Source organism: Curtobacterium sp. MCLR17_034 (assembly GCF_003234485.1).
Lineage (GTDB): Bacteria > Actinomycetota > Actinomycetes > Actinomycetales > Microbacteriaceae > Curtobacterium > Curtobacterium flaccumfaciens.
On sequence record NZ_QKTH01000003.1, the window covers coordinates 57672 to 285670 of the forward strand.

The following is a 227999-nucleotide window of genomic DNA, read 5'->3' on the forward strand; positions in this document are numbered from 1 at the left end:
ACGGGTCGGTCACGGTCAGGTTCTCGACGACCAGGGCGTCCGCGCCGCCGGTCGCAGGAGCCTTGTCGACCACGAGTGAGACGGCACGGCCGACCATCAGCGCGGCCAGCTCGTTGTTCGTGGCGGTCGGCGATGCTTCGCCGACGACCTTGCCGAGACGGATGACCGTGATGCGGTCGGCGACCTCGCGCACCTCGCGGAGCTTGTGGGTGATGAAGACGATCGCGGTGCCGGCTTCGCGGAGCTGGCGCATGATGCCCATCAGCTCGTCGGTCTCCTGCGGGGTGAGGACGGCCGTCGGCTCGTCGAACACCAGCACGGAGGCGTCGCGGGACAGCGCCTTGATGATCTCGACGCGCTGCTGCACACCGACGGGCAGGTCCTCGACCTTGGCGTCGGGGTCGACGTCGAACCCGAAGCGATCGGAGATCTCCTGCACGCGCTTCCGGGCACCGGCCAGGTCGAGCCGCCCGCCGAAGGTGGTCTGCTCCTGCCCCAGCATGACGTTCTCGGCGACGGTGAACACGGGCACGAGCATGAAGTGCTGGTGCACCATGCCGATGCCGGCGCGCATGGCGTCACCGGGGCCGTCGAAGTCCTGCACCACGTCGTCGAGCAGGATCTCGCCCTCGTCGGCGTCGTACAGGCCGTACAGGACGTTCATCAGGGTGGACTTGCCGGCGCCGTTCTCACCCAGGAGGCAGTGGACCTCACCCGGCTCGACGGTGAGCGAGATGTGGTCGTTGGCGACCAGGGCGCCGAACCGCTTGGTGATGCCGCGGAGTTCGAGCTTCATGTTCGGGAGTCTATTTCTGTCTCGCGCACGCCACGCGGGCGCACGGTGTCGCGTGCAGCCCGCGGATGCACGATGTGGTGTGCGCCACCGGCGCACGATGTGGTGTGCACCCCTGGGCGCACGAGAACGCGGGCGAGGGATGCTCCCCCGCCCGCGTTCATCGGGTCAGGACTGGGTCTTGACCTTGATCGAGCCGTCGATGATGCCGGCCTTCACGTCGTCGAGCTCGCCCTGCAGGCCCTTGTCGACCTTGGACTCGAAGTCGTGGAACGGCGCGATGCCGACGCCGTCGTTCTCGAGGGTGCCCACGTACGGGTCCTTCGAGAACTTGTCGTCAGCCGCCTGCTCGACGACGTCCTTCACGGCCGGGCGCATGCCCTTCTCGACCGAGGTGAAGGCGATGTCCTTGTAGCGGGGGTCGGCCTCGTAGAGGTCGCTGTCCGCACCGATCAGGACGGAGCCGTTGTCGGCGTCCTTGATGGCCTCGGCAGCGGACTGGTAGATCGGGCCACCGACGGGCAGGATCACGTCGGCGTCCTGGTCGAGGAGCGTCTGCGCGACCGACTTGGCCTGCGTGCCGGCCTCGAAGCCACCGGTGAAGGAGCCCTTGCCGGTGTCGACGTTCCAGCCGACGACCTTGACGTCCTTGTCCTTCTGCTCGTTGTAGTACTTCACGCCGTCCGCGAAGCCGTCCATGAAGATGGTGACGGTCGGGATCTGCATGCCACCGAAGGTGCCGACGACGCCGGTCTTCGAGTAGGACGCCGCTGCGTAACCGGCGAGGAACGCCGCCTGCGAGGTGTCGAACGTGATCGGCTTGACGTTCTTCGCGTCGATCGAGTTGTCGTCGATGATCGCGAAGTCGGTGTCGGGGTTCGCAGCGGCCTGCTTCTTCGTGGCGTCGGCCAGGTTGAAGCCGACGGTCACGACGAGGTTGCAGTTCTGGCCGATGAGCTGCTCGATGTTCGAGTCGTAGACGGTGGCGTCCTTCGACTCGGCCTCCTTGTAGGTGGCACCGAGGTCCTTGGCGGCGTCCTTCATGCCCTCGTAGCCGAGCTGGTTGAACGACTTGTCGTCGAACCCACCGGCGTCGGAGACCATGCAGGGGCGGAAGTCGGTCTTCTTCGCCGAGTCGGTGGTGGACGGCGCCGAGGCGCAGCCGGCCAGGACGGCGACGGTGCCGGCGAGCGCGAGGCCGCTGAGGACGACCTGTCGGGTACGAGATGTCACGGGTTGGTTCCTCCGGGGAGCGTGCCCGGACCACGTGCGTTCCGGGCGATCGTGGCGACAGTACACGACCGTCGGGTCGGTACAGGACCCGTTGCGGGGGTCCTGCGGATCGGTTACGGGATCGCGACCCCGCCGAAACGCGCCCGTAACGCGGGGCCACCCGCGCACCCCCAGTTCGAGGGGTTTGTGGATGGAGCGCTACAGGACGTCGCCGCGGCCGCTGATCTTCAGGGCATCCACGACGCCCTTCACCCGCTGTGCGTTCGCGCTCGTGGTGACGAGCAGCGCGTCCGGGGTGTCCACGACGACGATGTCCTCGACGCCGATGAGCGAGATGAGCCGCTGGCTGTGCGAGATCACGATGCCGCTCGACGAGTCCGCCAGGATGCGGGCACCGTCCCCGAGCACCGCGAGGTTGTTCGGCCGGCCGCCGGACTGCAGCTTGGCGAGCGAGGCGAAGTCGCCCACGTCGTCCCAGTCGAAGTCACCGGGGACGACCGCCATGCGTCCGGCGGCAGCGGCGGGCTCGGCGACCGTGTAGTCGATCGCGATCTTCTCGAGCATCGGCCAGACGGCGTCGACGACGGCGCCGCGGGCCGAGGTGTCCCAGGCGTCGGCGAGCTCGTTGATGCCGGCCAGCAGCTCGGGCTTCGTCCGGCCGATCTCGGCGAGCAGCACGTCGGCGCGCGCGATGAACATGCCGGCGTTCCAGAGGTAGTTGCCCTGCTCGACGTAGGAGCGGGCGGTGTCGAGGTCCGGCTTCTCGACGAACGACTTCACCGCGTGCGCGGTGGGGGCGCCCTCGATGTCGAGCGCGGCGGTGTCGGCGTTGATGTAGCCGAAGCCGATCGCGGGTTCCGTCGGGGTGATGCCGATGGTGGTGACGTAGCCGGCACGGGCGACGGCGACGGCCTCGCGGACCGAGCGGCGGAAACCGCGTGCGTCACCGATGACGTGGTCGGCGGCGAACGAGCCGATGACGACGTCGGGCTCGCGGCGCACCAGGATCGCCGCGGCCAGGCCGATGGCGGCCGTGGAGTCCTTCGGTTCGCTCTCGAGCACCACGTTGTGGTCCTCGACGCCGGGCAGCTGCGACTCCACCGCCACCCGGTGCGCACGGCCGGTGACGACCATGATCCGCTGGTCGCCGGCGAGCGGCGCCAGGCGGTCCCAGGTCTGCCGCAGCAGCGAGGTGCCGGAACCCGTCAGGTCGTGCAGGAACTTGGGTGCGTCCGCGCGCGACAACGGCCACAGGCGCGATCCGATGCCCCCTGCGGGGATGATCGCGTAGAAGTCTTCGAGAGCGTCAGCCACGCGCTCACCGTACCGGTCCCACCGGGTGGATCCTGGGTGGTCTCCGCACGATTCCCGCATGCGGGCTCCCGCAGCGTCGGCCGTCGCGTTGTTCACCCGGCGCGCGCGTCCCGTTCACGTCGTCGGCCCCGCCGGGTCACGTCACGCCCGGAGCATGGGCAGCACCATGAGCGCACGCAGCGTGGAGCGCGGCACGTCCCCCCGGACCGTCGCCGTCGTGACCGAGAGCTTCCTGCCCACCCTCAACGGCGTGACCACCAGTGTCCTGGCGGTCCTCGACCACCTGGAACGACGGGGTCACCGCGCGGTCGTGATCGCCCCGGACACCCCCGGCCTGGCGCAGTTCCGGTCGCGCAGCGCCGTCGAGCGCTACCGCTCCTTCGACGTCCACCGTATCCCCGCCGTCGCCTACCGCCAGTTCCCGGTGGCACTCCCCCACCCGGTGCTCGACACGATCCTCGCCGCCTCCGGCGCCGACGTGCTCCACGCCGCCAGTCCGTTCCTGCTGGGTGGGCGCGCGATCACGGCAGCCGGGAGGCTCGGCATCCCCTCCGTCGCCGTCTTCCAGACCGACGTGGCCGGGTTCGCCCGCCGCAACGGCCTGACCGCGACCGTCCCGTTGGTGCGGAAGATCCTCGGACGCATCCACGCCGGCGCCTCGCTGACGCTCGCCCCGTCGAGCGCGACGGCCGCGATGCTCGCCGAGGAGGGCGTGCCCCGCGTCGCCCGCTGGGGTCGCGGCGTCGACACCGAGCTGTTCCACCCCGCGCGCCGGTCGACCGGGCACGTGCGGGCACTCCGACGCCGCCTGGCACCGAACGGCGAGACCATCGTCGGGTACGTCGGACGCCTGGCCCCGGAGAAGGAGGTCGAGCGGCTCGCCGAACTCGGCGGCGTCCCCGGCATCCGGGTCGTCGTGGCCGGAGGGGGTCCGTCGCGGGCGATGCTCGAACGTCGGCTCCGGCACCTCGACGTCACCTTCACCGGCCCCCTGCGCGGCGACGCACTCGCCGACGCGTACGCGTCGCTCGACCTGTTCGTGCACACCGGTCCGGCCGAGACCTTCGGGCAGACCCTGCAGGAGGCCCACGCCTCCGGCCTGCCCGTGATCGCGCCGGCGTCCGGCGGCCCGCTCGACCTGGTCGCCCCGGGGCTCGACGGCGAGCTCTACGACGCCGATGCGCCGCAGGCCCTGCGGCACGCGGTCCTGCGGCTGCACCACGACCGCGCGCTGGTGGAGCGGATGGGTTCCGCCGGTCGGCTCCGGGTCGAGGGCACCACCTGGGAGGCCGTCGGCGACCAGCTCCTCGACCACCACGACACGGCCCGCACCATCGGCGCGCCGCCCGTCGGACGGGGCCTCCGGGCAGGTCGGGACGAGAAGGTCAGCGCCCGCGCATAGGATGGGTCGTGTTCCACACGAACACGAACGGCAAGGGCTCGCCGATCGGGCGAGCCCGTCCTATGGAAGGACGAGCTCATGGCTGAGCACACCGGCGGGGGTACGACGACCGCGGTGCCCGACGTCTCGATTGAAGCTCCACGGGCTTCTCGGACGCCACAGGGCACGCTCTACCGCGGTTCGATCGGGATGTGGTCGTGGGTCCTCCACCGCATCACCGGCGTCGCGATCTACTTCTTCCTGCTCGTGCACATCCTCGACACGGCGCTCGTGCGGCTCTCACCCGAGGCGTACAACGCGGTCATCGGCACGTACAAGACCCCGATCATGAACCTCGGCGAGATCGCGCTCGTCATGGCCATCGTGTTCCACGCCTTCAACGGCCTGCGGATCATCTTGATCGACTTCTGGTCGAAGGGCCCGAAGTACCAGCGGGCCATGTTCTGGATCGTCATGGTCCTGTGGGCGGTGGCGATCGCGGGCTTCCTGCCCCGCCAGCTCATGAACCTCGTCGCGGACTTCAACTGAGGGGCACGAAGATGACCACGCAGATCGTCGAACCTCCCCGCTCGGCCGCGGCCGCCCGCAGCACCACCAACTGGGAGAAGTGGGGCTGGATCTACATGCGCGCCTCGGGCGTGCTGCTCGTCGTGCTGATCTTCGGCCACCTCTTCGTCAACATGGTGGCCGGCGAGGGCGTCAAGCAGATCGACTTCGCCTTCGTCGCCGGCAAGTGGGCGAACCCCTTCTGGCAGGTCTGGGACTCGCTCATGCTGGTCCTCGCCCTCATCCACGGCTCGAACGGCATGCGCACCATCGTCAACGACTACGTGTCGAAGCCGGGCATCCGGAAGACGCTCCTCGTCGCGATCCTGGCCGCCTGCGTCGTGCTGATCGTCCTCGGGCTCCTCGTCTGCTGGACCTTCGACCCGTGCCCCGCCGGCGCCGCTGCCGCCGACCTGCCGTCCTTCTGCCCGGCGCAGTAGCACCACCACCGTTGCTGCCCGCGTTCCCACCGTCTACGGAAAGACCCCTGTGACCGAGACCACCGTCCACCACCACCAGTTCGACATCGTCATCGTCGGCGCCGGAGGCGCGGGTATGCGAGCCGCGATCGAAGCCGGCCCGAAGGCGAAGACGGCCGTCATCTCGAAGCTCTACCCCACCCGGTCGCACACCGGTGCGGCGCAGGGCGGGATGGCCGCGGCCCTCGCGAACGTCGAAGAGGACTCGTGGGAGTGGCACACCTTCGACACGATCAAGGGCGGCGACTACCTGGTCGACCAGGACGCCGCCGAGATCCTCGCGAAAGAGGCGATCGACGCCGTCATCGACCTCGAGAACATGGGCCTGCCGTTCAACCGCACGCCCGAGGGCAAGATCGACCAGCGCCGTTTCGGTGGCCACACCCGCGACCACGGCAAGTCCCCGGTCCGCCGGGCCTGCTACGCAGCAGACCGAACCGGGCACATGATCCTGCAGACGCTGTTCCAGAACTGCGTGAAGCTCGGCGTCGAGTTCTACAACGAGTTCTACGCGCTCGACCTCATCATGGTCGACGTCGTCGGTGACGACGGTGTCACCCGCCAGCAGCCGGCCGGCGTCGTCGCGTTCGAGCTCGCGACCGGTGAGCTGCACGTCTTCCACGCCAAGGCGATGATCTTCGCGACCGGCGGCTTCGGCAAGATGTACAAGACCACCTCGAACGCGCACACCCTGACCGGCGACGGCGTCGGCATCGTGTGGCGCAAGGGCCTGCCGCTCGAGGACATGGAGTTCTTCCAGTTCCACCCGACCGGGCTCGCCGGGCTCGGCATCCTGCTGACCGAGGGCGCCCGCGGCGAGGGCGCGATCCTCCGGAACGCCTCGGGCGAGCGCTTCATGGAGCGGTACGCCCCCACCATCAAGGACCTCGCACCGCGTGACATCGTCGCGCGCTGCATGGTGCAGGAAGTGGCCGAAGGTCGCGGCGCCGGACCGAACAAGGACTACGTGCTGCTCGACTGCACGCACCTGGGAGCCGAGGTCCTCGAGACGAAGCTGCCGGACATCACCGAGTTCGCCCGCACGTACCTCGGTGTCGACCCCGTCGTCGAGCCAGTGCCCGTCATGCCGACCGCGCACTACGCGATGGGCGGGATCCCGACGAACGTCAAGGCCGAGGTCCTCTACGACAACACCACCGTCGTCCCCGGCCTGTACGCCGCCGGGGAGTGCGCCTGCGTCTCCGTGCACGGCTCCAACCGCCTCGGCACCAACTCGCTGCTCGACATCAACGTCTTCGGCAAGCGCTCGGGCAACAACGCCGCCGAGTGGGTCCAGACCGCCGAGTTCCTCCCCCTGCCGGAAGACCCGGCGGCCGGCGTCCGCGGCATGCTCGACCAGCTCCGTGCCTCGACCGGCACCGAGCGCGTCTCCGCCCTCCGCAAGGAGCTGCAGGAGGAGATGGACAAGAACGCCCAGGTGTTCCGCACGGACGAGTCGCTCGCCCGCGTCACCGAGACGCTGCACACGCTCCGCAACCGCTTCATGCAGGTCTCCGTGCAGGACAAGGGCAAGCGGTTCAACACCGACCTGCTCGAAGCCGTTGAACTCGGGTTCCTGCTCGACCTGGCCGAGGTCGTCGTGTACTCCGCGCGCAACCGCAAGGAGAGCCGCGGCGGCCACATGCGCGACGACTACCCGAAGCGCGACGACGAGAACTACATGCAGCACACCATGGCGTACCTGACGGGCGACCCGCACTCGTCACTCGCCGACGACCACATCACGCTCGACTGGAAGCCCGTCGTCATCACGCGGTACCAGCCGATGGAGAGGAAGTACTGAGATGACCGACACCCTGGTCTCCGAGGCACCGCGCACCGACACCGTGCAGGACGCCCCTCCCGGATCCTTCTCCGTCACGGTCATCGTCCGTCGCTTCGACCCCGACGTCGACGACGAGCCGCGCTGGCAGGACTTCGACGTCATGATGCTGCCGACCGACCGCATCCTCGACGCCCTGCACAAGATCAAGTGGGAGCAGGACGGGTCCCTGACCTTCCGCCGCTCGTGCGCACACGGCGTCTGCGGGTCCGACGCGATGCGCATCAACGGTCGCAACCGCCTGGCGTGCAAGACCCTGATCAAGGACCTCGACGTCTCGAAGCCGATCTACGTCGAGGCGATCAAGGGCCTGCCGCTCGAGAAGGACCTCGTCGTCGACATGGAGCCCTTCTTCCAGAGCTACCGCGAGGTGCAGCCCTTCCTGCAGTCCTCGTCGGCCCCGACGCCCGGCAAGGAGCGCGTGCAGTCCGTCGCCGATCGCGCCCGCTTCGACGACACCACGAAGTGCATCCTCTGCGCCGCGTGCACGTCGTCCTGCCCGGTGTTCTGGACCGATGGGCAGTACTTCGGCCCCGCGGCGATCGTGAACGCACACCGGTTCATCTTCGACTCCCGCGACGACGCCGCGAACGTCCGTCTCGACATCCTCAACGACAAGGAAGGCGTCTGGCGCTGCCGCACGACCTTCAACTGCACCGACGCGTGCCCCCGTGGCATCCAGGTGACGAAGGCGATCTCCGAGGTCAAGCAGGCGATCATGCGCGGCCGCGCGTAGTCCCGGCTCCGTCCAAGGCCCAGCACCACGTCGACCGATAGGCTCCCGACCATGACGTTCGCGGACACCCGCCCCATCCTCGACCAGCTCGGCTACACGACCCGGTACGTGCAGCTCCCCGGCGAGACCCTGCTCGAACCGCCGGTCGAGGGGGCGCTCCGCATCGTCCAGACCGACGCCTCCGGCTACGCGCTCGAGGTCGTCGACTACGGAACGGCTCGTCGTCTCGCGCAGGCCACGGGCGAGGACGACGCGGTCGAGATGCTGCGCCGCTTCCTGAACCGTCCGTTCCCGGAGCCCCGCGACATCCCTCGTCATGAGCTCGAGGGGCTCCGCGACCGCGCAGCGTCGACCTACCCGCAGCTCGCGCAGCAGGTCGCGCAGGCCGGCGAGCAGGGGCTGACCATCCAGATCCCGGCCGGTGTCCCCGTCGACCGCATCGGTGGCCCGGACGGCTACCTGCTGCACCCGCTCGACACCCCGCTGCCCAGCCGGTCGCTGCCCCCGCACGTGACCTCCTCGCCGGAGACTCACCGCTACGTCGTCGACCGGCCGTTCCTGGTGAACGTCCGCTTCGTCCAGCCGTGGTTCGAGCAGCCGGGCGGCGCCCTGCGCTTCCAGATCGCCGACCCGTCGGCCACCGTGCGTGACCTGGTGGTCGACGGCGCACTCGTCCGCCTCCGGGTCGTCTGAGCCCTCCCCGACACGAGAACAGCCCGCCCCGCGCTCGAAGCGCGGGGCGGGCTGTTCTCGTTCGTGGAACTACCGCAGGTCGGGGCGGTCGTACCGCGCACCGGCCGGGTTCGACGGCAGGCAGCCGAACACGATGGCCGCGGGGCTCGCGATGAGCGACACGAACCAGAGCGGGCCCGGCAGGTTCGCGTCGTGGAGGCGGCGCCACGCGAGTGCCAGGTTCGGCACGAGGGTGGCGAGCCACCACAGCCCGAAGAGCCCGAGCAGCACGAAGGCGAACGGCGAAGGCGCCCCCGACACGTCGCGCGAGTACCCGTAGTCGTCCACGACGGTGGTGGTCGGGCTGGTGGCGATCAGCAGGGCGATGAAGCCCCCGTAGAGCACGATCGTGACGATGGCGTTGGCCAGGAACCAGTACCAGTACTCACTGCGACCGGCACGGCCGTCGAAGCGGGCGTACTTCTTGAAGAACCGGAGGAACGCGTCGAGGAACCCGATGCCGTACCAGGGGGCCCACAGCGGCGGAACGCCGTCCGGGCCGACCGGTATCGGCTCCGCCAGTTGCGGGTACCCACCGACGTACGGCTGGGCGTACTGCTGGTACGGCTGCTGTCCGTAGCCGGGCTGCTGCCCGTAGCCAGGCTGCTGCCCGTCCCCGGGCTGCTGCCCGTAGCCAGGCTGCTGCCCGTACCCAGGCTGCTGCCCGTACCCAGGCTGCTCGCCGTAGCCGGGCTGCTGCCCGTACCCGGGCTGCTCGCCGAACCCCGGCTGTCCCTGCTGCTGATCGCCGCCGGGCTGGCCCCACTGGGGCGTCCCGTCGTTGCTCATCGGCTCGAGACGGGGCGGTCGTACCGCGCGCCCTGCGGGTTCGAGGGCAGCAGGCCGAAGACGATGCCGACGATGCCGACGAAGATCGCGATGATCCACAGCGCACCGGGGAGGTTCGCATCGTGCAGGCGGCGCCAGCCGAGGGCGAGCGTCGGGATGATGATCGCGAGGCCCCAGAGCAGGAACAGGATGCCCGAGATGACGAAGAGCGCGGACGGCTCGGTGACGGTGGACTGGACGCTGGTCGACGTCGAGGACGACATCGACACGGTCGAGCGCTCGGAGGTCGCGAAACCGATGGCGTACAGGATGCCGAGGACGATGCCGACGATCGCGTTGGCGAGGTACCACCACCAGAACTCGCTCCGGCTGGCACGACCGCTGAACGTGGCGTACTTCTTGAAGAAGCGGCCGACGGCCTTGCCGAACGAGATCCCGTACCACGGTGCCCAGAGCGGCGGTTCGCCGTTCGGTCCGGTCGGCGGCTGCTGGCCGTACTGCGGTGCGCCGCCGAACTGGGCGTTCGGCTGGTTGTTCGGATCCTGCGGGTACTGGTCGCTCACGTGGTCCCCCTCGAGTGTTGGCTGATGTTCACGGTCGAGTCAACCAGAACTCCTGAGCGGCGGTCAGAACCGGTACCGCGCGTCACCCCGGCAGCGGACGGTCGTACTGCTGCCCCTGCGGGTTCGACGACATCAGGCCGATGATCAACGAGAACAGGATGCCGATCGGCGGGATGATGAACAACAGGGCGAGCAGACCACTGAGGTTGACGTCGTGCAGCCGCCGCACGGTCAACGCGATGAAACCGAGCGCGCAGGCCAGGCTCCAGAGACTGCCGAGTCCGTCTGAGCCGTCGTCGACGAACGGCAGCACGTCGAACCCGCTGCCGATGATGCCGGCGGCAGCCGAACCGATGAGGTACCAGAGCGCCCAGAACCAGTACTCCGACTGACTGGCCCGACCGTCGAAGCGCACGTACTTCTTCCAGAACCGCAGGAACGCCTGGGGGAAGGGGATGCCGTACCAGGGTGCCCAGAGCGGCGGCTCGGACCTCCCACCACTCGGCCGACCCGGACCGGGCTGCCCGTACTGCCCCGGAGGCTGCTGCCCCCACGGTTGCTGTCCGTACAGGCCCTGCTGCTGGCCGTAGGGGTCACGGGGCGGGTACTGGTCGCTCATCGGTCGGTTCCTTCCGGCGCGGCTGTCGGTCCACACAGAGTGTGGCACTCCCCCGAGCCGGCGAGCGTCATCCGCGGGAACGACTCCTGTCCGACGATGCTGTCAGGGCAGGAGCGCGAGCTTGCCCCCGGGATGCCCGGACTCCAGCAGCTCCGCCGCCGCCTTCGCCTCCGCCAGCGGGAAGGTCCGCGCCACCGGCACCTCGAGCTGTCCGGCACCAGCCAGGTCGATGAGCCACTGCCGCACCGAGTTACGGAAGGCCTTGCTCGCCGGCTGCGCGCCGCCCACCGCGGCGATCCCGTCCGATGCGGCCCGCGCCTGCGCGGCGATCGTCACGATCCGTGACCGGTCCGCGACCAACGCGAGCGAGACGTCGACGGCCTCGTCGGTACCGACGCAGTCCAGTGCCACGTCGATGCCGGAGGGTGCGAGATCACGGACACGCGCCTCCAGGCCGTCGCCGTACGCGACCCACTCGCCACCGAAGCGTCGCACGACGTCCGCACCACGCTCCGACGCGGTGCCGATGACGCGGGTGCCGAGCAGCCGTAGCTGCTGGAGCAGGCTGACGCCGACCGCGCCCGATGCGCCGTGCACCAGGACGGTGTCGCGCCCCTCCGCGCGGGTGACGCGGAGCATGTCGGCGGCGGTCGAGCCGGCGAGGAGCAGGTTGGCGGCCTCCGGGAAGCCGAGCGAAGCGGGCTTCGCGAAGACGTCGGCCGCGGGCACCGTGACCGACTCGGCCCAGCCGCCGCTGACGCGGAACGCGAGGACCTCGTCGCCGACCGTTCCCCCACCCGACGCGATCTCGGTGTCGGGGCCGACGGCGGACAGGACGCCGGCGACCTCGTAGCCGACGGCGATGGGCAGGTCCGCGGGGTCGCCCTGGCGGGTGTGCTTGGTGTCTGCGGGGTTCATGCCGGCGGCGCGGACGTCGATCGTGACCTCGCCGGGGCCGGGTACCGGCACCTCCGCCTCGACGTACTCCAGGACTTCGCTGCCGCCGAACCGTGGGGCCACCCAGTGCTTCGTCATGCGGGCGACGGTACGCGTCGCGACCCCGGAACGGACGGGAGGCCCGTCACCAGCCGGTGACGGGCCTCCCGTCCGTCCGTGCGGACGTCGTCAAGCCGCCCTTGCGGACGTCATCAGGCGCGCGCGGACCGGATCCGCTCGGTGAACGCGGCGTGGAGCGGGTGCTCCGCAGCGAGACCGGTGATCTGCGTGGCCACGTCCGCGTCGGACGCGTCCGATGCCAACAGCGCCTGCAGCTCGACGCTCTGCTCGTCGTCCGCGACGTCGAAGCGGAGCGCCGCGGCCATCGCGTCGAGGAGCGCGGTCGGCTCGGTACCGTCCTCGGCCAGCGCGGCGGCGGGCGAGACGAACCGCTCGTCGCGCGACAGCTTGCGGAGCGGCTGACGGCCGACGCGGGTCACCGTGTCGGGCAGGTGCGGGTTCTCGAACCGGCCGATGATCGCCTGCACGTACGCGCGGTGCACCTCGGCGTCGAGCTCGTGCCGGCGGATGAGCAGGTCGCTCGTCTCGGCGAGCACGGACTCGAGCTCGGAGCGCACGGCGGGGATCGCGATGGCGTCCGAGATCTTGTCGGCCCCGGCGACGAAGCCGTGGTACGCGACGGTGGCGTGCCCGGTGTTCACCGTGAAGAGCTTGCGCTCGATCGACGCCGCGAGGCCGTCGACGTAGTGCGCGCCGGGGATCTCCGGCTCGTTCCCACCGAACGGCGTGCGGTCGATGGCCCACTCGAAGTAGGTCTCCACGGTGACGTCGAGTCCGCCACCCTCGGGCTGCGCGGGCACGATGCGGTCGACGGCGGTGTTCGCGAAGACGGCGTTGGCCAGGGCTGCGTCGCGGCCGTCCTCGGGCAGGGCGGCGACGATGAACTCGCGCAGGCGGTCCGTGGCGTTGAGGGCGTTCTCGCACGCCATGACGGCGATCGGTGCGGCGTCCGCGTCGCGGGCGACGAGCGCGCGGGCGATGACCGGGGCGATGAACTTCAGGACGTTCGGGCCGACGGCGCACGTGACGATCGCGGCCTTCGCGATCTCGGCGACCACGCCGTCCTCGTCCTGGGCGCTGTTCAGCGCGCGGAAGTTCGTGACCTCGTGGTCCTGGGCGCCGGCGCCGACCTCGTGCACGGTGTACGAGTCGGCTGCGGCCAGGGCGTCGATGAGCGGGGCGGCGACGTCGGCGAAGACGACCTCGTACCCGGCCTCGTGGAGCAGGAGCCCGACGAAGCCGCGGCCGATGTTGCCGGCGCCGAAGTGGACGGCGGTGCTGGTGCTCACTCGTTGACCTCGCCGAGGATCGCGAGGATCGCGGCGGTGTCGGCCGCGTCGGTGAGCTTCTGGACCTCGTCCTCGTCGGAGAACACGATCGCGATCTTCGACAGGATGTCGAGGTGCTCGTTGTTCACACCGGCGATGCCGACGACGAAGCGCACGGGGTTGCCGTCCCAGTCGATCGGGCTGGCGTAGCGGATGAACGACAGGGCGGACGACTTGATGGCGTCCTTCGCGTCGTTGGTGCCGTGCGGGATGGCGAGGAAGTTGCCCATGTAGGTGGACACGCTCTTCTCACGCTCGAGCATGGCCGGGTAGTAGTCGGCCGTGACCGCGCCCGCAGCCTCGAGGATCTCGGCCGCCTCCTTCATCGCTTCCGACTTGGTCGGCGCGGTGTCCTCGGTGTGGATGCGGATCTGGCTCTCCTGCAGGACGGGCATCGGGGGTTCTCCTTGTGTTGAGGACGAGATGGAGGGGACGGGTCAGCCCCGTCCCCTCCGATACTGCACTTCGTTACTGGTTGTGGCGTTACTGGTTCTTCAGCTGCTCGACGACCTGGTCGTACTGCGGAGCGTTCATGAAGTTGCCGACCGACACGTGCTGTGCGTTCGGGTTCTTCTGCTTCGCGCGGTCCGTCAGTTCTGCCTGCGTGATGATCAGGTCCTCGTCACCGGACAGGTTCGCGATCGCCTTGTTGGAGACCGTGACCCCTTCGATGCCCGCCTTCTTGATCTTGTTGCGCAGGACGCTGGCGCCCATCGCACTCGAGCCCATGCCGGCGTCGCAGGCGAAGACCAGGTTCTGGACCTTCGTCGCCGTCGCCGTGCTGGCCGAGCCGACGCCGCCGAGGGAGGCCTCGGCCTCTTCCTCGTTGGCCGGGGAGTTGTTGCCGAGCAGGCCGGCGGTCGCCGAGTTGACGTCGCGGCCCTTGTTCGCCTGGAGCTTCGCCATGGCGGCGCTCATGTCACCGCCACCGTTCGCCAGGTCGCGCTTGCGGCTGGCGAGGAGGAAGAAGGACGAGACCGCGAACGACACCGCGGCGGACAGGATGACCGACAGGATCACGCCGAGGAAGCTGTTGCGCTCCGTGGCGCCGAGCACCGCGAAGATCGAGCCGGGCGACGCCGGGGCGACGAGGCCGGACTGGAACGCGACGTTCGTGGCGACACCCGTGGCACCACCGAGGATGACCGCGATGAACAGGATCGGCTTCTGCAGCACGTACGGGAAGTAGATCTCGTGGATGCCACCGAAGAACTGGATGATGATCGCGCCGGGAGCGGTCGAGCGGGCGATGCCGACACCGAAGAAGGTGAAGGCGAGCAGCAGACCGAGGCCGGGGCCGGGGTTCGCCTCGAGCAGGAACAGGATCGACTTGCCCGACTCGGCGACCTGCGCCGCACCGAGCTGGTCGAGCACACCGTGGTTGATGGCGTTGTTCAGGAAGAAGACCTTCGCCGGCTCGATGATGACGCTGGCGAGCGGCAGGAGCGAGTGCTGCACGAGGAAGTCCACCGCGGAGCCGAGGCCCTCGGCGATGAGCTTGAACAGCGGCGCGAGCCAGAAGAACCCGATCATCGCGAGGACGAAGCCCAGGATCCCGGCTGCGTAGTTGTTGACGAGCATCTCGAAGCCGGGCTTGATCTTGCCGTCCCAGATCCGGTCGATCTGCTTGATCAGGTAGGCACCGAGCGGGCCACAAATCATCGCGCCGAGGATCATCGTGGTGCCGGAGGCACCGATGATCACACCCATGGTCATGATCGACCCGACGACGGCACCGCGGGTGTCGTAGATCATCCGGCCGCCCTGGATGGCGATCGCGAGCGGGATGAGGTAGGTCAGGATCGGGCCGACGAGGCCGGGGTTGGCGACGCCGGCCGTCTCACCGAACCCACCGAGGACGCCGACGGGCGTCCACCCGGTCTCGATGAAGAAGGCCGTGATGATGCCCCACGCGATGAAGATCGCGATGTTGGGCATGACCATGCCGGAGAGGAACGTGCCGAACTTCTGAACGGCGACGCGTGCGCCGCCCCGCGACTTCGCGGGTGCGTCGGGCGCTGCAACGGACGACGTTGTCATGTGCGGTGACTTTCTGTGTGGTGGAGCTGCTGCGTGGTGCTGGGAGGGGTGGTGCTGGGGGTGGTGGGTCAGGCGGCGTGCACCGCGGACGCGGCAGCGGACTTCGCGGCCGCCGCCGTGCTCGCGGCGAGTGCCGCCGTCGCCATCTCGCGGGCCTGTTCGAGCGTGTAGCGACCGAGTTCGGCGCGCACGTCGGCCAGGGCCGCGGGGGTCATGGAGAGGGTCGTGGCGCCGAGACCGACCAGGACGACGGCGAGCAGCGGGTCGGCTGCTGCCTCACCGCAGATCCCGACGGCCTTGCCGGCGGTGGCGCCCGCGGAACCGAGCTGCGCGACGAGGCGCAGGACGGCGGGGTGCCACGGGTCCTGGTACGACGCGACGGTGCCGAGCATGCGGTCGGCGGCCATCGTGTACTGGGTCAGGTCGTTCGTGCCGATCGACACGAAGTCGGCGTTCTGGAACACCTGCTCGGCCATCAGCGCGAGCGACGGCACCTCGGCCATGACACCCGCGGTGCGGATGCCGAGTTCACGGGCCAGGGTGACGAAGTACTCGGTCTCCTCGGCGTCGGCGACCATCGGGGCCATGACCCACAGGTCGGCCTCGGTCGCGGCGTCGGCCTGGGCGAGCGCGGTGAGCTGGTCGCGCAGGACCTCGGGGTGGTTCCGCAGGGCACGCAGGCCGCGGCGCCCGAGGGCCGGGTTCTCCTCGTCCTTGTCGGTGAGGAACGGCAGGGGCTTGTCGGCGCCGGCGTCGAGCGCGCGCACGACGACCTTCTTGCCGGGGAACGCCGCGAGGAGCTGGCGGTACGACTCGGTCTGCTCGTCGACCGTGGGGGCCTTCGGCGAGTCGAGGAAGAGGAACTCGGTGCGGAAGAGCCCCACGCCCTCCGCACCGAGAGCAACGGCGCCGGCGGCGTCGGCGGGGCTGCCGAGGTTCGCGAGCAGGGGCACGACGTGGCCGTCGGCGAGGGCACCGGCGGTGAGCGGTGCCGCTGCGGCGGCGAGGCGGTCGGCGATGCGACGCTCGACGTCCGCGACCAATGCGGCGTCGGGGTCGGTGACGACCGTGCCGGCGATGGCGTCCACGACGACGGACTGGCCGTCGGCCAGGTCGTCGGCACCGGTCACGCCGACGATGGCGGTGATGCCCTTGGCACGGGCGAGGATCGCGGTGTGCGAGGTCGGGCCACCGTCACGGGTGACGAGCGCCAGGACCTTCTCGAGGTCGAGCAGCGCGGTGTCCGCCGGGGCGAGGTCGCGGGCGACGAGGACGAAGGGGGTGTCCGACTCGGGGACGCCGGGGGCGTGCACGCCGCGGAGCTTGGCGATGATGCGCTGGGCGACGTCGTCGAGGTCGGCCGCGCGCTCCCCCATGTAGCCGCCCATGCCGACGAGCAGGTCGCGGAACTGGGCGAACGCCTCGTACACGGCGCGCTCGGCGTTGGTGCCACCGTCGATGCGGGTGTGCACGTCGTCGAGGAGCGTCGGGTCCTGCGCCATGAGCGCCTGGGCCTCGAGCACGGCCTGGGCGTCGCCACCGGCGAGCTGTCCGCGCTTGTTGAGGTCGTCCGCCACGGCGGCCAGTGCGTCGTGCACGGCCTGCTTCGCGTCGTCCGCCGAGCCCACCAGGGCGTCCTTCGACGGTTCGCCGAGCGGGTCAGCCATCCGGAGCACGTTGCCGTGGGCAACGCCACGGCCGACGCCGGTGCCGAGCAGTTCGGACATTCGAGACTCCTTCATCTCACACGCGCTTGCGGTGGGGTGGATCGTTCGGTGCACACGACACGGGAACAGACCACGCCCGTGCGGCTGATCAGCACACTACCCCGCTTCGCGTTGACAAACAAACACATCCGGGGATAAAAATGCAGAAACAGATGCCCGTTTGCGTCTGGCGGATCGAACGCAGGGGACGACATCCCGGATGTCGTGCCCGAGCATGTCCGTTCCGTTCCGACCCGAGACGACGAGGTCCGATGTACGCACCAGAACGCCACCAGCGCATCGTCGAGCAGGCGCGCGCGCAGGGCCGGGTGGACGTCAAGGACCTGGCCGAGTCGCTCGCCGTCACGCCCGAGACCATCCGCCGCGACCTGACGAGCCTGGAACGCCGCGGCCTCGTCCGTCGTGCGCACGGCGGTGCGATCCCCGTCGAGCGCATCACCCTGCACCCCGGCGTCGGCGACCGTGGCGGCATCAACCAGACCGAGAAGATGGTCATCGCCGAGGCCGCCCTGGCCGAACTGCCCGAGAACGGCTCGATCATGATCGACGCCGGCACCTCGACCATCTGCCTGGCCGAGCTGCTGCCGACCGACCGCGGGCTGACCGTCGTCACGCACTCGCTCCCCGTCGCCACCGCCGTCGCGAACCGCCCGGGCATCGACCTGCACCTGCTCGGCGGCAACATCCGCAGCGACTCCCTGGCCGGCGTCGGCACCTGGACGCACCAGCTCATCGGCATGGTCAGCGTCGACGTCGCCTTCATCAGCATCAACGGCATCACGCCGGAGCGCGGCCTGACGACCCACAACATGGCCGAGGCCGCCGTGAAGAGCGCGATGATCAAGTCCGCCCGACGGAGCATCCTGCTCGCCGACCACACCAAGTTCGGCCGCGAGGAGTTCGGTCGCGTCGCCCCGCTCGCAGCGATCGACACGATCATCACCGACCCCGCCGTCAACCTCGACCTGGTCCGCGAGGTCGAGGCCGCCGGCACCGAGGTCTTCTGGCCCGGCCGACCCTGACCGCGCCCCGTCCCCGCCCACCCAGTGCTCGCTAGCATGAGCCAACCACCCATCGACAGGAGTACATCGATGTCCGAAGCCACCCGCACCGTGACCGTCGCCAGCGCATCCGGCCTGCACGCTCGCCCCGCATCCCTCTTCGTCCAGACCGTGACGGCGTCGGGGCACCAGGTCACGATCGCCAAGGGCGACAAGTCCGGGAACGCCGGCAGCATCCTCGCCCTGCTCGGGCTCGGCATCGAGAACGGCGACGAGGTCACCCTCACCGTCTCGGGCGACGACGCCGAGACCACCGCGGACAGCCTGGTCGAGTTCCTCAAGACGGACCACGACGCGGCCTGATCGCGCAGGTCGCGTCCTGCACGCGACCACCAGACGGACGGGAGGCACGGTGCCAGCTGGCACCGTGCCTCCCGTGCGTCCGTGGGGGCGTCCAGGGCTGTCGGCACCCGCCGATAAGGTGTTCTGCATGACACGCCTGCGCCTCGCATCCGTCAACGTGAACGGCGTCCGCGCCGCCTTCCGCAAGGGCATGGGCGACTGGCTCGCCACCCGCGACGTCGACGTGCTGGCCCTGCAGGAGGTGCGCGCGTCGAGCGACGACCTGGCGGCGCTGCTCGGCGACGAGTGGGACATCGTGCACGACCCGGCGACCGCGAAGGGTCGGGCCGGCGTCGCGATCGCATCCCGACACTCCGCCCAGATCCACCGCGTCGCGCTCGGCCCGGACGACTTCGACTCGGCCGGCCGCTGGCTCGAGGCCGACTACGAGATCGGCGGGACGACCGTCACCGTCGTCTCCACCTACGTGCACTCGGGCGAGGTCGACACCCCGAAGCAGGACGAGAAGTGGAAGTTCCTCGACGCCATGACCGAGCGGCTGCCCGCACTCCGGGCGCACAACCCGCTCGCCGTCGTCGTCGGTGACCTGAACGTCGGGCACGACGAGCGCGACATCAAGAACTGGAAGGGCAACGTCAAGCGAGCCGGCTTCCTGCCGCGCGAGCGCGCCTACTTCTCGCGGTTCTTCGGCGCCGACGGCGAACCGGTCGAGGGTGCCGACGGTTCCACGGGTCCCGGGCTCGGTTGGGTCGACGTGGGCCGCGCCCAGGCCGGCGACGTCGACGGCCCGTTCACGTGGTGGTCGTGGCGCGGTCAGGCCTTCGACAACGACACCGGCTGGCGCATCGACTACCAGATGGCGACGCCCGACCTGGCCGCCAAGGTCACGGAGTACACGGTCGACCGCGCCGCGGCGTACGACCAGCGATGGTCCGACCACGCCCCCGTGGTCGTCGACTACGAACTCTGACCCCTCTTCTCTCGCTTCACCTGACGCACCGGAGCACCACCATGACCAAGACCCGCATCTTCTCGGGCATCCAGCCGTCCGCCGGATCGCTGCACCTCGGCAACTACGTCGGGGCGCTCATGCAGTGGAGGACCCTGCTCGACGACTACGACGCCATCTACTGCGTCGTCGACATGCACGCCATCACCTCGCCGCAGGACCCGGCCGAGCTCCGCGCGAACACCCGGGCCACCGCTGCGCAGTACATCGCGTCGGGCATCGACCCGTCCAAGGCGACGCTGTTCGTGCAGTCGCACGTGCCCGCCCACGCCGAGCTCGCCTGGGTGCTGAACACCCTGACCGGCTTCGGCGAGGCGAGCCGGATGACCCAGTTCAAGGACAAGTCGGCACGCCAGGGCGCCGAGGCCGCGTCGGTCGGGCTCTTCACCTACCCGATCCTGATGGCCGCGGACATCCTGCTCTACGACACCAAGGTCGTGCCGGTCGGGGACGACCAGCGCCAGCACGTCGAACTCACGCGCGACCTGGCCGGACGCTTCAACTCGCGGTTCGGTGACACCTTCGTCACGCCCGAGGCACGCATCCTGACCGAGACCGCGCGCATCTACGACCTGCAGGACCCGACCAGCAAGATGAGCAAGTCCGCAGCGTCGGACAACGGCCTCATCCGCCTGCTCGACGACCCGAAGCGCACCGCGAAGAAGGTCAAGTCGGCCGTCACCGACGCCGAGCGCGAGATCCGGGCCGACCGCCAGACGAAGCCCGGTGTGACGAACCTGCTGTCGATCCTGTCGGCGTTCACCGGCACCTCGATCGCCGCGCTCGAGGAGTCGTTCGCCGGCAAGGGCTACGGCGACCTGAAGGGCGAGGTCGCCGACGCCGTCGTGGCCGAGCTCGAACCGGTCCGCGCCCGCACGCTCGAACTGCTCGACGACCCGGCGGAGCTCGACCGGCTGCTCGCCGTCGGCGCCGACCGCGCCGAGTCGATCGCGCAGGAGACCCTGGCCCGCGTCTACGACCGCATCGGGTTCGTCCCGCGGTCGCGCGGCTGACCGTGCAGCCCGTCACCCTCGAGTCGGCGCGGGTCCGGCTCGACCTGCCCACCCGCGCCGACACCGCCGCGATCACCGAGGCCTGCCAGGACCCGGTGATCGTCCGGTGGACGACGGTGCCGACGCCGTACCGCGAGCAGGACGCCCGGACCTTCGTCGACGCCCTGGTCGGACCGGGGTGGGCATCGGACCGCGAGTACACGTGGGCGATCCGACCGGCCGGTTCGACGTGGCTCGCGGGCATCATCAGCTACCGCACCGCCGGTCGTGACCTCGGGTTCTGGCTCGCACCGTCCGCGCGCGGTGCCGGACTCATGCACGACGCCGTCCGGCTCGTGGTCGACTGGGCGTTCGAGCAGGGCGCGCCGGACGTCTACTGGGAGTGCTACGAGGGCAACGCAGCGTCGGCAGCGGTCGCCCGTGCGGCCGGGTTCTCGTTCACGGGCCTCGGCGCAGCCCGGGTCCCGGACCGGGACGGCGGCCCGACCACGGCGTGGACCGCACTGCGACGCGCCGATGGCACTCCCGCCTCCGAACTCCCCTGGCCCGTCGCCTGAACGCGCTCACATCCGTGGTGACGTGTCACCCAACCGCCGCCGGTAGGCTCGGCCCGTGAGCGACACGGCACGACCCACCGAGGTCCGGGCGATGCGCCGCGGGCTCGAACTCGCGGCCCTCGGGCCCGTCGTCGGCGACCACGCCCGCGTCGGCGCCGTGATCCTCTCCCCCACCGGCGAGGTCCTCGCCGAGGGGTGGCACAAGGGCGCCGGCACCCCGCACGCCGAGGTCGACGCGATGGCCAAGGTCGACCCGGCACTGCTGCGCGGTGCCACGGCGGTCGTCACCCTCGAACCCTGCAACCACGTCGGCCGCACGGGGCCGTGCGCCGTGGCCCTGCTCGACGCCGGGATCGCCCGGGTCGTGTACGCGATCGACGACCCCGGAGCCGACGTGCACGGCGGCGCCGACCGACTCCGTGCCGCCGGGGTCCAGGTCGTCTCCGGGGTCCTGGCCGCCCAGGCCGAGGCGTTCCTCGAACGGTGGCTGCTTTCGGTCCGGCTCGGCCGACCGTGGGTCACCGTGAAGTGGGCGTCCAGCCTCGACGGGCGCGCCGCCGCTGCCGACGGCACGAGCAAGTGGATCACCGGCGCCGCCGCACGCCAGCACGTCCACGAACAGCGCGCCGCCCACGACGCGATCCTCGTCGGCACCGGCACCGTCCTGGCCGACGACCCGAGCCTGACCGCGCGCGGGGACGCCGGCGAACTGCTCGCCGACCAGCCCCTCGCCGTGGTGCTCGGTGACCGCCCGGTGCCTGCCGACGCCGCCGTCCGTCGGCACCCGCGCGGGTTCGTCACCCTGCCCGGACACGACCTGGCCACCTCACTCGGCGCCCTGCGCGGGCACGGCGTGCACTCGGTGTTCGTCGAAGGTGGTCCCACGGTCGCCTCGGCGCTCATCGCCGCCGGACTCGTCGACGAGTACCTGGTGTACATCGCCCCGGTGCTGCTCGGCGGACCCCGGGTCGCCCTCGACGACCTGGGCGTGGGAAGCATCTCCGACCGTCGGCGGTTGGACGTACTATCGACCACCAGCCTCGGCCCCGACCTGCTGGTCCGAGCCCGACCGCACCGTCCGCAGCACGAGAACCAGCACCGCCAGCAGCAGCACGCGACACCCGGGCTCGGGAACGACGGGCCCACGAACGACCGGAGCACCCCATGACCGATGCGCTGACCTCCCCCACGCCGGGGAGCCCGGTCAAGTTCGAGGTGTCGACGAACGTGCCGACCACCCACGGCACCTTCCAGATGCGCGCCTACCGCGACCTCGTGACGAGCGCGGAGCACGTCGCGATCATCGGCACCCTGCCGGACGGCTCGATGCCCACCGACGGCGCACTCGTCCGGGTGCACTCCGAGTGCCTGACCGGTGAGGCCTTCGGGTCACTGAAGTGCGAGTGCGGCCCCCAGCTCGACGCCGCGCTCGACACGATCGCGGCCGAGGGCGGTGTGGTCATCTACCTGCGCGGGCAGGAGGGCCGCGGCATCGGTCTCATCAACAAGCTCAAGGCCTACCGCCTGCAAGAGGACGGTCTCGACACCCTCGACGCCAACCTCGCGCTCGGCCTGCCCGCCGACTCCCGTGCCTACGGCGGCGCCGCGGGCATCCTCGCCGACCTCGGCATCACCCGGGTCCGGCTGCTGTCGAACAACCCGGAGAAGCGCCGCCAGCTCGAGGAGCACGGCATCACCGTCGACTCCCTCGTGCCGCTCGTCGTCGGCATCTCGGCGCAGAACGCCGGGTACCTCGACACGAAGCGCGACCGGATGGGCCACCAACTGCCCGAGCACCTCGAAGCGGGAGCCGGCGCGGGCGCGGGCGCGGGCGCCTGAGCGCGCGCAGGAGGCAGACGCTTCGGCCAGCTGACTCTGGGCTGATTCGCAGGCAGACGACATCTGTCGTATGATCGGGCTTCCGTCACAAGCGGTCCCCCCTCAGCCGAACGCACCCGATCGGTGCCCGCGCCACCCCGCGCGAACCGATCGGTGTCCGCCGTTTCGGATCCTCGTGCTCCCCGTTGGGAGCACGCAGCACGGAAGACCTCGCCCTGTCATGACCGCCGCCCCGGCACCCGCAACCCCCACCTCCGCTCCGCCACCCGCCGGCAACCCGCGCTCCCGCGTCGTCATCGCGAGCCTCGTCGGCACGTCGATCGAGTTCTACGACTTCTACGTCTACGCGACCGCCGCGGTGCTCGTCTTCCCGACGCTGTTCTTCCCGAACGAGGACCCGACGGCCTCGCAGCTGTCGTCCTTCGTCACCTTCGCCCTGGCGTTCTTCGCCCGGCCGGTCGGGTCGATCATCTTCGGGCACTTCGGCGACCGGATCGGCCGCAAGACCACCCTCGTCGCGTCGCTGCTCGTGATGGGCACCGCCACGTTCCTGATCGGCTGCCTGCCGACGTTCGACACGATCGGCGTCTGGGCCCCGGTCCTCCTCGCCGTCATGCGCTTCGCCCAGGGCGTCGGGCTCGGTGGCGAGTGGTCCGGTGCGGCCCTGCTCGCGACCGAGAACGCACCGAAGGGCAAGCGCGGCGTGTTCGGCTCGATGCCGCAGCTCGGTGCCCCGATCGGCTTCCTGCTCGCGAACGGCCTGTTCATCGCGATCAACGCGGCGATGCCCGCCGGTGCCGACGGCACCCCGAACGCCGACTTCCAGGCGTGGGGCTGGCGCATCCCGTTCCTGCTCTCCGCCGTGCTCGTCATCATCGGCCTCTACGTGCGCTTCAAGCTCGTCGAGTCGCCGGTGTTCCGGGGCGTGCAGGAGTCCGGCACGGTCGCGAAGGTCCCGCTCGGCCGGGTGTTCCGCACCTCGTGGCGGGCCGTCATCGTCGGCACGTTCGGCATGGTCGCCACGTACGTGCTCTTCTACTTCATGACGACGTTCACCCTGTCGTACGGCACGACCGGCTCCGAGGCCAGCGCACTCGTCCCGAAGGTCGGCCTCGGGTACACCCGTGGCGAGTTCCTGACCCTGCTCATGATCGGTGTCGTGTTCTTCGGCATCTTCACCCCGATCGCGGGGCTGCTCGCCGACAAGTTCGGCCGCCGCAAGACCCTCATCCCGACCACGATCGGCATCGCGCTGTTCGGCCTGACGTTCCAGTTCTGGTTCGCGGCGTCGAGCGGCCCGATCACCGTGGTGACCTTCCTCATCGTCGGGCTCTCGCTGATGGGGCTGACCTTCGGTCCGATGGGTGCGCTGCTGCCCGAGCTGTTCCCGACGAACGTCCGGTACACCGGCTCGGCAATCGCGTACAACGTCGCGTCGATCCTCGGTGCGTCGCTCGCCCCGACCATTGCACTGGCGCTCTGGAAGCCGGACGGCGACATCTTCCTGGTCGGCCTGTACCTGACGATCGCCGCGGTCGTGACGCTGGTCGCGCTGCTCTTCGTGCGCGAGACGAAGTCGAAGGACATCGCCGACGCCTGATCGGCGACGCATCCGCGGGACGGGCGCACCCCGCTCAGCAGCGACGCGAAGCGTTGCGCGGGGTGCGCCGACCGAGCCTGCGAGGGAGGGGTGCCAGCTGGCACCGGGCCTCCCGTCCGTCGTGTGCGCGCCTCGCCCCGCGCAACACGCCGTCGTGTCAGCGGGACGCCGCATGCCCGTCGAGACGCCGCCGGATTCGGCGGCGTCTCGCGCGCGTGGCGGCGTCGAACGAAGACGCCGGCGTCTGCGCACCCGATGCTGCACGGCTCGCGCCGTCAACGCAGGTTGACGAATGTCGGTGCGTCAATGTAGGTTGACACCCATGGACCGACCGACCATCACGAGCCTCGCGGCCGGAGCATCAGGGGACGACCCGTTCTCCGCCCTCGCCAACGTGCGGGAGCTGCGCCGTGAGCTCGACCGGACCGAAGAGCTCGCTGCGCGACGTGCCCGCACCGCCGGTGCCTCGTGGCAGGAGATCGCGACGCTGCTCGGTGTCAGCCGACAGGCAGTGCACAAGAAGTACGGCAGAAACTAGGAACACGATGAGCTTCCCCTTCGCACGCCCGAAGACCTCCGACGGCCCCCGCGCCACGTTCGGTCGCCTGCTGTCCTACCTGTTCGAGAACAAGCCCGCGATGGTCGTGATCATCGTGCTGAGCGTCCTCGGGGCGGGGGCCTCGCTCGCGCAGCCGCTCCTGGTCAACCAGGTCATCACCGCGGTGCAGCAGGGCAACACCCTCAGCACGCTCGTGTGGCTGCTGGTCGGGCTCGTCATCGTCGCGGGGGTGCTGAACGGCGTGCAGCACTTCCTGCTGCAGCGTGCGGGCGAGGGCGTCGTGCTCTCCACCCGCCGCAAGCTCATCGCCCGCATCCTCAACCTGCCGATCTCGGAGTTCGACACGCGGCGCACCGGCGACCTGGTGTCCCGCGTCGGCAGCGACACCACGCTCCTGCGGGCCGTCCTGACCCAGGGGCTGATCGAGTCGATCGGCGGCGCGCTCACGTTCATCGGCGCCATCGTCGCGATGGCCATCATCGACCCGCTGCTGCTCGGCATCGTGATCGTGATCGTCCTGATCGCGATCGTCGTCGTCGGCGGGCTGAGCCGTCGCATCCGGGTCGCCTCGAAGCGTGCGCAGGAGAAGGTCGGCGACCTCACCGCCGCCGTCGAACGCGGCATCGGTGCGGTCCGCACGATCCGTGCGGCCGGCGCCACCGAACGCGAGGTGCGCGAGGTCGACGGCCACGCGACCGAGGCCTACAAGCGCGGCCTCGACATCGCCAAGATGTCTGCCTTCGTCGTCCCCGTCGCGAGCATCGTCATGCAGGTCGCGTTCATCGCCGTCCTGGGCGTCGGCGGTGCACAGGTCGCGGCCGGCACCATCACCATCGCGACGCTCATCACGTTCATCCTGCTGCTCTTCATGATGATCATGCCGCTCGGCCAGGCGATGGGCGCGGCCGTCGCCGTCGCCCAGGCGCTCGGCGCGCTCGGCCGGATCGAGGAGATCCTGCACCTGCCGACGGAGTCGCAGGACGACGAGTCGGTCCGGCCCGCCGCGGCCGTCGCCACCGACGACGCCATCGCGTTCGAGCACGTCTCGTTCCGGTACCGCGCCCAGGCGGACGCCTCGGGTGCCGACGGCGCGGTCGCGTTCGACCCCGCGGACCGTCCAGGAGGCCCGGATCGCGTCGACGACGAGCGCCCGGCCGACGACGTGGTGCTTCACGACGTGTCGTTCCGGGTGCCCCGCGGCTCACGCGTCGCACTCGTGGGTCCGTCCGGTGCCGGCAAGTCGACGACCCTGGCGCTGATCGAGCGGTTCTACGACCCCACCGACGGCGTGATCCGCCTGGGTGGCATCGACGTCCGCGGCATGGACCGCGACGAGCTCCGGGCTCAGATCGGCTACGTCGAGCAGGACGCCCCCGTGCTCGCCGGCACGATCCGCGCCAACCTGCTGCTCGGGTCGCCGAACGCCACCGAGGACGACTGCGTCCGGGTGCTCGAGGCGGTCAACCTCGGCGAGGTCCTGCACCGCGATCCCCGCGGTCTCGACGCGCAGGTCGGTGAGGACGGCGTGATGCTCTCCGGTGGCGAACGACAGCGCCTGGCCATCGCCCGCGCGCTGCTCGCCGCTCCCCCGATCCTGCTGCTCGACGAGTCGACGTCGTCACTCGACGGGGTCAACGAGCAGAAGATGCGGCTCGCGATCGACGCCGTCGCCGAGGACCGCACCCTGCTCGTGATCGCCCACCGGCTGTCGACGGTGGTCGACTCCGACGTGATCGTCGTGCTCGAGCACGGCCGCGTCGTCGGCAGCGGCACGCACTCGGAGCTCGTGGAGTCGACGCCGCTCTACCGCGACCTGGCGAAGCACCAGCTGCTGGTGTGATTGCCGGTACGGCCGCGAGTACCGCGGCCGTACCGTCGATCCAGGCTCGGGCTCGGGCTCTGGCTCTGGCTCTGGCTCAGGCGGCGAAGGGGTCCGGCGTCAGCACGTAGACGGTCTCGAGGTACTCCTCGATGCCCTCGTGCGACCCCTCGCGGCCCAGGCCCGAGGACTTCACACCGCCGAACGGGAACGCCGCATTCGAGACGACGCCCGTGTTCAGCCCGAGCATCCCCGTCTCCAGGCGCTCGGCGAGCCGCTGACCGCGCCGGAAGTCGGTCGTGAACGCGTAGGCGATGAGCCCGTACTCGGTGTCGTTGGCGAGCCGGATCCCCTCGTCCTCGGTGCTGAAGCGCGTGACCGAGGCGACCGGTCCGAAGATCTCCGTCGTCATGATCTCCGAGCCGGGTTGCACGTCGTCGATCACGGTCGCCTCGTAGAAGGTGCCCGGGCGGTCGATCCGGTGGCCGCCCGTGACGAGCCGGGCACCGCGGCCGAGGGCGTCGTCGACGAGCGAGGCAGCTTTGTCCACGGCGCGGTCGTCGATGAGCGGTCCGAGCGTCGTGCCGTCCTCGGTGCCCCGGCCGACGCGCAGGGCGTCCACCTTCTCGGTGAGGGCCGCGACGAACGCATCGGCGATGCCGTCCTGCACGAAGAACCGGTTCGCGGCGGTGCAGGCCTCGCCCGTGTTCCGGAACTTCGCGAGCATCGCCGCGTCCACCGCCTCGTCGAGGTCGGCGTCGTCGAACACGAGCAGCGGAGCGTTGCCACCGAGCTCCATGCTCGTCTTGAGCACGTTGTCCGCCGCCTGCTTGAGCAACGCCGAACCGACCGGCGTCGAACCGGTGAACGTCAGCTTGCGCAGGCGCGGGTCGGCGATGATCGGCTCGGACAGTCCCTTGGCGTCACTCGAGGGGATCACGTTGAGCACGCCGTCCGGCAGCCCGGCACGGCGGAACAGCTCGACCAGGAACAGGGTCGTCAGCGGGGTGAGATCGGCCGGCTTCGCGACCACCGTGCAGCCGGCGGCCAGGGCCGGGCCGATCTTCCGCGTCGCCATCGCGAGCGGGAAGTTCCACGGGGTGATCGCGTACACGGGGCCGACCGGACGCTTCAGCACGAACGCGCGGCCGGTGCCCTCGGGGTTCGTGCGGTAGTCGCCGGTGATGCGGACGGCTTCCTCCGAGAACCACCGCAGGAACTCGCCGCCGTAGACGACCTCGCCGCGAGCCTCGGCCAGCGGCTTGCCCATCTCGAGCGACATCAGGGCCGCGAGGTCGTCGGCGTGCTCGTGCACCAGGTCGAAGGCCCGGCGCAGGATGTCCGAGCGCCTGCGTGGGGCCGTCGCTGCCCACGACTCCTGCGCCGCGGCGGCTGCGTCGAGGGCAGCGAGGCCGTCCTCGGGAGTCGCGTCGGCGACCTCGGCCAGGACGGCACCGGTCGACGGGTCGTGCACGGCGAAGGTGGACCCACTCGACGAGGCGCGCCAGGTGCCGCCGATGAAGAGTCCGGTGGGGACGCCCTCGACGCGGACGTGCTCGTCGGCGACGGTGGTGGTGGTGGTGGTTTCGTTCGTGGTGGTGTCGGTCACAGTCGTGCTCCTCCTGGGTTCGCGAGGCCCTCGTCCATGTCGCTGCGGTCGACGTGTCCGCCGGCCGCCCGGATCTCGTCGAGCGCCCGGGCGCTGCGCTCGACGTCGACGCCGGCCACCAGGTCCTCGTACACGGCGACGTCGAGGCCCGCGGCACGGGCGTCGAGCGCCGAGGCACGGACGCAGTGGTCGGTGGCGATGCCGACGACGTCGATCGTGTGCACGCGGCGCTCGGCGAGCACCTCGGCCAGCGGGACGCCCGCCTCGGTCCGGGCCTGGAACGCCGAGTAGTCCGGCGTGCCCTGCCCCTTGCGGACGTCGACGTCGATCAGTGCGGTGTCGAGATCGGGGTGGTAGTCGGCACCGGGTGTCCCGGCGACGCAGTGCACCGGCCACGTGTCGACGAAGTCGGGTCCGTCGGGTCCGGCGAAGTGTCCGCCGTTGTCGTCGTCGCCGTGGTGCCAGTCGCGGGACGCCACGATCAGGTCGTACTCGTCCCCGTGCCGACCGAGGAACGCGGTGATGCGCTTCGCGAGCGCCGCTCCCCCGGCGACCGCGAGCGCTCCGCCCTCGGTGAAGTCGTTCTGGACGTCCACGACGAGCAGTGCTCTTGCCATGGGTCCATCCAACACCCGTCGGCTCAGGAGCCGGTGAGCTTGCTCCCGCACGAGTAGGTCGCGGCGGTCACCGCGTCGAGTGCCGGCAGTGCCGCTGCACGCGGTGAGCCGATGGCGTAGAAGGCGAAGGTCAGCCGCGACCCGTCGGCGGCGTCGATGTAGCCGCCGAGGGTGTTGGCGCTGTCGATCCAGCCCGTCTTCGCGTGCACCTTGCCGCGGGCGACCGCGTTCGCGCCGGTGAACCGGCTGGCCAGGGTGCCGGACTGGCCGGACACCGGCAGGGCGTTCGCGAGCGTGCCGAGGCCCTTCGCGCCGGAGGCGGCCTGCACCATGAGGTGTGCGACGAACTCCGGCGACACGGCGTTCGAGGCGCTCTCGCCCGAGCCGTCCTTGATCACGATGCCGGCCGGGTCGAGGCCGTAGGAGCGCAGTGCCGACTGGTACACGGACGACAGCGACGCCGCCGAGCCGTTCGAGCCGGACTCCTTCGAGGACACCCGGGCGAGCATCTCGGCCAGGGTGTTGTCCGAGTTCGGGATCATCTGCCCGATGAGTGTCGACACCGGCTGCGACGACACCGTGGCGATCGTCTCGGTGCCGGTGGTCGCCCGCTTGACGATCTGCGCGGACGAGGCGCCAGCGACGCCAGCGTTCGCCAGTGCCGTCCGGAAGGCGATGCCCGCGCGTCCGACCGGGTCCTCCGACCGGGGCGAGGTTGCCGCTGCGGGGTTCGCCCGGTCACCGTCGACCATGAGCGCCGTGACCTCCGGCTGGTACCCGATGGTGCGCTCGGACACCGGCCACGTGGGGTCCCAGGCGTCGGCGTCGCTCCAGTAGGAGTCGTCCGTGACGATCGTGGTGACCGGGGTGTCGCCGACCTTCGCCTTCACCTGCTGCGCGAGCTGGGCGAGGGTCGGGGCGCCCGGGTAGACGGTGCCACCGCCGGCGGAGAGCGTCGCGTCGCCGTGACCGACGAGGGCGACGGTGTTCGCGGACTCCCGTGCGACGGTCGTCGGGATGCGGTGGTCGCCCCCGAGCACCGAGAGAGCGGTCGCCGAGGTCAGGGTCTTCATGACGCTGCCGGTCTGGGCGGCCCGCTCGCCGTGCTTCGAGAACAGGACCTTGCCCGTCTTCGCGTCCATCACGTACCCCTCGAAGTCACCGAGGCCGCTCGCCGACGCAGCCGTCGCGATCGAGCAGGTCCGGAGCGCAGACGGACCCGCGAGGTCGTCCGGCACCGCGCGGGCATCTGGGGTCGGGGTGGGGGACGGCTTCGTGGTCGGGCGCTTCGTGGTGGTCGTCCGGTCCGGAGCCGAGGACGCGGTCCGGGTCGGGCTCGGCGCCGCAGCAGTCCGGGAGTCCGGGGTCGTGGCCGCCGCGACGGCGACGGCCCCACCGGAACCGACCACGAGCAGCGCCGCGAGGCCACCGGCGATCCACGGGACCGAGCGTCGCGCGGCGGAGGCGCGCACCGCGGTGACGGCGGCGTGGAACCGCTCCGGGACGGAACGCGGGGTGGGCTGCTGCTCGGACATCGCGACCGATCCTACGGAACTGCGGCAGGAGCCTCCAGGCCGGATCCGGGATCCGTGGCGGACGGGAGCCGGATCAGGGAGCCGTGACGGGACCGTCGGCCGGGTACCGGACCCCGACCTGGCGTCGTGCCTCGTCCAGCACCGCCATGATCGCGACGGTCTCGTCCGGGTCCATCGGGCCGCCGTCGTGGCGGCCTGACGTGATCATCGTCTCGAAGGCGCGGGCCTCGTGCTCGTAGCCGGCGAGTTCCTCGCGACCGTCGAACTCCTCGACGACGGCTCCGTCGCGATCACGGATCCGCCAGGTGGTCGGCGTGTACCAGGTGGAGTCGAGGTCGATGCGGCCGGTCTCGCCGATGATCGACGCGGTGTTCGGGCTCCGCAGGTCCATCCCGAAGTGGATCATCGACTGCGCACCGCCCTCGTGCGTCATGACCAGGCCCATCTGCTCGTCGACGCCCTGCTCGCTCAGCGTCCCGGCTGCGACCAGCGTGGTCGGCACCCCGAGCACGTCCACCGCGAAGGACACCGGGTAGATCCCGAGGTCGAGCATCGCTCCCCCACCGAGTGCCGGGTCGCGCAACCGGTGGCCGGGGTCCGTCGGGAGGGCCTGGTGGTGGGTCGCCTCGACCACCACCGGGCGGCCGATCCGTCCCTCGGCGACGACCTCGCGGATCATCGCCATCTGGGGCAGGAACCGGGTCCACATCGCCTCCATCACCGCGACACCGGCTTGCCTCGCGGCGTTGACGACCGTCCGGGCCTCGGCCGCGGTCATCGTGAAGGCCTTCTCGACCAGGACGTGCTTGCCCGCGCGGATCGCGAGCAGGGCGTCCTCGGCGTGCCGGACGTGCGGGGTCGCGACGTAGACCGCGTCGACATCGTCGTCCGCCACCAGGTCCTCGTAGGAACCGTGGGCCCGCTCGATGCCGAACTCGGCGGCGAATGCCTCGGCGTGTTCACGGGTGCGGCTGCCCACGGCCGTGAACACGATGCCGGCCGCGGTGCAGTCACCCACGAAGGACCGTGCGATGCCGCCTGTGCCGATGACTCCCCAGCGAACCGTCATGGGTCCTGTCTACCAGCGCGGCCCGCGGCGGTCGTCAGCGGGGTCCGCGTCGGGCGGTCAGCGGCGGTGCCCGCCTCGGGTCGTCAGCGGCGGTGCTTGCCGAGCGCGGCGTCCGGGGCGGCCATCGGGTGGTTCCGGAACCAGCGCAGGAGCTCACGGGCACGGCTCGTGTCGGCGCTCGCATCGCCCTCGGCGAGGAACGAGTCGAAGCCGTCGGGCAGGTCGGCTTCGGCCTCCCGGTGGAACGCCATCTTCCACTCGCCGAAACGCCGGGTGTGGATGCGCTCCTCGACGAGCAGGCCGACGTCGGTGTGCCGCGGGTCGTCGATGATGCGCTGGTACGTCTCGAGCACGGCTGACTCCGGGCCCTCGAGCAGCTGCATGAACCGGCCGTCCTTGTAGACGAGCAGACCGGACAGGCCGGACGCGGTGTTGCGGACCCGTGCGTGCTCGAGCAGTGCGTCGAGCCGCTCCTGGTCGAACACCTCGTTCGCTGCGCTCATGTAGACCAGGGACAGCAGCATGACGACCTCTCGGTGACGACGGAACGGGTTCCCTCTCATCGTGGACCGCACCGACGCCGTCGGGCAGCCCCAGAACGGGGATCGTTCCCGCCCGCGCACCCGCGTCGAGGTTCGGGTCATCGACGCGAGCACACGGGTGTCGGGTCGTACGACCGGACTGATTCGGAGCCCCCGTCCGGGGGGTTTGGTCACTCCGTGTCGTAGGTGCGGACCCAGTCGATCTGCACGTGCCCGGGGTCGCCCCAGTTGCCGATCTGGAACATGTAGCGGTGCGGGGTGGTGGGCACGTTGCGCGGCACCGTGAACACGAGCTTGCCGTCGAGGTAGTACCGGATGATCTTCCCCGGCACCCACTCGGTCGTGTAGGTGTGCCAGTCGTTCCAGGACACCCGGGTGTTGTAGTGCTCGGTCCGCTTCTCGAGCCCCTGGAGCATCGAGTGGTGGAAGACGCGCGGTGAGCCGTTGAACTGCCCCTCCGGGTAGTTCAGCTCGCCGTCCGCCCAGGCGTTCGACGTCGGCCAGAGCATGACCGCGATCCCGTTGCCGTCGCCACCGGTCGCCCGCGCACGGATGCTGAAGGTGCCGCCGACGTGTGACCAGGCGCCGGTGGGCGTGCCGAACGTCCCGGCGGCGCCGTGCTCCCCGTCCATCGCGACGTCCAGGTAGCCGTCGTGGGCGCTGATGAGCTTGTCCGAGTAGTACTTGCCGCCCGTGCCGTCGGGGTACGGCTGCCACGAGTTCCGGTACGTCTCGGCGAAGGGGCCGCCCGCTGCTGCGGGGGTGTCGAAGTCCTCGGAGAAGGTCGGCTCGCGGTCCGCGAGGTACGCGGGACCGGTCGCGGACGCCGTCGGGGTCGCGGACGGACCGGTGCTCGGCGACGAGGTCGAGGCGGACGTGGCACGGGACTCGGGCACGGCTGCCGCGGTGACCGCGAGGGCTCCGGCGGTAGCAGCGACCACGACGATGACCAGGACACGCTTCAGCACGGCGTCACCGCCGGTGGAGCGCTGGGCTGGTGGTCGGTCATCGTGTCCCCCGTTTCGCGGACAAGGTTAGCCCGCGAACGCGCCCGACGTCTGCCCCTCGGGCGAGGGACACGGGTTTCGTCCGGAATACGAAAACCCCGGTCAGAGCCACTTCGAGTGGGCCTGACCGGGGTGTTCACGGAGCCGCCTGTCGGAATCGAACCGACGACCTATTCATTACGAGTGAATCGCTCTACCGACTGAGCTAAGGCGGCGCACACTCCATGTCCGGAGTGGCACGAGCAATGACTATACAGGTTCAGACGAGTGAACGCGAAACCAGCACGCCGAGCTCGGAGAAGGACCGTTCGAGCTCGTCGACCAGGTGTGTTCCGGCCTCGGAACCCGACCACTCCCACCACGCGTGGCGCAGGGCGGCGAGGGCGACGATGGCCGCGAGACCCGCGCGACGGCGGAGTGCCTCGGCGTCGGCGGCGAGCTCCGGGTCGGCGTGTTCGAGCCGGCACGTGACGGCCGCCTGCAGCTCCGCCTGGAACTCCTTCATGGACGCCATGCGACGACTGAAGAGCTCCGGGTTCGCGCGGAGGACCTGCTGGCGCTCCTCGATGAGCCCGCGCTCCTCGATCAGTTCGCGCGTGGAGTGCACGAGCAGCGTGCCGATGTCCGCGAGCAGGTCACCGCTCGGACCACCGTCGACGAACGCCTGCAGCGAGGCGTCGTCGGGCAGCTGCGGGTCGTCCCCGAGGATCGCCTGCTCCTTGCTCGGGAAGTAGTTGAAGAACGTCCGCGGCGAGACGTCTGCCCGCCGGGAGATCTCGTCCACCGTCACCGCCCCGAGGCCGTCCTCGATGGCGATCCGGAGCGCAGCCTGCTGGATGGCGCGCCGGGTGGCGCGGCGCTTCCGTTCGCGCAGGCCGGGTTCAGCGTCGGGCATGCCGTGATTGTCGCACGCCGGGCCTCAGCGGCGGGCGCGGGCGATGGTGACGAGCAGTGCTTCGAGCGCCAGGAGTGCCGCCACGTTCGCCGCGATGCGCTGGCGCGCCAGGGCCACGGCGTCGAGGACCTCGAGCGCGGCAGCGGGCGGTGTCGTCGGCAGCGCGTGTTCGAGCTGGTCCTGCATGGCCAGGTTGACCGGTTCCGCCGGGGCTCCGAGCCCCAGCAGGAGCAGGTCGCGGTACAGGGACGAGACGTCGACCAGGATCCGGTCGAGGCCGTCGCGCAGGCTCCGGGTCGCCCGGCGCTTCTGGTCGTCCTCGAGAGCGCGGAGCTGCGACCGGAGCGCCGGCGGGATCGTCCCGCCGGGTTCGACCCCGAGCGAACGCAGGGCCGCGTCGCGCTCTTCGGAGTCGCGCTGCTCGGTGATGGACTTGGCGTCCTCGTCGGCGACGGCGAGGAGTTCGGCGGCCGCCATGACGGCATCGCCCACGCTCCGCACACCGAGCACGGTCGTCAGGGTCCGGCGGCGACGGTCTCGTGCCGGCTCGCTCGTGGCGAGGCGCTGTGCCATGCCGATGTGGCTCTGCGCCTGACGAGCAGCATCCATCGCGAGGGCACGGTCGACACCGGTCCGGGCGACGAGCAGGTCGGCGACGGACTCGATGCCGGGCACGCGCAGGCGGACCGAGCGGACGCGCGACCGGATCGTCGGCAGCAGGTCGGCCTCACTCGGGGCGCAGAGGATCCACACCGTGCGCTCCGGGGGTTCCTCGAGCGCCTTGAGCAGCAGGTTCGAGGTGCGCTCGGTCATGCGGTCGGCGTCCTCGATGATGACGACCCGGTAGCGGCCGACCGACGGCGAGTAGTACGACGAGGTGACGAGCTGCCGGATCTCGTCGATCGTGATGATCACGCGCTGGGTCGTGAGCACCGAGACGTCGGGGTGGGTCTTCGCGGTGATCTGCCGCAGGGTGTGGTCGTCGTCGGGGCCGTTGCCCACGAGCGCCGCCGCGAAGGCGGTCGCCACGTTCGACCGACCCGATCCGGGCGGGCCGGTGATGAGCCACGAGTGCGTCATGCCGCCGGTGCCGTCGGTGGACTCGGCCGCGTTGCGCAGCGACGCGACCGCTTCTTCCTGCCCGGTCAGGCCGTCCCACACGCTCACGGGACCATCCTGTCAGTGACCACCGTCATGCCGGGTCGATCCCGACGAGCGGGGCCACCGCTCGACGGACCGCGTCCTGCACGGTGCCGGTCGGGGCCGAGGCGTCGACCACCAGGAAGCGCACCGGCTCGGCCTCGGCCATCGCGAGGAAGGCCTGACGGACGGACTCGTGGAACGCCGCAGCCTCGGACTCGAGACGGTCGAAGGTGTCGCCCCGCGCCGCGGCCACCCGGGCGCGTCCGACGGTGACGTCGAGGTCGAGCAGGATCGTGAGGTCCGGTGCCAGACCGTCCGCTGCCCACTCCGAGACGGACCGGACCTGCTCGGCGCCGAGGCCGCGCGCGACGCCCTGGTAGGCGACGGACGAGTCGATGTAGCGGTCCTGCAGGACGACCTCGCCGCGAGCGAGCGCCGGACGGACGACCGTCTCGACGTGCTGGGCACGGTCAGCCGCGTACAGCAGCGCCTCGGCCCGGGGTGCGACGTGGCCCCGCTCGTGCAGGACCATCTGCCGGATCTGGACGCCGAGGTCGGTGCCGCCGGGCTCGCGGGTGCGGACCACGGTCCGACCGTGCGCACCGAGCCACGCCGAGAGCAGCTCCGCCTGGGTCGTCTTGCCCGCGCCGTCGCCGCCCTCGAGCGTGATGAAGCGACCGGTCACTTCTTCTTGGCCGCCGTCCGACGGGCCGGGGTCTTCTTCTTGACCGGCCCCTTGGCACGCTTGTCGGCGATGAGCTGGACCGCGCGGGCGTGGTCGACCGCCTCGACGTCCTCGCCCTTCGGGATGGTCGCGTTCGTCTCGCCGTCGGTGACGTACGGCCCGAACCGGCCGTCCTTCATCTTGATCGGCTTGCCGGACACTGGGTCGGCGTCGAACTCCTTGAGCGCGGCGCTCGCGGTGCGGTTGCCGCCGTACTTCGGCTGCGCGAACAGCTCGAGTGCACCGGGCAGGTCGATGTCGAAGATCGCGTCCTCGCCGGGCAGGGTCCGGGTGTCGGTCCCCTTCTTCAGGTACGGCCCGTACCGGCCGTTCTGCGCCGTGATGTCGTTGCCCGTCTCCGGGTCCTGGCCGACGACGCGGGGCAGGTCGAGGAGCTTCAGCGCGGTCTCGAGGTCGACGGTCTGCGGGTCCATCGACTTGAAGAGCGAAGCGGTGCGTTCCTTCGGCGCCGCGGCCTTCTTCGTCGTCTTCTTCGCAGGCGCCTTCTTGGCGGGGGCCTTCTTCGCCGTCGCCGTCGCCGATGCCGTCTCGCTCGTCGCGGTCGCAGCAGCCGCGTCGGCCACGGGGGCCTCTGCCGCTGCGGGCGCTTCGACGACCTCGCCGGTCTTCGGGTCCACGGTGGGTTCGGGCTCTGGGGTGCGCTCCGTGACGTAGGGGCCGAAGCGGCCATCCTTCGCCAGGACCTCTTTTCCGGTCTCCGGGTTGATCCCGACGACACGGTCGCCGATCACCGGTGCGTCGACGAGTTCCTTCGCCTTCTCGACGGTCAGTTCGTCGGGAGCGAGGTCCTCGGGCACGTTCACCCGCCGCGGCTTCTCGGGGTCGTCGCTCGGCACCTCGATGTAGGGGCCGTACCGACCGATCCGGAGCGTGAGGCCCGGAGCGAGCTCGACCGAGTTGATCTCGCGGGCGTCGATCTCACCGAGGTTGTCGATGACGGTCCGCAGGCCGCGCTGGTCGTCGTCGCCGCCACCGAAGTAGAAGCCCTTGAGCCAGTCCACCCGATCGGCGTCGCCGCGGGCGATGCGGTCGAGGTCTTCTTCCATCTCGGCGGTGAAGTCGTACTCCACGAGCTCGCCGAAGTACTCCTCGAGCAGGCGCACGACGCTGAACGCGATCCAGTTCGGCACCAGCTGCGTGCCGCGGAGCGAGACGTAGCCGCGGTCGATGATCGTCGGGCTGATCGTGGGGTAGGTCGACGGACGCCCGATCCCCAGCTCTTCCAGCGTCTTGATGAGGCTCGCCTCGGTGAAGCGCGGCGGCGGGGTGGTGTCGTGCCCCTTCGCCTCGACGTCGGTGACCGCGAGGTGCTCGCCCTGGGCCACGTTCGGCAGGGCGACGTCCTGGCCCGCACGCTCGGACGACTCGTGGCGGTCCTCGTCACGGCCTTCTTCGTAGGCGCTGAGGAAGCCGCGGAACGTGATGACGGTGCCGGATGCGGTGAACTCGGCATCCGTGCCGTTCGCGGTCGAGGCGATGCCCTCGACCGACTCGGTGGAGGAGATGCCGAGCACGATCGACGCGGTCGAACCCTTGGCGTCCGCCATCTGGGACGCGATGGTGCGCTTCCAGATGAGGTCGTAGAGGCGCCACTCGACACCGGTGAGGGTGCCCTGCAGGTCCTGCGGGGTGCGGAAGGAGTCACCGGCGGGACGGATCGCCTCGTGCGCCTCTTGCGCGTTCTTGCTCTTGCTCGCGTAGAGGCGGGGCTTGTCGGGCACGGTGGCCGAGCCGTACAGGTCGGCTGCCTGCTTGCGAGCGGCGTCGATGGCTTGCTTTGAGAGCGAGACCGAGTCGGTACGGATGTAGGTGATGTAGCCGTTCTCGTACAGGGTCTGCGCAGCACGAGCGGTCTGTCGCGGGGACAGACGGAGCTTGCGCGCGGCTTCCTGCTGGAGCGTCGACGTGGTGAACGGCGCGGCGGGGCGTCGCGTGTACGGCTTCGAGTCGACGCTGCGGACGGTGGCGTCACCGGCGCGCTCGAGGACCGTCGTCAGCGACGCGGCAGCGGCCTCGTCGAGCCGGACGACGTCACCGCTGAGCGTGCCGCGGTCGTCGAAGTCACGGCCGGAGGCGACGCGGGTGCCGTGGATCCGGGCGAGTCGCGCCGAGAAGGAGGACTCGCCGGCCTTCTCGAACCGGGCGGAGAGGTCCCAGTAGTTGGCGGACACGAAGGCCAGGCGCTCGCGCTCGCGGTCGACGACGAGCCGGGTGGCGGCGGACTGCACACGGCCGGCGGACAGACCGGGGGCGACCTTGCGCCACAGGACCGGGGAGACCTCGTACCCGTACAGCCGGTCGAGGATGCGGCGGGTCTCCTGCGCGTCGACGAGGGCGGTGTCGAGCTCACGGGTGGCTTCCTGCGCGCGCTGGATCGCCTCCTTCGTGATCTCGTGGAAGACCATCCGCTTGACGGGGACCTTCGGCTTCAGTACCTGCAGCAGGTGCCACGCGATCGCTTCACCCTCGCGGTCTTCATCTGTTGCGAGGTAGAGCTCGTCGGCGTCCTTGAGGGCGCGTTTCAGCTCGGAGACGGTCTTCTTCTTGGCGTCGGACACGACGTAGTACGGCTCGAAGCCGTTGTCGACGTCCACCGAGAACTTGCCGAGGGAGCCCTTCTTGAGCTCGGGCGGCAGGTTCTTCGGCTCGACGAGGTCGCGGATGTGTCCGACCGAGGCCTGGACTTCGTATCCGTCACCGAGGTATTGCGCGATCGTCTTCGCCTTCGCAGGGCTCTCGACGATCACGAGCTTCTTCGTGCCTGGCACGTGTCTCCTTGATCGATGGTGCTGATCGGCCCTGGCCACGAGCGTGTCCGGGTCGACCGGGACATCGGTGACCGCGGGCCGACAGGCACACCATACACATAGTGTTCGGGCGGGTCGCCTGCCGGAGCGGCCACCGCGAGTGCGCCGACGACGAACGGTCCGGTGCCCACGACCACGCGGACGCGGGCCGTGGTGGCGACGAGTTCGCAGGCGTCGAGGGCGGCCCCGTTCGCCGTGGCGATCCGGGTCGCGACCGCACACGGCTCCCCCGGTACCAGCCCGGTGGCGGCCGCCGCGGTGCCCACGGCGGCGGCGTCGGCGGCGCCCTGGGCGCGGAGGGCCTGCGTGCGGTGGCCGGCGGCGGCGAGCGCCGTGGACCCGACGAGGACCCCAACGCCGAGGACCGCCACGAGCAGCACGGTCGCCGAGCCGCGTTGGCCGTCGGGGATCGTCACGTCAGCCCCCTCGGGCCGCGGCGCACGCCGTCGCGGCCAGTGGGAGCGCCGCGAAGGGACCGGTCCCGCCGCGCGTGGCGTCGACGCAGACCAGGTCACCGTCCGACCGGACGACGACCGAGACCCCCGGAGCGATCCGGTCGGCCGCGGACCGGCCCTGGTGCTCGTCGTCACGCCCGATCGCCCGGGCGGCGGTGGCTGCGGCGAGTTGCAGACGGCCCTGCGCGTCGACGACGAGGACGGCCGCGACGAGGGCGGTCAGCACGATCGCCACCACGGGGAGCGCCACCGCGAACTCGACGGTCACGGAGCCGCGCTCACAGCGAGAGCGCGCCATGGACGAGGTCGGTGAGGATGGTCTGGACCTCGCCGGAGCGCATGACCGCGACGAGCACACCGGCGAAGGCCACGGCGGCGAGGATGACGACCGCGTACTCGGCGGTGGCCGATCCCCGGTCGTCCCGCAGCCGGGACGACCACCGGGCGACGGGGCGACGCGGGCGACGGTGGTGCCGGATGGCCCGACGGGTGCGGCGGTCGGGGGATGACGTGGTGCTCATGGAGTCCGTCCTTTCTGTTCGGTGGGACCAGCGTGTCCTGGCTGGGGTGTCGACGAAGCAGCCTCGGCACCATCTGTGGACAGGTCACGCCGCCCCGCCCACCGTGGAGGAGAGGACCCCGACCACCACGGGCACCACCCCCACGAGCACGAACGCCGGCAGGACGCAGACCCCGAGCGGCAGCACCAGTCGGACGGCCAGTCGTTCCGCCGCCACGAGCCCGTCGGCAGCGGCCTCGTCGCGCACGTCCTCGGCGGCGCGGCGGAGCAACCCCGCGGCGGGCACCCCCGCCCGCCGGGCGAGGTCGAGGACCTCCCGCAGCCGGTGCACGTCCCCGGCGGGCGGGGCGGCTCCCGCGGACGCCTCGGCGACTGCCTGCCCGGCGGTGGTCCACGACCCGCCTCCGGCGACCGCCACGGCCCAGGCGTCGAGGAGCACCCCGGGGACCCGGCCGTCGGGGGTCGCGGAACGGACCAGCCGGGCGGTCCACCGTCGCCCTGCCAGGACGAGGACGGCCGCGGTGCACGAGCACGCCCAGCCGGCCGGTGAACCGACCAGGACCTCGACGGCACCGGCACCCCAGGCCGCACCGAGCCCCAACCCGAAGAGCGGCAGCGCGAGCACGACCCGGGCGCTCGTCCGCGGACCGGCCAGGGCGACCCGGATCGCGCGGTCCGATGCTGCGGCGCGTCGGAGCGCGCCGGCGAGCCCGCGGAGGGTCTCCGCGACGGGCGCTCCCGTCCGGTCCGCCACGCGGAGGACGACGACGATGTCCTGCTGCGCGGGTCCCCCGACCCCGGGCAGTCCGCCGACGAGCTGCCAGGCCCGCGGTGGCGGGACCCCCGCCGCGACCAGCGTCGCCACCCGGTCGAGCACCCCGGCCACCCGCGCCGGGCCGTCGGGTGTGGGTCGCCTCACCGCAGCCCGTCCACCGGGCGCACCTCGAGCCTCCCGTCCGGGCCGACGCACAACGTGCCCACGCCGCCGAGCCGTCGCTGGCCTGCTCGCCGCTCCACGTGCAGGACCAGGTCGAAGGCGCTGACGGCCTGCCGGGCGAGCGCCTCGGCACCGAGGCCGGCGAGTGCGCCGAGTGCTTCGAGGCGAGCGGCGACGTCGGCGATGCCGTTGGCGTGCACGGTGCCGGCTCCGCCGTCGTGCCCGGTGTTCAGGGCGGAGAGGAGTTCGCGGACCTCGGCGCCGCGGCACTCCCCCACGACGATCCGGTCGGGTCGCATCCGCAGCGCCTCGCGCACGAGCCGGTCGAGGCCGAGTGCGCCGACCCCCTCGGCGTTCGCCTGCCGCGCCTCGAGCGCGACGACGTGCGGATGGGCGATCCGGAGCTCCGCGACGTCCTCCACCGTCACGATGCGCTCGTCGACGGGGACGTTGCCCAGCATCGCCGCGAGCAGCGTGGTCTTGCCGCTGCCGGTCGCGCCGGTGACCAGGACGTTCCGGCGCGCCGCGACGGCGTCCTCGACGACCGAGCGCGGGACGAACGCGAAGGTCCCGCCGCGCTCGAGGGTGGCGAGGGAGGGTCGATGGACCTGTGGCAGTCGGATCGACACCGCGGTGCCCCCGACGGACACCGGCGCGAGGACGACGTGGACCCGGACGCCGTCGCCGTGCCGGACGTCCGCGCACGGCGTGGTCTCGTCGACGTGGCGACCGCCGAGCGCGACGAGCCGCGTCGCGAGTTCGCGGGTACGTGCTTCGGTCAGTCGCGGCTGGACGGCTTCGAGGCCGGTGCCGCGGTCGACCCACGTCCCCACGCCGCCGAGCACCAGGACGTCCGTCACGGTGGCATCAGCCACCAGGGCGGCGAGTTCCTCGAACTCGACGACCACGGACGCCCGGCGACGAGCCGCAGGCGCTGCTCCGGGCAGGAACGGCGCCGACGGAGCATGCGCCCGCGCCGGTGCCGAGAACGCAGGCGATGTCGACGCGGACGGCGCCGACGCGCGGGGAAGCAGTGGAGCACGGTGCAGGGGCATGCCGCCGACGGTAGGGAGCACTTCGGCCTTCAGCCGAGACGGTCCCCACATCTGTGGACAACGTCGGAGTGCCCCACCAACGGACCGGTTTGTCCCCCGAAACGGAAAGCCGTACCCCGGTCGATGATGCGACACCGACGCGCTCGGGGCTACCCACCACCCCCGCTTCCCCCGGCCGGACTGTGCGTAGCACCTGCTACGCAAGAACATGCAGAATGCATGCACGAGCATGGACCGGTCTGTCCACGCGACCGGCGTGCCTGCGCGGATCGGGGCACACGGCGGAGCCCGACGAGCCACCATCGCTCGAGTCGGACCCCGGGAAACAGAAGAGGCGGCACCGGTTGGGGGGAACAGGTGCCGCCTTGACATCGAGGGATTGGGGGGAATCCGATTCGATGCCGCCGGAAACGAGTCCAGCGGGATCTACTGTACCCCACGATCGGCCCTCCAGGGCAACCCCGGACACGACCTCCGGGCGTGCCGCGCCCCGACCCGGCCGAGGGGTAGTCTCCGGATGCACGCAGGCACCGGCGACGGATGCCACCAGAGGCCGCAACGACGCGAAAGGACATCGATGTCCACTCCGACCCAGACCGACCCCCGAGGCGACGACGGAGCGACCTTCGCACCGCCGCCCGAGTTCGTGGCCGACGCGGTCGCCGGCGAGGACCTCCACCGCGCAGCAGCAGCCGACCGCGAGGCGTTCTGGGCCGAGCAGTCCCGCTCCCTGCTCGACTGGCGCACCCCGTTCACGCAGACCCTGGACTGGTCGGGCGCCCCGTTCGCGAAGTGGTTCGCCGACGGCACGCTCAACGTCGCCGAGAACTGCCTCGACCGGCACGTCCGTGCGGGCAACGGCGACCGGGTCGCGATCCACTTCGAAGGCGCTCCCGGCGACACGCGCCGGATCACGTACGCCGAGCTGACCGCCGAGGTGCAGCGCGCAGCCAACATGCTCACCGACCTCGGGGTGGGCGCAGGCGACCGGGTGGTCGTGTACCTGCCGCTCATCCCCGAGGCCGTCGTGACGATGCTCGCCGTCGCCCGCATCGGTGCCGTGCACTCGGTCGTCTTCGGCGGGTTCAGCGCGGAGAGCCTCCGTACCCGCATCGAGGACGCCGGTGCGAAGCTCGTCGTCACCGCGGACGGCGGGTGGCGGCGCGGTGCCGTCTCACCGCTCAAGCCCGCAGTCGACGAGGCGCTGACCGGCGACGGCACCGACACGGTCGAGCACGTCCTGGTCGTCAAGCGCGGTGGCAACGACGTCGCGTGGAACGACCGCGACGTCTGGTGGCACGACGAGCTCGCGAAGGCGGCGCCGACCCACGAGGCCCAGGCATTCCCCGCCGAGACACCGCTGTTCATCCTGTACACCTCGGGCACGACCGGGAAGCCGAAGGGCATCGTGCACACCTCGGGCGGCTACCTGACCCAGGCCGCCTACACGCACAAGAACGTCTTCGACATGCACCCGGAGAAGGACGTCTACTGGTGCACCGCGGACATCGGCTGGATCACCGGCCACTCCTACGTCGTCTACGGCCCGCTCGCCAACGGCGTCACGCAGGTGCTCTACGAGGGCACGCCCGACGAGCCGAAGCCCGGCCGCTGGTGGGACCTCGTCGACGCGTACGGCGTCACCGTCCTCTACACCGCGCCCACCGCGGTCCGCGCAGCGATGAAGGCCGGCCGCGAGATCCCGGAGGCGCGCAGCCTCGAGACCCTCCGCCTGCTCGGCAGCGTCGGCGAACCGATCAACCCCGAGGCGTGGCAGTGGTACCGCCAGGTCATCGGCCACGACCGCACGCCGATCGTCGACACGTGGTGGCAGACCGAGACCGGCGCCATCATGATCTCCGCGCTGCCCGGCGTCACGAAGCTCAAGCCCGGCGCCGCGCAGACGCCCCTGCCGGGCATCGTCGCCGAGATCGTCGACGACGACGGCAACCGTGCCGATCCCGGCGAGAGCGGCTACCTCACGATCACCGAGCCGTGGCCGTCGATGGCCCGCGGGATCTGGAACGACCCGGACCGGTTCGTGGAGACGTACTGGTCGCGGTTCCCCGGCCGCTACTTCGCCGGCGACGGCGCGCGGCTCGACGGGCAGGGCGACATCTGGGTGCAGGGGCGGGTCGACGACGTCATGAACGTCTCGGGACACCGCCTGTCGACGGCCGAGATCGAGTCCGCCCTGGTCGGCCACGAGGGCGTCGCCGAGGCCGCCGTGGTCGGGGCCGCCGACGAGACCACCGGGCAGGCCGTCGTCGCCTTCGTCATCCTGACGGCCGAGGCCGCCGCAGACGTCGACCGCGAGACCGCCTCCGCGGAGCTCCGCAACTGGGTCGGCAAGCGGATCGGCGCGATCGCGAAGCCGCGCCAGGTCGTCATCGTGCCGGAGCTGCCGAAGACACGCTCCGGCAAGATCATGCGGCGGCTGCTCCGCGACGCGGCCGAGGGCCGCCGCATCGGCGACACGACGACGCTCGCCGACCCGACGATCATGGCGACCATCGCGGAACTCATGTAGTCCCGCCGGACGGAAGCAGGGCCTCCAGTCAGATCTGGAGGCCCTGCTCGCGTTGGTTCCGTCGGTCGCTGCCGTCAGGCGGTGAGCTCCACCACCAGCTCGACCTCGACCGGCGCGTCCAGCGGGAGCACGGCGACGCCCACCGCGCTCCGCGCGTGGACGCCGGCGTCGCCGAAGACCTCGCCGACCAGGGTCGACGCGCCGTTCGCGACAGCGGGCTGCCCCGTGAACGACGGGTCCGACGCGACGAAGACCGTGACCTTGACGACACGGGCCACGCGGTCGAGCGAACCGGCGACCGACTGCACGGCGGCCAGGGCGTTCAGCGCGGCCACGCGAGCCTGCGCGGCGGCGGTCTCGGCGTCGACGTCGGTGCCGACCTTGCCGGTCACGGGCAGGGCGCCGTCGACGAACGGCAGCTGGCCCGCCGTGTAGACGTACTGGCCCGTCACGACGGCGGGCACGTAGGCGGCGACGGGCGCGGCGACCGCGGGGATCGCCAGGCCGAGTTCGGCGAGCCGGTCGGAGACGCTCATGCGTCGGCCTTGGGGCGCTTCAGGTAGGCGACGAGACCGCCCTCGGGCCCGGTGACGATCTGGACCAGCTCCCAGCCCTCGTCCCCGTAGTTGTTGAGGATCGCGGTGGTGTTGTGGATCATCAGCGGCGTGGTGAAGTACTCCCAGCGAGTCATGCGGTTCCTTGCCAGCCTTTCAGTCGGGGGTGTCGTTTAGGCTGCATCCTATGTCTGCCCAGAAGACGTCTGCATCGCGGACCAAGCCCGTCTCAGCAGTCGGCGCCTTCATCGGATTCGTCGGGTTCAGTGCCCTCGCCGGCCTGCTCGTCACGATCGGGGTCACCCCGGCCATCGCCGTCGCCGGTGTCACGACGACGTCCACGATCGGTGTGTTCGAGTCCCTGCCGGAGTACATCGAGATCGGTGACCTGCCGCAGCGCAACGAGCTGTACGCGTACTCGGGCGGCAAGTCCGTGCACTTCGCCACCCTGTACGACCAGAACCGCCAAGAGCTGAAGTTCGACCAGATCAGCGATCAACTGAAGAACGCGGCGATCGACGGCGAGGACAAGCGCTTCTACGACCACGGCGGCGTCGACATGACGTCGCTCATCCGCGCCGGTGTGGGCAGCATCGCGGGCGGCCTCGGCGACTCGGGCGGTGGGTCGACGCTGACCATGCAGCTCGTCCGCAACATCAAGATGAACGAAGCCCTGAACCTCCCCACCAAGAAGGAGCAGGAGAAGGCCTACAACGAGGCCGTCGAGCAGACCATCCCCCGCAAGCTGGAGGAGATGAAGCTCGCGATCGGGCTGGCGAAGAAGTACTCCAAGAAGGAGATCCTCACCGCCTACCTGAACATCGCCTACTTCGGCGACCAGACCTACGGCGTGCAGGCCGCGGCGCAGCACTACTACAACAAGAGCGCGACCGACCTGACCCCGGCCGAGGCCGCGTCGCTCATCGCGATCGTGCAGTACCCCGAGGCGCGCAACCTGTCGAGCCCGAAGAAGTACGACGCCAACGTCGCCCGACGCAACGTCGTGCTCCGTTCGATGTACGACCAGAAGAACCTCACCGAGGCCGAGTACCGCAAGGCTCGCCAGTCGAAGCCGGCGGACTACGTGCACCTGACGCAGCCCTCGCAGGGCTGCCGCGCCTCGGTCGGCGACGGCTCGCAGTTCTTCTGCGACTACGCCAAGAAGGTCGTGCTCGAGATGTCGCAGCTCGGCTCGTCGCAGAAGGCTCGCGACACCGCGTGGCGGAACGGCGGCTACAAGATCCAGACGACGCTGAACATCGATCTGAACGCCGAGCAGAAGCGTCTCGTCAACACCTACGACAACAAGGCCGAGACGAACCTCGCTCTCGGCGCGACGCTCAACTCCATCGAGGCGGGCTCCGGCCGCATCGTCACGATGGCACAGAACAAGGACTTCGACGAGTCGTTGAAATCCGCGCCGACTTCGACGTCGCTGAACTACAGCGTCGACGAGAAGTACGGCAGCGCCAAGGGGTTCCAGACGGGCTCGACGTACAAGCTCTTCACCCTGCTCGCGTGGCTGCAGGCCGGGCATGGTCTGAACGAGGTCGTCAGTGGAGCGCCGCGTGACATGTCGACGGGGTGGACCCAGTGCGGACAGCCGTACTACGTCGGAGGGGGCTACCGGCCGAAGAACGACAGTGCCGGTGAGAGCGGCAACTACACCGTTGCCGCGGCGACGGCGCAGTCCATCAACTTGGCGTTCCTCAACATGGCGCAGAAGCTCGACCTGTGCGACATCAAGAAGGTGGCCGAGTCCCTCGGCGTCCACCGTGCGGACGGCGGAGAACTCCTCTCCAACCCGTCATCGGTCCTCGGTATCAACGAGATCGCCCCCATGACCATGGCTGCCGCGTACGCCGCCGTCGCGAACAACGGCATCTACTGCAAGCCGATCGCCATCGACCAGATCACCTCACCGTCCGGCAAGAAGCTCGGCGGACAGACCAAGGACTGCAAGCAGGCGATCGATCCCGAGGTCGCCCACGCTGCGGTCTACGCCATGAAGGGCACGATCGCTGGCGGCACCGCTCGCGGCGCGCAGACCCCGGACGGCATGCAGCTGTTCGGCAAGACGGGTACGACCGACGACGGCAACCAGATCTGGCTGGTCGGCTCGAGCTCGCGTGTCGCCACCGCCTACTGGCAGGGCAACACCGACGGCAAGCTCACCAACCTCCGCAACTTCAGCAACGGGGTGAGCGGCACGTACGCCGCCAGCCGTGCGGACGTGTGGCGGCAGGCGCAGACGCCGGTCAACGCGATCTACCCAGCGGGTCCGTTCACCGACCCGAACAGCTCGGCGCTCCGCGGCAATGCCAAGGCGCTCCCGAACCTGCAGGGCAAGACCGCGGACGAGGCCCGCGCGGCGATCTCCGGCGCCGGGTTCACCTACGTCGACGGTGGGGCACGCCCCGGCCCGGGGAACCCCGGTTCCGTGACCTCGACGTCCCCGGCGGCGGGTGCGCTCCTGTCCTCGGGTTCGAGCGTCACCGTCTACACGTCCGACGGCACCCAGGCGACCGTTCCGGAGATCGGCGGCGACTCCCTCGGGGACGCCCGCTCGGCACTGAACGACGCCGGGTTCACGAGCGTCAACCTCGCCGACAGCTACGCCAAGGGCGGCGGTGGCAAGACCTGCAAGGTCGCCGCGGTCGAGCCGGCGATCAACGCGACGGCGAACAAGAACGACAACGTGACGATCCAGCTCTACGGCGACAAGAACGGCAAGGCGCCCAAGGACTGCAAGTGACCCGCGGTCGCACCGCACTCGGTGTCCTCGCTGCCGGCGCGGCCGTCGGAGCTGCTTCGGCAGCGTGGGGTTCGCTCGTCGAGCGTCGTCGCTTCGGGATCCGGTGGGAGACCGTCCCGGTGCTCCCGCCGGGATCCCGTGACGTCACTGTCCTGCACCTCTCCGACATCCACATGGCCCCGTGGCAGGCCGACAAGCAGCAGTGGCTGCGCGACCTGAGCCTGGTCGAACCGGACTTCATCGTGAACACCGGGGACAACCTCGGCCACGCGACCGCGAACGCCGCCGTGGAGTACGCGCTCGAGCCGTTCCGCGGGGTGCCCGGTGTCTTCGCCTACGGGTCGAACGACTTCTTCGGGCCCTCCCCGCGCAACCCGCTCAAGTACTTCTCGGGGCCGAGCCGGATGCACAAGGCTGCGGAGCCCGTCGGTCTCGACATCGATCGGCAGACGGCGTTCTTCGAGTCGCTCGGCTGGCTCGACCTGAACGACCAGGCGCATGCGATCGAACTCCGCGGCTCCCGGTTCGAGCTGTTCGGCACCTCGGACGCGCACCGCGACTGGGACCGCCTCGACCTCCTCCCCACCAACGTCGACGAGATGCGCAGCGACGTGCCGTGGTCCGAGGACGAGGACGGCCCCGCACCGGTGGCGATCGGTGTCACGCACGCGCCCTACCGTCGCGTGCTCGATGCCTTCGTGACCCAGGGTGCCGACATCATCTTCGCCGGGCACACCCACGGCGGTCAGGTGGCGGTCCCCGGGGTCGGCGCGCTCGTCACGAACAGCGACCTCCCCCGCCGGTACGCCAGCGGGTTGCACAAGTGGGAGCACCGCAACCACTGGTCGTGGCTCGAGGTCTCGGCCGGTCTCGGCACCTCGATCTACGCGCCCGTCCGGTTCGCCTGCCGGCCCGAGGCCGTCGTGGTCACCCTGACCGCGCGGGCTTCCTGAGCCGACGCGCCCGGGAGTTCACCTGATGGTCGTGAGCATCCCCGATCATCGGATAGTATTGTCTGGTTGCTCCGGTACGGAGTGATCACACCGCGGGGTGTGGCGCAGCTTGGTAGCGCGCCTCGTTCGGGACGAGGAGGTCGCAGGTTCAAATCCTGTCACCCCGACACTGTGTTGAGACAGTACGAAGAAGGCCCTGGTTCTCCGGAACCAGGGCCTTCTGCTTTCCCCGGATGCGTCTCGGCCGCCCGATGGGTCGCACGACCCAGTCAGCCGGTCCCCGCCCCATCGCGAGCAGCCCCTCCCGCTACGCTCGCAAACGCCATGCAGAACGACCATCCCCTCGCCGCCGTGCTCGTCACGATCGCCGCCGAGTTCCCCGACATCGCGGACGACCCGGCCCTGGCGCAGAGCCTGACCGATAACGTCTCGTCGATGATCGCCGAGGCCCACGAGCGCTACGCCGCGGGGACCGACGGCAGCGTCGTGAGCCACGCGTTCCTCGACCCCGAGCACCTGGCGACCGGCAGTCTGCACGCCGAGCACGCCCAGCACCCGGCCGGCGCCATGCTCGCGGCGGAGATGCTGTTCGATGCCTACCTGCCGGTCTTCGTCGACGAGGTCGGCGCGGCGTCCACCGCCGAGGTCCTGCGCGCCACCAGGGCCCTGCACGCCGGCATCTGGAGCCGGTTCCCGGCCGGGGCGGTCGCGTACACGGAAGCGCTGCGCCAACGCCTCACCACGGCGCACCTGGACTCCCGGACGCAGATCGCGCGGGACCTGCACGACCGCGTCGCCCACGGCATCCTCGCCGGGCTGCAGCGCCTCGACCTCGTCCTGCTGACGGATCCACCGGCGGAAGAACGAGCCGATCAGCTCGACGACGCAGCGCGGTTGCTCCGGAGCGCACTCGGCGACGTCCAGGACCTCGCAGTGAGCCTGCACGCCCGGGTCGGGGATGCCCTGCTCGACGACGCGCTCCGACGGCACGTGCGCGATCTGTTCCCCGACGACGACCTCCTGTCCATCGAGTCGACGGGTGTGGCCGGTCCCCTGCCGAACTGGCAGGCCGAGGAAGCGCTGACGATCCTGCTCGAGGCGCTCACGAACCGCAGCAAGCACGCGCCTGGAGCGACGGCTTCGGTGCGCTTCCTCTGGTCACCCGCAGCACTGGTGGTGACGGTCGCCGATGACGGTCCGGGCTTCGAGGTGGAGGGCGACGCCGACGGCCGCCTCGGGCAGCAGACCATGCGCGAGCGTGCCGCGGTGATCGGCGCCCGGCTCGACGTCGAGAGCGTCCGCGGCAGCCGAGACCACGGCACCACCGTCCGCCTGACCATCCCGAGGGGCACCCTGTGACCGTCACCCACGTCGCGATCGTCGACGACCACCGGCTCTTCCGCGAAGGACTCGCGACCATCCTGGCCGCGGTCCCCACGATCCGCGTGGTCGCACACGGCGAACGGCCGGCCGAGGTGCTCGACTCCCCCGAGGCCGCCGCCATCGACGTCCTGCTGCTCGACGTCGAGCTGGACGGCCCGCCGGCTCGGACGACGATCGCCACGGTCCGCCGCACCCGCCCGGACATCCGGGTGGTGGTGCTCACGATGCACCGGGACGCCGTCCTCCGCCGGACCCTGCTCGATGCCGGCGCGGTCGACTTCGTCACGAAGGACACCCCGAGCCGTGAACTCGTCGACCGGATCGCCCACGCAGCCCACGCCGATGCGGCACCCGTCACGTTCCCCGTCGACCTGGTGACCGAGGCCCGAGCCGGCTCACCGTTGAGCGACCGCGAGCTCGAGGTCCTGCGACTCATCGCCGCCGCGCGCACCAACGCCGAGATCGCCACCGATCTGCAGCTCGCGATCGGCACCGTCAAGCGGCACGTCTACAACGTCTTCCGCAAGCTGGACGTCGGTTCCCGCGTCGGGGCGGTGGCCGCCGCCACGCGCCTGGGCCTGCTCACCTGAGGCACCACGGAACTTCGTGAGCAGCAATGGTCGGGTGCACGACGGCGACCCGACCATTCCTGCTCACGAAGCGAACTAGACGGAGACTGCAGCACCCGCGGGCACGAGCTTGCCGGCGGCGTGCAGCCCCGCCACGACGTCGAGCGCCTGGTGCCGGTACCGCGCCTGCGCAGCACCGGGCGACACGATCACGCCGTTCGCCCCGGTCGACGCCACGAGCGCGTTGATCTTCTCCGCGGCCTGCTCGGCGTTGCCGTAGGCCTGACGCTCGGTGCGGGCCGCGATGAACCGACGCTCGAGGTCGTTGAACTCGTACGCACGCGCCTCGTCCATCGACACCGGCTCGGGCTTCCGGCCGGAGCGCATCCGGATGAACGAGATCATGCCCGGGGCGCTCTGCTCGTCGATGACGGCGGGGTCCTCGTCGGTGACGACCTGCACACCGATCAGCGCGTTCGGCGTCTGCCGGAAGCGTGACGGACGGAACGAGTCGCGGTACAGGGCGAGTGCCGCCTCGGTGTTGTCGGACGCGAAGTGGTGGGCGAAGGCGAAGGAGATACCGAGCGCACCGGCGACCTGGGCGCTGTAGCCGGAGGACCCGAGCAGCCAGAACTCCGGCACGTCGCCGTAGCCCGGCACGGCGCGGATGCTGGCGAGCGGGTTCTCCGCGCCCATGCCGGTGAAGAACCCGATCAGGTCGGCCAGGCGGTCCGGGAAGTCGTCGACATCGAGTCGGTCCGTGCGGCGGAGGGCCATCGCCGTCGCGCCGTCGGTGCCGGGAGCACGCCCGAGGCCGAGGTCGACCCGGTCGCCGTACAGGGCACGGAGGGTGCCGAACTGCTCGGCGACGACGAGGGGTGCGTGGTTCGGCAGCATCACGCCACCGGAACCGATGCGGATGGTCGAGGTGGCGGCACCCACGGCGCTCAGCAGCACCGCCGGGGCCGAGGAGGTGATGCCCGGCATCCCGTGGTGTTCGGCGACCCAGAACCGCTCGTACCCGAGCTGCTCGGCGTGCACGGCCATGTCGATGGACCCCTGCAGGGCCTCGGTGTTGGACTGGCCGTACTCGCGGGTGGCCAGGTCGAGGACGGACAGGTGCAGGGTGTCGTCGGTCATGTGGTCACCAACGCACGCCGGCGCACCCGCATTCCACCCGGGACCGGGACGTCGACCGGTCACGACATGCCGTCGTCCAGCCGACGCCCGGTCACCGGGCGTCGCCCGGAAGTCGCGGCAGCGACGATTCGCGACCACTCGGCTGACGCACGCGGCCCGCCCTGGACGTGCGGCGCGACGGCCGGGAGGCCCGTGGCGGGGCCGCACCGCGCCTCCAGGCCGACTGTCGGTTCCGTCTCGGACGCCGAGCGGTCACGACGTGCCGCGCGTACCTCGCGGACCGGTCACGTCCGGTCGCCCGACAGGCGCACCGCCGACGCGATGTGACCGCACGGCGAAACCGAGTGGGGTGTCGTGACCGCTCGACGAACCGAGCGAGTGTCGTCTCCGCCCGGCAGACCGTCAGGCGCCGTCGAGGCGGCCGCCGGACTCCGTCAGGTAGCAGTTGGCGCAGAGCGACTCGTAGGCGACGTCGACACCGTCGATCGCGACCTGGGAGCCGTCGAAGACGAACCGGCCGTCGACCGTCCGGGCGTTGAAGACCGCCTTGCGGCCGCAGCGGCAGATGGTCTTCAGCTCTTCGAGGGAGTGCGCGACCTCGAGCAGGCGGGCGCTGCCGGGGAACGCCTCGGTGCGGAAGTCCGTGCGGATGCCGTAGGTGATGACCGGGATCTCGTCGAGCACCGCGATGCGCAGCAGGTCGTCGACCTGCCGCGGGGTGAGGAACTGCGCCTCGTCGACGAGCACGCAGCTGACGGGCCGCACCATGCCGTCCAGGCGGTCCGACTCGGGGTCGACGGCCCCGGCGGCGGTGACCGCCTGGCGCACGTCGGCATCCGGCGAGAACACGATGTCGACGGTCCGGGTGACACCCAGGCGGGAGACGATCTCACGGTCGCCCTTGGTGTCCACCGCGGGCTTGGCGAGCAGCACCCGGTGCCCGCGCTCCTCGTAGTTGTAGGCGGCCTGCAGCAAGCCCGTGCTCTTGCCGCTGTTCATCGCGCCGTAGCGGAAGTAGAGCTTCGCCACTACGCGAGGAACCCGTCCTCGGCGGCCCGACGGATGAGGTCGGACTTCTTCGAGGCGGGGCGGCCCACCTTGCTGTACTTCTCGCGCACGCGACGCAGGTAGGTCTTGGCGGTCTCGTACTGCACGTTCATCTGCGCGGCGACCTCGTTCGTCGAGTAGCCGGACACGTAGAGCCGCAGCGCCTCTTCCTCACCGGCGCTGAGCTTCGGGCGCTGGTGCGCGGCCGCACCCGTCGGCAGCGGACGCCACTCCCGGGGCTGCGGGGTCTCGCGGGCGACGCCCATGATCTCGCGGGCGACGTCCATGACCTCACGCATCGGGAGCGACTTCGACAGGAACGCCGCGGCGCCGGCGGCCAGGGCGCGGTCGCGGGACTCACGGCTGTCGACGCTCGAGAGCACGATGACCTTCGCTCCGGCCGCACGGCACGTGCGGACACGGGCCTCGATCGAGACCGGTTCCTTGAGCTGGAAGTCCAGGAACACCAGGTCGGTCGGGAAGCTGTCACTGTGGACCATCTCGAGCCAGGTGTGCGCGGTCAGGGCCAGGTCGAAGTCGAACGCGTTCACCGCGATCCAGCTCGACAGGCTGTCCAGCAGCACCTCGTGGTCGTCGAGGATGGCCAGCCGCACACGTCGTGCTCCCGGGTTCGGGAGGGACGGCGACCCCTCCGAGAGCCTGTTCGGGTCAGTGCTGGTCATAGGAGAACCTTAGTGCGAGGGCGGAAGGGCGGACCGCGACGTCGAGGTCGGGGAACGTCACGCGGAGGACGGCGAAGTAGGGGTCGAAGGTGCGGTGGATGCCGATGTCGGAGTCCGCGACGGCGAGCTCCACGTCGACGGACACACGAGCGGGTGCGGGTGCCTGCGCGGGCCGGGCCGCCGGGGCTGCCCGGGCCGGCGCGGCGTGGTCCGCCGGGCCGGTCTGGGCCGCCTGATCTGCCGGGCCCGCCACGGTGTCTGCTCGGCGCACCGTCGCGCGGAAGCCGGCCGGGTCGACGGTCGAGGCACGGAGGGCCGCACGGACGAAGGTGCGGACGACCGCCCGCTGGTCGGTGTCGAGCGTCGCGATCAGGCCGTCGGGGTCGTCGACCACCGGCGCCTGGCCGCCGTCGACCCGGACGGCGTGCTCGAACCAGGTGCGGTCGGCGTCGGCGACCATGGACGCGCGGATGCCGTCGGCGATGGCACGGGCCCGGGCACGGTCGGCGTCGGTGATGACGTCGCGTGTGCGGAGCTCGGCGAAGAACGGGGCGACGTCGCGGGACAGGATCGTCGAGCGGTCCTGCTGCACGCTCGCCGCGATACCGTCCCGCTCGGCGCGTGCGACGGAGTACGACCCGGCACGGATCTGCACCCGTTCGGCGAGCCCCGCGAAGGTCCGGGCGAACACCGCGGACGCGGCGGTCAGCACGAGCGTCGGTGCCGCGGCCAGGAACGCCGCGACGGCGACCGGCACCTCGTGCGGGAACTCCGCAGCGCCGGCACCCCAGGTCACGGCGTTCACCGCGGCCAGCACGAGCCCGCCGATCGTCAGGTCGGTCCACGGACGGTACGGCGCGACCATGACGATGCCGGTCGCCGTGATCAGGGACATGAAGTCGTTCAGGGCGCTGCGGTCCGGCCCCCACTGCGCCGCGACGCTCGTCACCGAGGCCAGGCCGAGCAACCCGACGTGCGCGACGAACGCCGACCGCGGGAACGGCGCACGGAACGGGCTCGAGGCAGCGAGCACCACCACCGCCGAGGCCGCGACGAGCAGCACGGTGAGGGCGCTGAGCGTGGGGCTGCCCACGACGTCGCGGTCGAAGATCGACACGAGCAGGGCCCAGACGACGCTGCCGGCCCCGAGCACGACGGCCAGTGGCCGCGACCCCATCGCGCCGAGCGGGTCGTACTGCTGGGCGGTGCGGCGGGACCCGCGCTGCCGAGCCGCCGTCATCGCTCGATCCCCCGGTCGCCGCTGACCGCCGGCACGGTGACCGCGCCGGTGACCGGTCCGTACGGCACGGTCATCATCACGCTCGTGCCGGAACCGGGCGACGACCAGATCTGCACGTCACCACCGACACGTCCGATGCGCTCACGCACCGAACCGCGGAGGCCCATCCGGTCGGCTCCGGTGGCGTCCTCGTTGAACCCACGACCGTCGTCGACGACCATGACGGTGCAGGACGCGGTGTCGTCGAACACGCTGACCTCGGCGGCATCGGTGCCCGCGTGCTTCCGCACGTTGGCCAGGCACTGGCCGACGGCCCGGACGACCGCCGACAGCGCACGCTGGTCCAGGCGCTCGAGCGCGGAGGTGTCCCCGGAGACGGTCACGTCCAGCCCGAGCGTCCGGTGCTCGTCGACCATGGCGCCGAACGCCTCGGCCGCGGCCCCGGGACGCGGGCGGGCAGCCGGCGCGAGCCACCCCTTCCCGGTGAGCACCGCGACGTCGGCGTCGACCGTCTCGGCGAGGTGCGGGTCCATCGGGCCGTCGGGCGCGAGGGCGATGGCGCCCAGGTGGTTGAGCACGGTGTCGTGCAGGATCGCGGACGCCTCGGCCTCGACCCCCGCGCGGTACGCGGACACGTGTTCTTCACGAGCAGAACGCAGGAGCTCGGGCTGCACCCGTTCGCTCCGCGCCGTGCTGCGGGTCGTGAAGAGCACGAGCGCGACCACGAAACCCAGCGTGACCCAGGCGAGGATGAGTGGACGGGGCGACTGGTCGGCCTGCACGATGGCGATCCAGGTCGCGAGTCGTCCGGTCAGGAAGCCGACGAAGGACCACAGCACGACGCGGCTCGGCACGGCACCGGCTCCCCCGACCAGGATGAGCGGGATCACGACGAGGGACATCAGGTACGAGGTCACCCAACCGGTCGGCACCTGCTGCTGGACCCCGACGGCGAACCACCAGGCACAGACACCGCCGACGGCCAGGAAGGCGATCGCCGAGACGCGGTTGCCGAACTGCACGTGCACGCCGATCATGGCGAGCATCGGGACGACCGCCAGCGCGGTGCCGACGACCTGCACCCCGGGCTCGGACAGGCCGTAGAGCACGAGGGTGATGGCCGCGGCCACCAGCGACCCGATGGCGCCGGCGTGGAATGCGCGCACGGTCGACCACGCGTTCACTCGCGGTGCGAGGTGCGTGGGGATGCCGAGCACGAGGTGGATCCTTCCGGGTGGCGAGGGCGCCGTCCACGATCCAACCACCGGAGCAGCGGCCGTGTACCCCGAATCCGGGGCCGTGCGGCGACCCGCACGATGATAGCGGCCCGGACCGGGGTCTTGCTGTCCCCCGAACGTGGACCGGACACGACCCGGACGGACGCTCCTCAGAACAGCGTCTGTGCGGCCGTCGGCCGGAGCAGCCGCTGGTCGAACCCGGGGTCGGCGCGCTTCAGCGGTGACACCGTCGGCACCGACTGCTCCTGCGGCAGCGCCTGTGGCAGGCCCGGACCCAGCCCCTGCGGCATCCCCCGCTGCAGCGTTCGCGGTTCCGAGAAGCCCATCGACCCCGTCGCCGGGTCCACGCGCCCCAGTCCGACCCCGTGCGCCGCCAGGATCGGGCGGATGCGCTCCGACAGCCACCGTCGGTAGTCCTTCGGCGCGTACGTGTTGTCGAGGTACATCGCGCGGTACCGCTGCACCAGGTCGGGTCGCTCGCGGCCGAGCCACTCGAACCACCACGGCTTGACGCCCGGCCGCAGGTGCAGCGCCGAGTACATGATGCTCGTCGCACCGGCCGCGGTCGCCCGACCGATGGCGTCGTCGAGGTGCGCCCGGGTGTCGGTGATGTACGGCAGCACCGGCATCAGGAACACGGCGCAGTCGAGCCCCGCGTCGCGGATGGCCCGCACGGTCGCCAGCCGGGCCGACGTCGTCGGGGTGCCGGACTCGACCGACTGCTGCAGCGAGTCGTCGTACACGGCGATCGACATGGCGAGGTCGACCGGCACCACCTTCGCCGCCTCGGCCAGCAGCGGCAGGTCGCGACGCAGCAGGGTGCCCTTCGTCAGGATGCTGAACGGGGTGCGCGACTCCGCCAGCGCCTCGATCACACCGGGCATCAGCCGGTACCGCCCCTCGGCCCGCTGGTACGGGTCGGTGTTCGTGCCGAGCGCTACCGGGTGGCGGTCCCACGAGGGCTTGCCGAGCTCACGACGCAGCACGTCGGCGACGTTCGTCTTCACCACGATCTGCTGGTCGAAGTCGGCGCCGCCGTCGAACTCCAGGTACGTGTGGGTCGGGCGGGCGAAGCAGTACACGCAGGCGTGGCTGCACCCGCGGTACGGGTTGATCGTCCAGCCGTACGTGCCCGAGCCGTCCGCGCTCGGCACCCGGTTCAGGGCGCTCTTCGCCAGGACCTCGTGGAAGGTCACCCCGGCGAACTCCGGCGTCGTCACGCTCCGGACGAACCCGCTGTTCGATTCCATCCCGGGCAGCGCGTCGCTCTGCTCGGCGTCGATCGCCTGTCCACTCCACCGCATATCGTCATTCGAACACACGTTCGAACAGACCGCAAACCGGCGCGGACCACGACAGGCCTCAGTGGTGCAGGCCGAGCACCTTCGCGGTGCGCTCGAGCGTGGCGTCGGCCAGAGCCGGGTCGTCCCCGAGGTCCTGCCCGTAGGTCGGCACCATCGCGCGGACGTCGTCCTGCCAGCCGTCCCACCGGTCCGGGAAGCACCGGCGCAGCATCGTCAGCATGATCGGCACGGCGGTCGAGGCACCCGGCGACGCCCCGAGCAGGCCGGCGATCGAGCCGTCGGCGGCGGTGATGACCTCGGTGCCGAACTGCAGCACACCGCCCTTGTCCTTGTCGGGCTTGATCACCTGGACACGCTGCCCCGCGGTGATGCGGTGCCAGTTCTCGGGCTCGGCGCTCGGCATGAAGTCGCGGAGCGCCTCGAACTTGGTGTGCTTCGACGCGAGGAGCTGGCCGACCAGGTAGCGGACCAGGTCGAAGTTCGAGAACGCGACGCTCAGCATCGGGCGGAGGTTGTGCGGTCGGATCGAACGGAACAGGTCGAGGACCGAGCCCTGCTTCAGGAACTTCGGGCTGAAACCGGCGTACGGCCCGAACATCAGCGACGACCCACCGTCGACGATGCGGGTGTCGAGGTGCGGCACCGACATCGGCGGGGCACCGACACTGGCCTTGCCGTAGACCTTGGCGGAGTGCTTCTGCACCACCTCGGGGTCGTCGGTGCGCAGGAACTCGCCCGACACCGGGAAGCCGCCGTAGCCGCGGATCTCCGGGATGCCGGACTTCTGCAGCAGGTGCAGGGCTCCGCCGCCGGCGCCGACGAAGACGAACTTCGCGGCGATGCGCTGCGTCGACCGGCCGATCTCGTTGCGCACGTTGAGCACCCAGCCCTCGGACACCTTCGAGCGGGTCAGGTTGGTGACCTGGTGCGAGGGTTCGAACTCGACACCGTCGATCTCGAGCTGGTCGAAGAGCTGGCGGGTGAGCGACCCGAAGTCGACGTCCGAGCCGGCTGCCGAGTAGGTCGCCGCGATCGGCTGGTCCTTCTTGCGGCCGGGGATGAGTGCCGGCGCCCACTTCCGGATCTGCGCCGGGTCGTCCGAGAACTCGATGCCCGCGAAGAGCGGGTGGTTCCGCATGGCCTCGTACCGGGCACGCATGTAGGCGACGTTGGCCTCGCCCCACACGAAGGAGATGTGCGGCGTGGGGTTGATGAAGTTCGTGGGCTCCGGCAGCACGCCGGTCTCGACCAGGTGCGCCCAGAACTGCCGCGAGACCTGGAACTGCTCGTTGACCGTGACGGCCTTCGCGATGTCGACGCGGCCGTCCGGCAGTTCCGGCGTGTAGTTCAGCTCGCACAGTGCCGAGTGGCCGGTGCCCGCGTTGTTCCACGGGTTCGAGGACTCCTGCGCCACCGTGCCGAGCCGCTCGTACACGCGGATCTTCCAGCTCGGCTCGAGCTTGTGGATGATGGCCCCGAGCGTGGCACTCATGATGCCTCCGCCGATCAGGACGACGTCGATGGGGTCCACCTGCTGCTCTGCCACCCGTCGATCCTACCGGCGGCACCCGACAGACGGACAGGAGGCCCGTGGCGGTGTCGCCACGGGCCTCCTGTCCGTCTGCTGGTCGCGCCCGGGGCGCGCTACGCGTCGACGGAGCGGCGCGCGACGATCGTCTCGGCGATCTGCACCGCGTTGAGCGCGGCACCCTTCCGCAGGTTGTCGTTGCTGACGAACAGCACGAGGCCGCGGCCCTCGGGCGCGGACTGGTCGGCGCGGATGCGGCCGACGAACGCCGGGTCCTGGCCGGCGGCCTGCAGCGGGGTCGGGACGTCGGAGAGCTCGACTCCGGGTGCGCTCGACAGGATCTCGGTCGCACGCTCGGGCGACAGCGGACGCTCGAACTCGGCGTGCACCGAGATGGAGTGCCCGGTGAACACGGGGACGCGCACGCAGGTGCCGGCGACGAGCAGGTCGGGCAGCTCGAGGATCTTCCGGCTCTCGTTCCGGAGCTTCTTCTCCTCGTCGGTCTCGCCCAGGCCGTCCTCGACGATGCTGCCGGCGAGCGGCACGACGTCGAAGGCGATCGGGCGGACGTACTTGACGGGCTCGGGGAACGTCACGGCGGATCCGTCGTGCGTCAGCGCAGCGGTGTCCTGCTCGAGCGCGGCCTTCGCCTGGCCCAGGAGTTCCTCGACCCCGGCGAGCCCGGAACCCGAGACCGCCTGGTAGGTCGTCGCGACCAGGCGGCGGAGCCCGGACTCGGTGTCGAGCACCTTGAGCACCGGCATGATCGCCATGGTCGTGCAGTTCGGGTTCGCGATGATCCCCTTCGGCGCCTGGTCGATGGCGTGCGGGTTCACCTCGCTCACGACGAGCGGGACGTCGGGGTCCATGCGCCAGGCGCTCGAGTTGTCGACGACGAGTGCCCCGGCGGCGGCGAACTTCGGCGCGAGGGCCCGCGAGGCGGTGGCCCCGGCGGAGAACAGCGCGATGTCGATGCCGGACGGGTCGGCGAGCTCGGAGTCCTCGACCACGATCTGCTCGCCGCGGAACGGCAGCGTCGTGCCGGCGGAACGGGCGCTCGCGAAGAAGCGGACCCGGTCGGCCGGGAACGCGCGCTCTTCGAGCAGGCGACGCATCACGGCGCCGACCTGGCCGGTGGCGCCGACGACGGCGACGGTGAGGGTGCTCATGCGGTGCTCCTGGTGGTTCAGCGGATCAGGCGGGCGTCAGCGGCCGGTGCCGGCGTAGACGACGGCCTCGGCGTCGGCGTCGAGGCCGAATGCGCTGTGCACGACGCGCATCGCCTCGTTCAGGGTGTCGGCGCGGGTGACGACCGAGATGCGGATCTCGGACGTGGAGATCATCTCGATGTTGATCGACGCGTCGTGCAGGGCGCGGAAGAGCTGGGCCGAGACACCGGCGTTCGTGCGCATCCCGGCGCCGACCAGGGCGAGCTTGCCGATCTGGTCGTCGTACTGGATGCTCTCGTAGCCGATGTCTGCCTTCGCGACCTCGAGCGCCGTCAGCACGGTCTGGCCCTGGTCCTTCGGCAGCGTGAACGAGATGTCCGTCCGCCCGGTCGACGCCGCCGACACGTTCTGGACGATCATGTCGATGTTCGCCCCGGCGCGCGCGACGTTCGTGAAGATCTCGGCGGCCTTGCCCGGCTGGTCCGGGACCCCCACGACGGTGATCTTGCCCTCGGAGAGGTCTCCGGCGATCCCGGTGATGATCGGTTCTTCCACGGTTTCCCCCTCGGCAGGGTTGTAGACGATGGTGCCCTCGTTGTTGTTGAACGAGGACCGGACGTGCAGGGTGACGCCGTGCCGCCGGGCGTACTCGACGGCGCGGATGTACAGGACCTTGGCACCCGAGGCTGCGAGCTCGAGCATCTCCTCGCTGGTGACGCGGTCGACCTTGCGGGCCTTCGGCACGACGCGGGGGTCGGCGGTGAAGATGCCGTCGACGTCGGTGTAGATCTCACAGACGTCGGCGTCGAGTGCTGCGGCGAGGGCGACGGCGGTGGTGTCGGAGCCGCCGCGACCGAGCGTCGTGATCTCGCCCGTCGTGCGGTTGAAGCCCTGGAACCCGGCGACGATCGCGACGTGGCCGGAGTCGAGCGCCTCGCGCACGCGCTTCGGGGTGACGTCGACGATGCGGGCCTTGCCGTGCTGGGCGTCGGTGAGCATGCCGGCCTGGCTGCCGGTGTAGGACGACGCTTCGACCCCGAGGCTCTTGATCGCCATCGCGAGCAGCGCCATCGAGATGCGCTCCCCCGCGGTCAGGAGCATGTCGAGCTCACGGCCGGCGGGGATCGGTGTGACGGAGTGCGCCAGGTCGACGAGTTCGTCGGTGGTGTCGCCCATCGCCGACACCGCCACGACGACGTCGTTGCCGGCCTTCTTCGTCTCGACGATCCGCTTCGCCACGCGCTTGATGCTCTCGGCGTCCGCGACGGATGAACCACCGAACTTCTGCACGATCAAGGCCACTGGCTGGTACTCCCGGAGACGGCGACACCGCGAGGTCACGCGGTCTCACAATGGTAGTCGGTGTTTCGGGGATGTTGCGTGCGAGCGGGCCCTGACGCAAGGATCCTGCGTGGTGGTCAGCCGCCGACGACGCGGCGCCCCTCGAAGGCACGACCGAGCGTGACCTCGTCGGCGTACTCCAGGTCGCCGCCGACCGGCAGCCCCGACGCGAGCCGGGTGGTGCGGATGCCCATCGGGACGAGCAGCCGGCTGAGGTACGTCGCCGTCGCCTCGCCCTCGAGGTTGGGGTCGGTCGCGATGATGACCTCGGCCACGGTGCCGTCGGCCAGACGCGTCATGAGCTGCTGGATGCGCAGGTCGTCCGGTCCGATGCCGTCGATCGGGCTGATCGCCCCGCCGAGCACGTGGTACAGCCCGCGGAACTCTCGTGTGCGCTCGATCGCCGCGACGTCCTTCGCTTCTTCCACCACGCAGATCGTGGCTGGCGAGCGGCGCGGGTCGCGGCAGATGCTGCACTGGACGTTCTCGGTGACGTTGCCGCAGATCTCGCAGAAGCGGACCCGCTCCTTGACGTCGGCCAGCAGCTCGGACAGACGACTCGGGTCGAACGACTCGGTCTGCAGGATGTGGAAGGCGATGCGCTGCGCCGACTTCGGGCCGATGCCGGGCAGGCGACCGAACTCGTCGATGAGGTCCTGGACGATCCCGTCGTACATCAGGCACCGTCCTGGTGGAGAGCGGTCTCCTCGATGAACTGGGCGTTGAGGATCTCACGCACGACCGCCTCGCCGTACCGGCCGGCGACCGGGGCGCGGCGTGCGGGCGGTGCGGTACGCGCGGGAGCGGCGGCGGGCTGGGCCGCACGCTGCGGTGCGGGCTGCTGCGTCGGGGCTGCCGGCGCCGCGGCTGCGGACGCTGCGGCTGCGGGCGTTGCGCCGCGTCCGATCCCCGGGTCAGGGAACGGGGCGCCGTCGTCGTACGGTTCGTCGTCGAGCGGGTAGTCGTCGACCGGGACGCCCGGCACGACGGGACCGCCGGGAGGCACGGCTCCCGCTCCGGACGCCGCCTGCGGACCCGGGGTGGTCGGCTGGTCGGGCTGCCCCGCCGTGGCAGCGTCAGACCGCGCGGGTGCGGCCGACGGTGCCGACTCGGCCGGCTGGGGCGTGCTCGTCTCGGCGGGGGCGACCGGCGCGGACGCCGGCACGGTGCCGAAGGGTGCTGCCCAGCTGGGCTCGACGGACTCCGGGACGGCGTCGGTGGTGGGGTCGCTGGCGGGGATGGTCGCGACCGCCCAGTCCGTCACCGGCGCACCGGATGGAGCGGGGGCCGGTTCGGCCGGTGCCTGGTCGCGCTGCGGGGCGGACGCGGTCGGCGCTGCCTTCGGCTCCGGCGAGGACTTCGGCGCGGGCGCTGCCGTCGGCACAGGAGGTGCCGTCGACCCGGGTGCTGCCGACGCGGCCTTCGGCTCGGCGGCAGGGGCAGCCGTCGGCGTGGGCTCACCAGCGGAAGCCGGCGCCGGGGACTCCGGTGCTGCGGGCTCGGGCGCCGGGGCCGGCGCCGGGGCCGCGGCGGCGGGCGCCTGGGCAGCGGGCGCCGGACGCTGGGCCGGTGCGGCCTGCTGTGCCGGAGCCGACTGCTGCTGCTGCTGCTGCTGGGGACGCTGCTGCTGTCCGGGCCCGCGGGCGACGAACTTCACCCGGAGCCCGAGGACGTCCACGATGGCGGCACGGAGCAGTTCGCTGACGCTCGCCGAGGGGTCGGACATCTCCTTGAACGAGGCGACGTCCTGCTGGCTCGGGAACGTCAGCGTCAGCACGTCGTCGCGGAGCGCGGTGACCTGCGCCGTGACGACCACGGACCACGCCGAACGCTTGGCGTGCTGCACGTGCTCGACGATCTGAGGCCAGGAGTCGCGCATCTGCTGGAAGCCGACGGCACCGACGGTCCGGACGGCGGGCTCGTCACCGATCGTCGTGCCCTGACCGGTGGACGACGGGCTGACCGGCTCGGCCGCGGGCTTCGAGGGCTCCGGCTTCGAGGGCTCGGACTTCGCGGGCTCGGCCGAGGTCTGTCCGGGCGCTCCAGGAGTGCTCGGAGCGACCGCTGCCCACGACGCTGCGGCGTCACGGGCCACGGCTCCGGAGTCGGCCTGCGGCGCGGCGGGCTGCTCGACGGGACGCTCAGGCGTCGCACGAGCCGCTGCCGGAGCGGGCGTCGGGGCGAGGGAGGGAGCAGGCGCTGCGGGAGCCGCGGCTGCCGGCTGCTCACGACGCGGTGCAGCGGCGAAGGCGGGAGCGGACTGCTCGCCGGCGTCGGCCTGGTGTCCACCGGCGTCGTGTCCACCGACGTCACCCACCCCGACACGACGTTCCAGCCGCTCCACCCGGGCGAGGGCTCCGCGCTGGGTGTCGTCGGCCTCGGGCACGAGCATGCGGGCCGTCATGAGCTCGAGGTGCAACCGGGGCGAGGTCGCGCCGGTCATCTCGGTGAGGGCACGGTTCGCGATGTCGGCGGAACGGGAGAGCCCGGTCGCGCCGAAGACCCCGGCCTGGCGGCTCATGGTGTCGAGTTCTTCCGGTGAGACCCCGCGCAGGACGGCGGCGGCGCTCTCGTTCGTCGCCGCGACGACGATCAGGTCGCGCAGGCGCTCGAGCAGGTCCTCGACGAAGCGGCGGGGGTCCTGTCCGGTCTGCACGACGCGGTCGATCGCGGCGAACGCGGACGCCGGGTCGGCGACGGCCAGGGCGTCGACGACGTCGTCGAGCAGGGCTGCGTCGGTGTAGCCGAGCAGGGCCACGGCACGCTCGTAGGCGATCGCACCGTCTTCGCTGCCGGCCATCAGCTGGTCGAGCAGCGACAGGGTGTCACGGACGGATCCACCGCCGGCACGCACCACCAGGGGCAGGACGCCGGGGGCCACCGACACGGACTCCTGCGTGCAGAGCTGCTCGATGTACTCGAGCATCACCGCGGGCGGGACGAGCCGGAACGGGTAGTGGTGGGTGCGCGACCGGATGGTGCCGATGACCTTCTCGGGCTCGGTCGTCGCGAAGATGAACTTGACGTGCTCCGGCGGTTCCTCGACCAGCTTGAGCAGTGCGTTGAAGCCCTGCGGCGTCACCATGTGCGCTTCGTCGAGGATGAAGATCTTGTAGCGGTCGCGAGCCGGCGCGAACACGGCACGGTCGCGCAGGTCACGCGCGTCGTCGACACCGTTGTGGCTCGCGGCGTCGATCTCGATGACGTCGAGCGAACCGCTGCCGTCGCGGGCGAGTTCCACGCAGCTCGGGCAGACGCCGCACGGGGTGTCGGTCGGGCCCTCGGCGCAGTTCAGGCAGCGCGCCAGGATGCGGGCCGACGTCGTCTTGCCGCAGCCACGGGGCCCGCTGAACAGGTAGGCGTGGTTGACGCGGTTCGTGCGGAGCGCCGTGCGGAGCGGGTCGGTGACCTGCGACTGCCCGATCAGCTCGGCGAAGTTCTCGGGCCGGTAACGGCGATACAGGGCGGTGACCACGCGACAAGGGTAGCCGTCACGACCGACAACCCGCGTGCCCGTCCACAGGTCGTCCTGCCGGGCCGGACCACCCGTCGGCGGTGGGCCGAGCGCCCGGACGGCACCGCGCCTCCCGTCCGTCTGGTCGACGGGCGGGAGGCGCGGTGTGTGACGCTGGTGCGGACTCAGCCGCGGGTGCGGCGACGGAGCCTGCCGGCGAGGCGGGAGAGCCCCAGCAGCAGGAACCCGAGGGCCACCAGGCCCGCCGCGGTGCCGGCGATCGGGACGACGTCGGCGCCGGTCCAGGCGAGGGCACCGGTGCCGTTGCCGGAGCCACCGATCCCGGCGCCGGAGCCGTTCCCGGAGCCACCGCCGATGCCGGTGCCGGTCCCGGTCCCGGTGCCGGAGCCGCCGCCGGTCCCCGGCGTCCCGGGTGCACCCGGCGTTCCGGGGGTCCCGGGCGTCCCAGGCGTTCCGGGGGCCCCGGGCGTCCCAGGCGTTCCGGGCGTCCCCGGGGTGCCGGGCGTGCCCGGCTCCTCCGGGTCGACGGCGTCGTCCATCACCATGACGCGGAGCATCTGCGCCTGCGAGGTGAACCCGCCGACCGACTGGGTGACGCGCAGCATGTGACCGCCGACCGGCAGCGCCACCATGACCCACCACTCGCCGTCCTCGTCGGCCGTCGTGGCGACGGCGTCGCGGCCCATCGGCTGCACGGTGACGGTCGCGCCGGGCTCGGCGGTGCCCGTGACCATCAGGTCGTGGTCACCGTCCTCGTCGGCCATGTACTGCGAACCCGGTGTCGGCGAGGTGACCGCGAGCGGCTCCAGGGTGTCGACCACGATCGGCACCTGCGGCGCTGCCGAGGTCGTGCCGTTCACCGACTGCGTGGCGCTGATCGTCCACTCCCCCTCGGGGACGCGCTCGAACACGACGCTCCATGCACCCTCGTCGTCGGCGGTGGTGGTGCGGACCTGCCCGGTGGACAGGGTCACCGTCACCGCGGCGCCGGGGGTGGCCTGACCGGTCACCGTGAACGAGCCGGTGTCTCCGAAGCCGTCCGCCTGGATCAGCTGCCCGGGGTCGGGGCTCGTGATGACGATGCCCGTCTCCTGCGCAGCGACGACCGTGACGTCGGCGGTCACCGGGTCGGAGGTCCGACCGCCGACCGTCTGCGTCACCGAAACGGTGTGGTCCCCGAGCGGCACGCCACCGATCGTGACCGTCCACGAACCGTCGTCGCCGGCGGTCGTCGTGGCGGTCCGGCCGTCGACGTCGACCGTGACGGTCGCACCGGGCTCGGCGGTGCCGCTCACCGGGACCGACGTCGTCGACCCCGTGGTCGGGAACGCCTGGCCGTCGGTCGGGCTCGAGATGACGACCGGCGTCGCGGCCGTCACGGTGAAGCCGACCTGCGGAGCGTCGGTGGTGACACCGTCGACCGTCTGGCTGGCGGCGATCGTGTGGGATCCCTCGTCGACGTCCCGCACCGTCACGGACCACGTACCGTCGTCGTCCGCGGTCGTGGTGACCGCGGTGCCGTCGTCGATGCGGACCGAGACGGCGGCGTTCGGTGCCGAGGTGCCGGTCACCCGCACGTCGGTCGAACCGCCGAGCACCCGGTGGTCGGTGCCGTCGGCCGGGCTGGTCACGACGATCGCGTCCGCGGCGGCGGCCACGACGGTCACGTCCCGCTCGATCGCATCGGACGTCGTGCCGTTCACGACCTGGGTGACGACGAGCGTGTGGTCCCCCGCCGGCACGTCGGTCAGCGTGGTTTCCCACCGCCCGTCGGTGCCGACACGGACCACGACCGGGTCGGCGTCGTCGAGGACGACGCGGACCGTCGCGCCGGGCTGACCCTCGCCACCGACCGGGACGGTCGCGGTGGGGTCGGTGCTCGGCACGGTGAACGTGGTGTCGTCGGCCGGGGCGGTGACCGTCAGCGCGGCACCGGGTGCCACGGTGAAGGTGCTGCGCACCACCGCGGACGTCGAGCCGTCGACCGTCTGGGTCGCACGGATCGTGTGCTCGCCGACGGTGGTGTCCGGCAGTTCGACGCTCCAGGTGCCGGCGTCGGTCGCGGTCACGGTCCGGGCGTCGCCGCCGTCGATCGTGACACGGACCTCGGCACCGGGCTCGGCGGCCCCCGCGGCGGTGAGGGTCGCGACGGAGTCGCGCTGGGCGACCCGGATCGTGGTGCCGTCCGCCGGGGTGGCGATCGTGATCGGGTCGGCGACGAGGACGCGGACGTCCACCGTCACCGGCGCGGACTCGGTGCCGTCGATGCGCTGCGTGACGCTCACGGTCGTCGTGCCGGCCGGCACACCGGGGACCGAGACGCTCCACGCGCCGTCGTCGTCCGCGGTGGTCGACTCGGTGCGACCGTCGCCCAGGTCGACCACGATGGTCGCGCCCGGCTCGGCGGTGCCGGCGACGTCGACCGTCGTCGTGCCGTCCCCGTCGGCGACCGTGTACTCCTGGCCGGCCGTCGGCTCGGTGATGACGACGGGCGCACCCGCGTCGATCTCGAACGTCGTCTCGACCGGGGTGGTCGAAGTCGAGCCGTCGACGGTCTGCGTCACCTCGACGGTGTGCTCGCCGACACCGAGGTCCGGCACGTCGACGCTCCACGAGCCGTCGTCACCGGCGGTGACCTCGACGGGGTCGCGGTCGTCGACGGTGACCGTCACCGTGGCGCCGGGCTGGGCGTCACCGGCGACCGTCACGGTCGTCGTCGCGTCGCCGTCGGCCACCGTGATGGGGTCGTCACCGGGCTCACGGATGGTGAGGTCCGCGGCGGCGACCACGGACACCGGTCGTTCGACCGCGGCACTCGTGGTGCCGTTCAGGGCCTGCGTGACCGAGGCCGTGAACGAGCCGGTCGGCACGTCCTCGACCGTGGTCGCCCAGCGGCCGTCCTCGTCCACGGTCGCCGTGGCGGTCCCGCCGTCGCCGAGGTCGACCGTGACGGTCGCGCCCGGCTCACCGGTGCCCGCGAAGTCGACCCCGGTGGCGGCGTCGTCGTCCGCCACCGTGACGGTGGTGGCACCCCGCGGGGTGGACACGACGAGCGGGGCTCCGGCACGGACCGACACCCCCGCCGTCACCGGCGTCGAGGTCTGCCCGCCGACGACCTGCGTCGCGGTGACGCGGTGGTCACCGACCGGGACGTCCTGGAAGGTGGTCTCCCACCGGCCGTCCTCGTCCGCGGTCACCGTCTCGGTCTCGCCGGTCGAGATCCGGACCGTCACCTCGGCGTCGGGCTGCGCCCGACCGGTCACCTCGACGTCGGCGGTGCCGGACGTGTCGGCGACCGTCAGGACGTCACCGTCCTCCGGGGTCACGATGGCGAGCGCGGTTCCGGCCCGCACGGTGACGGTCTGGTCCGGACTGGAGGCGGTGGTCCCGCCGACCGTCTGGCTGGCGGTGAGCGTCGGGGTGCCGACACCGACCCCACCGAACGTGACCGTCCAGTCGCCGTCCGCGTCCGCGGTGGTGGTCGCCTCGTCGTCGCCGAGTCGCACCGTCACCGGCGCGCCCGGCTCCGCCGAACCCGTGACCACGACGTCGCGCGTCGCGTCGGCGTCCGGCACGAGGAGGACCACGTCGGTCCCCGGTGCGGTGATCGTGACGGCGTCGGCAGCCTCGATCGTGACCGTGCGTTCGACGGGGTCGGAGGTGCGCGGGTCGGAGACGGTGCCGGCCAGGGTCTGGGTGACCGTGACCTGGTGCTCGTCGACACCGAGGTCGGGGAACGTGACCGACCACGTGCCGTCGGCACCGACCGTCGTCTCCTGGCCCTCGGAGCCGGCGAGGGTCGCCGTGACCGCGGCGCCGGGCTGGCCGGTGCCGGTGACCGTGACGTCGCGCACGACGTCCGGTCCGGCGACCGTGATCGGGTCCGTGGCCGGACCGGTGATCGTCAGCGCGTTGGCCGTGACGACCTCGAAGGTGATCGGGACGGCGCTCGTCACGACGTCCTCGACCTCCTGGCTCGCGGACGCCGTGTACACGCCGGTCGGGGCGAGACCGGTGGCGTCGACCGCCCAGCGTCCGTCGTCGTCAGCCGTGGTGGTGAACCGGGTGCCGGGGCCGACCGAGACGGTCACCGCGGCGCCGGGCTCGGCCGTGCCGGTGATCCGGACGGTCGCGGTGGCGTCGGCGTCGACCACGACGAAGCGTGCGCCGCTCGCCGGGGTGTCGATGACGATGGCGTTGCCGGGGACCACGGTGAAGTCACGCGTGACCACCGGGCCGTCGGTGCCGTTCACGGTCTGCACGGCCTCGACGGTGTGCTCACCGATGCCGAGCTGCGTGGTCGGGAGCTCCCAGTTGCCGGCCGTGTCCGTGACGACCTCGACGGGGTCGCCCTCGTCGATCGTGACGGCGACGGTCGCGCCGGGCTCCGCGGTGCCGCGGACGACCACGTTGGCCTGCCCGCCGGTGCCGGCGGGGACCTGCTGGGCGTCACCCGGTGCCACGATGACGAGCTCGTCGCCGGCCTCGACCGCGAAGTCACGGTCGACCGGTGCCGAGGTCGCACCGTCGACGGTCTGGGTGACCGTCGCGGTGTGGTCGCCGGTGCCGACGTCGGTGAGGACCACCGACCAGGCCCCCTGCGGGTTCGCGGTGGTGGACACCGCGTCGCCGTCGTCCAGGACGACCTCGATGCGGGCGCCGGGCTGCGCGGTGCCCCGCACGGTGACGTCGACGACGGAGTCGTCGGTGGCGACCGTGACGGTGGCGTCCTGCGCCGGAGCGGTGACGGCGAGCGGGGCGCCCGCCTGCACCGTGACGACCTGGCGGACGGCCGGCGAGGTGGTCCCGCCGACGGTCTGCGTCGCCGAGATCGTGTACCGACCGACCGGGACGTCGGTGACGGTCAGCGTCCAGGTGCCGTCGTCGTCGGCCGTCGTGGTGGCGGTCAGTCCGTCGCCGAGCGAGACCCGCACCTCGGCGCCGGCCTCGGCCGTGCCGGCCAGGTCGAGGTCGGTGGTGGTGTCGGCGTCGAGGACGGTGACGACGTCGCCGTCCTCGGGCTCGGTGGTCGCGAGCGGGTCGCCCGCCTCGACGGTGAAGGTGGTCTCCACCGGGCCGGACGTGGTGCCGTCGACGCTCTGACGCGCCGTGACGGTGCGCTCCCCGACCGGGACGTCGGCGAAGGTCGTCGTCCAGGCACCGTCCTCGTCGGCGGTGACCGCGGCGGCGAACGAACCACCGATGCCGACGGTGACCCGGGCGTTCGGGGCCGCCGAGCCGGACACCGTCACCGGGGTGGTCGAGCTGTCGTCGGCGACGGTGATGGTGCTGCCGTCGGTCGGCTCGTCGATGGTGAGCGCGGGGGCCGCCGTCACGGTGAAGTCCCGGGTGACCGCGGCGCTCGTGGTGCCGCCGACGGTCTGGGTGACCTCGGCCGAGTACTCCCCGGCCGGGACGTCCGTGACGCTCGTCGACCAGGTGCCGTCGGCGTTCGCGCGGGTGGTGGCGGCCAGGCCGTCACCGAGGTCGACGTCGACGCGGGCACCGGCCTGTGCGCTGCCGGAGAACGGGACGGACCGGGTGTCTCCGGCGAGCGGGAAGTCCTGGTCCGCCGTGGGGGTGTCGACGGTCAGGCCGGCCGCGGCCACGACCCGGAAGGACCGGGTGACGGGTGCCGAGGTCGTGTCGCCGACGGTCTGCGTGACGCTCGCCGTCTGCTCGCCCACCGGGACCTCGGGGACGGTGACGCTCCAGGCGCCGGCGTCGTCCGCCGTGCCCGTCGCGGTCACGCCGCCGCCCAGGTCGACGCTGATGCGCGCGTTCGCCGTCGCGGTGCCCGTCAGGGTGACCGGGGCGGTCTCCCCCGTGGTGGTGAAGGTCTGACCGGCCGTGGGGGTGGTGATCGTCAGTGCACGCTGGGCGACGACGGAGAACTCCTGCGTCGCGGTGCCTGCTGCGGTGCCGCCGACCGTCTGGGTCGCGGTCGCGGTGTACGCACCGGTGGGGACGGCGGCGATGGTCGTCGTCCAGGTCCCGTCGGCAGCGACGGTCGCGGTGCCGGTCCGGTCCCCGCCGAGGCTGACGGCCACGCTGGCGCCGGGCTCTCCGGCCCCGCTCACGACGACGCTGCGGGTCGAGGTCGCCGACGGCACCGTGAACTGCTGTCCGGCCGTGGGTGCCGTGATGGTCGGAGCCGCGAACGCCGTGGCGCGCACGGTCGAGGTGGCGAGGTCCACGGTGGCGACGTTCACCCCGGGGAGCACGGAGAGCCGCAGGGCGTGCACGCTCCGCGATCCGGTGTCGTACCCGCGGGGGTCCCGGAAGCCCGTGGTGTCCTGCGCGTTCACGGTGAGGTCGACGACCTGACGGAGCAGCAGCACGACGGGGCTCAGCAGGGTGGAGACGGCCGAGGTCGTCGCCGTGAGCGTCGTGCCGAGGTTCGTCAGGGCCGTGCCCGTGACCAGGGGACGCACGATGGTCTGCAGTGCCGGGACGACGACGGTGTTGACCGCCGGGGCGAGCAGGGTGCCGAGCGCGTTCAGGCCGAGGGGGCCACCGGTCGCGGTCACCGTCGCAGTGGCAGGGGACGTGCCGGCGAGGGCGCCGAGCGTGGTGTCCGCGCGCAGCGCGAGTCCGGCGAGCGGGAGGCCGGCCGCGTTGACGTTCGCGGTGACGTTCACCCGCACGGCGGTCGAGTTGATCGTGTTGACGACCGCGGTCTGCAGGGCCGTCGGCAGCTGGGTGCCGAGGATCGTCGTGATGCTCCGGTTGATCGAGCTCACGGCCGCCTCGGTCAGTACCGACGTGTTCGCCGGCTGGCCGTTCAGCGTGGTCAGCTGGTCGAGGTCGACCGTGATCGCGCCCGTCGCCGGTGTGATCGTCACGGCGCCGTCGGTCAGGGGTTCCTGCAGGACCCGGGTCAGGGTGTCGTCGAGGTTCAGGTCCACGGTCGCGGTGACGTTCGTGCCGTTGACGTTCACCAGGCCGAGGGTCGTGCCACGGAGCAGCCGCTGGATGTCGGCGGTCAGGGCGGTCGTGGTGCCGGAGAGGGCACCGTTCGCGCCGACCGCGGAGTTCACCGTGCCCGAGAAGGTGCGCAGGTCGTTCCGGAGCGCGGTGCTGAGTCCGGCGATGGCCGGGCTCGTCAGGTTCAGGTCCGCGCCGGCGATCCGGTAGTCCGTCGTCGTCCCGACGGTGGTGCCGCGCGTCGCCTGGATCCGGGACGCCAGGGCCCCGACCCGCAGCTGCGCGTTCGACAGCACCGTGGTGTCGGCGCCGACGCGCGAGAACAGCGGGTTGAGGTCGAGCGTCGCGGCGCCGGTGCCGGACCCCGTGCCGACCCCGATGCCGCCGTCGTTCGTCAGGAGCCCCGACGACGCGGTCGCACCCGTGGCCGAGGTCGTGGCGTACTGACCGTCGACGCCGAGGGTCAGGATGCCGTTCGGGCCCAGCAGGTTGACATCATTGCCGAGGTTCACCCCGACCGCGTTGAGCGCCGTCAGGTTGAGCGGCTGGTTCGTGATGCCGCCGCCCGCGGTCGCGCCCCGCGCGGAGTACGCGCCGCCGAGCTGGGCGACCGCGTCGGCGTTCACGATGCCGGAGCCGCTGAGCAGCAGCCCCTCGGCCTCGGCGACGTCGGTCTGGGCGGCCGCAGCGGGTTGGATCGCCACGGTGGCGGCGATGAGCGCCGTCACCGTGGCGACGACGCCGCCGCGCAGGAGGAGCCGCCGACCGTCCGTCGCTCGTCCTCGAGCTCGGCCATCGGCGCGGGTGATCCGTCGTGTCCGTTCGTCCGCTGCGGAGGGTACGGGGGTACCGGGCAGCGACGCGTGCCTGCGCATGCGTGTCTCTTTTCCTGGCGGGCGCGCCCGCCACCTGATCCTCGGAATCCACCGCTGGTGAGGCGGCGGAGGCTCCTCCGCTGGTGAGGCGGTGGAGGGTCGGAACCCTGGTTGGGGATTCCTGAGGCAGATCTTTACACATGATCAGGAAGCTGTCCGCAAGCATCGACGAAAAAGGACGCGAGACCTCCCGAACGGGGGGACACCGGGGAGCCGACTCGACCCGGAACGAAGAAGACTCCTCACGCACCCGCCAGAGCCTGGTTACCCTTGCTGCGTTTCCGCCCTGGGGGAGTTGGCCTGGATGGCGTCACGTGAGGAGCCGCCGAGAAGTCTACCGGACGCGACGGGCAGACTCGAACACATGAAGATCGCCATCGCCGGAGGACACGGCCAGATCGCCCTGCTCCTCGCCCGCCAGATCACCGACGCCGGCCACGATGCCGTCGCGATCGTCCGCAACCCCGCGCACGTGGCCGACGTCGAGCAACAGGGGGCGCGTGCGATCGTCGCAGACCTGGAGCAGCTCGGCGACGACGACCTCGCGCTCCGCCTGCGCGGTGTCGATGCCGTGGTGTTCGCCGCCGGTGCCGGGCCGAACAGCGGCGCCGAACGGAAGCTCACCGTCGACCGCGACGGTGCGATCCTGCTCGCCGACGCCGCCGAGCGTGCCGGCATCGAGCGGTACGTGATGATCTCCGCGATGGCGGCCGACACCTACGACCCCGAGCTCGCCGTCGTGCCAGCGCAGGACGACGCCGCGGTGTTCCAGGTCTACCTGCGGGCGAAGGCCGAGGCGGACGCGAACCTGCGGGCCCGACGCCTCCGCTGGACGATCGTGCGTCCCGGCGGCCTGCTCGACACGCCGCCGCAGGGCACGGTCCACGTCGGCCGGACGGTGCCGCGCGGCTCGATCCCCCGCGCGGATGTCGCGACCGTCGTCCTGCACGCCCTGCTCGACGACGCCGCGGTCGGCGTGCAGTTCGAGGTCACCAGCGGCGATACCCCGATCCCGGCGGCGCTGAACGCGCTCACCTGACCCGTCGGTGCCGCCCGCACCGTGCGCGCTTCGTCACACCGTGCGAGCTCCTCGCCGAAGGTGCCGGGCCGCGCACCGTGCGCCCCTGCTCACCCCGTGCGCACTTCCGCGCCCCGTGCCGCGCTGCAAGCGCGCACCCACCAGGCAACCCCGCGCCAGCCGACGAACGCCGCACCGTGCCGCCGCGACGCGACCCACGGACGGACCGGAGGCACGGAGCCAGGCCGCCCCGTGCCTCCCGTCCGCACCGTGCGCACCTGCTCACCCCGTGCGGACTTCCGCGCCCCGTGCCGCGCTGCAAGCGCGCACCCACCAGGCGCCCCCGCACCGTGCGCGCCTGCTCACCCCGTGCGGACTTCCACGCCCCGTGCCGCGCTGCAAGCGCGCACCCAACAGGCAACCCCGCACCAGCCGACGAACGCCGCACCGTGCGCCGCGACGCGACCCACGGGCGGACGGGAGGCACGGCGCCAGCCCGCCCCGTGCCTCCCGTCCGCACCGTGCGCGCCTGCTCACCCCGTGCGGACTTCCACGCCCCGTGCCGCGCTGCAAGGGCGCACCCAACAGGCAACCCCGCACCCACCGACGAACGCCGCACCATGCGCCGGACGCGACCCACGGACGGACCGGAGGCACGGAGCCAGCCCGCCCCGCGCCTCCCGTCCGCACCGTGCGCACCTGCTCACCCCGTGCGGACTTCCGCGCCCCGTGCCGCGCTGCAAGCGCGCACCCACCAGGCAACCCCGCACCAGCCCACGAACACCGCACCGTGCCGTCGCAACGCCCCGACGCCCCGACGCCCCGACGCCGCGTCACGCGGCGGCACGGCGCCACGCGTCAGAGCGCGACCGCAGCCGACTGCCGGGCGATCTCCAGCTCCTCGTTCGTCGGGATCACGAGCACCGCGACCCGTGAGCCGTCGGTGGAGATGCGGCGGGCGTCCCGCGATGCCAGCTCGTTCCGGTCCGGATCGATCTCGATGCCCAGGTGCTCGAGCCCCGCGAGCACACGCCGCCGCAGCAGCGCGTTGTTCTCGCCGACCCCCGCGGTGAACACGACCGCGTCGAGCCCGCCGAGCTGCGCCGTGTAGGCACCCACGTACCGACGGATGCGGTGGCGGTACACGGCGAGCGCCGCCTCCGCCTGCTCGTCGCCCTTGGTGGCGGCGTCCTGCACGTCGCGCATGTCACCGTTGCCGGTCAGGCCGAGCAGGCCGGACCGCTTGTTGAGCATGGTGTCGAGCTCGTCGAAGGTCATCCCGGCCTCGCGGTGCAGGTGGATGAGCACCGCGGGGTCGAGGTCACCGGAGCGGGTGCCCATGACGAGCCCCTCGAGCGGGGTGAGGCCCATCGAGGTCTCGATGGACTTGCCGCCGTCGATCGCCGCGACCGAGGCGCCGTTGCCCAGGTGCAGCACGATCGTCTTGAGCTCGGCGAGCGGCCGGTCGAGGAACTCCGCGGCCTGCTCGGAGACGTACTTGTGGCTGGTGCCGTGCATGCCGTATCGGCGGATCCCGTACTCGGCGGCCAGGTCGGCGGGGATCGCGTACGTGTACGCGTGCGGGGGCATGGTCTGGTGGAACGCGGTGTCGAACACGGCGACGTGCGGGACGTCCGAGAAGACCTGCTTCGCGGCGCGGATCCCCTCGAGGTTCGCGGGGTTGTGCAGCGGCGCGAGGCTGTTGAGGTCCTCGATCTGCTGCTCGACCTGGTCCGTGACGACCGTCGCACGGTCGAAGGTGGTGCCGCCGTGCACGACGCGGTGGCCGACGACGGCGGGCGGGTGCTCGTCGAACGACGGCCCGACCTTCGCGAACGCGTCGATCATCGCCTGGAACCCGGCCGCGTGGTCGGGCACCGACGCGGCGTCGTTGGACGACGACTCCCCCGTCAGCGCGTTGGTGTGCTTCCAGGCCCCGGCGGACTCGCCGATGCGCTCGACGAGCCCGGAGGCGAGCGTGCGCTCGTCCTCGAGTTCGATGAGCTGGTACTTGAACGAACTCGAGCCGGAGTTGACGACGAGGGCTGCGGTCACGGGGTGGTCACTTTCTGTCGGGCCTGGAGGCGCGGTGCGGGTCGGGCGGTCAGGCCGCGTCGGTCGCGGTGCCGGCCTGGATCGCGGTGATCGCGACGGTGTTCACGATGTCGCCCACCAGGGCGCCGCGCGACAGGTCGTTGATCGGCTTGCGCAGGCCCTGCAGGACCGGGCCGATCGCCACGGCGCCGGCCGAGCGCCGCACGGCCTTGTACGTGTTGTTGCCCGTGTTGAGGTCCGGGAAGATGAACACCGTTGCGCGACCCGCGACCGGGGAGTCCGGCATCTTCGTCGACGCGACCGTCGGGTCGGCCGCGGCGTCGTACTGGATCGGGCCCTCGACGAGCAGGTCGGGCCGGCGTTCCCGCACGAACGCCGTGCCGGCGCGCACCTTGTCGACGTCGGCGCCGGAGCCGCTGTCGCCGGTGGAGTAGCTGAGCATCGCGACGCGGGGGTCGATGCCGAACTGGGTCGCGGTCTCGGCGGACGAGATCGCGATGTCAGCGAGCTGCTCGCTCGTCGGGTCCGGGATCACCGCGCAGTCGCCGTAGACGAGCACGCGGTCGGCGAGGGCCATCAGGAACACGCTCGACACGATCGAGGTGTCCGGACGGGTCTTGATGATCTCGAACGACGGCCGGATGGTGTGCGCGGTGGTGTGCTTCGCGCCGGAGACCATGCCGTCGGCGAGCCCGAGCTGCACCATCATCGTGCCGAAGTACGAGACGTCGGTGACGGTGTCGCGGGCGAGCTCGATCGACATCCCCTTGTGTGCGCGGAGCCGGGTGTACTCCTCGGCGAAGCGCTCACGCAGCTCGGGGTCGAACGGCGAGACGAGCTGCGCGGCCTCGAGGTCGAGGCCGAGCTCGGTCGCCCGCGTGCGGATGGCCGCGGGGTCGCCGAGGATCGTCAGCTCGCAGACCTGGCGCTGCAGCAGGGTGGAGGCGGCGCGGAGGATGCGGTCGTCCTCGCCCTCGGGCAGGACGATGCGCTTGCCGTAGCTGCGCGCCCGGTCGAGCAGGCCGTGCTCGAACATGAGCGGGGTGACGACTCCGGACGGGGCGAGCTGCAGGCGGTCGCGCAGGGCCTCGGCGTCGACGTGCTGCTCGAACAGGGCGAGCGCGAGGTCCGCCTTCCGGGGCGAGTCGGCGGCCAGGCGGCCACGGGTCTGGGTGATCCGGAGGGCGGTGTCGTACGTGCCGAGGTCGTTCTGCGCGATCGGCAGCGAGCTCGACAGGCCCTCGAGCAACCGCGACACCTGCGGGGCGATCTCGAACCCGCCGTTCAGGATGACGCCGGCCAGGCTCGGGAACGTCTCGGACTGGTTGGCGAGCAGCGTGGCGATGAGGACGTCGCTCCGGTCACCCGGGACGACGACGATGCCGCCCTCGATCAGCCGGGGCAGCACGTTCTCCATGCTCATGCCCGCGACGACGGTGCCGAGGGCCTCGCGGTCGAGCAGGGCGTCGTCACCGCGGACCAGCGTGGCGCCGGTGGCCTGCAGCAGGGCGCGGACCGTCGGGGCGACGAGCACGCGGTCCTCGGGGATCGCCCACACCGGCACGTCCGGGTGGTCGTCGTGCACGGCCTGCTCGACGCTCGTCACGATGGCGGCGAGGGCGTCCGGGTCGGCACGGTTCACCACGACACCGAACAGCTGCGCGTGTGCCGCCCGCAGCTCGCTCGTCGTGACGTCCGCCACCTGCGCCATGCCCTCGGGGGTGCGGGCCGCACGTTCGGCGGCGTCGCGGCCACCCAGCACGAGGAGCACCGGAGCGCCGAGGTTCGCAGCGACCTTCGCGTTAAAGGACAGCTCGGTGGGGCTGCCCACGTCGGTGTAGTCGGACCCGAGCACCACGACTGCGTCGCACTGCCGCTCGACCTGGGCGAACCGGGTGACGATGGTGCCGAGCGCCGCCTCGGGGTCAGCGTGCACGTCGTCGTAGGTGACCCCGACCGCGTCGTCGTACGAGATGCCGACGGCCGTGTGCTGCAGCAGCAGCTCGAGCACGTAGTCGGGTTCGACGACCGATCTGGCGACGGGCCGGAACACGCCGACGCGGCCGACGGACCGGGCGAGGGTCTCGAGGACACCGAGGGCGACGGTGCTCTTGCCCGTGTGCCCTTCTGCTGACGTGATGTAGATGCGGGTCGACACGAGGCCCAGGGTAGTCGCCGGACATGTCACGACATCTGGGAGCACCGGCACCGACGACACGCGGTCGTGAGCACCGCGCAGAACCTGTACCATTGGGTGTCGCCGTCGCGAGACGGCGTCAGGAGAATTCGCCTAGTGGCCTATGGCGCACGCTTGGAAAGCGTGTTGGGTGCAAGCCCTCGGGGGTTCGAATCCCCCATTCTCCGCAGCGAGCAAGGCCGAACCACCACGAAGGACCCGCACCGATCGGTGCGGGTCCTTCGTCGTTCCACGGGCGATCGGTCCCCCACCCTGCGGACGAGCGCGTGCCCTGTTCGCCCTCGGTTGGCCGGGAAACGCCCACCAGGGGTGGAACGGGCTGTCCCCGGTACCCGTCGGTCGCCTATGCTGGCGGAGCGAACGGCTCCGGGACGAGCCGACCGCGGTGCATCGAGCGGCAGGGGCGTCGCTCGGAGGGCGTGCTGGTCAGCGTGCCCGGAACACCCGAGGGGACGAGGAGACGCGCCATGGGGGACACCACCGTGCCCGCAGTGCCCGTGCGACCCGCCGTCTTCGACACGGTCCTCCGTCCGCGCCGGTCCCTCGTCCGTTCCACCGCGCTGAGCATCGCCTTCTCGGCCGTGCCGCTCGCCGTCGCCCTGGTCTGGGTCTCGTTCCCGTTCCGCACGTGGGCCGTGTTCGCCGGCGTCGTCGTCGCGATGGCCGCGGCCGTCGGCATCGTGTTCGTCCGGCTGCACACCGCGTTCATCGGGATCGACGACGACGGCCTGACGATCCGCGGGGTCCTCACGGCGCACCGGCGGGTCCCCCGCGAGCGCGTGCACAGCCTGGTGCTCGCCACGACCTTCGGATCGTCGGTGGACCGGACCGTCCGGGAACTCGTCGCCTTCGACCGGACCGGCACCCACCTCTTCCGGCTCCGCGCCGACGTGTGGGGGGACGATGGGCTCGACCGGGTCGTCGACGCGCTCGGCGTGCAGGTCGTCGAAGAGTCGCGGCCGGTCTCCGCCCGCACCTTCGCGAAGCGCTACCCGACGAGCCGCGCCTGGTACGAGCAGCGGTCGGCGTTCCTGCTCGTCGGCGGCCTCGTCGTGCTGGTCGTCGGCGGGTTGCTCGCCGTCGAGTTCGCCGGCCTCAACGCCCGCTGACCCACCGGCGGACCGGTCAGCGCCGACGCCGCAGCGTCGAGAAGATCCCGCGCACCACTTCCTTCGCGATGGTCCCACCCAGCCCGGAGCCGAGCAGGTCCGACAGCGGGTCCCCCGCGGATCGCCGCGTGCCGGACCGCTGTGTCCCGCCCGACCGACCGGAGCGCCGCGCCTCCGACGCTCGCTCGGCCCGCTCGAACTCCCGCTGCTGCCGCTCGTACTCCTGCTGGGCATCCGCCGACGCGTCCGCCGCGGCGGCGGCCGCCGCGTCGGCTGCCGAGGCGGCGTCGGAAGCAGCGGCCGCCGCCTCCATCCGGCGCGCGAGCACCTCGCGGGCCGAGTCCGGATCGACGCGGGTGCCGTAGGTCGCCAGGAGCGGTGAGGCCTGCACCCGTGCGGCCATCTCGTCGGCCGGCATCGGGTCCATCGACCCCTGGGGTGCGCGCAGCCGGGTCCACGCGACGGGGGTCGGCGCGCCCCGCTCGTTCATCACCGTGACGATGGCCTCGCCGGTCGCGAGCGACGTGAGCACCTCGCCCAGGTCGTAGTCGCTCGTCGGGTAGGTCGACACCGTCGCCCGGAGCGCCTTCGCGTCGTCCGGGGTGTGGGCGCGGAGCTGGTGCTGGATGCGCGACCCGAGCTGCGCCAGCACGTCGTTCGGCACGTCCTTCGGGGTCTGCGTCACGAAGAAGACCCCGACACCCTTCGACCGGATGAGCCGCACGGTCCGCACGATCTGCTCGGTGAAGTCCTTCGACGCCCCGGTGAACAGCAGGTGCGCCTCGTCCAGGAAGAACACGAGCTTCGGCTCGTCCTGGTCGCCGACCTCCGGCAGCTCGTTGAACAGGTCCGCCAGCAGCCACATCAGGAACGTCGAGAAGACCTCCGGCCGGTCCTGCACCCCGGGCGCCTCGAGCAGGCTGACGATCCCCCGCCCGTCCGCCGCCGTCCGCAGGAACACCTGCGTGTCGATCTCGGGCTCGCCGAAGAACTGGTCGGCCCCCTGGTCGGCGAAGGTGACGAGCTCCCGCAGGATCACCCCGGCGGTCTGCTTCGACAGGCCCCCGAGCTCGGCGAGCTCGCCCTTGCCCTGCTCGCTCACCAGGAACGTCAGCACGCTCCGCAGGTCGTCGAGGTCCACCAGCGCCAGGCCCTGCTGCGTGGCGTAGTGGAACACCAGCCCGAGCGAGGACTCCTGCGTGTCGTTCAGCCCGAGCACCTTCGACAGCAGCAGCGGCCCGAAGCCCGAGACGGTGGCGCGGATCGGCACGCCGGTGCCCTGCCCGCCGAGCGAGAACAGCTCGGCCTGGCTCGCGACGCCCTGCCACTGCTGGCCGATGCCCGCGGTGCGGTCGAGCAGCTTGTCGTTCGCCTGCCCCGCGACGGCCAGGCCCGACAGGTCGCCCTTCACGTCGGCGGCGAACACCGGCACCCCGTTCGCCGCGATCTGCTCGGCGAGCACCTGCAGCGTGCGGGTCTTGCCGGTGCCGGTCGCCCCGGCCACCAGCCCGTGCCGGTTCAGCATCGCGAGCGGGATCCGGACCTGCACCTCGGGCACCGCTGCGCCGTTGACCAGGGCACCGAGTTCGATCGCGCCTCCGTCGACGGCGTAGCCGTCACGGATGGCCGCGACCGCGTCCGGTCCGAGCGGGCCGGCTTCGGCACGGACGGGAGGCACGGTGCCGGTCGCCGCCGTCGCCACCGGATCCGGGGCGGTCGCGTCGACCGCCGCGGCAGGGGTCGTGGGAGCCGGTGCGGCCGCAGGGGCGGGCTCCGCGTCGGGCGCGAGCCGCGCCTCCAGGCCGGTGGGTGGCGGGGACCCGACGACCGCGGGTTCCGCGTCCGCGGTGAGGACAGCCTGCTCCTCCGCCGCCAGTGCGGCGGCGAGCTCCTCGGCTCGCCGCGCCGCTTCGTCGGCGAGCCGACGTGCCTCGTCGGCGGCCTGTCTCGCTGCCTCGGCAGCCGCTCGTGCCCGCTCCGTCGCGTCGCTCATGGGCACAGCCTAGGGACCGGAGCGCGCGGCGGTCCGGGTCGTCAGTGTGTGAGCGCGGGGACCGTCCGGGGACGGACCACGAACCAGAGCATCAGGATCGCGACGGCGGCGGTCGACGCCATCACCATCGCCATCGGGGTGGCCGTCGTGATGCCGAGCCAACCGACCACCGGCGATATGAGCCCGGCGACGCCGAAGTTCAGGGCGCCGAGCACCGAGGCGGCTGTCCCCGCCTCCTTCCCGTGGGCGGCGAGACCGATGACCTGCACGAGCGGGAACGAGAACCCGCACGCGGCGATGAAGAACCACAGCGGGACGAGCACACCGACCAGACCGGCCCCGAGCTGGTCGAGGACGATGATCGCGAGCGACGCCAGCAGCAGGGTCGCGGTGGAGCACGCCAGGATCCACTGCGGACCGACCCGCTGGGCGAGCCGCGACGAGATCTGCACGCCGAGGACGACCCCGACCGAGTTGACGGCGAAGAGCAGCCCGTACTGCTGCGCGTCGAGCCCGTAGACCTGCTGGAACAGGAACGGTGACGCGCTGAGGTAGGAGAACAGCCCGCTGAACACCATGGCGCCGATGAGCGCGACGCCGACGAAGATCCGGTCGGAGAACAGCGCCTTGTAACGCTGGCCGATGGTGGAGTGCCCGGCCTCGTGCCGGCGGGCCGGGGGCAGGGTCTCGACGATGAGCAGGATCGAGGCGATGACCACCGCCAGGCCGTAGCAGGCGAGGAAGACGAAGATGCCGCGCCAGCTGGTGAACTGCAGCATCTGCGAACCGATGAGCGGCGCGAGGATCGGTGCGAGGCCGTTCACCATCGCCAGGCGGGACAACATGCGCACCAGCGGCTTGCCGCCGAAGAGGTCACGCACCGTCGCCATCGCGACCACACCACCGGCTGCGGCGCCCATGCCCTGCAGCACGCGGAACACCGCGAGCAGCTCGATGTCCGGCGCGGTCGCGGCACCGATCGACGCGGCGATGTGCACCGTCGTCGCGATGATCAGCGGCAGTCGGCGGCCCACCTTGTCACTCCACGGGCCGACCAGGAGCTGCCCGATGGCGAAGCCGAGCGTCGTCGCGGTGAGCGTCAGCTGGACCGCGCCGTCGGTGACGCTGAACTGGTCCTTGATCGCCGGGAACGCCGGCAGGTACAGGTCGATCGTGAACGGACCGAGCGCCGTGAGGGCGCCCAGGACGAAGACGTAGACGAGCCGCTGCCCGCGGGAGAGCGAGTCTCCCGGGTGCAGGACGACCCGGAGCGAACCGGTGGTGGCGGGCGCGGTCACGAGACAGGAGTCCTTCGACGATGAGGGGGCGGGGGGTGATCGCGGGTCGATCGAATCGATTCGTCCGCGGAACCATCCTACGGTCGCCGGTGCGTGCTCGGCGCCGCCGGTGCGGGCCGCCCGCGTGAAGCGGCTGGTGCTGCCCCTCGGCCCGGCGCGGACCATGCGGTAGCGTCGGGTTGCTCGGGGGCCTTCCGGGTGAAGCGGATCAGAAGGGGGTGGGCGTCATGGTGGATGCCCGGATCCTGCACACCACTGCAGCGCTGCGCGAGGCGATCCTGCGACTCGCCGCGGACCGACCGGTCTCGGAGATCACCGTCGCCGACGTCACGCGTGCCGCCGGCATCAACCGGGCCACGTTCTACTCGCACGCCGTCTCCCCCGGGTCGCTGCTCGCCGACGTCCTGACGCCGGAACTCGACCGCATCCGGCAGGACGACGCCGACGAGCGCCGAGCCGCCGCCGACCGGGGCGCCGGGGCCGATGAGCTCGCAGCCATCACCCGGCGCGGCATCAACGCCGTTGTCGAGCACGTGACCACGCACCGCGACATCTACGGCAAGGCGCTGCCGGACCCGAACGACGCGTCGCTGCACCGGCTGCTCGTCGAGCACTTCACGGTGTCGAGCGCCCTGCACATCCGCGAGCTCGACCCCGCCCACCGGCCCGACCTGCTGGACGACGTCGCCGCGGGGTTCGTGGCGCAGGGCTTCGTCGGGGCGATCGAGGCCTGGCTCGCCGGGCCCCGTCGGTCGCGGAAGGCGCTGGTCGAGACGATCACGCTGTCGTTCCCCGCGTGGTGGAGCTGAGCGGACCGCTCCTACTCGGCGTCCGTCGTGTCGCCGTCCGTCGGGTCGGTCTCCGGCTTCTCGCCGCGCTGCAGGGACTGCACGACGTCGACCGCCGTCGCCGCGGTATCGGCGTCGTCGCCCTCCGACGGAACGCGGTAGTCCGCGGACACCCCGTCCCCACCGGTGCCGGTCGCGGGCAGCGGATCACCGAGGGACACCACGACGACCCCGGCGTCGTGGGCGGTCTGGATCACGCCGGTCAGCGCGGACGGCCGGGCGGCATGCACGAGCAGGGCCTTGGCCCCCTTCCGCACGAGCTGGGCGACCGCGGTCCGCTGGAACGCCGCTGCACCCGATGCCGGAGCGACCCGGACGTCCGGCCGGAACCCGGCGTCGGTCAGGTCGGTGCGGAGCCGGTCGGCGAGAGCCGCGTCGTCGTGCACCAGGACGACACCTATCACGGCCTGCTGGTCGAAACCCCCGTCGGAGCTCGTCAGGTCGGTGCTCTGCACGGGTGTGGGGGCAGCCGACGTCGTGCCCTGGCACCCGGCCAGGGTCAGGGCCGCCGCCAGGGCAACGGTCACGGCGACGATGCGCAGCACGGTGGTCTCCTCTTCGGTCCGGTCTGCCACGCTACCCGGCGGCCGGGCCGTGCGACGACGGAGTCCGCGACGGGACTGTTCCGCCCGGGCCTGCCGGGGCTGTCGTCACCGGCGCAGGCACGGGGCCGAGCCGTCGGACGGCCGCGATCGCCAGCGCGGCGAACCCGATCATCGCCGCGAACACCAGGGGGAACGACACGGTGCCGTCGGCGCCACCGGTCGCGGTGAAGAGCAGGCCGGTCACCGCGAGACCGATCACGCTGCCGGCGGCATCGGCGATCGTCAGGGCCGAGCTCGCGAACCCGTCGTCGCCCTCGCCGGAGAACCGCAGGGTCAGCATCGAGGCGCGCGGGTAGATCGCCCCCATGCCCGCGCCGCCGACGAACCAGCCGGCGACCAGCACCCACCACGACAGGTCGAACGTCGCGACCGCGAGCGCGGTCACCAGGCTGACGAGCACCAGCGTCAGCCCGACCCCGAAGGTGCGACGGGCGGTGAGCCGCCGCTCCCCCAGGCGGCCGTGCGCCCAGCTCGACGCGGCCCAGCTGAGTGCCGCCACCGTCAGGGCGAGCCCCGCAGCGGACGGCGACAACCCGTGTTCGGCCTGCAGCAGGAACGGCACGTACGCCTCGCTCCCGAAGAACGACGCGGCGACGAGCCCGCGCAGCAGCACGACCGACGGCAGCCCGGCCGCGGCGCGGAACGTCCCGGTCGGCAGCAGCGGCCGCAGGGCGAACCAGGTGCCGACCAGCCCGACGACGACCGCCGCGACCATGCCCCACGGGGTCAGGTCCGGGGCCACGTTGAGCAGCAGGATCGACACGGCCGCCGCCACCGACCACCCGATCCGGACCCGCTGCCACGGCGGGCGGAGCGACGCGGCCGGGGCGTGCAACCGGCCGAGGGTCGGCACGAGCAGGACGAACGCCGCCAGCGCGATCACCAGGGCCCCGGCGAAGACCCAGTGCCAGTTCCAGGTGTCGGTGACGATGCCGGCCAGCGCGGGACCGATCAGCGCGGGGACGACCCAGGCTGCGGCGAACCCGGCGAACACCGGTCCGTGCAGCTCGGCGGGGAAGATCCGGGCGACCAACACGTACAGCACCACGTCGATGGCCCCGGCGCCGAACCCCTCGATGAGCCGCCCCGCCAGGAACACCTCCATGGTCGGCGCGAGCATCACCACGGCGGTCCCCACGGCGAAGAACACCGCCGACACCCAGGCCACGATCCGTCCGCCCGCACGGTCGGCCCAGTTGCCGGCGAGGACCATGCCGGGCACCCCGGCGGCGAGTGGCGCGGCGAAGGCGAGCGCGTACAGGGTCTCGCCGTCGAGGTCGCGGCTGATCACCGGCATGATCGTCGTCATCGCCAGGTTCTGGAACGCCGCGACGCCGACGATCGCGACCATGCCGATCGTCGCGAGGGCGTACGGCCCGCTCAGCAGGCTGGTCCGCGACGCCGTTGTGCTCACCCGATCATCGTAGGGGCGGGCGCCGACGACACGGTGGCGCGTCCCGCGTCCCGCGTCCCGCGTCCCGCGTCCCATGTCCCGAGTCCCGAGTCAGCAGTGCCCGCGTCACCGCGGCAGCAGGGCCCGCTTCAGCGCGCCAGCGCCTGCTCCAGGTCCGCCACCAGGTCGCCGGCGTCCTCGATGCCCACCGACAGGCGGACCACGTTCTCCGGCACGGCCAGCTCGGTGCCCTTCACCGACGCGTGGGTCATCTCGCTCGGGTACCCGATGAGCGACTCCACGCCACCGAGCGACTCGGCCAGGGCGAACAGCTCCGTCGACTCCGCGAACCGCTTCGCCGCCTCGGCGCCGCCGGACAGCGCGACCGAGAGCATCCCGCCGAAGCCGCGCATCTGGCGGGCGGCGACGTCGTGCCCCGGGTGGTCGGGCAGGCCCGGGTAGTAGACGCGCTCGACGCCGGGCGCGACGACGAGCGCCTCGGCGACGGCCTGCGCGTTCCGCGAGTGCCGCTCCATGCGCACCGCGAGCGTCTTGATGCCACGGGTGGTCAGGTAGGCGTCGAACGGCGACGAGATCGCGCCCGCGCCGAACTGCAGGAACTGCACCTTCGCCGCGAGCTCCTCGTCCGCGAGCACGACGGCTCCGCCGACGACGTCGGAGTGTCCGCCGAGGTACTTCGTGGTCGAGTACACGACGACGTCGGCACCGAGCGACAGCGGCTGCTGCAGGTACGGCGACGCGAACGTGTTGTCCACGACCACCAGGGCGCCCGACTCGTGGCCGAGGGTCGCGAGCGCGGCGATGTCCGCGATCTTCATGAGCGGGTTCGTCGGCGTCTCGACCCACAGCACGGTGGTGGCCGGTGCGCCCTGCAGCGCCGCGCGGACCTGGTCGAGGTCGCTCATGTCGACGACGACGAGCTCGACGCCCCACGGCACGTGCAGCCGGCTCACCAGGCGGTGGGTGCCGCCGTACACGTCGTTGCCCATCACGACACGGCCTCCGGGGACCAGCGCGGCGCGGAGCAGGGCGTCCTCGGCGGCGAGCCCGGACGCGAACGACGACGCAGCGACGCCCCCGTCGAGGTCGGCGAGGAGCACCTGCAGCGAGTCGCGCGTCGGGTTGCCGGCGCGCGAGTACTCGTAGCCGTTGCGCATGCCGCCGACGCCGTCCTGCACGTACGTCGACGTCAGGTGGATCGGCGGGATGACGGCGCCGGTGGTCTCGTCGGGCTCCTGGCCGGCGTGGACGGCCCGGGTGCTGAACTCGGTCATGCTCGGTGGTTCCTTACTCGGAGAGGTAGGTGAGGAGGTCGTGCCGGGTCAGCACGGTGACGGGCTTGCCGTCCTCGACGACGAGGAGTGCGTCGGCCGACTCGAGCGCACGACGTGCCGCGGAGACCGATTCGCCGACGCCGATGAGCGGCAGCGGGTCGCCGACGAAACCGGTGAGCGCGTCCGACATCTTCGCGGTGCCGGTGAAGACCTGCTCGAGCAGTGCCTTCTCCTCGACGGCGCCGACGACCTCGCCGATGACGACGGGCGGCTCCGCGCTGAGCACGGGCATCTGCGAGACGCCGTACTTGGTCATGATGTCGACGACGTCGCGCACGGTGTCCGCCGGGTGCGCGTGCACCAGGTCGGGCAGGCGGCCGTCCTTGCCGGCGATGAGCGAGCCGACGGTGCGCTCGTCGTCGGTCTCGGCGAAGCCGTAGGAGCGCATCCACCGGTCGTTGAAGATCTTGCCGAGGTACCCGCGGCCGCCGTCCGGCAGCAGCACGACGACGACGTCGTCCTCGGTCAGGTCGCGGGCTGCGCGGAGCGCCGCGACGACGGCCATGCCGCTCGAACCGCCGACGAGCAGTCCTTCTTCACGCGCCAGGCGTCGGGTCATCGCGAAGGAGTCGGCGTCCGACACGGCGATGATCTCGTCCGGCACGCCGGCGTCGTAAGCACTCGGCCAGAAGTCTTCGCCGACGCCCTCGACCAGGTACGGGCGACCGGTGCCGCCGGAGTACACGGACCCCTCGGGGTCGGCCCCGACGATGCGGACGCCGCCGTCGGACGCCTCCTTCAGGTACCGTCCGGTGCCCGAGATAGTTCCGCCGGTGCCGACGCCCGCGACGAAGTGGGTGATCTGCCCCTCGGTGTCGCGCCAGATCTCCGGACCGGTGGTCTCGTAGTGGCTGCGGGGACCGTTCGGGTTCGCGTACTGGTTCGGCTTGTAGGCGCCGGGGATCTCCTGCACGAGCCGGTCCGACACCGAGTAGTAGGACTCGGGGTGCTCCGGCGCGACCGCGGTCGGGGTCACGACGATCTCGGCGCCGTACGCCGTCAGCACGTTGCGCTTGTCCTCGCCGACCTTGTCGGGCAGCACGAAGACGCACCGGTAGCCCCGCTGCTGTGCGACCAGGGCCAGACCGACGCCGGTGTTGCCGGAGGTCGGTTCGACGATGGTGCCGCCGGAGCGCAGGTCACCGGAGGCCTCGGCCGCGTCGATGATCCGGGTGGCGATGCGGTCCTTGGACGACCCACCGGGGTTCAGGTACTCGACCTTCACCAGGATGGTCGCCCGCACCCCCTCGGTCACCCGGTTGAGCTTGACGAGCGGGGTGTCGCCGACGAGGTCGACGACGGAGTTCGCGTAACGCACGGCGTCGAGTCTAGGACGCGGTCCCCGCGTCCCGCTGGGATGTGTCGTGCGCGGACAACGCACCGTGATCCCGCGGCGGGCGACGTGCCCTGGTCGCGCTGCGCGCCGGACGGGAGGCCCGTGCGGACGCCGCCACGGGCCTCCTGTCCGGCGCCCGGTCGCGACCACGACCGGTCAGGGCCGGACGACGTCCGCCGACGTGTTCTGCTGCCGGTGCAGCTGGGCGTACGTGCCGTCGAGGGCGAGGAGTTCGTCGTGCGTGCCCTGCTCGACGATCTGCCCGTGGTCCAGGACGAAGATGACGTCGGCGTCGCGGATCGTCGACAACCGGTGCGCGATCGAGATGGTGGTCCGACCGGCCGCCGCCGTGTCGAGCGCCGTCTGCACGACGTGTTCCGAGATGGAGTCGAGTGCACTGGTGGCCTCGTCGAGGACGAGCACCGGCGGGTCCTTCAGCATGACCCGCGCGATGGCGATGCGCTGCTTCTCGCCACCGGACAGGCGGTAGCCGCGCTCCCCCACGACGGTGTCGTAGCCGTCCGGGAACGACGCGATCGTGTCGTGGATGTTCGCCGCACGGGCCGCACGCTCGAGCTCGTCGTCGGTGGCGTCCGGCTTGGCGTACCGCAGGTTCTCGCCGATCGTGGCGTGGAACAGGTACGTCTCCTGGCTGACGATGCCGACGTGCCGCATCAGGTCCTCGTGCACCAGGTCGCGGACGTCCTGCCCGGCGAACCGCACCGATCCCTCGGTCGCCTCGTACAGCCGGGGCACCAGGTAGGACACCGTCGTCTTGCCCGCGCCGGAGGGGCCGACGAAGGCCGCGAACTGCCCGGGGCGCAGCTCGAACGACACCCCGCGCAGGGTCGGCTTGTCGGCTTCGCCGTCGGGGTAGGTGAAGACGACGTCGTCGAAGGCGACGTGGCCGACCTTCGACTCGTCCACGGGCCGGGCGGTCGGCGAGTCGGTGATGGCCGGCTTGAGGTCGAAGTACTCGAAGATGCGGGCGAAGAGCGCACCGGAGGTCTGCAGGTCGAGGACCACGCGCAGCAGCCCGACCGTCGGGAACAGCAGCCGGGACTGCACCGTCGTGAACGCGACGATCGTGCCGGCCGTGATCGGGACGTCGCCGATGATCAGGTACGCGGCGACGACGTAGATGATCGCCGGGATGATCGACAGGAAGATCTGCACGATCGCGAAGAACCACTGCCCGGACATCTGCTGGCGCACCTGCAGGGTGATCTGGTTGCGGTTCTCGTCCCCGTAGCGGCGGGTCTCGCTGGCCTGCTGGTTGAAGCTCTTCGCCAGCAGGATGCCCGAGACGCTCAACGCCTCTTGGGTGATGGCCGTCATGTCGGACAGCGACTCCTGCGTCTGCGCGGCGATGCGGGCCCGGACCTGGCCGACGCGGCGCTGCGCGATCACGAGGAGCGGCAGCAGGACCACGGCGACCAGCGTCATCTGCCAGCTCAGCAGGAGCATCGCGACCACGGCGGCGATCACGGTCACGGTGTTGCCGAGCACCGACGAGATCGTGTTGTTCAGCACGCTCGCCACGCCACCGACGTCGTTCTGCAGGCGCGACTGGATGACGCCGGTCTTGGTGCGGGTGAAGAACGCGAGCTCCATCCGCTGCAGGTGCGCGAACAGGCGCATCCGCATCGCACCCATGACCTTGTTGCCGACCGTCGCGGTCAGGTACGTCTGCCAGACGCCGACCCCGGCGCTCGCGATCCAGAGCAGGACCATCGCGGACACGAGCTCGACCAGCACCGGGACGTCGGGGCGACCCGACGGCGGGAACAACCCACGGTCGAACGCCTGCTGGGTGAGCAGTGGCGGCACGACCGAGATGGCCGCACCGATCAGCACGAGGACGACCGTGAGCATGATCGCCCGACGGTGCGGCTCGAACAGTGCGGCGATGCGCCGGACCAGGTGCGGGATCCTCGGCGCCTCGGCGTTGGCGGCCTTCTGCGCGCGGAAGTCGCCGCTCGAGATGCGCCCACCCCCGCGCGGACCGCCGCCTCGCCCGCCGTGTCCCATGCTCATGGAGCCACCGTAGCCCCGCGCCCGGACATCGACCGCCCTGTCCACAGCCCCGCAGTATTTGACCCCGTTCAGGGGGCGTGCGAGCATGTGCCGTCCCCGTCCCCGCACCACCGAGGTCCCATGTCGTCCGCGCCGTCACGTCCCACGTCCCTGGGGGCGCAGCTCGCCCGCCGCAAGCCGATCGAACAGCTGCAGGCCGAAGCCTCCCGCGGTGTGAACGGGGAACCGCTCCGTCGGTCGCTCGGCGTCTGGCAGCTGACGATGATCAGCGTCGGGGCCACGCTCGGCACCGGCATCCTGGTCGTCCTCGGCACCGCGGTCCCGCTCGCCGGTCCCGCCGTCTGGATCTCGTTCGTCGTCGCGGGGATCGCCGCGCTGCTGTCCGCGCTGTCGTACGCCGAGATGGCGGGCGCCGTCCCGACCTCGGGGTCCAGCTACTCGTACACCTACGCCACGATGGGCGAGGGCATCGCCTGGATCTGCGGATGGTGCCTCGTGCTCGAGTACGCCGTCTCGGTGGCCGCGGTCGCCGTCGGTGCCAGCGAGTACGTCGACGAGACCCTGCGCGTGTTCGGACTGCACCTGCCCACCGCACTCGCCGCTCCCCCGGTCGACGGCGGCGTGGTCAACCTGCCCGCGGCGGTCCTGGTCCTGCTCGCCACCGCCGTGCTGCTGCCCGGTGCCCGCGAGAGCGCCTGGGTGAACACGGTCATGGTGATCGTGAAGATCGCTCTGCTGGTCTTCTTCGTCGTCGTGGCGTTCACGGCGTTCCGGGCGCAGAACTTCGAACCGCTCGCCCCGATGGGTGCCGCCGGGGTCACCGCCGCCGCGTCACGGTTGTTCTTCTCGTACATCGGCTTCGACGCCGCTTCGACCGCCGGTGAAGAGGCGAAGAACCCCCGCCGCGACCTGCCCCGGGCGATCATCGGCTCGATCGCGCTCATCACCGCGCTGTACATCCTCGTCGCGATCGCCGCCGTCGGGGCCCGCTCGTGGACCGCGTTCTCGTCGTCCGAGGCGTCGCTCGTCCGCATCGTCGTCGACGTCACGGGGCAGCCGCTCGTCGCCCTCGTGTTCTCCATCGGCGCCGTCGTCGCCATCGCCAGCGTCGTGCTCACCGTCCTGTACGGCCAGACCCGCATCCTGCTCACGATGTCCCGCGACGGTCTGGTGCCGAAGGTCTTCGGCCGGGTCTCCCGACGCACCGGCACCCCGATCGCGAACACGCTCATCATCGGGATCGCCGTGACGATCGTCGCCGCGCTCGTGCCCCTCGGGGAACTCGCCGACGCCACGAGCATCGGCACCCTCGTCGCCTTCGCCCTGGTGAACGTGTCCGTTATCGTGCTCCGCCGCTCGCAGCCCGACCTGGAGCGCTCGTACCGGGTGCCGCTGTTCCCCGTCGTGCCGGTCCTCGGCACCCTGAGCTGCGTGCTGCTCGCGGTGTTCCTCGGCGCCACCACCTGGATCGCCTTCGGCATCTGGATGGTCGCCGGTGCCTTGCTCTACCTGGCCTACGGCCGCCGCCACAGCACCCTGCGCTGACGCGCGCGCGCCACGCCGCCCCGCCCGCCCGCCGCGCCGACCTCACGCGCTCACTCCCGCAAAGCGACGGATGCCCGCGGAACATTCGCGGCACTCTGTCGCTTTGCCGGGAGGCATGACTCACCTCCCGCGAGAAGTGTCGCTCTGGCAGCACCAACAAGCCAGGACGTCATCGGCACGGCACACCGTGCTGACGGAACAGGGTTCGGAGGCGCTCCGGCACGACGAGGTGCTCCCAGTACACGCGGACGAACCCGTTGACCTCGCCGCGAGCACGGACCCGGTCCTCGCGCCGCTTCTCGCTCCAGACGGCGTCGGCGCCGCTCCTCCCCCGCAGCATCTCGCGGTCCTCGTACTTCTGCCGCCCGTCGAACTCGATCACGATCCCCTGCCTCGGCAACCAGAAGTCGACCCGGTCAACGGCGCCGTCCACGCCGGCGAACTCGTGCTGCGGTTCCATGTCCGGGCACCCGAGCTCGGCCGCACGCGCTGCGAAGTAGGACTCGCCCACCGACTCGTGGCGGACATCGCAGATCTCCAACGCGTGCTCAAGGCGGACCGCGCCCCACGGACCGGCAGTCAGCGCCAGGTGCTCGAGGTCTTCGTGCCGGACTCCGTTGCGGAGCGCGTGGTCCAACCCGACGACCGCTGCAGCCAGGGGTCCCCGACGGGCGAGCTCGATCGTCGTCTGCGCGAGAGCGGTGTACTCGACGCCGTGGAAACGGTGCCCCGACACGAGCGAGGACCCGGCGTGCATCGTCAGCCCGGTACGTCGGAGGTCGTGCTCCAGTGCGGGCACGTTCGCATGGACGCGCTCCGGCCACGGGTCGAGACGAGGTGCCCCGAGGATCGCAGCCGCTGAGCCGAGCGACCACACAGCGCCTCCGCGGAGCAGCGGGAGAGCGGCCCGCATGCGGACGAGGTGTCGACTCCGGCCGTCGAGCGCGTCCCACGCCGAGCGGTCGACGTAGACGCCATGTCGCACGCGGACGAGTTCACCGGCCAGCTTGCGGCGCTGCAGCTGTCGAGCGTCCGCGCGGTCGAGTCTGTTCGTCCGGAACAGTGCGATGGCGTTGGCGGGGTGCATGGCAGCACTCTGTCGCCCAGCGCAACCGATGTCGGCGACGTTCGCCGATCTGTGGAGAATCCACGCGCCTCCAGGCGGTCGTGCCGCGATGCCAAAGCGACGATTCTCCGGAAGTGGGCACCGCCAGAGGCGCTGAAGCGACAAGAAGCTGTGCTCTTTCCGGGCCCATCTGTCGCTTTGGGGAAAGCGACAAAGAAGCGCACACACCCCAGCACACGACGAAGGCCGCCGCCCCGAGGGGCAGCGGCCTTCGTGACCGGAACGGTCGAGACTACGCGAGCTCGATCGTGGCGCCAGCGGCCTCGAGGGTCGCCTTCGCCTTGTCGGCGGTCTCCTTGTTCGCACCCTCGAGGATCTTGGCGTCGGCGGTCTCGACGAGCGCCTTGGCCTCACCGAGGCCGAGCGACGTCAGGCCACGGACCTCCTTGATGACCTGGATCTTCTTGTCACCAGCGGACTTGAGGATGACGTCGAACTCGGTCTTCTCCTCAGCGGCCTCGGCCGGAGCAGCTGCGCCGGCGGGGGCGGCAGCGGCGACCGGGGCGGCCGCGGTGACCTCGAAGACCTCTTCGAACTTCTTCACGAAGTCCGAGAGCTCGATGAGCGTGAGCTCCTTGAAGGCCTCGATGAGCTCGTCCTGCGAAAGCTTCGCCATGATTTTCTCCTACTACTAGCTAGTACGTGTGGTTGATGAACGCGAGCCTGATCAGGCCGCGGACTCCTGCTTCTCGCGAAGGGCGTCCACGGTGCGGACGGCCTGCGAGAGGGGTGCCTGGAACAGGTACGCAGCACCGAACAGCGAGGCCTTGAGTGCGCCGGCGAGCTTGCCGAGCAGCACTTCACGGGACTCGAGGTCGGCGAGCTTGTCCACCTCGGTCGCGGTGAGCGGGTTACCGTCGAAGTAACCGCCCTTCACCACGAGCTCGGGGTTCGCCTTGGCGAATGCACGCAGCGACTTCGCGACGGCGACGGTGTCACCGTGGACGAAGGCGAGAGCGGACGGACCGGCGAGCTCGTCGTCGAACGACGAGATGCCGGCGTTGTTCGCCGCGATCTTGGTCAGCGTGTTCTTCACCACGGCGTACGTGGCGTGCTCACGGATCGAGTTGCGGAGCTCCTTGAGCTGCGCGACCGTGAGACCGCGGTACTCGGTGAGCAGAACGGCGTTCGAGCTACGGAAGGACTCCGTGAGCTCGGCGACCGCAGCTTCCTTGTTCGCCATGGTTCTCCTTGGGGGTCTTGCCGGCAGCCCCAGGTCCACGAACGAAAAAAGCTCCGGCGCAGAGGCTCGGAGCTGCTCTCACCAGATGGTGGGAGTGGTTCGGAACACCTGCGCGGGATGCCTCACGAGTGAGGACCTTCGGTCACGATGTTCACAAACACGTTGCGAGCAGCACGACATCCGGCGGTCTTTGGCTTCGAGAACAGTAGCAGATGCCGTGGACGAGACCAAACAGCGGTCGGGAGGCGCGGGGCGGGCCCGCCCCGCGCCTCCCGTCCGTCAGTGGGTACGGTCCACCGCAGCGGGTGTCGCCGACCAGTCCGCGGACCCGGCAGGGTCAGCCGACGACGACGCGACAGCCCCGGCCCCGGCCCCGGCCCCGGCGGCAGCCGCAGCCGCAGCCGGGTCGCGGGGCAGGTGCACCGTGAACACGGTGTCCCCCGGTTCGCTCGTGACCTCGACCCGGCCGCCGTGCGCCTGCACGACCGCGTCCACGATGGCGAGCCCCAGGCCGGTCGACCCGACCGTGCGGGACCGCGAACTGTCCGCCCGGGCGAAGCGCTCGAACAGCTTCGGCAGGAACTCCGGGTCGATGCCCTGGCCGGTGTCGCGCACGGTCAGGTCAACGCCGCCGTCGACCGGGGCGAGGCCCACCGTGATGCGGGTGCCCTCGGGCGTGTGGGTCCGGGCGTTCGTGACGAGGTTGACGATGACCTGGTGCAGGCGTGCGGCGTCGCCCGTGATGGTGACCGGCTCCGGCGGGACGTCGACCTCGATCGGGTGTTCGGGGGACGCGGCGTGGGCGTCGTTCACGGCGTCGAGCACCAGTCCGGTCAGGTCGACCTCGGCGAACTGGATCTCGCGGCCTTCGTCGAGCCGGGCGAGGAGCAGCAGGTCCTCCACCATCGAGGTCATCCGGATGGACTCGGACTCGATGCGGCTCATCGCGTAGACGACGTCCTTCGGCAGGTCGCCGCCCATGCGCCGGGTGAGTTCGGCGTACCCGCGCACCGAGGCGAGCGGTGTCCGGAGCTCGTGCGAGGCGTCGGCGACGAACTGCCGCACCTTCTGTTCCGAGCGCTCCCGCGCCTGCATCGCACTGCCGATGTGCCCGAGCATGCGGTTGAAGGCGCTGCCGACCCGGCCGACCTCGGTGCGGGGGTCGGTGTCGGGCACACGGACACCGTCGAGGGCGTCACTGCGATCGAGCGGCATGCGTGCGACGGTGGAGGCGGTCTCGGCGACGCGCTCGAGCGGCCGGAGCGACTGCCGGACCACGAACGCCGCGACGACCGAACCGGCGACCAGTGCGGCTGCCAGGACGGAGAGGACCCCGGCGAACAGCTTCCAGACGCTGTCGTAGACGGGGGCCATCGGGAGTCCCACGACCAGGACGGCCGGGCCGACGTTGACGGCGGCGAGGCGGTACCGCCCGACGTCCGAGCCGAGGTCGATCGTCTCCGGGTCGGCGTCCACACGGACGGACCCCAGTGCCTCGGCGCTCGTCTGCGGGACCCCGCTCGGGCGGCCGTAGTCGTCGAGCACGTTCGCGATGACGACCTGCCCGTCGACGAAGTACGCCGTCAGGGTGCCGGCGGCCTGCCCGGACGGCCGGGACAGGTCGATGCTCGGCTGCCCCGACTGGTTCTGCTGCAGGTACCGCTGCGCCCGGTGGGTGGCGCTCGTGATCTGCTTGTCGATCGCGCTGGTCTGGATCGAGAAGAGCGCGATGATGCTGGCCGCCCCGATCACCGCGCTGACGGCGACGACGAGGGCGACGATGCTCAGGACGAGCCGGCGCCGCAGGGTCACGAGGTCGGCTTGATGACGTACCCGACGCCGCGCACCGTGTGGATCATCGGGGTCTCACCGGCGTCGATCTTCTTGCGCAGGTAGGAGATGTAGATCTCGACGACCGACGACTTGCCGCCGAAGTCGTACGACCACACCCGGTCCAGGATCTGCGCCTTCGAGAGCACCCGCCGGGGATTGCGCATCAGGAACCGGAGCAGCTCGAACTCGGTGGCGGTCAGTTCGACCGGGCGGCCGGCGCGGTGCACCTCGTACGACTCCTCGTCGAGCACCAGGTCGCCGACCACGATGCGGGAGTCCCCGGCCTCGGAGATCGAGATCTGCGAGCGGCGGATGAGCCCACGCAGCCGCGCCACGACCTCCTCGAGGGAGAACGGCTTGGTGACGTAGTCGTCGCCGCCCGCGGTGAGCCCGGTCACGCGGTCCTCGACCGAGTCCTTCGCGGTGAGGAACAGCACCGGGGTGTCGTCGTTGTTCTGCCGCAGCCGGCTCAGCACCTGCAGCCCGTCGAGGTCCGGCATCATCACGTCGAGCACCATCGCGTCGGGCTTGAACTCCCGCGCGGTCGTCAGGGCGTCCTGCCCGCCGTTCGCGCTCTTGACGTCCCAGCCCTCGTAGCGGAGCGCCATGGACAACAGGTCGGTGAGGCTGGCTTCGTCGTCGACGACCAGGATGCGCAACGGGGTTCCGTCGGCACGCGTGAGGCGCGGGGCTGCTGCGGGCTGGGAGATGGTCACGTCTTCGAGTATCGAGAAATTCCTATGAGTCGTCTGTGGCGCGGCCCAGTGCGTTCTGTGGATCGAGGACACGTCCACGTCTGCCGCTCCGTACGTTGGGAGCATGTTGCGATCTGCAGCCTGGCCCCCGTCGGCCCGGCACCTGGACACCGCGCGGATCGAACGGACGACCGGGAGGCCCGGCTCGCCACCGACGGACCGCCTGACGGTCGCGCGGGCGGTCGCCGCCACCACCCCACCCCTGTCCGCCGGTGCGGCCGGCGGGTTCTTCGGCACGCTCGCCGCGGTCGCCGCGGCGGACGTCGCCACCGCCCGCACCGTCGAGCCGCACCTGGACGCGCTCGGGATCCTCGCGCAGGCCGGGGTCGACGCCCCGGACGGCTCGACCTGGGGCGTCTTCGCGGCCGAGGGGCCGGGCCTCCGACTCGACGCCGCACCACAGCACGACGGCACGGTCCTGCTGCGCGGCACGAAGCCGTGGTGCTCGCTCGCCTCGACGCTCTCGCACGCCCTGGTCACCGCGCACCTGGGCGACGAGCGGGTCCTCGTCGCCGTGGACCTGCGACAGCCCGGGGTCACCGCGCACGACGAGGCCTGGGCCGCACGAGGCATGCCGGACGTGCCGAGCGGTCCGGTCGACTTCGACGGCGTCCGGGCACGACCCGTCGGGGCGCCCGGCTGGTACCTGCGACGCCCGGGCTTCGCCTGGGGCGGCATCGGCGTCGCGGCCTGCTGGTGGGGCGGTGCAGTCGGGCTCGCCCGGGTGCTCCGTGACACCGCGTCGGCGCACCCGGAGTCCGAGCTGCTGCAGGCCGCCCTCGGCGCCACCGTGGCCGACCTCGCCGACGCGGAGGACGCCCTCGCCGACGCCGCCGCCCGGATCGACGACTCCGACCCGGCCTCCGACGACACCGACTGGCGGTTGCTCGCCCAGACCGTCCGGTCGCGGGTGCGCCGTTCGGTCGACGCCGTGCGCGAGCGGGTGGTCTCGACGATCGGCCCGGCTCCACTGACCGCCGACCCCGCAGTCGCCGCGCGGGTCGCCGACCTCGAGCTCTACGTCCTGCAGGACCACGGCGCGCGGGACCTCGCCCGCATCGGCCGGATGGTGCTCGAGCGGGGCGGTGTCGCGTGGTGAGCTTCGACCACCGCGAGCCGGGCACCGACCCGGCGGCGTGGACGGGGTTCCTCGACGGCCTGGACGCACCGGCGATCGACCTCTCCGGCACCGGGTCGGTGGTGGTCGTCGCGCCCCACCCCGACGACGAGACCCTCGGCGCCGGTGGGCTGATCGCGGCCGCTGCAGCCGTCGGCATCCCCGTGCACGTGCTGCTCCTCACCCGCGGCGAGCGCTCCCACCCGGGCTCCCCCACGACGACCCCGGACGCACTCGCCACCGCCCGTGACGCGGAGTTCGTTGCGGCCCTGCGCACCCTGCACCTCGACGTGACGTCGACCTCGGTGGGAATCCCGGACGGCACGACCCGTGAACACCGAGACCGTGTCGTCGACAGCCTCGACACGGTGCTCGCCGACGCCGCCCGCCCCGTGCTGCTCGTCGCGCCGTGGCGTGGGGACGGGCACCGCGACCACCGCATCGCGGGCGAGGTCGCCCAGGCCACTGCGGCGAGCGCCCCCGACGTCGACCTGCTCGCGTACCCGATCTGGGCCTGGCACTGGGACGACCCGGACCACTCCCTCGCCCCGTGGGACGACGTCCGGGCCCTCGCGCTGCCCGACGACCTCGTCGCCCGGAAGCGTGCCGCCCTCGATGCCTACCCGTCGCAGACCCGGCCCCTGTCGCCTGCACCGGGAGACGAGGCGATCGTCGACGACCGGCACGCCGCCCACCACCTGCGGACGACGGAGTGGTTCTTCGTGCCTGGGTCCGCCGCGTCGCGGTCGCGCGAGTCGTTCGACGCCCACTACGACCGGAAGCCCGAGGGGTGGGACTTCGACGGGTCCTGGTACGAGCAGCGCAAGCGGGCCGTGACGCTGGCGGCGCTCCCCCGCCCGCGCTTCCGGTCGGCGCTCGAGCTCGGCTGCGCGACCGGGGTCCTGACCGCTGCCCTCGCCGACCGCGCGGACGACGTCCTCGGCACCGACATCTCGGCGGCGCCGCTGGAGCGTGCCGCCCGGCGCGCCCCGACCGCGCGGTTCGTGCAGGCTGCTCTGCCGGCGGAGTGGCCGGACGGGCGGTGGGACCTGGTGGTGATGTCCGAGGTCGGGTACTACCTGTCACCAGCCGACCTCGACGCGACGATCGATCGGGTGCTCGGGTCGCTCGACGACGACGGCGTGCTCGTGGCCTGCCACTGGCGGCACCCCGACGACGAGGCCGTGTCGAGCGGTGACGCGGTGGACGCGCGGCTGACCGAACGGTGGCCGCGTCCCGCTCTGCTCCGACACGTGGAGGAGGACTTCGTCCTGAGCGTCCTGCCCGGCCCGGCGGTCACCTCGGTGGCCCGGGCCGAGGGGATCATCCGGTGACCGGGCCGGAACCGCGTGCACGCATCGACGTCGTCGTCCCCGCGCACGACGAGGCGGACCGGATCGCCGCGTGCCTCGACGCGCTCCTGGTGGCCGTCGACCGGCTCGCCGCGGAGCGACCCGGAGTCGAAGCCGCCGTCACGGTGGTCCTCGACGGCTGCACGGACGGCACCGCTTCGGTGGTCGATCGGTACGCGGTCGACGTCCTGACCACGGACCGTGTCGGGGTCGGTCGGGCACGCACGATCGGGGCGACGCACGCGCTCCGTGCGCACGCCGGCGACCCGGCTGCCCGGTGGCTCGCCCACACCGACGCCGATTCGCGCGTGCACGAACGGTGGCTCGTCCAGCAATCCGACGCCCTCACCTCCGGTGCGCAGGTGCTCGTCGGTGCCGTCGTCCCCGACCCGGACGACCTGGCGCCCGCGGTGCTCGACCGCTGGACGCGGGCGCACCCGCCCGGTGCCGCCCTCGGCCACGTGCACGGCGCGAACCTCGGCGTGCTCGCCGCGGCGTACGTCAGCCTCGGCGGGTTCGACCCCGTGCCCGAGCACGAGGACGCGCGGCTGGTGGCCCGGGCACGGGCGCTCGGTTTCCGGGTGGACGCCACCGTCGACCTGCCGGTGGTGACGAGCGGGCGCTTCGCCGGCCGGACCCCCGGCGGGTACGCGGAGCACCTGCGCCAGCGGTACGGCGACGTCGGCTGACCCGGCCTTAGTCGCCTCATAGGTGCGCGATGGGTCGGTCATCGACAGTGTGCCTAGCTTCTCCTCCGTCGGCCCCGCCGCGTGCTCTGCGCGGCCGGTGACCCCAGCCGGCCACCACCGAGGAGAACCATGTTCCTGACCTACCTCAGGCGCGAACTCACGAACCGCAAGAAGCAGACGGTCATCATCGCGATCGGGATGGCCCTGGCCATCGCCCTCGTGGTGATCGTGTCGTCGATCTCGGGTGGCGTGCAGGCAGCGCAGTCGAGCGTCCTGCAGTCCGTCTACGGCGTCGGCACCGACATCACCGTCACCAAGACCGCGACGGCGTCGACGAACGGCGGGCGTCCGAGCTTCGACTTCGGCAGCCAGGGCGACAGCGACGACGACAGCGGTTCGACCGACCTGTCGCAGTCCCGGCTCGCCGTCGCGCGCGGCACGAGCACCCTGAACGCCGCGAACCTGTCCACGATCACGAGCACCGACGGCGTCAAGGCCGCGACCGGTGTGCTGACCCTCGAGAACAGCACGTTCTCCGGCCAGGTCCAGCAGCAATCGACCGACGACAGCAGCACGGACAGCAGCAGCGACTCCAGCAGCGACAGCACCACCCAGCAGGGCCCGCCGAGCGGGGACACCGGCGGTGGCGGCGGGTTCGGCGGTGGGTCGTTCAGCGTCGACTCGTTCACGGTGACCGGCATCCCGGTGTCCGGCGCGACGGTCGGTCCGCTCACGAGCACCGAGCTCACGAAGGGGCGCACCTTCGCCGCGAAGGACGCGGGCAAGGACGTCGTCGTGCTCGATGCGTCGTACGCGAAGAGCGAGTCCAAGGCGGTCGGCGACACCGTCGACATCGGCGGCACCGACTTCACCGTCATCGGCATCGTCAGCTCCACCGGCTCGGCCTCGACCACGGGCTCGAACACCTACATCCCGCTCGACACCGCGCAGGCGCTGGCCGACCTCGACGGCAAGGTCACCTCGATCTACGTCTCCGCCGAGTCCTCGTCCGACGTCAGCACGATCAAGTCCGCACTGCAGGCGAAGCTGACGAGCGCCACCGTCTCCACCGAGGCCGACCTGGCCTCGAGCGTGTCCGGGTCGCTCAGCACCGCCTCGAGCCTGGTCTCGAACCTCGGCAAGTGGCTGTCGATCGTCGTGCTCGCCGCGGCGTTCCTCATCGCGATCCTCTTCACGATCTCCGGCGTGACCCGCCGCACCCGCGAGTTCGGGACCCTCAAGGCGATCGGCTGGTCGAACGGCCGCATCACCCGACAGGTGGCCGGCGAGTCCCTGGTGCAGGGCCTGATCGGCGGCGTGCTCGGCGCCGCGGCCGGCCTGATCGGCATCCTCGTCGTGAACGTCATCAGTCCGACGATCTCGGCGAGCGCCTCGAGCACGACCGGCGGGGGTGCCGGTGGCGGTGGTGGCATGCCCGGCGGCGCAGCGACAGCGGCCGCGGGCAGCGGCACGACGGGCGGTGCACCGGCAGGAGGCTTCGGCGGCGGCGCGAGCACCGCGTCGACGACCGACGTGGTCCTGCACGCCCCGGTGACCGTCGAGATCATCCTGCTGGCGATCGGCCTCGCGATCCTCGGCGGCCTCATCGCCGGCGCGCTCGGCGGCTGGCGTGCGAGCCGGCTCCGTCCGGCCGAGGCGCTCCGGAGCGTGGCCTGATGCCCGGCCGCACCGACACGACCGAACCGACGACAGGAGCAACCGTGACCAGCACCGACACCGCGACCGGCGAGGCGGAGGCGAGCCGTGCCTCCAGTCCGATGTACCGGCTGACGAACGTCAGCAAGACCTACCAGCAGAAGAACCGGACCGTCACCGCCCTGACGAACGTCCACCTGACGATCCCCCAGGGACAGCTCGTGGCCGTGCAGGGGCCGACCGGCGGCGGCAAGTCGACGCTGCTGCAGATGCTCGGGGCACTCGACCGGCCGAGCGCCGGGTCGATCCACCTCGGTGGCGACCGCGACGTGGCGAAGCTCGGCGACGGCGCGCTGACCGACCTGCGGGCGACCGAGATCGGCTTCGTGTTCCAGAGCTTCAACCTGATCCCGACGCTGACGGCGCTCGAGAACGTCGAGACGGCGTTCGCGGGGTCGCTCGCGAACCGGTCGCGGAGCGAGGTCCGCGAGCGTGCGGTCGGCGCGCTCCGCGAGGTCGGACTGGGTGAGCGGATGGAGCACCTGCCGGCCGAGCTGTCCGGCGGCCAGCAGCAGCGCGTGGCGATCGCCCGGGCGCTGGTGAAGAACCCGAGCGTGCTGCTCGCCGACGAGCCGACGGGTGCGCTCGACGAGTCGACCCGCGACGAGATCATGGCGCTCATCGAGAAGCAGTGGCGGGAGCGCGGACTGACCGTCGTCATCGTCACGCACGACTCGTGGGTCGCGAAGCGTGCCGAGCGGCGCCTGCACATCAAGCAGGGGCAGGTCCGCGAGGTCTAGCGGGGCGGGCGGGTGCGCGGGGAGGCGCCGGGCGTCCGCCCGCGTTTCGCGCTGAGCGACAGTCCACGCCTCCAGGAGCGCGTGGACTGTCGCTCAGCGCGTGAAGACGCCGCCGCTACCCCGCCGCCGGGTAGTCGCAGTACGCGAACCACGTCGAGTCCGGGGCCCACGGTGGCACGTTGACCGTCCCCTGCCCGCCGTCGAGGGCCACCAGGGTCTCCGGCTGGACCGCGATCCGGGCGCCCCGGACGAGCGACCCCGGCAGCAGGCGCAGCTCGATGCGGTGGTCGGCCGGGTGGCCCTGCACGCCAGGTTCGTACGACAGGTAGAGCAGGTGTGCGGCGTCCGGGGACAGGTGCGGGAACCAGTTCACCCGGTCGTCGTTCGTCAGGCGGACGGGGCTGTCGTGCCCGGGCCAGCGCACGGCAAGTTGCGCGGTACCGGGGGTGAACCGCTCCGTGTTCCAGAGCAGGATCCCGCCGGCCGGACTGATGGTGCAGCCGTCGTCGGGGTGCTCGTCCCGCGTGACGAACGTCGGCTCGCCGGTCTCCGGGTCGACCATCGCGACGTCGGTGGTCCAGACGCCGTCCTCGGACAGCTCCCCCACGATCGCCGCGAGGGCGCTCCCGTCGGGGGCGATGCCGTGCAGGTAGAACTTGCGCTTGGTGGGCAGGGCCGCTTCGACGTCGGTGATCCGGGTCGCGGGGCCGCCCTCGGGCAGCGGGACGCGGTACAGCTCGCCGTCGCGGGCACTCACCACGATGGAGCTGCCGGACGGGTCGAGCACGTGGTCGTTGTTGATCTCGTCGACGCCGTCCATCGGCACCGGCACGAGCGCCGTCTCGTCGAGCACGGTGCCGGTGCCACTGTCGGCCGACGGCAGTCGCAGCAGCCACAGGTCGCCGTCGCCGTTGAGCACCAGGGTCTCGGCGTCCAGGACGTTCGGCGCCTCGACGAGCACCGTCGCCGACTCGAACACGAGCCGCGAGGTGCGGGACTCGACGTCGTACACGTGCACGCGGCTGGTCTGTCCGGGCAGCAGCTGCCGCCCGCGGGTCTCGTCGCTCATGGTTCCATCCTGTCGTCGGGGTGCTGGTCGGGTGGTCGGGTCGGTGGGGAACGGCAAAACACCGGTGTCCACGCTGCACACCCCGTGATGCGGGGGCGTCGAGCGTGAACACCGGTGTCTTGCGGAAAGGCTCTGCCTACTTCACGGCACCCGCGGTCAGGCCGGCGACGAACTGGCGCTGGACCACGAGGAACGCGGCCACGACCGGGATCGACACGACGAGCGACGCCGCCATGACCTGGTTCCAGTACACGTTCGTCTGCGTCGAGTACTGCTGCAGACCGACCGCCAGGGTCGAACCGAGGCCGTTCGTCATGACCGAGGCGAAGAGGACCTCACCCCAGGCCGTCATGAACGAGTAGATCCCGACCGCCACCAGACCCGGACGGGCCGACGGCAGGATGACCCGGAACAGCGCACCCATCGGGCCCGAACCGTCGACCATCGCGGCCTCGTCGAGTTCGCGCGGGATGGTCTCGAAGTACCCGGCGAGCATCCAGATCGAGAACGGGAGCGTGAACGTCAGGTACGTGATGATCAGGCCGAGCCACGACCCGACGAGCTGGATGCCGAGGGAGTTGCCGAGGTTCGTGAAGATCAGGAACAGCGGCAGCAGGAACAGCACGCCGGGGAACATCTGCGTGGAGAGCACCGCGGTGGTGAAGGTGCTCTTGCCCTTGAAGTTCCAGCGCGAGACACCGTAGGCGGCGAACGTCGCGATGATCAGCGAGAACACCGTCGCCACCGTGCAGACCACGAGCGAGTTGATGAAGTACCGGCCGAGCGGCACCGTCGACCACATGTCGATGAACGGCTGGAAGGTGATCCGCGACGGGATCCACGTGAAGTTGTCCTGCACGTCGCCGAGGGGCTTGATGGCCGTGGTGATCATCACGTAGAGCGGCACGACCGTGAACAGCGTCAGGACGACCAGGGTGATGATCTTGAAGGACTTGGCGCCAGTTGTCTCACGCACGGACGGACCTCCGGTTGGTCACGGCCAGGTAGATGCCGGTGACGACGAGCAGGAAGAGCAGGAGCAGGACGCTCATCGCGGCACCGGAACCGAAGTTCCAGGTGATGAACGACGCGTTGTAGATGTGGAAGCTCAGCAGGTCCGCGGCGGGTGGCTGCGCGGTCGAGCCGAACAGCACGAACGGCGTGTTGAAGTCATTGAACGTCCACAGGAACATCACGAGCACGAGCGTCACGTTGACGGGGCGGACCATCGGCAGCGTGATCGAGCGCCACTGGCGGAACGGCTTGGCACCGTCGACCGAGGCGGCCTCGTACACGTCGTTCGGGACGGACTGCAGGCCGGCCATGAGCATCAGGAACGCGAACGGCCAGGTCTTCCAGATCGCCACGACGACGACGGCCACGAACGCGTTGTTGCCGATGAGCCAGAACGGGGCGTTGCCGCCGAACAGCCCGAGTTGGTCGACGAGCAGGTGGTTCAGGGCCCCCGAATCACGCTGGAACATGAACTTCCAGGTGATGACGCCGGCGTACATCGGCAGCGCGTAGGGCACGAGGAACAGGGTGCGGAAGAGCCCGCGTCCGGCGAACGGCTTCTGCAGCGCGACGGCTGCGGCCATGCCGAAGGTCCAGGAGAGCCCGACCACGAGGACCGTGAAGGCGCACGTGATGAGGAACGAGTTGAGGACCCCGCGGCCGATCGCCTGGTCGAAGTCGACGACGACCTGGTAGTTCCGGAACCCGGCGAAGGGCGCGGCACCCCAGTTCGCGATGAAGTACTTGGTGAGCTGGATGAACGAGATCCAGATGCCGGTGAGCATCGGGACGATGTGGATGAGCAGCTCGAACAGGATGGCCGGCGCGACGAGCGCGTAGGGCAGCCAGTGGGTCTTGCGCTTGCGACCTGGCGGACGGCCCGACATCGTCGGGGCCTTCGTGTGCGTCAGGTCGATGCGCTCCGAGTCGGGCAGGACCGTCGTGGACATCTGGTGGGGCCTTTCGGCAGGAGGGGCGTGCAGGTGCGGTCCGCGCGGCCGTGGCAGCGGCCGGGAGGCGCGGGGTGCGTGGGGCGTGCGCCGCACGGCCGACGCGTGGTCGGCTCTGGGGCGTGTGCCTCACGGCCGACGGGTGGTCGGCCCTGGAGCGTCAGGGGTGGAGGCCCGGGCGCGTCCGGCGGACGCGACCCGGGCCTCCAGGGTGGATCAACCGGCGGCCTGGGACACCTGGTCCTGGGCGGTCTGCAGTGCCGACTTGATGTCGGCCTCGGAGACCTTGGAACCGGTCGCGATCTTGGCGAACATGTCGTTCATCGCCTTGCCGACCGTGGACTCGAACTGGTCCTCGGCGGGCACCAGCGGGAGCGGCTTCGCCTTGTTGTTGTAGATGTCGAGGAACGTCTTCGTCTGCTCGTCCGTGACGGAGTCAGCAGCCTCGGCGAGCACCGGCAGAGCCGAGTACGGCTTGTCCAGCGTCGTCTGCGTGTCCATGCTCGTCATGTACTTGACGAACTTGAGCGCGCCGTCCTTGTTCTTCGTGTTCTTGAAGACCGACAGGTTGATACCGGCCGGGAACGAGGCGATCTGCTCGCCACCGCTCGGGGCGGGCAGCGCCACGACGCCGTACTCGGACGACTTCATGCCGAGGGACTCGATGGTCGCGTTCGCGTTGTTCTGGTTGAGGATGAACGCGGCCTTCTTCTTCGCGAAGTCCGTGGTCGACTGCGTCGCGTTGTCGTACTGCGCGTTCGACAGGTTGGCGACCTTCGAGTCCTGCATGAGGTCGAGGTAGCGCTTGATGCCGTCGACGTTGGCCTTCGAGGTGAAGGTCGGCTTGCCGTCCTTGTCGAACCACTCGCCACCGTTCTGCGCCGAGTTGATGAACGCGAAGTGCGAGTTCTCGGTGTACGAACCACCCGCGAGGCTGAAGCCGTAGGTGTCACCCTTGGTCAGCTTCTCGGCGTCGGAGACCATCTCCTCCCACGTGGTGGGCGGGGTGATGCCGGCGTCCGACAGCATCTTCTTGTTGTAGTACAGGCCGTAGGCGAGGCCGTAGAGCGGGACGCTCGTGACCGTCTTGTCGGGCGCGCCACCGGTGGACAGGGCGACCTTGCCGAACTTGTCCTCGCCGCCGATCGCCTTCATCTCGGCGTCACCGAACTCCTGGAAGGCGCCGGTGGCCTGGAGCGAGGTCGCCCAGGTGTTGCCGATGTTGACGACGTCCGGGCCCTGGCCCGAGGTGACGGCGGTCTGGATCTTGTTCTGCAGGTCGTTCCAGCCGATGACCTGGAGGTCGACCTTGATCCCGGTCTCCTTGGTGAACTTCTTGAGGACGGGGGTCAGCACCTCCTTGTCGTTCTGCAGGGACGTGCCCTGGTTGGACGCCCAGTAGGTGAGCGTCTTGGAGTCGCCGGAGTCGCCGGACGAACCGGAGGAGCAGGCTGCGAGGCCGGACACGGTGAGTGCGGCGGCCGCGGTGATGGCCAGTGCGCGGATGGCAGTGCGCATGACTCTCTACTTTCTCGTCGTTGAGATGGTGCAGGGATGGTGCAGGAGTGGAGCTGGTGCTGCGGATGGTGCTGGTCGGGTGCTGCTGTGGGTTGCGGGCAGCGCCCTGGCGGTCAGGCCAGGGTGCGTTCCGCGGGGTCCCAGCCCTCGGGGAGGGTCGGGGAGGGCGACACGGTGCTCTCGACGAGCACCGCCTCGCCACGTTCTGCCGCCTCGGCGATGGAGACCATCACGTCGAGGACGTGGAAGGCGAGCGCACCGGGGACGCGGTTCTCGTCGCCGGCCCGCAGCGAGCGGGCCAGGTCGACCACGCCGGTGCCGCGCGAGTAGGTGGAGCCGACCGCGGGGATCGTCTCGGGCTCTTCGGAACCGAGGGCGTACAGCTCGGTGTCGCCGTCGAAGTTGTTCGGGTCGGGGAACACGACGGTGCCGGTCTCCCCCGCGATCTCGACGAAGCCGGTGCGGCCGCGGTCGGACTCGAACGAGAAGACGCTCTGCGCGCTCCCGCCGTTCTCGAACTCGATCAGCGCGGAGTGGTTCGTCGGGACGTCCACCGGGAACTCGGTGCCGGCCTTCGGCCCGGAGCCGATGGTGCGGGTGGCGCGGGACTTCGACGCCGTCGCGGTGACCTTCTTCACCGGTCCGAACGTCTGGACGAGGGTGGTGATGTAGTACGGGCCGATGTCGAACAGCGGACCGGCACCGTACGCGAAGAGGAACTCAGGGCTCGGGTGCCACGACTCGGGTCCGGGGCTCTGGAAGAGGGTCAGGCCGTTCAGGGGGGTGCCGATGCGGCCGTCGCGGATGGTGCGGAGCGCGGTCTGCAGGCCGGCGCCGAGGAACGTGTCCGGGGCGACGCTGACGGTCTTGCCCGCGGCGGCCGCGGCGTCGCGGAGCTCCGCGGCGCTGGCACGGTCGAGGGCGTAGGGCTTCTCGCCCCAGACGTGCTTGCCGGCGGCCAGGGCCTGCAGCGCGACCTCGACGTGGGCGGCCGGGATCGTCAGGTTCACGACGATCTCGATGTCGTCGTCGGCCAGGAGCTCCTCGACGGTGCCCGATCCGGGGACGCCCCACTTCTCGGCCTGGGCGGCGGCGCGCGGCAGGTCGATGTCGGCGATGAAGCGGACGGTCACGTCGGGGAAGACGGTGAGGTTCGACAGGTACTGGTCCGAGATGACCCCGGCGCCGATGACACCGACGCCGACCGGGCCGGTGCGGGTGGTGCTGTCGGTCGCCGTCGCAGCGGCGGTGGTTGTGTCGGTCATGCGCGGGCCCCCTCGAGGAACGTGTAGGAGTCGGCGACGGCCTGGAAGACGTCACCCTCGTGGTCGTCGAGCTCGACGACGTGCAGTGCGTCGGGCGCGGCGGCGATGATGTCGCGGATCGGCATGATGCCGTTGCCGACGGCGACCTGCTGCTTGTCGTCGTGCGAGCCGTCGCCGTCCTTGACGTGCAGGAACTGGACCTTGTCGCCGTACTTGCCGATGACCGCGACCGGGTCGTCCCCGCCGACCTGCACCCAGTAGGTGTCGAGCTCGAGCACGACGTCGTCGGACAGGGCGTCGGCGAAGACCTCGTAGGCGCTGACGCCGTCGATGCGGTTCGAGAACTCGAACGCGTGGTTGTGGTAGCCGAGCACCAGGCCGTGGTCGGCGGCACGCGGGGCGAGGGCGCTGAGTTCGCGGGCGATCGCCTCGACGTCCTCGCGAGTGGTCCAGCGGGACTCGTCGATGTGCGGGTCGATGAGGGTCCCGAAGCCGAGGGTGGTGGAGGCGTGGAAGATGCGCTCGAGGTCCTGCTCGCCGGCATCCAGCAGACGGGCGTGGCCGCTCGGGGCGGCGAGGCCGGCGTCACGGAGGGCGACGGCGAGTTCGTCGGCGTTGTCGACGAAGCCGAAGGCCTCGACGTTCGTGTAGCCGATGTCGGCGATGCGCTGCAGGGTGCCGGGCAGATCGGCACTGAGGGCATCGCGGACCGTGTAGAGCTGGACCGAGAGCGGTTGGGTCACCGGGGGTTCTCCTCGTCGAGATGGTGCGGTCGTCACTGACCGATCGTCACACTACGAGCACTTTTGTCGGCGGTCAAGCAGAAGTCCGAGGAATGTCGACGGACTTCATTGCGTGGCGCGAACGATGTGTGCTTCACTCCCCACATGGTCGACTTGAACCGGACGGCAGCGTCGCCTCCGGTCGGGACGAGCGAGCTCTTCCAGATCCTCCGCGACGGCGTGCCGCGCACCAGGGCCGAGCTCGCCGCACTGACAGGACTCGCACGCTCCACCATCGGCGTGCGCCTCGACTCCCTGATCGACATCGGGCTGGTCGGCGCCGTGGACACCGCCGTCTCCACCGGCGGCCGTCCGCCCGCCCAGGTGGCGCTGAAGCCCCGCGCCCGGCTCGTGATCGCCGCCGACCTCGGCGCCTCGCACGGTCGCGTCGCCGTCACCGACCTGGTCGCGGCACCGCTCGCCACCCGCGAGGCCCGGATCGACATCGCCGCCGGTCCGGTGCCGACGCTGTCCTGGCTCGTCGAGACGATCGACGACCTGCTCGCCGAGGTCGGGCGCAGCCGACAGGACGTCATCGCGATCGGGATCGGCGTCCCCGGGCCGGTCGAGTTCTCCACCGGCCGCCCGGCCAACCCGCCGATCATGCCCGGTTGGGACGGCTTCGACGTGCCCTCGTGGCTCCGCCAGCACATCGCCGCCCACGTGCTGCTCGACAACGACGTGAACATCGCGGCCCTCGGTGAGCGGGAGCACGGCTGGCCGGACGTCGACCACCTGCTGTTCGTGAAGGTCGCCACCGGCATCGGGTCCGGCATCGTCTCCGAGGGCCGGCTGCAGCGCGGCGCCCAGGGCACCGCGGGTGACATCGGCCACGTGCGGGTCTCCCGCGCCGGCGACGTCCCCTGCCACTGCGGCAACACCGGCTGCCTGGAGGCCGTGGCCTCCGGTCCGGCGATCGCCCGCGCCCTCCGCGCGAAGGGGCACGACGTGCACACGGGTGCGGACGTGATCGACCTGGTGAACCGGTCCGACCTCGACGCGATCTACGCCGTGCGACAGGCGGGTCGGGACATCGGCGAGGTCCTGGCGACCTGCATCTCGCTCATCAACCCGTCCGTCATCGCACTCGGCGGATCGATCACGCAGGCCGGTGAGCACCTGCTCGCCGGCGTCCGCGAGGTCGTCTACTCCCGCTCGATGCCCCTGGCCAGTGAGCACCTCGTCATCGTGCAGTCCCGCGCCGGGTCCCTCGCCGCGCTGCAGGGCGCCGCGGCCCTCGCCATCGGCTACGCCCTCTCCCCCGCCGGGGTCGACGAGCTGGTCGCCTTCGCCGAGGGCCGCGAACTCGTCTCCTGACGCGCACCCGCGGTCGCGTGAGCGCGTCGGTTTCGGTCTTGCCGGTGGTCGGGGGGACAATCGTCGGGTGACGATCGTGCAGCCCACCCTGTGGGGCGACCTGGACCCCGGTCTGGAGGCCCTTCCCGGGTCGTCCGCGCCGGTCCCGGCTGCGCGTGATGCGTTCACCGCCCTGCGCGGCCACACCGAGCGCATCGTCGCGCACTCCTCGGACCGCGTCGCCTGGCTCCGCGCCCGCGCCATGGGCATCACCGCCACCGACGTCGCCCGGCTCGCCTCACTGCGCGCCGTCGAGGCCGTCGTGACCGAGAAGCGCTACGGCTCCCGGTTCTCCGGCAACGCGTTCACCGAGCACGGCAAGGACCGCGAACCGGTCATCGCCGCCTGGGTCGCCGCCACCCACGGCATCCAGCCCTCGGCGCACCTGTTCCATGCCGCCGCGAACCGCGCCCACCTCGCCACCCCGGACGGCGTCGGGGTCGACGAGTCGTCCCGCGTGGTGCTCGCCGAGATCAAGACCACCGGCAAGGCCTGGCGGAGCATCCCGCGGCACTACCTCCGGCAGATCTGGTGGCAGCAGTACGTGCTCGGCGCCGACCGCACCCTGTTCGTCTGGGAACGCCACGACGGGTTCGTGCCGGTCGCCGACGAACCCGAGTGCCGCTGGGTCGACCGCGACGACGACCAGATCCGCGGGCTCGTGCAGCTCGCCGACCTGGTGCTCGACAAGCTCCGCGGCTTCCGCTCCTAGACCTTCACCAGCCGCAGCCGACTCATCCCGACGACGAGGATGCCGAGCAGCGTGATCGAGACCGCGATCCCGACCACGTAGATCGCGACGACGCCGTAGCCCTGCGCCGGATCGAGGAACGGGTACGGCACCCACCCGTCGGTCGCGCCGCGGACGAGCACCACGGTGGTCCAGACCGCCGGGTAGAGCAGGAACCACCACACGTGGCGGAGCAGCAGCCGTGCGCGGTCCGAGAACAGCAGCCAGTCGAGCACCGCGTACACCGGGATGATCTTGTGCACGATGTCGTTCGACCACGGCACCGAGGCCGACACGTTCGCGCCCGTGAGCAGCGTGTTGTAGACGATGCCGGTCGTTGCGATGTACACCGTCGCGGCGCCACGGAGCACCGAGACGGCGAGGTCCGCCCGCTTGCGACGCGCCGCCGCGACGAGCGTCATCGCGAGGGCCACGGCGATGATCAGGTTCGACTGGATCGTGAAGTAGCCGAAGAAGTTCCAGAACGAGTAGGTCGGGGTCTGCGAGCTCTCGAGCCACTGGGCCACGACCGCGACGACGATGGCGATGACGGCGATCAGTCGGAGCGAGTTCACGAGGGTGCGCACGGCACCACGTTATCGGGACACGGCGACGACGTGCAGGAAGGGCCCGCACCGTTGCCGGTGCGGGCCCTTCCATGGGTCGGAGGACCCGTGAGTCAGTGGACTCAGATGCTGTTGACGTCCAGCGGGATGCCGGGGCCGAAGGTCGTCGAGACGGCGCCCTTCATGACGTAACGGCCCTTCGAGGACGACGGCTTGAGGCGGTTGATCTCCTCGAGCGCGGTCGAGATGTTCTCGTCGAGCTGCTCCGGCGTGAACGAGGCCTTGCCGACGACGAAGTGCACGTTGGCGTGCTTGTCGACGCGGAACTCGATCTTGCCGCCCTTGATGTCGTTGACGGCCTGCGCCACGTTCGGGGTCACGGTGCCGGTCTTCGGGTTCGGCATGAGGCCACGCGGGCCGAGCACCTTACCGAGACGACCGACCTTGCCCATGAGCTCCGGGGTCGAGACGGCGGAGTCGAACGAGGTGTACCCCTCGGCGACCTTCGCGATGAGCTCGTCGCCACCGACCTCGTCGGCACCGGCGGCGATGGCGGCCTCAGCAGCCGCACCCGTCGCGAAGACGATGACGCGGGCGGTCTTGCCCGTGCCGTGCGGCAGGATGACCGTGCCGCGGACCATCTGGTCGGCCTTGCGGGGGTCCACGCCGAGCTTCAGCGCGACCTCGACCGTGGAGTCGGTCTTCGAGGAACCGGTCTCCTTGGCCAGGGCGACGGCCTCGGTCGGGGTGTAGAACTTGTCGGCCTCGATCTTCGCGGCCGCGGCCTGGTAGGCCTTGGACTTCTTCGCCATGGTGGTCTCCTTGCGAGATACGTGGTTGGCGAGCCGGCGAGGCTCTCCCACGGAAAGGTGTCTGGTGGTGGGCCGGAGCCCGATCGGTGCTTAGGCCTCGACCGTGATGCCCATCGAGCGTGCGGTGCCGGCGATGATCTTCGCGGCCTGCTCGATGTCGTTGGCGTTCAGGTCGGCCTGCTTGGTCTCGGCGATCTGACGGACCTGGTCCATCGAGATCTTCGCGACCTTGACCGTGTGCGGGGTCGAGGACCCCTTCTGCACACCAGCAGCCTTCTTGATGAGCTCAGCGGCCGGCGGGGTCTTCAGGACGAACGTGAACGAACGGTCCTCGTAGACGGTGATCTCGACCGGCACGACGTTGCCACGCTGCGACTCGGTCGCCGCGTTGTACGCCTTGCAGAACTCCATGATGTTGACGCCGTGCTGACCGAGCGCCGGACCGATCGGGGGGGCCGGGTTGGCGGCTCCCGCGTTGATCTGCAGCTTGATCAGGCCCGTGACCTTCTTCTTCGGTGCCATGACTTGTCTTCCTCCTGGAATCGAACACACGGGGATCCGTGCACTCTCCCGCTGGTCCGGCCGTTCCGGACAGCGGTGAAGGCCCGCTCGCACGAGGCGCGCGGGCCCAAACCCGTTCAGTGTAGTCGATCTCGGTGATCGCTACAGCTGGGTGGTCGCTAGAGCTTGGTGACCTGGTCGAAGCTGAGCTCGACCGGGGTCTCGCGCTCGAACAGCGAGACGAGGACGGTGAGCTTGCCGCTCTCCGGCTTGATCTCCGAGATCGAACCCGGCAGGCCCGCGAACGAGCCTTCCTTGATGGTGATCGTCTCGCCGATCTCGAAGTCGACCTCGGCTGCGGGCTGTGCCTGCAGGCCGCTGCCCTTCGCGCCGCCCTTGGTCGGGGCGGCCTCGGCGACCTGCACGAGGGACTTGAGCATGCCGAACGCCTCGTCGAAACGGAGCGGCGTCGGGTTGTGCGCGTTGCCGACGAAGCCGGTGACGCCCGGGGTGTGCCGGACGACGGACCACGAGTCCTCGTTGAGGTCCATGCGGACGAGCACGTACGAGGGGATCCGGACGCGGGTGACCAGCTTGCGCTGCCCGTTCTTGATCTCGACGACGTCCTCCATCGGGACCTCGACCTGGTAGATGTAGTCCTCCATCGACATCGAGACCATGCGGTTCTCGATGTTCGACTTCACGCGGCGCTCGAAGCCCGCGTAGGAGTGGATGACGTACCACTTGCCCGGCTTCATCCGCAGCTCGGCCTTGAAGGCCTCGTACGGGTCGACCTCGGCGGGCTCGTCGTCCTCGTCCTCGGCGTCGAGTGCCTCGTCGGCGGCGAGCGTCTCGTTCGCCTCGGCGGCGGTCTCGGACTCGAGCTCGACTTCTTCCTCGTCCTCGACGGCCTCGACGGCGGCCTCGGCCTCGTCGGCGGAGTCGATCTCGAGGGCGTCGTCCACGACGGCGTCAGCCTCGGGATCGCGGGCTTCCTGCAGGGCCGTCAGTGCTTCGTCGAGGCCGGCGTCGACGGTGCCGTCGTCGGGCTCGGAACTGAGGCCGAGGGACTCGTCGTCGTCGCCCTCGATCGAGATCGCACGCTCTTCAGCGGACTCGACGGAGCGTCCTTCGCCGGTCTCGACGTCGCCTTCCTGGTTCTCCTCGACCTCGGAGGACTGCTCGGCAGCCGTCGCGAGGTCGATGTCATCGCGGGAGTTGTCAGACACAGTCGATTCTTTCCGTTCGGTGGTTCGGGTCGGGTTGGCGTTCGTTCATGGTCACGAGCGACGCCGTCACGATCGACGCCGTCTCGGGCGACCGTACTCCTCGGAACGACCGCACACGGCAGTCGATGTCAGGGTCAGGCCGTGGGCCCGTTGCCGAAGACGTACCCGACGCCGAGACCGAACACGAAGTCGAGGATCGACACCAGGATCATCATGACGACGACGAACACGAGCACGACGCCCGTGTAGCTGAAGAGTTCCTTGCGGGTCGGCGTCACGACCTTGCGCAGTTCGCCGATCACCTGACGGATGAAGAGCACGATGGCAGCGATGGGCCCGCGGCGCTCGGCCCGGTCCTGCTTCGCCTTGGCGACGACGTCGTCCGCCGTCGTCTCCATGTCTTTGCTCGCCAACTTCTACCCTTCCAGAGTTGCAGGGCGGACAGGACTCGAACCTGCAACCTGCGGTTTTGGAGACCGCTGCTCTACCAATTGAGCCACCGCCCTTCGGACACGGTTCGTCACCGATCCGCGTTCCGGTGGACGAGTCTACGGGAGTCCGTCACACGGTGTCCACTTGGCCCCTTCCACGGCGTGCCGCGCCGGTAGGCTGGGCCCCGTGAGCACCGCAGCCCCAGGCCCCGAGTCCACCGCCCACGTGTCCGTCGACACCCCCGCCACCGCGCCGGTCGATCGTCCGCGCATCGCGTCCCGCATCGCGGCCATCGCCGAGTCCGCAACGCTCAAGGTCGACGCGAAGGCCAAGGCACTCAAGGCCGCCGGCCGTCCGGTGATCTCGTTCGCCGCCGGTGAGCCGGACTTCGCGACCCCGCAGCACGTGGTCGACGCGGCCGTCGCTGCCGCGCAGGACCCGAAGAACCACCGCTACACGCCCGCGACCGGCCTGCCCGAACTCAAGCAGGCGATCGCCGACAAGACCGCCCGGGTGTCCGGCATCACCGTCGAGCCGTCGCAGGTCATCGTCACGAACGGTGGCAAGCAGGCGGTCTACCAGGCGTTCCAGACCATCGTCGACGCCGGTGACGAGGTCCTGCTGCCCGCGCCGTACTGGACCACCTACCCCGAGGCCATCCGGCTGGCCGGCGGCGAGCCGGTCGAGGTCTTCGCCGGCAGCGACCAGGACTACCTGGTGACGGTCGAGCAGCTCGAGGCCGCCCGCACCCCGGCGACCAAGGCGCTGCTGTTCTGCTCGCCGTCGAACCCCACGGGCGCCGTGTACTCCGCCGAGCAGACCCGGGCCATCGGCGAGTGGGCGCTCGAGCACGGCATCTGGGTGATCAGCGACGAGATCTACCAGGACCTGGTGTACGACGGCGTCCGCTTCGCCGGCATCCTGGCCGAGGTCCCCGCCCTCGCCGACACCACGATCCTGGTGAACGGCGTCGCGAAGACCTACGCGATGACCGGCTGGCGCGTCGGGTGGTTCATCGGCCCGACCGACGCCGTCAAGGCCGCGTCGAACCTGCAGTCGCACCTGTCGTCGAACGTCTCGAACGTGTCGCAGCGCGCCGCGATCGCCGCCCTGACCGGTCCGCAGGAGCCCGTCGCCGCCATGCGCGAGGCCTTCGACCGCCGACGGAAGGCCATCGTGGACGGCCTCAACGCGATCCCGGGCTTCCGTACGCCGACCCCGCAGGGCGCCTTCTACGTCTACCCGGACGTCACCGCCCTGCTCGGTCGCGAGTGGGCCGGCACCACCCCGACGACCACGCTCGAGCTGGCCGACCTGATCCTCGAGCACGCCGAGGTCGCGGTCGTGCCGGGTGAGGCCTTCGGCCCCTCCGGCTACCTGCGCCTGTCGTACGCGCTGGGCGACGACGACATCGCCGAGGGCGTCGCTCGACTGGCGGAGTTCTTCGCGTAGACCTCGGGAGTACAGAACGGGCCACCTCGTCGAGGTGGCCCGTTCTGCGTGCCGGGAGGCCCGTGGTCCGTCGTGCTCGTCCGTCCCGTCGCGCGGACGATCAGCCGAGCAGGTCCCCCACCACGACGGGTTCCGGGACGAGCGAGACACCGAAGCGGTTCAGCACGGTCACCTGCACGAACCGTGCGAGCTCGGCCACCTGCGCCGCCGTCGCCCCGCCGCGGTTCGTGAGCGCGAGGGTGTGCTTGGACGAGATCGCCGCGCGGGAGCCCGGCACCGCGTACCCGCGGTGCACGCCGGCGTGCTCGATGAGCCACGCGGCACTGAGCTTGACGTCGTCGCCCGCGGGCCAGCGGGGCGCATCCGTTGGCAGGGTCTCGGCGAACGCCGGCGAGACGATCGGGTTCGTGAAGAACGACCCGGCGCTCCAGGTGTCGTGGTCATCCCCGTCGAGCACCATGCCCTTCGAGCCACGCAACCGCAGGACCTCGTCGCGGACGGTCGTGGGCGGCACGAGCGCACCGAGCTCGACCCCGAGCGAACCGGCGAGCTGCGCGTACCGCACGGGCACACCGTGCTCCCCCGCGAGCCCGAGCCGGAACTCGACCGTCAGCACGACACCGCGCCGACCGTGCTTGAGGGTCGACGTTCGGTAGCCGAGCGCCAGCTCGGCTACGGGGATCCACGCGCGCTCCCCCGTGGCTGCATCGAGGAACTCGACGCGGGTGAGCACGTCGGCGAGTTCGACCCCGTAGGCGCCGATGTTCTGCACCGGGGACGCACCGACGGTGCCCGGGATGCCGCTGAGGGCCTCCAGGCCGGTCCAGCCGTTCGCGACGGTCGTGGCGACGAACGGGTCCCACGGTTCCCCCGCGGCGACGCGGACGGTGACGCCGTCGGCGTCGCGGTCGGCGTCGACGCCCGTCGTCCGGACCAGCACGACGGTGCCGTCGAAGCCCTGGTCGGCGACCAGCAGGTTGCTGCCGCCGCCGAGGACGAGCCACTCGTGGTCGTCGAAGGCGTCGAGCGCGTGGGCGACGAGCTCGTCGGTCGTCTCGGCCGTGAGCAGCCGGGTGGCGGCCCCGCCGACGCGGAGCGTCGTCAGGTCGGCCAGCACCGGCTCGGACACGGTCAGCGGAACACCACCGTGACCTGCGCCTTGCCGAGCACGGTCTGCCCGGCGGCGGTCACGGTGAGGTCGATGCGCTTCGGCCGGCCGTCCTCGTCGACGGTGCCGACCTTCGCGACGATGCCGACGGTGGCACCCTGCTCCGGGTCGACGACGACGGGGCGCGTGAAGCGGACGCCGTAGCCCGCGACCCAGCCGCTGTCACCGAGCCACTCGGCGACCGGCTGCACGGCGATGCCCATCGTGAGCATGCCGTGGGCGAGCACACCGGGCAGGCCGACCGAGGCGGCGACGTCGTCGCGGTAGTGGATCGGGTTGAAGTCGCCCGAGGCGCCGGCGTACCGGACGAGCGAGTCGCGCGTGATGTGCACGTCGCGCTCGGCGACGACGGTGCCGACCTCGAGCGCGGTGGCGGGTGCGGCGGTCATGCGTCGTCTCCTCGGACCACGAGGGTGGAGGTCGCCGTGACGACGTGCTCCCCCTCGGCGTCGTTCATGGTGCTCTGGGCGGTGACCATCGCGTTGCCGCCGAGGGTCTTCACGCTGGTGACCGTCAGGGTCGCGGTGAGCTCGTCACCGGCGACGATCGGCCGGTCGTAGGTGAAGGACTGCTCGCCGTGGACGACGCGGGAGAAGTCGATGCCGGCGTCGGGCTCGTTCAGGAGCTGCGCGAGCGTGGCCTCCTGCACGACCACGGCGAACGTCGGGGGTGCGACCACGTCGGCGTACCCGGCGGCACGTGCGGCGTCCGGATCGTGGTGGACGGGGTTGGTCGCGAAGACCGCACGCGAGAACTCGCGCACCTTCTCGCGGCCGACCAGGTAGGGCTGGGCCGGCGGGAACGTCCTGCCGACGAGCTCGGGGTTCACTGACACCACGGCAGTCTACCGAGGCCCGTCCGGGGGCCGGTGATCGATGAGAACGCTTCAGCTAGACTGTCTGAGACCGATTCGGGGGAATCGGGGCGTGCCGTGCGGCACGGGTTCGTTCGGGACGGGGAGGGCCGATGGACACCACGACGGAGTTCGCCGTGCACACGGGAGACCGGTGCACCGCCATGGAGGTCGCGGCCGCCGCGCTGCGCCGCACGGGCCACCACGTCGAGTCGACGGGTGGCACGATGACCGCGACGGCGGGCAGCCGGACGCTCACGATCCTGCTCGGCGCGCTCGTCCAGCCGGCCCGGGAGTACCGCCGGTACGAGCTGTCGACCGTCGTGGACGGTGCCACCACCACGATCACCCTGCGCCGGGCCGGGCACGGCACGGCCGTGTCGGGCGGCAGCATCGGAGCGAACCGGCGACGGGCCGCCTGGCAGCAGGTCACCGCCGCGGTCGAGGACGCGTTCCGTGCGGCCGGGGTGCTCGCGACGCGGACGGACACCGGCTCCCACCGCACGCAGTAGGGCGGCCGGACGGCCTCCGGCGGGTGGCCGCGCGGCGCACCGCCACGGGAGCGGTCACCGGGGACCCGGCCAGCCATCTAGGTTGGGCCCGGGGCCCCGGAAAGGAACCGCCATGAGCATGGAGAGCGCAGCCTGGAGCTCGCTGTACAAGATCTCGTCCGCGCAGGGCGGCAAGCACGGGTTCTCCCGCGCGTCCGTCCGGCGGATCCTGACGTTCGCGGTGCCGTACCGGGCGAAGCTGCTGGTCTTCATCGGCCTGTCCGTCGTCGGCGCCTTCCTCGCGGTCGCGACGCCGGTCCTCGCCGGGCAGGTGGTCGACGTCATCGTCGCCCGCGGTGAGGTCGCGACGATCGTCCGGCTGGCCGTGGTCATCGCCCTGGTGGCCGTGGCCGACGCCGCCGTGTCGCTGACGACGCGGTGGTACTCGGCGCGGATCGGCGAGGGCGTGATCCTGGACCTCCGGACCGCCGTCTTCGACCACGTGCAGAAGATGCCCATCGCGTTCTTCACCCGCACCCGGACCGGTGCGCTCGTGAGCCGCCTCAACAACGACGTGATCGGCGCCCAGCAGGCCTTCAGCGGCACGCTGTCCGGCGTGGTCACGAACCTCGTGGCGCTGGTCCTCACCCTGATCGTCATGCTCAGCACCTCGTGGCTCGTGACGGTGCTCGCCGTCGTCATGCTCCCGGTGTTCCTGGTCCCCGCGCGCCGGATGGGGAGCCGCCTCGCCGCCCTGCGTCGTGAGGCCGCCGACCACAACTCCGCGATGAGCACCCAGATGACCGAGCGCTTCTCGGCTCCCGGCGCCACCCTCGTCAAGCTGTTCGGCCGACCCGACGAAGAGGCCGAGGAGTTCCGTGTCCGCGCTGCCCGGGTCCGCGACATCGGGGTCCGGACCGCGATGCTGCAGTTCGTCTTCTTCACCGCGCTCATGCTCGTCTCCGCGCTCGCCCTCGCGCTGGTCTACGGGCTCGGCGGCTTCCTCGCGCTCGCCGGCCGGCTGGACACCGGCGAGGTCGTCACCCTGGCGCTCCTGCTCACCCGGCTCTACGCCCCGCTGACGAGCCTGGCGAACGCCCGGGTCGAGATCATGAGCGCCGTGGTCAGCTTCGAGCGCGTCTTCGAGGTGCTCGACCTCGAACCACTCATCCAGGAGCAGCCGGACGCGGTCACCATCGCCGACGGCCCGGTCTCCGTCGAGTTCGACGACGTCCGGTTCGCCTACCCGTCCGCCGACAAGGTGTCCCTCGCCTCGCTCGAGGAGGTCGCGACGCTCGACACCCGCGGCGGCGAGGAGGTGCTGCACGGCCTGTCGTTCCGGATCGAACCGGGGCAGACCGTCGCCCTGGTCGGCTCGTCCGGAGCCGGCAAGTCCACGGTCGCGCAGCTGCTCTCGCGCCTGTACGACGTCGACAGCGGCGCCGTGCGTCTGGCCGGGACGGACGTCCGCGACGTCACCTTCGCCTCGATGCGGCACACCCTCGGCATGGTGACGCAGGACGGCCACCTGTTCCACGAGACCATCCGCTCCAACCTGCGGTTCGCCCGGCCCGAAGCCTCCGACGACGAGGTGTGGGACGCCGTCCGCCGTGCGCGGCTCGAGCCGCTCATCCGGTCCCTCCCCGACCAGCTGGACACCATGGTGGGTGAGCGCGGCTACCGGCTGTCCGGGGGCGAGCGCCAGCGGATGACGATCGCCCGGCTCCTGCTCGCCCAGCCGCGCGTCGTCATCCTCGACGAGGCGACGGCGGCACTCGACTCGACGTCCGAGGCAGCGGTGCAGGCAGCGCTCGGCGAGGCGCTCGAGGGGCGGACGGCGATGGTGATCGCGCACCGGCTCTCCACGATCCGCAGCGCGGACGTGATCCTCGTGGTCGAGGACGGCTCGATCGTGGAGCGGGGCACGCACGACGAACTGCTGGCCGCGGGTGGCCGGTACGAGGAGCTGCACCGCACCCAGTTCGCCGCGCAGGAGAACGTCGCGGCCGACGTGCCGGCGGCGGACTGAACGCGCGGCGGGTCGGCCCCGGCAATCGAAGTGGGGCCGGCAACAGAGAAGGCCCCCTGACCCAGGGGATCCTGGGCGAGAGGGCCTTGCGTGTAGCGAGGGCGGGACTTGAACCCGCGACCCCACGATTATGAGTCGTGTGCTCTAACCAACTGAGCTACCCCGCCAGAGATCCGGAGCGGCACGCGCACCGGGTCGGAGCCCCGAGTCAGGATTGAACTGACGACCCCCTCCTTACCATGGAGGTGCTCTACCACTGAGCTATCGGGGCGATGTACCGCGAGCGGCACCACACGAGGATAGCAGACCTCCGACGCTGCTCCGGAACCGGACGAGACGCCCGGGCGTGCCGCGTCGCGGGCCCCTAGTTCGCGTTGGTCTTGAGCCACGCCAGCGGGTCCACCGGGACCCCGTCGACGTGCACCTCGAGGTGCAGGTGCGGGCCCGTGGAGTTGCCCGTGCTGCCGACGAGACCGAGGATGTCGCCGACCTCGACGTGCTGGCCGGTGACCACCTTGAAGGAGTTGTCCTCCATGTGGCCGTAGACGCTGACGAACTGCTTGCCGTCGACGTCGTGCTCGACCCAGACGTCGTTGCCGAAGCCGCCGTCGTTCGCCTGCACCTTGATGACGGTGCCGGCGGCGATGACGCCGATCGGGGTGCCCTCGCCCGGGGCGAAGTCGACGCCCATGTGGTTCGTCGAGCAGAACGAGCACCCGGCGACCTGGCGTCCGCCGAAGCCCGAGGTGATCGGGACACCGGTCAGGAACGGCCACTGGATCGTGCCGGTCGGGTCGTTCGTGAAGCTGGAGGAGTCGACGTTCGCGTACTGCGTGGCGTCCGAGACCGTGAACTGGTCGCGAGCGGTCGACCCGTCAGCAGCGGCACCGACCTGCATCGACTGGGTGGCACCCGAGCTGGCACGGGCCGCGGTCGAGCCGGACTCGGGCACCCAGAGCGCCTGGGCCGGCAGCGAGGTCGAGACGACCAGGCCGGCCGCGAAGAGCAGGGCACCGACCGCGGTCACACGGGAGGCCGACCGGCGGAACGACGCACCACGCTTCGGGGCCGGTGCGCTGACGGGGGTGCTGGAACGGATGTGACGGGTCGCGCGGTCGACCGGGGTCTTCGTGGCCGGACGGCTGGTGCGACGACGCGACGCGGGGACCTGCCCAGCGACCCGACGCGGCTGCGACACCGAGGCGGCGGGAGCGGCCGGCTGCGCGTGCACGACGGGCGAGGTGGGGGCCGGCGGCGTCACGATGCGGGACGCCGGCCGCGCGGGCGACGCCGGTGCGAGGTCGATCGGTGACACGGGGGCCGCGGGGGTTCCCGGCGTGACCGCACCGATCACGTCGTCGAAGCTCGGCCCCGCCGAGCCCTGCGCCTCCTGCACCACGCTCGAGCCCTTCGCCGCTGCTCGTTCCGCCTCGATCCGAGCGCGTCGGGTCTGGTGGACGACCGGGGTGGCGGCGTCGACGGAACCGTCGGTGGGAGCGGACGACAGAGGAGTACGGGGCATGCGTGCGGTGGCGATCCTGATCAGAGAAGGGCTCACTCGTTGGTAACGAGCAGATAACGGGACCTGAGCACGCTAGCAGGCGAGGTCGCAGGTCGCCAGTCGTGGTGATGTCCTCCCGGCGCCCCCAGACCTGGGGACCGGCGCGTCCTCAGGCCCGCACGGCTCCGAGCGCACCGGCCTCGAGCCCACGCACCAGGGCCTCGAGTTCGTCGGCGACGGCGGGGCTCGCGAACAGGAAGGAGCGGGTCCCCCCGGCCTCCCAGATGCGGATCGTCGCGCCGGCCTCCTGCGCGACGAGGGCCCCGCCCGCCATGTCCCACGGGTTGATCCCGCGCTCGTAGTACGCGTCCACCACGCCCGCACCGACGGCGCAGCAGTCGAGCGACGCCGCTCCCCCACGGCGGATGTCCCGCACCTCGCCGATGAGCCCGGCGAGCACCGCGACCTGCTCGCGGCGACGGTCGGCCGTGTACCCGAACCCGGTGGCGACGAGCGTCTCGGCGAGCGAACCGGGCGTGGCGACGGACAACGGCTCCCCGTCACGGGTCGCACCCTGGCCGACGGCCGCGCGGAAGACGGTACCCGTCGCCGGCGCCACGACGACGCCCGCGATCGGCTCCCAGGTCATCGGGTCGGGTGCTCCGCGCACGACGCCGATGCTCACGCCGTACTCGGCGCTGCCGTACAGGTAGTTGACCGTGCCGTCGATCGGGTCCACCACCCAGGTGATGCCCGAGGCGCCCGATGCCGACCCGGACTCCTCACCGTGGAAGGCGTCGTCCGGTCGGGCCTCGGCGATGCGGGCGCGGATGAGTGCCTCGACCTCACGGTCGGCGGCCGTGACCACGTCGACGATGCTCGACTTCCGGTCCGCGACCTCGACCCCCTCGGCGCGGCGGCGTGCGGCCAGCGCCGCTGCGTCACGGGCGATCGACTCGGCGAGGTCGGCGAACTGGGACGGGGTGAGGTCGGATGCCATGCACCCATCCTCCCGGAAACACCATCGGCCCCGTCCGCAGTGGACGGGGCCGATCAGATGGTGGCAAGTGAGGGATTCGAACCCCCGAAGGCTACGCCGGCTGATTTACAGTCAGATCCCTTTGGCCGCTTGGGTAACTTGCCATGCGCACCCAGCCGGTGTGATCACCAACCGAAGGCGCGCACAAAAGCATAGCGGATGGCTGACGGTGGTCGTGACCATCGCGAGCCGATCCGCGCGACCGGAACCGGGCCTCCCGTCCGCCGTTAGGCTGTTCCGCATGGCAGACAGTTCCTTCGACGTGGTCAGCAAGGTCGACAAGATGGAGGCGGAGAACGCCCTCAACCAGGCGGCCAAGGAGATCGAGCAGCGGTACGACTTCAAGGGCGCCGACGCCTCGGTCGCGTTCAGCGGCGAGGACGTCCTCATCAAGGCGAACTCGGAAGAGCGCGCCAAGGCCGTGCTCGACGTCCTGCAGAGCAAGGCGATCAAGCGGAACATCAGCCTGAAGAGCCTCGACGCCGGCGACCCGTACCCCTCGGGCAAGGAGTACCGCATCGAGGTGAAGTTCAAGAACGGCATCGAGCAGGACGTGGCGAAGAAGATCGGCGCGTTCCTGCGGGCCAACGCCCCGAAGACGGTGAAGAGCCAGATCCAGGGCGACGAGCTCCGGGTCTCGTCGAAGAGCCGTGACGACCTGCAGAACACGATCCAGCTCCTCAAGGGTGAAGAGTTCGACGTCCCGTTGCAGTTCATCAACTTCCGCTGACCCGCGGCCCCTGCGAACGACACCCGACACCCCGTGGAGCACTGGCTCAGCGTCGTCATCACCGTCCTGCTCGTCCTGCTGGACCTGGCGATCCGCGTCTTCTCGATCATCTACGTCCCGATCAACCGGAAGCCGCAGACCGCGACGGCGTGGCTGCTCGCGATCTTCCTCATCCCCTACATCGGCTTCATCGTCTTCCTGGTCATCGGGTCGACGAAGCTCCCCCGCGCCCGTCGCGAGAAGCAGACCGAGATCAACGCGTACATCCTCGAGCAGACCGAGGGCATCGAGCGGGTCCGCCGTGACCACCCGTGGCCCGCGTGGCTCGAGAGCGTCACGCGGCTGAACCGCGAACTCGGTGCGATGCCGTTGGTCGGTGGCAACTCCGCGGAGCTCTACCCCGACTCCGAGGAGTCCATCGCCGAGATGACCCGGGCGATCGACCAGTCCCGCCGGTTCGTGCACGTCGAGTTCTACATCGCGACGCTCGACGACACCACACGCCCGTTCTTCGAGGCGCTCGCGCGGGCGCAGGCACGCGGCGTCACCGTGCGGTTCCTGCTCGACCACTGGGCGAGCCGCGGCTACCCGGGCTACAAGGACACCCTGGCGTTCATGGACCAGGCGGGCATCGAGTGGCACCTGATGCTGCCCCTCCTGCCGTTGCAGGGCAAGTTCCAGCGCCCAGACCTCCGCAACCACCGGAAGATCATGGTGATCGACGGCTCGGTCGCGTTCACCGGCTCGCAGAACCTGATCGACGCGTCGTACGACATCAAGTCCCACATCGAGAAGGGCATGGTCTACAAGGACCTGTTCGCCCGGTTCGAGGGACCGGTCGTCGCCGGGCTCAACGCCCTGTTCGTCACCGACTGGTACAGCGAGACCGACGAGCTGCTGCTGCGTGAGAGCGACCCCGTCCAGCGGGCCGACCGCGGCGATGCGCTCGACTGTCAGGTGGTGCCGTCGGGCCCGGGCTTCGACGGCGAGAACAACCTGCGCCTGTTCAACGCGCTGCTCTACTCGGCGCAGCAGAAGGTGTCGATCACGTCGCCGTACTTCGTGCCGGACGACTCGATGCTCTACGCCATCACCACGACGGCGCAGCGCGGGGTCGACGTCGAGCTGTTCGTCGGCGAGATGGGCGACCACGCGATGACCTGGCACGCGCAGCGCTCCTACTACGAGGAACTCCTGCGGGCCGGCGTGCGGATCTGGCTGTACCGCGCGCCGACGATCCTGCACGCCAAGCACTTCACGATCGACGACGAGGTGTCGGTGATCGGGTCGAGCAACATGGACATGCGCTCGTTCAGCCTGAACCTCGAGGTCTCCGTGATGGTGCGCGGTCACCGCTTCGTCGACGCCCTGCGCGAGGTGCAGGACTCCTACAAGGAGCACAGCTTCGAGCTCACGCTCGACGCGTGGGTCGACCGTCCGCGCCGGTCCAAGGTCCTCGACAACGTCGCGCGGCTGACGGCGGCGCTGCAGTAGCCGTCGCCGTCGCAGCGTCGCAGCGTGCGTCGTCGCGCCGTCGCACCGTCGCACCGTGCGTCGTCGCACCGTGCGTCGTCCTCCACCCGGTGCGACCTTGGCCGCACCGTGCGTCGCGACAGCGGGACACCCGGCGAGCAAGCCCGCGGCGAACGGACAACCCTGCACCGTGCGGGGCGTTCCGAGCCGGTTCAGGATGCCGTGCGCCACGCGTCGCACAACCAACCACGCACGGTGCGGACGGGAGGCGCGGGTCGCCTCCGTCGCGCACCGTGCGTCGTCCTCCACACGGTGCGACCTCGGCCGCACCGTGCGTTGCGACAGCGGGACACCCGGCGAGCAAGCCCGCGGCGAACGGACAACCCTGCACCGTGCGGTGAGCGTTCCGCGGCCGGTGCGGGTCCGCCAGGTGCGCTCAGCGCATCGGGACGAGGGACGCCACGGCCCCGACCACCCGCTCGAGCGGTCCGCGGCCGAGGAACCGCCGCCACAGCATCGCGAAGACCACCGAGCCGAGGGCGAACCAGCCCCAGGCCTCGGCCGACTCGGGGTACGTCGGCAGCATCGCGATGACCACGAGGTGCCCCGAGTACACCGTCAGCGGCATCGACCCCACGGCCGCCAGGGGGAACGCGATCCGCTCGGCGACGCGCCCGCGGCCGTCGAACACGAGCAGGCAGAGGGCGATCACCGCGACCGCCACCCCGGCCGTCCCCACCACGTCGACGACCGACGACGAGTGGTCGCGCGGGGACAGGAACAGCTGTGCGAGGGCCTGGCCGGGGGTCGACGCGTCTCCCGCGGACGGGACCCCGGGGAACGCCAGGGCCGCGTCGTCGGGCAGCGGGGCGAGGACCGACCCGGCGACGTAGGCGGTGGCGGCGACCAGTGTGCCGGACGCCAGGACCAGGATCTGCCGACCACGGTCCTCCAGGCCGACCCGGGCGACCGCGAGCCCCACCAGGACGTACGCCAGGAAGGTGACCACGGGGTAGACCAGGCCGAGCTGGACGCCGATCATGCTGGCGTCCGCGTAGGCCGGCGCGATCGTCAGCGCGGCGAGCGGCGACAGCACCGCGCAGAGCGCGGCGATGCCGAGCAGCGCCGCCGGTCGGACGCGGAGCACCGGGACCACGAGCAGGAACAGCACGCCGTAGGTCGGCAGGATCACGTACACGGGGGTGTCGAGCGCCATCAGGGCGAACCCGATGACGACGACCACCACGGCGCGGATCGCGAGCCGGGCACGGATGCGGCCGATGATGGGCGGGCCGGGCGGGTCGGTGCGGCCGCTCGTCAGACCGATCGAGACGCCGGCGAGGACCGCGAACAGCGTGGACGGGCGCCCGTGGGCGACGGCGGTCCAGGTGGCCGGGTCGGTCCAGTCGAGCTGCTCCGCGATGCCACCGATGTGTGCGGCCATCATGCCGAGCAGCGCGACCGCACGGGCCACGTCGACGCCCTGCAGCCGCATCCCCGACGCGGACGCGCCCCGCACCGCTGTGAACGGGACGGGGCGCGTGTCGGTCATGGTGTCGTCAGCTCGTCGGGGTGTCGACGCGTCCGAGCGAGACCTCGATCATCTCGTCGCGCGGCACCACCTTGATGCGCTCGCGCCCGTCGACCGCACCGAGCGCCTGCTCGTGGGTGTCGAGGTGGTGCCAGCCTTCGAGGTCGGTGTACTCGACACCGCGCTCGCGGAGCAGGGCCGGGATGGCCTCGTCGGAGGGGTCCTCCGGGGTCCACCAGCTCGCCTGGTCGTTGACGATGTGCTGCACCGTCTCCATCGCGTCGGACTTCGTGTGCCCGATGAGCCCGACCGGACCGCGCTTGATCCAGCCGGTGGCGTACACCCCGGGGATCTGCTGGTTGTCGTCGTCGAGGACCTGGCCCTCGTGGTTCGGGATGACACCGTGGCGCTCGTCGAACGGCACACCGGGCAGCGGGGAACCGAAGTACCCGACCGCGCGGTAGGCGGCCTGGATCGGGATCTCGCGGATCTCGCCGGTGCCCTCCACGCCGCCCTCGCCGTTCGGACGGGTGCGCTCGTAGCGGATGGCGGTCAGCTTGCCCTGCTCGTCGCCGACGAACTCGATCGGCTTCGCGTAGAAGTGCAGGTGGAGCCGGCGGCTGGCCTGGCCGACCTCGCGCGTGCGCCACTGCTCGAGGACACGGTTGATCACCATGACCTGCTTGTTCGTCGCGATCGCGGTCTTCGAGGCCTCGTCGTGGTCGAAGTCCTCGTCGTAGACCACCATGTCGACGTCGCGGACCTCGCCGAGCTCGCGGAGCTCGAGCGGCGTGAACTTCACCTGCGCCGGACCGCGGCGGCCGAAGACGTGCACGTCCGTGACGGGCGAGGCCTTCAGGCCCTCGTAGACGTTCGCGGGGATCTCGGTCGGCAGCAGGTCGTCGGCGTGCTTCGCCAGGATGCGGGAGACGTCGAGGGCGACGTTGCCGACGCCGATGACCGCGACGCTCTCGGCGTTCAGCGGCCAGGTGCGCGGGACGTCTGGGTGGCCGTCGAACCAGCTCACGAACTCGGCGGCGCCGTACGAGCCGTCGAGGTCGACACCGGGGATGTCGAGGTCGGCGTCCTTGATCGCGCCGGTCGAGAACACCACCGCGTTGTAGTGCTTCTTGAGGTCCTCGAGGGTGATGTCCTCGCCGTAGCGGACGTTGCCGAACAGCCGGACGACCCCGCGGTCGAGGACGTCACGCAGGGCGTTGATGATGCCCTTGATGCGCGGGTGGTCGGGGGCGACGCCGTACCGGACCAGACCGTAGGGCGCGGGGAGCTGCTCGAACAGGTCGATCGACACGTCGTAGCCGTGGGCCTCGCGCAGCAGGATGTCCGCGGCGTAGATGCCGGCGGGGCCGGCGCCGACGATGGCGAGTCGGAGGGTGGGCACTGATCGTCTCCAGTTCGTTCGGGTGGGGGTTCCCGGGGGCCTCCCGACCGGGCCGCAGTGCGTGCGCCGTCGGGAGGGGTGTTCAACGGCTTCGGTCGACGACGGAGTCCGCGAAGCGGGTGAGTGCCCGTTTCACGGTGCCGTCGGGGAGCGGGGCGAGGGCGGCGACGGCTTCGCGGGCCCAGGCGACGGCGACGGCTCGGGTCGCCGCGGTGGCCTCGTGCTCGCGGAGCGCGGCGACGGCCGACTGGTACGGCGCGGAGTCGACCACGTCGTCCGGCGCACCGTTGACGTCGCGCTCGATGCGCTCGACCAGGTGCTGCGCGGACGGGTCGGTCGCGGCCATCCGGCGCAGCTGCAGGACCGGCAGGGTGTCGACGCCGGCACGCAGGTCGTTGCCGGCGATCTTGCCGGTCTTGTCCGTCGCGGGGGCGAGGTCGATGACGTCGTCGACGAGCTGGAAGGCGACGCCGACCTTCTCGCCGAAGGTACCGACGGCATCGAGGTAGGCGCGGTCGGCACCGGAGAACATCACGCCGGCACGTGCCGCGGTGGCGATGAGCGAACCGGTCTTGTCGCTGAGCACCTGGATGTAGTGCTCGAGCGGGTCGTCGTCCGGCTGCGGCCCCGTGGTCTCGTGCAGCTGGCCCATGCAGAGACGCTGGAAGGTCTCGGCCTGCATCCGGATGCCCTCGGTGCCGAGGTCGGCGGTGATCAGGCTGGCGCGGGCGAAGAGCAGGTCGCCGGTGAGGATCGCCACGTTGTTGCCGTAGGTGATCTGCGCGGCGGGGACCCCGCGGCGCACGGGCGCTTCGTCCATGACGTCGTCGTGGTACAGCGACGCCAGGTGCGTGGTCTCGATGCTCACCGCGGCCTTGACCACGGCGTCGGTCACGCCGTCACCGAGCTGGGCGATGAGGAGCGTCAGGGTCGGACGGATGCGCTTGCCACCGGCGGACAGCAGGTACCGACTGGTGGTGTCGGCGAGGGTGTCGGTGGAGCGCATGGCGTCCTCGAGCCCCTGCTCGACGAGTTCGAGCCCGTCGTCGACCGCGGAGATGAAGCGTCGGTCGGCGGGCGTGGCGAACAACCGCTCGCCGATGCCCAGCGATGCGCGCAGGCTCGGCGCGCGACGTGCGACCGGGACGCTCGGATTCAAGTGCTGCTCCGTCTTCGGGGGTGGTGACCGGTCAGTCGGCGGCCGGGTCGACGCGCGGCTGCTCGCCGGTGTTCTGGTGGTCACGGCGGGCCTTCGCACGCCGTGCCGCGGACTCGCGCACCGTGTCGGCGACGGGCTTGCGGCCACGGTGCAGTGCGACGATACCGGCCGTCAGGTTGCGGTAGGCGACCACCGAGAAGCCGACACCGCGGAGCCACTGGGTGAGCACCTGCTGGTCGGGCCACGCGTCGATCGACTCGGCGAGGTAACGGTAGGCGGCCGGGTTGCTGCTCGAGAGCCGCGCGATGCCCGGGAGCACGCGCTTCAGGTAGGTGCCGTAGCCGAAGCGCAGCAGGGCGCGGGGCGGCGTCGAGAACTCACAGATGACGACGCGGCCACCGGGCTTCAGGACGCGCAGCATCTCGGCGAGCGCCTGCTTCGGGTCGTTCACGTTGCGCAGCCCGAACGAGATCGTGACGGCGTCGAACGTGTCGTCGTCGAAGGGCAGCTGCTCGGCATTGCCCTCGACGAAGGTGATCTCGGGGTGGCGTTCACGGCCGACGGCGATCATGCCGGCGGACAGGTCGAGCGCGGTGACCTCGGCGCCCTTCTTGGCGAAGGCCGCTGCGCTGGTCCCGGTGCCCGCGGCGATGTCGAGGACCTTCTCGCCGGGCTGCGGGTCGACCGCGCGGACCGTCGCGACACGCCACAGCGGGGCGTTGCCCGCCGACAGGATGTCGTTCGTGAGGTCGTACTTGGCCGCGACGTCGTCGAACATCGCCGCCACCTCGTCCGGGCGCTTGTTCAGGTCCGCTCTGCTCACACGATCAATCCTAGAGGTCCCGACCGAGCGTTCACCGGACTCGCAGCCACCCGGGCGGTGCGGGATCGGCGCGTAGCATCGGAGCCGTGACCCGAACCACCACGGCGGCGCCCCCGCTGACGGTCTCGACCCGGATCCTCGACGACCCGGGCGCCGTCCTCCGCCACACGCTCCGCGACCGTCCCCTCGCCTTCGTCCGGAACGGCGACGGCATCGTCGGCATCGGTGAGGCGCTCCGGTTCACGTTCACCGGCCCCGACCGGATGCGGGACGCCGCGGCCCTCTGGCGCAGCATCGTCGAGACCGCCGTCGTCGACGACCCGGTGCAGCTGCGCGGTTCGGGGCTCGTCGCGTTCGGGTCGTTCGCCTTCGCCGACGACTCCGCCGACGAGAGCGTGCTCATCGTGCCCCGGGTGGTCCTCGGTCGGCGTCGCGGCAAGGCCTGGCTGACCGCGATCGACACCACGCTCGGCGCGGAGCCCCTGGCCTTCACCCGGACCTCGGTCCCGGTCCCCCACGTCGGGCCGCACGTGTCCGTGGCCCTGCGTCCCGGGCACATCGACGAGGACACCTACGCCGCCAACGTGACCGAGGCGGTCCGCCGCATCGTGGCCGGGGGTGCCCGCAAGGTGGTGCTCGCCCGCGACCTCGTCGGGACGCTGCCGCCGGGAGCCGATCGACGGGCGGTCCTGCTCGACCTCGCGTCGGCCTACCCGCAGTGCGTGACCTTCGCGGTGGACGGACTGGTCGGCGCCACCCCCGAGACCCTCGCCCGCACCGACGGCACACGGTTGACCGCACGGGTGCTCGCCGGCAGCGCCGCCCGGGGCACCGACGAGGTGTCCGACCGGGCCGCCGCCGAGGCCCTGGCCAGCAGTGCCAAGGACGTCGAGGAGCACACCTTCGCGATCGACAGTCTGCTCGCGGCCCTCGCCCCGCTCGCGACGGACCTGCGCGCCGACGCCGAACCGTTCCGGCTGCAGCTGCCGAACCTGTGGCACCTGGCGACCGACGTGCAGGCCACGCTGCCGCCCGACACCACGTCGCTGGACGTCGCCGACGCCCTGCACCCGACGGCCGCGGTCGCCGGGACCCCGACGGACGTGGCCGTGCGGCTCGTCGCCGAGCTCGAGGGCGTCGACCGGGGCCGCTACGCCGGGCCGGTCGGCTGGATGAGCGCGACGGGTGACGGCGAGTGGATGCTCGCGCTCCGCAGCGCCCGGATCGACGACGACGGCACCGTGCGGGCCTGGGCGGGGGCCGGGATCGTGGCCGGTTCGGAGCCGGCGCGCGAGGTCGCCGAGACGGCCCTGAAGTTCCGGCCCATCGCCGACGCCCTGGCCTGAGGCAGGCGCGCGATCCAAGCGGTCGCGCGATCCGCGCGGTCGCGGGACCCACGCGGTCGCGCGACCCTCGCGGTCGCCGACAGCCGCTGGGTGGTCAGTCGGCCAGCGGGACCTCGATCACGACCCGCTCGGCTGGATCGGTGAGCACCCGCTCCAGGTCACCCCACGTCGCCGCCCGGCGGTACTCCCACCCGAGGCCCGTGACGACCCGTTCGACGTCGACGTGCTGCGGGGTCGACATCATCCGCCGCATGTCGGCGTCGGGCGTGGTCTTCGCCACCTCGAGCCCGCGGAAGATCGCGCCGCCGTGGTCGTTGCCGACGACGACCTGCACCCGGTGGGTGCGTTCCTCGGTGCCGGTGACGAACGCTCCGAGGTCGTGCAGCAGGGTCAGGTCGCCGAGGAGCACGCGTGTGGTGCCCACGGAGGCCGAGGACTGCTCGAGCGCCGCGGCGATGCCGAGTGCGGTCGAGACGGTGCCGTCGATACCCGCGAGCCCGCGGTTCGCGTGCACCCGGATCTTCTTGCCGAGCACCCGGGCGTCGGCTTCACGGATGAGCTGCGACGCCCCGAGGACCAGCCGGTCGTGCGGCCAGGTCACCCCCCAGACGGCCTCGGCGAGCATGGCCCGGTCGACGGGTCGGCGACGGAGCGCGACCTCGTCACGCAGGAACTTGTTCCGCTCGGCGCGGTCGGCGGAGCGCTTGGCGTCGAGGTCCGGGCCGGCATCGCCGTCCCCCAGGATCCGTCGGCTGGCGCCGACCCAGCGGCCGACCCACGCACGGTGCTCCGGCCGGGTGCGGCCCGTCACGCGGACGTCGGACACGAAGGTGGTCACGGCGTCCGGTCGGGAGGCACGGGCCGGGTCGAAGGGGTCGGCCGCCGGTCCGCGGACGACGATCGTCTCGACCCCGTCGCGCTGCAGGAGCGCGGGGACCTCTCTGCTGAGGGTCGGGTGGCCGAGCACGACGGCGCGGCGGACGGCGCCGACGTGGTCGGCGTCGCGCAGGAGTTCGCGGTAGGCCACGACCAGGTTGCGGCCGAAGCGCGCGCCGCTCGAGACCTCGGCGAGGAGCGGCGCCCCGAGTTCCCAGGCGATCCGCTCGGCGTCCTCGCCGGCGTCGTGCCCGGCGATGACGACGGTGCCCGGTTCGTCGTCCGGGGTGAGTTCGGCGACCGGCAGACCCGTGTGCGCCCGGCGGGTCGCGAACGCCAGGTCGACCTCGTCCTCGGGCACGGGGCTGACGTGCTCCGGGGCGAGTCCGGCCGACAGCGGCTCGCGGAACGCGACGTTGAGCTGCGCGGGACCGGGCTGTCCGGTGTGCCCGGCTGCGGCGGCGACCGCCTGGCGGGCGAGGGTGCGCAGGGTGTCGCGGACCGAGCCGTCGACGCCGTGCGCCGACGGGGCCTCGACGTCGCGGACGAAGGCGACGGCCTGGCCGAAGATCCCCGGCTGGACGGTGGTCTGGTTGCTGCCGATGCCGCGCAGTTCGTCGGGACGGTCGGCGCTCAGCACGATCATCGGCACGCCGGAGTGGTGCGCCTCGAGCACGGCGGGGTGCAGGTTGGCCACCGCGGTGCCCGACGTCGTCACCACCGCTGCGGGTCGGTGCGTCTCGACGGCGAGCCCGAGTGCGAAGAACCCGGCGGTCCGTTCGTCCAACCGCACGTGCACGGTCAACCCGCCGGCGCGCTCGAGGGCGACTGCCGCGAGGGCGAGTGCCTGGGAGCGCGAACCGGGGCTCACCACGACGTCGGTGACGCCGGCACGCACGAGTTCCTGCAGGAGGGCGAGCGCGGTGTCCGTCGCCGGGCTGCCCGAACCGGCGGGCCCGTCAGCGATCGGTGCGGCCGTCGTCGTCGCGCTCGTGGAACTGGTCTTCGAGGTCTCGGAGGGTCGCGTCGTCCTGGTCCTTGTCCGTGAGGGTGGTGCCCGGCTCCGGCGTGGTGCCGAGGAAGTCCGGGTCGTCTTCGGGTCCACGGTAGCGGGCCGACGCACCGGGGTCGGCCGCCGGGGTGCGGCCCAGCAGGAACCAGAGCACGCCACCGAGGACGGGCAGGATGATGACGAGCAGCAGCCACACGCCGCGACGCAGGGAACGGACGCGCTGACGCGGCATCGTGCCGCAGTCGATGGCCGCGTACACCGTGAAGGCGACGGCGGCCACGGCGACGATCAACCACAAGCGGACCATGCGGTGAAGTCTAGGTCGCGACCCTGTGATGCCCCTGCCGGTCGGCGCTCCGTAGACTCACCGTGTGAAAGCGTGGCTCCTGTACACCCTGGCTCGGCTCGGCATCTTCGTGGTGGCGCTCGTGCTCCTCCTGCTCCTGACGCCGATGCCGTGGTATTGGGCGACGATCGTGGCCGCCCTGGTGGGCCTGCTCATCTCGTACATCGCCCTGTCCGGACTGCGCACGCAGGTGGCCCTGAGCCTGGCGAACCGCCGCGGTGCCCCGGAGCGGGACGCCGACTCGGACTTCGAGGACGACTTCGTCGACGCCGCCGACTCCGACGCCGCGGCCACCCCGACCGTCCGTCCGGTGTCCGACGCGGACCGGCACGAGGCGCGCCGGGACACCGACGCCGACTGACTCCGAGCGCGAGGGCGGGGCCGTCCGGTCGAGCAGCCGGAACGGCTACGGCTGGATGGCCAGGGTGATCCCGAGCACCACGCCGAAGGCGAGCGAGGCGAACGACGACAGCTGCAGGGCCGTGATGAGCTCGCGGGGCTTCCGTGACGACACCCCGATCGCCAGCGCCGGCAGGGCAAGCAGCAGCGAGAAGTACGTGAAGCCCGTGCGGAAGTACAGCAGCACGAACCAGAGCAGCACGACGTACGGCAGCATCAGGAACAGGCCGTACAGGACGCGGGCCACCGGACGGCCGACGACCACGGCGAGCGTGCGCTTGCCCGCCAGCTGGTCCTCGTCGATGTCGCGGATGTTGTTCACCATCAGGACCGCGCAGGCGAAGAAGCCGGCGGCCACCGCGGCTGCCCAGCCGCTGACCGTGACCTCGCGGATCTGCACGAACTGGGTGCCGAGCACGGCGACCAGCCCGAAGAAGACGAAGACGAAGACCTCGCCGAGGGCGTTGTACCCGTACGGCTTCTTGCCGCCCGTGTAGAACCAGGCGGCGACGATGGCGGCGGCCCCCACGAGCAGCAGCCACCACAGCTGGGTGAGCAGCACGATGACCAGGCCGGCGACCGCGGCCAGGCCGAAGAACGTCAGGGCGACGGTGAGCACGGTCCGGGGTTTGGCCAGGCCGGCCCCGGTGAGTCGTGCCGGGCCGACGCGGTACTCGTCGGTGCCGCGGACCCCGTCGGAGTAGTCGTTGCTGTAGTTCACACCGATCTGCAGGAACAGCGCCACGGCCAGGGCGAGCAGCGCGACCGCGAGGTGGCCGTCCTTCGCCAGGTAGTCGCCGAAGTCGCCGGGCTCCCCGCTGTCGACGAACGCGACGGCGGTGCCGAGCACGACCGGGACGACACCGAGGGTCAGGGTGCGCAGGCGTGCGCCGCCGATCCAGTCGCGCGCGGTCGCCTTCCGCTTGGTGCGGGCGGGGGCAGCGGCCTTCGCCGGGTTGCCGGACCGGCCCTGCTTCTGCGTCGAGTTCTTCGTTCGTGCCACGAGCACCGATCATATTGCCGATGCGCCACCCGGCCGCTCGCGGTCCCTACGGGCGGCCCGGGTCGACGAGCGCCTGCACGGCCCGACGGTCGGGTTTGCCCGACGACAGCATCGGGATCCGGTCCACCAGGACCACGTCGGCCGGGCGGGCGGCACGCCCCAGGGTGGCTCCGACGTGGGCACGTACGGCCTCGAGGTCGAGCGGCTGCTCGGTGACGACGACCGGGACCTCGCCCCACTCCCCCGCCGCACGCCGGGCGACGACGGCGCTCTCCTGTCCTGGGAGCCCGCGGACGAGCCGTTCGACCGCACCGAGCTGGACCTTCTCGCCGCCGGAGATCACCACGTCGTCGAGGCGTCCGAGCACGCGGACCACGCCGTCGGAGAGGGTCGCGGTGTCCCCGGTCCGGTACCAGCGCAGCCCGTCCCGCTCGACGAAGGCCGACACCGTGCGGGCGTCGTCGTCGAGGTACCCCTCGGCGAGCATCGGCCCCGCCAGGTGCAGCTCACCGTCGACCAGCGCGGTGCGCACCGTGCCGAACGGGACGCCGTCGTACACGCATCCACCGCTCGTCTCGCTCGCACCGTACGTCGTCACGATCCGGACCCCGGCGTCGAGCGCCCGCTGCCGGAGCGGCGCCGGGGTGGCCTGCCCGCCGACCAGCACCGCGTCGAACCGGGCGAGCGCACGCGTGGCGTCCGGGTCGTCGAGCACCCGTGCGAGCTGCACCGGCACCAGGGAGGTGTAGCGACGCGGCGCGGCCGGACCGGTGACGAGCCGTTCGGCCGCCTCGGTGAACGCGGCGGCCGCGAAGTGCCCGGGTGGCACGACGACGGGGTCGGTGCCCGCGGTGATCGAGCGGGTCAGGACGTTGATGCCGGCGATGTAGTGCGTCGGCAGTGCGAGCACCCAGCGCCCGGGCCCACCGAGTGCCGCGTCCGCCGCGGCGGCACCGGCGAGGAGCGCCTCGGACGAGAGCGCCACGCGCTTGCCGGTGCCGGTGGACCCGCTGGTCTCGACCACCAGGGCGACCGCCTGACGGACCTCGGCCGGCGGTGGCGTCGGCAGTGCAGGAGCCCCCTCGGCGACGGGGAGCAGTGCGGGGCCGCCGGCGAGTGCTGCCTCCAGGCCGCGCAGCACGGCCGTCGGGTCCGACGTGCCGGTCGCGACCAGCGGACGGGGCATCAGTAGTGCCAGGGGAACGCGGTCCACTCGGGAGCGCGCTTCTCGAGGAACGAGTCGCGACCCTCGACCGCCTCGTCGGTGCCGTAGGCCAACCGCGTGGCCTCTCCCGCGAACACCTGCTGGCCGACCATGCCGTCGTCCACGGCGTTGAACGCGTACTTGAGCATCCGGATCGCCGTCGGGGACTTGCCGAGCACGATCTCGCCCCAGCGGATCGCCTCGCGCTCCAGGTCGGCGTGCGGCACCACGGCGTTCACCGCACCCATCTCGTACGCGCGCTGGGCGGAGTACTCCTGCGCGAGGAAGAAGACCTCGCGGGCGAACTTCTGCCCGATCTGCTTGGCGTAGTAGGCGCTGCCGTAGCCGCCGTCGAACGAGCCGACGTCGGCATCGGTCTGCTTGAACTTCCCGTGCTCGGCGCTCGCGATGGTGAGGTCGCAGATCGCGTGCAGCGAGTGCCCACCGCCCGCAGCCCAGCCGGGGACGACCGCGATGACGACCTTGGGCATCATCCGGATCAGCCGCTGGACCTCGAGGATGTGCAGCCGCCCCATCGATGCCTGGGCGGCCGCGGGGTCGACGCCCTCGGGCGGGGCGCCCTCGTCACCGACGTACTGGTAGCCGCTCCGCCCCCGGATGCGCTGGTCGCCGCCGGAGCAGAACGCCCACCCGCCGTCCTTCGGGCTCGGGCCGTTGCCGGTGAGCAGCACGACACCGACACGGGGGTCCTGCCGGGCGTCGTCGAGGGCGCGGTAGAGCTCGTCGACCGTGCGCGGGCGGAAGGCGTTGCGGACCTCGGGACGGTCGAAGGCGACCCGGACGATGCCCTTGGAGACGTGCTTGTGGTACGTGATGTCGGTGAACTGCTCCGCGATCGGAGCGGTGGTCCAGACGTCGGGGTCGAACAGGTCGGAGACGGGAGCAGCCATGCTCCCAACGTACCGCCGGGCGTCTGGCGGGTCAGGCGCCCATGTCGGTCAGGATCTCCGGCGCGACGAACACCATGATGACGATGAGGATGACGGGGTTCGCGAAGAACGCCAGGACGACCCCGACGGCGCCGTACCAGCGTCCGAACGAGCCGACGGCGGCGACGAACCCGAGCACGGCGGCGACGAGCGTCAGGAACACGACGACGAAGCAGATCCCGAAGGCGAAGTTCGTGTCACCGCCCATGAACACGGCGAAGGCACTGGCGTCCACAGCGGCGGACACCACGGCCAGGCCGAGGGCGATCTTGCCGACGACGGGGTTGCGGCGCTTCGTGCCACCCGTCTGCCGGACGTCGACGGTGTTGCGCTGCATGAGGCGGGCGAAGTCATCGGAGTCGCGCCCGGGAGCCGCCGCGGATCGAGCACCCGCTGCCGGGCGGGTCGCCGCCGCGGGTCGGGCTGCAGCTGCCGGACGAGCCGATGCTGCCGGGCGTGCCGCTCCGGCGCTCGACGGGTCGGACGGGCGCTGCGATGCGCGCTGCTGTGCTGCGCGCTGCCGCGGATCCACCGCCACCGAGCCTCCCTCGTTCCGGGTCGTTCCCCTGCCGACCGAGGCCGACCGATGCATGCTAGTGCCCTGCCCTGGCGGTCCCCTCCGAGGATCCGGCAGGGCCCCTGGGTGCGGTGGGAGGATGGCGGACGTGCTCCCCGACCTCGCCGATCTCCTCGCCGACGCCCACGTGGTGGCCCTGCCGATGCGCATGCGGTTCCGCGGCATCACCACGCGCGAGGCGGTCGTGCTGCGCGGACCCGCCGGCTGGACCGAGTTCTCGCCGTTCGTCGAGTACGACGACGCCGAGGCCGCCGCCTGGCTGCGCGCCACCGTCGACTTCGGGTGGACGGACCACGAACCGGCCGCCGACTCCGTGCCGGTCAACGCCACCGTCCCGGTGATCGCCGCCGACGACGTCGCCGACCTGCTCGCTCGGTACCCCGGGTGCACCACCGCCAAGGTCAAGGTCGCGGAGCCCGGCACGACCGTCGACGACGACGTCGCCCGTGTCGCCGCGGTCCGCCTGGTGATGGGGCCCGAGGCCGCGGTCCGGGTCGACGCGAACGGGCTGTGGAGCGTGGAGCAGGCCGCCGCGGCACTCGAGCGGCTCGCACCGTTCGACCTGCAGTACGCCGAGCAGCCCTGCGCGACGGTGCCCGAGCTCGCGGAGCTCCGGTCGCGGATCGCCGGCCTCGGCGTCCGGGTCGCCGCGGACGAGAGCGTCCGGAAGGCGAGCGATCCCCTCGCCGTCGCCCGGGCCGGCGCTGCCGACGTCCTGGTCGTGAAGGCCCAGCCGCTCGGGGGGATCACCGCGGCCCGTGCCGTCATCGCCGACGCCGGGTTGCCGTGCGTCGTCTCCAGTGCGCTCGACACCTCGGTCGGGCTCGGCATGGGAGCGTTCCTGGCCGCTTCGGCGATGACGCCCGGGTACGCCGCCGGGCTCGGGACGGCCGCGATGTTCGCCGGGGACGTCACGACCGATCCGCTGCTGCCGGTCGGCGGTCGGGTGCCGGTGCGCCGCGTCGACGTCGCTGCGGCGCAGGTGGAGCGCTACGCCGCGTCGCCGGAGCGCACGGTGTGGTGGCGTGCGCGGGTGGCCCGCGTGCACGCACTGCTCGCCGCCGCCGGGTAGCGCACCCGCCCCGTCCTCACGAGACGCGGTCGTCTCCGGAAGACGCCGGCGTCTCAGTTCGACGCCGGCGTCTCCTTTCGGCGCCGCCGAGTCATCGAGACGCCGCCGTAATCAGCGGCGTCTCCCCGACGAGGCGGCGTCCCACCGACACGACGGCGTCTTCCTGGCCGTGCACGCACCCCGGACGACGGACGGGAGGCACGGTGCCAGCTGGCACCGTGCCTCCCGTCCGGTCGTGGTCGCGACCAGGGCCGCGTCAGCGACCCGCGTGACTCACAGACCCGAGTAGCTGTGCAGGCCCTTGAAGAAGACGTTCACGACCGAGAAGTTGAACATCACCGCAGCGAAGCCGATGAGGGCCAGCCAGGACGACCGCGCACCGCGCCAGCCACGGGTCGCACGGGCGTGGATGTAGCCCGCGTAGACGACCCAGATGATGAAGGTCCAGACCTCTTTCGTGTCCCAGCCCCAGTAGCGGCCCCAGGCGCGCTCGGCCCAGATCGCACCGGCGATGAGCGTGAACGTCCAGAGGACGAAGCCGACGAGCAGGACGCGGTAGGTCAGGACCTCGAGCCGGTCGGCGTCGGGCAGCGTCGCCATGAAGCGGAGCTTGCCGGAGGCCGTGCGGCCCTGGCGGTACGTCTGCACGAGCTGCGCCACCGCGAGCCCCGCGCCGAGCGCGAAGAACCCGGTGCCGGCGATCGCCACGAACACGTGGATGACCAGCCAGTACGACTGCAGGGCCGGCTGCAGCGGGACGACGGGGACCCAGTAGTTCACGGTCGCGATGCCGAGCAGGATGATCGTCAGGCCGGTGATGAAGACGCCGAGGAACTTCAGGTTCTGCCAGAACTGCACGAGCAGGAAGATCAGGGTGATCAGCGCCGTGCCGGTCAGCGAGAACTCGAACATGTTGCCCCACGGCACACGGTCCGCCGCGATGCCGCGGAGGACGACCGAGGCGACGTGCAGGACGAGCGCGAGGATCGTCATCGCCATGCCGACGCGTTCGAACTTCGTGCCGCGTCCGGCGGAGCCACCCGACGGCGGTGCGGCGACCTGCTCGAGCACGACGGTGCCGCCGCGGACGGTCGCGACCGTCTTCGCGCCGGGTGCTGCCGCAGCGCTGGCCGCGTCGGCCGAGCTGTCGTCGGCACCCGCGGTCTTCGCGGCGGCCGTGACGTCGCCGGAGCGTTTGGCCATGTCGAGGGCGAACGAGATGAACGCGACCACGTACACCGCCATCGCGGAGTACGTGAGCACGACCGAGTAGGTCGCGAGGTTCGTGGTCATGTCGTTCACTGGGGCATCCTAACTCCGAGGTCCGACGTGTGGCGCTGTGCGATGTCCGCGACGGCCCGTTCGAGGTTCGGGTCCTCGCCGCGTGCGAGTCCGGCGTACTCGAGGTCGTACTCGCCGCCCGCCGTGTCCGTGCGCGGGACGACCTTCACCCAGACGCGACGGCGCGGGACGAACAGCGAGGTGAGCAGGCCGAGGGTGGAGAGCAGGGCGAACCCGCCCACCCAGAGCTGCGAGGGGTCGTGGTGGACGTCGAGGGAGACGTACCGCTTGACGCCGTCGAACGTGATCGACCCGGCGCCCTCCGGCAGCTTCTTCGTCTGGCCGGGCTTCAGCGCGATGCTCGCGGTGTCCGACTGCCGACCGGCGATCTGGTCGAGCCCCTTGGTGCTGAGCGTGTACACGCTCTGCGGCACGCCGCTGTCGAGCCCGAGGTCGCCCGTGTAGACCTGCAGCGTCAGCAGCGGGTTCTGGGTGTCCGGGTAGGCACTCGAGTAGGCGCCGCTCGCGAGCTTCGATGCCGTGGGGTAGAAGAACCCGACCATGCCGAGCTGGTCCGGCTTCGCGTCCGGCACCTTGATGACGCCGGTGGAGGTGTAGTTCGCGTCCTCCGGCAGGAACGGCACGACGTCCTTGAAGGCCACGTTGCCGTCGCCGTCGCGCACCGTGACCTGCATCGCGTAGCCGTTGCCGAGCAGGTAGACGTTCGTGCCGCCGACGTGCAGGGGATCGTTCACGCCGAGACGGCTCGTCTTCGGCTCGCCGCCCTTCTCGGTGCTCGTGACGGTGGCCGAGTAGTCGAGCGCCTGCCCGAGGGCGTCGAGGTTGCGCTCCTCGTACTTCGTCACGAACTTGTCGAGCCGGAGGTTGTAGCCCTTGAGGTCGGTCTGCTGGAACCAGCGACCGGGGTTGAACGAGTCGTACGAGCCGAGCACGTTCGAGAACGTCTGGCCCTCGACCAGCAGGCGCTGTCCGGTGAAGCCGAAACCACCGCCGACGCCGACCGCCAGGAGCACCCCGACGAGGGCGGCGTGGAACACCAGGTTGCCGGTCTCGCGCAGGTAGCCGCGCTCCGCGCTCACCGAGTCGCCGAACCGCTCGACGCGGTACCCGGACCGCTTCAGGATCGCCATCGCGCGCGTCACCGCGTGCTCGGCGGACGGGAGGCCCGTGGTCGCGTCGATCCCGGTCGTCCCGTCGATCATCGCGTCCGGCTGCACCGCCACGGTGCGGAAGCCCGCCAGTCGCGTCAGGCGCGCGGGGGTCTTCGGTGGACGGGTCCGCAGTGCCTGCCAGTGGTGCTTCGTGCGGGGCACGATGCAGCCGATGAGCGAGATGAAGAGCAGCAGGTAGATCGCGGAGAACCACACCGAGGTGTAGGTGTCGAAGACCTGCAGCTTGTCGAGGACCGGGTAGAGCTGCGGGTGGTCCGCCTTGTACTGCACGACGCCGTTCGGGTCGGCGGTGCGCTGCGGCACGAGCGACCCCGGGATCGCCGCGAGGGCGAGCAGCATGAGCAGGAACAGCGCCGTGCGCATGCTCGTCAGCTGCCGCCAGAAGAAGCGGAGGTACCCCACGAAGCCGAGCTTCGGCTGGTTGATGCCACCGTCGGTGGGGGCGGAGCCGTCGACGTGGTCGGACGGTCGCTGCGGGTCGGAGGCGCTGTCGGCCCCGTCGCCTGCGCCCGTCGGGATGTGCTCGTTCAGGTCAGACCGCGGGGACAAAGCTCTGGATCACCGCCCCGACGCTCGACATGACGGCCGACCAGATACCGGTGACCATGAGCAGACCGATGACGATCAGGATCGCTCCTCCGATGATGTTGACGGTGCGCATGTGACGCTTCACCGCCGCGATGGCCCCCGTGGCCCAGCCGGCGCCGAGGGCGACGAGGACGAACGGGATGCCGAGCCCGAGGCAGTACGCCACCCCGAGCCACATGCCCTGCCAGGCGCTGCCCGACTGCACGCTGAGCAGGTTGATGGCCGCCAGCGTCGGGCCGAGGCACGGGGTCCAGCCGAGGCCGAACACGATGCCGAGCAGGGGGGCGCCGAGGATCCCGGTGGCCGGGGTCCAGCTGGGCTTGATGGTGCGCTGCAGGAACGTGAACCGACCGACGAACACCAGGCCCATCGCGATCACGACGACCCCGAGGATCTGCGTGATGAGGTCGCGCCACCGCACGAGCCAGAAGCCGAGCGCGCCGAACACCGTCGTGTACGCCACGAACACCGCGGTGAACCCGGCGATGAACAGCAGCACGCCGAGCACCACACGTCCCCGACGCTGCCCGCCCTCGGCGACACCGCCGACGTACCCGAGGTACCCCGGCACGAGCGGCAGCACGCACGGGGACAGGAACGACACGAGCCCGGCGAGCGCCGCCACGGGCAGCGCGACGGCCATCTGGCCGCTCAGGATCGCGTCGGCGAAGGGGTTGGAGGCCACGGGTCAGGAGGCCTTGCCGGCGTCGAGCTCGTCGCTGACCAGGGTCTGCAGGATGCTCGTGCCGTCGATCGCGCCGAGGACCCGGGCGGCCACGCGGCCCTTCGTGTCGAGGACGATCGTGGCCGGCACCGCGTTCGGTGCGATCTGCCCGGACATCGCGAGCTGCATCGTGCCCGTGCGCTGGTCGAGGACCGTCGGGTACTGCACGTCGAAGGTGCGCTCGAAGGCGGCCGCGGTCGCTGCTTCGTCGCGGACGTTGACACCGATGAACGCGACGTCGTCGGCGTCGGCGTACTCGTCGTGCACCTTGTTGAGGTACTTCGCCTCGGCACGGCACGGGGGGCAGCTGGCGTACCAGAAGTTCAGGACGACGACCTTGCCGCGGAGGTCCTTCGACGAGACCGTGTCACCGTTCGAGTCCTCGGCCCGGAAGGTGACCGGTTCGGTGCGGTCCTTCGCGGAGACCTCGGTCACGGCACCGTCACCGGAGATGTAGTTCTGGGTCGTGCCGTTGCCGTACTGCTTCGCGATGCCGCCACTGTCCGACGAGCAGCCGGACAGGACGAGCACGGCTGCGACGGCCGTCGCTGCGAGGACCGCGAACCGCTTGCTGATGACGCGCGCACGCTTCGTGCTGTTCATACTGCTCCTTCGTCGACGGCGGTCGCGCGCAGTTCCTGCGCGGGGTCCGCGTACCCGACCTCGGTGAACCGACCGGTCGACGTGGCGGGCACACGTTCGACGGTGGTGATGCTCGACAGGTCACAGCGGCGCTTGCGCGGGTCGTGCCACAGGGGCTCCCCCGCGAGCTTCCGGTGGACCATCCAGATCGGCAGCTGGTGGCTGACCAGGACGACGTCGCCCTCGTCCACGCTCTCCCACGCCGTGGTCATCGCCGCGAGCATGCGGTTGGCGATCGACTCGTACGCCTCGCCCCAGCTGGGACGCAGCGGGTTCGCGATCCACGGCCACTCCGCCGGGCGGCCGAGCGAGCGCTTCGTGAACCCGGGGGGCTGCCCCTCGTAGCGGTTCGTCGGTTCGATCAGGCGCTCGTCGAGCGTCACGTCGAGCCCGTAGGCGGCCGACCAGGGCGCAGCGGACTCCTGCGTGCGCTGCAGCGGGGACGCCACGATCCGACGCACGTCAATGCCGGCGTCCTTCCAGGCGGTCGCGGAGGCCTGCGCCATCCGCGTGCCGAGGTCGCTCAGCCCGAAGCCCGGGAGCCGGCCGTAGAGGACGCGGCCCGGGTTGTGCACCTCTCCGTGCCGGACGAGGTGGAGACGGGTCGCGGGCATGGGTTCCAGTGTAGGTCGCCCGCGGTTCCCACCGACCCCTCAGGTGATTCACCGGATGCGGAAGCACTCAGCCGCCGAGCTCACCGGAGAGCCGCCCGTGCAGCGCGATCGACCCCGTGTCGAGGTTCACCACCTCGACGGTCGACCCGTGCTTCGCGAACCGCTGTTCGACCCCGTCGAGCGCCGCGACCGTGGACGCGTCGAACACGTGGGCGTCGGCCAGGTCGATGATCACGTGCTCCGGGTCCTCGGCGTAGGAGAACCGCGTGACGAGGTCGTTCGACGAGGCGAAGAACAATGCCCCGCGGACCCGGTACCGCACGGTGCGGTCGTCGACCGGCTCGCGCACCACGGTCACCACGTGCGCCACCCGTCGGGCGAAGACCAGGGCCGCCACGACCACGCCGACGAGCACCCCGGTCGCGAGGTTCTCGGTCACGACGACCACCACGACGGTGACGAGCATGACCGCGGTCTCGCCGAGCGGCATCCGTCGGAGGGTGCGCGGTCGGATGCTGTGCCAGTCGAAGGTCGCGACGCAGACCATGAGCATGACCGCCGTCAGTGCCGCCATCGGGATCTGGGCCACGAGGTCGTGGAGCACGATCGTCAGGACCAGCACCGAGACCCCGGCCGCGAAGGTCGAGACGCGGGTTCGGGCACCCGCGGTCTTCACGTTGATCACCGTCTGGCCGATCATCGCGCAGCCGCCGGTCCCACCGAAGAAGGCGGACGCGATGTTCGCGACGCCCTGACCCCACGACTCGCGCCACTTGCTCGAGCCCGTCTCGGTGATGGAGTCGACGAGCTGCGCGGTGAGCAGGGTCTCGATCAGCCCGACGATCGCGACACCGAACGCGTACGGAGCGATGATCTGCAGCGTCTCGAAGGTGAACGGCGTCGTGATGCCGCCGAAGCCCGGGAGCGCCGTCGGCAGTTCGCCCTCGTCGCCGACCGTCGGCACGGCGACGCTGAACACCATCGTGAGACCGGTGACGACGACGACCGCGATGAGCGGCGCGGGGATCGCCTTCGTCAGGAACGGGAAGCCGACGATGATCGCGATGCCGAGCACGGTCAGCGGCCAGACGATGAACGGCACGTCGTCGCCGAGCAGGTTCGGCAGCTGGGCGGTGAAGATGAGGATGGCCAGGGCGTTCACGAACGCGACGTTGACGCTGCGCGGGATGAAGCGCATCAGCCGTGCCACCCCGAGGAACCCGAGCACGAGCTGGAACACGCCGCCCAGGACGATCGCGGGCACCAGGTACTCGATCCCGTGCTCCCGGACGAGCGGGGCGATGACGAGCGCCACCGAGCCGGCTGCGGCGGAGATCATCGCGGGGCGACCACCGACGATCGAGATCACGATCGCGATGACGACGCTCGAGAACAGGCCGACCGCGGGATCGACCCCGGCGACGACGGAGAACGAGATCGCCTCGGGGATGAGGGCCAGCGCGGTGACGATGCCGGCCAGGACCTCTCGGGTGAGCATGCGGGGCGAGCGGAGGGCGGCGAGGACGCTCGGGGCCGTCGGCGCGTGTGTGATCACGGACATCGATCGGAACTCTACCCTCACGTGAGGGTAGAGTCGTACGCCGTGAGCACCAGCGACGTCCCCGACACGATGCACATCGGCGAGCTCGCCGACCGCGCCGGCATGTCCCTGCGCACGATCCGGCACTACGACGAGGTCGGGCTGCTCGTGCCGAGCGGCCGCACCACCGGCGGGTTCCGGGTCTACACGGCGCAGGACCTCGAACGGTTGCTCGTGATCCGCCGGATGAAGCCGCTCGGGTTCACGCTCGACGAGATGGCCGAGCTGCTCCGCGTGGTCGACGCCCTCGCGACGAAGGACCCCGAGGACGAACCAGCGCTGGCAGCCCGCCTCGACGCGTACCTCGAGGATGCCCGCGCCCGGCACGCCAAGCTCGTCGAGCGGGCCGGCATGGCCGAGGAGTTCATCGGCACGCTCGGGTCACTCCGCGCGTCGCTCCCCTGACGTGGCGACGTCCTCGGCGAGCACCCTGGCGCGCATGCGCTGCCGTTCGAGTTCGAGCTTGAGCTCCCCCTCTTCCACGTGGAGCTGCCAGTCGATCGCCCCACGTTGCGCCCAGTCCCACATGCTCTCGCCAGGCGCAGGACCGATGTACGGCCGCTCCGCGGGAACTGTGTCCTCCTTCCGAACCAGCTCTCGCCAGGCACGGCGCAGACGAGTCGTCATCACGGTCTCCTCTTCTCGATGAACAGTTCCGCAAGCACCCTCGCAGCGGGTTCTTCTCCGGCAGGCACTTTCTGCATGTCGTACATCGCCTGTGCCAGGTTCCGGCCGATCTCGCGGCGCCCGACCTCGGCCGCGGTGATCAGGTCGAACACCACGGTCAACCGCGCCCAGTAGCGGTCCCGTTGCTCCCGCGCGACGTCCCGCCGCCACCGGATGACCGCCCACAGCCCACCGACGACCGCCACGAGCAACGTGAACGCCGTCGTGCACAGTGCAGCCACCACCACCGCGACCGCCGCAGGCGGCCAGGTCGCGAGCTCCCCCGTCCCCGTCCCCACCCGGTCCCCCTCTCGTCCCGCGACCCGGCCACGTCGAGAACGCTACGGAGTCCACGCATGCCGCCACGGGCCTCCCGGCCATCGGTGGAGAACATCGGACGCAGGCGGCCCTGTGGAGGGAAGAACCCCGCCGCCCACGCCCCCGGACGCAGGCGGTTAGACTCGACCACCGTGATCGAACGCACCCGCATCGCCGACCTGGCAGCCCTCCCCGACGGTCCCGTCTCCGTGGCCGGATGGGTCGAGACCGTCCGAGACCAGAAGAAGGTGCAGTTCGTCGTGCTGCGCGACGAGACCGGCGCCGTCCAGCTCGTGAACCCGGCGACGCGCGAGGCCGAGGACGGCGACGACGCCGCACAGTCCGCCCTCGCGACCACCAACGAGATCTCCGGCCTGGCGCACGGCACCTTCGTGCACGTCACCGGCACGCTGAAGCACGACGAGCGCGTGAAGCTCGGCGGGCTCGAGGTCAAGATCGGTGCGCTGCAGGTGGTGAGCGCCGCGATCCCGGAGACCCCGATCGCCGACGACTCGTCGCTCGACAAGCGCCTCGACTGGCGCTTCCTCGACCTGCGCAACCGCAAGCAGAACCTGATCTTCCGGATCCAGACGACGCTGGAGCACGCGTTCCGCACGTACTGGGTCGACCGCGACTACATCGAGATCCACACCCCGAAGCTCATGGCGTCGGCATCCGAGTCGCGCGCCGAGCTGTTCCAGCTCGAGTACTTCGAGACGACCGCCTACCTGGCCCAGTCGCCGCAGAACTTCAAGCAGATGGCGCAGCCGGCCGGCTTCGGTGCCGTGTTCGAGATCGCGGACGCCTTCCGCGCCGACCCGTCCTTCACGAGCCGCCACGCCACCGAGTTCACCAGCGTCGACGCCGAGTTCTCGTGGATCGAGTCCCACGAGGACGTCATGGCGATGCACGAAGAGGTCCTGGTCGCCGGCATCACCGCCGTCAAGGAGAAGTACGGCAAGGACATCGCGGAGGTCTTCGGCTTCGAGCTGCAGGTCCCTGCGACGCCGTTCCCGCGCGTGACCCTGGCCGACGCGCGCAAGATCGTCGCCGACAGCGGCTACGACGTCGTCCGCGCCGACGGTGACCTGGACCCCGAGGGCGAGCGCCGCGTCGCCGCCTGGGCGAAGGAGCACCACGGCTCCGAGTTCGTGTTCGTCACGGAGTACGACGCCTCGATCCGGCCGTACTACCACATGCGGAAGCCCGGCGACCCGTCGGTCACCAACAGCTACGACCTCATCTTCAACGGCGCCGAGATCTCCACGGGTGCACAGCGTGAGCACCGCGTCGACGTGCTCGAGGCGCAGGCAGTCGAGAAGGGTCTCGACCCGGAGGAGCTCGGCTGGTACCTCGACTTCTTCCGCTACGGCGTCCCGCCGCACGGCGGCTTCGGCATGGGCCTCGCACGCGTGCTGATGCTGATGCTCGGTGAGCCGTCGATCCGCGAGGTCACCTACCTGTTCCGTGGCCCGACGCGCCTGACCCCGTAGGACCCGTGCGCGGCGAGCGCGCGCGCGCATGGTGAGCAGCAATGGTCGCCTCCCGATGCGGGAGGCGACCATTGCTGCTCACGAAGCGCGACGCGGAGCGACGAGCGCGACGCGGAGCGCCGAGCGCGCGCGGACGGGAGGCCCGGCTCAGCTCTCCCAGTCGATGGCGGCCCGCGCCGTGACCAGTTCGCGGATCTCCGCTGCCGCGGCCTGGTGCTCCGGGTGCACCTGGTACGCGTCGAGTCCGGCGAGGTCGTCGAAGGTGGCGACCACGGCGACGTCGTGGTTCTTGTCCGGGTAGGCGACGTTCTCGACGACCTCGAGCGACCGGATCGACTCGACGGTGCCGACCAGACCGGTCAGGAGTTCGCGGATGCGGGCGATCGACGCGGTGCGGTCGAGGTCGGTCCGCAGGGACCAGGAGACGACGTGGGAGATCATGCGCGGGCCTCGGCCTTCTCGAGCGCACGTGCGAGCCGGTCGGCGTCGACGTGCCAGTTGCTGTGGACGCGCCCGTCGATCAGCACGACGGGGATGTCCTCCGCGTACTCCTGGCGGAGGGCGTCGTCGTCGAGGATCGAGCGTTCCTGCAGGGTGACCCCCGGGTGGTCGGCGACGACGCGTTCGACCACGGGTCGGGCGTCGTCGCAGAGGTGGCATCCGGGCTTCGTCAGGAACGTCACTGCGGGCATGGTCCCAGCGTAGCCCGGGAACGCGAAAGCCCCGGCGAACCGGGGCTTCTCGTGCAGGTCCTCCGACCTGCGCAGACCTGTGAGGGTCTACTTCTTGTTGCGGCGCTGGTGACGCGTCTTGCGAAGGAGCTTGCGGTGCTTCTTCTTCGCCATGCGCTTACGACGCTTCTTGATGACAGAACCCATGTGGACCTCGCTCGGACTGATGCTGATGTACGGACACCGGGCCGAAGAGACCGCGGAAAATCAACCTGCCCGAGTCTACCGGCTGCCCGCTGTGATGTCGAACGCGCGCTCAGCCGACGTCCGCCACGCCACCGCGCAGCACGTCGGCGACGGCCGACTCGGGGACGCGGAACGAGCGGCCGAAGCGGATGGCGGGGAGCTCACCGGCGTGCACCATCCGGTACACGGTCATCTTCGAGACGCGCATCATCTCGGCGACCTCAGCGACGGTGAGGAAGCGCACGTCGTCGAAACTGCCGGTCATGGTCCGCCTTCGGGGCTCGCACGCGCGCTGCGCACGCCAGTGGTGTGACCTGTGTGGTCAGTGGCAACTGTAGAGGCGTGTGCGACCCGGTGTCCAGGATCAGTCCGCGCCACGAGCCCACCTGCCGTGCCGCGGAATCAGTCCTCGTCGCCCCGGCGGGTGAAGCGCTTGCGGCTGCGGTCGACGACGCGCTCCCAGCCCTGCTGCGCGCCGGAGATCGCCGCGGTCGCCCGGTACGACGCCTCGGCCATCACACGACCGAGCTCGGTGCCCACCTCCACCGTCGCCTTGCCGGCCGTGCCGTTCCGGCGGATCGACACCGGCTGGCCGTCCGGCGTCCACGCGGTGGTGGCCGGGGTGCCGTCGGCGTCGACCGCGCCCGTGAACGGCAGGACCCAGTCCTCCAGGTGCACGAGCGGCTCCGGGTCGAGCCGGTAGTAGCGGTGCTGCCCTTCTTCGCGACTGGTGACGAGCCCGATGTCGCGCAGGACACGCAGGTGCTTCGACACCGTGGGCTGGCTGACCCCGAGGCGTTCGACGAGCTGGCCGACGCTGAGCTCCCCGCCGGTGACGTCCGAACCGTAGGCGGACAACAGCGTGCCGAGCAGCTCGCGCCGGGTCGGGTCCGCCACGACGGAGAAGATGTCGGCCATGGGGCAAGGCTAGCCGGGGCACCACGGATGTACCATGACGAACCGTCCCGGCCCATGTCCTCGGAGGCATACGCATGCTCGACCGAACCGAGCCGATCCCGCACCACGTGAGTGTCGGCCGACGGCGAGCGAGCCGGATCGCGACGGTGCTGCGCTCGTCGCCGTCCCGACTGGCGATCGTCGTGTTCATCGCGCTGATCTTCCTGTTCACGGTGCTCTTCATGACGCCGTGGGCCACCGCGGACCGCAGCAGCACCCACTTCGCGGACGCCCTGTTCACCGCGGCGTCGGTGGTCTGCGTCACCGGGTTGTCCACGGTCGACATGGCGACGCACTGGTCGGTGTTCGGCAAGGTCCTGGTGGTCATCGGCACCCAGATCGGCGCCGTCGGTGTCCTGACCTTCGCGTCGATCCTCGGCCTGTTCGTCACCCGCAAGCTCGGCCTGCGCGCCAAGCTCATGGCGGCCGGCGACTCGAACCCGCTCCGCACCCACCACGGGGCCGTGCCCGAGGGGCAGGCCGTCCGGCTCGGCGAGGTCGGCACCCTGCTCGCGACGGTAGCGGTGAGCACGCTGTCGATCGAGATCGTCCTCGGTCTGCTGCTCCTGCCGTCGGTGCTCATCGCCGGCATCCCGTTCTGGACCGCGGTCGGCGACTCCTTCTACTACGCGGCGATGGCCTTCACCAACACCGGGTTCTCGCCGAACGCCGACGGCCTCGACCCGTTCGCCCACGACTACTGGTTCCTGACGCTGCTGATGATCGGCGTCGTGGCGGGGTCCATCGGGTTCCCGGTGATCCGTGCCCTGACGAAGCAGCTGCGCACCCCGCGGCGCTGGCCGATCCACGTCAAGCTCACCCTGGCGACGAGCGCGATCCTGCTCCTCGGCGGCGCGGTCGTCTACACCGCACTCGAGGCGTCGAACCCGACGACCTTCGGCGACGAAGGAGCCGGGCGCACCGCGTTCCAGGCGCTCTTCCTGTCGACGATGACCCGCTCGGGAGGCTTCTCGCTCGTCGACTTCGACCAGCTCAACGGCTCGAGCCTGCTCGTCACCGACATGCTCATGTTCATCGGTGGCGGGTCCGCCTCGACGGCCGGCGGCATCAAGGTGACGACCCTCGCGGTGCTGTTCCTGGCCGCGGTCGCCGAGGCCCGCGGTCGCCAGAGCATGGAGGCCTTCGGTCGCCGGATCCCGAGCGACGTCCTGCGGGTCGCGGTGGCCATCGTGCTCTGGGGAGCGACGATCGTGGCCGTCGCGACCGTGGTGCTCCTGCAGATCACCGACGACTCGCTCGACCGGGTGCTGTTCGAGGTGATCTCGGCCTTCTCGACCAGTGGGTTGTCCTCCGGCGTGTCCGCAGACCTGCCGGAACCGGGCAAGTACGTGCTCGCCGCCACCATGTTCCTCGGCCGGGTCGGTACAGTGACCATCGCCGCTGCCCTGGCCGCCAGCCAGAGCCGGCAACTGTTCCGCCGTCCCGAGGAGAGGCCGATCGTTGGCTGACCGCACCCGTTCGTCGCACCAGCACGGTGCCATCAGTCACGACGCCCCCGTCCTGGTCATCGGGCTCGGGCGTTTCGGCGCCGCCACCGCCGGCCAGCTCGAGCGCCAGGACCGCGAGGTGCTCGTCGTCGACACCGACGCCGGACTGGTGCAGAAGTGGTCCGACCGGGTCACCCACGCGGTGCAGGCGGACGCGACCGACATCGACGCGCTCCGGCAGATCGGCGCGCAGGACTTCGCCATCGCCGTCGTCGGCACGGGCAGCGACCTGGAGTCGAGCGTCCTGATCACGGCGAACCTGGTCGACCTCGGCGTCCCGCAGATCTGGGCGAAGGCGATCAGCCGCTCGCACGGCACGATCCTGTCCCGCATCGGCGCCAACCACGTCGTCTACCCCGAGCGCGAGGCCGGCGAGCGCACGGCGCACCTGGTCTCCGGCCGGATGCTCGACTTCATCGAGTTCGACGACGACTTCGCCGTCGTCAAGATGTTCCCGCCGCGCGCGGTCCGCGGCAAGGACCTCGCCACCACCGTGATCCGCACCCGCTTCGGCCTGACCGTGCTCGGCATCAAGCCGCCCGGCAGCCCGTTCGTGCCGGCGACGCCGGACAGCGTCATCGGTGAGGACGACGTCATCATCGTCTCGGGTTCCGAGACCGACCTGGAGCGCTTCGCCGCCTACGAGTAACGGCCACCGGACGGACGGGAGGCCCGTGGCGGCGTCGCCCCGGGCCTCCCGTCCGCACTGCGGTTGCGTCCACGACGCGGTGTGCGTCTACGACGCGGCGATCTCCTCGGCACGCGCGATCGCGGCACGCGACGCGCGCAGCAGCGTGTCCGCCAGGTCGGCGTCCTGCAGCACCGCGACGGCCCGCTCCGTCGTGCCCTTCGGGCTCGTCACCGCGCGGCGCAGATCGGCGGGCTCACGACCCGACCGCTCGAGCAGCTCGACGGCGCCGCGGACGGTGCCCTGCACCATCGTCGCCGCCTGCTCGTGGGTGAACCCGAGCTCCTCGGCGGCACGCTGCCACTGCTCGACCAGCAGGAAGACGTAGGCGGGACCGGAACCCGACACGGCGGACAGCGCGTCGAGCTGCGACTCCGGCACCTCGATGACCTCGCCCGAGGCGGTGAACACCGACGACGCCAGCGCGACGGCCTCGGCGTCGGCCGAGGTGCCCGCGCTGATGCCGGTGACGCCCTGGCCGACGCCGATCGGGGTGTTCGGCAGGGCACGGACGACGCGGACGCCGGCGGGCACCCGTGCCTCCATGCTCGCGGTGGTGGTGCCGACGGCGACGCTGACCAGGACGGCGCCGGGTTCCAGGTCGTCGGCGACCTCGTCGAGCAGGTCCGCGATCATGTACGGCTTCACGCCGACGACGACGAGGGCCGCACCACGGACGGCCGAGCGGTTGGCGTCGGGGTCGGTGTCGCTCGCGGTGGCGTCGAGACCGCGCTCCCGGTGAGCAGCAGCGGACGCCTCGGACTTCGTGGTGAGGGTCACGGTGGCCGGGTCGAGTCCCGCGGCGAGCAGGCCGTCGAGGACCGCGCCGGACATGGAGCCGACGCCGAGCAGGGCGGTGCGGGGCAGGTCGATCGTCATGCTCCCGACCCTACCGACGCCACCCGCCTAGGATCGTGTCGCAGACCACGAGAAGGGGACAGCTGTGAGCGCTTCCGGAGGCACGAAGGCGATCTTCGCCGCACTCGGTGCCAACATCGGCATCGCGATCGTGAAGTTCATCGCGGCGGCGATCAGCGGATCGGCGTCGATGCTGGCCGAGGGCGTGCACTCCCTGGCCGACTCCGCGAACCAGCTCCTCCTCCTGCTCGGTGGCCGCAAGGCCCGGCGAGCGGCGGACCAGGAGCACCCGTTCGGCTACGGGCGTGAACGCTACGTCTACGCGTTCGTCGTCTCCATCATCCTGTTCTCGGTCGGCGGTGTGTTCTCGCTCTACGAGGGCATCGAGAAGCTCGCCCACCCGCACCCGCTCGAGAACTGGTGGCTCCCCCTGGTGGTGCTCGTCATCGCCATCGGGCTCGAGGGCTTCTCGCTCCGCACCGCCCTGCACGAGGCCCGACCGCAGAAGGGTTCGCAGAGCTGGGTGCAGTTCGTCCGCCGTGCGAAGGCCCCCGAGCTGCCCGTCGTGATGCTCGAGGACACCGCGGCCCTGCTCGGCCTGGTCTTCGCCCTGTTCGGCGTGGGCCTGACCGCGATCACCGGCAACGGGGTGTTCGACGCGATCGGCACCATGCTGATCGCGGCACTGCTCATCGCGGTCGCCGTGGTGCTCGGCATCGAGACGAAGAGCCTGCTCGTCGGCGAGGGCGCGACCGCCGCCGACGTCGAGCGCATCAAGCAGGCGGTGCTCGACGGCCCCGAGGTCGACGCGATCATCCACCTGAAGACCCTGTACCTCGGACCGGACGAGCTGATGGTCGGCGTGAAGGTCGCCGTCGACGGGGACCGCCGGCTCGGTGACGTCGCCGCCGGCATCGACACCGTCGAGCAGCGTGTCCGGAGCGCCGTGCCGATCGCCCGGGTGATCTACGTCGAACCGGACGTGCTGCGCACCGGGCCGCAGCCGCCGACCGAAGCGATCGTCATCCTCGCCGCGGACTGAAGAAGTCGTCGAGCAGCTCGGCACACGCCTGCTCGAGCACGCCCCCGATGACCTCGGAGCGGTGCGGCAGCCGGCGGTCCCTGGCGATGTCGTAGACGCTGCCGCTGGCGCCCGCCTTCGGGTCCCACGCGCCGAACACGACCCGGGGCACCCGCGCGGCCATGACGGCGCCGGCGCACATCGGGCAGGGCTCGAGCGTCACCACGAGCGTGTGCTCCTCGAGGTGCCAGTCCCCCGTCACCGCCGCCGCAGCACGCAGAGCCAGGACCTCGGCGTGGGCCGTCGGGTCCTGTCGTGCCTCACGCTCGTTCCGGCCGGTGGCGACCACCACGCCGTCACGGTCGAGCACCACAGCGCCGACCGGGACGTCGTCGGTCTCCAGGCACCGTCGAGCCTCGTCGAGCGCGCGCTCCATCGCCGGGACGAACGGGCGGGCTGCGGGCTCCTCCACGGGACCTCCTGACGGTCGACGGCACGCTAGGCTCGACCCTATGCGAGTCCACGTCGCCGACCACCCGCTCATCACCCACAAGCTCTCGGTGCTCCGCGACCGTACGACGCCCTCCCCCACGTTCCGCGCCCTGACCGAGGAGCTCGTCACGCTCCTCGCGTACGAGGCCACGCGGGGCGTCCGGGTCACGGCGACGCCGATCGACACGCCGGTGGCGCACACCATGGGCGTCGCGATCGCCAAGCCGCGGCCGCTCGTCGTCCCGATCCTCCGCGCCGGGCTCGGCATGCTCGAGGGCATGGTCAAGCTCGTCCCGACGGCCGAGGTCGGCTTCCTCGGCATGGCCCGCAACGAGGAGACGCTCGAGCCGCAGACCTACGCCGAGCGCCTACCCGACGACCTGTCCGGGCGGCAGTGCTTCGTGCTCGACCCGATGCTCGCCACCGGTGGCACTCTCGCCGCCGCGATCGACTTCCTGTTCGCCCGCGGTGCGCAGGAGATCACGTGCGTGTGCATCCTCGGCGCCCCCGAGGGGCTCGCCATGGTCGAGCAGGCCGTCGGCGACCGCAACGTCTCGATCGTCCTCGGTGCGCTCGACGAGAAGCTCGACGAGAACGGGTACATCGTCCCGGGCCTCGGCGACGCCGGCGACCGGCTCTACGGCCTGGCCGAGTAGCGCAGACCCGCCACTTCTCGGACAGGAGGCGCGGTGCCAGCTGGCACCGCGCCTCCTGTCCGTCGTGGCGCGCGTCGCGCCCACCGCACCCGCCCGTTCCGGGCGTACCAGGTCGTTCCGGGCGTACCTGCCCGTTCCGGGCGTACCAGGTCGGTTCTTCCCACCCGGTACGCCCGATTCCACCTTCCATCGCGTGCGCAATGGGAACGAACGGGCGTGGCGCTCGACGCCCGTGCGGCCGCGCCCACCGCACCGTCCGCGCGGACGGTTGACACCGCGTTGGTATACCGCAGATACTCGTCACATGACTGCAACCGTGTCCACCCGCGTCCTCTCCGAGGCGTGCTCCTCCGCAGGGGCAGTGGGGACCGTCGGCGTGATGATGCCGACCATGCCGGTCATGCGTTGTCGAATGTGTGCCTGATCGGCACCCGTTCCAGCCGGATCCCCCGCGACACCACCCCCGTCGCGAGCGCGTGATCCCCGGGTGACGGACACCGTCGGCGACGCGCACCACGTCACGAGGTCTGTCTCCCGTTCCCCCGGGTCGGCCCCGGTCCGCAGCAGGACCGCAGGGCACATCGGCGTACCGCCGCACCCGGGATGACGCATTCGACACCGGCCGCCGCGCCACCAGCGCACCGGCCACACCGCCCGGAGAACCACCATGTCGCTCACCATCGCCCAGCCCCGCACCGCGCTCCGCACCGCACCGGCTCCGACCGACCTCGGCACCGTGACGCCGATCCGCCCGCGCCCGGCCTCCCCGGCGGCCACCGGAGCGGCCACCGTGCCGACGAGCCCCGTGATCGCGCCGCAGCGGAACCGCGCACTCCCCGACGGCACCGAGGCCCGCGGCTTCGCCCTGTACGTCGGCATCGACGAAGCGAAGGCCGCCGCCGCCGGCACGACCCTGGCCGCGGTGGTCGAGCAGCTCAAGGCCCTCACCGCGCAGCTCGTCCCGTCGTCCGAGACGTACGCGGCCGTCGCCGTCGCCGCCGAGCACTCCGGTGGCCGTGACGTTGACGTCGTCCGCCTCGCCCTGCAGGACCGCTCAGCGGTGGCCGCCCGCAAGCAGGCCGAGAAGCCCGAGCCCGAGGAGACCGGCGTCGTCATCGACATCTCCCGGAAGCGCGTGACCCTCGACGGCGAAGCGGCGCCCCTGACCTACAAGGAGTTCGAGCTCCTGCAGTTCCTGGTCCTCCGCGAGGGCCAGACCGTCGACCGTTCCGCGATCATCGAGGGCCTCTGGTCGGACGGCGAGGACGAGACCCCGAACGAGCGCACCATCGACGTGCACGTGCGTCGGCTGCGCTCCAAGCTCGGCGCGTTCGAGGAGATCGTCCGCACCGTGCGCGGCGTCGGCTACCGCTTCGACCGGCACGCCGACGTCGCCGTGCGGTACGCGTCGACCCCGTCGCCCGACCTCTTCTGAGCGTGATCGGTTGCTCTTGGTGAACTCGCAGCGAACCGGCCGCGGAGAGGCTGGCGCGCCGTTACCGCTTCGTTATACAGTCGGTGGTGCAGACGGTGTTTGCTGTGGCACCGCCTGTGGAATGTGATTGCAGGAAACTCTTGGTGCAAGGGAGAGGGCCGGTCGCCGACAGGCGGCCGGCCCTCGTGCATGTCGCCCGGCTCCTGTCGGACCCCATCGGTAGTGTGGTCAGACCGTACGACCGGAGGGAACGCGAACGTGAGCGAGACACGCCGCAGTGAGAAGGCGACCGCCGTCGCTGCCTGGGAAGCGCTCTTCCGCGCCCAGGTCGCCGTGATGCGGAGTCTCAACGCGGACTTCCCCGGCGACGAGATCTCGTTCAACGAGTACGACGTCTGCTTCAACCTGTCGACCCAGCCCGGCCGCCGCTGCCGCATGCGCGACCTCACCGGGCACCTGCTCCTCACCCAGCCGAGCGTCAGCCGTCTGGTCGACCGACTGCTCGCCCGCGGCATCGTCGAGAAGCAACCGGACCCGACCGACGCCCGCGGGGTGATCGTGGCGCTGACCCCGCACGGCTTCGACGTCTACCGTCAGGTCGCCGTGCAGCACGCGGCGAGCATCGCGCAGCAGGTCGGCGCCGGGCTGTCCGACCCCGAACTCCGCACCCTCACCGAACTCTGCACGAAGCTCCGACTGGCGGTCGGCACTGCTCCGGGCCGGCGGTCGACGGTCCGCCCGGTCGCTGCGGATGCGGCCGCGGTGTGACCGGCGCGATCGTCTGGCTCCGTGACGACCTGCGGCTGTCGGACAACCCGGCGCTCCGTGCGGCGATCGACCACGGTGGCGACGTCACGGTGGTGGTCGTCCTCGACGAGCAGTCCCCAGGGCTCCGTCCGATCGGTGCCGCGAGCCGCTGGTGGCTGCACCACTCCCTGACCGCCCTCGATGCCGACCTGCGCGAACGGGGTTCCCGGCTGGTCCTCCGGCGCGGTGCCGCGGCGAAGGCGATCGACCAGCTCGTCGCCGACACCGGGGCGGACGCCGTGTACTGGAACCGTCGGTACGGCGCCGTCGAGCGGGACATCGACGCCGGCATCAAGGCGGCCCTGCACGACCGTGGCATCGAGGCGCACAGCTTCGCCGCGAACCTGCTCTGGGAACCGTGGACGGTGCTCACCGGGCAGGGCGAGCCGTACAAGGTCTTCACCCCGTTCTGGAACGCCGTCCAGGCGCTGCCCGAACCGCGGCACCCCCTGCCCGACCCCGACGACCTCCCGGCTGCGGCCGACGTCACGGGTGATGCGCTGGCCGACTGGGCACTGCTGCCGACGAAGCCCGACTGGGCCGGCGGACTCCGTGACGCCTGGAGCCCGGGCGAGCACGGCGCCCAGCAGCAGCTCGAGCACTTCGTCGAGCACGCGCTCGAGGACTACGACCAGCGCGACGAGCCCGCGATGGAGGCCACGAGCAGCCTGTCGCCGTTCCTGCGGTGGGGCGAGATCAGCCCGTACCAGGTGTGGCATCGCCTGCACGAGCGGCTCGAGCCCGCCCAGCGCCAGAACGCCGCGGCGTTCCTCCGGCAGCTGGCGTGGCGCGAGTTCAACTGGAACGAGTACTTCCACTGCGACGACATCGCCACCGTCAACGTCCGTCGGAACTTCGACGCGTTCCCGTGGCGTGACCCGGAAGCGGCCGAGCTCGACCGCTGGCGGCAGGGTCTGACCGGATTCGACCTGGTCGACGCGGGCATGCGCGAGCTCTGGCACAGCGGCGCCATGCACAACCGGGTGCGGCTGGCCGCCGGCAGCTTCCTCGTGAAGAACCTGCTCGTCGACTGGCGCGTCGGGGAGCAGTGGTTCTGGGACACCCTGGTCGATGCCGACCCCGCCAACAACGCGGCGAACTGGCAGTGGGTCGCGGGCTCCGGCTTCGACGCCGCCCCGTACTTCCGCGTCTTCAACCCCGATCGGCAACTCGAGCGCTTCGACCCGCACCGCGAGTACGTCCACCGCTGGGTCCCCGCCGACGAGCTGCGCCCCGAGCCGATGGTCGACCTGAAGGCGTCGCGGCAGCGGGCGCTCGACGCCTACGAACGGATGCGGCGCTCGTGACCGGGTCGCACCCCGCGATCGCTGCGATCGTCGACCAGGTCGACGAGCTGTTCCGTGCTCGCGTCGAACAGGGCATCGCGCCGAGCAGCGTGTGGGGCGTGTTCGACCGCTCCGGCCTCGTCGCGTCCGGCGGGCACGGTGACCGCGGTGACGGCCGGAGCCCGGACGCCGACACCGTGTACCGCATCGCTTCCTGTACCAAGAGCGTCACCGCCGCGACCCTGCTGACCCTCGTCGCCCGGGGTGCACTCGACCTCGACGCGCCGATCACCGACTTCGTGCCGGCCTTCGGCGCCGTCACCCTGCCGACCCCGGACTCCCCCGTCCCCACGGTGCGGATGCTGCTGACGATGTCGGCCGGGTTCCCCACCGACGACCCCTGGGCCGACCGGCAGGAGTCGATCTCGGACGCCGAGCTCGACCAGGTCCTTCGCGGCGGCCTGCTGTTCGACTCGCTGCCCGGCACCCGCTTCGCCTACTCGAACCTCGGTTACGCGCTGCTCGGCCGGGTCGTCGCCGTCGTGTCGGGGCAGCCCTTCACCGCGGCCGCCAGCGAGACCGTGCTCCGTCCCCTCGGGCTCACCGACACCGTGTTCAGCGCCGACGAGTCCACAGGCTTCGTGGTCACCGGTGTCCGCGGACACGAGCGCGACTGGGAACCCCTGCCGATGACCGGGCCCGGCGCCTTCTCGTCCATCGGCGGGCTCTTCTCGACCGTGCGTGACCTGGCACGCTGGGCGACGCACCTCGGTTCGGCGTTCTCCGCCGCACCGGAACCCGGCCCGGTCTCCCCCGCTGACCGCCGGCTCATGCAGCAGGCGATGCGGGTCGTGCCGTCGTCCGTCGTCCCGGGTTCGCCCCGGGCGACGGCGTACGGGTTCGGGCTGTTCGTCGAGCAGGACGACCGCTTCGGCGAGCTCGTCTCGCACTCCGGCGGATACCCGGGCTTCTCCGCGCACATGCGGTGGTCCGTGCGCGACGGCCTCGGGGTCGTCGCGTTCGAGAACGCCACGCAGGCCAAGGTCTCCGCGGCCGCGCAGCAGGCGCACGACCTCCTGCTCGACGCGGCACTGACGGCCCGGACGCCCGACGCGCCGGGAGCCAGCACCGACGTGACCGGAGCGAGCAGCGGGGTGGTGGCGACCACCCGCGCGACGCGAGCCGCCCAGGCCGCCGTGACGCGCCTCCTGGCCGACTGGCGGGACGACCTGGCGGACGCGATCTGCACGCCCAACGTGGCGATGGACGTGCCGTACGACCGACGGCGGCGGGCTGTGGCGCAGGCCGTCGCGGACGTCGGTGCCGACCTCGGTGCCGCACCGGTGTCCGAGTACTCGGCGGCGCCGTCGCACCTGCGCTGGTGGCTCCCCGGCACCTGCGGGCGACTGCGCGTCGAGATCCGGCTGGCGCCCGCCGCCGCGGGGCGCGTCCAGACCCTGAACGTCGTCGCTGAACCGTCCGAGCGCTGATCTGACGGCGCGCTGAACCGTCGGAGCGCTGGTCTGACGGCGCGCTGACCCGACGGCACCACGGAGGCGCGCCCGCCTCAGACCGGCGGTCGTCCGCCCACGAAGCCGAGTGCCCGCGCGGCGACCCGGGTGCCCTCGCGGGCTGCAGCACCGACGCGGACCGGATCCGTCGCCCACGCACGGACGAACCCGGCGACGAAGGCGTCCCCCGCCCCGATGGTGTCGACGACGGTCGCCGGTGTCGCGGGCACCCGGTGGACGCTACGGCCCCGGCGCCCGATGAACGCGCCGTCGGCCCCGGCCGTGACGACGACCAGCGGGACGTGCTCGGTCAGCCGCCGCACCGCGGCGTCGAGGTCGTCACCCCCGGCGAGGGCGAGCGCCTCGTGCTGGTCGGGGAAGAGCACGTCGACGCCCCGCAGGGCCTCGAGGAACCGGTCGGCACCGATCGCCTCGATCACCGCCACCGACGAGGGGTCCACCGCCACGCGCGCCGGCCCCGTCCGGGCGCACGCCACGAGGTCGGCGAGCCGGTCGGCTCCGCCGCCGAGCATGGCGGCCCCGGTCAGGTGCACGATGTCGGCGCGGGCGACCACCGACGGCGGGACGTCGGCGGCGCTGATCTTCCCGCTCGCGGCGGGGTCCGACATCGCGGTGCGACCGTGGTCGTTGCGGACCGAGACCACGACCCCGGTGGACGTCATCGCGTCGTACCGCAGGTGGGCGCGGACCCCGGCGTCCTCGAGCGCGCGCTCGTGGCGGTAGACGTCATCGACCCCGACCCGGGCGACGACGTCGACCTCGGCCCCGAGCCAGCCGAGCCACGTGGCCGTGTTGCCACCGGCACCGGTCGGCCGGTGGCGGATCTCCGCGGCGGGGTCGTGCACCCCGATCCGGTGTGCGGTGGTGTGCACGAGGACGCCGTCCAGGACGTCGCCGACGACCAGGAAGCGTTTTCCGGCGCCGCGACGACGGCCCGCGACCACCCGTCCGGCGCGGGTCCCCTCGGGCCGTGACGGCGGCAGAGCGCCCTCGTACGGCATGGACATCCGCAACAGTCTACCCGGAGCCGAGTTTTTCTCCGTTTCTATCGGTGAAAACGGAGGTTTCGCGGAGCGATCACACACGACGACCCATCGCGCGACTGAAATACTGGCTGCTAGTATGTGGGCGGTCGCGCGACCACCGCCCCGACGACGGAGATGCCATGCCCAGGAAGCCCGACCCCACCCGCAAACCCGCGATCCTCGAGAAGGTCGTCGACCACTTCGTCGAGACCAAGATCGAGGACGTCACGGTCCGGGGCCTCGGCCGCGTACTCGGTACGAGCGCCTACCCGGTCGTCTACCACTTCGGCTCCCGCGACGCCCTGATCGACTCCGTCGTCGAGCACCTCGCGACCTCGCACCGAACGCCCGCGCTCGACCCCGCCGCCGACACGGACGCCCTCGCCGATCACCTGGTCGCGACCTTCGGCGGGCTCGACGACACGCACCGTGCGCTGGCCGCACGGCTCACCTTCGAACTCGGGTCGGTCGAGTCCCTCGACGGGCGTGACCGGCAGCGCCGCGCGCACCGCTGCCAGGTCGCCGCCATCCGGGCCTGGTGCCGAGCACACGGCGCCGACCCCGTCCTCGCCGAACGTGCGGCCCAGCACACGGTCATGGCCGCCCGCGGAGCCCAGTGGGGCGCGCTCGTCGACGGCGCGCACACCGATGCTGACGCTGCACTGCGTCGCATCGCCCACGACCTGGCAGCCAGCACGGCCGCCGCAGACCGCGCGCGCTGAGCGCACGCACGAACGCGATCGCGGACCGCTCGCGTACCCGGCAACGGCGCACGGCCCGGAACGTGACCCGGACCACGAACGGGAGGCACGGTGCCAGCTGGCACCGTGCCTCCCGTTCGTCAGGTGGTCACCGTGGTGACCCGCCGACGCGGATCAGAGCGTGACGAACCGCTGCGACTTCGCGTTCTCGAAACGAGCGGCGACGTTCTCCCAGTCGACGATGTTCCAGACGGCCTTGACGTAGTCCGCCTTGACGTTCAGGTAGTCGAGGTAGAAGGCGTGCTCCCACATGTCGAGCATGAAGATCGGGACGAGGCCGAACGGGATGTTGCCCTGCTGGTCGAAGAGCTGGAACGTGGTGAGCTTCTGGCCCACGGTGTCCCAGGCCAGCACGGACCAGCCGGAGCCCTGGATGCCGTTCGCGACGGCGGCGAACTGCGCCTGGAACTTCTCGAACGAACCGAAGAACTCGTCGATCGCCGCGGCGAGTTCACCCTCGGGGACCTTCGTGTCCGGGCCGAGGTTGGTCCAGAAGATCGAGTGGTTCACGTGGCCACCGAGGTGGAACGCGAGGTCCTTCTCGAGCTTGTTGATCGCGCCGAAGTTGCCGGACTCACGGGCCTCACCGAGCTGCTGCAGCGCGGTGTTGGCACCGGTCACGTAGGCCTGGTGGTGCTTGTCGTGGTGCAGCTGCATGATCTTGCCGCTGATGTGCGGCTCGAGCGCGGCGTAGTCGTACGGCAGTTCCGGCAGGGTGTACTCAGCCATGTGAGGTCCTTTCGATCAGTGGGTTGTGGACGCGGCTCCGCGGCTCACGAGAGCCGGGAACGATCGGTGAGGGAGTGGAATTCCCGGTTGTGGTAGACCAGCGGCTCGCCGCGGTCGGCGCCGACGATGATGTCGAGCACCTCGGCCACGACGACGGTCGAGCTGCCGATGGGCGTCGTCGACAGCGGTCGGCAGCGGAGCGCACTCGCCGCACTCGGCAGGTAGCGGTCGCCGGACGGCAGGGTGCCCCAGATCGGGTCGTCGGCGGCCGGGCTGCCGGTCGAGGCGAAGCGCTTCGCCAGTGCGACCCCGAGGGAGTCGACCAGGTGCACGACGAACAGCGGCGCACCGAGCACGACCCCGGCCGAGCCGGAGTTCGTCGAGAGCGAGAAGACCAGCACGGGCGGGTCGACGGCGACGCTCGCGACGCTCGAGGCGGTGAGGCCGGTCGGTCCGTCGGGGCCTTCGGCCGTGATGACGGCGACGCCGGCAGGGTGCCCGCGGAAGGCGGACTTGTACGCGTCGGCGATGGTTGCCGGTGCTTCGTCGGGCATGGTGATCGTGGTCGTTCCTTCGGGAGGGGCTGCCGTCACTCGGCGGCTGTCACCCAACGTATGACCTGAACCCTGGTTGAGGTCAACGATTCACAGGTTCGGGCGTGGCCGGGCGCGCCGTTGCGGGCGCTTCGTGAGCAGGAATGGTCGGGTCACGCACGGCGACCCGACCATTCCTGCTCACGAAGCGCAGCGGCGCTCGCGGCGCAGCGGCGCAGCGCGCGCCCGCGCGGCCGCTCAGCGGCGCTTGAGCATGACGAGCGCACCCGCGGCCGCCACGACCATGAGCACCGCGGCGACACCCGCTGTGATCGTCACGCCGGAGTCGAAGGCCGCCCGTGCCGACTCGAGCAGCACCTGCCCGGCGCTGCCGCCGAGCTGCCCCGCCGCGGCGACCGCGCCGCCGAGGGTCTCCTGCGCCGCGACGTGCGCCGCCGAGGACAACCCGTCGGGCACCACGACGTGCGCCCGGTAGGTCGTCGCCAGGATCGTGCCGAGCACCGCGGTCCCGAGCACGGCGCCGATCTCGTACGCCGTCTCGGACATCGCCGACGCCGCACCCGCCTTGTCCGCCGGTGCCGTCGAGATGATGAGGTCGTTCGTCACGGTCTCGGACGCGCCGATCCCGATGCCGAGCAGCACGAACGCGAACGCCAGGGCGGCGATGGAGGCGTGGTGTCCGAGGACCGCGACCAGGGCGTACGCCGCCGCCGAGAACAGCAGCGCGACCGACACGACCCAGCGCGGGGCGACACGCGCCACGATCGGCACCACCGCGAGCCCGGCGACGATGGTCAGGACCGACCCCGGGATGAGCACGATGCCGGATGCGAACGGGTCGAGCCCGGCCACGAGCTGCAGGTGCTGGGCGATGAAGAACAGGAACCCGGTGAGCGAGAACATCGCCGCCAGGTTCATCAGCACGCTGCCGGTGAAGGCCGTGCTGCGGAACAGCCGCAGGTCGAGCATCGGCGTGCGGGACCGCAGCTGGCGACGGACGAACGCGATGCCGCACACGACACCGACGGCGAGCATGGCGATCGCGAGGCCGCGCTCTTCGGGGTGCACGACCGACTTGATGGCCCAGGCGATCGGTGCGAGCGCGCCGAGGGACAGGAACATGCTCGGCAGGTCGACCGGCCCGGGCATCGGGTCGCGGGACTCCGGCACGCAGAACGGCACGCCGACGAGCATGAGCACGAGGATCGGCACCGCGACGAGGAACACGCTGCCCCAGTGGAAGTGCGCGAGCAGCGCGCCGCCGACGAGCGGGCCGAGGGCGTTGCCGGCCGCGAACATCGTCGACCAGACGGCGAGCGCCATCCGCCGCTCCCCCGCGTCCACGAACACGTTGCGGATGATCGAGAGCGTGGCGGGCATGAGCATCGCGCCGAAGACGCCCATGGCGATCCGGGCCGCGACGAGCATCCAGGCGTCGGTCGCGAAGGCCGCGGCCACCGAGAACAGTGCGAACCCGGTCGCCCCGATCACCAGGATCCGCCGGCGGCCGATGCGGTCACCGATGCTGCCCATCACGACGAGCAGGCCGGCGAGCACCAGCGGGTACGCGTCCACGATCCAGAGCTGCGTGGTCGCGTCCGGGTTCAGCGCGCGGCTGATCGACGGCAGCGCGAAGCTCAGGATGGTGTTGTCGACCGAGATGAGCAGGACCGGCAGCATGAGCACGGCGAGCGCCAGGAACCGTCGGGCGCGGCTCCCGGTGACGCGGGTGGCGACGGGGCTGGTGAGCAGTGCGGACACGGCGGACTCCTGGGACTTCGAGCCGGACCAGGTCGACGGCGGGTGGTACGTGGGGCAGACGAGACGGGACGCGGGATGGACACGCGCCCCGTCAGGACTCCGTTAGTGTACCGTCCGGACGGTTTTGGTTGCAAATGCAACTGACGACGGCCGGGAGGCCCGTGCCGGTCCCGCCACGGGCCTTGCGTCGGTCCACTGGTCGCGTCGTCGGCCTACGCCGATTCGCGGAGCAGCAACCGGTGGCGCACCGTGCGCTCCACGGCCTCGCCCGAGCGCGGCAGCTCGCCCGCGAGCATGCCGAGCGCCAGGTCGAGGGCCTGACCCGCGACCTCGTCGAGGTCGACGGCCAGCGTGGTGAGCGTCGGCGCGACGAGCGTGCCGAGCGGCAGGCCGTCGACGCCGACCACGCGGACGTCAGCGGGGACGTCGACGCCGGCACGACGACAGGCCGACAGCACGCCGAGCGCCAGCACGTCGTTGAACGCCAGGACCGCATCGACCCGGCGGTGCTCGGCGAGGATCCGTTCGGTCCGTTCGGCACCGGTCTCTGCGGTGGGCGCGGACGCGACGACGAGGTCGGGCAGGTACCCGCGACGCCGGAGTGCCGCGACCATGTGCTCCCCGCGCTGACTCGGCGCGCCGTCGGCGGCGGCGTCGAGCACGACGGGGTGCTTCACCCCGACGTCGACGAGGTGGTCGGCGAGGTCCTCGATCGCGGCGGTCGGGTCGATCCGGACCGCGGCGCGGGTCACCGGCCCCGAGGGGTCGAGCTCGACGACCGGGACCGAGCCGAGCCGTTCGATCCACTCCGGGGCGCGGGACCCGAGGTAGCCGATCACGACGTCGGTCTGGGCACCGAGGGACTCCACCATCCGGTCCGAGTCGCTCGCGAGCCCGACGTCGGCGAGCATGACGTTCCACCCGCGGGCGGCGGCCAGGCCGAGCACCGCGGATGCGAGTGCCGGTGCGTAGGGGTTCCGCAGGTCGTTGACGACGAGCCCGAGCTGGTGGTCGCCACCCGTGACGAGCCCGCGGCCGAACCGTGACGGACGGTAGTCGAGCGCCGCCGCGGCCTGGAGCACGCGGTCCTTGGTCGCCGCGCTGATGCCGGACATGCCGTTCATCGCGCGGGTGACGGTCTGCCGGGACACCCCGGCGGCCGCGGCGACGTCGATGATCGTCGCGCGGCCGCCCGGGGTCAGGCGCGGAGGTCCAGCCATGCCACCTGTTCCGGGGAGAGTTCGACGGAGAGGCCGGTCATGGACGACCGGGCCTCCGCGATCGTACGGGGTCCGAAGAGCGGGAACGTCGGGAACGGCTGGTTGAGCACGTACGCCAGGGCGATCGCCGTCGCGGGGACGCCGAACTGCTCGCCGAGCTCCCGCGCACGCCGGAGCCGCTCGAAGTTGTCGTCCGAGTAGTAGCAGCGGACGAGTTCGGCGTCGCTGGTGTCCTCGGGCGTCGCACGGCCGGTGAAGAACCCGCGGGCCTGCGAGGACCACGGCAGCAACGGGACCTGACGTTCCTCCAGCCAGGCCTTCGATGCCGCATCGGTCGCGTGTTCGCAGCCGTCCCACGGCACGTCGTACGCCTCGGCGAGACCGAAGTGGTTGCTGAGCACCTCGAACCCGTGCTTGCCGTTGGCCCGTGCGTAGGCGTTCGCCTCGTCGAACCGTGCGGGGGTCCAGTTCGAGCCGCCGTACACGCGGATACGCCCGGCTCGGCGGTGCTCGTCGAGCACGTCGACGAACTCCCCCACCGGGATGTCGGGGTTGTCGCGGTGCATCATGTAGATGTCCGCGTAGTCGGTGCCCTGGCGCTCGAGGCTCTCGAGCAGCTGGCGGGTGATCGACTCCGGGTCGCAGTGCGGGGTGTGGGCGCCCTTCGTGATGACGACCACGTCCTCGCGGATCCCCCGGTTCTGGATCCACTTGCCGAGCCTGCCCTCGAGCACACCGCCGCCGTAGATGTAGCCGGTGTCGAAGACGTTGCCGCCCTGCTCGACGAACAGGTCGAAGATCGCGCTGGCGTGTGCCAGGTCCGGCTGGTTGTCGACGCCCATCACCAGGCGGGACATCCGCTTGCCGACGCCCGGCACCTCGCCGTAGCGCATCGGGTTGCCGTCCTGCACGGTGAGCGGTCGGCCGGACACCGTCGGGATGTCGGCGGTCTCGGCCTCGAAGGGGTAGCGCAGGCCGATCGCCGCGCGCCACCTGTCGAGCGTACGGGCGGTGGCGAGGGTCTCGTCGATGGTCATCTGGGCCGCTTCGACCACGCCGGCACGCAGGGCGTCGGTGGTGGCGTCGGCTTCTCGGGCGTAGGGGTGCTCACCCGCGAACGACAGCGAGCGAGGGGGTTCGTCGACGGTGTGGACCTCGATGGTGGGGTCGTCGCCCAGGGTCCACGGGTCGGTGAGCACGATGCGACCGCGCGAGCCGTACACCGACACGGCGTTGTCGTCCTGCACGAAGACGCCGGTCCGGACCGTCGCCGTGATCCCGCCCTTGTAGGTGAGCTGCGCGACCGTCCACTCGTCGACCCCGGTCGGCCCGAGCGTGCCCGTGGCGGTGAGGTCGACCGGCTCGGCGACGGCGACCCCGGTGGCGGCCTGCACGATCGCCGCGGCCATCGTCACCGGGTACCCGCCGACGTCGAGGATCCCGCCGCCGGCGGTGCCGACGTCGAACAGTCGACCGGTGCGCTCGCCCGTCCGGAACGCGAACGAGGCGTCGACGTGGGTCACGTCGCCGATCACGCCGTCGCGGATCAGGTCGAGCAGTGCCGCGGTCTGCGGGTGGAAGCGGTACATGAACGCCTCGACGAGCGGCAGACCGGCCTGGCGTGCGGCGTCCGTGAGCGCCATCGCGGTCCCGTGGTTCACGGCGAGGGGCTTCTCGCACAGGACGGCCTTGCCGGCCTCGAGTGCGGCGAGCACGAGCCGGGCGTGCCCGGTGTGCACGGTCGACACGTAGACGGCGTCCACCCGCGGGTCGGCGAGGACCTCGTCGTAGGTCCCGGCGGTCACATCCGTGAACCCGAACCCGGCGGCCTCGTCGGCGAAGACCTGCGCCCGCTCGGCGGACGAACTGCCGGCCGCGACCAGGACGCCCCCGCTGGCGGGCAGCTGCGAGAGGAAGCGTCGGGCGATGCCGCCGGGGCCGAGGACGGCCCACCCGGGGCCGTCGGTGGTGGTCGAGGTCGGAGTGGTGGCGGTGTTCGCCGTCTGCGCTGACATGCGGATCCTTGTCGTCTCGTGAACCTTCACGGTCGGTTCGACGCTAGCCTCCACGGGAGCGATCAGCAATGGTCCTGCGGCGATTCGTGAGCGTTCACGGCGGCGACGGAGGAGCTGGCGTCCGCGCCCCCCGGAACTGCTCCTAGACTCTCGGCATGGCCAGTGCCCGCGACCGTGTCCTCGACAGCTTCGTCGCCATCGTGTGCGAGGAAGGCGAGCGTCCCGCCACGCTCGACGCCGTCGCTGCGCGCGCCGGCGTCTCGAAGGGCGGGTTGCTCTACCACTTCGGCTCCAAGGCGGCCCTGGTCGAGGGGCTCTGCGAACGCCTGTCCGACCTGTCCGCGATCGACGTCGAGCGCATGCAGGACGCCGAGGACGGCGCCGCGCGCTACTTCGTCCGCAACTGCCTGTTCGTCGGCAGCGAGCTGGACCTCGCCCTGCTCGCCGCGAGCCGCCTGCAGCAGGCCGGCTACGAAGAGGCCGGACGCACCCTCGACGACACCGAGAACGCCTGGCTCGCCACCCTCGTCGACGCCCTCGGCGACGAGCCGACCGCGCAGGCCGTCAAGCTCCTCGGCGACGGGCTGTACCACCAGGCCTCACTCGGTGCTGCGAGCGAGGTACGACCGAAGCGGGGCAGCGTCGACATGGAGACCCTGCTCACCGTCGTCGACCGTCTGATCGCGACGCGACCCGGAGCGTGAACCGGCACACCCCCGGCTGGGGATAGACTGGGGAACGATCCACTCGTCGACACCCGGAGGTATCCCGTGGGCCGCGTCATCGCCGCTGTTTTCTCGATCCTGCTGCTGCTGGTGTCGATGTACCTGTTCGGGTTCGCCTTCCAGGTCGAGTCGGGCCAGGCCTTCGTCTTCATGGCCGGCGTGCTCCTGATGAGCCTCTCCTTCTTCCTGCCGATCCACGTGTTCGGCAAGCGCTAGCCAGCAAGCACTGCCGCGAGCCAGCAAGCACCGCCGCTGGCCAGCAAGCGCGGACCAGCAAGCACAGAACGGCCCCGCACCTCACCGGTGCGGGGCCGTTCTGCGTGGAGCGTCAGATCACGAGCCGATCAGACCGGGAGGCGCAGGGACCGCAGCGTCACCGCGGTGCTGATCGCCGCGTGTGCGGCCTCGGCGCCCTTGTCCTCCTTGGATTCGGGCAGCCCGGCGCGGTCGAGTCCCTGCTGCTCGTCGTCCAGCGTGAGCACGCCGAACCCGACGGGCTTGCCGGTGTCGATCGCGACCTGCGTCAGGCCGCTCGTCGCAGCACCCGAGACGTACTCGAAGTGCGGGGTGCCACCGCGGATGATGACGCCGAGCGCGACCGCCGCGTCGAACCCGGCCTCGAGCGCGGTCTTCGCGACCACGGGCAGCTCGAAGCTGCCGGGGACGGGGATGACCTCGGCCGTCGCCCCGAGCCGCTCGACCTCGCGCTGTGCGCCGGCCAGCAGGCCCGCCGCGATCGTGTCGTGCCACTGTCCGGCGATGACGGCCACCCGGATCCCGGTGCCGTCGACCTGGTCGCGGTCCGCCGCGCCTGCTCCGCTCATCGTGTCGTTCCTTCCGTGGGCGCTGCGGTCGCTGCCGCCGCCCGGTCTGCCGCGTCCAGCCACTCGGCGAGCGCGGCGATGGTGATGACGGGCACGCCCTCGCGCGCCCCGAGTGCGACGAGCGCCGGCAGCCGCATCATGCTGCCGTCCTCGTCGACGATCTCGCAGATCGCCGCAGCGGGCCGGAGCCCGGCTGCTGTGACGAGCTCGATCGCTGCTTCGGTGTGCCCGGCGCGCTCCCGGACCCCGCCCGGTCGTGCGCGCAGGGGCACCACGTGTCCGGGGCGGTGCAGGTCGTCGCGCACCGAGGTCGGGTCGGCGAGGACCCGCAGCGTACGGGCACGGTCGTGGGCGCTGATGCCCGTGGTCACGCCGACGGCGGCGTCGACGGTGACCGTGTAGGCCGTGCCGCGGACGTCCTCGTTGTGCGCCACCATCGGCGGCAGGTCGAGGGCGTCGGCGATCTCGGTGCTGAGCGGCGCGCAGATGAACCCGGACGAGTGCGCGACGGTCCACGCGATCCACTCCGGCGAGGCGAGCTCGGCGGACAGGATGACGTCACCCTCGTTCTCGCGGTCCTCGTCGTCGACCACGATCACCGGGCGCCCGGCGGCGATCGACGCGATCGCGGCCTCGATGCTCGACAGCCCGAGTGCCTGCGGGACGGCACCGGTCTCGGCGACCATCACCGGGCCTCCGATCCGACGGTCTCGAGCGACTGCGCCGCGGCGTCGAGCCGCAGCATGCGGCGGACGTGCCGTGCCAGGACGTCGGTCTCGACGTTCACCCGGTCACCCGGCACGCGGAGCCCGAGCGTCGTCGCCTCGAGCGTCTCGGGGATCAGGCTCACCTCGAACCAGGCCGCGTCGGGCGCGGTGTCCTCGGGTGAGACCGCGCTGACCGTGAGCGAGACGCCGTCGAGCGCGATCGAGCCCTTGTCGACCACGAGCGGGCTGAGCGCCGGCGCGAGCGAGAACCGCACGCGTCGCCAGCCGTCACCGTCTGCCGTCTCGAGCACCGTGGCGGTGCCGTCGATGTGGCCCTGCACGATGTGCCCGCCCAGGCGGTCACCCACCGAGGCGGCGCGCTCGAGGTTCAGGCGGTCGCCCACCCGGAGTGCACCGTGGGCGCTCATGTCGAGGGTCTGCTTCATGACGAAGGCGGTGAAGGTCTCGGGGGTCTGCTCGACGACGGTCAGGCAGACACCACTCGTCGCGATCGAGTCGCCGTGCCGGGCGTCCTGCACGACGACGGGGCCGTGGACGGTGAGCGCGACGGAGTCGCCCTGCTGCTCGACGGCGGTGACGGTGCCGAGTTCCTCGATGATGCCGGTGAACACTGGTGTCCTCTCAACGGGACTCCGGGGGCGTTCGACGATCGTCGGCATCGACGGACGGGTCGCACCCCACGGGTCGTGGGGTCGTCCTGTCCGCCCAGCGCGCCTCCCATCCGGACTTTCACCGTCGGTCCCGGAATCCCACCGGGTCAACCTCTGTCGGGTTCGCACCCGTCATCAGTTCGTGGACTGTCACCACCGGCTCGGAATTACACCGACCCCGGAGCGCTTGCGTAGTCGGAACGATACCCCAGGCCGCTGACGGTCGCGCCACGGTGGCAGCGCCGTCGTAACCGGGCGTCTCCCCCGGGCGCGGTGAGCACGTGGCACCCGCGGTCTCCGACGTCCGCGTCCGGCGTCCGGCGTCCGGCGTCCGCACTGCGACGATGCACGAGTCGATCGACGAGCGGTCCGTCGGAACATGCACACGCATCCGATGCGCCGACATGTTCCGACAGGACATCCGTCGATCCTCCGGTGTTCTGTCGTGGAACGCGCACGCCCCCCCCGGGCATGGTGACGAGGGGCGCCACGGTGTGACGCCCCTCGATCACCCGCCGGTCAGTGCCGGCGACGGAGCACGAGCGTGCCCGCTCCGGCGAGGAGCAGCAGGAGCGCGAACCCGGCGGGCAGGATCGGCGAGCCGGCTCCCGTGTAGGCGAGCTCCGGCTGGCCGTCACCGGCCGCGGCGGCTGCCGCGACGGTCCCAGCGCTGGTGCGGACCCCGCTGGTGGCAGCGGTCGTGGTGGTCACCACACCCGTCGTGGAGGCCCGGGTCGGCTCGACGACGTCGACCGTGCCCACCGGGATGGTCGCCGTGCCGGGCGTGGTGCCGGTGTCGGTGCCCGTCCCGTCGGTGGGGACGGTGCCCGGGTCGGTACCGGGGTCCGTACCGGGGTCGGTACCGGGGTCGGTGCCGGGGTCCGTGCCCGGGTCGGTGCCGGGGTCCGTGCCCGGGTCCGTGCCCGGGTCGGTCCCGGGGCTCGTGCCGGTGCCGGGGGTGGTGCTGGTGCCGTCACCGACGATGCCGATCCCGTTGCCGCCGATCGTGATCGGCAGGCTGATCACCGGGGTGACCTGGGTGCCGGAGAGCAGGCCGCCGTCGCCGGAGGTCGTACCGCCGGTCGTCGGGGTCGTGGTGCCGGTGGCCGGAGCCGTGGCGCCGCCGGTGCTCGTGCCGTCACCGAGGACACCGATGCCGTTGCCCCCGATCGTCACCGGGACGTCGACGACCGGGGACACCTGCGTACCCGAAGCCGTGCCGTCCGAACCCGAGGTCGTACCACCGGCCGCCGGAGCGGCCCCGGCACCCGTGCCCGTGCCCGCAGCGGGCGCCGTCCCCGTCGCGGTGCCCGTCCCGAGCAGCCCGATGCCGTTGTCCGCCACCGTGACCGGGATCGAGACGACCGGGGACACCTGCGTACCCGAGGCCGTGCCGTCCGAACCCGAGGTCGAACCACCGGCCGCCGGGGTCGTCGTGCCGGTGGCCGGAGCCGTCGTGCCGCCGGTGCTCGTGCCGTCACCGAGGACACCGATGCCGTTGCCACCGATCGTCACCGGGACGTCGACCAGACCGGTCACCTGGGTGCCGGAGAGCAGTCCGTCGGTGCCCGAGGTGGTGGGCGCCGACGGGGCTTCGGCAGCCGGCGCCGGTGTCGCCGCCGCCGGGGCGGTCGATGTCGAGGTGCCGTCGCCGAGGACGCCGATCCCGTTGCCGGACACCGTCACGGGGACGGTCACGGCCGGAGCGACCTGGGTGCCGGAAGCGGTGCCGTCCTCGCCCGAGGTGCTCGGAGCGGGAGCGGCAGGAGCGGCAGGAGCCGGTGCCGGTGCTGCAGGCGCCGGAGCTGCAGGTGCCGGTGCTGCAGGCGCCGGAGCTGCCGCGGGTGCGGGTGCGGCGGCCGAGACCGCGTCACCGGCGACCGCCACGGCGTTGCCGCCGACCGTCACCGGTGCCGCGACGTCCGGCACCACCTGGGTGCCCGAGAGCGTGCCGTCCTGGCCCGAGGTGCTGGGGGCAGGAGCGGTCGTGGCCGGAGCAGGCGCCGTGGCCGGAGCAGGCGCCGGAGCGACGGGCGTGGACCCGGTCGCCGTCGACACCGCGTCGCCGAGCACGGCGATCGCGTTGCCGCCGAGGGACACCGGGGCGTCCACGGTGGGGGCCACCTGGGTGCCTGAGACGGTGCCGTCGGCACCGGATGTCGTGGCCGCGTTCGCCGCAGCCGTGCCGCCGAGCGTGAGCCCGCCGACGAAGAGGGCGAACCAGAGCCCTCTGGAGACGTACTTGTTCATGGTCGTACTCCCTGATCGAGATCGTCACCGACCGCGGACGCAGCCGGGATGTGTGCGTGCCTGCCGTGGCGGACAGGCGCACCGATCTCAGTCAGGGGCGACGTCGTGCTCGCCGACGACCGATGCGGGGACCGCGTCGTCGGAGAGCGTGCCGCGAGACCCCGCGGCGAGGGAGACGACGTCGTCGGTCGAGCCGACGACGCCGACGGCTGCTGCGCCGCCGGAGGTCGAGGAGGCGCTGCCACCGAGCACGCCGGCGTCGGCTCCGTCGAACGGGAGCCCGTGGCCCTCACCGTCCGCGGGGACGAGCAGCGCGTGTCCGCCGAGGGTCGCGTCCTGCACATCGACGGCCGGGCCGACCGGGCCGACCGTTACCGTCGTGGCAGCTGCGGCGACCCGGTCGGACGGGCGGAGCCCTGCTGGGCGGTCACCCACGGCATCGGCGACGCGTGCGGGCGCGGGTGCGGGTGCGATGGGCACCGTGGCACCCTGCGGGGCGACGGTTCCGGGCCGGACGGGTGCGTTCGCGACCGGCACCGACGGGACGGGCCCGGCGGACGGGTTCGAACCGCCGCCCACCGGGAGCGCGGGGACGTCGACGACGGGGGCCGTGCCTCCTGGCAGGGTGCCGCCGACGGACGGGACGACGCCCTCGACCACGTCGGGGACGGTGCCGACGGTCGTGCCGACCGAGCCGAGCGTGTCGTCGACCAGGCCCGTGACCGGACCGGTGACGGTGCCGAGGGTGTCGTCGCCGAGGACCGTGCCGACCACCGGGACGCTGCCGACCACGTCGTCGACGGTGTCGACGACTTCGGTCACGGGGTGCGTGTCGGTGACGCGTTCCACGGTTCCGGTGACGGGGCGCAGGACGTTCGCGACGGTGTCGGTGACCGGCCGGGAGGCGCTGCTCACCTGGTCGACGACCTGTCGCACCGGGCGCGTGGCCGGGTGGGCCGCAGGGGCGGTCGTGGTCGGCTGGGCAGCCGGTGTGGTCGCGACCGGAGCGGGGCTCGACGGCGCGGGGGCTGCGGGAGCTGGAGCGGGTGCTGCTGGAGCCGGTGCGGGCGCTGCGGGCACCGGAGCAGGTGCGGGCGCGGGGGCCGGAGCGGGCGCAGCAGGTGCGGGTGCAGGTGACACGGCCTTGCGGACGGGATCCGTCACGCCGCCGACGACCTTGCCGACCTCACCGGTCACGCCCTGCACGGTGCCACCGACGCCGTCGACGACGCTGCCGACGAGTCCGCGCTGCTCGGTCGGTGCGGCAGAGGTCGTCGCGGCGGAGGCCGGTCGCGCGCCGAGGAGCAGGGACAGCAGCACGAGGGCGGCGAGCGTCCCGACGCCCAGCAGGACGATGCGGAGTGCGGCGCGCCAGGGTGCGCGCAACGGGTGGTCCATGCGCTCACCTCCTGATCTCGGCTGCGCACGTAGAGTGGTTGACCGGCAATGTACGCCGATCCGGTCCGGAACACACCCTGTTTCGGAAGAAATTCTCAGGAAGGGCCGTCCGTGGTCTCGATCTTCAACGCTCCGACCCGCAACCTGGACATCGTCACGCTGCACGAGATCCTGCGGCTCCGCCAGGACGTCTTCGTCGTCGAGCAGGAAGCCGCGTACGGCGACATCGACGGCCGTGACCTCGAGCCGGGCACGGTGCAGTTCTGGGCCGGCAACGGTTCGGTGGACGCGACGCTCCGCCTGCTCCGCGAGCCCGACGGCACCGAGCGCATCGGCCGGGTCGCCACCGCGAAGCACGCCCGCGGCCAGGGCCTCGGCGCGCAGCTCATGGAGGCCGCGATCGCCGAGTCGCGCTCGCCGAGCATCGCCCTCGGCGCCCAGTCGCACCTGGAGCAGTGGTACGGCCGCTTCGGCTTCGTGCGCTCGGGCGACGAGTACCTGGAGGACCGCATCCCGCACATCCCGATGACCCGGAAGCGCTGACCCGACGGCGCTGTTCTGACCGCGCTGATCAGGTCTTTCGCGCGTCAGGCCCGCCAGCGCCGGAGTTCGTCGAAGGAGCGGCCCTGGGTGGCCCGGTCGGCGACGAGGCGTTCGAACACGATGTTCGTCTGCGTCGTCGCCACCGAGGGGTCACCGCTGAGCTCGTCGGCGACGAAGTCCCGGAGCTGCTCGGTCGACTCGCACGCGATGTGCACGAGGAAGTCCTTGTCCCCCGCCAGGAACGACACGTCCTGCACGACGGGCACCCGCAGCAGGCGCTTGGCGAAGTCCCGCAGTTCGTGGCGGGCTGCGGCGTGCACCCGGACGGACACCATCGCCTCGATCGAGAACCCGAGCCGGGCGACGTCCACCTCGGCCCGGTAGCCGCGGATCACCCCGGCGTCCTCGAGCGCACGGACCCGTGCCAGGCAGGTCGACGGCGCGATGCCGACGGCGGCCGCGAGCCGGTTGTTCGGGATCCGGGCGTCGGCCGACAGGGTCCAGAGGATGCGCTCGTCGACCTCGTCGAGGCGCGGAGCGGGGTCGGGGCGACGTGCGGGACGGTCGGACACGCCTCGACGCTACCGCGACGGCGCGAGCAGGGCGCGGAGGGCGTCCTCGAGCGCGGCCGACACGACGGCGTCGTCGGCGGATGCCAGCGGTTCCACCGCGGTGGACTGCCGGAGCATCGACATCCCGAGCACCACCGCCAGCGCGATCTCGGCACGGACGAGCAGCTCCTCGGACCCCGCACCGCCGACCGTGCCCGCGAGCCGTTCGGCGTACCGGCGCAGCGTCTCACGGCGGATGGCATCGGCGCCGTCGTCGCCGGAGGACCGGAGCAGGAGCATGAGCTGCAGGGAGTCGTCGTCGGTCGGGGCGCGCACGATGTGCGTGATGATGCCGGTCAGCGCCCGTTCGAGGCCCTGCTGGCTCGCCTCTTCGGCCCCCAGGTCGCGGACGACGCGGTCGAGGCAGGCGCGGAAGAGCCCCTCCTTCGAGCCGAAGTACCGGTTGATGAGGGCGAAGTTCACCCCGGCGTCCCCGGCGATGTCGCGCACCGTCGTCCCGCGGTATCCGTCGAAGGCGAACCGACGCCGGGCGGCCTGCACGAGCAGGAGTCGGGTGGCCGCGGCGTCCTTGCTCATGGAGCGCAGCCTAGCGGTCCTCACAGGGATGTAAGCAAGCGTTGACATGCCCTCTCGAACGCGTACGCTCGTCATGTCAGCAATTGTTTACATCGACGACCACGACGACACGGAGCACGATGACCGACACCATGCAGAGCCCACGCACCGGCTCGCACCCCACCACCGACGGACGCCGGCCGAACAGCACGGCGATCATCGTCTACCTGTCCCTCGGCGGCCTGTCCTTCGCGGTCCTGCAGTCACTGGTCGCCCCGGCACTGTCGACCATCGGGCAGGACCTCGGCGCCTCCACCAGTGCGACGAGCTGGGTGCTCACCGCGTACCTGCTCTCCGCCTCGGTGCTCACGCCGATCCTCGGTCGCCTCGGCGACATGATCGGCAAGCGCAAGGTCCTGATCGTCGTGCTGTCGATCCTGCTCGTCGGCGCCGTGCTCGCCGCCCTCGCACCGAACCTCGGCGTCCTGATCGTCGGGCGCGCGCTGCAGGGCGCCGCCGGAGCCGTGATGCCGCTGTCGATCGGCATCGTGCGTGACGAGCTGCCGAAGGAGAAGGTCAGCGTCACGATCGGTCTGCTGTCGGCGATCTTCGGCATCGGTGCCGGTGTCGGCATCGTCGCGGCCGGGCCCATCGTCGAGCACCTGTCGTGGCACTGGCTGTTCTGGCTCCCCGCCGTGCTCGTCGTCATCGCACTGCTCGGTGCGGTCTTCGGGATGCCGGAGTCCCCGGTCCGGAAGCCCGGTCGCCTGGACATGGCCGGCACGTTCGTCCTCGCGGTGTCGCTCGTCGCCATCCTGCTCGCCGTCAGCGAGGGCGAGACCTGGGGCTGGGGCGACGGCAAGACCATCGGCCTGCTGGCCCTCGGCGCCGTCGCACTGGTCGTGTTCGTCCTGGTCGAGCTCCGGGTCGCCGAGCCGCTCATCGACGTCCGGCTCTTCGCGGTCCGCGGCGTCTGGACCGCCCACGTCGTCGCACTCGTCTTCGGGTTCGCGATGTTCGGCACCTTCGTCCTCGTGCCGACGCTGCTGCAGCTCCCGACGGCGCTCGGCTACGGCTTCGGCAAGGACGTCACCCAGGCCGGTCTCTTCCTGCTGCCGACCGTCGTGATGATGGTCGTCGCCGGGCCGATCGCGGGCATCCTGGTGCGCAAGGTCGGCCCGAAGCCGCCGATGCTCATCGGTGGGTTCGCCATCGTCGCCGCGTTCGTGCTGCCGGCGATCGCACACGCCGAGCTGTGGCAGGTGGTGGCCTCCGGTGTCCTGACCGGCATCGGCATCGGCATGGCTCTCGCCGCCTGCTCGAACGCGATCATCGAGAGCGTCCCCGCGAACCAGACCGGTGAGGCCATCAGCGCCAACACGGTCGTCCGCACCATCGGCTCGAGCGTCGGCACCGCCGTCATCGCAGCGCTGATCACCTCGCACAGCACGCCGCAGGGACTGCCCACCGACGACGCCTTCACCATCGGCTTCTGGGCGTGCACCGGTGTGGCGGTCGTGGCCGTGCTCGCCGCCGTCGCCGCGCCGTCGATGCGCGCTCGCCGCGCAGCGGCCGCCGCCCGTGGGATCGACGACCTCGAGGAGGTCGCCGAGTAGGGCCGTGGGCCCGACCACCCGGGAGGCCCGTCCAGCGTCGACGACGCGGGGTGGGCCTCCCGTCCGTTGCGCAACCTGGGAACGCACCGGGCGCACGCGAGTCAGCGTGACGATCATCGGACCGGTCGCGTCCCGTCAGGGGACGCGGACCGCCGCGCCCGGACAGGAGACCCCATGAGCAGCACCGACCACGACGACAGCACCACTCCCGGACGGCCGTCGTTCCGCGACACCGTGACCGCCGGACTCGTGCAGAAGGCCCTCGAGCCGGTGCTGCGCGCCGTGCGCGAGGAGGTCGCCTCGGCGCGGCGCGAGATCGGCGAGCGCGCGAGCGGTGCGAAGACCGGGCTCGTGCTCACCGGGGTGGCCGTCGGGTTCGCCCTGACGACCCTGGTCGCGCTGGCCGGCTTCGCGGTGGCGCTGCTCGCCCTCGCGCTGCCGCTGTGGGCGGCCACCGGGATCACGTTCGTCGTGTTCGCGATCGTGACCGCGATCCTGTTCGTCGTCGGCCTGCGCGGGATCCGGCGGGGTGTGCCGCCGGTGCCGAAGGACACGATCCAGGCGGCGAAGCAGCGGGTGACGCACGCGGCGGACGCCCAGACGGACAGCGCCGCGCGCGACTGACGCAACCGCTCTCGCCGTCGCTGCCGCCGCCGGCACGGTCTGGGCTACATCGCCAGGGTCATGCCCACCACGGCGACGGTCATCGCGAAGACCTCGCCGCTGCGGACGGCCCGCCGGTCCTCACGGCCCCACTCGTACCGGAGCAGCCAACCGCTGAACGCGCAGTAGCCGATCACGCCGGCGCCGAGCACCGCGGACAGTGCGATGCCGTGCCCCGCGTGGTCGCCGGCGACACCCGAGGCGTGGCCCATCAGCAGCATCCCCGCCATCACGACGGCGGAGAGCGCGCGGTGGACGTCCATCGGCTCCGCGCGGCGACCGTCGGCGCGGCGGCGACGCATCACGGGCAGCGGCGCGAGCAGGAGCAGGAGGGTCGCGGCGAACAGGGTCCACACCGCTCCGGCGTCGACGACGGGCATCAGCATCGCGACGAGCATCACGCCCGCCGGCACGATCACGCCCGGGCGCGGTCGGTAGCGGTCACCGACGATGCAGCACACCGACGCGAACTGCGGCACGACGAGCATGGCGTCGGCGACGGTCTCGTGCACGTGGGACGTCCTCGGTGCGGCGGAGTGGTGCGGGGTGGGGTCAGTCCTCGGCGCGGGCAGCGGCCTTGGCGGCGCGCTCCTGCTTCACGCGGGCGTTCTCGGCGTGCACGGCGGCCTGCGTCGCACGCTCACGGACGAGCCACTCGGGCTTCTGCTCGAGCAGCGTCTTGATGTCCGCCGTCGTCAGTGCGTCGTCGATCCCCGCACGGCTCAGGCCGGAGATGGAGATGCCGAGCTTCTGCGCCACGACGGGTCGCGGGTGCGGGCCGTCGCGTCGGAGGTCCTCGAGCCAGGTCGGGGGTTCGGTGCGGAGCTCGTCGAAGGCGGTCCGCGTGAGGGGAGCGCTCTGGAAGGACTCCGGAGCCGCCGTCAGCAAGATGCCGAGCTTCTTCGCAGCCGTCTCGGGCTTCATGGTCTGTTCCTGCGCCATGAGGACAAGGGTACGGCCCCTATGCTCGTCTGCATGACCGCGGCTCTCACCATCGCCTTCGTGCCGGGGGTCTCCCCCGCAAAGTGGGCCCGTGTCTGGCGGGAACGCTTCCCCTCCATCGAGCTCCGGCTGCGGCCGATCGGCGCCGACGACGTCGACGACACGCTGGCCGGCGAGGCCGACATGGTCTTCGCACGCATGCCCGTGTCCGAGCAGCACAACGCCATCCCGCTCTGGACCGAGACGGCCGTCGTCGCGATGCCCAAGGACTCCCCCCTCGCCGAACTCGCCGAGGTCGACCTCGCCGACGCCGAGGTCCACGTGATCGACGCCGGACCGGTTCCGGCCGACATCGACGGATCGCTCGACCTGGTCGAGGCGAACGTCGGCGTCGTCGTGCTCCCCCAGTCGCTGTTCCGCGCCGCCAGCCGCAAGGACCTGGTCGGTCGTCCGCTCATGGACGCCGAGGGCACGCGCATCGCGCTGGTCTGGCGGGACGAGGACGCCACCGAGACCACCGAGGAGTTCATCGGCGTGGTGCGCGGGCGGACCGCCAACAGTTCGCGCCAGCCAGGAGGCCCGGATCGCGACGCCGACGACGACTCGCGTCCGGCTCGTGGCGGTGCCAAGGCAGGGTCGGGTGCCAAGGGCTCGTCCAGCGGGTCGGGTGGGTCCGGCGGGTCGGGTGCGTCGGGTTCCAAGGGCGGCGCCGCGGGCGCCGGCGGCAAGGCCAAGGCGAAGTCCCCCGGCAGCGGCAAGTCCGGCGCCGGCAAGAAGTCGAACACCGGCAAGGGGCCGACACCCGGACGCGGCAAGATGCGCGGGAAGCCGAGCCGGGGTTCCAAGGGCAACCGATGACGGACACGCGGCTGGCACTGATGCCGGCCACGCGCCTCCCGGCCTGGCTCCAGCGCACGATGGCCGAGTACGTCGAGTCGCGGATGCAGGCGGGCGAGACCCGCGAGCAGGCCGAGGCGAACGAGCAGCAGTCACGGGACCGCTGGTTCCCGGGCGGGTCCCCCGCTGACGGGCACCTCGTGTGGGACGTCACCGACCAGGACGACACCGTCATCGGGTACCTGTGGATCGGACCGCTCACGCCGGGCAGCACCGACTGGTGGGTGTTCAACGTCGAGATCGACGAGGCACACCGGCGCCGCGGGCACGCACGGCGGGCGCTCGAGCTCGGGCACCGCGTCGCTGCGGAACACGGTGCGACGAGCATCGGGCTGAACGTGTTCGGCTACAACACCGGGGCGCAGGAGCTCTACGCGGCGCTCGGGTACCAGGTGACGTCGGCGCAGATGCGGAAGCCGCTGGTCTAGCCCGCGGCGGCCGCGCGGCGGCGGCTGCTGCTGCTGCCGCTGCTCGGGTCACAACACCCCGCGTGCATGGCCCCGAGCGGTCACGAAGTGTCGACTGGCCGCGCCCGGAACGACGTGTCGTGACCACTCGGCGGACACCAGCGGGGATTCGTGACCGTGTGAAGGTCCGCGTCAGCGCAGGACGGCTGCGGCGGCGCGGGTCACCCTCGCGCCGCGCGACTCCTCGGCTGCTGCCCGGGCCCGCGTGACGACGACGGCGTCGGCGCGTTCGGCCGACCCGCGGTCGAACGGCGGTTGCGGGTCGTACTCGATCTGCAACTGGATCGCCTCGGCCGCGGACTGTCCGGCGAGCTCGGCGGCGAGCCACAGCGCCATGTCGATGCCCGCGCTCACCCCGGCGGCGCTGACGACGGCGCCGTCCCGGGCGATCCGGGCGTCCACCGGCTGCGCTCCGAAGGCCTCGAGCATCGGCTTCGAGGCCCAGTGGGTCGTCGCGCGTCTGCCGGCGAGCAGCCCCGCGGCGCCGAGCACGAAGGCACCGGTGCACACCGAGGTGATCCACGTCGCGTGCTCGGCCTGGCGCCGCACGAAGGCCACGACGTCCGGGTCGAGCATCGCGTCGAAGGCACCGTCACCACCGGGCACCACGAGCACGTCCGCGGGTCCTGCATCCCTGATCGTCACGGTGGGGACGAGCGCCAAGCCGCAGTCGCTCGGCACCGGGTCGAGCGTCGCCGCGACGTACTCGACGCGTGCGCCGGGCACGCGGCTGAGGACCTGCGCCGGACCGGTCAGGTCGAGCTGGGTCAGGTGCGGGAACAGCAGGAACGCGATCCGGAAGTCGTCGGCCATGTCGTGACCATAGTCCCGGCGAGGACGTGCGTCATGGGCGGGCTGGCTCGTGCTTGCTCGTGCTCCTGGGCTGGACTGGGCTCGCCTGTCAGCCCCAGATGCCGGAGGTCCCGCGCCGGTGGCTGCCCACCAGGTGGGTGTCGACGATGCCGAGCGCTTCCATCAGGGCGTACATCGTGGTCGGTCCGACGAAGGCGAATCCGCGCTTCCGCAGCGCCTTCGACAGGGCGAGGGACTCGTCGGACTTCGTCGGGACCTCGGCGGAGGACCGCGGCTCGGGCGTGGTCGCCGGCCGGAACGACCACACGAAGTCGGCGAGCCCGCCGTCCTGCCGCAGGGCGATCGTGGCGTTCGCGTTGGTGATCGTCGCGAGGATCTTCGCGCGGTTCCGGACGATCCCGGCGTCGGCCATGAGCCGTGCGACGTCGTCCTCGACGAAGGCTGCGACGGTGTCGGCGTCGAAGTCCGCGAAGGCGGCCCGGAACGCCGGTCGTTTGGCGAGGATCGTGCGCCACGACAGACCGGACTGGAACGCCTCGAGCGAGAGCCGCTCGAACACCCCGCGTTCGTCGCGGACGGGCATGCCCCACTCGGTGTCGTAGTACTCGCGGAGGAGCTCGTCCGACGACGCCCAGACCGGCCGGGCGAGGCCGTCGTCGCCGGTGACGAGGTCGGGCACGGGCGGGGCGTCGACGGGCTCGGTGCTCATGCGACCATCCTGGCGGGCGCCGCCGACAGCCGATCACTCACTCGGCGGGCGGGCCGTCCTGCGTCGCCTGCTCGTCCATCCACACGTACTCCCAGCGGTGTCCGTCCGGGTCGGTGAAGCTCCGCTGGTACATGAAGCCGAGGTCCATCTCCGGGCGGTCTTCGGTGCCGCCGGCGGCCACCGCGGCGTCGACGATGCGGTGGACGTCCTCCTTCGACGGGGCGCTGAGCGAGTTGATGACCTCGATCGTGTCGGCGTCGGCGATCGTCTTGTCCGTGAACTCGGCGAACTTCGCCGTCGTCAGGATCATGACGGAGATCGTGTCGGACACCACCACGCACGCCGCGGTGTCGTCGCTGAACGCCGGGTTGATCGAGTACCCGAGTGCCTCGTAGAACGCCTTCGAGCGCTCGAGGTCCGTGACGGGCAGGTTGATGAAGACCATCGTGTCCATGGCGGTTCCTTTCGTCACGCTCAACCTGGACCCACCCGGTCCAGCGCGCAACCGTTTCGTGGGGGAACCAACCGGTACACAACATGCTGGTCGGATGCGGGCGTACGTGGACGAGTCAGAACCCGGTGGTGGACGGGACCACACCGCGTACGTCCTCGCTGCGGTGATCATGCGGATCAACGGCGAGGACGAAGCCCGCGAGGCGGTTCGACGGGCGACCCCTCGGCGGATGCGGAAGCTGCACTGGTACGAGGCACTCGGAGAACAGCGACTCTCATGGCTCGCCCTCCTGCGGCATGCCGTCGCCATCGTCGTCGTCCGTTACGCCGGTCATCCGGCCCGGACGGAACGCCGTCGCAGGCGGTGCCTGGAGCGCCTTGCTTGGGAGCTCGATCAGCGAGGAGTCAGTCGCGTGGTCTTCGAGTCGCGCGGGCCGTCACGCGACGCGAGTGATGCTTCGATGATGGAGTCACTCCGCGGTCGGGGCCTCGGCGCAGAGTTGCAGTACGAACACGTCCGAGGCGGTGTGGAGCCGCTGTTGTCACTCGCCGACATCGCCTGCGGGATGCACGTGCACGGCGCCGAGAGCGAGCACGTGCGATTGGAGGTCGTGCGGGCCGAGTGACGGTCCGGACAGCGCAAAACCCCGGTCCCGCGCTGGCTGCAGGATGCTCCGGGGCTCACTTTCGACCGAGCAGCACCCGATCGACATATCAATGCTACCCGCAACGCTCGGCCCCGGTCAAGGCGCCGGCCGCCGCGGCCGGAAACGACGAAGCCGCTGTCGTCCGACAGCGACTTCGTCGTTCCGCGTCTGGCCGGGGACGCCCGACCAAAGCAGCCTCAGGCCAGCTCGCGCCCCTCGCCCGCGGCACGCTGGTGCGACTCGGACTCAGCCTGGCCGATGATGTCCTCGGCGGGCACCGGGTTCAGGCGGTCCCAGAGGAAGAACAGGCCGCCGCCGACGAGCAGCGAGATCCCGACCCACAGGTTGATGTGGATCCCGCCGGTCTTCTCGGGGTCGGTGTTCCAGTGCACGATCCCGACGATGGTCGTGATCACGCCGTAGAGCACGAACAGGCCGCCGAGGATGCGGCGCAGGTCGAGTCGGCGGGTGGAGCGGACGAGGGCTGCCTTCTGCTCCTCGGTCATCGCGCCGGGGGTGGTGGTGTCACTCATGAGAAGTGGTCTCCTTCGCGGATCAGAGGAACGGGAGGTACAGGACGACGCACAGGACGAGCGCGACGGTGCCGAGCAGTGCGGGCGAGCGGTACCAGGCGGTGTCCGTCGCGACCGAGTCGCCGTGCAGGTCGATCTTGCCCACGCCGTAGACGAGTCCACCGAGCTCCTTCTCGTCCTTCGGCTTGGTGAGCATCGAGACGACGAAGCCGACGACCAGCACGGTGACGAACGAGATGATCGCGCCGTACAGGGTCTCCGCGGTCGCGGTGGCGAACAGGTCCGGGTTGACCAGGTAGGCGATCCAGGTGATCGTCGGGGTCACGATGCCGAGGACGTACCCCCAGAGCGCACCCTGCGTCGTCATGCGCTTCCACAGCAGGCCGAGGATGAACACGGCGAACAGCGGTGCGTTGAAGAACGAGAACAGCGTCTGCATGTACGTCATGATGTTCGACGCCTGGGCCGCGATGAACGCGGTCGCGATGCCGACCACGACGCCGACGACGGTGACCCAGCGGCCGGTCTTCAGGTAGTGCAGGTCGGGCATGTTCGGGCGGATGTAGCGCTGCCAGATGTCGTAGGTGAAGACGGTGTTGAACGACGAGACGTTCGCCGCCATGCCAGCCATGAAGGACGCCAGCAGACCGGTCACCGCGATGCCGAGCACACCGGTCGGCAGGTACATCTGGATGAGCTTCGGGATCGCGTCGTTGTAGGTCAGCGTGCCGTCGGCGAACTGGTTGCCGACGACGGCCGCGGCGATGAGGCCCGGGATCACGACGATGGCCGGGATGAAGAGCTTCGGGATCGCGGCGATGAGCGGGGTGCGGCGGGCCGCGGACATGTTCTTCGCCGAGAACGCGCGCTGCACCTCGGTGAAGTTCGTGGTCCAGTAGCCGAAGCCGAGCACGAAGCCCAGGCCGAGCACGATGGCGAGCCAGTTGGCGCCGATCGGGTTGGTGACGTCACCGAAGCCGGTGCCGGCCCAGGCCTGCAGGTGCTGCACGCCCTGGGTCTCGGTGATGGCCTTCGACAGGCCGTCCCAGCCGCCGACGCGGTGCAGGCCGACGATCGTCAGCGGGATGAGCCCGGCGATGATCACGAAGAACTGCATGACCTCGTTGTAGATCGCGCTCGAGAGCCCGCCGAGGGTGATGTAGACGAGCACGAAGCCTGCGGAGACGATGATCGCCAGCCACTCCGGCCAGCCGAGCATGGCCTCGATGACGATGGCCATCGCGTACAGGTTGATGCCCGCGATGAGCACGTTCGACACCGCGAACGCGATCGCGTTCACCAGGTGCGGCGCCTTGCCGAAGCGGCGCAGCATGAACTCCGGCACGGAGCGGACCTTCGAGCCGTAGTAGAACGGCATCATCACGAGGCCGAGGAACACCATCGCGGGCACGGCGCCGACGAGGTAGTAGTGCAGGGTGGCCATGCCGATCTGGGCACCGTTGGCCGCCATGCCGAGGATCTCGGTGGCGCCGAGGTTCGCGGACACGAACGCCAGGCCCGTGATCCACGCCGGCATCGAGCGGCCGGACAGGAAGAAGTCCATGCTCGTCCGGACCTGCTTGCGGGCGGTGAACCCGATCCCGATGACGACCGCGAAGTACACGATGATCATCAGGTAGTCGACCCAGCCCAAGTCGAGCCGGATCCCTTCGTTCGCTGCAGCGAGAACCATTCACATCTCCACGTCAGTGTGTTGCAGTCGACAACTCTGCCGACCCGGACGGAGACGTTACACCGATTTGTGACCGTTCACATAGCCGGCGCATGCATCGTCCGAGCCGCGCAGCGCTCCGCCGGTTCGCTACGCTCAGCCCATGACCGACGCGTCGCGCATCCTCGTCCTCAACGGCCCGAACCTCGACATCCTCGGGCGCCGCGACCCGGAGCAGTACGGCACCGTGACGCTCGCCGAGATCGAGGCGATCGTGCACACCGAGGCGGCCGTGCACGGGCTCGAGGCCGACTTCCGCCAGACGAACCGCGAGGGCGACCTGGTCGAGTGGCTGCACGAGGCCCTCGACGACTTCGCCGCGGTCGTCATCAACCCCGCCGCCTACGCGCACACCTCGGTCGCGCTGCACGACGCGGTGGAGGCCCTGTGGGTCCCCGTCGTCGAGGTGCACCTGTCGAACACGTGGAAGCGCGAGCCGTTCCGCCACGTCGACCACGTCGCCACCGCCGCGACGGCGGTCATCGCCGGCGCGGGCGCCGATGGCTACCGCCTGGCGGTCGCGCACGTCGCGTCCCTGCTCGGCTGAGCCAACGACCGGACGGGAGGCCCGTGGCGGCGTCGCCACGGGCCTCCCGTCCGCCTGCTGGTCACGCTTGGTCGCGCCCGTTCCTTCCCAAAGCACGCGCGATGCCTGGTGGTTCCGGGCATACCTGGTGAGAACTTTCGACCCTGTATGCCCGGAAGCACCAGGTAAGCCCGGAAGAGCAAGGCGTGGGGATCAGAACTCGGCGGGGCGCCGCACGTCGGTCAGGCCGGCGGTGGCGAAGCCGCCGCGGATGAGCGGCACGGCCCGGCGCACGGCCTGGTCGATGCGGAGCTCGAGGTCGACGCTCGCGATGTCGTAGCCACCCTCGCGCTTGGTGAAGTCCCGCTCGTTCCCGAACACCCCGAGCGGCAGTGTCGTGGACTGGAAGAACCCGAACAACGGGCGCATCTGGTGCTCGACGAGCAGGGCGTGCCGGTCGCTGCCACCGGTGGCGGTCAGGAGCACCGGGGTGTCGACGAGGTCGTACTGCCCGACCCAGTCGAAGAAGAGCTTGAAGGCGCCGGAGTAGGCCGCACGGAAGGCCGGGCTGCCCACCACGAGCACGTCCGCGGCCTCCACCGTCTCGAGGGCACGCCGGGTGCGGTCGGACATCGTCTCGCGACCAGACGCCGCTCCGAGGTCGGCGAGCAGCGGGCCGATCTCGATCGTCTCGGTCCGGGCGCCGTCGATCTCCTCGGCCAACCGGGCCACCGTCGCCGCGACCAGGGTCGAGGTCCGCGAGGGGTCCGATGGGCTGCCACTGACGCCGACGACCAGTTCTCCGCTCATGCGGTCGATGCTCACACGCTGCCGGGGCGGGCGGCACGTTCGTGACGACATGTGTCGGGTGCCAGTCCGTCGGGGTAGCGTCCGCGCCATGCAGACCTTCCTGCCGTACGCCGACTTCCGGGCATCCGCCGAGGTCCTCGACGACCGGCGGCTCGGCAAGCAGCGCGTCGAGACCCTGCAGGTGATGCGCGCACTGACGCTCCCCGACTACGGCTGGCAGCACCACCCGGTGACGGCGATGTGGCGTGGGTACCGTCCTGCGTTGATGGCCTACCAGGAGGCCACGTGCCGCGTCTGGGCCGAGCGCGGGTACGCGGACACGTGTCTCGAGAAGACCCTGCTCGACCTGGGCCGCGTGCCGGAGGACCTGGCGGCGTACGAGCGCGGCGACGTGCCGGTCCCGCCGTGGAACGACGACGAGGCCCTGCACGTCTCGCACCGGTCGAAGCTCGTGCAGAAGGCGCCGGAGCACTACCGGGAGCTGTTCCCCGACGTGCCGGACGACCTGGACTACGTCTGGCCGGGGACCCCCGAGACGGCGACGCACACTGCCTGACCGTCAGGCGACCGCCCGGCGGTCAGGCGACCGCCCGGCTGTCAGGCGACCGGGATCCAGCGACCACCCTCGCGCCGGGTGACGACGTCGGAGCGGATCACGACCACGTCCCGCAGCCCGTCGACTGCGGCGTCGCGGACGGCCGCGGCGGCACGGTCGTCCTCGGCCTCGAAGCGCACGACGGCACAGGGGACACCACGGAGCAGCCGGACGTCCTCGGCCTCGACCACGGCGTGTTCGCGCACGAGGGCGGCCGCGGCGGGCAGGACGGCGTCCGGGGCGGTGCCGGGCGCGAGGGCGCCGATCGCCAGGGTCGCACGGTACGAGGGCATGCGACGACGCTACCGGGGAACCGGATCCCGCCGTGGGCTGCAGGGGAACCGACGCCGCTCAGGGGTGCGGACGTCGACCCACGGCGGGATCGCGGTGTACGGCGGGACACGACGACAGGGGGAACGTCGCGCCCCGCGCCGGACGTCGATCAGGGGGTCGACATCCGGTCTGGGTCCACCGCGCGGCTCGGTTCAGGGGAACCGCACGGTGGTGGACCTCAAGGGTGTTCGGTGTCCTCTCGGTACCGGTCCGTCTCGGTCGGTGCGGGCATCGACCGGTGGGCGGCGGCTGGCCGGACCATCGGGAGCAGGGCACTCCCGGCGGTCGCGAGCGCTCCGACCACGGCGATGATCCCGAGCGGGGCCGTGCCGAGGTCGTGCTGCGCTGCCAGGGCGAGCGCGACGAGGGTGGCCGGCGCCGGCAGGAGCTGCACCGCTCGGAAGCGGTCGTCCCGTCGTGTCCGGGTCATCATCGCGTTTGCCATGACGACACTCTGACGCAGATCGGTTGTCCGCAGAAGGGGGGACACGTACCCAGAGATGGAGTAGAACGTCTAGTACACCTCAGCCGAGGGCACGGACGGTCGCCACGGCGTCGGCCATGGCCCCGACGACGACCGGGACGTCGTCGGCGGTCAGGGCCGCGTCGAACGTCAGGCGGAGCGCGGTGCGGGCCACGTCCTCGGGGATCCCGAGCGCCGTGAGCACGTGGGAGGCCTCGGTGCTGCCCGCAGCACAGGCGCTGCCCGACGACGACACCACGTCGCGCTGCTCGAGCTCGAGCAGGACGGTCTCACCGTTGACGCCCGGGAAGCAGAACGACGCGTGCCCGGGCAGCCGGTGCTCCCGCGACCCGGTGACGAACGCGCCGGGAACCGCGGCGAGCACGCCGTCGAGCACCGCGTCGCGCACGGTGGTCGCCGTGCCCTCCCCCGACCGCACCGTCTCCGCCGCCAGCCCGAGGGCGGTCGCCACCGCCACGGCACCGGCCACGTCCTCGGTGCCGGACCGCCGCCCCCGTTCCTGTCCCCCGCCGTGCAGCAGCGGCTCGAGCGGGACCCCGGCGCGCACGGCGAGCACGCCGGTGCCCTTCGGGGCGCCGAGCTTGTGCCCGGACAACGACAGCGCGTCGACGCCCAGGGCCCCGAGACCGATCGGCAGCCAGGGCGCGGACTGCACGGCGTCGGTGTGGAACCGCGCCCCGACCTCGTGCGCCACCGCCGCGAGCGCGGGGACGTCCTGCACGGTGCCGATCTCGTTGTCGGCGTGCGCGATCGAGACGAGCGTGGTGTCCGGGCGGAGGGCCGCGCGCAGCACCGCCGGGTCCACGCGGCCGTCCGGGCCGACGGGCAGCACGGTGACGTCGAAGTCGTGGAAGCGGGCGAGGTACGCGCAGCTCTCCAACACCGCCTCGTGCTCGATGGCGCTCGTGACGACGTGCCGACCGCGGGGTGCGGCGAGGGCGATCCCCTTGATCGCGGTGTTCGCCCCCTCGGTGCCGCCGGTGGTGAAGACGACCTCGGCGGGCCGGCACACGAGCACACCGGCGACGGCGGCCCGTGCGGCGGTGAGTCCCCGCGCGGCTTCGTCCCCGACCCCGTGCGTCGACGAGGGGTTGCCGAACACCCCCGTCAGGTAGGGCCACATCGCCTCGAGCACCTCGCGGCGGACCGGGGTGGTGGCGGCGCGGTCCAGGTAGAACACGGCTAGTCCCGCACCGGCACCGCGACGTGCTCCGTCGGCACCGCGACGTGCTCCACCGGCACCGCGACGTCGATGTCGAGTCCGAGGTCGAGCGCCCGCGCCGAGTGGGTCAGCGCCCCGACCGAGATGACGTCGACGCCGGTCGCCGCGATCGCCGCGACGGTGTCGAGCGACACGCCTCCCGAGGCCTCGACGAGCGCGCGTCCGGCGACGATGCCGACCCCGGTCACGAGTTCGTCCGGGGTGAAGTTGTCGAGCATGATCGTGTCGACCCCCGCAGCGACGACGGGTTCGATCTGGTCGATGCGGTCCACCTCGACCTCCACGTGCACGGTGTGCCCGAGCCGCTGGCGGGCCTGGGCGATCGCGTCGCCGATGCCGATGCCGCCGGCCAGGAGCACCGCCAGGTGGTTGTCCTTGGCGAGCACGGCGTCGGACAGCGAGGTGCGGTGGTTGTGTCCGCCGCCGCACCGGACGGCGTACCGCTCGAGTGCTCGGAGGCCGGGCGTCGTCTTCCGGGTGTCGACGATCCGCGCCGAGGTGCCCGCGGCGGCAGCGACGTGCGCCGCGGTGGTCGTCGCGATGCCCGACATCCGCTGCACCAGGTTGAGGGCGACCCGCTCGGCCCGCAGCACGGCACGCGCCGACCCGGTCACGGTCGCGAGGACGTCGCCCGCGACGAAACGCGTCCCGTCGGCGACGTGCACGACGGCGTGGATCGACGGGTCGACGGCGTGCATCACGGCGACGAACACCGCGCCGCCACTCAGCACGCCGGGCTCGCGCGCGCCGAGGGTCGCGGTCGCGGTCGCCTCGGCGGGGATGAGGGTCTCGCTGGTGACGTCGCCCCAGGGTGCGTCCTCCTCGAGCGCGGTCTCGATCACGCGACGGAGCGCGTGCGGCGGGATGGTGCCGGGGTCGGTGGTCATGCGGGTACCTCCTGCGGGACGACTGCGGAGCCGTCGGTGCGTTCGTCCGTGTGCTCGTCGGGGTGTGCGTCGGTGTGGTCGGCGACCCAGGCGTACGAGGCCGGGGCGGTGGGGTCGGTGTCGGGGTGGTCGGTGCGGGCGTGCGCCCCGCGGGACTCGGTGCGGGCCTCGGCGGCGAGCGCGACGAGTCGCGCCAGGTCGAGCAGCGCACGGTCCTCGTGCTCGCGCACGCCCCCGCCGGTCGGCGCGGTCAGCGCGTCGAGCTCGCGGCGTGCGCTGGCCAGCCCGACGGCGTCACGGAGCAGCCCGACGCGGTCCGTCATGACGGACTGGACCGCCTGCCGGACGGCACCGACGTCGTCGAGGTGGGTCGCGCCTCCAGGCAGGGTCGGACGGGAGGAACGGATCGCGTCGGCCGCTCGAGGCACGCTGGTGACGTGGAGACCGGCGTCCCCGCGCAGGCGGAGCAGGCCGGGTCGCGGTGCGGCGACCGCGTCCGCTGCGCGGACCGCGAAGACGAGTCCCTCGAGCAGGGAGTTCGAGGCGAGCCGGTTGGCGCCGTGGACCCCGGTGCAGGCGGCTTCACCGACGGCGAGGAGTCCGGGCAGGCTGGTGCGGCCCTCGGCGTCGGTGGCGATGCCGCCCATCGAGTAGTGCGCGGCCGGTGCGACCGGGACGCCTTCGCGGGTCCAGTCGAAGCCGGCGGCGCGGGTCGCCCGGGTGAGTCCGGGGAACCGCGTGACCATGAACCGGGCGTCGAGGCCGGTGGCGTCGAGGAGCACGGGTGCGCCGCCCTGGTCGCGCACCGCGGCGGCGATCCCCCGGGCGACGACGTCACGCGGGGCGAGCTCGGCGTCCGGGTGCACGTCGGTCATGAAGCGGTGCCCGGCGGCGTCGCGGAGGACGGCGCCCTCACCGCGGACGGCTTCGGACACCAGGCCGCCACCGGGGACGGCGAGCCGTGTCGGGTGGAACTGGAAGAACTCCAGGTCGGCGAGGACGGCGCCGGCGCGCCAGGCGGCGGCGACCCCGTCACCGGTCGCGACCAGCGGGTTCGTCGTCTCGCGGTACAGGTGTCCGGCTCCCCCGGACGCGATGACGACGGCGTCGGCATCGAGCCGGCGGGGTTCCCCGAGGAGGTCGAGGACGTCAACGCCGACGACCACGCCGCCGCGGACAACGAGGTCGGTCAGGCTCGTGCGCTCGAGGATCGTGACGTGCCGTCGGTGCAGTGCCGCGATGAGGGTGCGTTCGATCGCGGCCCCGGTCGCGTCACCGTCGGCGTGCACGACGCGCCACCGGCCGTGCGCGGCTTCTCGCCCGCGGGCGAGGTCGTCGCCGTACCGGTCGAGGGTCGCCGGATCCGACGACCGGTCGAAGGGCACCCCTAGGGCGAGCAGGTCGTGGACGCGGGCCGGCCCGTCGGTGCACAGGACCTCGACGGCCCGGGCGTCGGCGCTGCCCGCCGCGGCGACGTGGGTGTCGGCCTGGTGCAGCGCCGCGGAGTCGTCGGCACCGAGTGCCACCGCGATGCCGCCCTGGGCGTACGCGGTGGCACTGTCGGCGAGCGCCCCCTTCGTCACCAGGGTGACGTCGTGCAGGGCACTGGCGCGGATCGCTGCGGTCAGCCCGGCGATGCCGGAGCCGACGATGACGACGTGCACGGTGGTCTCCCTCGTTCGGTCGGGTCCGCGTCTCAGCCGCGCGGCTTGGCGGCGAGCATGCGCTCGAGCGCGACCTTTGCGTCGGCCTGCACGTCGGCGGGGACGACGATCTCGTTGAGGACCTCGCCGCGGACGAGTGCCTCGAGCACCCAGGCGAGGTAGCCCGGGTGGATCCGGTACATCGTCGAGCAGGGACAGACGACCGGGTCGAGGCAGAAGATCGTGTGCTGCGGGTACTCGGCGGCGAGCCGGTTCACCATGTTGATCTCGGTGCCGATCGCGAACGTCGTCGGCTCGGTGGCCGCGGCGACGGTCTTCCGGATCAGGTCGGTGCTGCCGGCGTGGTCCGCGGCGTCGACGACGGCCATCGGGCACTCCGGGTGCACGATGACCTGCACGCCCGGGTGCTCGCGGCGGGCCTGGTCGATCTGGTCGACGGTGAAGCGGCGGTGCACCGAGCAGAAGCCGTGCCAGAGGATGACCTTCGCCTCGAGCAGGTCCGCGGCCGTGTTGCCGCCACCCGGCAGGCGCGGGTTCCACATCGGCATCAGGTCGGTGCTGATGCCCATCGCCTTCGCGGTGTTGCGGCCGAGGTGCTGGTCGGGGAAGAACAGGACGCGCTGCCCACGCTCGAAGGCCCACTCGAGCACGGTCGCGGCGTTCGACGAGGTGCACACGATGCCGCCGTTGCGACCGCAGAAGGCCTTGAGGTCGGCGGCGGAGTTCATGTAGGTGACCGGGATCACGGGGACGCGGCCGTCGGCGTCGGGCTCGGTGCCGTACACCGCGGTCAGCTCCGCCCACGCGGCCTCGACGCTGTCGATGTCGGCCATGTCGGCCATCGAGCAGCCGGCGGCCAGGTTCGGCAGGATCACGCGCTGGTCGTCGCGCGCCAGGATGTCTGCCGTCTCGGCCATGAAGTGCACGCCGCAGAACACGATCGCCTCGGCGTCGGGTTTCGTCAGGGCGGCGTTCGCGAGCTGGAACGAGTCGCCGAGGAAGTCCGCGTGCCGGACGACCTCGTCGCGCTGGTAGAAGTGCCCGAGGACGACGACCCGGTCGCCGAGGGTGGCCTTCGCCCGCTCGATGCGCTCGTGGAGCTCGTCGGTCGGAGCCGTCTTGTACTCGTCGGGCAGGACGCCCTGGCGCGGAGCGCTCGTCGGGATGACGTCGGACATCGACGACCCCGGGCCGTACCCGGGGCGGGAGTCGAACTCCCACGTCGGCATGGCGAGATCGGGCGTGCAGGTGCTGCCGCCGGCCTTGCCGTTGGAGATGAGTTCGATCGTCGTGGCGATGGACACGGGGCTTCCTATCGGTTCCGCTGCTGGTGCTGATCGGCCCCGGTCTGCAGCGGGCCGTTGTCCGCGTAGGCCAGGTCGGGGTTCGAGCGGTACAGCCGGGCCGGACGGTGCCGACCCCCGCTCGTGGTCTCGTCGGTCGGCAGGACCGCGTCGGTCTTCTCGACCTGCCGACGGAAGTTCGCGGGGTCGAGTGCACGGCCGAGCACCGCCTCGTACACGCCGCGGAGTTCGGCGAGGGTGAAGCGGTCACCGAGGAACGCCTGCGCGATCCGCGAGTAGGACATCTTGTTGCGCAGCCGCCACAGGGCGTACTCGACGATGCGGTCGTGGTCGAAGGCGAGGGGCGGGTGCTCGTCGGCCAGGAACCACCGGACGTTCCAGTCGTCGGGCACGACGTTCGCCTCGTCCGGGTGCACGAGTGCCCAGTACACGATCGACACCACGCGGCTCGGGGATCGTCCGACGTCCCCGAACGCGTAGAGCTGCTCGAGGTACCGCGGCTGGACGTTCGTCGTCTCGCGCAGTCGGGCGGCCGCGGAGTCCTCGAGCCCCTCGTCGTCGCCGACCCAGCCGCCGGGGAGCGCCCATGAACCCTCGAACGGTTCGGCGACGCGACGGACGAGCGGCATCCACAGCGCCGGGGCCCCGGTGTCGGGGTGCGGGCGCAGTGCGACGATCACGGTGGAGACCGCGACGCGGATTCCTGCTTCGTCCATGGTGGAGACCGCGACGCGGATGCCTGCTTCGTCCATGGTGGAGATAGTGTCAATCTGACTCGAAGTGTTCGGGTTGGGATGACACTATCACTGTCGCCGCGGTGCGCTCGTCACGAGCCGGAAACAGATCGTCACGGGGCCGAAAACTCCCGAGGGGCCGCCGCGGTTAGCGTGGAGGACATGACGACGGTGACGAGGGTGCATGCCGTGGTGTCGGGGACGGTCCAGGGGGTCGGCTTCCGGTACTGGACCGCTCGGAAGGCGGACGGGCTCGACCTCGTCGGCTACGCGAGGAACCTCTGGGACGGCACGGTGGAGGTCGAGGCAGAGGGACCCTCGGTCGCCGTGGACTCGTTGGTCGAGTGCCTGCGCACCGGGCCGCCGTCGGCGACCGTGACCGACGTCACCCTGCGGTCGGTGGTGCCGCACGGCGACGCCGACGGGTTCGCGATCCTGCACTGAGCGGACGTGCATGGGAGCTGCGCCGACGACCGGCCGGCTCGGCACCGATCGTTCACCTGCGGATGTCGGAGCGAAGCGGAATAATCGCATCCACTCAGGGAGTTGGCCTGTCTGCGCGTCCTGCGCCACACCCGTTCCACCCGTCGTGACCCACCAGGAGCACCCGCATGACCCAGGCCGTCGATTCCGCCCCCCGCACGGGAAGCGTCTCGCAGCCGTCCGCTGCCGAGACCCGACTCGTGATCGGGCTGCTGCTCGTCTCCGCGTTCGTCGTCATCCTCAACGAGACCATCATGGGCGTGGCCCTGCCCCGGCTCATGGACGACCTGGACATCAGCGCCGCGACCGGCCAGTGGCTGACCACCGGCTTCCTGCTCACCATGGCGGTCGTCATCCCGATCACCGGGTTCCTGCTGCAGCGATTCAACACCCGACCGGTGTTCGTCTGGGCGATGGGCCTGTTCTCGGTCGGCACGCTGATCGCCCTGCTCGCGCCGGGCTTCACCGTCCTGCTCGTCGGCCGCATCGTGCAGGCCAGCGGCACCGCGATCATGATGCCGCTGCTCATGACGACGGTCCTGACCCTCGTCGACCCCGCACACCGTGGCCGCATCATGGGCAACATCTCGATCGTCATCTCGGTCGCTCCGGCCATCGGCCCGACGATCTCCGGCCTGATCCTCAACGCGTTCTCGTGGCGCTGGCTGTTCGGCTTCGTGCTGCCCATCGCGATCGCGGCGCTCATCCTCGGCATGGTCAAGGTGCAGAACGTCTCGACGCCGCGCAAGGCACCGATCGACGTCGTCTCGGTCATCCTCTCCGCCTTCGCATTCGGCGGCATCGTCTACGGCCTGTCCAGCATCGGTGAAGCCGGCACGACCGGTCCGCTCGTCCCGGTGGCCGCCCTGGTCGTCGGTGCCGTCGCCCTCGCGGTGTTCATCGTCCGGCAGACGCGCCTGCAGCGCACCGACAGCGCCCTGCTCGACCTGCGCACCTTCCGCACCCGTGGCTTCACGGTGCCGATCGTCGCGATGGGCCTGAGCTTCATGGCGATGTTCGGCACGCTCATCCTGCTGCCGATCTACCTGGAGCGCGTCCTCGGCCTCGAGGTCCTGCAGGTCGGCCTGCTGCTGCTCCCCGGTGGGCTGCTGATGGGCCTGCTCTCCCCCATCGTCGGGCGCATCTACGACCGCCGTGGCCCGCGCGTGCTGCTGATCCCCGGATCGATCATCGTCAGCGCCGTGCTCTGGGCGCTCTCCACCGTGGGCGTCGACACCAGCGTGTGGTTCGTCCTCGGTGCGCACGTGGTGCTGAGCATCGGCCTGGCCCTGACCTTCACGCCGCTGTTCACCGCGGCGCTCGGCGGGCTGCCCCCGAAGCTGTACTCGCACGGCAGCGCGGTGCTCGGCACGGCGCAGCAGCTCGCCGGTGCGGCGGGCACGGCCCTGTTCGTCACGCTGCTGACGATCGGTGCGGCCACCGCCGTCGAGGGCTCCGGTGCCCGTGGGGTCCAGGTGGCCACCGCGTCGGGCGTCGGCACCGCCTTCATGGTCGGCGCGATCATCTCGCTGTTCGGCATCCTCGCGTCGGTGTTCGTCCGCCGGCCCGAGGTGCCCGAGGGCGCGCCGACGCCCCCGCCCGTGCACTGACCGACGAGCCTCGCGCACCGACCGACGAGCCGGGCCGACGCCGAACCCGTGACGGGACCGGCGCCGGCCCGCGCCCGTCTCCGGACCGCGTGGCAGGGTGGGCGCCATGCGGTCGACGACGAGCGAGCTCAACTGGTCCGGCACGGTCACGTACACGGCCGAACGGGTCGTCCGCCCGTCGTCGACCGACGAGGCCGCCCAGGTCGTGGCCGACGCCGATCGGGTGCACGGCCTCGGCACCCGGCACTCGTTCAACGACGTCGCCGACACCGCAGGCACCCTGCTCGACCTGACCGGCGTCCCCACCGACCTGGTCGTCGACGCCGAGCACCGCACCGTGACCCTCGGAGCCGGCACCCGGTACGGCGACGTCGCGGCCGACATCGACCGTGCCGGGTTCGCCCTGCACAACACGGGGTCCCTGCCGCACATCTCCGTCGGGGGTGCGGTCGCGACCGGCACCCACGGTTCCGGTACGGCACTGGGCTCGCTCGCCACCGCGGTGCGCGCGTTCGAGGTGCTCGGTCCGGACGGCTCCGCCCGGACGATCGACCGGACGGACCCCGCGTTCGACGGTGCCGTGCTGCACCTCGGACTGCTCGGCATCGTGACCCGGGTGACCCTCGACGTGGAACCGTCCTACGGGATGCGCCAGGACGTCTACGGCGCGATCCCCTGGGACACCTTCACGGCGAACGTCGCTGACGTGCACGCCGCCGCGTACTCGGTGTGCGCCTACACCGTGTTCGGCGATGCGATCACCGAGGTCCTGGTGAAGTCGCGCGTCCCCGAGGGCGCCGAGGACGTGCCGGTCCCGGAGACCCTGGCCGGCGCACGCCGCCTGCCCGGCACCCCCGGCGACGACCACCGGACCGCGCGCGACGGCTCGGTCGGCCCGTGGTGGGACCGCCTGCCGCACTTCCCGATCGGGTCCGTCCCGAGCCACGGGTCCGAGGTGCAGAGCGAGCACTTCGTCCCGCTCCGGCACGCGGCGGCCGCCCTCGACGCGCTCCGGGGGCTCGCCGACCAGATCCAGCCGCACCTGCACGTCTGCGAACTCCGGACGATGGCCGCGGACGACCTCTGGCTCAGCCCGACCCAGGGCGAGGACGTCCTCTGCATCGCGTTCACCTGGAAGAAGCACCCGACCGAGGTCGCCGCGATCCTGCCCGACCTGGAGTCCCGGCTCGCAGCCTTCGACGGCCGACCACACTGGGGCAAGATGAGCTCCCTCGACCACGCGGCGATCGCCGGGCTGTACCCGCGGCTGGCGGACTTCCGCGACCTCGTCGCCCGGGCCGACCCGGAGCGGACGTTCGCATCCGCGTTCGGCGAGCGCGTGCTCGGGACCTGAGCCGGGCCTCCAGGCCGTGCCCCGCTAGCCGGTGGTGAACGCGAGCGGCGTGATCGTCCGCGTCTCGCCGTCCCAGTGCCGGACGCCGCCGACGTCGAGCGTCTCCGGCAGCGGCACGGCGCGCAGCGCAGCGACGGCGCGCGGCAGGTCCTCGTCACGCACCCGGCGGGCCAGCGTGACGTGCGGCGACCAGTGCCCGGGCACCGACGTCTCGACGCCGCCGGGCGCGACCGTGTGCACCTCGCCGTGGAAGGTCGTGAGCGCCGCGTCGAGGACCACCGCGCGCACGAGGACCGACCGACCGGCACCCGCGGGGAAGAGCAGGAGCCCGCCGAGCCGGATCGCGGTCGGGACCGACGTGCGGAACCCGGCCGGCACGGGCAGCGTGTCCCCGGCGGCCAGGGTGACGTGCGGGGCGTTCGACGGCGACGGGTGCCGACCGAGGCTCGGCAGGTCGGCGTCGATCAGGGCCTGCCAGGCGGACCGCACGGCGGCGTCCGACTCCGGGCCGAGGACGAGTTCGATGCTGCGCACGATCCGAGTCAACCAAGTCGTGTCGGGACGCGTGCTCCCACGCAGGCGGCACGGGTCGAGTGCTGCGTAACACGACGGAACGGAACTCGCACCGGGGGTGGACCGCACGTCACACTCGTCTCCACGCCGCGGACCACCGCGGCTCCCCCACACGCACTGCCCACGAGGAGCACCAGCATGTCCGCAGCCCCCGCACTGCCCGAGAAGCCGAAGGGCAAGCGCCCGATCGGCTGGATCGTCGCCGCCGCGATCGTCGTCGTGGCGATCGTCGTCGCCGTCGTCGTCGGCGCCCTCCGCTCCGGGAGCAACGACGCCGGTGCCGCCGGTGACGCCGCCCCGAAGACCGTCACGATCGGTGTCGCGGACAAGTCGCTCGGCTACTGGAGCACGTACACGAAGCTCGCGAAGGACAAGCTCAACGTCACCGTCAAGCTGACGAACTTCTCGGACTACTCGCTGCCGAACCCCGCCCTCAAGGACGGTCAGCTGGACATCAACCAGTTCCAGCACATCCAGTACCTGGCGGACTACAACGTCACCTCGAACGACGACCTGCAGCCGATCGGTTCGACCGCCGTCTACCCGCTGCCGCTCTACGCGACGAAGTACGACAAACCGTCCGAGCTGCCCGCGAACGCCAAGGTCGCGATCCCGAACGACTCCATCAACCAGGCCCGTGCGCTCCTGATCCTGCAGGCGGCCGACCTGATCACCCTGAAGGACGGCGGCTCGGCGTTCTCCACCGCGGACGACATCGAGACGAAGAAGGTCGACGTCCAGCCCCTCGACGCCTCGCAGACTGCGAACGCGCTGCAGCAGGGCTCCGTCGCCGCCGCCGTCGTGAACAACAACTTCGCCACCGCCGCCGGCCTGCCGATCTCGGACGCGATCTACCAGGATGACCCCTCGAGTGCGAGCGCCGCCCCGTACGTGAACGTCTTCGCCGTCCGCGACGAGGACAAGGGCAACAAGACCTACCTCGACCTGGCGGAGCTGTTCCAGGACGACGCCGTGCAGAAGGCCTTCGCGAAGGACCTGCCCGAGGCCGTCGCCCGCGACGAGAGCGCCTCGAAGCTGCAGGACGAGCTCGCCCAGGTCGAGCAGGACGCGAAGGCGGCCAAGCAGTAGTGCCGGTCCTCGTCGAACTCCGCGGCGTCTCGAAGCACTACCGCCGCGCCGACACCGGCGAGACCGTGGTGGCCGTCGAGGACGTCTCCCTGGACGTGCACCAGGGAGAGGTCCTCGGCGTCATCGGGTACTCCGGTGCCGGCAAGTCCACCCTGGTCCGCCTGGTCAACGCGCTGGAACTGCCGAGTTCCGGCACGGTGACCGTCGCGGGCCGCGAACTGACGGCGATCCCCGAGCGGGACCGCCGTCTGGCGCGTCGCAACATCGGGATGATCTTCCAGCAGTTCAACCTGTTCCGGTCCCGCACGATCGCCGGAAACGTCGCGTACCCGCTCAAGGTCGCCGGTGTGCCGAAGGCCGAGCGGAACCGTCGCGTCGCCGAGCTGCTCGACTTCGTGGGCCTGCTCGAGCGCGCCCACGCCTACCCGGAGCAGCTGTCCGGCGGCCAGAAGCAGCGCGTCGGCATCGCCCGCGCCCTCGCCGCGTCGCCCGACCTGCTGCTCGCCGACGAGGCGACCAGCGCTCTCGACCCGGAGACCACCTCCGAGGTGCTCGCGCTGCTCCGCCGGGTCAACCGGGAGCTCGGCGTCACCATCATCGTGATCACACACGAGATGGACGCCGTCCGGCAGATCGCCGACCGGGTCGCCGTGATGGAGCAGGGGCGGGTCGTCGAGGTCGGGGACGTCTACGACGTGTTCTCGACCCCGAAGACCGGCGCCGCGCAGCGCTTCGTCCGCACCGCGCTGCACGACCGGCCCTCCCCCGAGACGCTCCGGCGCCTGCGGGACCGCCACCCGGGTCGGCTCGTCACGGTGCAGATCACCGACGAGGCCGGGCTGCAGAACCGCATCGACGCCGCGTTCCGCGCCGCCGGGGTCACCGCCGAGCTCGTCTACGGCGGGGTCGGCGAGATCCGGGAGCGTCGGATCGGGTCGCTCACCTACGAACTGAGCGCGCCCGGCGCCGAGCCCGACGCCATCGATCGCGCGATCGCCGCACTCCGCGCCGACGGCGTCACGACCGACGAGGAGGCCGCCGCGTGAACAACAACTCGTTCCAGAGCGTGATCGACACGTTCGACGTCTTCCTCGCCGCGATCCGCGACACCATCGTGATGTCGCTGATCTCGCTGGTCATCGCCGGGGTCATCGGCCTCGCGCTCGGCCTGCTGCTCTACGCGACCCGGCCGGGCAACGTCCTCGGCAACCGCACCGCGTACACGGTGCTCAACGTGTTCGTGAACCTGATCCGCCCGATCCCGTTCGTGATCTTCCTCGCCGCGATCGCGCCGCTGTCGCGGGTCGTCGTGCAGACCACGATCGGTGTCCCCGCGGTCACCTTCGCGATCTCGTTGGCCGCGGCCTTCGCGGTGTCCCGGATCGTCGAGCAGAACCTGCTGTCGGTCGACCCAGGCGTCGTCGAGGCTGCTCGGGCCTCGGGTGCGCACCCGGTCTCGATCCTGCTGACCGTGCTCATCCCCGAGGGTCTCGGCCCCCTGATCCTCGGCTACACGTTCATCTACATCGGCATCGTCGACATGACGGCGCAGGGTGCGCTGATCGGTGGCGGCGGACTCGGCGAGTACGCGATCACCTACGGCTCGCAGCGCTACGACTGGTGGGTGGTCTACGTCTCGGTGGCGGCGATCGTCGTCATCGTGCAGCTCGGCCAGTTCATCGGCAACCGCTTGGCGCGGGCAACGCTGCGTCGCTGACGCGGGCTCGCGGGTTCTGAGGGCAACCGCCTGGAGGCCCGGTGCCGGTCCACGAGACCGGCACTGGGCCTCCGGTGCGTCGCCGCCCGGACGGACGCGCCCAGCGTCGTGCGCCGAGCGGTCACGACTCCCCGCTCATCTCCGCCGAGGTCGCACGCTCCGTCGCCCGACGCCCCCGCAACCGACAGTTCGGGACCACTCGGGGCCGCGCACATGGCACGTCGTGCGACCTCGGCACGCGCCGCCGACGCGCCCGACGGCCCCCTGCCGAGCGGTCGCAACTTCCCGCTGACCTCCGCCGAGGTCGCACGAACCGTCGCCCGGCGCCCCCGCAACCGACAGTTTGCGACCACTCGGCGACGCACCCGCGGCATGTCGTGCGACCTCGGCACGCGCCGCCGACGCGCCCGACGGCCCCCTGCCGAGCGGTCACGACTCCCCGCCCACTTCCGCCGAGGTCGCACGAAGTGTCGGCTGGCGTCTCCGCAACCGACAGTTTGCGACCACTCGGCGGCACGCACGCGGCATGTCGTGCGACCTCGGCACACGCCGCCGACGCGCCCGACGGCCCCCTGCCGAGCGGTCACGACTCCCCGCTCATCTCCGCCGAGGTCGCACGAACCGTCGCCCGACGCCCCCGCAACCGACAGTTTGCGACCACGCGGCGATGCGCACGCGGCATGTCGTGCGACCTGGGCGGCCGACACGAGCGGCCGCCGACGCGTGTCAGGCGGCGGGAGCCTCGACGGTGGTGACGGCGCCGGTCTCGCCGGGGTGCTCGTAGTGGGCACGGACCAGGATCGGGCGGTGGTCGGAGATGCCGGCCGGCAGGGTCTCGACGCCGGCGATGTGCAGGCCGACGCTCGTCGCGAAGTCGAAGTGGCCCGTGAACTTGCGGTAGCGCAGGTACGTCGGCTGGTCGGACAGCGACAACGCGAACCCGCCCTGCTCGATCTTGCGGCGCAGGTTCGTCTGGAACCACGGGTAGTTGAAGTCGCCGACCATGACCGCGGGGACGTCCTTCGCAAGTTCGCGCAGGAACTGGTGCGCGGCCTCGATCTGCTTGCGGCGCAGGGAGTTCGTCGCGGTCAGCGGTGAGGCGTGGAACGAGGCGACGACGACCTCGGCATCGGCCTCGGTGTCGCGCAGGTGCATCGCGATGAGCCGTTCGTGCGCGGGTGCGAGGACCCGGTCGTGCAGCGACTTCTGCAGCGAGTGGATGCTGAAGTCCTGCACCTCGAAGCGGTCGTCGCGCTTGTAGATCGCGAGCCCGAGTCGGTTGGTGCGGGTCGACGCGGCGAGCGAGAGGCCGCCGATCGACGGTGCGAGGTCGTTGCTGTCGCACTCCTGCACGCACAGGACGTCGGCGTCGGACGCCTCGGCCAGTGCGGCGAGCTCGCTGTTCGCGGTGTGCTCGCGGAGGTTGTAACTGACGACACGGAGCTGCGTGGGCTGCACGGTCTGCTCTGATGCGATCGTCCTCTGCTGCTCTGGCGCGGCCATGCTGCCTTCCTGTCCGGGTGTTCCGGTCACCCTGCCGCGGTCACCGTACTCGGGTACCGCGGACGGTTGCTGAGACTGTAACGCCTGCCGGGTTTCGTCCGTGTGACCGTGACGGAAACGGACAGCGGCGGGATCAGGCGCGGACACGGCGGACCGGGCGGACGGTGTCACCCGCTGTGCGACTCATCAGGATGCCCTCCACGCAGGCGACCACGAGCAGGGCGGCGATGACCCAGAACGCGGCCGCGTACGGCCCGTCGCCGCCCAGCCCGGAGGCCGCGCGGATGACCACGGCGGCGACGGCGACACCGAAGCCCGCGGCGGTCTGCTGCAGCGTCGACGACAGCGTGTTCGCGGGGGTCATGTCGGCCTGCTCGACGTCGGCGAAGGCGATGGTGTTGTACGCCGTGAAGCCCACGGAGCGGGCAGCACCACTGACGACGAGCAGGACGGCGAGCAGCCAGAACGGGGTGTCCTCGGTCATGAACGCCATCGCGACCACGGTCAGCGCGGCGACGGCCGACGACACGACGATCACCGGGCGGTAGCCGAACCAACGGAGGAACGGGGTCGTCATCGGCTTGATGCCGAGGTTGCCGACGAACACCCACAGCACGGCGGACCCGGCGAGCACGGCGCTCCAACCCCAGGCGTCCTGGAACAGCAGCGGGAGCACGAACGGCACCGCGGACACCGCCAGGCGGAACAGGCCGCCGCCGGCGTGCGACACCCGGAAGGTCTCGAGCCGGAACGCGTCGAGCCCCATGATCGGGTGCGGAGCCCGGCGGAAGTGCCGGATCGCGAGCCAGCAGCACACCGCGCCGAGGATGCCGGAGACGACGACCGCGGTGACCGGCACGACGTCGAGCGCGAGCAAGGACGCCATGACCACGAGCGAGCCGAGCCCGACGCAGGCGAGCAGCGACCCGAACCAGTCGAACGGCACCCGCTGCGCCGCACGCTCCTGCGGCACGAGCACCAGGGCGGCGATGAAGGCGACGACGCCGAGCGGGATGTTGATGAGGAAGATCCAGTGCCACGACAGCGTCTCGACGAGCACGCCGCCGATGAACGGCGCAATGATCGGTGCGGCGAGGGCCGGCCAGGTCAGGATGGCGATGGCGGTGACGAGTTGTTCGCGCCCGGCGCTCCGGAGCACGACGAGCCGGCCGACGGGCACCATGAGCGCCCCACCGAGCCCCTGCAGGATGCGCCACAGCGTCAGCTCGACCAGCCCGGTGGACAGCGCGCACAGGGCCGACGCGATCGTGAACAGCGCGATGGCACCGGCGAAGACGGTCCGGGAACCGATCCGGTCGGTGAGCCAGCCGGACACCGGGATGAACACCGCGAGGGTCACGAGGTACGCGGTGATCGTGACGCCCACCGCGGCGGAGTCGACCCCGAGGTCACGCCCCATGGCCGGGGCGGCGGTCGCCAGGATCGTGCCGTCCAGGAGTTCCATGAAGAAGGTCCCGGCCACCAGCACGGCGACCGCCGTGCTGCGCGTCCGTCGTCTGGGTGTCGTCGCCGTCGTCGTCATCGCCCACCGAGACTATGCCCGCGGACGTCCGCGCCGTCACGGACGGGCCGCCCACCGGACGCCGCACCGGCCGCCCACCGGGCGCGACGTAGCGCACATGACGCGGGACGGGCCTCCAGGCGCAGTTCCGGGCGATCCTCATGCTCGGGCCGACTACCCTGGCCGGGTGCCGACCCGACCACCCGAACGCCGAGGAACTCGCGCGTGAGCCGCACCGACAGCGCCGGTGTGGTCGCCGCGGGCACGGCCAGCGGTCGACGACGTGTCCTGGACACCGTTGCCTCGTTGCCGGCGTGGGCGGCGGTCCTGCTCGTCTGGACGGGCGGCCGGGTCCTGTCGACCCTGTGGCTCGCGCTCGCGTACCCGCTCATCGGTCGTGCACTGCCGGGCAACGCGATCTGGGGCAACGAGCACGGGTTCGGCGCGTTCCTGGTGGCCTGGGACGGGCAGTACTACGAGCAGATCTCGCTGCACGGGTACCCGGACGCGCTGCCGCTCGACGCCGCCGGCAACGTCGCGCAGAACGCCTGGGCCTTCCTGCCGGCGTTCCCCTTCGCGATCCGGGCGCTGACCGCCTCGACCGGGGTGCCGTTCGAACTCGGCGCACCGCTCGTCGCGATCGTCGCCGGACTGCTCGCCACCTACCTGCTGCACCGCCTGGTGCGGGACCGCGCTGGGCACGCCGCCGCGATGTGGGCGGTCTTCTTCTTCAGCTGCGGTCCGCTGTCGTTCCTGCTGCAGGTCGGGTACGCGGAGAGCATGTTCCTCGCGCTGTCGTTCGGGGCGCTGCTCGCCCTGGAGCGTCGGCGCTACGGGCTCCTGACGGCACTCGGCGTCGCCGCGGCCTTCACCCGCCCCGGTGCCCTGGCGATCCCGCTCGTGCTCGGCGTCGTCGCACTCGTGCGGTGGGTCCGTGCACGGCGCGAGACCGGCCGGGTGCTCGAGGGCTTCCCGCTGCGCGAGCAGGTCCGGGTCGTCGCCGCGGGCCTGACCATGGTCCTCGCCGGGCTCGCCTGGCCGGTGATCGCCTCGCACGCCACCGGGACGCCGAACGCCTACCTGGAGACCGAGATGTCCTGGTGGGTGAACTTCATCGGCCGGGTGGACTTCGTGCCGCTGACGCCGTGGTTCCTCATCGCGGGCCGCTGGCTCGGCGTGGGCGGGATCCTGATCGTGGTGTTCCTGCTCGTCGCGTACCCGATCTGGCTGCTCCGCCGCTCGACGCTGCGGCTCGGGCCCACGACGGTGCTGTACTCGGCCGCGTACGCGCTGTACATCTTCGCGGTGTCGCTGCCGATGGCCTCGACCCCGCGGCTGCTCATGCCGCTCGCGCCGCTGTTCGGGTCGCCCGAGCTGGTCGCGAAGCCCTGGATGCGGTGGACCTTCGTGACGGCCGCGTTGGCCGGGCAGCCGGTGCTGGTCGCGGTGCTGTGGCTGCTCGGCCCTCCGTGAGCGGCTGACGCGGAGCACTCGCAGGCGACGTGAGCGGCTGACGCGCAGCCCTCGCAGGCGACGGCCCGGTGCACGCGCCCCGACATGACGCGACGCCGCCGTCCGGACAGGACGACGGCGTCGCGCGTCGGGCGTGTCGCCTCAGAGCTCGACCGTGCCGTGGTCGCCGGTGTCCGGCTGGCTCTGCTTGCCGAGCGCCGCCTTGAACATCTGCACCAGACTGCCGACCGGCCCGGTGTCCTGGGTCCAGTACTCGACCGAGACCCCCTCGACCGTGAGCAGCCGGATCGACGGGTCCTGGCGGCCCTCGGGGAACCAGGCCTCGGCGAACGGGGACCACAGCTCGTCGACGACCGAGTCGTCCTGGGTCACGGTCGCGGTCCCGGCGATGGACAGGTACCCGCCCTGCGACTCGATCGAGACGTTGACGTGCGGGTTCCGCGCGATGTCCTCGACCTTCTCGCTGCCGTCCTGCACCAGGAACCGCAGGGTCCCGTGGAACGTCTTGTCCTGCACCGCGAGGGGCCTGGCGTGCAGGTTCCCGTCCTCGCTCACCGTGGTGAGCAGTGCCGTGTGGGCGCCGTGGACGATGTCCGAGATGGCGGCGCGCTGCTCCGTCTGTGTGTCGGTCATGGTGCTCCTTTGCGTCATGCGCCCCGCTCCGCTCGACGTGCGACCGTCGGTGCTCGGGGCCGTACCGTTCCGACCAGTGTGCCCCTCCGGCGCTGGACGCGTCAGCCCCGCGCGTCGAGGTGGTCCGGTCGCGGTCGGCCTGGAGGCCCGGTGCACGCCCGCCGCGCCGCCCCCGCCCGGCGCGCGCCGGCCTCCGAGCCGTGCATGCGTGTGCAGGAAGCGACACCACACGCGTCGATCGACAGGTGGAACGTCGTTGCATGCACACGCACCGGATGCGTGTGCATCGAGCGACCGGACACGAGTCGATCGACGCGCGGATCGTCGGAACATGCGCACGAACGGAACCGGCGGGCGGCACCGTGGGCGGGCCAGCCGGCGTCAGGCGGGTTCGCGGATCGTGGTCTCGACGTCGACGACCTGGGGGATCTTCGGCATCGAGGCGAAACCGAACGCCACGGGCGGGTCGAGCGGCGCAAGGTCCCCGAGCGGCTCCCCCGCCCAGGTCCCGCGCACGCCGGTGACGTCGTGCGCCCCGGTCACGCCGTAGTACTCGCGGCGGCCGTTGCCCGCCGAGCCCGCGGTACCGGACCCGGGCGCGAGCAGCCGTGCCACGGGGTCGATCGCGGCGAGCCAGCGCGGGTCGCGGGCGATCGGCTTCGGGACGATGCGCAGGATCCGGCCGAGCGGCGAGATGCCGCCGACGTCGATCGAGGCCTGCAGCGCCCCGGCGGACAGCTCGAGCCCGCTGGCGGTGCGGCGGGCGCGGACGTCGACGACCGAGACGGTGTCGAAGCGGTAGGTGCCGGAGACGTACGCGGCGACGATCTCGTCCGGTGCGAGCAGCACGCTGGTGCCGTCGGGGAGTTCGAGGAACACGTCCGTGAACGGCCCGAACGGCGAGCGGTCCCACATGCCGACGACGATCCGGACGCCCGAGGTGGTGCCGACGCCCATGATCCGGCCGCGGAACCGGCGTTCGACGACGGAGTCGGAGGCGTGACCAGCAGCGGGACCGGAGGCGTGGTCGGGGCGTGACGACATGCCCTGGACCGTACCCGCGGCCCCCGTGAGCCGATCTCGGCGGCCGCCCCGGGCCTCCCGGCCGTTGCCTGCGCGGCCGTGTCAGACGGAACCTGAACGCAAAACACCGGTGTCCACGCTCCGAACACCCGTGAAGGGTGGTGTGGAGCGCGAACACCGGTGTCTTGCGGACCGAACCGGACCGGACCCCGGACGGGCCCGCGGCCGTCAGGCGACGGGGACGGGCTGCGCCAGCAGCTCGCGCACGCGGGGTGCGACCTCGGTGCCGTAGAGCTCGATCGAGCGCATCATGTCGGCGTGCGGCAGACGACCCGTGGCGTACCGCATGTCGAAGCGCGAGGCGCCGAGGATCCGCATGTTGCGCGCGACCTTCCGGGCGACGGTCTCCGGCGACCCGACGTAGAGCGACCCGCCGGCCGACAGGCTCGCGCGGTACCCGGCGACGTCGAGGGGCGGCCAGCCGCGCTCCCGGCCGAGCTGGTCGGTGACGGCCTTGTGGTACGGCCAGTAGCGCTCGGCGGCCTCTTCGTCGGTGGCGGCCACGAAGCCCGGCGAGTGCATCGCGATGGGCTGCTGCGGCAGGTCGAGCTGCGCGAGGGCCTGGCGGTACAGGCGCGAGAACGGGGCGAACTGGGCCGGCTGCCCGCCGATGATGGCGAGGAACAGCGGCAGGCCGTAGGACGCGGCACGGATGACCGACTGCGGGGAGCCGCCGACGCCGATCCAGGTCGGGATGGCACCGTGCTCGAGCTTCGGGAAGACGTCCTGGTCGACCAGACCCGCACGCTTCGTGCCGGACCAGGTCACGGCGTCGCCGCCGCGCAGGGCTGCCCAGAGCTGGAGCTTCTCCTCGAACAGGACCTCGTAGTCGCTCAGCTCGTAGCCGAACAGCGGGAACGACTCGGTGAAGGAGCCACGCCCCAGGATGACCTCGGCGCGACCGTTCGACAGGGCGTCGACGGTGGCGAAGCGCTCGTACACGCGGACGGGATCGTCGGAGGACAACACGGTGACCGCGGAGCCCATCCGGATGCGCTCGGTGCTGGCGGCGATCGCGGCGAGGACGACCTCGGGGGCGCTCACGACGAAGTCGGCTCGGTGGTGCTCCCCGACGCCGATGAAGTCGACGCCGACCTGGTCGGCGAGGACGGCCTGGTCGACGACGTCGCGGATGCTCTGCGCGTCGGACTGCAGGCTACCGTCGGCGCGCTCGGTGACGTCACCGAAGGTGTCGAGGCCGAGCTGCAGCGGTCCGATCCGGTCGGGTGCGGGCGGCGGGACGTCCGAGGGACGGTCGGTGCCGAATGCGTTGCTCATGGTGTCCTCCTGGTCGCACTTCCATGCGTTTGCATCAACATAGCACGGCGGCGGAGTGCGCGCACGGGGTCGGCGACCGGGTCGGCACGGTCCCGGGCCGGGCCCGGGCCGGGGTCGGGCCCGGGCCGGGGTCGGCCAGCCCGGACGAGTACGGTCACCCGCATGCCGAACCTCCCCGACCAGACCGGACGCCGCATCGTCGTCACCGGGTCCAACAGCGGCACCGGACAGGAGGCCGCCCTGCGCCTCGCCGGAGCCGGCGCCAGCGTCGTGCTCGCCGTCCGCAGCACCGAGAAGGGCGAGACCGCCGCCGCCGGCATCCGCGCCGCTAACCCCGGAGCCGACGTGGAGGTCCGCGAACTCGACCTCGCCGACCTGGCGAGCGTCCGCCGCTTCGCCAGCGGCATCGTCGACGAGGAACGTCCGATCGACGTCCTGGTCAACAACGCCGGCGTGATGGCGCCGCCGGAGCGCTTCGAGACCGTCGACGGATTCGAGCTGCAGTTCGGCACGAACTTCCTCGGCCCGTTCGCCCTGACGAACCTGCTGCTACCGTCGCTGCTGCGTGCGCGCACGCCCCTCGCCGACGGTCCCCTGGCCGAGGCACCCCGGGTCGTCACGATGTCGAGCCTCGCCGCGATCCCCGGCCGGATCCGCTTCGCCGACCTGCAGTGGGAGCGCGGCTACAACGGCTGGCGCGCCTACGCGCAGTCGAAGCTCGCCGACCTGTTGCTCGCACTGCACCTGCACCGCCTGACCGTCGAGGCCGACGTGCCCCTGGTCAGCACCGCTGCCCACCCCGGCTACACCCGGACGAACCTGCAGGCCGCAGGGCGCTCGCTCGGTCGGTCGAAGCCGGTGCGGTCGAGCAACCGCGCCCTGCCGTTCACCCAGGCCGTCGAGCAGGGCACCGAGCCGCTGCTCTACGCGGCCGTCGGGCCGAACGCCGTAGGAGGCGCGTACTACGGCCCCTCGGGTCCGTTCGGCATGACCGGTCCGACCACCACCGTGTCGATCCCCGGGTCCGCGCGGAGTGCCGACCTCGCCCGCTCGCTCTGGGCAGTCGCCGAGGACCTCACCGGAACGCGCCCGCCGCTCTAGCAGAGACGCCGGCGTCTCGCCAAGACTCCGGCGTCTCGCCAAGACGCCGGCGTCTCGCCAGGACGCCTCCAGCTCCACGAGACGCCGCTGAATCCGGAGGCGTCTCGCGCACCTGGCGGCGTCGAACGGGCACGCCGGCGTCTCGCGGGAGGCCCGGGGCGGGCCCGGAGCGTCGCCAGCGTCAGGCGCGGTGCAGCTCCACCGACCCGTCCAGCTTCCCGGGTTCGGTCAGGCGGGCGTGCTGCAGGACGGTGCGGCCCGGCGCGATCGCCGCGGCGACGATCGACAGGGTCGTCATGTGTCCCTCGGCCTCGTGCACGTCGCGGAGGATCGCGTCGGGGTGGTCGCTCGGCAGCGCCGCGGACTCCGCCAGCACGCCGAACCAGCCGCCCCAGCCGTCGCCGGCGTCGCCACCGGAGTCCACGGCGCGGAGTTCGTCGAACGGGCCGAGCACCGGCGGGCCGGCCGGGGCTTCGACCGCGCGGAAGGCCTCGAGCCACCGACCGATGCGCGGCGCCGCGGGGTCGTCGGCCGCACCGTGCGTGACCATGTGGACGCCGGGGCCGAGGTCGGTGGTGCGGACCTGTTCACCGTCCCAGGTCAGCACCGAGGCGCCCTCGGCCGTGGCGCGCACCAGGTTGAAGGCCCGGGTGGTCGGCAGGGTGCCGTCGTGTCCGGGCAGCAGGTCGTCGGCGACGGCGTCCACCGGCACCACGCCGCGGGTCGTCCACGTGCCGTCGACGCTCGTCACGGGTTCGGCGCGGTTGAGCACCACGGCCAGGCCGGCGCGGTCGGACGCGGCGAGCCACGCACCACCGGCGGAGCGGTCACGGACACCACGGAGGTCCGGGTCCCGGTCCGGCCACCAGGCAGCGGGCGGGTCCCACGGGCGCTCGGGCGACTCGTCCCGCAGGGCGAGCACGGTGACGGGCCACGCGGACCCGGGGTCGACGCGGACGACGACGGTGCACATGCCGTCGATCCTCGCACGTGGCCCCGGTAGCGTGAGCCAGGTGAACGCAGCAGCAGAGCGCGCCCTGACCGTCATCGTGGGGATCACCGGGGGCATCGCCGCCTACAAGGCCGTCGGGGTCGTCCGCGACCTCGTCAAGCGCGGCCACGACGTGCACGTCGTCCCGACCGAGGGCGCCCTGCGCTTCGTCGGGCTGCCGACGCTCGAGGCCCTCAGCCGCAACCCCGTCACCACGAGCGTGTGGGACGACGTCGCCGAGGTGCGCCACGTCGCGCTCGGTCGCCGGGCGGACCTGGTCGTCATCGCACCAGCCACCGCCGACTCGTTGGCGCGGATGGCGCACGGCCTGGCGAGCGACCTGCTGGGCACGACGCTGCTCGCGACCGAGGCACCCGTCGTCGTCGCCCCGGCGATGCACCCGCAGATGTGGGAGCACCTCGCGACCCGTGCGAACGTCGCCACGCTGCGTGAGCGCGGCGTCCACCTGGTGGGCCCGGTCGTCGGCGCGCTCACCGGCGACGACGCGGGCATCGGTCGGATGGCGGAGCCCGAGGACATCGTCGTCGCCGCGCTCGCCGTGCTCGACCAGCACCCCGCCCCGGCCGGCCGCCGCAGTGCGGAGACCGGCACCGCTGCCAGCACCGGGGCCCGTGGTGAGCAGGGCGACCTTGCGGGCGTCCGCGTCGTCGTCAGCGCGGGCGGCACCCGCGAGCCCTTCGACCCGGTGCGGTTCGTCGGCAACCGCTCGAGCGGCCGCCAGGGGATCGCGATCGCCGCCGACGCCGTCCGTCGTGGCGCATCCGTGACCCTCGTCGCGGCGAACGTCGAGGGCTCGCTGACCGCCGGGCTGGACGCGACCGTGGTGCCCGTCGGGTCCGCACTCGAGCTCGCCGAGGCCGTGCACACCGCCGCCACCGAAGCCGACGTCGTCGTGATGACCGCCGCCGTCGCCGACTACCGACCTGCCGAGGTGCTCACCGAGAAGCTCAAGAAGGACGCGCAGGGCGAGCGCATGACGCTCGAGCTGGTGCGGAACCCGGACGTGCTCGCCGACCTTGTCGCGGCGCGGCGGACCGGGCAGATCATCGTCGGATTCGCCGCCGAGACCGAGCCCGACCGCGACGCGCGGATCGAGCTCGGTCGCGCCAAGATCAGCCGGAAGCCCGCGGACCTGCTCGTCGTGAACCACGTCGGCTGGTCGGCCGGCTTCGAGCGCGAGGAGAACGCGATCGAGGTCCTGGTGCCCGGTGGCGAGGTGGTCCGCGAGACCTCCGGCACGAAGGCCGAGGTGGCGACGGCGGTCCTCGACCTCGTCGCGACCGCACTGACGTGAGCAGCGTCTCCGGCTGCTTCCGAGGACGAGCGGGCACGATGGGGCACATGCGACGACGTGAGCGGATCCGACGTGCCAACCGCACGGCCACCATCCTGGCAGTGGCCCTCGGCGCGGCGGGCACCATGCACTTCCTGCGCCCGACCCACTTCGACCGGATCGTGCCGGAGGCCCTACCACCTCGGCTCACCACGCTGGCCTCCGGGGTGGCCGAGCTGGGCATCGCCGCCGGGCTCGCGTTCCCCGCCACCCGCCGTGCCTCGGGCTGGGCGGCGGCAGCGCTGTTCGCGGCGGTCTTCCCGGCGAACCTCAAGATGGCGAACGACCTGCTCGACCACCCCCGCTCGAGCCGGACGATGCGGCTGATCGGGGTCCTGCGGCTCCCCCTGCAGCTGCCGCTGGTCCTCTGGAGCATGCGCGTCGGTCGGCACGCACCGAAGCCGTGACCCAGCCGTCGTGGACCCGCGCGGCGGTGCCGCTCCTGCACCGCCCGGTCACCCAGCACGCCTGGGAGGACATCGTGTTCGCGCACTGGCGGCACGACCCGGCGTCGTTGCAGCGGCTCGTCCCCCGCGGGACCCGTCCGGACGTGGTCGACGGCAGCGCCTGGGTGGGGCTGTCGGCGTACGTGTTCCGGGAGACCCGGGTGCCACCGTTCCCGTCTGCCGGGCGGCTCGGGACCATGACCGAGGTCACGATCGAGGTCCTCACGGTGGACGACCAGGGGCGGCGCGGGGTGACCTACCGCACGGTCGACACCGCGAACGTGCCCGCCATCGTGGCCGCGCACGCACTGCTCGGCGTGCCGTACACGTTCGCCCACGCACGTTCCCGTCGCCGCGGTGACGCGGTGGCGCACCGGTCCGTCCGGCACCCGACCCGCGCGCTGCACCCGGTGGTGTGGGCGCGGTCGCTCCGGCAGGAACGCCCGACCGGTGCGGTGCGGCCGAAGCACGCGGCCTCGGTGCGGGTGACCGCCGGCGAGGTCGTCGACACCCCGCTGGCCGCCGAGCTCACCACCCGCGCCGGCATCCACGCGCGGTACCTGGCGCAGACCCTGTTCTGGCAGCGGCAGCACCCGGTGCTCACCACCCGTTCGGCCACGCTCGACCGGCTCGAGGGCGACCTGCCCGACGCCGTCGGCATGCCCGGGCTGTTCGACCGCGCCCCGGACTCCCTGCTCGTGGTCGACGGCACGACCGTCCGGTACGGCTGGGGCGGGGTCGTCCGGTGACGCACGAACAGCCCCACGCACAGGCCGACGACCCGTTCGACCTCGACCGCTTCGTCCGGGCCCAGCAGGGCGTGTACGACCTCGCGCTCGACGAACTCCGCCGGGGCCGGAAGTCGTCGCACTGGATGTGGTTCGTGTTCCCGCAGCTGGCCGGTCTGGGGCGGAGCGCCACGGCCGTGCGCTTCGCGATCACCGGCGTGGACGAAGCCCGCGCCTACCTGGCGCACCCGGCGCTCGGGCCCCGCCTGCTCACCGCGGCCGACGTCGCACACGACGCCCCCGCCCGCTCCGCCGACGCCCTGCTCGGGGGCATCGACGCGGTGAAGCTCCGGTCGTCGATGACGCTCTTCGCCCGGATCGCGGCCGACCCGGGGCCGTTCGTCGCCGTGCTCGACCGCTGGTACGACGGCGCCGAGGACCCGGCCACGCTCCGCTTGCTCGGAGAGCGCTCGGAACACGAGTGACGCACGCGACGCACGACCCACGACGCATGACGCACAACGCACGTGACCGGCATCTGAACGTCGACACTGACACGCGCTGAGCCGACCGCAACGCCGTTGTCATATCAGGTACGGTGATGCGAGCACGTGCGATGTCGACCGTGCCCGTTCGCCCGGCGCCCCGACGCCGCCGCCCCCGAAGGAGAACGCATGCCGGTCCCCCGCAGCGCCCCGACCGAGCACCAGCTGCTCCGTGACACCGTCCGCCACAAGATCCACGACGCGATCATGGACGGCACGCTCCTGCCCGGCGAACGCCTGAACGACGACGAGCTCATCGCCTGGCTCGGTGTCTCCCGCACGCCGATCCGCGAGGCGCTCAGCCAGCTGTCCCGCGCCGGCCTGATCGAGATGGCCCCGAACCGGTACACCCGCGTCACCACGCCGGACCCGACCGAGGTCGTCGAGGCGATGCAGACCCTCGGCGTGCTGTTCGGCGGCGTCGTCCGACTCGCGGTCCCGCGCCTGGGGTCGGCGGCCCGGAAGAAGATCCTCGCGCAGCTCGACAAGACGATCACCGAGCTCGAGGCCCACGAGGTCGCCGCGGTCAACCACGACGCCCTCGACGTCTTCGCCCTGTACGTCGCCGAGTGCGGCAACGAGAACCTGCAGCGTGTCTGCCGCGACACGATGGACGGCCTGGCGTTCCGGTTGCGCCTGCCGAACCTCGACGAGCTGGTCGACTGGGACCGGATGACCGAGGACTTCCGGCGCCTCCGGGCGGCGACCGAATCCGGCGACAACGTCACGGCCGAGCTCGCGACCGAGGCGATCCACCAGCTGCCGGGCGAGAAGCACTGAGTCCACCTGTACTCCCGTACAGGAAACGCCCGTCTCGCGCACGCGAGGCGGGCGGTCAACGTTCCACGGGCCTCCCGGTCGGCGGCCCGGCCATGCGCGTGACGCTCCCAGTCCCGGGGCCGCGCGGACCGATAGCATCGCTGGCGACCACCTGAACCAGGCACCCGGAGCAGCACATGAACCCCCGCCCGACGGACCGTACCGAGGTCGCCGCACGCCTGGCCGCCGCGGTCGGTCGGATCAACCGACGGGCCCGCACCGACTCGGCCTCGCTCGGGTACGGCATCGTGTCGGCGCTCGCGTCGATCCAGCGGCACGGACCCCTGCGCCCCGGCGACCTGTCGCGGATCGAGGTGGTCACGAAGCCCACGATGACCCGCATCCTGACCGAGCTCGAGCAGCGCGGCTTCATCCAGCGCGAGGCCGACCCGCGCGACGGCCGGGCGTTCATGGTGACGGCCACGCCGGAGGGCATCGAGGCGGTCGAGCAGGCCCGCGCGAACCGCACCGGGATCGTCGCCGAACTCATCGCGGAGCTCGACGAGTCGGACGTCCAGGCGATCGCCGGCGCTCTGGCCGCGCTCGAGCGTGTCGCCCAGGGCGAGCACGCCCAGGAACCTCACACCTTCTAGGCCTCGTAGGACCGTTACCGAACCGTTACCAAGTGGTGGACGGACCGTTCTGCCAGCGTTCCTGGACGCGCTGCCCAGTCTGACCGGTCATGGTGTCGGCTCCGCCTGACCGCGGCCACCCCACGGCTGCTCCCGGCGGACGGACGGGCCCCACACCACCGTCCGGTCCTCACCGGCTCGAGGACTCCTCGTCGTCGCCGACGGTGTCACCGACACCGCCAGCCTCCGGCGTGCCCGCACGACCTCGGTCGCGCGAGCAGGAGTCCCTCCCCCACCGAGCCGCCGACCTGCGGAACCGATGCGACACACCCCTGAGCTCCCCACCACGACGGCCTCGACCCGACGTGAAGCCCTGAACACCCCCACCCGCCGGATGCGCCGGGCCCTGCGGCACCGCGCGACGCTGATCGCCGGCGGCGCGGCGGTCCTGGCCGTCGCCGGTGGCGCCCTGACCGTCGGCACGCAGCCCGCCATCGGCGAGGCCCTCGGCATGCCGACCGGCACTCCGAGCGCCTCGGCGAGCGCGGAGCCCGCCCTGCGCGGCACCGCGCTCGACCGCGCCCAGGCCGCCGCCACGATCACCACGGCGAAGACCGTCATGCAGACCGCGAACCACAAGGTCGACACCTCGGCGCTCGAACAGCGCGTCGACGCCCTGAGCGACTACCCGGACCTGTCCGGCGCTGCGCTGACGAACCGGATCTCGACGACGGTCGCGTCGGCCACCGACGTCGCGCAGGCGAGCGCCACGCAGGACAAGCGGGACGTCGACGCGAAGGCCGCAGCCGCAGCGAGGGCCACAGCCGAGCGGAAGGCCGCCGCCGAGGCAGCGGAGGCCGCCCGGAAGCTCGCCGCCGGCAACACCGTCGCCGGTGCGAAGGCCACGGCGACCTCGCTCGCGTCGTCGGAGTACGGCTGGGGTGCGGACCAGTTCCAGTGCCTGGACAACCTGTGGACCAAGGAGTCCGGCTGGAACTACCAGGCCGTCAACGCGAACGGCGGCGCGACCGGCATCCCGCAGGCGCTCCCCGGCTCGAAGATGGCCACGATCGCCGCCGACTGGCGCACCAACGCCACCACCCAGATCACCTGGGGCCTGCAGTACATCAGCTCGGCGTACGGCACCCCGTGCGCGGCGTGGGGGCACTCGCAGGCGAACAACTTCTACTGATCGGCGCGGGTCGCGACGGCGACCGGCAGACGGACGGGAGGCCCGTGGCGGATCCGCCACGGGCCTCCCGTCCGTTGCGTGGTCGCGGTCAGCCCACCCGCGCGACGCGCACGTCTGCGCGGGTGGGCAACGGACCCGCCCATCGCGCCGCTGGTCGCGCCTGCTCCTCAGAGTGACCGGCGGAGGACGACGGACGCCTCGGGGGTGTTCACCCGGAACGCGAAGGTCTCCTCGACGTACATCGTGACGTCGACGGCGTCGTGGCCCAGGTAGCCGAGGGCCAGGTCCTCGCCGACGGTGAACACGAAGTCCCCGCCGCGCTGGCTGATCAGCAGCGACTCGTCGATGCCGGGCGCTCGCTCGACCCGACCGCCGGTGATGCCCTCGAGCTGCTCACGCAGGGGTGTGCCGGCATCGTCGGTCTCGACGATGTCCGCCCAGTCACGGGGACTGCAGGCCAGGGCGTACGGCCCGGCAACCCCGACGTCGCGGAGTGCGGCGACCGCAGCGGTGACCGCGGCCCGGAACGACGTCGGCGAGCCGTCGTGCGACTGTGCGGGCTGGGTCGACGCGTGGCCGGCCCCGGTGATGCCGCCCTCCGGCCACCCCCGGAGCGTCGCCCGGTTCTCGTGGGCCGCGAGCCGCAGCACGGCCGCGTCGAGGTCGCCCAGGTCGACGTCGGTGGCGCCGCGGGAGGAGTCCACGAGTTCCTCGAGCGCGACGGTGAAGGTCGCACGGACCTCGCAGAGCGGCAGGACCCGGCGGCGCCGTGCGGTGATGCCGTCGGCGACCCCGCCGGTCACCGCGTCGGTGCGGCCGAGGTCCACCGAGGACCACTGCCAGCCGCGCGGGCCGTCGAAGTCGACGATGCGCCGCGCGGCGAGCGCCGGGACCAGGCGGTCACGGGCCTCGGCGTCGAGCACCGCCCAGGTGTCGGCACCGAACGGCGCGAGTTCGCGGAGGAGATGGTTCATGGCGTGTGCCCTTCCGTGCTGCGGAGCGAACCGATGCCGAGACCCGGACCGGTGGCGTCGGGGGCCGTCACCACGGACGGCGACGGTGGTGCCGCGAGCGCGGCGAGGTCCACCAGGCGATCGCGTGCGGGTGCGAAGAACGTCGCTCCGGTGACCGCGCGCGAGAAGTCGAGCAGCCGGTCGTACGTCCCGGGAGGATCGCCGACGAACATCCGTTCCAGCATCCGTTCGAGCACCCAGAGCTCACCGCTGTAGCCGATGAAGTAGGTGCCGTACTCCCCGCTGCCGGGTCGACCGAAGGGCATGTTGTCGCGGAGGACGTCGTGCTCGACCCCGTCGTCGTCGACGATGGTCGCGAGCGACTTGTGCGACGGCCGGACCTCGGTGGCGCTGTCACGCTCCACGTTGTCCGACTTCGACCGGCCGATGATGCGTTCCTGCGCGTCCGTCCCGAGGGCGTTCCACGCCGCCAGGTCGTGCAGGTACTTCTGGACGACGACGTAGCTGCCACCGGCCCAGTCCGGGTCGTCCGCGCCGACGAGTGCGGAGGCAGCCAGGTCCTGCGCGACCGGGTTCGCCGTGCCGTCCACGAAGCCGAGCAGGTCGCGGGTGTCGAAGTACCGGAAGCCGCTGACCTCGTCGACCACGGTGACGTGGTCCCCGAGCGCGGCGAGCAGCAGGCGTTCGAACTCGAAGCAGACGTCGGTGCGTTCGCCCCGGATGTGGAAGAGCAGGTCTCCTCCGGTGGACGGCGCCGAGTGGACCGGCCCGGTCAGTGCGGGGAACGGGTGCAGCGCGTCCGGGCGGGCGTGCGGCGAGAACCGGTCCCACGCCACCGCCCCGATGCCGACGACGCAGGACAGGTGCGCGTCGAGGTCGCGGAACCCGACCGTCTTGAGCAGGCCGTCGAGGTCGCTGAGGACGTCGCGGACCGCGGCGAGGTCGTCGTCGTCCGGCCCGACGTCGAGGGTCAGGAACACCGCCGAACGGGACAGCGGTGCGTCGACGCTCTGCGCGTCGATGGGGACGCGGCTGCCCGGTGCGCCGGGCATCAGGGTGCGCCGTGGACGGAGGCCATGGTGTCCGCCTTTCCTCCGCAGCCGTCCTGACGGTGCGGTTCGGTGCCGTGGGGTGTCTCCCGTCGAGCATCGCCACCCGGCACCCCGTCACGCCTGAGTCGGATGACCCGCTCCGCAAGGGGGGATGCCCGCGCGACCACGGGGTGATGTGGTGACCGCGTCGTCGTCGCTAGCGTCCGGAGCAGCCGCCACGGGCCTCCCGGGCGGCACAGTCGACCGACGATCCAGGAGCGACGATGACGATCAGCATCTCGGACGCACGACCGGCGAACGACGACGGCATCGGGCGAGCGCTGCGCTCGCCGTCCGGCGGCACCGATCCCTTCGTGGTCGTCACCGGACCGGACGCGTCCGCCCGGGCACGTGCGCTCGCGGACATCACGGACGCCGCCCGGGCGGACGGCCACACGGTCGTCCGGTGGCGTGCGGTGGGCGGTGACCCCGTCATCGAGGCAGCGTCGCTGGCCCCGTGGCTCGCCCTCGTCCGGGCGCACGACGCCGGGGCACCGGGACCCACCCGCAGCGTCGTGCTCGTCGAGGACTTCGACGTGCTCGACGAGGACGCCAGGACCGTGCTGCACGACCTGCTCGCCGCACTGGCGCGGGACCTCGGGACGGTCGTGGTGGTCGCGGTGCGCGAGGGCCGGGCCCTGGCCGGATCGGGCACCCGGCTGCCGTCGGCCGACGTCTCCGTCACGGTCACGGCGGCCTTCACCGGCGACTTCGGTCTCGTCGACACCGAGGCCGAACGGGCCGTCCGCCGGGGCACCCGACCCGATCCGTCGCTGGTGGCGGCGGTCGAGTTCGTCCGGGCGGTCCGGTCCGGTGACGTGCACGCCGGCAGGCGGACCGTCCTGACCGCGCTCCGGGAGTCCGACCGGGCGGGCACCGACGACGTCCTGGTCGCGACGCTGCACGTGCTCTGCTACCTCGGCGGGCACGACTCCTGGTGGGGCGAGGCGCTGGCGCTGACCGCCGACCGTGACCTCGACCCGGTGCTGCGGCTCGTCGAGGACTGCGTGGACGGATCCGGCCGGACCGAGCACGAGCGTGCCGCGCTGTACCGCGAGGTGCACGCATCCGCTGCCGACACGCAACCGTGGAAGGCCGTGGCACTGCACATCGCGTGGACGCTGCTCGACTCGACGGATCCGCGCCGGGACCACGTGGAGGCCGTGCTCCGACGAGCGGGCGACGCCGGGCTCCTCGGCTACTTCAGCTCGTGCCGTGCCGCCGTGACGCACTACCAGGCGGGGCGGCTCGACGCGGCGCGGGCGGCGTTCGACCACGTGCACCGAGCGGCCGAGCGCTGGCAGGCCGGGACGCTCGTCGCGCTGACCGAGGCGCTGCAGGCCCTGGTCCTGTCGGTGCAGGGCGAGCCGGAGCAGGCGGCACGGAAGGCCGACCGCGCAGCACGGTGGGCGGCGCAGCACGGCACGCCGCTGGTCGCCCGGGCTGCGGAGCACGCCCGCTCCGCGCTCGACGTCGCGACGGGACGGTTCGAGGAGGCCTACAGCCGCTCGGCGACGCGACCGGGCAGGGCGGAGCGGTGGCTCGAGAGCAGCTACGGACCGATCGAGCTGCTCGACGCGGTGGAGTCGGCTGCGCGGCTCCGCCTGGCCGACCACGGTGCCGCGCTGGTGGCCCGGGCAGAACGGGCGTTCACCGACCAGCCGACCCCGCGCCGCTCCCTGGTGCTGCTCGCCTGCCGGGCGGTCGTCGACGAGACGCACGGTGCCCGCGCCCTCTTCGAGGACGCGCTGGCCAGCGTCGACGGCGACGTCTCGCCGTTCGAGGTGGCCCGCGTCCGCCTGGCCTACGGCGAGTGGTTGCGTCGTGGGATGCACGCACTGGAGGCCCGGGGCCAGTTCCGGATGGCGGCGCGCGCCTTCGAGGTGCTCGGTGCCGGTGACTGGCGGGCCCGCGCGGAACGCGAGCTACGCGCAGCCGGTGCCGCCCGTCCGCTGCCGACGGCGCTGGAGGCGGTCGACCTGAGCGAACAGGAACGCCGTGTGGCGTCGCTCGCCGCTGCCGGGCTGACCAACAAGCAGATCGCCGGGCAGCTGTACCTCTCGCCGCGCACCGTGAGCGGGCACCTGTACCGGCTGTTCCCGAAGCTCGGCGTGACGACGCGCGCCGGACTCCGGGATGCACTCCTGCGACTGGGAGGCGATGCGACGGGCGACGTCCGGACGTGACCCTGTCAGGGACACCCTCGCCGGCCGCTCGCCCCGCGGGCCCCGGATGCCCCGGCCACCACCCGCGACACCCCGGGCGGACGACCCGGGAGCGTCACCGGAACCCGTCGCCGGGGTAACGGCAGGGCCCGTCGCGAGCCCGCGGTCCGTTCGTAGACTCCAGCCACCGACGAGGACTGGTGGCCGCCGTGTTGACGGACGAGGAGTTGCTCCCCCGCGGAGACGAGGTCTCCGTGCCGGTGTCCGCCGTGCCCCGGAGCGGGCTGCCGATCCGTGGCCGGAGCATCGAGCAGGGCGTCGCCGCCGATGCCCTGGCCGGTCTGGCACGGGGAGCTGGTGACGTCCTCGTCGTCCGCGGAGCAGCGGGGGTCGGCAAATCGCGTCTGCTCGAGGACGTCGTCGACCAGGCGACCGCGGCCGGCCTCCGCGTGGCCGTCGGTCGCACGGACCGCGACGCACGCCTGATCCCGCTCGCGCCGATCATGGACGCGCTCGGCGCCGGGCCCCGGCCGATCTCCGACCGCGTCCGGCTCAGCGCGGTGACGCTGGACCCGGAGGCGCGGTACTGGCTCCTCCAGCAGCTCCAGGACGACCTGGAGCGGGCCGCGGCGTCGGACGGCGTCGTGGTCGTCGTCGACGACCTGCAGTGGTGCGACACGACGACCCTGGCGGTGCTCCGATCGCTGTCGCGCCGGCTCGCCGACGTCCCCGTGCTCTGGGTCGTCGCGGTCCGGACCGAGCACCAGGACCCGCCGGTGACGGCGACCGTCGACGAGCTCGCCGCGACGGGACGGCTCGTCGACCTCGACCCGCTCGACGAGGAAGCCACGGCCGCGATGATCGCCGACCTGGTCGGCGCGACGCCGGACGGCTCGGTCCTGCGTGCGGCGCGCCGGACGGAGCACATCCCGATCCTCGTCGCCGAACTCGTCCGCGGGCTCGTCGACGAAGGCCTGCTGGCGGTCGTGGACGGCGTCGCCACGATGCCGGGCGCTGCACTGCCGGCGAGGTTCGGTGCGTCGATCCGCGAGGGCCTCCGACGCCTGTCGAAGCCCACGCAGCAGCTCGTGCAGGTCGGAGCGACCCTGGGACGCTCGTTCTCGGTGCGGTCGTTGTCTGCGATGCTCGACCAGCCGGTGCAGCGGCTGCTCCCCGGGCTGCAGGAAGCGATCGAGGCGGGGGTGCTCGTCGACGACGGCACGGACCTGTCGTTCCGCCACGACGTCCTCCGCGAGGCGGCGGAGTCGATGATCCCCGCGGCCGTCCGCGACGACCTGCTCCGGCAAGCGGTGGACGAACTCCTGCGGCAGGGTGTCCCACCGGTCTCGATCGCCGCGCGCATCGCCACCGTGGCGCAGCGCGGGGACGTCCGGGCCGCCGAGGTCCTGCGCACGGTGGCGATCGACCTCGCGAGCACGGATCCCACCGAGGCCGGCGCGCTCGCCCTCCGCGCCGCCGACCTCGCGCACGGCACCCCGGCGTTGCCCGGCGTCGTCGTCGACGTCCTGCCGCTGCTCTGGCACAGCGGTCGGACGGCCGAGGCCCGTGCGCTGCTCGACGCCCTGCAGGGCCGCCTCGCCCCGGAGGACGACGCACGCCTGCACCTCACCCTGGCGCGGCTGCAGACCGAGGGCTCGACGCCGGATGCGCTGCGGACGGTCGAGTCCGCGCTGGCCCTGCCCGGCGTGAGCGCCGGCGTGCGGTGGCGTCTGCTCGCCGTCCGCGCGCTGAACCTCGCCCAGGCCGGGCGGCACGCGGACCTCGCGACCGCGCTGCGGGAAGCCCGGGCGACGGTCGACCGCGAGGCGGACCCGGTCGCCGTCGCCACCTTCGAGGCCAGCGCGTCCGTGCTCGCCTTCAACGAGGGCCGGTTCGCGGATGCGACGCAGGCGATCACGTCGGCGATGAGCCGGATCGCTGCCACCGGGGGCTCGTCGAGCACCTGGTTGCCCGAGGGACTCTGGGTGGCGTTCCTCGCGGGTGCACTCGGCGACACCGACCGAGCCGGACGCATCGCCGAGGCGAACGCCATCGAGACCCGTCGCAACCACCTGGCCCGCCCGACGGCTGCCTGGATGATGCTGCGCACGCGGGTGCTCTTCGACCAGGGCCGTCTGGAGGACGCCAAGACGTCGGCCGAGTCGGTCCTCGACCTGGCCGAGGACCTGGAGCTCGGTCAGTTCGCTGCGCTCACGGCCGGGACGGTCCTCTTCCGCACGGCGCTGCTGCAGGGCGACCGCTCAGCGGCCGACCGGACGCGGCACTTCGCCGAGGCCCTGCACGCCGATCCGGCCTTCGCACGCTCCGGCTCGTGGCTGCTGGCGCTCGAAGCGGACGCACACGGCGACGCCCGGGCCGCCGTCGACCGCAGCGAGGTGGCGTGGCGGAGCCTGGAGGAACCGATCGCGTCGATGTCGAGCCCGGCCGACTTCGCCGACGACGTCCACCTCGCGCGCATCGCGATCCGTGGGGGCCGACGGGACCGGCTCGAGCGGATCGAACGGGTGGCACGGCTCCGGGCCACGGCGAACCCGGACAACGACCTGTGCGGCGGGATCTGGCTGCACGTGCACGGACTCGTCCACGACTCCGTGGAGCGCCTCGGCACGGCGGTGGCGCGGCTGCGCCGGGTCGACCGCCCGCTCGTGCTGGCCGCGGCGCTCGAGGACCTCGGGAGCGCCCTGCGGCGGCACTCCGTGCCCGCGGCCGTCGAGGCGTGGCGGGAGGCGACCACGCTGTTCGACGACGCCCGCGCTCTGCGCGAGGCCGAACGGTCGCGGGGGCACCTGCGGGGCGTCGGCGTGACCGTCCGGGCGGCCACCGCCGACCCCGCTGCGTCGGGCGCCTCGGGACTCCCGGGGCTCACCGCTCGCGAGGCCCAGGTCGTCGAACGGGTCGCCGCCGGCCTGACGACGCAGCAGATCGCGTCCGACCTGTTCATCTCGACCCACACGGTGACGAGCCACGTCCGCCACGTCTACGCGAAGTGGGGCGTGGCCTCCCGCCGGGAGCTCGCGGCGCGGTTCCGGCAGCACCGCTCCGGCTGACCTCCGGTCGGGCAGCGCCGGGCGCACCGGGTCACTCGGGGTCACATCGGGTCACATCGCGGTCGTCGTCGAACCCGGCACCGAGCGCACGAACCGCCAGGTGCGGCGCGGTGGAGAAGCCGAGCTCGATCCGCCCGGAGAACCCCGCGAACCCGGCGAGCGCTCCGGCGCGGGTGCGGGTGGCGTCGAGGAACCCGAGGTGCAGGTCGGCACGGACCCCGCTCGGGCCCGGCGTCCGGAAGCCGACGAGACGGCCCGTCACCGCGCGGTGCACCGTCGTCCCGGTCGTGCCGTCCTCGGTCCGGACCTCGTCGAAGACGCCGTCGACCGAGACCGCCACCGCGAAGTCGCGCGGCGGCAGGACGGCGGCGATCCGGGCCTCCAGGTCGGCAACGGAGGCGACCGACGCGACCGTCACCACCAGGTCGGGCGAGAACGTCGAGACGACCGCGAACGCGACCGGGTCGGCCGCGTCCGCGACCGCTGCGGCGCCGTCCGGGAGCATCCGGAAGCACCGGCGGTCGAACACGACCAGGCCATCGGCGGTGCCGGTGCCGGTGCCGGCGAGCGCGCCGAGCCCGAGGGTGCCGTGCCGACCGAGGTCCGCGACGGCGACCGGGACGTGGACGGCCGGTCGTCGGTGCCGAGGATCGTCGACGACCTGCTGCGCCCACGTGGCGAGGGTCGTCAAGGACGTGGTCCTGTCATCCGTCGTCTCCCGCACCACGCACTCCTCGTCCGGCCTCGGTTCGACCGTAGGAAGTCCGCCCGCGCGGGACCAGCGCCGTTTGACTCAAGCGCTCCGGTGGGTGCGCGGCGCACGGTTGGACCATGAGTGCACGCGCGAACATGGTCTCCCCGTCCGTCCCCCCGTCCGGCACGGGGTGCGTGGAGTGCGACGCGACGGGCTCGTGGTGGGTGCACCTGCGTCGGTGCGCCGCCTGCGGGCACGTCGGGTGCTGCGACGACTCCCTGAACCGGCACGCCACCGCGCACTTCGCGGTCACCGGGCACGAGGTCATGCAGTCGTTCGAGCCGGGCGAGGGGTGGTTCTGGGACTTCGTCACGCAGGACTTCGTGGACGGACCCCGCCTCGCCGACCCGCAGGCGCACCCGACGACCCAGTCGGTCCCGGGCCCGGCCGACCGACTCCCCCGCGACTGGTCGGAGCAGCTGGCCGAGCGACGCTGACACCGGTCGCGGCCGGTCGCGGCCGGTCGCGGCCTCCCGCGACCGGTCAGGGCAGCCTGCGGTCGGTATCGAGCGCCTCCGACCGGGCGATCACCTCGTGCATCGTGGTGTGCGACCGCACCTGGTACGACAGGTGTGCCACGGCCAGCACCACCGCCGATCCGACGCCCCACGCGATCGAACCCGGGTCGTCGACGCCGAGCTGGTCGACCAGGATGGCGACCCCGGCGCCGGCGACGATCGAGTTCACCACCGCGATCGCGGACGACATCGTGAACAGCAGCCGGTACCACGACGGGGCCCGGCCGATGTCGAGCAGCTCGTTCGCCGCGTGCCGGCCGCGGGGCATCGGGAAGTACGTGTCGGCCTCGGGCAGCAGCCGACCGTAGTAGCGACGGATCCGTTGCATCGCGGCGAGCGCGGCGACGTCCTCGAGCGAGGTCTCGACGAGGCGTTCGTAGGTGAACGCGCCGAGCAGGACGATCACCGGGATGATCGCGCCGAGGAACCCGAGCGCGAAGGGCGTGTGCGCGAGGAACCCGAAGGCGACGAGCGAGCTGGAGAGCGTGGTGAGGTACAGCGAGGAGCGACTGCTCGACTCGCTGACCGTGATGCTCCGCGCGCTCTCGAGGACGAAGTGCTCGGTCATCAGGGCGTTGAAGAAGGCGGTGGGCCGGTCCAGGGAGGTGATCGACTCGGCGGCGGTCGGCAGTGTCGTGTCGGGTTCGTCGGGCATCACGGGACTCCTCGGTCAGTCGCTCGTCGCCAGGTGGCGGTGGACGAAGGTCACGGCCATGGCGCCCTCGCCGACCGCTGCGGCGACGCGCTTGACGGACCCGGCGCGGACGTCCCCGGCGGCGAAGGACCCCGGCACGTTCGTCTCGAGCCAGAACGGACGACGCTCGAGCGGCCACTGGTCGAGCGAGCCGTCGACGGCGTCCAGGTCCGGGCCGGTGACCAGGTACCCGAGCCGGTCGCGGACCATGGGCGTCTGTTCGGCCCAGCTCGTGTCCGGTCGTCCGCCGATGCAGATGAACAACCGCGTGGCCGGCAGCGACACCGTGGCCCCGTCGCCGTCGGTCACCTCGATCGACTCGAGTCGGGTGTCTCCGTGCAGCGCCGAGACCTGACAGCCCGTCCGGACCGTCACGTTCGGTGCGGCCGCGATCCTGGCGCTCAGGTACTCCGACATCGTGGCCGACAGCGACGCTCCCCGCACGAGCATCGTGACGTGCGCCGCGGAGCGGGACAGGTTCATCGCCGCCTGGCCCGCCGAGTTCGCCCCGCCGACCACGAAGACCTGCTCGCCGGCGCAGCCGTCGGCCTCGCTCGTCCCGGCACCGTAGTAGACACCGCAGCCGAGCAGCTCCTGCTCGCGCTGCAGCCCGAGCCGACGCCACTCGACACCGGTCGCGCAGATGTTCGCGCGGGCGACGACGTGGCCGCCGTCGGCGAGGTCGGCGTGGATGCGGCCGTCGTGGAAGACCCCGCGCACGCCCTCGCGCATCACCAGGAGTTCGGCGCCGAACCGGACGGCCTGTTCCCGGGCGCGCTCGGCGAGGTCCGCTCCGGCGATCCCCTCGGGGAACCCCAGGTAGTTCTCGATGAGGCTGCTCGACCCGGCCTGCCCGCCCACGGCGTCCCGCTCGAGCAGCACGACGTCGAGCCCTTCGGAGGCGGCGTACACGGCCGCGGACAGCCCGGCGGGACCGGCGCCGTAGATGGACAGGTCGTACTCCTGGCGGCGCGGTGCGTGGATCCACCCGAGCCGGTCGGCGACCTCGCGCAGGGTGGGTGCGACCAGTTCCGTGCCGTCGGGGAACACCACGAGCGGGAGCCGCGACGGATCGATCCGGACGGCGCCCCCGACCCCGCCGACGTCGACCGGGAACCAATCGAACTGCACCACGGAGCGCGACAGGAAGTCCCGCAGGGCGTAGGAGTCCGCGTCGAACGGCCGTCCGTACACACGGACGCGACGTGACAGGACCACGGCGGCGTCGGTCTCCATGGTTCCTCCGGTCCGTGCGACGACGATCGGTGCGGAACTGCTGCCGCTCCCTCACGAGCACGCTACGGACTGCCGGCGCGCTGCACGTGGTCCTGCGAGGGTCTCCTTCGGCACCGGAGGCGGCGTCGGGTCGCGCCGGGCGGGATCAGCGGCGCCCACGGCGGACGGGAGGCCCGTGGCGGCGTCGCCACGGGCCTCCCGTCCGGTCTGTGGTCGCGGTCAGCCCACCCGCGCGACGCGCACGTCGACGCGGCTGAGCGCCAGGCCGTGTGCCGCGGCGGTCGCCAGGGCGACGTCGTGGACGGCGCGGGCGACCTCGGGGGCCGGGCGGAAGCCGTCGGTGCCGATGACGACGCGCAGGGCGTCGTCGTCGACGACGATCCGGAGCGGTCCGGTGCTCGTGGCGATGCTGCGGACCGCCTGCACGGCGCTCGCGACCGTCGGGCGGGAGCGGTACAGGTCGGTGACCCCGGGGACCTCGAGGACGGCGGCCTCGATCGCGGCGAGGGTCTCGTCGGTGGTGCTCATCGGGCCTCCTCCGGGTCGGTGCCGGGCTCGTCGGCGCCTGTTTCGTCGGTGCCGGGCTCGGGGTCCGGCAGCAGGTCGCGGACGACGACGTCGATCGCCTCGACGAGCAGGTCGGTCTGCTCGGCCAGGGCACCGGCCACGGCGGTGCGGACCAGCTCGGCGGTCGCGGGGATCGACGGACCGGCGGCGATCGCGATCTCGACGGCGACCCGGATCGGGGACGCGAGTTCGGTGACGTCACCGTCCAGCTGGCAGCGGGCCACCAGGACCCCGGGGACCTCGTCGCCGGTGCGGCGGATGAGGGAGCGGATGGCGCCCTCGGTCATCACGGGGCGCTCCGTCTCGGACAGCGGGCGGAGCGGGACGTCACGTCCGGAGCGGGACTCGATCGAGATGTTCGCCAGGACGCCGCTGATCCAGGACTCGTCGGCCGGGGCCTCGTCGCGGGCGGCCGCCTCGAGCGAGCGGAGCGATGCGTGGCGGACGCGGATGATCGCGGCCAGGGCGTTCTGGCAGGCGGGCGAGTCGTCGATGCTCGGGTCCGCCGGCTGCATGCCTGCGTCGAGGTAGTCGGCGAGTTCGTCGATCGAGTGGCCGTCGAGGTCACCCGGTTCGAGGGCGTCGAGTGCCTCGGGGCTGTCGGGCAGGTCCGGTCGGATGCCGTCGTGGTCGGTCATCGCCATCCCTCCATGAGTCGGATCATGTTCTTCCTCGCTCGGGACAGCAGTCCCCGGACCGTCGAGGGTGGCAGGTCGAGTTC

At 71.6% G+C, this 227999-nt stretch carries 216 protein-coding genes, 7 tRNA genes, 1 other RNA gene, 1 pseudogene and 1 riboswitch (2 of these 226 cut by a window edge); of the genes and pseudogenes, 81 read left to right on the plus strand and 144 right to left on the minus strand.

Annotated features, from left to right (window positions below; translation table 11 throughout):
- From DEI98_RS04765 to DEI98_RS04775, 3 genes are all read right to left on the minus strand, one after another.
- Positions 1 to 796, minus strand: partial view of an ABC transporter ATP-binding protein gene (locus tag DEI98_RS04765; RefSeq protein WP_110863341.1) — the 5' portion only. Its footprint begins 725 nt before the window's first position; the window shows 796 of its 1521 coding nt (coding positions 1-796); its start codon is at positions 794 to 796; the stop codon falls past the left edge of the window.
- A gap of 165 nt (positions 797 to 961) precedes the next feature.
- Entirely contained in the window at positions 962 to 2026 is a 1065-nt protein-coding gene (locus DEI98_RS04770; RefSeq protein ID WP_027466452.1) for a BMP family protein, read from the minus strand.
- 198 nt (positions 2027 to 2224) lie between these two features.
- Positions 2225 to 3340: a mannose-1-phosphate guanylyltransferase gene (locus tag DEI98_RS04775; RefSeq protein WP_071244281.1), complete on the minus strand. Its 1116-nt coding sequence runs from the start codon at positions 3338 to 3340 to the stop codon at positions 2225 to 2227.
- Between the two features lie 166 nt (positions 3341 to 3506).
- On the opposite strand from DEI98_RS04775, the gene DEI98_RS04780 reads away from it, so the two are divergent.
- The 6 genes from DEI98_RS04780 to DEI98_RS04805 all read left to right on the plus strand — a co-directional run bounded on the left by DEI98_RS04780 (position 3507) and on the right by DEI98_RS04805 (position 9039).
- Positions 3507 to 4742, plus strand: a complete 1236-nt coding sequence (locus tag DEI98_RS04780) for a glycosyltransferase family 1 protein (RefSeq protein ID WP_258370741.1) — start codon at positions 3507 to 3509, stop codon at positions 4740 to 4742.
- A 78-nt stretch (positions 4743 to 4820) separates the two neighbouring features.
- Complete coding sequence (sdhC, locus tag DEI98_RS04785) at positions 4821 to 5270, plus strand: succinate dehydrogenase, cytochrome b556 subunit (protein WP_111100097.1); 450 nt, start codon at positions 4821 to 4823, stop codon at positions 5268 to 5270.
- An 11-nt stretch (positions 5271 to 5281) separates the two neighbouring features.
- Entirely contained in the window at positions 5282 to 5728 is a 447-nt protein-coding gene (sdhD, locus tag DEI98_RS04790; RefSeq protein ID WP_027466446.1) for a succinate dehydrogenase, hydrophobic membrane anchor protein, read from the plus strand.
- A 49-nt stretch (positions 5729 to 5777) separates the two neighbouring features.
- Complete coding sequence (gene sdhA, locus DEI98_RS04795) at positions 5778 to 7571, plus strand: succinate dehydrogenase flavoprotein subunit (RefSeq protein WP_111100098.1); 1794 nt, start codon at positions 5778 to 5780, stop codon at positions 7569 to 7571.
- A 1-nt stretch (position 7572) separates the two neighbouring features.
- Entirely contained in the window at positions 7573 to 8346 is a 774-nt protein-coding gene (locus tag DEI98_RS04800; RefSeq protein WP_017888736.1) for a succinate dehydrogenase iron-sulfur subunit, read from the plus strand.
- Between the two features lie 51 nt (positions 8347 to 8397).
- A complete protein-coding gene (locus tag DEI98_RS04805) occupies positions 8398 to 9039 on the plus strand; it encodes a TNT domain-containing protein (protein ID WP_111100099.1) in 642 nt (213 codons plus the stop codon).
- Between the two features lie 69 nt (positions 9040 to 9108).
- On the opposite strand, the gene DEI98_RS18540 is transcribed toward DEI98_RS04805, so the two are convergent.
- The 8 genes from DEI98_RS18540 to ptsP all read right to left on the minus strand — a co-directional run bounded on the left by DEI98_RS18540 (position 9109) and on the right by ptsP (position 17161).
- Positions 9109 to 9867, minus strand: a complete 759-nt coding sequence (locus DEI98_RS18540) for a DUF805 domain-containing protein (protein WP_181437942.1) — start codon at positions 9865 to 9867, stop codon at positions 9109 to 9111.
- Positions 9864 to 10430, minus strand: a complete 567-nt coding sequence (locus DEI98_RS04820; protein ID WP_111095367.1) for a DUF805 domain-containing protein — start codon at positions 10428 to 10430, stop codon at positions 9864 to 9866. Before DEI98_RS04820 ends, DEI98_RS18540 begins: the two co-directional genes overlap by 4 nt.
- An 82-nt stretch (positions 10431 to 10512) precedes the next feature.
- A complete protein-coding gene (locus DEI98_RS04825; protein WP_111100100.1) occupies positions 10513 to 11049 on the minus strand; it encodes a DUF805 domain-containing protein in 537 nt (178 codons plus the stop codon).
- 102 nt (positions 11050 to 11151) lie between these two features.
- Entirely contained in the window at positions 11152 to 12084 is a 933-nt protein-coding gene (locus DEI98_RS04830; RefSeq protein ID WP_111100101.1) for an NADP-dependent oxidoreductase, read from the minus strand.
- A gap of 113 nt (positions 12085 to 12197) precedes the next feature.
- Positions 12198 to 13355 carry a mannitol-1-phosphate 5-dehydrogenase gene (locus tag DEI98_RS04835; protein WP_111100102.1) on the minus strand — a complete coding sequence of 386 codons (1158 nt, stop codon included), beginning with the start codon at positions 13353 to 13355 and terminating at the stop codon, positions 12198 to 12200.
- A complete protein-coding gene (locus DEI98_RS04840) occupies positions 13352 to 13789 on the minus strand; it encodes a PTS sugar transporter subunit IIA (protein ID WP_017888729.1) in 438 nt (145 codons plus the stop codon). The genes DEI98_RS04835 and DEI98_RS04840 overlap by 4 nt, the downstream gene beginning before the upstream one ends.
- Positions 13790 to 13877: 88 nt before the next feature.
- Positions 13878 to 15434: a PTS mannitol transporter subunit IICB gene (locus DEI98_RS04845; RefSeq protein ID WP_111100103.1), complete on the minus strand. Its 1557-nt coding sequence runs from the start codon at positions 15432 to 15434 to the stop codon at positions 13878 to 13880.
- Between the two features lie 68 nt (positions 15435 to 15502).
- Positions 15503 to 17161, minus strand: coding sequence for a phosphoenolpyruvate--protein phosphotransferase (ptsP, locus tag DEI98_RS04850; RefSeq protein ID WP_111100104.1), 1659 nt, complete (start codon positions 17159 to 17161; stop codon positions 15503 to 15505).
- 251 nt (positions 17162 to 17412) lie between these two features.
- Here ptsP and DEI98_RS04855 point away from each other — a divergent pair, with 251 nt between their 5' ends.
- The 10 genes and pseudogenes from DEI98_RS04855 (at position 17413) to DEI98_RS04900 (ending at position 26942) form a co-directional block, all read left to right on the plus strand.
- Positions 17413 to 18183: a DeoR/GlpR family DNA-binding transcription regulator gene (locus DEI98_RS04855; RefSeq protein WP_071406394.1), complete on the plus strand. Its 771-nt coding sequence runs from the start codon at positions 17413 to 17415 to the stop codon at positions 18181 to 18183.
- A gap of 69 nt (positions 18184 to 18252) precedes the next feature.
- Entirely contained in the window at positions 18253 to 18525 is a 273-nt protein-coding gene (locus DEI98_RS04860) for an HPr family phosphocarrier protein (RefSeq protein ID WP_022905912.1), read from the plus strand.
- Positions 18526 to 18652: 127 nt separating this feature from the next.
- The gene (locus DEI98_RS04865) at positions 18653 to 19495 is read left to right on the plus strand and encodes an exodeoxyribonuclease III (protein ID WP_110863349.1); all 843 of its coding nucleotides are present in this window, start codon (positions 18653 to 18655) and stop codon (positions 19493 to 19495) included.
- A gap of 41 nt (positions 19496 to 19536) precedes the next feature.
- Positions 19537 to 20547, plus strand: a complete 1011-nt coding sequence (trpS, locus tag DEI98_RS04870; protein ID WP_111100105.1) for a tryptophan--tRNA ligase — start codon at positions 19537 to 19539, stop codon at positions 20545 to 20547.
- Between the two features lie 2 nt (positions 20548 to 20549).
- Positions 20550 to 21104: a GNAT family N-acetyltransferase gene (locus DEI98_RS04875; RefSeq protein WP_181437943.1), complete on the plus strand. Its 555-nt coding sequence runs from the start codon at positions 20550 to 20552 to the stop codon at positions 21102 to 21104.
- A 91-nt stretch (positions 21105 to 21195) separates the two neighbouring features.
- Complete coding sequence (gene ribD / locus DEI98_RS04880; protein ID WP_375334809.1) at positions 21196 to 22272, plus strand: bifunctional diaminohydroxyphosphoribosylaminopyrimidine deaminase/5-amino-6-(5-phosphoribosylamino)uracil reductase RibD; 1077 nt, start codon at positions 21196 to 21198, stop codon at positions 22270 to 22272.
- Positions 22273 to 22301: 29 nt separating this feature from the next.
- Positions 22302 to 22943 (plus strand): annotated as a pseudogene (gene ribA / locus DEI98_RS04885) (GTP cyclohydrolase II); the annotation flags it as partial.
- A 220-nt stretch (positions 22944 to 23163) separates the two neighbouring features.
- Positions 23164 to 24543: an MFS transporter gene (locus DEI98_RS04890; protein WP_111100109.1), complete on the plus strand. Its 1380-nt coding sequence runs from the start codon at positions 23164 to 23166 to the stop codon at positions 24541 to 24543.
- A 322-nt stretch (positions 24544 to 24865) separates the two neighbouring features.
- Complete coding sequence (locus tag DEI98_RS04895) at positions 24866 to 25081, plus strand: hypothetical protein (RefSeq protein WP_027466417.1); 216 nt, start codon at positions 24866 to 24868, stop codon at positions 25079 to 25081.
- 7 nt (positions 25082 to 25088) lie between these two features.
- Positions 25089 to 26942, plus strand: coding sequence for an ABC transporter ATP-binding protein (locus tag DEI98_RS04900; protein ID WP_111100110.1), 1854 nt, complete (start codon positions 25089 to 25091; stop codon positions 26940 to 26942).
- 76 nt (positions 26943 to 27018) lie between these two features.
- On the opposite strand, the gene DEI98_RS04905 is transcribed toward DEI98_RS04900, so the two are convergent.
- The 16 genes from DEI98_RS04905 to DEI98_RS04980 form a co-directional block, all read right to left on the minus strand.
- The gene (locus tag DEI98_RS04905) at positions 27019 to 28530 is read right to left on the minus strand and encodes an NAD-dependent succinate-semialdehyde dehydrogenase (protein ID WP_375334807.1); all 1512 of its coding nucleotides are present in this window, start codon (positions 28528 to 28530) and stop codon (positions 27019 to 27021) included.
- Positions 28527 to 29147: an isochorismatase family protein gene (locus DEI98_RS04910; protein ID WP_181437944.1), complete on the minus strand. Its 621-nt coding sequence runs from the start codon at positions 29145 to 29147 to the stop codon at positions 28527 to 28529. Before DEI98_RS04910 ends, DEI98_RS04905 begins: the two co-directional genes overlap by 4 nt.
- A gap of 23 nt (positions 29148 to 29170) precedes the next feature.
- A complete protein-coding gene (gene dacB / locus DEI98_RS04915; protein ID WP_111100112.1) occupies positions 29171 to 30682 on the minus strand; it encodes a D-alanyl-D-alanine carboxypeptidase/D-alanyl-D-alanine-endopeptidase in 1512 nt (503 codons plus the stop codon).
- Positions 30683 to 30755: 73 nt separating this feature from the next.
- A complete protein-coding gene (locus DEI98_RS04920) occupies positions 30756 to 31751 on the minus strand; it encodes a Gfo/Idh/MocA family protein (RefSeq protein ID WP_111100113.1) in 996 nt (331 codons plus the stop codon).
- A gap of 83 nt (positions 31752 to 31834) precedes the next feature.
- Entirely contained in the window at positions 31835 to 32275 is a 441-nt protein-coding gene (locus DEI98_RS04925; protein ID WP_111031954.1) for a BLUF domain-containing protein, read from the minus strand.
- Positions 32276 to 32463: 188 nt separating this feature from the next.
- Positions 32464 to 33261: a glycoside hydrolase family 16 protein gene (locus DEI98_RS04930; RefSeq protein WP_071404996.1), complete on the minus strand. Its 798-nt coding sequence runs from the start codon at positions 33259 to 33261 to the stop codon at positions 32464 to 32466.
- A 181-nt stretch (positions 33262 to 33442) separates the two neighbouring features.
- Positions 33443 to 33515, minus strand: a tRNA-Thr gene (locus DEI98_RS04935).
- Positions 33516 to 33559: 44 nt separating this feature from the next.
- Positions 33560 to 34195: a TetR/AcrR family transcriptional regulator gene (locus tag DEI98_RS04940; RefSeq protein WP_111100114.1), complete on the minus strand. Its 636-nt coding sequence runs from the start codon at positions 34193 to 34195 to the stop codon at positions 33560 to 33562.
- Between the two features lie 24 nt (positions 34196 to 34219).
- Positions 34220 to 35362, minus strand: a complete 1143-nt coding sequence (locus DEI98_RS04945) for a DNA polymerase III subunit delta' (RefSeq protein ID WP_071404998.1) — start codon at positions 35360 to 35362, stop codon at positions 34220 to 34222.
- A gap of 25 nt (positions 35363 to 35387) precedes the next feature.
- Positions 35388 to 36023: a dTMP kinase gene (gene tmk / locus DEI98_RS04950; protein ID WP_111100115.1), complete on the minus strand. Its 636-nt coding sequence runs from the start codon at positions 36021 to 36023 to the stop codon at positions 35388 to 35390.
- The gene (gene topA / locus DEI98_RS04955) at positions 36020 to 38851 is read right to left on the minus strand and encodes a type I DNA topoisomerase (RefSeq protein WP_071405000.1); all 2832 of its coding nucleotides are present in this window, start codon (positions 38849 to 38851) and stop codon (positions 36020 to 36022) included. The genes tmk and topA overlap by 4 nt, the downstream gene beginning before the upstream one ends.
- Entirely contained in the window at positions 38827 to 39306 is a 480-nt protein-coding gene (locus tag DEI98_RS04960; RefSeq protein ID WP_111100116.1) for a hypothetical protein, read from the minus strand. The genes topA and DEI98_RS04960 overlap by 25 nt, the downstream gene beginning before the upstream one ends.
- A gap of 1 nt (position 39307) precedes the next feature.
- A complete protein-coding gene (locus DEI98_RS04965; RefSeq protein ID WP_181437945.1) occupies positions 39308 to 39613 on the minus strand; it encodes a TadE family type IV pilus minor pilin in 306 nt (101 codons plus the stop codon).
- Positions 39614 to 39623: 10 nt separating this feature from the next.
- Positions 39624 to 39866, minus strand: coding sequence for a DUF4244 domain-containing protein (locus DEI98_RS04970; protein WP_111100118.1), 243 nt, complete (start codon positions 39864 to 39866; stop codon positions 39624 to 39626).
- A gap of 84 nt (positions 39867 to 39950) precedes the next feature.
- Complete coding sequence (locus tag DEI98_RS04975; protein WP_181437946.1) at positions 39951 to 40784, minus strand: type II secretion system F family protein; 834 nt, start codon at positions 40782 to 40784, stop codon at positions 39951 to 39953.
- A complete protein-coding gene (locus DEI98_RS04980) occupies positions 40781 to 41857 on the minus strand; it encodes a CpaF family protein (RefSeq protein WP_375334808.1) in 1077 nt (358 codons plus the stop codon). The genes DEI98_RS04975 and DEI98_RS04980 overlap by 4 nt, the downstream gene beginning before the upstream one ends.
- 577 nt (positions 41858 to 42434) lie before the next feature.
- Between DEI98_RS04980 and acs the strand changes: the two genes are divergently transcribed.
- On the plus strand, positions 42435 to 44387 hold the full coding sequence (gene acs / locus DEI98_RS04985; protein ID WP_111100120.1) for an acetate--CoA ligase: 1953 nt from the start codon (positions 42435 to 42437) through the stop codon (positions 44385 to 44387).
- Between the two features lie 74 nt (positions 44388 to 44461).
- On the opposite strand, the gene DEI98_RS04990 is transcribed toward acs, so the two are convergent.
- Positions 44462 to 44923 carry a RidA family protein gene (locus tag DEI98_RS04990; protein WP_111100121.1) on the minus strand — a complete coding sequence of 154 codons (462 nt, stop codon included), beginning with the start codon at positions 44921 to 44923 and terminating at the stop codon, positions 44462 to 44464.
- Complete coding sequence (locus tag DEI98_RS04995) at positions 44920 to 45078, minus strand: DUF4177 domain-containing protein (RefSeq protein WP_017888699.1); 159 nt, start codon at positions 45076 to 45078, stop codon at positions 44920 to 44922. The genes DEI98_RS04990 and DEI98_RS04995 overlap by 4 nt, the downstream gene beginning before the upstream one ends.
- Positions 45079 to 45128: 50 nt before the next feature.
- Here DEI98_RS04995 and DEI98_RS05000 point away from each other — a divergent pair, with 50 nt between their 5' ends.
- From DEI98_RS05000 to DEI98_RS05020, 5 genes are all read left to right on the plus strand, one after another.
- Positions 45129 to 47696: a transglycosylase domain-containing protein gene (locus tag DEI98_RS05000; protein WP_111100122.1), complete on the plus strand. Its 2568-nt coding sequence runs from the start codon at positions 45129 to 45131 to the stop codon at positions 47694 to 47696.
- Complete coding sequence (locus tag DEI98_RS05005) at positions 47693 to 48649, plus strand: metallophosphoesterase (RefSeq protein WP_071405008.1); 957 nt, start codon at positions 47693 to 47695, stop codon at positions 48647 to 48649. The genes DEI98_RS05000 and DEI98_RS05005 overlap by 4 nt, the downstream gene beginning before the upstream one ends.
- 93 nt (positions 48650 to 48742) lie before the next feature.
- A tRNA-Pro gene (locus DEI98_RS05010) sits at positions 48743 to 48816 on the plus strand.
- Between the two features lie 157 nt (positions 48817 to 48973).
- Positions 48974 to 50008 carry a sensor histidine kinase gene (locus tag DEI98_RS05015; RefSeq protein WP_111100123.1) on the plus strand — a complete coding sequence of 345 codons (1035 nt, stop codon included), beginning with the start codon at positions 48974 to 48976 and terminating at the stop codon, positions 50006 to 50008.
- The gene (locus tag DEI98_RS05020; protein WP_111100124.1) at positions 50005 to 50622 is read left to right on the plus strand and encodes a response regulator; all 618 of its coding nucleotides are present in this window, start codon (positions 50005 to 50007) and stop codon (positions 50620 to 50622) included. The genes DEI98_RS05015 and DEI98_RS05020 overlap by 4 nt, the downstream gene beginning before the upstream one ends.
- Before the next feature lie 75 nt (positions 50623 to 50697).
- Here DEI98_RS05020 and DEI98_RS05025 read toward each other — a convergent pair whose 3' ends face one another.
- The 13 genes from DEI98_RS05025 to ffs form a co-directional block, all read right to left on the minus strand.
- A complete protein-coding gene (locus tag DEI98_RS05025; RefSeq protein ID WP_111100125.1) occupies positions 50698 to 51741 on the minus strand; it encodes an LLM class flavin-dependent oxidoreductase in 1044 nt (347 codons plus the stop codon).
- A gap of 402 nt (positions 51742 to 52143) precedes the next feature.
- A complete protein-coding gene (locus DEI98_RS05030) occupies positions 52144 to 52770 on the minus strand; it encodes a thymidine kinase (RefSeq protein WP_071247330.1) in 627 nt (208 codons plus the stop codon).
- Positions 52770 to 53471 (minus strand): response regulator transcription factor, encoded by a 702-nt coding sequence (locus DEI98_RS05035; RefSeq protein ID WP_035808846.1) that lies wholly within the window; start codon positions 53469 to 53471, stop codon positions 52770 to 52772. Before DEI98_RS05035 ends, DEI98_RS05030 begins: the two co-directional genes overlap by 1 nt.
- Positions 53458 to 54711, minus strand: a complete 1254-nt coding sequence (locus DEI98_RS05040; protein ID WP_111100126.1) for a hypothetical protein — start codon at positions 54709 to 54711, stop codon at positions 53458 to 53460. The genes DEI98_RS05035 and DEI98_RS05040 overlap by 14 nt, the downstream gene beginning before the upstream one ends.
- A complete protein-coding gene (locus DEI98_RS05045; protein WP_111100127.1) occupies positions 54708 to 55928 on the minus strand; it encodes a sensor histidine kinase in 1221 nt (406 codons plus the stop codon). Before DEI98_RS05045 ends, DEI98_RS05040 begins: the two co-directional genes overlap by 4 nt.
- A gap of 170 nt (positions 55929 to 56098) precedes the next feature.
- Entirely contained in the window at positions 56099 to 57253 is a 1155-nt protein-coding gene (locus tag DEI98_RS05050; protein ID WP_110863373.1) for an Rv2578c family radical SAM protein, read from the minus strand.
- A gap of 58 nt (positions 57254 to 57311) precedes the next feature.
- A complete protein-coding gene (locus DEI98_RS05055) occupies positions 57312 to 58799 on the minus strand; it encodes a malate:quinone oxidoreductase (RefSeq protein WP_111038071.1) in 1488 nt (495 codons plus the stop codon).
- A 98-nt stretch (positions 58800 to 58897) separates the two neighbouring features.
- A complete protein-coding gene (locus DEI98_RS05060; RefSeq protein ID WP_071405015.1) occupies positions 58898 to 59950 on the minus strand; it encodes an aspartate-semialdehyde dehydrogenase in 1053 nt (350 codons plus the stop codon).
- Between the two features lie 36 nt (positions 59951 to 59986).
- Positions 59987 to 61252 (minus strand): aspartate kinase, encoded by a 1266-nt coding sequence (locus DEI98_RS05065; RefSeq protein WP_017888681.1) that lies wholly within the window; start codon positions 61250 to 61252, stop codon positions 59987 to 59989.
- 116 nt (positions 61253 to 61368) lie between these two features.
- Complete coding sequence (gene recR / locus DEI98_RS05070) at positions 61369 to 61968, minus strand: recombination mediator RecR (protein ID WP_017888680.1); 600 nt, start codon at positions 61966 to 61968, stop codon at positions 61369 to 61371.
- On the minus strand, positions 61968 to 64766 hold the full coding sequence (locus DEI98_RS05075) for a DNA polymerase III subunit gamma and tau (protein ID WP_111100128.1): 2799 nt from the start codon (positions 64764 to 64766) through the stop codon (positions 61968 to 61970). Before DEI98_RS05075 ends, recR begins: the two co-directional genes overlap by 1 nt.
- A gap of 164 nt (positions 64767 to 64930) precedes the next feature.
- Positions 64931 to 72568 carry a choice-of-anchor G family protein gene (locus tag DEI98_RS05080; protein WP_146243427.1) on the minus strand — a complete coding sequence of 2546 codons (7638 nt, stop codon included), beginning with the start codon at positions 72566 to 72568 and terminating at the stop codon, positions 64931 to 64933.
- 230 nt (positions 72569 to 72798) lie between these two features.
- Positions 72799 to 72895, minus strand: an RNA gene (ffs, locus tag DEI98_RS05085) — signal recognition particle sRNA small type.
- Positions 72896 to 72932: 37 nt separating this feature from the next.
- Between ffs and DEI98_RS05090 the strand changes: the two genes are divergently transcribed.
- The gene (locus DEI98_RS05090) at positions 72933 to 73607 is read left to right on the plus strand and encodes an SDR family oxidoreductase (protein WP_071405018.1); all 675 of its coding nucleotides are present in this window, start codon (positions 72933 to 72935) and stop codon (positions 73605 to 73607) included.
- An 837-nt stretch (positions 73608 to 74444) separates the two neighbouring features.
- On the opposite strand, the gene DEI98_RS05095 is transcribed toward DEI98_RS05090, so the two are convergent.
- A complete protein-coding gene (locus DEI98_RS05095) occupies positions 74445 to 75641 on the minus strand; it encodes an acetate/propionate family kinase (RefSeq protein ID WP_027466390.1) in 1197 nt (398 codons plus the stop codon).
- A gap of 49 nt (positions 75642 to 75690) precedes the next feature.
- A complete protein-coding gene (gene pta / locus DEI98_RS05100; RefSeq protein WP_111100130.1) occupies positions 75691 to 77799 on the minus strand; it encodes a phosphate acetyltransferase in 2109 nt (702 codons plus the stop codon).
- A 121-nt stretch (positions 77800 to 77920) separates the two neighbouring features.
- Here pta and DEI98_RS05105 point away from each other — a divergent pair.
- Positions 77921 to 78005, plus strand: a tRNA-Ser gene (locus tag DEI98_RS05105).
- 300 nt (positions 78006 to 78305) lie between these two features.
- Complete coding sequence (locus DEI98_RS05110) at positions 78306 to 78947, plus strand: hypothetical protein (protein ID WP_111100131.1); 642 nt, start codon at positions 78306 to 78308, stop codon at positions 78945 to 78947.
- A 16-nt stretch (positions 78948 to 78963) separates the two neighbouring features.
- On the opposite strand, the gene DEI98_RS05115 is transcribed toward DEI98_RS05110, so the two are convergent.
- Both DEI98_RS05115 and DEI98_RS05120 read right to left on the minus strand, forming a co-directional pair.
- Positions 78964 to 80940 (minus strand): helicase HerA-like domain-containing protein, encoded by a 1977-nt coding sequence (locus DEI98_RS05115; RefSeq protein ID WP_111100132.1) that lies wholly within the window; start codon positions 80938 to 80940, stop codon positions 78964 to 78966.
- A gap of 41 nt (positions 80941 to 80981) precedes the next feature.
- Positions 80982 to 82238: a multidrug effflux MFS transporter gene (locus DEI98_RS05120; protein ID WP_051596893.1), complete on the minus strand. Its 1257-nt coding sequence runs from the start codon at positions 82236 to 82238 to the stop codon at positions 80982 to 80984.
- Positions 82239 to 82465: 227 nt separating this feature from the next.
- Here DEI98_RS05120 and DEI98_RS05125 point away from each other — a divergent pair, with 227 nt between their 5' ends.
- A complete protein-coding gene (locus DEI98_RS05125) occupies positions 82466 to 83047 on the plus strand; it encodes a TetR/AcrR family transcriptional regulator (protein ID WP_138803833.1) in 582 nt (193 codons plus the stop codon).
- An 11-nt stretch (positions 83048 to 83058) separates the two neighbouring features.
- Here the strand turns inward: DEI98_RS05125 and DEI98_RS05130 are convergent, their stop codons facing one another.
- From DEI98_RS05130 to DEI98_RS05150, 5 genes are all read right to left on the minus strand, one after another.
- Positions 83059 to 83661, minus strand: a complete 603-nt coding sequence (locus tag DEI98_RS05130; protein WP_111100133.1) for a substrate-binding domain-containing protein — start codon at positions 83659 to 83661, stop codon at positions 83059 to 83061.
- Position 83662: 1 nt separating this feature from the next.
- Complete coding sequence (locus tag DEI98_RS05135; protein WP_110863382.1) at positions 83663 to 85105, minus strand: MFS transporter; 1443 nt, start codon at positions 85103 to 85105, stop codon at positions 83663 to 83665.
- 128 nt (positions 85106 to 85233) lie between these two features.
- Positions 85234 to 86379, minus strand: coding sequence for a cystathionine gamma-synthase (locus tag DEI98_RS05140; protein ID WP_056070707.1), 1146 nt, complete (start codon positions 86377 to 86379; stop codon positions 85234 to 85236).
- A gap of 13 nt (positions 86380 to 86392) precedes the next feature.
- Entirely contained in the window at positions 86393 to 87757 is a 1365-nt protein-coding gene (locus tag DEI98_RS05145; protein WP_111100135.1) for a cystathionine beta-synthase, read from the minus strand.
- A 174-nt stretch (positions 87758 to 87931) separates the two neighbouring features.
- Complete coding sequence (locus DEI98_RS05150) at positions 87932 to 89806, minus strand: ABC transporter ATP-binding protein (RefSeq protein ID WP_111054426.1); 1875 nt, start codon at positions 89804 to 89806, stop codon at positions 87932 to 87934.
- 126 nt (positions 89807 to 89932) lie between these two features.
- On the opposite strand from DEI98_RS05150, the gene DEI98_RS05155 reads away from it, so the two are divergent.
- The gene (locus DEI98_RS05155) at positions 89933 to 91357 is read left to right on the plus strand and encodes an amino acid permease (RefSeq protein ID WP_110863385.1); all 1425 of its coding nucleotides are present in this window, start codon (positions 89933 to 89935) and stop codon (positions 91355 to 91357) included.
- A gap of 169 nt (positions 91358 to 91526) precedes the next feature.
- Here DEI98_RS05155 and DEI98_RS05160 read toward each other — a convergent pair whose 3' ends face one another.
- The 5 genes from DEI98_RS05160 to DEI98_RS05180 all read right to left on the minus strand — a co-directional run bounded on the left by DEI98_RS05160 (position 91527) and on the right by DEI98_RS05180 (position 96215).
- A complete protein-coding gene (locus tag DEI98_RS05160) occupies positions 91527 to 92444 on the minus strand; it encodes a hypothetical protein (RefSeq protein ID WP_111100136.1) in 918 nt (305 codons plus the stop codon).
- A gap of 271 nt (positions 92445 to 92715) precedes the next feature.
- Positions 92716 to 93099, minus strand: coding sequence for a 50S ribosomal protein L7/L12 (rplL, locus tag DEI98_RS05165; RefSeq protein ID WP_027466380.1), 384 nt, complete (start codon positions 93097 to 93099; stop codon positions 92716 to 92718).
- 51 nt (positions 93100 to 93150) lie between these two features.
- Positions 93151 to 93666, minus strand: coding sequence for a 50S ribosomal protein L10 (gene rplJ, locus DEI98_RS05170; RefSeq protein ID WP_017888663.1), 516 nt, complete (start codon positions 93664 to 93666; stop codon positions 93151 to 93153).
- Positions 93667 to 93945: 279 nt separating this feature from the next.
- Entirely contained in the window at positions 93946 to 95478 is a 1533-nt protein-coding gene (locus tag DEI98_RS05175; RefSeq protein WP_111100137.1) for a cell wall metabolism sensor histidine kinase WalK, read from the minus strand.
- A complete protein-coding gene (locus DEI98_RS05180) occupies positions 95475 to 96215 on the minus strand; it encodes a response regulator transcription factor (RefSeq protein WP_110863388.1) in 741 nt (246 codons plus the stop codon). Before DEI98_RS05180 ends, DEI98_RS05175 begins: the two co-directional genes overlap by 4 nt.
- A 103-nt stretch (positions 96216 to 96318) precedes the next feature.
- Between DEI98_RS05180 and DEI98_RS05185 the strand changes: the two genes are divergently transcribed.
- The 5 genes from DEI98_RS05185 (at position 96319) to DEI98_RS05205 (ending at position 101868) form a co-directional block, all read left to right on the plus strand.
- A complete protein-coding gene (locus DEI98_RS05185; protein ID WP_111100138.1) occupies positions 96319 to 97353 on the plus strand; it encodes an acyl-CoA/acyl-ACP dehydrogenase in 1035 nt (344 codons plus the stop codon).
- The gene (locus DEI98_RS05190) at positions 97350 to 98705 is read left to right on the plus strand and encodes a bifunctional PIG-L family deacetylase/class I SAM-dependent methyltransferase (RefSeq protein WP_258370743.1); all 1356 of its coding nucleotides are present in this window, start codon (positions 97350 to 97352) and stop codon (positions 98703 to 98705) included. The genes DEI98_RS05185 and DEI98_RS05190 overlap by 4 nt, the downstream gene beginning before the upstream one ends.
- The gene (locus DEI98_RS05195) at positions 98702 to 99412 is read left to right on the plus strand and encodes a glycosyltransferase family 2 protein (RefSeq protein ID WP_181437947.1); all 711 of its coding nucleotides are present in this window, start codon (positions 98702 to 98704) and stop codon (positions 99410 to 99412) included. The genes DEI98_RS05190 and DEI98_RS05195 overlap by 4 nt, the downstream gene beginning before the upstream one ends.
- Before the next feature lie 129 nt (positions 99413 to 99541).
- On the plus strand, positions 99542 to 101089 hold the full coding sequence (locus DEI98_RS05200) for an ABC transporter permease (protein ID WP_071406327.1): 1548 nt from the start codon (positions 99542 to 99544) through the stop codon (positions 101087 to 101089).
- A gap of 101 nt (positions 101090 to 101190) precedes the next feature.
- Positions 101191 to 101868, plus strand: a complete 678-nt coding sequence (locus tag DEI98_RS05205; RefSeq protein ID WP_111100204.1) for an ABC transporter ATP-binding protein — start codon at positions 101191 to 101193, stop codon at positions 101866 to 101868.
- Between the two features lie 115 nt (positions 101869 to 101983).
- On the opposite strand, the gene DEI98_RS05210 is transcribed toward DEI98_RS05205, so the two are convergent.
- The 6 genes from DEI98_RS05210 to DEI98_RS05235 all read right to left on the minus strand — a co-directional run bounded on the left by DEI98_RS05210 (position 101984) and on the right by DEI98_RS05235 (position 108427).
- On the minus strand, positions 101984 to 102937 hold the full coding sequence (locus DEI98_RS05210) for a biopolymer transporter Tol (protein WP_111100141.1): 954 nt from the start codon (positions 102935 to 102937) through the stop codon (positions 101984 to 101986).
- Positions 102938 to 103073: 136 nt separating this feature from the next.
- Positions 103074 to 103913 carry a carbohydrate ABC transporter permease gene (locus DEI98_RS05215; RefSeq protein ID WP_071406325.1) on the minus strand — a complete coding sequence of 280 codons (840 nt, stop codon included), beginning with the start codon at positions 103911 to 103913 and terminating at the stop codon, positions 103074 to 103076.
- Entirely contained in the window at positions 103906 to 104901 is a 996-nt protein-coding gene (locus DEI98_RS05220; RefSeq protein ID WP_017888646.1) for a carbohydrate ABC transporter permease, read from the minus strand. Before DEI98_RS05220 ends, DEI98_RS05215 begins: the two co-directional genes overlap by 8 nt.
- Positions 104902 to 105117: 216 nt before the next feature.
- Entirely contained in the window at positions 105118 to 106419 is a 1302-nt protein-coding gene (locus DEI98_RS05225; RefSeq protein ID WP_071406324.1) for a sugar ABC transporter substrate-binding protein, read from the minus strand.
- Positions 106420 to 106532: 113 nt separating this feature from the next.
- The gene (locus DEI98_RS05230) at positions 106533 to 107684 is read right to left on the minus strand and encodes a Gfo/Idh/MocA family protein (RefSeq protein WP_071406323.1); all 1152 of its coding nucleotides are present in this window, start codon (positions 107682 to 107684) and stop codon (positions 106533 to 106535) included.
- Positions 107681 to 108427 carry a sugar phosphate isomerase/epimerase gene (locus tag DEI98_RS05235; protein WP_111100142.1) on the minus strand — a complete coding sequence of 249 codons (747 nt, stop codon included), beginning with the start codon at positions 108425 to 108427 and terminating at the stop codon, positions 107681 to 107683. The genes DEI98_RS05230 and DEI98_RS05235 overlap by 4 nt, the downstream gene beginning before the upstream one ends.
- Positions 108428 to 108571: 144 nt before the next feature.
- Here DEI98_RS05235 and DEI98_RS05240 point away from each other — a divergent pair, with 144 nt between their 5' ends.
- Positions 108572 to 109783, plus strand: coding sequence for an ROK family transcriptional regulator (locus DEI98_RS05240; RefSeq protein ID WP_110863395.1), 1212 nt, complete (start codon positions 108572 to 108574; stop codon positions 109781 to 109783).
- Positions 109784 to 109850: 67 nt separating this feature from the next.
- A complete protein-coding gene (locus tag DEI98_RS05245; RefSeq protein WP_110861533.1) occupies positions 109851 to 110534 on the plus strand; it encodes a YqaJ viral recombinase family protein in 684 nt (227 codons plus the stop codon).
- Here the strand turns inward: DEI98_RS05245 and DEI98_RS05250 are convergent.
- The 6 genes from DEI98_RS05250 to DEI98_RS05275 all read right to left on the minus strand — a co-directional run bounded on the left by DEI98_RS05250 (position 110531) and on the right by DEI98_RS05275 (position 114166).
- Positions 110531 to 111139, minus strand: coding sequence for a Pr6Pr family membrane protein (locus tag DEI98_RS05250; protein ID WP_111100143.1), 609 nt, complete (start codon positions 111137 to 111139; stop codon positions 110531 to 110533). The two genes, DEI98_RS05245 and DEI98_RS05250, sit on opposite strands and share 4 nt — an antisense overlap.
- A gap of 101 nt (positions 111140 to 111240) precedes the next feature.
- On the minus strand, positions 111241 to 111930 hold the full coding sequence (gene rplA, locus DEI98_RS05255; RefSeq protein ID WP_017888639.1) for a 50S ribosomal protein L1: 690 nt from the start codon (positions 111928 to 111930) through the stop codon (positions 111241 to 111243).
- Between the two features lie 90 nt (positions 111931 to 112020).
- A complete protein-coding gene (gene rplK, locus DEI98_RS05260; RefSeq protein ID WP_017888638.1) occupies positions 112021 to 112452 on the minus strand; it encodes a 50S ribosomal protein L11 in 432 nt (143 codons plus the stop codon).
- A 158-nt stretch (positions 112453 to 112610) separates the two neighbouring features.
- Positions 112611 to 113660: a transcription termination/antitermination protein NusG gene (gene nusG, locus DEI98_RS05265; RefSeq protein ID WP_110861538.1), complete on the minus strand. Its 1050-nt coding sequence runs from the start codon at positions 113658 to 113660 to the stop codon at positions 112611 to 112613.
- Positions 113661 to 113794: 134 nt separating this feature from the next.
- Complete coding sequence (secE, locus tag DEI98_RS05270) at positions 113795 to 114058, minus strand: preprotein translocase subunit SecE (protein ID WP_371830607.1); 264 nt, start codon at positions 114056 to 114058, stop codon at positions 113795 to 113797.
- Positions 114059 to 114093: 35 nt separating this feature from the next.
- A tRNA-Trp gene (locus DEI98_RS05275) sits at positions 114094 to 114166 on the minus strand.
- A 151-nt stretch (positions 114167 to 114317) separates the two neighbouring features.
- Here DEI98_RS05275 and DEI98_RS05280 point away from each other — a divergent pair.
- Positions 114318 to 115544: a pyridoxal phosphate-dependent aminotransferase gene (locus DEI98_RS05280; protein ID WP_111100144.1), complete on the plus strand. Its 1227-nt coding sequence runs from the start codon at positions 114318 to 114320 to the stop codon at positions 115542 to 115544.
- 100 nt (positions 115545 to 115644) lie between these two features.
- On the opposite strand, the gene DEI98_RS05285 is transcribed toward DEI98_RS05280, so the two are convergent.
- The 3 genes from DEI98_RS05285 to DEI98_RS05295 are packed head-to-tail and all read right to left on the minus strand — an operon-like array spanning position 115645 to position 117547.
- On the minus strand, positions 115645 to 116673 hold the full coding sequence (locus DEI98_RS05285; protein WP_111100145.1) for a UDP-N-acetylmuramate dehydrogenase: 1029 nt from the start codon (positions 116671 to 116673) through the stop codon (positions 115645 to 115647).
- 2 nt (positions 116674 to 116675) lie between these two features.
- The gene (locus DEI98_RS05290) at positions 116676 to 117101 is read right to left on the minus strand and encodes a MaoC/PaaZ C-terminal domain-containing protein (RefSeq protein ID WP_027466539.1); all 426 of its coding nucleotides are present in this window, start codon (positions 117099 to 117101) and stop codon (positions 116676 to 116678) included.
- On the minus strand, positions 117098 to 117547 hold the full coding sequence (locus DEI98_RS05295) for a MaoC family dehydratase N-terminal domain-containing protein (protein ID WP_082047026.1): 450 nt from the start codon (positions 117545 to 117547) through the stop codon (positions 117098 to 117100). The genes DEI98_RS05290 and DEI98_RS05295 overlap by 4 nt, the downstream gene beginning before the upstream one ends.
- Positions 117548 to 117678: 131 nt before the next feature.
- On the opposite strand from DEI98_RS05295, the gene DEI98_RS05300 reads away from it, so the two are divergent.
- Together DEI98_RS05300 and DEI98_RS05305 are read left to right on the plus strand one after the other, a co-directional pair.
- Positions 117679 to 118077 (plus strand): hypothetical protein, encoded by a 399-nt coding sequence (locus tag DEI98_RS05300; RefSeq protein WP_071406316.1) that lies wholly within the window; start codon positions 117679 to 117681, stop codon positions 118075 to 118077.
- 112 nt (positions 118078 to 118189) lie between these two features.
- The gene (locus DEI98_RS05305; protein ID WP_111088103.1) at positions 118190 to 120085 is read left to right on the plus strand and encodes an ABC transporter ATP-binding protein; all 1896 of its coding nucleotides are present in this window, start codon (positions 118190 to 118192) and stop codon (positions 120083 to 120085) included.
- Positions 120086 to 120178: 93 nt separating this feature from the next.
- On the opposite strand, the gene DEI98_RS05310 is transcribed toward DEI98_RS05305, so the two are convergent.
- From DEI98_RS05310 to DEI98_RS05330, 5 genes are all read right to left on the minus strand, one after another.
- Positions 120179 to 120252, minus strand: a tRNA-Met gene (locus DEI98_RS05310).
- A 32-nt stretch (positions 120253 to 120284) separates the two neighbouring features.
- A tRNA-Thr gene (locus DEI98_RS05315) sits at positions 120285 to 120356 on the minus strand.
- Positions 120357 to 120449: 93 nt separating this feature from the next.
- On the minus strand, positions 120450 to 121607 hold the full coding sequence (locus DEI98_RS05320) for a M23 family metallopeptidase (RefSeq protein WP_111100146.1): 1158 nt from the start codon (positions 121605 to 121607) through the stop codon (positions 120450 to 120452).
- Positions 121608 to 121755: 148 nt separating this feature from the next.
- Positions 121756 to 122586, minus strand: a complete 831-nt coding sequence (locus tag DEI98_RS05325) for an inositol monophosphatase family protein (protein WP_111100147.1) — start codon at positions 122584 to 122586, stop codon at positions 121756 to 121758.
- Positions 122587 to 122644: 58 nt separating this feature from the next.
- A tRNA-Tyr gene (locus tag DEI98_RS05330) sits at positions 122645 to 122729 on the minus strand.
- A gap of 137 nt (positions 122730 to 122866) precedes the next feature.
- On the opposite strand from DEI98_RS05330, the gene DEI98_RS05335 reads away from it, so the two are divergent.
- Positions 122867 to 123355 (plus strand): YajQ family cyclic di-GMP-binding protein, encoded by a 489-nt coding sequence (locus DEI98_RS05335; RefSeq protein ID WP_017888627.1) that lies wholly within the window; start codon positions 122867 to 122869, stop codon positions 123353 to 123355.
- 33 nt (positions 123356 to 123388) lie between these two features.
- The gene (gene cls / locus DEI98_RS05340) at positions 123389 to 124849 is read left to right on the plus strand and encodes a cardiolipin synthase (protein WP_071406312.1); all 1461 of its coding nucleotides are present in this window, start codon (positions 123389 to 123391) and stop codon (positions 124847 to 124849) included.
- A 415-nt stretch (positions 124850 to 125264) separates the two neighbouring features.
- Here cls and DEI98_RS05345 read toward each other — a convergent pair whose 3' ends face one another.
- The 4 genes from DEI98_RS05345 to DEI98_RS05360 all read right to left on the minus strand — a co-directional run bounded on the left by DEI98_RS05345 (position 125265) and on the right by DEI98_RS05360 (position 129743).
- Positions 125265 to 126380, minus strand: coding sequence for a heparan-alpha-glucosaminide N-acetyltransferase domain-containing protein (locus DEI98_RS05345; RefSeq protein WP_111100148.1), 1116 nt, complete (start codon positions 126378 to 126380; stop codon positions 125265 to 125267).
- 7 nt (positions 126381 to 126387) lie between these two features.
- Positions 126388 to 127761, minus strand: coding sequence for an FAD-dependent oxidoreductase (locus DEI98_RS05350; protein ID WP_110863405.1), 1374 nt, complete (start codon positions 127759 to 127761; stop codon positions 126388 to 126390).
- Positions 127762 to 127843: 82 nt separating this feature from the next.
- Positions 127844 to 128920: a polyprenyl synthetase family protein gene (locus DEI98_RS05355; protein ID WP_027466355.1), complete on the minus strand. Its 1077-nt coding sequence runs from the start codon at positions 128918 to 128920 to the stop codon at positions 127844 to 127846.
- A 31-nt stretch (positions 128921 to 128951) separates the two neighbouring features.
- A complete protein-coding gene (locus tag DEI98_RS05360) occupies positions 128952 to 129743 on the minus strand; it encodes a demethylmenaquinone methyltransferase (protein WP_111100149.1) in 792 nt (263 codons plus the stop codon).
- A gap of 86 nt (positions 129744 to 129829) precedes the next feature.
- Between DEI98_RS05360 and DEI98_RS05365 the strand changes: the two genes are divergently transcribed.
- Positions 129830 to 131089, plus strand: a complete 1260-nt coding sequence (locus DEI98_RS05365; RefSeq protein WP_111100150.1) for an isochorismate synthase MenF — start codon at positions 129830 to 129832, stop codon at positions 131087 to 131089.
- Between the two features lie 94 nt (positions 131090 to 131183).
- Here the strand turns inward: DEI98_RS05365 and menD are convergent, their stop codons facing one another.
- Both menD and DEI98_RS05375 read right to left on the minus strand, forming a co-directional pair.
- Complete coding sequence (gene menD, locus DEI98_RS05370; protein ID WP_111100205.1) at positions 131184 to 132932, minus strand: 2-succinyl-5-enolpyruvyl-6-hydroxy-3-cyclohexene-1-carboxylic-acid synthase; 1749 nt, start codon at positions 132930 to 132932, stop codon at positions 131184 to 131186.
- Positions 132925 to 133284, minus strand: coding sequence for a PLDc N-terminal domain-containing protein (locus tag DEI98_RS05375; protein ID WP_071406307.1), 360 nt, complete (start codon positions 133282 to 133284; stop codon positions 132925 to 132927). Before DEI98_RS05375 ends, menD begins: the two co-directional genes overlap by 8 nt.
- Positions 133285 to 133348: 64 nt before the next feature.
- On the opposite strand from DEI98_RS05375, the gene DEI98_RS05380 reads away from it, so the two are divergent.
- Entirely contained in the window at positions 133349 to 133684 is a 336-nt protein-coding gene (locus DEI98_RS05380) for a DUF4229 domain-containing protein (protein WP_111100151.1), read from the plus strand.
- Between the two features lie 45 nt (positions 133685 to 133729).
- Here DEI98_RS05380 and DEI98_RS05385 read toward each other — a convergent pair whose 3' ends face one another.
- From DEI98_RS05385 to DEI98_RS18240, 4 genes are read right to left on the minus strand one after another with little or no spacing between them, the layout of a single operon-like run.
- Entirely contained in the window at positions 133730 to 134731 is a 1002-nt protein-coding gene (locus tag DEI98_RS05385; RefSeq protein WP_111032004.1) for a 1,4-dihydroxy-2-naphthoate polyprenyltransferase, read from the minus strand.
- Between the two features lie 40 nt (positions 134732 to 134771).
- Positions 134772 to 135911 carry an AMP-binding protein gene (locus DEI98_RS05390; protein ID WP_111100152.1) on the minus strand — a complete coding sequence of 380 codons (1140 nt, stop codon included), beginning with the start codon at positions 135909 to 135911 and terminating at the stop codon, positions 134772 to 134774.
- Entirely contained in the window at positions 135911 to 136840 is a 930-nt protein-coding gene (locus DEI98_RS05395; protein WP_071406303.1) for a 1,4-dihydroxy-2-naphthoyl-CoA synthase, read from the minus strand. The genes DEI98_RS05390 and DEI98_RS05395 overlap by 1 nt, the downstream gene beginning before the upstream one ends.
- Positions 136841 to 136871: 31 nt before the next feature.
- A complete protein-coding gene (locus tag DEI98_RS18240) occupies positions 136872 to 137417 on the minus strand; it encodes a hypothetical protein (protein WP_139196600.1) in 546 nt (181 codons plus the stop codon).
- A gap of 118 nt (positions 137418 to 137535) precedes the next feature.
- On the opposite strand from DEI98_RS18240, the gene DEI98_RS05405 reads away from it, so the two are divergent.
- On the plus strand, positions 137536 to 138528 hold the full coding sequence (locus tag DEI98_RS05405) for an o-succinylbenzoate synthase (protein ID WP_111100153.1): 993 nt from the start codon (positions 137536 to 137538) through the stop codon (positions 138526 to 138528).
- Positions 138529 to 138801: 273 nt separating this feature from the next.
- Here the strand turns inward: DEI98_RS05405 and ccsB are convergent, their stop codons facing one another.
- The 6 genes from ccsB to DEI98_RS05435 form a co-directional block, all read right to left on the minus strand.
- Entirely contained in the window at positions 138802 to 139821 is a 1020-nt protein-coding gene (gene ccsB / locus DEI98_RS05410; RefSeq protein WP_111032117.1) for a c-type cytochrome biogenesis protein CcsB, read from the minus strand.
- Between the two features lie 5 nt (positions 139822 to 139826).
- Complete coding sequence (locus DEI98_RS05415; RefSeq protein ID WP_258370744.1) at positions 139827 to 141551, minus strand: cytochrome c biogenesis protein ResB; 1725 nt, start codon at positions 141549 to 141551, stop codon at positions 139827 to 139829.
- Positions 141535 to 142233, minus strand: a complete 699-nt coding sequence (locus DEI98_RS05420; protein WP_110863490.1) for a cytochrome c biogenesis CcdA family protein — start codon at positions 142231 to 142233, stop codon at positions 141535 to 141537. Before DEI98_RS05420 ends, DEI98_RS05415 begins: the two co-directional genes overlap by 17 nt.
- A 45-nt stretch (positions 142234 to 142278) precedes the next feature.
- Positions 142279 to 142917 carry a TlpA disulfide reductase family protein gene (locus tag DEI98_RS05425; protein ID WP_111100154.1) on the minus strand — a complete coding sequence of 213 codons (639 nt, stop codon included), beginning with the start codon at positions 142915 to 142917 and terminating at the stop codon, positions 142279 to 142281.
- Positions 142914 to 143570: a histidine phosphatase family protein gene (locus DEI98_RS05430; RefSeq protein ID WP_071406299.1), complete on the minus strand. Its 657-nt coding sequence runs from the start codon at positions 143568 to 143570 to the stop codon at positions 142914 to 142916. Before DEI98_RS05430 ends, DEI98_RS05425 begins: the two co-directional genes overlap by 4 nt.
- A gap of 67 nt (positions 143571 to 143637) precedes the next feature.
- Positions 143638 to 145131: a SulP family inorganic anion transporter gene (locus DEI98_RS05435; protein ID WP_110863412.1), complete on the minus strand. Its 1494-nt coding sequence runs from the start codon at positions 145129 to 145131 to the stop codon at positions 143638 to 143640.
- Between the two features lie 42 nt (positions 145132 to 145173).
- Between DEI98_RS05435 and DEI98_RS05440 the strand changes: the two genes are divergently transcribed.
- Positions 145174 to 145575, plus strand: coding sequence for a MerR family transcriptional regulator (locus DEI98_RS05440; RefSeq protein ID WP_371830603.1), 402 nt, complete (start codon positions 145174 to 145176; stop codon positions 145573 to 145575).
- On the opposite strand, the gene DEI98_RS05445 is transcribed toward DEI98_RS05440, so the two are convergent.
- The gene (locus DEI98_RS05445) at positions 145552 to 145797 is read right to left on the minus strand and encodes a hypothetical protein (RefSeq protein ID WP_146243428.1); all 246 of its coding nucleotides are present in this window, start codon (positions 145795 to 145797) and stop codon (positions 145552 to 145554) included. The two genes, DEI98_RS05440 and DEI98_RS05445, sit on opposite strands and share 24 nt — an antisense overlap.
- Positions 145797 to 146135 (minus strand): hypothetical protein, encoded by a 339-nt coding sequence (locus DEI98_RS05450; protein WP_111095155.1) that lies wholly within the window; start codon positions 146133 to 146135, stop codon positions 145797 to 145799. The genes DEI98_RS05445 and DEI98_RS05450 overlap by 1 nt, the downstream gene beginning before the upstream one ends.
- Positions 146136 to 146306: 171 nt before the next feature.
- On the opposite strand from DEI98_RS05450, the gene aspS reads away from it, so the two are divergent.
- Positions 146307 to 147647, plus strand: a complete 1341-nt coding sequence (gene aspS / locus DEI98_RS05455) for an aspartate--tRNA(Asn) ligase (RefSeq protein ID WP_027466337.1) — start codon at positions 146307 to 146309, stop codon at positions 147645 to 147647.
- A 147-nt stretch (positions 147648 to 147794) separates the two neighbouring features.
- On the opposite strand, the gene DEI98_RS05460 is transcribed toward aspS, so the two are convergent.
- The 5 genes from DEI98_RS05460 to DEI98_RS05480 form a co-directional block, all read right to left on the minus strand.
- Entirely contained in the window at positions 147795 to 148088 is a 294-nt protein-coding gene (locus DEI98_RS05460; protein ID WP_110863414.1) for a Dabb family protein, read from the minus strand.
- Entirely contained in the window at positions 148085 to 148339 is a 255-nt protein-coding gene (locus tag DEI98_RS05465) for a glutaredoxin family protein (RefSeq protein ID WP_071247435.1), read from the minus strand. Before DEI98_RS05465 ends, DEI98_RS05460 begins: the two co-directional genes overlap by 4 nt.
- Positions 148340 to 148426: 87 nt before the next feature.
- A complete protein-coding gene (locus DEI98_RS05470; protein WP_003792170.1) occupies positions 148427 to 148525 on the minus strand; it encodes a 30S ribosomal protein bS22 in 99 nt (32 codons plus the stop codon).
- Between the two features lie 109 nt (positions 148526 to 148634).
- On the minus strand, positions 148635 to 148829 hold the full coding sequence (locus DEI98_RS05475) for a helix-turn-helix domain-containing protein (RefSeq protein WP_017888579.1): 195 nt from the start codon (positions 148827 to 148829) through the stop codon (positions 148635 to 148637).
- Between the two features lie 137 nt (positions 148830 to 148966).
- Positions 148967 to 149482 (minus strand): helix-turn-helix transcriptional regulator, encoded by a 516-nt coding sequence (locus tag DEI98_RS05480; protein ID WP_051596885.1) that lies wholly within the window; start codon positions 149480 to 149482, stop codon positions 148967 to 148969.
- Between the two features lie 74 nt (positions 149483 to 149556).
- On the opposite strand from DEI98_RS05480, the gene DEI98_RS05485 reads away from it, so the two are divergent.
- Together DEI98_RS05485 and DEI98_RS05490 are read left to right on the plus strand one after the other, a co-directional pair.
- Positions 149557 to 150990 carry a TrkH family potassium uptake protein gene (locus tag DEI98_RS05485; protein WP_111100156.1) on the plus strand — a complete coding sequence of 478 codons (1434 nt, stop codon included), beginning with the start codon at positions 149557 to 149559 and terminating at the stop codon, positions 150988 to 150990.
- Entirely contained in the window at positions 150983 to 151678 is a 696-nt protein-coding gene (locus tag DEI98_RS05490) for a TrkA family potassium uptake protein (protein ID WP_217499818.1), read from the plus strand. The genes DEI98_RS05485 and DEI98_RS05490 overlap by 8 nt, the downstream gene beginning before the upstream one ends.
- Positions 151679 to 151765: 87 nt before the next feature.
- Here DEI98_RS05490 and proC read toward each other — a convergent pair whose 3' ends face one another.
- A complete protein-coding gene (gene proC / locus DEI98_RS05495) occupies positions 151766 to 152596 on the minus strand; it encodes a pyrroline-5-carboxylate reductase (RefSeq protein ID WP_111095285.1) in 831 nt (276 codons plus the stop codon).
- A gap of 64 nt (positions 152597 to 152660) precedes the next feature.
- Here proC and DEI98_RS05500 point away from each other — a divergent pair, with 64 nt between their 5' ends.
- A complete protein-coding gene (locus DEI98_RS05500) occupies positions 152661 to 153617 on the plus strand; it encodes a cation diffusion facilitator family transporter (protein ID WP_027466331.1) in 957 nt (318 codons plus the stop codon).
- Here DEI98_RS05500 and DEI98_RS05505 read toward each other — a convergent pair.
- Positions 153598 to 154032 carry a nucleoside deaminase gene (locus tag DEI98_RS05505; RefSeq protein WP_071247896.1) on the minus strand — a complete coding sequence of 145 codons (435 nt, stop codon included), beginning with the start codon at positions 154030 to 154032 and terminating at the stop codon, positions 153598 to 153600. The genes DEI98_RS05500 and DEI98_RS05505 overlap by 20 nt on opposite strands.
- Positions 154033 to 154108: 76 nt before the next feature.
- Here DEI98_RS05505 and upp point away from each other — a divergent pair, with 76 nt between their 5' ends.
- From upp to DEI98_RS05530, 5 genes are all read left to right on the plus strand, one after another.
- Positions 154109 to 154744, plus strand: a complete 636-nt coding sequence (upp, locus tag DEI98_RS05510) for a uracil phosphoribosyltransferase (protein ID WP_071406290.1) — start codon at positions 154109 to 154111, stop codon at positions 154742 to 154744.
- Positions 154745 to 155411: 667 nt separating this feature from the next.
- Positions 155412 to 156179, plus strand: a complete 768-nt coding sequence (locus tag DEI98_RS05515; protein WP_110863417.1) for a winged helix-turn-helix domain-containing protein — start codon at positions 155412 to 155414, stop codon at positions 156177 to 156179.
- Between the two features lie 258 nt (positions 156180 to 156437).
- Positions 156438 to 156947, plus strand: a complete 510-nt coding sequence (locus DEI98_RS05520) for a MarR family winged helix-turn-helix transcriptional regulator (protein WP_181437948.1) — start codon at positions 156438 to 156440, stop codon at positions 156945 to 156947.
- Positions 156944 to 158293 (plus strand): deoxyribodipyrimidine photo-lyase, encoded by a 1350-nt coding sequence (locus tag DEI98_RS05525; RefSeq protein WP_111100158.1) that lies wholly within the window; start codon positions 156944 to 156946, stop codon positions 158291 to 158293. Before DEI98_RS05520 ends, DEI98_RS05525 begins: the two co-directional genes overlap by 4 nt.
- Positions 158290 to 159762 (plus strand): serine hydrolase, encoded by a 1473-nt coding sequence (locus DEI98_RS05530; RefSeq protein ID WP_181437949.1) that lies wholly within the window; start codon positions 158290 to 158292, stop codon positions 159760 to 159762. The genes DEI98_RS05525 and DEI98_RS05530 overlap by 4 nt, the downstream gene beginning before the upstream one ends.
- A gap of 77 nt (positions 159763 to 159839) precedes the next feature.
- Here the strand turns inward: DEI98_RS05530 and DEI98_RS05535 are convergent, their stop codons facing one another.
- Positions 159840 to 160811, minus strand: coding sequence for a carbohydrate kinase family protein (locus DEI98_RS05535; protein WP_111100160.1), 972 nt, complete (start codon positions 160809 to 160811; stop codon positions 159840 to 159842).
- 158 nt (positions 160812 to 160969) lie between these two features.
- Here DEI98_RS05535 and DEI98_RS05540 point away from each other — a divergent pair, with 158 nt between their 5' ends.
- Positions 160970 to 161551, plus strand: a complete 582-nt coding sequence (locus DEI98_RS05540; protein ID WP_110863422.1) for a TetR/AcrR family transcriptional regulator — start codon at positions 160970 to 160972, stop codon at positions 161549 to 161551.
- Between the two features lie 153 nt (positions 161552 to 161704).
- On the opposite strand, the gene DEI98_RS05545 is transcribed toward DEI98_RS05540, so the two are convergent.
- From DEI98_RS05545 to DEI98_RS05565, 5 genes are all read right to left on the minus strand, one after another.
- Positions 161705 to 162319 carry a superoxide dismutase gene (locus DEI98_RS05545; RefSeq protein WP_027466323.1) on the minus strand — a complete coding sequence of 205 codons (615 nt, stop codon included), beginning with the start codon at positions 162317 to 162319 and terminating at the stop codon, positions 161705 to 161707.
- Positions 162320 to 162363: 44 nt separating this feature from the next.
- The gene (locus tag DEI98_RS05550) at positions 162364 to 162873 is read right to left on the minus strand and encodes a flavin reductase family protein (protein ID WP_027466322.1); all 510 of its coding nucleotides are present in this window, start codon (positions 162871 to 162873) and stop codon (positions 162364 to 162366) included.
- A gap of 237 nt (positions 162874 to 163110) precedes the next feature.
- Complete coding sequence (locus DEI98_RS05555) at positions 163111 to 164634, minus strand: MFS transporter (protein ID WP_111022220.1); 1524 nt, start codon at positions 164632 to 164634, stop codon at positions 163111 to 163113.
- 212 nt (positions 164635 to 164846) lie between these two features.
- Positions 164847 to 165854 carry a LacI family DNA-binding transcriptional regulator gene (locus tag DEI98_RS05560; RefSeq protein WP_111100161.1) on the minus strand — a complete coding sequence of 336 codons (1008 nt, stop codon included), beginning with the start codon at positions 165852 to 165854 and terminating at the stop codon, positions 164847 to 164849.
- Positions 165833 to 167869, minus strand: a complete 2037-nt coding sequence (locus DEI98_RS05565; RefSeq protein WP_111100162.1) for an aldo/keto reductase — start codon at positions 167867 to 167869, stop codon at positions 165833 to 165835. The genes DEI98_RS05560 and DEI98_RS05565 overlap by 22 nt, the downstream gene beginning before the upstream one ends.
- A 155-nt stretch (positions 167870 to 168024) precedes the next feature.
- Between DEI98_RS05565 and DEI98_RS05570 the strand changes: the two genes are divergently transcribed.
- Both DEI98_RS05570 and DEI98_RS18545 read left to right on the plus strand, forming a co-directional pair.
- A complete protein-coding gene (locus DEI98_RS05570; protein ID WP_071406283.1) occupies positions 168025 to 168573 on the plus strand; it encodes a TetR/AcrR family transcriptional regulator in 549 nt (182 codons plus the stop codon).
- A 66-nt stretch (positions 168574 to 168639) separates the two neighbouring features.
- Positions 168640 to 168810 carry a hypothetical protein gene (locus tag DEI98_RS18545; protein ID WP_017888559.1) on the plus strand — a complete coding sequence of 57 codons (171 nt, stop codon included), beginning with the start codon at positions 168640 to 168642 and terminating at the stop codon, positions 168808 to 168810.
- Positions 168811 to 168938: 128 nt separating this feature from the next.
- Here DEI98_RS18545 and ribH read toward each other — a convergent pair whose 3' ends face one another.
- The 5 genes from ribH to DEI98_RS18550 form a co-directional block, all read right to left on the minus strand.
- Positions 168939 to 169418 (minus strand): 6,7-dimethyl-8-ribityllumazine synthase, encoded by a 480-nt coding sequence (gene ribH / locus DEI98_RS05575; protein ID WP_111100163.1) that lies wholly within the window; start codon positions 169416 to 169418, stop codon positions 168939 to 168941.
- Positions 169415 to 170104, minus strand: coding sequence for a 3,4-dihydroxy-2-butanone-4-phosphate synthase (ribB, locus tag DEI98_RS05580; protein ID WP_110863426.1), 690 nt, complete (start codon positions 170102 to 170104; stop codon positions 169415 to 169417). The genes ribH and ribB overlap by 4 nt, the downstream gene beginning before the upstream one ends.
- Positions 170104 to 170757 (minus strand): riboflavin synthase, encoded by a 654-nt coding sequence (locus DEI98_RS05585; RefSeq protein WP_071247477.1) that lies wholly within the window; start codon positions 170755 to 170757, stop codon positions 170104 to 170106. Before DEI98_RS05585 ends, ribB begins: the two co-directional genes overlap by 1 nt.
- 94 nt (positions 170758 to 170851) lie before the next feature.
- Positions 170852 to 170986: riboswitch (FMN riboswitch) on the minus strand.
- Positions 170987 to 171315: 329 nt separating this feature from the next.
- Positions 171316 to 173046, minus strand: coding sequence for a hypothetical protein (locus DEI98_RS05590; protein ID WP_111100164.1), 1731 nt, complete (start codon positions 173044 to 173046; stop codon positions 171316 to 171318).
- 87 nt (positions 173047 to 173133) lie between these two features.
- Positions 173134 to 174444 carry a hypothetical protein gene (locus DEI98_RS18550; protein WP_111100165.1) on the minus strand — a complete coding sequence of 437 codons (1311 nt, stop codon included), beginning with the start codon at positions 174442 to 174444 and terminating at the stop codon, positions 173134 to 173136.
- Positions 174445 to 174555: 111 nt separating this feature from the next.
- Between DEI98_RS18550 and DEI98_RS05600 the strand changes: the two genes are divergently transcribed.
- A complete protein-coding gene (locus DEI98_RS05600) occupies positions 174556 to 174987 on the plus strand; it encodes a GNAT family N-acetyltransferase (RefSeq protein ID WP_027466313.1) in 432 nt (143 codons plus the stop codon).
- Between the two features lie 44 nt (positions 174988 to 175031).
- Here DEI98_RS05600 and DEI98_RS05605 read toward each other — a convergent pair whose 3' ends face one another.
- Positions 175032 to 175559: an Lrp/AsnC family transcriptional regulator gene (locus DEI98_RS05605; protein ID WP_027466312.1), complete on the minus strand. Its 528-nt coding sequence runs from the start codon at positions 175557 to 175559 to the stop codon at positions 175032 to 175034.
- Between the two features lie 9 nt (positions 175560 to 175568).
- Complete coding sequence (locus tag DEI98_RS05610; RefSeq protein ID WP_111100166.1) at positions 175569 to 176135, minus strand: TetR/AcrR family transcriptional regulator; 567 nt, start codon at positions 176133 to 176135, stop codon at positions 175569 to 175571.
- Positions 176136 to 176254: 119 nt separating this feature from the next.
- Between DEI98_RS05610 and DEI98_RS05615 the strand changes: the two genes are divergently transcribed.
- Both DEI98_RS05615 and DEI98_RS05620 read left to right on the plus strand, forming a co-directional pair.
- A complete protein-coding gene (locus DEI98_RS05615) occupies positions 176255 to 177730 on the plus strand; it encodes an MFS transporter (protein ID WP_111032028.1) in 1476 nt (491 codons plus the stop codon).
- 174 nt (positions 177731 to 177904) lie between these two features.
- On the plus strand, positions 177905 to 178354 hold the full coding sequence (locus DEI98_RS05620) for a phage holin family protein (RefSeq protein WP_111100167.1): 450 nt from the start codon (positions 177905 to 177907) through the stop codon (positions 178352 to 178354).
- 44 nt (positions 178355 to 178398) lie between these two features.
- Here the strand turns inward: DEI98_RS05620 and DEI98_RS05625 are convergent, their stop codons facing one another.
- Entirely contained in the window at positions 178399 to 178905 is a 507-nt protein-coding gene (locus tag DEI98_RS05625) for a hypothetical protein (RefSeq protein ID WP_017888550.1), read from the minus strand.
- A 40-nt stretch (positions 178906 to 178945) separates the two neighbouring features.
- Positions 178946 to 179335: a DUF5997 family protein gene (locus DEI98_RS05630; RefSeq protein WP_017888549.1), complete on the minus strand. Its 390-nt coding sequence runs from the start codon at positions 179333 to 179335 to the stop codon at positions 178946 to 178948.
- A gap of 33 nt (positions 179336 to 179368) precedes the next feature.
- Here DEI98_RS05630 and DEI98_RS05635 point away from each other — a divergent pair, with 33 nt between their 5' ends.
- Entirely contained in the window at positions 179369 to 180193 is an 825-nt protein-coding gene (locus DEI98_RS05635; RefSeq protein ID WP_181437950.1) for a LysR family transcriptional regulator substrate-binding protein, read from the plus strand.
- A complete protein-coding gene (locus tag DEI98_RS05640) occupies positions 180190 to 180660 on the plus strand; it encodes a GNAT family N-acetyltransferase (RefSeq protein ID WP_111100168.1) in 471 nt (156 codons plus the stop codon). Before DEI98_RS05635 ends, DEI98_RS05640 begins: the two co-directional genes overlap by 4 nt.
- A 171-nt stretch (positions 180661 to 180831) precedes the next feature.
- Here DEI98_RS05640 and DEI98_RS05645 read toward each other — a convergent pair whose 3' ends face one another.
- The 3 genes from DEI98_RS05645 to DEI98_RS05655 all read right to left on the minus strand — a co-directional run bounded on the left by DEI98_RS05645 (position 180832) and on the right by DEI98_RS05655 (position 182675).
- On the minus strand, positions 180832 to 181512 hold the full coding sequence (locus DEI98_RS05645) for a DJ-1/PfpI family protein (RefSeq protein WP_111100169.1): 681 nt from the start codon (positions 181510 to 181512) through the stop codon (positions 180832 to 180834).
- Between the two features lie 88 nt (positions 181513 to 181600).
- A complete protein-coding gene (locus tag DEI98_RS05650; RefSeq protein ID WP_110863433.1) occupies positions 181601 to 182221 on the minus strand; it encodes a DNA-3-methyladenine glycosylase I in 621 nt (206 codons plus the stop codon).
- Between the two features lie 37 nt (positions 182222 to 182258).
- Entirely contained in the window at positions 182259 to 182675 is a 417-nt protein-coding gene (locus DEI98_RS05655; RefSeq protein ID WP_110863434.1) for a VOC family protein, read from the minus strand.
- Positions 182676 to 182769: 94 nt separating this feature from the next.
- Here DEI98_RS05655 and DEI98_RS05660 point away from each other — a divergent pair, with 94 nt between their 5' ends.
- Positions 182770 to 183300, plus strand: a complete 531-nt coding sequence (locus tag DEI98_RS05660; protein ID WP_111100170.1) for a hypothetical protein — start codon at positions 182770 to 182772, stop codon at positions 183298 to 183300.
- A gap of 218 nt (positions 183301 to 183518) precedes the next feature.
- Here DEI98_RS05660 and DEI98_RS05665 read toward each other — a convergent pair whose 3' ends face one another.
- Together DEI98_RS05665 and DEI98_RS05670 are read right to left on the minus strand one after the other, a co-directional pair.
- Entirely contained in the window at positions 183519 to 183854 is a 336-nt protein-coding gene (locus DEI98_RS05665; RefSeq protein WP_111029350.1) for a hypothetical protein, read from the minus strand.
- Between the two features lie 22 nt (positions 183855 to 183876).
- Positions 183877 to 185547 (minus strand): sodium:solute symporter family protein, encoded by a 1671-nt coding sequence (locus DEI98_RS05670; protein ID WP_071405106.1) that lies wholly within the window; start codon positions 185545 to 185547, stop codon positions 183877 to 183879.
- A 142-nt stretch (positions 185548 to 185689) separates the two neighbouring features.
- Here DEI98_RS05670 and aroQ point away from each other — a divergent pair, with 142 nt between their 5' ends.
- Positions 185690 to 186133 carry a type II 3-dehydroquinate dehydratase gene (gene aroQ, locus DEI98_RS05675; RefSeq protein WP_111100171.1) on the plus strand — a complete coding sequence of 148 codons (444 nt, stop codon included), beginning with the start codon at positions 185690 to 185692 and terminating at the stop codon, positions 186131 to 186133.
- 192 nt (positions 186134 to 186325) lie between these two features.
- Here aroQ and DEI98_RS05680 read toward each other — a convergent pair whose 3' ends face one another.
- Entirely contained in the window at positions 186326 to 186922 is a 597-nt protein-coding gene (locus DEI98_RS05680; RefSeq protein WP_027466300.1) for an NAD(P)H-dependent oxidoreductase, read from the minus strand.
- 88 nt (positions 186923 to 187010) lie between these two features.
- Between DEI98_RS05680 and DEI98_RS05685 the strand changes: the two genes are divergently transcribed.
- Positions 187011 to 187478, plus strand: coding sequence for an MSMEG_6728 family protein (locus DEI98_RS05685; RefSeq protein ID WP_111095265.1), 468 nt, complete (start codon positions 187011 to 187013; stop codon positions 187476 to 187478).
- Positions 187479 to 187519: 41 nt separating this feature from the next.
- Here the strand turns inward: DEI98_RS05685 and DEI98_RS05690 are convergent, their stop codons facing one another.
- From DEI98_RS05690 to DEI98_RS05720, 7 genes are all read right to left on the minus strand, one after another.
- Positions 187520 to 187810, minus strand: coding sequence for a hypothetical protein (locus DEI98_RS05690; RefSeq protein WP_111100172.1), 291 nt, complete (start codon positions 187808 to 187810; stop codon positions 187520 to 187522).
- Positions 187811 to 188028: 218 nt separating this feature from the next.
- On the minus strand, positions 188029 to 188295 hold the full coding sequence (locus DEI98_RS05695) for a hypothetical protein (protein ID WP_111233264.1): 267 nt from the start codon (positions 188293 to 188295) through the stop codon (positions 188029 to 188031).
- A 79-nt stretch (positions 188296 to 188374) separates the two neighbouring features.
- A complete protein-coding gene (locus tag DEI98_RS05700) occupies positions 188375 to 189514 on the minus strand; it encodes a cysteine desulfurase family protein (RefSeq protein ID WP_111100173.1) in 1140 nt (379 codons plus the stop codon).
- A 2-nt stretch (positions 189515 to 189516) separates the two neighbouring features.
- Positions 189517 to 190443 (minus strand): carboxylating nicotinate-nucleotide diphosphorylase, encoded by a 927-nt coding sequence (gene nadC / locus DEI98_RS05705; protein WP_110863440.1) that lies wholly within the window; start codon positions 190441 to 190443, stop codon positions 189517 to 189519.
- Entirely contained in the window at positions 190440 to 192107 is a 1668-nt protein-coding gene (nadB, locus tag DEI98_RS05710; protein ID WP_111100174.1) for an L-aspartate oxidase, read from the minus strand. Before nadB ends, nadC begins: the two co-directional genes overlap by 4 nt.
- A 32-nt stretch (positions 192108 to 192139) precedes the next feature.
- On the minus strand, positions 192140 to 193411 hold the full coding sequence (gene nadA / locus DEI98_RS05715) for a quinolinate synthase NadA (RefSeq protein ID WP_111100175.1): 1272 nt from the start codon (positions 193409 to 193411) through the stop codon (positions 192140 to 192142).
- Positions 193412 to 193419: 8 nt separating this feature from the next.
- On the minus strand, positions 193420 to 194127 hold the full coding sequence (locus tag DEI98_RS05720) for an NUDIX domain-containing protein (protein ID WP_035808830.1): 708 nt from the start codon (positions 194125 to 194127) through the stop codon (positions 193420 to 193422).
- 180 nt (positions 194128 to 194307) lie between these two features.
- On the opposite strand from DEI98_RS05720, the gene DEI98_RS05725 reads away from it, so the two are divergent.
- From DEI98_RS05725 to DEI98_RS05735, 3 genes are all read left to right on the plus strand, one after another.
- Positions 194308 to 194589, plus strand: coding sequence for an acylphosphatase (locus DEI98_RS05725; RefSeq protein WP_035808828.1), 282 nt, complete (start codon positions 194308 to 194310; stop codon positions 194587 to 194589).
- Between the two features lie 167 nt (positions 194590 to 194756).
- Positions 194757 to 196238 carry an MDR family MFS transporter gene (locus DEI98_RS05730; RefSeq protein WP_111100176.1) on the plus strand — a complete coding sequence of 494 codons (1482 nt, stop codon included), beginning with the start codon at positions 194757 to 194759 and terminating at the stop codon, positions 196236 to 196238.
- 106 nt (positions 196239 to 196344) lie between these two features.
- Positions 196345 to 197592: a D-arabinono-1,4-lactone oxidase gene (locus DEI98_RS05735; RefSeq protein ID WP_111100177.1), complete on the plus strand. Its 1248-nt coding sequence runs from the start codon at positions 196345 to 196347 to the stop codon at positions 197590 to 197592.
- A gap of 24 nt (positions 197593 to 197616) precedes the next feature.
- Here the strand turns inward: DEI98_RS05735 and DEI98_RS05740 are convergent, their stop codons facing one another.
- Entirely contained in the window at positions 197617 to 198126 is a 510-nt protein-coding gene (locus DEI98_RS05740; protein ID WP_110863446.1) for a 2'-5' RNA ligase family protein, read from the minus strand.
- Positions 198127 to 198303: 177 nt separating this feature from the next.
- On the opposite strand from DEI98_RS05740, the gene DEI98_RS05745 reads away from it, so the two are divergent.
- From DEI98_RS05745 to DEI98_RS05755, 3 genes are read left to right on the plus strand one after another with little or no spacing between them, the layout of a single operon-like run.
- Positions 198304 to 199254 (plus strand): MetQ/NlpA family ABC transporter substrate-binding protein, encoded by a 951-nt coding sequence (locus tag DEI98_RS05745; protein WP_110863447.1) that lies wholly within the window; start codon positions 198304 to 198306, stop codon positions 199252 to 199254.
- Complete coding sequence (locus DEI98_RS05750; RefSeq protein WP_110863448.1) at positions 199254 to 200300, plus strand: methionine ABC transporter ATP-binding protein; 1047 nt, start codon at positions 199254 to 199256, stop codon at positions 200298 to 200300. The genes DEI98_RS05745 and DEI98_RS05750 overlap by 1 nt, the downstream gene beginning before the upstream one ends.
- A complete protein-coding gene (locus DEI98_RS05755) occupies positions 200297 to 200971 on the plus strand; it encodes a methionine ABC transporter permease (RefSeq protein ID WP_017888525.1) in 675 nt (224 codons plus the stop codon). Before DEI98_RS05750 ends, DEI98_RS05755 begins: the two co-directional genes overlap by 4 nt.
- Before the next feature lie 726 nt (positions 200972 to 201697).
- Here DEI98_RS05755 and DEI98_RS05760 read toward each other — a convergent pair.
- Together DEI98_RS05760 and DEI98_RS05765 are read right to left on the minus strand one after the other, a co-directional pair.
- Positions 201698 to 202474: an endonuclease/exonuclease/phosphatase family protein gene (locus tag DEI98_RS05760; RefSeq protein ID WP_111100178.1), complete on the minus strand. Its 777-nt coding sequence runs from the start codon at positions 202472 to 202474 to the stop codon at positions 201698 to 201700.
- Between the two features lie 133 nt (positions 202475 to 202607).
- The gene (locus DEI98_RS05765; RefSeq protein ID WP_110863449.1) at positions 202608 to 204017 is read right to left on the minus strand and encodes an MFS transporter; all 1410 of its coding nucleotides are present in this window, start codon (positions 204015 to 204017) and stop codon (positions 202608 to 202610) included.
- Between the two features lie 204 nt (positions 204018 to 204221).
- On the opposite strand from DEI98_RS05765, the gene DEI98_RS05770 reads away from it, so the two are divergent.
- On the plus strand, positions 204222 to 205469 hold the full coding sequence (locus tag DEI98_RS05770; protein ID WP_110863450.1) for a mannosyltransferase family protein: 1248 nt from the start codon (positions 204222 to 204224) through the stop codon (positions 205467 to 205469).
- A gap of 141 nt (positions 205470 to 205610) precedes the next feature.
- Here DEI98_RS05770 and DEI98_RS18555 read toward each other — a convergent pair whose 3' ends face one another.
- The 3 genes from DEI98_RS18555 to DEI98_RS05785 form a co-directional block, all read right to left on the minus strand.
- Entirely contained in the window at positions 205611 to 206102 is a 492-nt protein-coding gene (locus DEI98_RS18555) for a pyridoxamine 5'-phosphate oxidase family protein (protein WP_181437951.1), read from the minus strand.
- Positions 206103 to 206483: 381 nt separating this feature from the next.
- Entirely contained in the window at positions 206484 to 207146 is a 663-nt protein-coding gene (locus DEI98_RS05780; RefSeq protein WP_071405092.1) for a hypothetical protein, read from the minus strand.
- Between the two features lie 207 nt (positions 207147 to 207353).
- Positions 207354 to 208463, minus strand: coding sequence for an LLM class flavin-dependent oxidoreductase (locus DEI98_RS05785; protein WP_111233255.1), 1110 nt, complete (start codon positions 208461 to 208463; stop codon positions 207354 to 207356).
- 162 nt (positions 208464 to 208625) lie between these two features.
- Between DEI98_RS05785 and DEI98_RS05790 the strand changes: the two genes are divergently transcribed.
- Positions 208626 to 209564, plus strand: a complete 939-nt coding sequence (locus DEI98_RS05790) for an SDR family oxidoreductase (protein WP_111100180.1) — start codon at positions 208626 to 208628, stop codon at positions 209562 to 209564.
- A 181-nt stretch (positions 209565 to 209745) separates the two neighbouring features.
- On the opposite strand, the gene DEI98_RS05795 is transcribed toward DEI98_RS05790, so the two are convergent.
- Complete coding sequence (locus tag DEI98_RS05795) at positions 209746 to 210537, minus strand: NRDE family protein (protein WP_181437952.1); 792 nt, start codon at positions 210535 to 210537, stop codon at positions 209746 to 209748.
- Between the two features lie 64 nt (positions 210538 to 210601).
- Here DEI98_RS05795 and DEI98_RS05800 point away from each other — a divergent pair, with 64 nt between their 5' ends.
- The 7 genes from DEI98_RS05800 (at position 210602) to DEI98_RS05830 (ending at position 216211) form a co-directional block, all read left to right on the plus strand.
- Positions 210602 to 211870 carry a phosphopantothenate--cysteine ligase family flavoprotein gene (locus tag DEI98_RS05800; protein ID WP_111100207.1) on the plus strand — a complete coding sequence of 423 codons (1269 nt, stop codon included), beginning with the start codon at positions 210602 to 210604 and terminating at the stop codon, positions 211868 to 211870.
- A 47-nt stretch (positions 211871 to 211917) separates the two neighbouring features.
- Entirely contained in the window at positions 211918 to 212316 is a 399-nt protein-coding gene (locus DEI98_RS05805; RefSeq protein WP_111100182.1) for a hypothetical protein, read from the plus strand.
- Entirely contained in the window at positions 212313 to 213104 is a 792-nt protein-coding gene (locus tag DEI98_RS05810) for a YqjF family protein (RefSeq protein ID WP_181437953.1), read from the plus strand. The genes DEI98_RS05805 and DEI98_RS05810 overlap by 4 nt, the downstream gene beginning before the upstream one ends.
- Positions 213101 to 213568, plus strand: coding sequence for a DUF1810 domain-containing protein (locus tag DEI98_RS05815; protein WP_111100184.1), 468 nt, complete (start codon positions 213101 to 213103; stop codon positions 213566 to 213568). Before DEI98_RS05810 ends, DEI98_RS05815 begins: the two co-directional genes overlap by 4 nt.
- A gap of 189 nt (positions 213569 to 213757) precedes the next feature.
- The gene (locus DEI98_RS05820; protein WP_111100185.1) at positions 213758 to 214408 is read left to right on the plus strand and encodes a GntR family transcriptional regulator; all 651 of its coding nucleotides are present in this window, start codon (positions 213758 to 213760) and stop codon (positions 214406 to 214408) included.
- A 176-nt stretch (positions 214409 to 214584) separates the two neighbouring features.
- On the plus strand, positions 214585 to 215040 hold the full coding sequence (locus tag DEI98_RS05825; protein WP_027466277.1) for a MarR family winged helix-turn-helix transcriptional regulator: 456 nt from the start codon (positions 214585 to 214587) through the stop codon (positions 215038 to 215040).
- Positions 215041 to 215338: 298 nt separating this feature from the next.
- Positions 215339 to 216211, plus strand: a complete 873-nt coding sequence (locus DEI98_RS05830; protein WP_110863457.1) for a hypothetical protein — start codon at positions 215339 to 215341, stop codon at positions 216209 to 216211.
- Positions 216212 to 216378: 167 nt separating this feature from the next.
- Here the strand turns inward: DEI98_RS05830 and DEI98_RS05835 are convergent, their stop codons facing one another.
- Positions 216379 to 217185: a family 1 encapsulin nanocompartment shell protein gene (locus DEI98_RS05835; protein WP_111100186.1), complete on the minus strand. Its 807-nt coding sequence runs from the start codon at positions 217183 to 217185 to the stop codon at positions 216379 to 216381.
- Positions 217182 to 218237 (minus strand): Dyp-type peroxidase, encoded by a 1056-nt coding sequence (locus DEI98_RS05840; protein ID WP_111100187.1) that lies wholly within the window; start codon positions 218235 to 218237, stop codon positions 217182 to 217184. Before DEI98_RS05840 ends, DEI98_RS05835 begins: the two co-directional genes overlap by 4 nt.
- A 263-nt stretch (positions 218238 to 218500) precedes the next feature.
- On the opposite strand from DEI98_RS05840, the gene DEI98_RS05845 reads away from it, so the two are divergent.
- Together DEI98_RS05845 and DEI98_RS05850 are read left to right on the plus strand one after the other, a co-directional pair.
- The gene (locus tag DEI98_RS05845) at positions 218501 to 220462 is read left to right on the plus strand and encodes a LuxR family transcriptional regulator (protein WP_111100188.1); all 1962 of its coding nucleotides are present in this window, start codon (positions 218501 to 218503) and stop codon (positions 220460 to 220462) included.
- Between the two features lie 179 nt (positions 220463 to 220641).
- Complete coding sequence (locus tag DEI98_RS05850; protein ID WP_111100189.1) at positions 220642 to 223509, plus strand: AAA family ATPase; 2868 nt, start codon at positions 220642 to 220644, stop codon at positions 223507 to 223509.
- Positions 223510 to 223540: 31 nt separating this feature from the next.
- On the opposite strand, the gene DEI98_RS05855 is transcribed toward DEI98_RS05850, so the two are convergent.
- Positions 223541 to 224200 (minus strand): acetolactate decarboxylase, encoded by a 660-nt coding sequence (locus DEI98_RS05855; RefSeq protein ID WP_181437954.1) that lies wholly within the window; start codon positions 224198 to 224200, stop codon positions 223541 to 223543.
- A 140-nt stretch (positions 224201 to 224340) separates the two neighbouring features.
- On the opposite strand from DEI98_RS05855, the gene DEI98_RS05860 reads away from it, so the two are divergent.
- On the plus strand, positions 224341 to 224700 hold the full coding sequence (locus tag DEI98_RS05860) for a UBP-type zinc finger domain-containing protein (protein ID WP_111092682.1): 360 nt from the start codon (positions 224341 to 224343) through the stop codon (positions 224698 to 224700).
- 46 nt (positions 224701 to 224746) lie between these two features.
- Here DEI98_RS05860 and DEI98_RS05865 read toward each other — a convergent pair whose 3' ends face one another.
- The 5 genes from DEI98_RS05865 to DEI98_RS05885 form a co-directional block, all read right to left on the minus strand.
- Positions 224747 to 225436, minus strand: coding sequence for a hypothetical protein (locus tag DEI98_RS05865; RefSeq protein WP_110863464.1), 690 nt, complete (start codon positions 225434 to 225436; stop codon positions 224747 to 224749).
- A 15-nt stretch (positions 225437 to 225451) separates the two neighbouring features.
- Positions 225452 to 226711, minus strand: a complete 1260-nt coding sequence (locus DEI98_RS05870) for an NAD(P)/FAD-dependent oxidoreductase (protein WP_111095246.1) — start codon at positions 226709 to 226711, stop codon at positions 225452 to 225454.
- A 219-nt stretch (positions 226712 to 226930) separates the two neighbouring features.
- Complete coding sequence (locus DEI98_RS05875; protein ID WP_110863466.1) at positions 226931 to 227239, minus strand: hypothetical protein; 309 nt, start codon at positions 227237 to 227239, stop codon at positions 226931 to 226933.
- Positions 227236 to 227916: a hypothetical protein gene (locus tag DEI98_RS05880; protein WP_146243432.1), complete on the minus strand. Its 681-nt coding sequence runs from the start codon at positions 227914 to 227916 to the stop codon at positions 227236 to 227238. Before DEI98_RS05880 ends, DEI98_RS05875 begins: the two co-directional genes overlap by 4 nt.
- A protein-coding gene (locus DEI98_RS05885; RefSeq protein WP_110862500.1) for an RNA polymerase sigma factor crosses the window boundary here: on the minus strand, positions 227913 to 227999 show its end. Its footprint extends 468 nt past the window's final position; only the last 87 of its 555 coding nucleotides appear in the window; its start codon lies off the right edge, out of view; the stop codon is at positions 227913 to 227915. The genes DEI98_RS05880 and DEI98_RS05885 overlap by 4 nt, the downstream gene beginning before the upstream one ends.

Coding starts and splice junctions, on each gene's coding strand:
- DEI98_RS04780 (WP_258370741.1), top strand. CDS start 3,507: ATGAGCGCACGCAGCGTGGAGCGCGGCACGTCCCCCCGGACCGTCGCC.
- sdhC (WP_111100097.1), top strand. CDS start 4,821: ATGGCTGAGCACACCGGCGGGGGTACGACGACCGCGGTGCCCGACGTC.
- sdhD (WP_027466446.1), top strand. CDS start 5,282: ATGACCACGCAGATCGTCGAACCTCCCCGCTCGGCCGCGGCCGCCCGC.
- DEI98_RS04800 (WP_017888736.1), top strand. CDS start 7,573: ATGACCGACACCCTGGTCTCCGAGGCACCGCGCACCGACACCGTGCAG.
- DEI98_RS04805 (WP_111100099.1), top strand. CDS start 8,398: ATGACGTTCGCGGACACCCGCCCCATCCTCGACCAGCTCGGCTACACG.
- DEI98_RS18540 (WP_181437942.1), bottom strand. CDS start 9,867: ATGAGCAACGACGGGACGCCCCAGTGGGGCCAGCCCGGCGGCGATCAG.
- DEI98_RS04825 (WP_111100100.1), bottom strand. CDS start 11,049: ATGAGCGACCAGTACCCGCCCCGTGACCCCTACGGCCAGCAGCAGGGC.
- DEI98_RS04830 (WP_111100101.1), bottom strand. CDS start 12,084: ATGACGAAGCACTGGGTGGCCCCACGGTTCGGCGGCAGCGAAGTCCTG.
- DEI98_RS04840 (WP_017888729.1), bottom strand. CDS start 13,789: ATGCCCGTCCTGCAGGAGAGCCAGATCCGCATCCACACCGAGGACACC.
- DEI98_RS04845 (WP_111100103.1), bottom strand. CDS start 15,434: ATGACAACGTCGTCCGTTGCAGCGCCCGACGCACCCGCGAAGTCGCGG.
- ptsP (WP_111100104.1), bottom strand. CDS start 17,161: ATGTCCGAACTGCTCGGCACCGGCGTCGGCCGTGGCGTTGCCCACGGC.
- DEI98_RS04855 (WP_071406394.1), top strand. CDS start 17,413: ATGTACGCACCAGAACGCCACCAGCGCATCGTCGAGCAGGCGCGCGCG.
- DEI98_RS04860 (WP_022905912.1), top strand. CDS start 18,253: ATGTCCGAAGCCACCCGCACCGTGACCGTCGCCAGCGCATCCGGCCTG.
- DEI98_RS04865 (WP_110863349.1), top strand. CDS start 18,653: ATGACACGCCTGCGCCTCGCATCCGTCAACGTGAACGGCGTCCGCGCC.
- trpS (WP_111100105.1), top strand. CDS start 19,537: ATGACCAAGACCCGCATCTTCTCGGGCATCCAGCCGTCCGCCGGATCG.
- ribD (WP_375334809.1), top strand. CDS start 21,196: ATGCGCCGCGGGCTCGAACTCGCGGCCCTCGGGCCCGTCGTCGGCGAC.
- DEI98_RS04890 (WP_111100109.1), top strand. CDS start 23,164: ATGACCGCCGCCCCGGCACCCGCAACCCCCACCTCCGCTCCGCCACCC.
- DEI98_RS04895 (WP_027466417.1), top strand. CDS start 24,866: ATGGACCGACCGACCATCACGAGCCTCGCGGCCGGAGCATCAGGGGAC.
- DEI98_RS04900 (WP_111100110.1), top strand. CDS start 25,089: ATGAGCTTCCCCTTCGCACGCCCGAAGACCTCCGACGGCCCCCGCGCC.
- DEI98_RS04910 (WP_181437944.1), bottom strand. CDS start 29,147: ATGGCAAGAGCACTGCTCGTCGTGGACGTCCAGAACGACTTCACCGAG.
- dacB (WP_111100112.1), bottom strand. CDS start 30,682: ATGTCCGAGCAGCAGCCCACCCCGCGTTCCGTCCCGGAGCGGTTCCAC.
- DEI98_RS04920 (WP_111100113.1), bottom strand. CDS start 31,751: ATGACGGTTCGCTGGGGAGTCATCGGCACAGGCGGCATCGCACGGTCC.
- DEI98_RS04925 (WP_111031954.1), bottom strand. CDS start 32,275: ATGCTGCTGTCCCTGGTCTACATGAGCGCAGCGAACGAGGTGTTCGAC.
- DEI98_RS04940 (WP_111100114.1), bottom strand. CDS start 34,195: ATGCCCGACGCTGAACCCGGCCTGCGCGAACGGAAGCGCCGCGCCACC.
- DEI98_RS04970 (WP_111100118.1), bottom strand. CDS start 39,866: ATGAGCACCACGTCATCCCCCGACCGCCGCACCCGTCGGGCCATCCGG.
- DEI98_RS04980 (WP_375334808.1), bottom strand. CDS start 41,857: ATGCCCCTGCACCGTGCTCCACTGCTTCCCCGCGCGTCGGCGCCGTCC.
- acs (WP_111100120.1), top strand. CDS start 42,435: ATGTCCACTCCGACCCAGACCGACCCCCGAGGCGACGACGGAGCGACC.
- DEI98_RS04990 (WP_111100121.1), bottom strand. CDS start 44,923: ATGAGCGTCTCCGACCGGCTCGCCGAACTCGGCCTGGCGATCCCCGCG.
- DEI98_RS04995 (WP_017888699.1), bottom strand. CDS start 45,078: ATGACTCGCTGGGAGTACTTCACCACGCCGCTGATGATCCACAACACC.
- DEI98_RS05000 (WP_111100122.1), top strand. CDS start 45,129: ATGTCTGCCCAGAAGACGTCTGCATCGCGGACCAAGCCCGTCTCAGCA.
- DEI98_RS05015 (WP_111100123.1), top strand. CDS start 48,974: ATGCAGAACGACCATCCCCTCGCCGCCGTGCTCGTCACGATCGCCGCC.
- DEI98_RS05025 (WP_111100125.1), bottom strand. CDS start 51,741: ATGACCGACGACACCCTGCACCTGTCCGTCCTCGACCTGGCCACCCGC.
- DEI98_RS05035 (WP_035808846.1), bottom strand. CDS start 53,471: ATGACCAGCACTGACCCGAACAGGCTCTCGGAGGGGTCGCCGTCCCTC.
- DEI98_RS05040 (WP_111100126.1), bottom strand. CDS start 54,711: ATGACGGCGGCTCGGCAGCGCGGGTCCCGCCGCACCGCCCAGCAGTAC.
- DEI98_RS05050 (WP_110863373.1), bottom strand. CDS start 57,253: ATGCGGTGGAGTGGACAGGCGATCGACGCCGAGCAGAGCGACGCGCTG.
- DEI98_RS05060 (WP_071405015.1), bottom strand. CDS start 59,950: ATGAGCACCCTCACCGTCGCCGTCGTCGGCGCCACCGGCCAGGTCGGC.
- recR (WP_017888680.1), bottom strand. CDS start 61,968: ATGTACGACGGGATCGTCCAGGACCTCATCGACGAGTTCGGTCGCCTG.
- DEI98_RS05080 (WP_146243427.1), bottom strand. CDS start 72,568: ATGCGCAGGCACGCGTCGCTGCCCGGTACCCCCGTACCCTCCGCAGCG.
- DEI98_RS05090 (WP_071405018.1), top strand. CDS start 72,933: ATGAAGATCGCCATCGCCGGAGGACACGGCCAGATCGCCCTGCTCCTC.
- DEI98_RS05110 (WP_111100131.1), top strand. CDS start 78,306: ATGGGGGACACCACCGTGCCCGCAGTGCCCGTGCGACCCGCCGTCTTC.
- DEI98_RS05115 (WP_111100132.1), bottom strand. CDS start 80,940: ATGAGCGACGCGACGGAGCGGGCACGAGCGGCTGCCGAGGCAGCGAGA.
- DEI98_RS05125 (WP_138803833.1), top strand. CDS start 82,466: ATGGTGGATGCCCGGATCCTGCACACCACTGCAGCGCTGCGCGAGGCG.
- DEI98_RS05140 (WP_056070707.1), bottom strand. CDS start 86,379: ATGACCGAGTTCAGCACCCGGGCCGTCCACGCCGGCCAGGAGCCCGAC.
- DEI98_RS05150 (WP_111054426.1), bottom strand. CDS start 89,806: ATGGGACACGGCGGGCGAGGCGGCGGTCCGCGCGGGGGTGGGCGCATC.
- DEI98_RS05155 (WP_110863385.1), top strand. CDS start 89,933: ATGTCGTCCGCGCCGTCACGTCCCACGTCCCTGGGGGCGCAGCTCGCC.
- DEI98_RS05160 (WP_111100136.1), bottom strand. CDS start 92,444: ATGCACCCCGCCAACGCCATCGCACTGTTCCGGACGAACAGACTCGAC.
- rplL (WP_027466380.1), bottom strand. CDS start 93,099: ATGGCGAAGCTTTCGCAGGACGAGCTCATCGAGGCCTTCAAGGAGCTC.
- rplJ (WP_017888663.1), bottom strand. CDS start 93,666: ATGGCGAACAAGGAAGCTGCGGTCGCCGAGCTCACGGAGTCCTTCCGT.
- DEI98_RS05185 (WP_111100138.1), top strand. CDS start 96,319: ATGTTGCGATCTGCAGCCTGGCCCCCGTCGGCCCGGCACCTGGACACC.
- DEI98_RS05200 (WP_071406327.1), top strand. CDS start 99,542: ATGTTCCTGACCTACCTCAGGCGCGAACTCACGAACCGCAAGAAGCAG.
- DEI98_RS05205 (WP_111100204.1), top strand. CDS start 101,191: ATGTACCGGCTGACGAACGTCAGCAAGACCTACCAGCAGAAGAACCGG.
- DEI98_RS05210 (WP_111100141.1), bottom strand. CDS start 102,937: ATGAGCGACGAGACCCGCGGGCGGCAGCTGCTGCCCGGACAGACCAGC.
- DEI98_RS05220 (WP_017888646.1), bottom strand. CDS start 104,901: ATGTCCACGACGGTCCTGCCCGACTCGGAGCGCATCGACCTGACGCAC.
- DEI98_RS05225 (WP_071406324.1), bottom strand. CDS start 106,419: ATGCGCACTGCCATCCGCGCACTGGCCATCACCGCGGCCGCCGCACTC.
- DEI98_RS05230 (WP_071406323.1), bottom strand. CDS start 107,684: ATGACCGACACAACCACCGCCGCTGCGACGGCGACCGACAGCACCACC.
- DEI98_RS05240 (WP_110863395.1), top strand. CDS start 108,572: ATGGTCGACTTGAACCGGACGGCAGCGTCGCCTCCGGTCGGGACGAGC.
- rplA (WP_017888639.1), bottom strand. CDS start 111,930: ATGGCGAAGAAGTCCAAGGCCTACCAGGCCGCGGCCGCGAAGATCGAG.
- rplK (WP_017888638.1), bottom strand. CDS start 112,452: ATGGCACCGAAGAAGAAGGTCACGGGCCTGATCAAGCTGCAGATCAAC.
- secE (WP_371830607.1), bottom strand. CDS start 114,058: ATGGAGACGACGGCGGACGACGTCGTCGCCAAGGCGAAGCAGGACCGG.
- DEI98_RS05290 (WP_027466539.1), bottom strand. CDS start 117,101: ATGACCGCCGCACCCGCCACCGCGCTCGAGGTCGGCACCGTCGTCGCC.
- DEI98_RS05300 (WP_071406316.1), top strand. CDS start 117,679: ATGGACACCACGACGGAGTTCGCCGTGCACACGGGAGACCGGTGCACC.
- DEI98_RS05305 (WP_111088103.1), top strand. CDS start 118,190: ATGAGCATGGAGAGCGCAGCCTGGAGCTCGCTGTACAAGATCTCGTCC.
- DEI98_RS05320 (WP_111100146.1), bottom strand. CDS start 121,607: ATGCCCCGTACTCCTCTGTCGTCCGCTCCCACCGACGGTTCCGTCGAC.
- DEI98_RS05325 (WP_111100147.1), bottom strand. CDS start 122,586: ATGGCATCCGACCTCACCCCGTCCCAGTTCGCCGACCTCGCCGAGTCG.
- DEI98_RS05335 (WP_017888627.1), top strand. CDS start 122,867: ATGGCAGACAGTTCCTTCGACGTGGTCAGCAAGGTCGACAAGATGGAG.
- DEI98_RS05345 (WP_111100148.1), bottom strand. CDS start 126,380: ATGACCGACACGCGCCCCGTCCCGTTCACAGCGGTGCGGGGCGCGTCC.
- DEI98_RS05375 (WP_071406307.1), bottom strand. CDS start 133,284: ATGGTCCGCTTGTGGTTGATCGTCGCCGTGGCCGCCGTCGCCTTCACG.
- DEI98_RS05390 (WP_111100152.1), bottom strand. CDS start 135,911: ATGCCCCGTCCGCTGGTCGCGACCGGCACGTCGGACCCGACGGCCGTG.
- DEI98_RS05395 (WP_071406303.1), bottom strand. CDS start 136,840: ATGGCTGCTCCCGTCTCCGACCTGTTCGACCCCGACGTCTGGACCACC.
- DEI98_RS05405 (WP_111100153.1), top strand. CDS start 137,536: ATGGCGGACGTGCTCCCCGACCTCGCCGATCTCCTCGCCGACGCCCAC.
- ccsB (WP_111032117.1), bottom strand. CDS start 139,821: ATGACCACGAACCTCGCGACCTACTCGGTCGTGCTCACGTACTCCGCG.
- DEI98_RS05420 (WP_110863490.1), bottom strand. CDS start 142,233: ATGGCCGTCGCGCTGCCCGTGGCGGCGCTCGCCGGGCTCGTGTCGTTC.
- DEI98_RS05425 (WP_111100154.1), bottom strand. CDS start 142,917: ATGAACAGCACGAAGCGTGCGCGCGTCATCAGCAAGCGGTTCGCGGTC.
- DEI98_RS05430 (WP_071406299.1), bottom strand. CDS start 143,570: ATGCCCGCGACCCGTCTCCACCTCGTCCGGCACGGAGAGGTGCACAAC.
- DEI98_RS05435 (WP_110863412.1), bottom strand. CDS start 145,131: ATGTCCGTGATCACACACGCGCCGACGGCCCCGAGCGTCCTCGCCGCC.
- DEI98_RS05445 (WP_146243428.1), bottom strand. CDS start 145,797: ATGACGACTCGTCTGCGCCGTGCCTGGCGAGAGCTGGTTCGGAAGGAG.
- DEI98_RS05460 (WP_110863414.1), bottom strand. CDS start 148,088: ATGATCTCCCACGTCGTCTCCTGGTCCCTGCGGACCGACCTCGACCGC.
- DEI98_RS05465 (WP_071247435.1), bottom strand. CDS start 148,339: ATGCCCGCAGTGACGTTCCTGACGAAGCCCGGATGCCACCTCTGCGAC.
- DEI98_RS05470 (WP_003792170.1), bottom strand. CDS start 148,525: ATGGGTTCTGTCATCAAGAAGCGTCGTAAGCGCATGGCGAAGAAGAAG.
- DEI98_RS05475 (WP_017888579.1), bottom strand. CDS start 148,829: ATGACCGGCAGTTTCGACGACGTGCGCTTCCTCACCGTCGCTGAGGTC.
- DEI98_RS05480 (WP_051596885.1), bottom strand. CDS start 149,482: ATGGCCGACATCTTCTCCGTCGTGGCGGACCCGACCCGGCGCGAGCTG.
- DEI98_RS05485 (WP_111100156.1), top strand. CDS start 149,557: ATGCTCGACCGAACCGAGCCGATCCCGCACCACGTGAGTGTCGGCCGA.
- proC (WP_111095285.1), bottom strand. CDS start 152,596: ATGACGATCGACCTGCCCCGCACCGCCCTGCTCGGCGTCGGCTCCATG.
- DEI98_RS05505 (WP_071247896.1), bottom strand. CDS start 154,032: ATGGAGCGCGCGCTCGACGAGGCTCGACGGTGCCTGGAGACCGACGAC.
- upp (WP_071406290.1), top strand. CDS start 154,109: ATGCGAGTCCACGTCGCCGACCACCCGCTCATCACCCACAAGCTCTCG.
- DEI98_RS05515 (WP_110863417.1), top strand. CDS start 155,412: ATGTCGCTCACCATCGCCCAGCCCCGCACCGCGCTCCGCACCGCACCG.
- DEI98_RS05535 (WP_111100160.1), bottom strand. CDS start 160,811: ATGTCCATGCCGTACGAGGGCGCTCTGCCGCCGTCACGGCCCGAGGGG.
- DEI98_RS05540 (WP_110863422.1), top strand. CDS start 160,970: ATGCCCAGGAAGCCCGACCCCACCCGCAAACCCGCGATCCTCGAGAAG.
- DEI98_RS05545 (WP_027466323.1), bottom strand. CDS start 162,319: ATGGCTGAGTACACCCTGCCGGAACTGCCGTACGACTACGCCGCGCTC.
- DEI98_RS05550 (WP_027466322.1), bottom strand. CDS start 162,873: ATGCCCGACGAAGCACCGGCAACCATCGCCGACGCGTACAAGTCCGCC.
- DEI98_RS05560 (WP_111100161.1), bottom strand. CDS start 165,854: ATGGCTGGACCTCCGCGCCTGACCCCGGGCGGCCGCGCGACGATCATC.
- DEI98_RS05565 (WP_111100162.1), bottom strand. CDS start 167,869: ATGTCAGCGCAGACGGCGAACACCGCCACCACTCCGACCTCGACCACC.
- DEI98_RS05570 (WP_071406283.1), top strand. CDS start 168,025: ATGGCCAGTGCCCGCGACCGTGTCCTCGACAGCTTCGTCGCCATCGTG.
- ribH (WP_111100163.1), bottom strand. CDS start 169,418: ATGAGCGGAGCAGGCGCGGCGGACCGCGACCAGGTCGACGGCACCGGG.
- ribB (WP_110863426.1), bottom strand. CDS start 170,104: ATGGTCGCCGAGACCGGTGCCGTCCCGCAGGCACTCGGGCTGTCGAGC.
- DEI98_RS05590 (WP_111100164.1), bottom strand. CDS start 173,046: ATGAACAAGTACGTCTCCAGAGGGCTCTGGTTCGCCCTCTTCGTCGGC.
- DEI98_RS18550 (WP_111100165.1), bottom strand. CDS start 174,444: ATGGACCACCCGTTGCGCGCACCCTGGCGCGCCGCACTCCGCATCGTC.
- DEI98_RS05610 (WP_111100166.1), bottom strand. CDS start 176,135: ATGAGCAAGGACGCCGCGGCCACCCGACTCCTGCTCGTGCAGGCCGCC.
- DEI98_RS05615 (WP_111032028.1), top strand. CDS start 176,255: ATGACCGACACCATGCAGAGCCCACGCACCGGCTCGCACCCCACCACC.
- DEI98_RS05620 (WP_111100167.1), top strand. CDS start 177,905: ATGAGCAGCACCGACCACGACGACAGCACCACTCCCGGACGGCCGTCG.
- DEI98_RS05630 (WP_017888549.1), bottom strand. CDS start 179,335: ATGGCGCAGGAACAGACCATGAAGCCCGAGACGGCTGCGAAGAAGCTC.
- DEI98_RS05635 (WP_181437950.1), top strand. CDS start 179,369: ATGACCGCGGCTCTCACCATCGCCTTCGTGCCGGGGGTCTCCCCCGCA.
- DEI98_RS05640 (WP_111100168.1), top strand. CDS start 180,190: ATGACGGACACGCGGCTGGCACTGATGCCGGCCACGCGCCTCCCGGCC.
- DEI98_RS05645 (WP_111100169.1), bottom strand. CDS start 181,512: ATGGCCGACGACTTCCGGATCGCGTTCCTGCTGTTCCCGCACCTGACC.
- DEI98_RS05650 (WP_110863433.1), bottom strand. CDS start 182,221: ATGAGCACCGAGCCCGTCGACGCCCCGCCCGTGCCCGACCTCGTCACC.
- DEI98_RS05655 (WP_110863434.1), bottom strand. CDS start 182,675: ATGGACACGATGGTCTTCATCAACCTGCCCGTCACGGACCTCGAGCGC.
- DEI98_RS05660 (WP_111100170.1), top strand. CDS start 182,770: ATGCGGGCGTACGTGGACGAGTCAGAACCCGGTGGTGGACGGGACCAC.
- DEI98_RS05665 (WP_111029350.1), bottom strand. CDS start 183,854: ATGAGTGACACCACCACCCCCGGCGCGATGACCGAGGAGCAGAAGGCA.
- DEI98_RS05670 (WP_071405106.1), bottom strand. CDS start 185,547: ATGGTTCTCGCTGCAGCGAACGAAGGGATCCGGCTCGACTTGGGCTGG.
- aroQ (WP_111100171.1), top strand. CDS start 185,690: ATGACCGACGCGTCGCGCATCCTCGTCCTCAACGGCCCGAACCTCGAC.
- DEI98_RS05680 (WP_027466300.1), bottom strand. CDS start 186,922: ATGAGCGGAGAACTGGTCGTCGGCGTCAGTGGCAGCCCATCGGACCCC.
- DEI98_RS05685 (WP_111095265.1), top strand. CDS start 187,011: ATGCAGACCTTCCTGCCGTACGCCGACTTCCGGGCATCCGCCGAGGTC.
- DEI98_RS05690 (WP_111100172.1), bottom strand. CDS start 187,810: ATGCCCTCGTACCGTGCGACCCTGGCGATCGGCGCCCTCGCGCCCGGC.
- DEI98_RS05695 (WP_111233264.1), bottom strand. CDS start 188,295: ATGGCAAACGCGATGATGACCCGGACACGACGGGACGACCGCTTCCGA.
- nadC (WP_110863440.1), bottom strand. CDS start 190,443: ATGACCACCGACCCCGGCACCATCCCGCCGCACGCGCTCCGTCGCGTG.
- DEI98_RS05720 (WP_035808830.1), bottom strand. CDS start 194,127: ATGGACGAAGCAGGAATCCGCGTCGCGGTCTCCACCGTGATCGTCGCA.
- DEI98_RS05725 (WP_035808828.1), top strand. CDS start 194,308: ATGACGACGGTGACGAGGGTGCATGCCGTGGTGTCGGGGACGGTCCAG.
- DEI98_RS05730 (WP_111100176.1), top strand. CDS start 194,757: ATGACCCAGGCCGTCGATTCCGCCCCCCGCACGGGAAGCGTCTCGCAG.
- DEI98_RS05735 (WP_111100177.1), top strand. CDS start 196,345: ATGCGGTCGACGACGAGCGAGCTCAACTGGTCCGGCACGGTCACGTAC.
- DEI98_RS05745 (WP_110863447.1), top strand. CDS start 198,304: ATGTCCGCAGCCCCCGCACTGCCCGAGAAGCCGAAGGGCAAGCGCCCG.
- DEI98_RS05760 (WP_111100178.1), bottom strand. CDS start 202,474: ATGGCCGCGCCAGAGCAGCAGAGGACGATCGCATCAGAGCAGACCGTG.
- DEI98_RS05765 (WP_110863449.1), bottom strand. CDS start 204,017: ATGACGACGACGGCGACGACACCCAGACGACGGACGCGCAGCACGGCG.
- DEI98_RS18555 (WP_181437951.1), bottom strand. CDS start 206,102: ATGACCGACACACAGACGGAGCAGCGCGCCGCCATCTCGGACATCGTC.
- DEI98_RS05780 (WP_071405092.1), bottom strand. CDS start 207,146: ATGTCGTCACGCCCCGACCACGCCTCCGGTCCCGCTGCTGGTCACGCC.
- DEI98_RS05785 (WP_111233255.1), bottom strand. CDS start 208,463: ATGAGCAACGCATTCGGCACCGACCGTCCCTCGGACGTCCCGCCGCCC.
- DEI98_RS05790 (WP_111100180.1), top strand. CDS start 208,626: ATGCCGAACCTCCCCGACCAGACCGGACGCCGCATCGTCGTCACCGGG.
- DEI98_RS05795 (WP_181437952.1), bottom strand. CDS start 210,537: ATGTGCACCGTCGTCGTCCGCGTCGACCCCGGGTCCGCGTGGCCCGTC.
- DEI98_RS05805 (WP_111100182.1), top strand. CDS start 211,918: ATGCGACGACGTGAGCGGATCCGACGTGCCAACCGCACGGCCACCATC.
- DEI98_RS05820 (WP_111100185.1), top strand. CDS start 213,758: ATGCCGGTCCCCCGCAGCGCCCCGACCGAGCACCAGCTGCTCCGTGAC.
- DEI98_RS05825 (WP_027466277.1), top strand. CDS start 214,585: ATGAACCCCCGCCCGACGGACCGTACCGAGGTCGCCGCACGCCTGGCC.
- DEI98_RS05830 (WP_110863457.1), top strand. CDS start 215,339: ATGCGACACACCCCTGAGCTCCCCACCACGACGGCCTCGACCCGACGT.
- DEI98_RS05835 (WP_111100186.1), bottom strand. CDS start 217,185: ATGAACCATCTCCTCCGCGAACTCGCGCCGTTCGGTGCCGACACCTGG.
- DEI98_RS05840 (WP_111100187.1), bottom strand. CDS start 218,237: ATGCCCGGCGCACCGGGCAGCCGCGTCCCCATCGACGCGCAGAGCGTC.
- DEI98_RS05845 (WP_111100188.1), top strand. CDS start 218,501: ATGACGATCAGCATCTCGGACGCACGACCGGCGAACGACGACGGCATC.
- DEI98_RS05860 (WP_111092682.1), top strand. CDS start 224,341: ATGAGTGCACGCGCGAACATGGTCTCCCCGTCCGTCCCCCCGTCCGGC.
- DEI98_RS05865 (WP_110863464.1), bottom strand. CDS start 225,436: ATGCCCGACGAACCCGACACGACACTGCCGACCGCCGCCGAGTCGATC.
- DEI98_RS05870 (WP_111095246.1), bottom strand. CDS start 226,711: ATGGAGACCGACGCCGCCGTGGTCCTGTCACGTCGCGTCCGTGTGTAC.
- DEI98_RS05875 (WP_110863466.1), bottom strand. CDS start 227,239: ATGAGCACCACCGACGAGACCCTCGCCGCGATCGAGGCCGCCGTCCTC.
- DEI98_RS05880 (WP_146243432.1), bottom strand. CDS start 227,916: ATGACCGACCACGACGGCATCCGACCGGACCTGCCCGACAGCCCCGAG.